This is a genomic window from Kitasatospora sp. NA04385 (genome assembly GCF_013364235.1).
GTDB lineage: Bacteria > Actinomycetota > Actinomycetes > Streptomycetales > Streptomycetaceae > Kitasatospora.
In genome coordinates this window covers 1-229,922 of sequence record NZ_CP054919.1, presented here as the reverse complement: position 1 = coordinate 229,922, position 229,922 = coordinate 1, and the positions used below count along the sequence as shown (strand labels likewise).

Here is a 229,922-nt window from a genome sequence, read left to right as displayed (position 1 = left end):
GCAGCGCGTCGTCGTGCCCGCCATCGTGCCAGAGGTCCCATATCCGCTGGTAGACCTCGGTGAAGGAGCAGCCCGGCTGCACCCCGGCGATGTCGCGCCGCAGGCCGTCGGCCAGTTGCAGGCCGGCGTAGCCGACGAAGGCGCTCAGCGCGGGGGTGCCGCCGGCCAGGTCCTCGGCGAGGCGGCCGGGCAGCGCGGTCTCGATCTTGACCGCGACCAGGTTGGGGTGCTCCTCGGCCAGCTCGCGCAGCCCGTCGGCGGTGAACGAGGAACCGGTCTGGGCGGGCGCGTACTGGAGGATCACCGGGACGGGGGCGACGGCGGTCAGCACCGCGGTGACGTGCCGGCGGACCTCGGCGGCCGACGGCCCGAGGAAGTGCGGCGGCAGCAGGTTGATCGCGTCCGCACCGGCCTCGACGGCCTCGGTGGCGCGCCGGACGGCGAGCCGGGTGGCGTGGTCGGGGATCGAGACCACGGCCGCCACGTCGGGCCGGGCGCCGGTCAGGTCGAGCAGGCGGCGGGTGAGCAGTGCCCGCTCGGCGTCGGAGAGCTTGTGGAACTCGCTGGCGAAGCCGGGGAACATGACGGCGCTGACGCCGGTGTCCAGGACGTGGCGCACCACCCGGTCGAAGCCGTCGGGGTCGAGGTCGCCGTCGTCGGTGAACGGCACTTCGAGCACCGGCATCACGCCGCGCAGCAGGTGCGCGGCCCCGGGCCGGTCGGGGCCGGTCGGGTCGGTCGGGTCGGTCGCGCTCATCAGAAGGGGGCCTTTCCGGGCTGGTCGCCGCTGCGGCCGACCAGGAAGTCCAGGTCGACGCCCTGGTCGGCCTGCAGGACGCGCTCGACGTACAGCCGGGTCCAGCCGCGCTCGCCCTGGGCGGGAGGGGGCGGGGGCGTCCAGGCGGTGCGGCGGGCGAGCAGTTCGCCCGGGTCGACGTCCAGGTGCAGGGTGCGGGCGGCGACGTCGAGTTCGACGGTGTCGCCGGTGCGGACCAGGGCGAGCGGGCCGCCGACGGCGGCCTCGGGCGCCACGTGCAGGACGACGGTGCCGTAGGCGGTGCCGCTCATCCGGGCGTCGGAGATCCGCACCATGTCGGTGACGCCCTGGGCGAGCAGCTTGGCGGGCAGCGGCAGGTTGCCGAGCTCGGGCATGCCCGGGTAGCCGCGCGGGCCGAGGTTGCGCACCACCAGGACGGTGTCGGCGTCGACCGCCAGCTCCGGGTCGTCGGCGGCGCGCAGGTACTCCTCGATGCTGTCGAAGACCAGGGCCGGGCCGCGGTGGTGGAGCAGTTCGGGGGAGGCGGCGGACTGCTTGAGGACGGCGCCGCCGGGGGCCAGGTTGCCGCGCAGCACGGCGGTGCCGTTGTCGGCGCTCTGGACGGGGTTGTCCAGCGGGCGGATCACCTCGCGGTCCCAGACCTGGTGCCCGGCGAGGTTCTCGCCCAGGGTGCGGCCGGTGACGGTGGGCGCGCTCAGGTCCAGCAGGTCGCCGAGCTCGGCCATCAGGGCGGGCAGGCCGCCGGCGTAGGCGAAGTCCTCCATCAGGAAGCGGCCGCTGGGCATCAGGTCGGCGAGCAGCGGGACGCGGCGGCCGATCTCGTCGATGTCTTCGAGGGCCAGCGGGACGCCGACCCGGCCGGCGATGGCGAGCAGGTGCAGGACGGCGTTGGTGGAGCCGCCGATGGCCGCGTTGACGACCACGGCGTTGGTGAACGCCTCCCGGGTGAGCAGGTCGGAGGGGCGCAGCCCCTCGCGGGCCAGCTCGACGGCGCGGGCGCCGGACTGCTCGGCGAGCTGGGCGCGGCGGGCGTCGGCGGCCGGCAGGGCGGCGGCGGCGGGCAGCGACAGGCCGAGCGCCTCGGTGACGCAGCCCATGGTGGAGGCCGTGCCCATCGTCATGCAGTGGCCGGCCGAGCGGGCCAGGCAGCCCTCGAACTCGTCGAAGTCGTCCTGGGTGATGCGCTTGGCCCGCAGGTCCTCGCTCATCTTCCAGATGTCGGTGCCCGAGCCGACCGTCTTGCCGCGGAAACGGCCGGTGAGCATGGGGCCGCCGGACAGCGCGATGGCGGGCAGGTCGACGCTGGCCGCGCCCATCAGCTGGGCGGGGAGGGTCTTGTCGCAGCCGCCGAGCAGGACGACGGCGTCCAGCGGGTTGGCCCGGATCGTCTCCTCGACGTCCATGCTCATCAGGTTGCGGAACATCATCGACGTGGGCCGCATCAGCGGCTCGCCGATCGACATGGTCGGGAACTCCAGGGCCAGCCCGCCGGCGGCGGTGATCCCGCGGCGGACCGACTCCGCGAGGGTGCGCAGGTGGGCGTTGCACGGGGTCAGTTCCGACCAGCTGTTGCAGATGCCCACCACGGGCTTGCCGCGCAGCTGGTCGCGGGTGAGGCCGAGCTGGCGCATGTGGTGCCGGGCGATGAAGCCCGCCTTGCCGGGGTCGTCCCACCAGGTGGAACTGCGCAGGGGGCTCATGACTGACCGCCCTGGCGGGGTGCTGCGGCGTGCTGTCGGCGCATCGGTGCGCGCCTCCTCGTAGAAGTGCTCGGGTTCCGGACCTCGGAAGGGGGCCGGCGGACGGCGGGTTCCGCACCCGGGGCGGGTGCGGCGGTGGGCCGCCGGGGACGTGGCTTGATCGTGGTACCTGGCAGCTAAGCTGTCAATGCTTCTCTTCATAACTTCTTAGCAGCTAGGCTCGGGGCCCGCTCCGGCACGTTCGAACGAAAGGGGATGTGGCCCCATGACCATCGCGAGGGAGACTCTGAGCGACCTCGTCGTCCGGGAGATCATCGGGGAGATCGCCCAGCGGCGCCTGCGGGAGGGTGACGAGATCCCCTCCGAGGGCGAACTCTCCGAACGCCACGAGGTGAACCGGCTGGTCGTCCGGGAGGCCATCCGGATCCTGGTGGCCCGCGGCGTGCTGGCCTCCAGCCAGGGCCGGCGGGCCCGGGTCGCCGTCCCCAGCCCGGAGGTGCTGGGGCAGATCCTGGAGTTCCGGCTCAACCAGAACTCGATGGACGTGCGCGACCTGCTGGACACCCGCCGGGTGATAGAGGGCGAACTCGCCCGCCGCGCCGCGACCCGGATCGCCGCCGGCCAGGGCTCCGTCGTCGGGGCCGCGCGGGCCCTGGAGGCGATGCGCGCGTCGGCCGAGGACAGCGAGGCGTTCGTCGCCGCCGACCTGGCCTTCCACCGGGCGGTGGCCGAACTGGCCTCCTCCGAGGTCTTCTCGTTCATCCTGGCGGCCATGAACAACGCCCTGCTGGAGGCCCGGCGGGCCAGTTACCGGGGCCGGCAGCGGCGCGGCAGCGGCCAGGACGACACGGTCGAGGCGCACCGGATCATCCTGGACGCCATCGCCTCGGGCGACGCCGAACGGGCCGCGGCGACGATGGTCGGCCACCTGGAGGAGACCAGCCGCGACCTCGGCCTGCTGTGAGCGCACCGCCGCGACGGCGGAGACCTTGGCAACTAGGCTGCTAAGCAGCTATAAGTAAAGGGTCGGGTCCGCCGGTGCACCCCAGCGCTCCGGCGGACCGGACATCCACGCCAGGCCCCCGTGCCCCCGCACCGCGACCGGCCCGCACCGGCCCGTGCCCGTGACCGCCCGCCCGGCCACCCTCCGGCCCCGGCCGCCGCCCCCGCTCCGGCCGCTGCCGCGCCACCACCCAAGGGACCCGCCATGTTCACCGACCTGCCGTACCGGACGATCGCCATCGTGCGCGGGAAGGACCGCGACGCCGCCCTGCGCACGGTGCTCACCCTCGCCGAGGAGGGCATCACCGCCGCCGAGGTGTCGTTCACCACCCCCGACGCCCCGTGGGTGATCGACCGGGCCCGCCGCGAGCTCGGCCCCGACGCCCTGCTCGGCGCGGGCACCGTGCTGACCGCCACCGCCGCCGCCCGCGCCGCCGACGCCGGGGCGAACTTCCTGGTCACCCCCGGCCTGGGCACCGACCTGCGCCGCTCCGCGCCCTTCGCGCTGCCCGTCCTCGCCGGGGCCCTCACCCCGGGCGAGGTGATGGACGCCGTCGAGCACGGGGCCACCGCCGTCAAGCTCTTCCCCGCCTCCTTCGGCGGCCCCGACTACCTCGCCGCCCTGCGCGCCCCCTTCCCGGACGTCCCGTTCGTCCCGGTGGGCGGCGTCGACGCGAGCGCCGCCCGGGCCTACCTGGCCGCCGGCGCGGTCGCCGTCGGCGTCGGCTCCCCGCTGATCGGGGACGCCGCCGACACCGGCGACCTCGGCCCGCTGCGCGCCCGGATCGCCGCCTGGCGCACCGCGCTCGCCGAGGAGGTCGCCGCGTGAGCGCCGCCACCGCGCCCGAGGTCGTCACCGTCGGGGAGGCCATGGCCGCCCTGCGGGCCACCGGGCCGATCAAGCTGGGCCCCGCGATGGAGCTGTCCGTGGCCGGCGCGGAGTCCAACGTCGCCATCGGCCTGGCCCGGCTCGGCCACCGGGCCGCCTGGGTCGGCGCGGTGGGCGACGACGCGTTCGGCGCCCTGGTGCTGCGCACCCTGCGGGCCGAGGGCGTCGACACCACCCACGCCCGCACCGACCGGACCGGGCGGCCCACCGGCCTGCTGATCCGCGAGAACGGCATCGGCGACCTGGCCCGGGTCGGCTACTACCGCACCGGTTCCGCCGGGTCCGCGCTCCGGGACTACGACGTGCTGCCCGCGCTGGACCCCGCCGTGCGGATCCTGCACCTGACCGGTATCACCCCGGCGCTGAGCGAGTCCGCCGCCGAGGCGGTCCTGGCCGCCGCCGAACGGGCCCGCGCGCTCGGCATCCTGGTCTGCCTGGACGTCAACTACCGGGCCCGGCTGTGGAGTCCGGTCCGGGCCCGGGAGGTGCTGCGGCCGCTGGCCCGGTCCGCCGACGTCCTGGTCGCCTCCGCCGACGAACTGCACCTGGTCTGCGACGAGCCCGGCCTCGACGAGGACGGCGCCGTCGCCGCGCTGCTCGCCCAGGGCCGCCGCGAGGTGGTCCTCACCCGGGGCGGCGACGGCGCCAGCGTCACCACCGCCGACGGCACCGTCACCGCCGCGGCCCGCCGGGTGCCCGTCACCGACGTGATCGGCGCCGGCGACGCCTTCGTGGCCGGCTACCTCTCCGCCACCCTGGACGGGCTCGACCCGGCGGCCCGCCTGCACCGGGCCACCGCCACCGGCGCCTTCGCGGTCGCCACCCGCGGCGACTGGGAGGGCCTGCCCGTCCGCGACGACCTCGACCTCCTGGACCGGCCCGCCGGCACCACCCTGCGCTGATCCCCGGAGACCACCCATGGCACCGCAGCCGACTCACCCCGCCGTCCACGCCCCCGGCGACTACGAACTCGCCGAGGGGGCCCGCTGGGTCGACGGCCGACCGGTCTTCGTCGACATCCCGACCGGCCGGCTGTTCGAACTCCCGCCCGACTCCCCGCACACCCCCCGGGAACTGCTGCGCCTGGACGTCCCGCTCGGGGCGGTCGCGCCGCTCGCCGACCGCCCCGGCCACTGGATCGCCGCCGCCGGGACGGGCATCGCCCTGCTCACCCCGCACGGGCTGGTGCGCTGGCTGGCCCGGCCGGAGGACGGCTCCCCGTTCCCGGTCCGGATGAACGACGGCGTCTGCGACCCGGCCGGACGCTTCTGGGCCGGCAGCATGTCCGAAGGCGGCGCCGTCCCCGGCGCGGGCTCGCTCTACCGCACCGACCCGGACGGCTCGGTGCACCGGGTGCTGGGCGGCCTGACCGTCGCCAACGGCCCGGCCTTCAACGCCGACGCCACCGTGCTCTACCTCGCCGACAGCGCCCTCGGCACCGTCCACCGCCTCACCCTCGACCCGGACGGGGAGCCCACCGGGAACGAGGAGTTCACCCGCCTGGCCACCGGCTCGCCCGACGGCATGACCGTCGACACCGAGGGCTGCCTGTGGGTGGCGGTCTGGGACGGCGCCGCCGTCCACCGCTACCACCCCGACGGCGCGCTGCTCGACACCCTGCGCCTGCCCACCCCCCGGCCCACCTCGGTCTGCCTGCGGCCCGAGGGCGGCCTGCTGCTGGTCACCACCGCCCGCCACGGCCTGAGCGGCGACGCCGGCCCCGCCGGGTCGATCCTCGCCGTCCCCGTGGACGCCGCGGCGCCCCCCGCAGCCGCCTTCCGCCTGCACTGACCACCCCCGCACCCCGGGGGAGCCCCACCCTCCGACCGCCGCCGCAGGACCTGCCGCGGCGGTCGGAGGCATGTCCGCATCCGCTCCGAGCAGGGAGTTCGGGCGACGGGAGGCTGCCGGAAATCGGCGCTGCACGGGTATTGCCGCCAGGGACCCGCGTCCCCTATATCTGCTTAGAAGCTTAGCTGCTAGGAAAGGCACTCCGGTGACGCCACCCCGCCCCACCGCCCCCACCTCCGCCGACTCCACCGCCGACGGCCACTTCTCGCGCCGCGCCGCGCTGAAGGGCCTCGCCGCCGCCGGCCTGCTCACCGCCGTTGGGACCGGCGGGCTGTTCCTCGCCGCCCCCGCCGGCGCGGCCACCGCCACCCCCGAGATCCCGCCGCTGCCCGACACCGTCTCCGGTGTCGCCACCCCCCGGGTCCCCCTCACCTCGGGCTGGCGCTACACCACCGCCCCGCCGGCCTCGTTCTGGACCACCGGCACCGACACCTCGTCCTGGGCGCAGGTCAACGTGCCGGGCGAGCCCGCCCTGCAGAGCCAGACCGTCCCCACCGATACCGAGTGCGCCTACTCCGTCAAGGTCACCGTCCCCGCCGACTACGCCGGCCGGCGCGTCATGCTGCGCTTCGACGGCGTCTACAACTACGCCCGGCTGTGGGTCAACGGCACCCTGGTGCGCACCCACGACGGCGGCTTCACCACCTGGTACGCCGACATCACCTCGCTGGTCACCCCCGGCCAGCAGGCCACCGTCACCCTCGGCGTCACCGACAAGCCCACCAGCATCGCCGGGCAGTCCAACTACGCGCACCACATCATCGGCGGCATCCTGCGCGACGTGACGCTGGTGGCGCTGCCGGCCGCCTACCTCACCCGGCTGCACGCCGACACCACCTTCGACTCCTCCTACACCAACGCCACCCTCACCGTCACCGCCGCCGCCGCGCTGCTGCCGGCCGGCGCCAGCGGCACCGTCTCGCTGACCCTGACCGACCCCGACGGCCAGCAGGTCGCGCTCTCCCCGGCCGGCCTCACCGTCAGCGCCACCGCGCCGCAGGCCTCGGTGGCGATCCCGGTCACCGCCCCGCGCAAGTGGGACGCCGAGCACCCCAACCTGTACACGCTCAAGGCCACCTTCCAGGCCCAGGGGCAGACCCAGACCGTCACCCGGCAGATCGGCTTCCGGCAGGTCAAGGTCCAGGGCAACCAGCTGCTGGTCAACGGCAAGCCGGTGCACCTGCTGGGCGTCTGCCACCACAGCATCACCGAGACCCTGGGCCGCTCCACCACCCCCGCCCAGGAGGAGCAGGCCGCCCGCCTCTACAAGGAGGCGAACTGCAACTTCATCCGCACCTCGCACTACCCGCCGACCCCCGCGCTGCTGGACTGGGCCGACAAGCTGGGCCTGTACGTCGAGGTCGAGGCGCCGGTCTGCTTCCAGCAGAGCACCGTCGACAACTCCGCCTACACCGACCAGTACATGGCGCAGTACGCCGAGATGCTGGAGCGCGACCGCAGCCACGCCTGCGTGGTGGAGTGGTCGGTCGGCAACGAGAGCGGGATGGGCACCAACTTCGCCCAGGAGAACACCTACTCGCACCAGACCGACCCGTCCCGGCCCACCGTCTTCGAGGACATGGGCCAGTCGAACGGCGGCACCCAGACCGACGTCTACAGCGGCCACTACCCGACCCTGACCAACTCCAACGGCAACGCCAACCAGCCCATCCAGTACGGCGAGTTCGCCCACGTGCCGTGCTACAACGTCGGCACCCTGCGGGCCGACCCCGGCGCCCGGGACTTCTGGGGCCACAGCATCGCCAAGCACGCCCAGAAGTTCCGCACCACCAGCGGCGTGGTCGGCGGCGCGATCTGGGCCGCCATCGACGAGGTCTTCCACCTCGACTCCGGGCCGGTCGGCTACGGCGAGTGGGGCGTCATCGACCTGTGGCGCCGCCGCAAGCCGGAGTTCTGGCTGACCAAGAAGGCGTTCTCGCCGGTCCGGATCACCGACGGCGTGCTGACCGGGCTCACCCCCGGCGGCGCGATCCCGGTGCCGGTCACCAACTGGTACGACCACACCGACCTCTCCGAACTGACCATCACCTGGCAGATCGGCAGCCGCTCCGGCACCCTCACCGGCGTCAGCGTCGCCGCCCGGCAGAGCGGCACGCTCACCGTCCCGGCCGGCGCCTGGTCCGCGGGCGACACGCTGCGGCTGACCTTCGCGCGCTCCGGCGCCGTGGTCGACGACTACAGCCTGTGGCTCAACTCCCGCACCACGCCCGCTTTCACCGCGCCCGGCGGCACCACCCCCACCGTCCAGGACGCCGACGGCCGGATCACCGTCACCGGCGTCGACACCCCCTTCAGCGTGGTCTTCGACAAGGCCACCGCGCGCCTGGTCCAGGCCACCGCCGGCGCCGCCACCGTCCTCACCGGCGGCCCCGACCTGATCATCTCCCGCACCACCCCCGGCCAGTGGACCGGCAGCTCGGCGAGCGTCACCACCACCGGCGGCCAGGCGGTGGTCACCCTCACCGGCCAGTTCGGCCCGGTCAACACCACCATCAAGGTCTCCATCGACGGCCGGGGCCTGCTCACCACCACCTACACCATCGCCAACCCGCCCGCCGGCTCGCCCAGCGACGTCGGCATCCGCTACACCCTCCCCGACGGCACCGACACCCTGACCTGGCAGCGCGACGCCCAGTGGACGGTCTACCCCGCCGACCACATCGGCCGGGCCACCGGCACCGCCACCAAGAACCGCGCCTCCGGCACCGACGGCTACCGCACCGAACCGACCTGGCCGTGGTCCCAGGACACCCACAGCTACTTCCTGTTCGGCAAGGACAGCCCCGCCCACTGGACCAACGACTTCCGCAGCACCAAGGCCAACGTCCGGCTCGCCAAGGCCACCGCCGGAGCCTCCGGCCCCGGCGCGCAGGTCGAGTCCGACGGCAGCGACTCGGTCCGCCTGGAACCCGCCGCGCCCGTCGTCATCGACGACTCCTCGTCCCAGATCGTCTACACCGGCGCCTGGACGCACGCCGACCCGTCGAGCGGCTACAGCAACGGCGACCTCTTCTCCACCGAGTCGTTCAGCAACGCCACCGGCGCCAACGCCCAGCTCACCTTCACCGGCACCGGCGTCGGCCTCTACTCGGCCCGCGCCAACAACCTCGGCATCGTCAAGATCTCCATCGACGGCACCCAGGTCGCCACCGTCGACCTCTACGGCCCCGGCAAGACCCCGGGCGTACTGGTCTTCCGCAGCGCCGCCCTCCCGTACGGCGAGCACACCGTCAAGGTCGAGTGCACCGGCACCAAGAACAGCGCCTCCAGCGGCACCTACGCCCTGATCGACGGCTTCAAGGTGGTCAGCTCGATCATCGACGACGCCTCCGGACAGGTCACCTACACCGGCGCCTGGACCCACGGCGACTCCTCCCAGGGCTGGACCTCCGGGGACCTGGCCCGCACCGAGTCGTTCAGCCGGACCGGCGGCGACACCGCCACCGCCGCCTTCCGCGGCACCGGCATCCGGGTGATCGCCCCCAGGAGCTCCAACCAGGGCATCGCCGAGATCTCCGTGGACGGCGGCGCCCCCACCCAGGTCGACCTGTACGGCCCCGGCAAGCAGTTCGCCCAGACCGTCTTCGAGAAGACCGGCCTCGCCGACGGCCCGCACACGGTCAAGATCAAGGTGACCGGCACCAAGAACGCCTCGTCCGCCGACACCTACGTGGTCCTCGACGCCTTCGAGGTCGTCACCCCCGACCCCTACGCCGCCCTGCCCGGCGTCAACCTCGTCATCAGCTCCAAGCTCAACTACCCCGACCTCGCCTGGGGCAACTACACCGACCCGGCGATCAGCCTGCCCGCCAACTACAGCGCCACCGCGAAGCTCCGGCTGCTCGGCTGACGCACCCTCCGGCCCCCGCGCGTTCGGCGGGGGCCGGGTCCGGGGGCGGCCCCGGTGCCGGAGGTGTGAGCGGCGCTTCCCGGTCGTCTATCCTTCGGGGACCAGCTGTTCGGGAGTTCGGGAGGGAGGGCGACGATGCCGGTCACGGACGAGGCGATCGAGAAGATCAAGTCGATGATCACCAGTGGGGAGCTCGCCCCCGGTGCGCGTCTTCCCAAGGAGGCCGACCTGGCGGAGCGGCTGGGGCTGTCCCGCAACTCGCTGCGGGAAGCGGTGAAGGCCCTGTCGCTGATCCGGGTCCTCGACGTGCGCCAGGGGGACGGCACCTACGTCACCAGTCTGGAGCCGGGCCTGCTGATGGAGGCGCTCGGCTTCGTCGTGGACTTCCACCAGGACGACACGGTGCTGGAGTTCCTCGAGGTCCGGCGCATCCTGGAACCCGCGGCCGCCGCCATGGCCGCGAGCACGATGTCGGAGGAGGACCTGGCGGGCCTGCGCGGGCTGCTCGACGAGCTCGGCGAGGACCTCACGCTGGAGGAGGTCGTGGCCAACGACCTCGAGTTCCACCGGCGGATCGCCGTGGGCTCGGGCAACTCGGTCCTCTGCTCGCTGATCGAGGGCCTCGCCGGGCCGACCGCCCGCGCCCGGATCTGGCGCGGGCTGACCGAGGAGGGCGCCGTGCGGCGCACCCTCGAACAGCACCGGGCCATCTACGACGCGATCGCGGCCCGTCGGCCCGACCTCGCCGAGTCGTGGGCCCGCGTGCACGTCGCGGGCGTGGAGCAGTGGCTCCGCGGGACGCTCGGGCCGGCCGCACCCCGTCCCTGAGGGTTCCCGAGAGTTCCTGAGGTTTCCCGAGGTTCCTTGCGGCGGAGCCGCCGCCCTGTCCTCCGGGCGGCGCCCGATTCCCCGTAGCACCCGTTTCCGGTAGCACCGTTTCCGCCGCCCGCGCGCCACGAAGGCCGGGCCGGCCGGTGAGCCGACCGCGTCCGCGCGACCCTCGGCGAATCATCGGATCACTTCGCCGGTCCGGTGCGGGCCGTGGTGGCCGGAAGGGTGGCGACGCCGTCGTCAACCGGATCGTTGCAATCCGCGCGCACCTGACTCTTGCCATGACATCGGATGTATCAGCACACTGTGGGGGCGTAAACCCGGAGTTTCCGGCTCATTACCTGATCATTGATCAGATGATTGTGCGCAAAACCGAGAGGAACCACCGTGGCAAAGATGCCTCCCATGTCTCCTGACGGCGACCGGCCCCGACTGTCGCGCCGTGACCTCCTCCGCTTCGGTGGCGGACTCGGTGCGGCCGTCGCCCTCGCCGGCATCCCCGTCTTCACCGCCACGGCCCGGGCCGACGCGGCCAGACCGGCCGGGCTGTCGCTGGTGCCCGCCGCCGACGCCACCACGTTCTGGTACGCCTCGGCCGGGAACGAGTCCAAGATCATCGAGGAGGGGCTGCCGATCGGCAACGGCCGGATCGGCGCCCTGGTCACCGGCGACCCGGCCAACGACGCCCTCTACATCACCGACGCCTCGCTGTGGACCGGCACCCTCAACGCCTCCCTCACCTCCTCCGGCCAGTTCCCGTACGACACCACCAACTTCGGCACCATGAGCCTGCTCGCCAAGGCGTACGTCAAGGTGCCCGCGCACACCGCGGCGGCGGTGGGCGACTACCGCCGCCGGCTCGACCTGAGCAACGGCTACGTCTCGGCCAGCTACACCCTGGGCGGGGTCACCTACCAGCGCGAGGCGTACGCCAGCCACCCCGACGACGTCGTGATCGTGCGCCTGACCCAGAGCGGCGGCGGCACCTACACCGGCAGCGTCGCGCTGAACGGCACCCACGGCGAGAGCACCACCGCCGACTCGGCCGCCAAGACGGCCTCGTTCTCCGGCGCCCTGGGCAACGGCCTGAAGTACGGCGCCGTGGCGGCGGTCAGGAGCACCGGCGGCACGGTGTCGGTGAGCGGCGCCGAGGTCACCTTCACCGGCTGCTCCGAGGTGGTGATCGTGCTCTCCGCCGGCACCAACTACGTCCCGGACCCGGCCAAGGCGTTCAAGGACGCGGCCGTCGACCCCAAGGCCGTGGCCACCGCCAAGGCCACCTCGGCCACGGCCGTGACGGGCACCGCGCTGCTGGCCACCCACGTCGACGACTACCGCAAGCTCTACGAGCGGATGACGGTCAGCCTGGGCACCTCCACCGCCGCCCAGAAGGCCATGGCGACGCCCGCCCGGCTCGCCGCCCGTGCCGTCTCCGGCGCCGCGCCCGACCCCGAACTGGAAGCGAGCTACCTGCAGTTCGGCCGCTACCTGACGATCACCGGGTCGCGCACCGGGCTGCCGACCAACCTGCAGGGCCTGTGGTTCGACAAGAACAACCCGTCCTGGATGGGCGACTACCACACGGACATCAACGTCCAGATGAACTACTGGCTGCCCGACCGGGCCGGCCTGTCCGAGTGCTTCGTGCCGCTGGCCGACTACTGCCTGTCGCAGCTGTCCTCGTGGACCACCCAGACCCAGCAGCTGTTCAACGACCCGCGCAACGGGTTCCGCAACACCAGCGGCAAGGTCGCGGGCTGGACGACCGCGATCTCCACCAACATCTACGGCGGCATGGGCTGGTGGTGGCACCCCGCCGGCAACGCCTGGCTGTGCAACTCGCTGTTCGAGCACTACGAGCACACCCGGGACGCCGCCTACCTCGCCAGGATCCACCCGATGCTCAAGGGCGCCTGCCAGTTCTGGGAGGCGCGGCTGATCACCACCACCGTCACCGAGAACGGCGTGAGCCGGCAGGTCCTGATCGACGACAGCGACTGGTCGCCCGAGCAGGGCCCCAGCAACGCCAAGGGCATCACCTACGCCCAGGAGCTAGTCTGGCAGCTGTTCCAGAACTACCGCGACTCGTGCGCCGCGCTCGGCCTCGACGCGGCCTACGCCACCACCGTCGCGGACCTGCAGAGCCGGCTCTACCTCCCGCAGGTCAGCCCCAGCACGGGCTGGCTGGAGGAGTGGATGACCGACGCCAACCTCGGCGAGACCACCCACCGCCACCTGTCCCCGCTGGTCGGCTTCTCGCCCGGCGACCGGATCACCCACGACCGCGGGCCGGTGCCCACCCTCATCGGCGTGCGCAACCTGCTCACCGCGCGCGGCATGCAGAGCTTCGGCTGGGCCACCGCCTGGCGGGCGATGTGCTGGGCCCGGCTCAAGCACGCCGACAACGCCTACCAGCTGATCCTGACCGTCCTGAAGCCGTCGGTGAACTACAGCAACGGCGCCTCGATCAACCTGCTGGACATGTACTCCTTCGGCACGTCCTCCACCCTCCAGATCGACGCCAACTACGGCACCCCGACGGCGATGCTCGACATGCTGGCCTACTCCCGGCCGGGCCTGGTCGAGCTGCTGCCCGCCACGCCGTCGGCCTGGGGCACCGGCAGCGTGCGCGGCCTGGGCCTGCGCGGCGGGTTCACCCTGGACATGGACTGGAGCGGCGGCCAGGTCACCTCGGCGACGCTGCACAGCACCGGCGGCACCTCGACGAGGGTCAAGTTCGGCACCTGGAGCCAGGCGGTCACCATGGCCAAGGGCGGCTCGGCCACCCTCACCCCGCCCGCCAAGGCCACCACCTTCCTGCTCGTCAACCGGCGCAGCGGCAAGGTGATCGACGTCCCGGGCAGCTCGACGACGGCGGGGACGGGCCTCATCCAGTACACCCGCAGCGGCAGCGCCAACCAGCGCTGGAAGCTGACCGACCTGGGCTGCCGCGTCTACACGCTGGCCAACGTCAACTCCTCGCTGCTCGCCAGCGTCAACGGAGGAACGAGCGCGGACGACGCCACGATCATCCAGTGGACGAACGGCGGCAGCACGAACCAGCAGTGGATGCTCACCGACACCGGCGACGGCTACGTCAAGATCGTCAACGTGCGCAGCGGCAAGGTGCTGGGCGTCCGCGGCAACTCCACCGCCAACTCGGCCGTCATCGTCCAGCAGACCGACACCGACGACCTCAGCCAGCAGTGGAGCATGGTGGCCGTCTGACCACCCCGACCGGGCGGGGCGGTCGTTCATCCGCCGAAGGCGGCCGCGGGGGACCGCCACTGCGGATCGGGAGGGGGGAACGGACAAGGGCCCCCCGGCGGTCGGGCGAGGCGTCTGGCGCCTCGCCCCTTCCGCCGGGGAGCCCCGGTGGTCACCCGAGCCGGATGCGATCGCCGTCAGCCGGTCGCCGCAAGGCCGTGGTCGCGCCAGCGCTTCGTCGTCGCCGGCCCGTCGGCCTGGCTGACGCGGCCGCCGCGCCGCCGTTCCAGGGCGACCGGGTGCGCCGCGTGCAGCAGCGCGGCGCAGATGGCCGCGTCCGGGCCGGCGGCCCATTCGACGAAGCAGTGCCGGCCCGCCCGGCCGTCGTCGTAGCGCACGGGGAGCGTGACGATCCAGGGCGCTTCCCGCACGGGCTCGGTTCGCGGCGCATCGGGCGTATCGGCGGGAGCGCCGGCCAGGTACGAGGCGCCGCCTGGGGACGAGAGGAACATGCTCGGCTCCGAGGGGTGTGTCGAATGCGGTGCGTGTGCGACTCACCCGAGCCGCCGATGGACCACCCCTGGATAATATTCGATATACCATTTTGAGCGCAAGGGTTCGAGCCCGCGGCGCGCGGGCCGGTCCGGGCCCGAGGGTGGACTTCCGGCCGGCGCGTGCGTCCGCGGTTTCCTCGAGGCCCTGGGCGGTGACCTGCTCGTTGAAGTCGTACCGGGTGGTGGTCCCCATGGGCGGGGCGGGGTCCCGCGGGCGGTCGGCGGGTGGGGTCAGGTGAGCGGCCGGTCCGGCAGGGCCGCGCCGGTGGGCGCCTGCTGGGCGACCGGTGTGCCGTCGGCGGTGGAGGAGGCGGGGTCGTCCAGGGCCTTCCCGCCCGCGGTGAGGGTGTGGATGCCGCTCGACGGGCCTCCGTAGACCTCGAATTCGTGGAGTGAGTAGCCGTAGGCGGTGCCGCGCTGGGTGCCGTACATCCGGATGTAGCGGCCGGTGCCGGTCAGGCCGGTGAGGTCCTGGACGCCGCCCGTCCCGGTGGTGGTGGTGTAGACGGTGCGCCAGGTGGCGGCGTCGTCGGAGAGCTGGATCTGGAAGGACTTCCCGTACGCGGCCTCCCAGCGCAGGACCACCCGGTTGACGGTTCGGGTGGAGCCGAGGTCGACCTGGAGCCACTGCGGGTCGCGGTAGGCGCTGGACCAGCGGGTGGCGCCGTCGCCGTCGGTGGCGGAGGCCGCGGGGAAGTCGGCGGTCTCGGTGCTGGAGGCGGTGGTGGGGCGGTTGCGGGCCAGGTTGCCCGGTTGGGAGAGGCCGGGCCAGGCCGGGTTGTGGCCGACGGCGGTGACGATCGGGGTGAAGGCGGCGTAGTCGGCGGCGGGCTTGGGGGAGCCCCAGGTCTGCTGGGCGAGTCCGCGCAGCGGGTAGGTGATGCCGGCGGCGATCTGCTCCTCGGTCTCCGCGGCCGGGTTGTCGCACCAGACGTGGAGCAGCGAACCGGGGTTGCGGGTGGGGTCGTCGAGGGTGGTGCCGCCCTGGAACAGGTCCGGTGTCCAGGTCTCGTACATCCACCTGGTGTCGGGTTTGGCGCCGCCGAGCACGTAGTAGGTGGGCGTCCAGGACTCGTTGGCGACGGTGTGTCCGGCCGCGGCCAACTGCTGGGGCGTGAGGCCGTAGTCGTACCAGTACTCGACCAGGATGTCGGCGTTCGGGGTGACGGTGCCGTCGCCGGACTTGATGCCGTCGTTCCACATCCGGGTGGTCTTGCCGCCCGCCCGGACGAGGGCGTCGGACCAGTTGACGAAGCCGTAGTAGGCGTCCTTGGCGGTGGCGTTCGCGCCGTAGCTGGCGCGGGCGTAGGCCAGCAGTTGCGGGTACTGGCCGTAGTCGGTGACGTACTCGTCGGCGCCGATGTGCCAGTAGGGGCCGGGGAAGAGCGGCAGGTACTCGTTGATCAGGTCCTTGACCAGGGTGTACGTGCCGGGCAGCGAGAGGTCGATGAATTCGGCGCTGGCCGCGCCGGAGCTGTTCCTCAGCTTCAGTTCCGGGTGGGCGGCGAGGACCGTGTTCATGTGCCCGGGGGTGTCGATCTCGGGGACGATGGTGACGTGGTACTTCTGTCCGAGGGCCACCAGGTCGGCGATGTCCTGCTTGGAGTAGTGGTCGGCGGAGACGATCTCCGGGTGGGTGGAGCTCTCCAGGCGGAAGCCGAAGGTGTCCGACAGGTGGAAGTGGAAGTAGTTGAGCTTGAGGTAGGCCAGCTCCTTGATGTGCTGCTTCACCCAGTCGACGGTGAAGAACTTCCGGCCCTGGTCGATCATCAGGCCGCGCTCGGACTTGGTGGGCCAGTCCACCGCGGTTCCGGCCGGTACGGTGGCCGACCGGTGGAGGAGTTGGAGGACCGTGCGGGTGCCGTAGAAGGCGCCGGTGTCGGTGGCCGCGCTGATCGCGATGCCGGTTCCGACGGTCATCCGGTAGCCCTCGGCGGGCAGTGCGCCGTCGCCGAGGGTGAGCGCGATGTCCCCGGCGGCGGCCGGGCCGGTGACCACGCTGACCGGGCGGCCCTCCAGGGCGCCGAGGTCGTCGGCGAAGGTCGCCGCCTCGTCCGCGAGTCGGCTGCGGTAGGCCGGATCGACGACGATCCGGGTGGCCGCGGTGACGGTGAACGCGCCGCTTGCGGCGGTCCACTGGCGCAGCGCGGGAACGGTCTGCGGGACGCCGGTCGCGGCGTTGGCGGGTGGTGCGGCGGTGAGTGCGGGCAGCACCAGGGCGGCCGCGGTGCAGAGGGTGGCGAGCAGGACGGACCGGATGCGCATCGACGCCTCCATCGGTGTGGACCTGTCGGCTTTGTCGGTGAACTGCCCACCAGTGCAGCCTAGTTGGCGATTCGCGTCAATAGATGCTCACAGAGTGCGATTTCCGCGCACGAATGAGCATGCGGCCCAGCTCGGCTCCCGTTTCATCGCCGGGTATTTGCATAATTAATCACAAGCGCTACGGTGGTGGCGTGACCGAGAAGACCTGCCGAAGATTCCAGGGCCGGGTCGCCCTGATCACCGGTGCCGCCAGCGGCATCGGTGCCGCCACCGCGCGACGACTGGCCGCCGAAGGGGCGGCCGTCGTGGCCGTCGACATCGCCGACGCCGCCGGGGAAGCCGTGGCCGAAGCGATCAGGAGGGAGGGCGGCCGGGCCGAGTACCGGCACGGCGACGTCACCTCCGCCGCGATGTGGGACGCGCTGGCCGCGCACGTCGCCGACCGCTACGGACGGCTGGACGTGCTGCACAGCAACGCCTACGCCGTCGTCGTCAAGCCCGCCCACGAGCTCACCGAGGCCGAATGGGACACCCAGCTGGGCGTGACGCTCAAGGCGTCCTGGCTGGCGGTCCGGGCCTTCGCCGGGGCGCTGCGGGACACCGGGGGCTCGATCGTGCTCACCTCGTCCGTCCACGCGCTGGTCGGCCTGCCGGGCCACCCCGCGTACGCCGCCGCCAAGGGCGCGCTGTGCGCGATGGGCCGTCAACTCGCCGTCGAGTACGGCCCGCAGGTGCGGGTCAACACCGTCCTGCCCGGGCCGATCATGACCGCCGCCTGGGACCGGGTGGACGAGGCGGGACGGGCCGACAGCGTCGCCGAGACCGTGGCCAAGCGCTTCGGCCGGCCCGAGGAGGTCGCGGCGGCCGTGGCCTTCCTCGCCTCCTCGGACGCCTCCTACGTCACCGGCGCGAACCTGGTGGTGGACGGCGGCTGGTCCGTGGTCAAGGCTTCCTCGTGACCGCGCGGTACCGCCCTGCACGGGCGCGCACGACCACCCCGCGCACCGCGACCGGAGGAGAGCGATGAACCGGCCGGCCCGAGGACTGCACGGACAGGCCGTCGAGATCATCGGCGAACGGATCCTGCGCGGCGTCCACGCCCCGGGCGACTCGATCTCCCCCGACCAGATCGAGCGGGAACTCGGGGTCAGCAAGACCGTCGTGCGCGAGGCGCTGCGGGTGCTGGCGTCCAAGGGGCTGATCGACTCCCGCCAGAAGCGGGGCACCTTCGTGCGGCCCCGCTCCGACTGGAACCTGCTGGACGGCGACCTGCTGCGCTGGCAGGGCCTGGGCACCCCCGACGCCGCCTTCCTCGACAACCTCGGCGAAGTCCGCGCCATCGTCGAGCCGGCCGGCGCCCGGCTGGCCGCCGAGCGCCGCGACGAGGCCGACCTCGCCGCGCTGGAGGACGCGCTGCGGCAGATGGCCGCCGCGGGCGACGACGCCCAGGCCGCGGTCGAGGCCGACCTCGCCTTCCACCGCGCGCTGCTGGCCGCCGCCCACAACGAACTCCTCACCCGGATGGAGGTCGTGATCGAGGCCGGCCTGCGGGTGCGCGACCACCTCGTGCACGGCTCCGACCACGGCTCCGACGCCGTCCCCGCCCACCGGGCCGTCCTCGACGCGGTGCGCGCCCGCGAGCCGGAGGCGGCCGCCCGCGCCGTCCACGCCCTGCTCGCCCAGGCCGCCGCCGACCTCCACCACCTGACGGACGAAGCCGCTCGGAGAGAGCCCGAATGAAGATCACATCACTGGAGACGTTCCTCGTCGCCCCGCGCTGGCTGTTCCTGCGCATCGCCACCGACGAGGGGATCACCGGCTGGGGCGAGCCCGTCGTCGAGGGCCGCGCCGAGACGGTGCGGGCCGCGGTCGGCGAACTCGCCGACTACCTGGTCGGCGCGGACCCGCTGCGCATCGAGCACCACTGGCAGACCCTCACCAAGGGCGGCTTCTACCGGGGCGGCCCGGTGCTCTCCAGCGCGGTCGCCGGCATCGACCAGGCCCTGTGGGACATCGCCGGCAAGGCGCACGGCGTCCCCGTCCACCAGCTGCTCGGCGGCCACGTCCGCGACCGGGTCCGGGTGTACGCCTGGATCGGCGGCGACAGCCCCGCCGACGTCGCCGAACTCGCCCGGGCCCAGGTCGAGGCGGGCTTCACCGCCGTCAAGATGAACGGCTCGGCGCAGCTGCGCCCCATCGACACCCCGGCCCGGACCCAGGCCGTCGTCGACCGGGTCGCCGCCGTTCGCGAGGCGATCGGCGACGAGCGCGACGTGGCCGTCGACTTCCACGGCCGGATGTCCACCGCCATGTCCCGGCGGCTGCTGCCCCTGCTGGAGCCCCTGCACCCGCTGTTCGTCGAGGAGCCCGTCCTCCCCGAGCACTCCCGCGACCTGCGCAGCCTCGTCGACTCGACCTCCGTCCCGCTGGCCGTCGGCGAACGGCTCTACTCCCGCGCGGACTTCCGCGACGTGCTCGCCGCCGGCATCGCCGTCGCCCAGCCCGACCCCTCGCACGCCGGCGGCATCTCGGAAGTCCGGCGCATCGCCGCCCTGGCCGAGACCCACGGCGTCACGATGGCCCCGCACTGCCCGCTCGGCCCGATCGCCCTCGCCGCCAACCTCCAACTCGCCTTCGCCACACCGAACTTCCTCATCCAGGAACAGAGCCTCGGCATCCACTACAACCAGGGCAACGACCTCCTGGACTACCTGCTCGACCCCGAGCCGTTCCGCTTCACCGACGGCCACGCCGCCCGGCCCACCGGCCCGGGCCTCGGCATCGACATCGACGAGGACGCCGTCCGCCGCGCCGCCGAGACCGGCCACCGCTGGCGCAACCCCGTCTGGCACCACAGCGACGGGTCGTTCGCGGAATGGTGACGAACCAGCCGGTCACGGCCCGCACCGACCTGCCGCACGGCGGCCGCTGGACCTCCCTGCGGGCCGGCGGCCGCGAATGGCTCTGGCACCGCCCCGACCCGGCCCGCGCCACCGCCCGCCCCGGCGACGCCTTCGTCGACGCCGGAGGGCTGGAGGAGTGCGTCCCGACCGTGCGCGGCACCCCCGACCACGGCGACGCCTGGTCCCGCCCCTGGCGGCGCGACGGCGGCACCGACCTGGTGGAGTGCCCCGACTTCAGGCTGCGCCGCCGCGTCGAGAGCGGACCGGCCGGGCTGCGCGCCGGGTACGAGCTGCGCGCCGAGCCGGGCTACCGCTTCGTGTGGGCCGCCCACGCGCTGCTCGACCTCAGCCCCGACGCCCGCCTCGGCGCGCCCGAAGGCACCGCGACCCGGCTCTTCCCCGAAGCGGCCCGGCTGCTGGAACAGCCCTGGCCCGTCGGCGCCCGGCACGTCACCGGCCGCTGGCCCGCACCTCGCGGCCTGCGCCTGGACCGGCTCGGCCCCGACGACGGCACCGCCGTCGGCGCCGTCCTCACCGGCTGCCCGAGCGTGACCGTCACCGACGGCCCCGACACGCTCACGATGTCGCTGCGCGCCGACCCCGGCGTCCCGCTCTCGGTGGCGCTGTGGCGCAACCTGCGCGGCTCCCCGGCCCCGGCCCCCTACCGGAGCATCGGCGTCGAGCCCATGCTCGGCTCCGTCTTCGACCTCGCCGAGGCCGGACCGGACGAGGCCGCGGTGGTGCCGCCCGGCGGGACGCTGCGCTGGGAGCTGCGGATCACCGCGACGAGCGCCGGGACGGGCGCCGGAACGGGTGTCTGAACGGGCCGCCGGAACGTCGACCGGCCCGGACCGGCCTCCCTCCGGAGGCGGGGCCGGACCGGTCGGGTGACCGCTAGGGCAGTTGCCAGCGCTGGTTGGCACCGCCGTTGCAGGTGTAGACGACCAACTGGGTGCCGTTGGTGGTGCTGTAGGCCGGATCGTCCAGGCAGATGCCGGGCGAGGCCGCCGGGAGCGCGCTCTTCAGCGTGCCGTCGGGCTGCGGCTGCCACTTCTGGTTGGCACCGCCGTTGCACTCCCACAGGACGACCTTGGTGAGGTTGGCGGTGGCGGCGCCGGACACGTCCAGGCACAGGCCGTCGTGGCTCAGCGCGCCGTTGGCCCAGACCCACTGCTGGTCGGCCCGGTCGGCGCAGTCGCGGAGCTGGGCAGGGTTGCCGTTGTCGTCGGCGTTCGTGGCGCTCACCGCACCGGCGCCGACGCACTTGCCGGCCAGCGCGGAGGCGATCCGGCCGGAGTGCGCGGCGGCGCCGGGGCCGGGCGTGACGGCGAAGTTGTCGAACTGGTCGGTCTGGTAGCCGCCCACGCCGAGCCCGGCCTGGCCGCTGGGGTAGGTGGAGTCGCTCGCGCTGCCGAGGACGGTGCCGTCCACCCGGGCGGTGAGGGTGGAGCCCTGCACGGTCAGCGCGATGGTGTGCCAGTGGCCGGTGCCGAGCGCCGCCGTGGTGCCGGAGGCCAGGGTGGTGGTGTGCCAGCCCAGGTCGGTCTTGACGATCGACCAGGCCCCGGTGTCGCCGACCCGCAGGTGGTAGCCGTCCAGGCCGTTGTTGTTCTTGCCCTGCCGCATGACCCGGCCGAGGACCTCGACGGTGCCCGGCTGCTCCAGCAGGACGTCGGTGGCGACGGTGTAGTCGCTCCACGCGGCGTCGCCCAGGAAGGTGTAGGGCGCGTTGTAGGGCTCGTCGGTCCAGCGGACCGGCGTCGCGGGTGCCACCTGGCGCAGGCAGGAACCGGCTCGCCCGCCGCCGCACGCGCTGCGCTGGAAGGCGCCGTTCATGTCGGTGAAGTACTTCGGCGAGGTGGTCGTGGCGGCGGTCTCGAAGCTGTCGCCGTAGGGCAGGGACAGCTGCCCGCGGGGCGGGGAGGCCGCGGTGCCCTTGGCGCCGGCCGGCAGGGTGGTGGTGAAGGTGTAGACGCGGCCGGGCTGGAGGGTCGCGCTGTAGTGCCCGCCGGACGGGGTGATGTCGGGCTGCCGCACGAACCAGTCGGCGGGGTCGGTCGAGTTGACGTCGGTGGCCCACACGTGGACGGTGCCGCCGGAGAGCCCGCCGGTGGTGGCGATGTCCACGCTCTGCGGTGCCCCGGCGTCTACCGTCTCGACGACCGTGGTGTAGTCGGAGCCGTTCGTCGACTTCAGCGTGGTGTAGCTGCCGTTGGCGCGGTTGCCGCCGAGGTAGCCGCTGGCGGCGTCGAGGTACTGCCAGCCGGGCTTGGTGAACTGGGTGGTCTGGGCGGTGACCCAGGTCGTCCGGCCGATGTCGTACTGGCCGGACCAGGGCTGGTCGGCCACCGCCATGCCGGTGAAGGAGAAGTTCAGGTTGGGGTACGCCGAGCCGATGAGCGGCCAGTTGATGTACGAGGTCATCCGGCCGTCGATGTAGTCGCGGTTGATCGCCCGGGCGACGGCCGGGGCGCTGGTGTCGTAGTGCTCCGACCCGTTCTCGGAGGCCCAGAGCGGTTTGCCGAGCGACTGCGCGGTCGCGTTCGAGGGGCAGGAGGTGAAGGAGCCGCCGTAGCCGCACGCGTAGTGCACGCCGACGATGTCGACCGCCGACTTGAGGCCGGGGTTGGCCGCCATGTCGTTGGCGACGGACCAGTTGTTGTCGCCGCCGACGATCTTGACTGAGGCGTAGCCCTTGTCGTTCAGCGTCGTCCTGAGCTTCTGGTACCAGGAGATCGCGGTGCTGTCGCCGCCGTAGTAGCGCTCGTTCCAGCCGCCGAGGTAGTCGATCGCCAGGTGGTGCTGCTTCGCGCAGTCCAGCCACTTCGTGAGGTAGGTGATCGCGTTGTCGGTGTAGAAGTAGTTGCTGCTGGGGTTGACCCAGCCGGGCGCGCCCCAGGACAGGCCGGCCAGCTTGACGTCGGGGTTGCGGGCCTTGGCCTGTTCCATCAGCCACCACTCGTAGCCCTGGCCGCAGTCCACGGTGTCGGCCGTGTGCATGTGGCTGGCCTCGGCGCCGTCGGTGGAGTTGGTGTCGCCGCCGATCTCGACCTTGAGGATCTGGAGGTCGGCGCCGTAGCCGGGCTTGAACAGGTAGTCGAGGAGCTGGCCGCGCTGCGGTTCGGGGTAGTCGGCCAGCAGGCGGGAGTTGCCGCCGCCGCCGCTGATGGCGCCGATGCCGTCGAAGACCCGGCCGCCGCCGTTGCCGTCCGCGGTGATCGTCGTGCTGGTGGCGGCCTCCGCCGACTGCGGCGCGACGGCGTTCAGGGTCGCGGCGGCGAGGACCGCGGCGGTCAGGGCGGCGAGCCGTCCGACGTGCCGGTTGCTGGTGAGTAAGGCGTTGCGCATGGGGGTTCCCTTCCGGGGTGGACGGTCAGGGGAGGTGCAACGGGCCGGGGGTGGGGGGAGGTCAGGAGGCGGGGCGGTCAGGAGGCGGGGCGCAGGTTCCAGACCTGGTTGGTGCCGGAGTTGGCGCGGTACTGGATGACCGCGGCCCCCTGCCCGGTGGCCCCGCCCGAGACGTCGGCGACCAGGCCGCTGGCCAGGTTGACCAGCTGGTACGAGGTGTTCCCGGGCGAGGAGTACGCGCCGGCGGCGTTGAACGCCCACTGCTGGTGGGCCGCGCCGGTACAGGTCGACTGGTCGAGCTGGACGGCCTCCGTCGGGACGGACCCGGCGGGCACCTCCAGGCACTTGCCGCTGCGCAGGTTGGTGAGCGTGTAGACGTTCCCGCCGACCCGGGTCAGCGCCCACTTCTGGTTGGCGCCGTTGTTGCCCGGCCACTGGATGACCTTGCCGCCGTCGGCGGTGGAGTTGTCGCTGACGTCCATCAGCAGCCCGCTGTTGGCGCTGCTCAGGGTGGACGTCCCGGTCGGCGGGTTGGTGGAGCCGGTCCAGGTGCCGGTCGCCGGGTCCAGGCTCCAGGCGTTCTGCCAGCCGACGGCGACGGTGGTCCCGCTGATGGTCATCGGCAGCCAGATCGACGGGGAGGCGCCCAGGTCGGCGAGGTTCCAGCGGTCGGCCGCGTAGACGTAGGTGGTGCCCGCGCTGCCCTGGACCGGGACGATGTTGGCCGTCTGGCTGTCGTAGGTGCGGGTGCCGACCGGGGTGAAGGTGCGGAACGGCTCCCAGGGGCCGGTCAGCGACGGCGCACTGGAGTAGACGTTGTCGTTGGTGCCCCAGCCGGTCAGGTGCGATCCGAGGAGGTAGTACCGGCCCCCCGCCTTGACCAGCGCCGGGGACTCGAAGTCCTCGCCCTGGCCGTTCTGGCCCGGGAAGAGGTGCACGGTGCTGTCGACGCCGAGGTAGTCGGCGGAGAGCCGGTCGATCCGCAGGCCGTTCGCCCGGTCCTCGGTGAGCAGGTAGCCGGTGCCGTCGGTGTCCTGGAACAGCCCGATGTCCAGGCTCATCTGGCCCAGCGGGCGGAAGCTGCCCCGGTAGGTGTAGGGCCCGCACGGGGTGCTGCTGGTCGCCACGCCGACCTTGCGCTCGCCGTAGCCGCGGTCGTCGATGTGCAGGTACATCACGTACGTCTTGGTGGCGGCGTTGTAGAGGACCTTCGGGCGCTCCACGATGCGGTTGGGGCCGAGGTCCCCGCTGCTCTGCCGGCCGAGCGCCGGGCCCTGCGGGGTCCAGTGGGCGAGGTCGGTGGAGCTGTAGCAGGCGATGCCCTGGAAGGAGGTGTCGGCGGAGGACTCGCCGGTCTTGTCCTCACCGAAGCCGTACCAGGTGGAACCGGCCTTGACGATGCCCAGGCCGTGCAGTTGCAGGGGCGCGTCGGCGGTGTCCGTCCACGCCTGGCCGGGGGTGAACTGGACGGGTGCGGCCTGGACGGGTGCGGCCCGGGCCTCGCCCGCCGGCAGGAGCCAGGCCGGGACCGACAGCAGGGCGGCGGCGAAGAGGCCGGCGACGCGCGGCCTGCGCGGTGCGTGCGCCGCGCGTGCTGCGCGTGCTGCGCGTGCTGCGCGCGGGAGGGGTGTCGAGAGCACAGCGGATCTCCCCAAAACTGAACAATCCTCAACAGGTTGGGTGCATTCTTGAACATGCACCTGCCGCCTGTCCAGATGCGCGTAAAGTCGGCTTCAGGCAGCCGAGTTGTGCGCTCTTGGTGTCACGCTGCAAGCCTTGAAGATCGCCGAAGCCCTACACTTGCGCGAGATTAAAACGTTTGAATGTGCTCGTTTGTGATCGATCGCGTTCAGATGGCGGTCGCTTCGAGGGCGGGGCGGGCTTCACCCGCCCTCGACGGCGTCATCAGGAGGTGACGTGGTTGGCCCAGAGCGACGGGTCGTCGACGTTGTCCTTGGTGACCAGGGGCGAGGGGAGCTGGTCCTCCAGGCCGTTGGGCAGTTGGACGATGGTGGAGTCGTGGTCGGTGGCGCCGGGCTGGAAGGTCTTGCCCTCGGCCGCGGCCTCGGCGTAGTACAGGGCGTACTTGGCGTACAGGTCGGCCGGCTGGTTGACGGTCGCGTCGATGTCGCCCTTGCGGATCGCGGCAAGCTCCTGCGGGATGCCGTCGTTGGACACGATCGTGATGTGACCGGGCTGCCCGGCGGGCTTGAGCAGGCCCTTCTCGCGGAGCAGGTCGAGGGTGGGCTGGAGGAAGACGCCGCCGGCCTGCATGTAGATGCCGTTCAGCGCGGGCCCGGCGGCCAGGGTGGAGCGGAGCTTGGCGGCGGCGACGTCGCCCTTCCAATCGGTCGGCAGGACGACGACCTCGATCCCGGGGAACTCGCGCTTCATGCAGGCGGCGAAGGCGGTGGAGCGCTCGTAGCCGTTGATGGAGTCCAGGGAGCCCTGGAGTTCGGCGACCCGGCCCTTGCCGCGCAACTGCTTGCCGAGGAACTCGCACGCCTGGGTGCCGTACGAGCGGTTGTCGGTGCGGACCACCATGTACACCTCGCCGTGTTCCGGCTCGGTGTCGACGCTGACGGCTTGGACGTTCGCGGCCAAGAGCTCATTGAGCGTCGCCTCGGTGGTCATGGTGTTCTGCGGCGCCATGACGATGGACTTGGGGTGCTTGCTCTCCATCGCCCGGATGTTGGCGGTGAACGTCGCCTCGTCGCCGTTGGACTGGGTCGGTGGCAGGACGTTCAGGTGCTGGTCGGTGATCTCCTGCTGGACGTACTTCGCGTACGCGCGCCAGAAGTCCGAGTCGGCCCGGGGGATGTCGATGCCGATCTGCGGGCGGTGGCTGTCCGGATCGGCGGCGTCGCCGCCGCAGGCGGTGAGGCAGCCGACGAGGAGCACGGTGATGCCGCCCGCGCGGGTGGTGAGGATGGTTCGTCTTTTCATCGGTCGGACCGTCCGTCCTGGGTGGGAGCCCTTTGCGTCAGTGGGGGAGCGGCGGGGCCGGCGGCCAGCCAGTCCTCGACCGCGGCGACGTGCACCGCGCTGGCGCTCGCGGCCAGGGCGGCGTCGCGGCCGGCCAGCGCCCGCCAGATGGCCTCGTGTTCGAGGTGGGCCTGCTCGCGGGCGGCGGCGCCCCCGGCCGGAGGGCGCGGGAGGGTGCCGCGCACGATGCGCAGCCGCTGGGTGTGCGTGGAGAGGATGCCGAGCAGGGTGGACAGGACCGGGTTGCCCACCGCGTCGGCGATGGTGCGGTGGAACTCGATGTCCAGCTCGATGAACTCCTCGATGCCGTCGGCGGCGGCGCTCCGGTCGAGGACGTCCCGCAGGGCCCGCAGGTCCTGGTCGGTGAGCCGGCCGGCGGCGAGAGCGGTGGCCGGCGGTTCCAGCAGGCGCCGGACCTGGAGGAGCTGCCGGGCGTTGCGCCCGTGGGAGACGTCGGCCGCGAAGGCCATGGTTTCGAGCAGGAGGTGCGGTTCGAGCCCCGAGACGTAGGTGCCGTCGCCCTGTCTGGGGACCAGGATGCGCATCGCGGTGAGGGCCCGGACCGCCTCGCGCAGGGAGTTGCGCGACAGCCCGAGCTGGTCGGCGAGGTCGGCCTCGTTGGGGAGGCGGGCGCCGGGCGGCAGGCTGCCGGAGACGATCATCTCCTTGATCCGCTCGATCGCCTGGTCGGTCACCGCCATGGCGGACTCGCCTCCTGGGTTCTGGTCGGCGTGCGGTGGGTGGGGGAAGGCGGGGGGTGGGGGAAGGCGGGGGAGGGGAGCCGGAAGCGGTGCGACCGGCTCCCGGCTCAAGGGGTCGCACCGCTTCCGGCGGTCTTCGGGCGTCCGGCCCCTCCTACTCCTGCTTCTCGCCGGAGGCGAAGCGGGAGATGATCAGCGCGACGATGATGATCGCGCCGTTGAGGAACTGGTTCCACAGCGGGGGGACGCCGGCCAGGGTCATGACGTTGACGACCAGCTGGAGGGTGAGCACGCCGGTGAGGGCGCCGAAGAGGGTGCCCCGGCCGCCGTTGAGGCTGACACCGCCGATGACGGTGGCGGCGAAGACCTGGAAGATCCAGCCGTTGCCCTGGTCGGCGGAGATCGACCCGTAGTGCCCGGTGTAGAGGACGCCGGCGAAGGCGGCCAGCAGGCTGCCGAGGATCAGGACGATCCAGGTGATCCGGTCGACGCGGATGCCGGCGGCGCGGGCGGCCTCGGCGTTGCCGCCGATCGCGTACAGCGAGCGGCCGTGGCGCAGCCAGGCGAGCGCGCAGCCGCCGGCCAGGAACAGCAGCGCGCAGATCCAGATGGCGGCGGGCGCGCCCAGCCAGCTGCTGCGGCCCAGGTAGGTGAAGGAGCCGGGCAGGTTGACGATCGACTGGCCCTGGGAGATGGCGACCTGGAGGCCGCGCAGCAGGGTGAGCGCGCCGAGGGTGACGATGAAGCCGTTGAGGCGCAGCTTCAGGATGAGGAAGCCGTTGACCGCGCCGATGAGGGCGCCGACCGCCAGGCAGAGCGGGATGGCCGTCCAGGACGGGAACAGCCCGAGGCCGTTGAAGCGCCCTCCGTGTTCGGGCAGCACCAGCCAGACGGCGATGACCGGGGCCACGCCGATGGTGGACTCCAGCGAGAGGTCCATCCGGCCGGCGATCAGGATCAGCGCCTCGGCCAGCACCAGCAGGCTCAGCTCGGTGGCCTGCTGGCCGACGCCGAGGAGGTTGTCGGAGGTGAGGAAGGCCGGTGAGACGGCGAAGCCGATGACGCCGAGGACCAGCAGGACCGGTACCAGTGACAGGTCGCGGTAGCGGACGAGGTCGAAGCGGCGTCCGGCGGACCCGGTGGCGGCGGTGGCCGGGTGCGCGCGGAGGTCAGTGGTCGGGGTCATGGCGTTCCTTCGGGTCGGTCGGTCCGGCCATGCCCTCCATGGCCGAGACCAGTTGTTCGTCGCTCCAGCCGTGGGTGAACTCGGCGACGACCCGGCCGTGGAACATGGCCAGGACGCGGTCGCAGACCCGCAGGTCGTCGAGTTCGTCGGACACGATCAGGGCGCTCTTGCCCGCGTCGGCGACCTCGCGGACGGTGCCGAGCAGGGCTTCCTTGGACTTGACGTCGACGCCGTTGGTGGGGCGGATGGCGATCAGGACGTGCGGCTCGGTGGCGAGCGCGCGGGCGATGACGACCTTCTGCTGGTTGCCGCCCGACAGGGCGGAGACCGGGGCGGAGGCGCCGGGGGTCTTGATGTCGAGGTCGGCGATCATCCGCTGGGCGAAGGCGCGGGTGCGCGAGGGCAGCACCGTCCCGAACGGCCCGAGCTGGTCGGTGACGGTCAGGGTGGCGTTCTCGGCGACGCTGCGCTGCGGGATCAGGCCCTGGATGTGCCGGTCCTCGGGGACGAAGCCGATGCCGGCCGCGAGGGCGGCGGGCACGCGCCCGGTGCGCACCGGCCGGCCCGCGACGTTGATGGTGCCGCTCTGCGGGCGGCGCAGGCCGGCGATGGTCTCGCCGAGCTGGACGTTGCCGCTCGCGGCGGCGCCGGCCAGGCCGACGACCTCGCCGGCGCGCGCGGTCAGCGAGAAGTCCTGATAGGCGCCGGCCAGGCTCAGCCCGGCGACGTCCAGCAGCGGGGCGCCGTCGGAGCGCGCCCGTCCGGTCACCGACCAGGCGGGTTCGGTGCCCCGGCCGCTCTCGCCGGTCATCGCCTCCACCAGGGCCCGCTGGCCGAGTTCGGCGACCGGCGCGGTGACGATGTGCCGGGCGTCGCGGTAGACCGTGACGGTGGTGCAGAGGTCGTAGACCTCCTGCAGGTGGTGGGAGATGAACAGGAACGCGACGCCCTGCTCCTGCAGCGAGCGCAGCTTGTCGAAGAGCCGCTCGATGCCCCGGGCGTCGAGCTTGGCGGTGGGCTCGTCCAGGATGATGAACCGGGCGCCGAAGGACAGGGCCCGGGCGATCTCGACGAACTGGCGCTGCTCGACGGTCAGGTCCTCGGCGCGGGCGGCCGGGTCGACGTCCACGCCGTACTCGGCGAGCAGTTCGGTCGCGCGGACGCGCAGCCGCTTCCAGCTGATCGGGCGCAGCGCGCCGCCGCTCTGCCGGTCGAGGAAGAGGTTCTCGGCGACGGTCAGCGCGGGGATGATGGTGGAGCGCTGGTAGACGCAGGCGACGCGGGAGCGCCAGGCGGCGGTGTCGCCGGGGGCGGGCGCGGGTTCGCCGTCGAACCGCAGGGTGCCGGTGTCCGGGGCCTGGAGTCCGGTGAGGATGGAGACGAGGGTGGACTTGCCCGCGCCGTTGCGGCCGACCAGGGCGTGCGACTCGCCGGGCGCGACCGAGATGCGGGCGTCGCTGAGGGCGACGGTGGCGCCGAAGCGCTTGCTGATTCCGTCGGCTTCGACGACGGGGCCCCGGACGGGGCTGGGGTCCGCCATGGCGGGGGGTGTCCTTTCCGCGGGTGGGTCCCGGGGGCGGCGGCCCGGTCAGGGGGTACGGGCCGCCGCCCCCGGGGGTCTCGGTGGTTACTGGCCGACGTTGTTGCCCCACAGGCTCTTGTCGTCGACGTTCTCCTTGGTCACCAGCGGGGCGGGGAGCTGGTCCTCCAGGCCGTTGGGCAGCTGGATGATGGTGGAGTCGTGGTCGGTGGCGCCGGGCTGGAAGGTCTTGCCCTCGGCCGCGGCCTCGGCGTAGTACAGGGCGTACTTGGCGTACAGGTCGGCGGGCTGGGAGATGGTCGCGTCGATGTCGCCCTTGCGGATCGCGTCGAACTCCTGCGGGATGCCGTCGTTGGAGATGATCGCGATGTGGCCCGGCTGGCCGACGGGCTTGAGCAGGCCCTTCTGCTGGAGCAGGGCGAGGGTGGGCTGCAGGAACACGCCGCCGGCCTGCATGTAGACGCCGCCCAGGTCGGGGTTGGCGGCCAGGGTGGACTGGAGCTTGGCGGAGGCGACGTCGCCCTTCCAGTCGGTGGCCAGCTCGATGACCTGGATGTCGGGGAACTTCTCCTTCATGCAGGCGGCGAAGGCCTCGGAGCGGTCGCGCCCGTTGATGGAGCTGAGCGCGCCCTGGAGTTCGGCGACCTTGCCCTTGCCGCCGAGCTGCTTGCCGAGGAACTCGCAGGCCTTGGTGCCGTACGCCTTGTTGTCGGCGCGCACGACCATGTAGACGTCGCCCTTGTCGGGGCGGGTGTCCACGCTGACCACCGGGATCTTCTTGGCGGAGAGCTGGTCGAGGGTGGAGGCGATCGCGCCGGTGTCCTGCGGGGCCATCACGACGGCCTTGGCGCCGGTGTTCTGGAAGACCTGGACGTTGGCGACCAGCTTGGTGACGTCGTTCTGCGAGTTGCTCACCGGCAGGGTGTGCAGGCCCTGGGCGGAGGCGTCCTGCTTGACGTACTGGGCGTAGGAGTTCCAGAAGTCGGAGTCCGCGCGGGGCAGGTCGATGCCGAGGGCCGGCTTGCCGCCGGCGGCGGCGGAGTCGGACGCGCTGCCGCGGTTGCACGCCGTGGCGGTCCCCGCCAGGAGGACGACGGCGACGGCCGCGATCGCGATTCTGGAGGAGCGAGGCTTCATGGTGCTGATCTCCTTGACTGGGGTGCCCGGGCCCCTGCTGCGCGAGGGGGAGTCGATGCGGCGGGAGGACCGTGGGCCGTCCCGGCGTGGTGAGGCGGAGGCGCCGGCTTCCCGGCCGGTCCTCCTCCGCGAGGGGGCCGGTTCCCGGGGACAACGAGCCGGCGCCGGATCGCACGCCTCCCGCAGTCATCGGATGGCCTGCGGTTAACGAGGACGATACGAGGCCGGTACCTGACTGACAAGAGGAAACCTCGGATGAATCTCAACCGTGACAACCGGGTGTCCAAGCCGTGCCCGGTCGGCGCGGGATCCGGGCGGCGAGCTGTGCATATGCCCTGCGGGGACGGCAGTCGGCCTCACGCTTCCGATAAACATCGGAGGACTTCTTGCGGTGGCGCGACCGTTCCTCGTATGGTCAAGCGACACGGATTGATCCGATGTATGTGCCGACGAGGTGTCATGGCCTCCGGAACAGCGTGAGGAGACGGAGCATGAAGCTACTGCGAGTCGGGCCGGTGGGAGAAGAGGTTCCGGCCGTCCTCGACCAGGACGGGCGGGCGTTCGCGCTCTCGGGCCTGACGGGTGACATCGACGGGGCGTTCCTGGCCTCGGACGGGATCGGGCGGGTCCGGGCGGCACTGGCCGCCGGGGAGCTTCCCGCTCTCGACCTGACCGGCCTGCGGGTCGGTGCTCCGGTGGCCCGGCCGGGGAAGGTGGTCTGTGTCGGGTTGAACTACCGTGACCACGCGGAGGAGACCGGGGCGGCCGTGCCGGCGCGTCCGGTGGTGTTCATGAAGGACCCGTCGACGGTGGTCGGTCCCCGGGACCGGGTGCTGATCCCGCGTGGTTCGGTCAAGACGGACTGGGAGGTGGAGCTGGCCGTCGTCATCGGTCGTGAGGCCCGTTACCTGGACTCGCCGGCCGACGCGCCGTCGGTGGTCGCGGGGTACGCGGTCAGCCACGACGTCTCGGAGCGGGAGTTCCAGCTGGAGTACTCCGCGCAGTGGGACCTCGGGAAGTCCTGCGAGACCTTCAACCCGCTGGGCCCCTGGCTGGTCACCGCGGACGAGGTCGCCGATCCGCAGGACCTCGGTCTGCGGCTGTCGGTCAACGGGCTGGTCCGCCAGGACGGCAACACCAAGAACATGATCTTCGAGGTGAACCACCTGGTCTGGTACCTGAGCCAGTACATGGTGCTGCGGCCCGGCGACGTCATCAACACCGGCACCCCCGCGGGCGTGGCCCTGGGCCTGCCCGACACCCCCTACCTGCGCGAGGGAGACACCGTCGAGCTGTCCATCGACGGCCTCGGAACCCAGCGCCAGACCTTCTCCGCCGCGTGAAAGGCCCCGAGTTGTCAACGAACACCGCGCGGATCACCGCCGTCGACACCTACGACATCCGCTTCCCCACCTCGCGGGAGCTGGACGGGTCCGACGCGATGAACCCCGACCCCGATTACTCCGCGGCCTACGTCGTCCTGCGCACGTCGGCCGGGGGCCACGAGGGCCACGGCTTCACCTTCACCATCGGCCGCGGCAACGACGTCCAGGTCGCCGCCATCGACGCCCTGCGCGGGCACGTCGTCGGACGCTCCGTCGCCGAACTGTGCGCCGACCCCGGCTCGCTGTACCGCGACCTGATCGGCGACAGCCAGCTGCGCTGGCTCGGCCCCGAGAAGGGCGTGATGCACATGGCGATCGGCGCCGTCGTCAACGCGGTCTGGGACTTGGCCGCCAAGCGCGCCGACAAGCCGCTGTGGCGACTGCTGGCCGACGCGGACCCCGCCTGGCTGGTCTCCCAGGTCGACTTCCGCTACCTCACCGACGCGCTGACCCCCGACGAGGCGCTGGAACTGCTGCGCAAGGGCAAGCAGGGCGCGGCCGACCGGGCGGCGGACCTGCTGCACCGCGGCTACCCCGCCTACACCACCTCGCCCGGCTGGCTCGGCTACAGCGACGAGAAGCTGGCCCGCCTCGCCCGGGAGGCGGTGGCCGACGGCTTCACCCAGATCAAGCTGAAGGTCGGCGCCGACCTGGCCGACGACATCCGCCGCTGCCGCACCGCCCGCGAGGCGGTCGGCCCGGACATCCGGATGGCGATCGACGCCAACCAGCGCTGGGACGTCGACGAGGCGATCGAGTGGACCAACGCGCTCGCCGAGTTCGACCCGTACTGGATCGAGGAGCCCACCAGCCCCGACGACGTGCTCGGGCACGCCGCCATCCGGCGCGGCGTCCACCCGGTCAAGGTCGCCACCGGCGAGCACGTGCAGAACCGGATCGTGTTCAAGCAGCTGCTCCAGGCAGGGTCCCTCGACGTCCTCCAGCTCGACTCGGCCCGGGTGGCCGGCGTCAACGAGAACCTCGCCATCCTGCTGCTCGCCGCCAAGTTCGACGTCCCGGTCTGCCCGCACGCCGGCGGCGTGGGCCTGTGCGAGCTGGTCCAGCACCTGTCGATGTTCGACTACGTCGCGCTGTCCGGCACCACCGAGGACCGGGTGATCGAGTTCGTCGACCACCTCCACCAGCACTTCCTCGACCCGGTGGCGATCGACGGCGGCTACTACCGGGCACCCACGGAGCCCGGCTTCTCCGCCACCATGCACCAGGCCACCATCGACACCTACACCTACCCCGACGGCGCCTTCTGGGCGGCCGACCTGACGGACCGGGAGGACCGCGCGTGACCACCGACCTCGACGGGCTCACCGCCCTGGTGACCGGCGGTGCCTCCGGTATCGGCCTGGCCGCCGCGCAGTTGCTGAGTGAGCGCGGTGCGGATGTCGCCGTGCTCGACCTCGACCCGTCCGCCTTGTCCGTGCCGCTGCGGGGTTTCACCGCGGACGTGTCGGACGACGCGTCCGTGCGGGCGGCGGTCGCGGCGGCGGCCGAGGCGCTGGGCGGGATCGACATCCTGGTCAACAACGCGGGCATCGGCGCGGCCGGGACGGTGGCGGACAACGACGACGCGCAGTGGCACCGGGTGCTGGACGTGAACGTGCTGGGCATCGTCCGCACCACTCGGGCCGCGCTGCCGCACCTGCGCCGTTCCGCTTTCGCGTCGGTGGTCAACACCTGTTCGATCGCTGCGACGGCCGGGTTGCCGCAGCGGGCGCTGTACTCGGCGAGCAAGGGGGCGGTGCTGTCGCTCACGTTGGCGATGGCCGCCGACCACGTCCGTGAGGGCATCCGGGTCAACTGCGTCAACCCCGGTACGGTGGACACCCCGTGGGTCGGCCGGCTGCTCGACGCCGCCGACGACCCGGCGGCCGAGCGCGCCGCGCTCAACGGCCGCCAGCCCACCGGGCGCCTGGTCGCCGCCGCCGAGGTCGCCGCCGCCATCGTCTACCTCGCCTCCCCCGCCGCCGCGTCCACCACCGGCACCGCCCTCGCCGTCGACGGCGGCATGCAGGGCCTGCGCCTGCGACCGGAGCCGCGCCCGTGAACCCGCACCGCAACCGGCTCGGTCGCACGGAGGTGCGGGTCACCGAACTCGCCTTCGGCGCCGCCGGCATCGGCAACCTGTTCACCCCGGTCACCGACTCCCGGGCCGAACAGGCCGTCACCGCGGCCTGGGAGTCCGGCGTACGGTACTTCGACACCGCCCCGCACTACGGCCTCGGCCTGTCCGAGCGCCGGCTCGGCGCCGCGCTCCGCGCCTTCCCCCGGGACGAGTACACCCTCTCCACGAAGGTCGGCCGCCTGCTGGAGCCCGCCCCCTTCACCGGCGGCGACGACCTGGCCAACGGCTTCGCGGTACCCGCCACCCACCGCCGGGTCTGGGACTTCAGCGCGGCCGGCGTGCGCTCCTCCATCGAGGCGAGCCTCGACCGGCTCGGCCTCGACCGGATCGACATCGCCTACCTGCACGACCCCGACGACCACGCCGAACAGGCCCTCACCGAGGGCTACCCCGCACTGGAACGCCTGCGCGCCGAAGGCGTCCTGGGGGCGATCGGGGTGGGCATGAACCAGGCCGACCTGCTCGCCCGGTTCATCCGCGAGACCGACGTGGACGTCGTCCTGCTGGCCGGCCGCTACACCCTGCTCGACCAGCGGGGGCTGACCGGGCTGCTGCCGCTGGCCGAGCAGCGGGGCGTCGGCGTCGTCATCGGCGGAGTCTTCAACTCCGGGCTGCTCGCGGACCCCCGCCCCGGCGCGACCTTCGACTACGCCGAGGCGCCCGCCGAGCTGCTCGCCCGCGCCACCGAGCTCAAGGCCGTCTGCGAGAAGCACGGCGTACCGCTGCGCGCCGCCGCCCTGCGCTTCCCGTTCGGGCACCCGGCCGTGGCGAGCGTCCTGGTGGGCACCCGCAGCGCCGACGAGGTCCGGGACGCCGCGGCCATGCTCCACCGCACCGTCCCGGCGGCGCTGTGGACGGAGCTCAAGGACCGGGGCTTGCTGCCGGCCGACGTGCCCGTCCCGCCGGAGTAGACCCGCTGCCGACCTGCTGTAAACCCGCTGCGGCCAACCCGCCTCCGAAGTAGGCGAGTTGGCCGCAGCGGGGAACCCGGCAGTGCCTCAGCGCCGGTGCCGGCTCTGCGGGCGGCGGTTGCGGACGACCAGGAAGACCCCGGCGCCGACGCCGACCAGCACGATCCCGACGACGCCGACCGAGAGGTCGGCGCCGGTCTTGGCGAGGCCGGACGCGGCGGCCCCGGTCGCCGCGGCGGTCGGCTGCCCGGCCGCCGCCGTGTCGTCGGAGGTCGCGGGGTCGGCGATGAAGGTGTCGGCCGGGTCGCTGGCGTCCTCGCCGGGGCCGATGCCCGACGGGGACGCGACGGCGGAGGCGGTGGGCGTGCCGGGAGCGGCCGCCGACGCCGCCGGAGTCCGGGACGGGTGTCCGGCGCCGCCCGCGGTGGAGATCCGCAGCGTCGCCTGCCCGCCGTCGATGCCGACGACCTCGACGCGCAGCCCGCCACCGGCGGTCTGGAACGCCTCGCCGGGCGACCAGTACTCGTTGCGCACGCCGTCGCGGCCGGCGGCCGTGGGCACCAGCGTGGTCGAGGTGCCCTTGCCGATGTAGCGCAGGATGCGCACGCCGTAGCCGCGCCGGAACTTCGTCCCCTCCTCGTCGACGACGCGACCGCCCGGGTCCTCCAGGCCCTTGTCCCGGTCGACCGGTCGGCTCAGCTCGACGTAGAAGGTGCGGCCGGTGCCCGGGTCGGTGGCCTGCACCGCGACGAGCCCCGACTCGTTGTCGCGCGCGCTGATCGTCACCTGCTGGTCGGCGCCGGCTCCCTGGACCACCCGGTAGCGGTCCGCGCCGAACCAGCCCAGCCGAATGCGGTTCGGGCTGGAGAGCGGTTTGAGCATCCACGCGCGCGACCTGCCCTGGACGTCCCAGGCGTCGCCGTACTCGGAGTTCTTGCAGTTCCCGTTCTCGCCCCAGGCGGTGCCCAGCGAGCCGTCGACGGTGCCGGTGGGGCAGACGAGCAGGCCGGCGTGGCCGAAGCCGAGGTTGTGCCCGAGCTCGTGGGAGTAGGTGGCGCCGCTGCCGAGGCCGGGTACGTAGACCGCTCCGCCGCTGTCGGGGCCGCCGGTCACCGAGCCGGTGGCGTTGCCGCCGCCGGTGCAGTTGCCGACCGCCACGATCAGGTGCTTGCGCGGGCCGCCGGTGAAGCCGACCGCCTTCGCCACCCGCTCGCGGGCGGGCCCGCGATCGCCGTCGCAGGTGCCGAGGCCGGGCACCCAGCGGGTGGTCTCGATCGAGAACTCGATGTTCCCGTCGGACTCGTCGCTCCACAGCTCCGCCGCGGCCGCCACGCCCTTCTTGACCTCGGCGAGGTACGCGGCGCCGCCGTCGCCGGGCTGGGGCAGCGACGGATCGGTGGTGACCGCAATGGTGATCGGATGTTTCTTGTCGGCCGCCACCGCCCCGGGGGCGGCTATCGGGGCGATCGCGAGGCCGGCCGACGACGCGACGACGAGCGCTGACAGCGCCGTGCGACGGGCCCGGGTGCCGGCGAGCGACAGGGGGGAAGGACGGGACACGGAAGCTCCTGGTCGAACGGGGGGACGTCGCAACTTACCAGAAGCCCCCATAGCTGACGAAGCGTGACAAATCAGGGGGAAACGGCGGAGCCCGCCGGGCGGGCCGCAGCGGCACACGGTTGCCGCACCTGCCGGGCGACGCGTCGGACCCGGCCGCCGGTCGGTGGCCGACGGGCGCGCTCTCGCCGAGCGCGACCGCACAATGGTCGGATCTCTGGGCAGCCGCGCGCCCCTCGGCGATCGGCGATCGCGTCGACCGATCGGCCCGCGTTCCGGTTGTACCAGATCGCACAATTATGCACAAGGATGTGCCGTGGCGGCAGCCCGTCACGCCGACCGGTGGACGTCCGAGGCGGCGTCCGGCCATCCGGCCCGCTCGGCCGGAAAGGCGGTCAACTAACCTCATAGCAAGGCCCGTTGGTCTACGAAGAGATCGACGGGGACCGGCTCGCACCTCCCCGTCGCCTTGAACGCCCGTCGTCCGGCTGGTGAAACTTCGGCCAATTCGAAGCCGAGGGCTTGTTCTTTCATGTTCAACTCATGTGCAATGGCACAAAACCTGGCAGGGGTGCAGACGGCACCCCCTCGTCGCGGGCCTGCCGCCCCCCTCCGGCGCCTCGCCCTGCCCGAACGAACCCCCACCGTCGGTGACGTCACCCGGTCGCGCAGCGCGATTCGCCACGACAAGGAGCCAACCATGCTGAACAGGAAGTCGGTGATCGCGTCCGGCCTGGCGGGCGCGCTCGCCCTGGCCGCTGCCGTGCTGGTGGTGGACGCCCGCCCCGTCGGCGCCGCCACCGGGCTGCCCAGCCCGGACCACGTGGTCGTGGTGGTGTTCGAGAACCACGCGCACAACCAGGTCATCGGCAGCTCCAGTGCCCCGTACATCAACCAACTCGCCCGCACCGGGGCGCACTTCACCAACGCCTTCGGCATCCAGCACCCCAGCCAGCCGAACTACCTGCACCTGTTCTCCGGCTCCAACCAGGGCGTCGAGGACGACTCCTGTCCGCACACCTTCGGCACCGACAACCTGGGCGCCCAGCTGATCGCCGCGGGGCGGACCTTCGCCGGCTACTCCGAGGACCTGCCCGCCACCGGCTCCACCGCCTGCGGCTCGGGCAAGTACGCGCGCAAGCACGCGCCGTGGGTCGACTTCACCAACGTGCCCGCCTCGGCCAACAAGCCGCTCACCGACTTCCCCACCGACTTCACCCGGCTGCCCACCGTCTCCTTCGTCATCCCGAACCTGTGCGGCGACATGCACGACTGCTCGGTGGACACCGGCGACACCTGGCTCAAGACCCACCTGGACGCCTACGTCCAGTGGGCCAAGACCCACAACAGCGTCCTCATCACCACCTTCGACGAGGACAACTTCACCAGCGTCAACCAGATCACCACCCTCATCAACGGCCAGCCCGTCAAGCCCGGCGACTACGGCGAGCAGATCAACCACTACAGCGTCCTGCGCACCATCGAGGACATGTACGGCCTGCCGCACGCCGGGGCCGCCGCCACCGCCGCCCCGATCACCGACATCTGGGGCACCGGCCCCGACAGCCCGGTCGTCTCCGGCGGGACGTACCAGGTGAAGCTCTCCTCCGGCCAGGCGATGGACGACCCCGGCTCCTCCACCGCCAGGGGCACCCAGCTGATCGTCTGGCCCGCCACCACCGGCGCCAACCAGAAGTGGACCTTCACCGCCAACGGCGACGGCACCTACCAGCTCAAGAACCAGGCCTCCGGGCTGTGCGCCGACGACTCGGACGCCTCCACCGCCCCGGGTTCGAAGATCATCCAGTGGACCTGCAACGGCAACGCCAACCAGCACTGGTCCGTCGTGCCCAGCGGCTCCGGCTACGCCCTGGTCAACCAGCGCAGCGGCCTGGCCGTCACCGCCGGCGCCGCCGGCAGCGGCTCCCCGCTCACCCAGCAGGCCGGCACCGGCGGCTCCCTCCAGTCCTGGACCTTCACCCAGGCCGGCTGAACCGACCATGTACCTCACCGGCGTGCGGGCCGACGCCTCCCTCAAGGGGGGCCCGGCCCGCCGCGTCCTCACCGGCAACGTCCTCGCCCTCGGGCTGGTCAGCCTGGTCACCGACGTCTCCGCCGAGATGGTGTCCTCCGTGCTGCCCGCCTACCTCGTCCTGGGCCTGCACCTGTCCGTCGCCCAGTACGGCGCCGTGGACGGCCTGTACACCGGCGCCACCGCCCTCACCCGGCTCGTCGGCGGCTACGCCGCGGACCGCTTCCGGCAGCGCAAGGCCGTCGCCGCGGTCGGCTACGGACTCTCCGCCCTCGCCAAGTTCGGCCTGCTGTGCACCGGCAGCGCACCCGCCGCCATCGGTGCCGTGCTGGCCGCCGACCGCACCGGCAAGGGCCTGCGCACCGCGCCCCGGGACGCCCTCATCACCCTCTCCGTCCCCGAGGAGCGGCTCGGCCGCGCCTTCGGCGCGCACCGCGCCCTGGACAGCCTCGGCGCGTTCGCCGGACCGATCGTGGCACTCGGCGTGCTCGCCCTGGCCGGGGGAGCGGGCCGCTCCTACGACGCGGTCTTCGTCGCCAGCGCGTGCTTCGCCCTGCTGGGCATCGTCCTGCTCGCGCTGTTCGTCCGCGACCGGCGGGACCCCCTGCCGCCGGAGGCCGTCTCGCCGCGCGCCGCCCTCCGCCTGCTGGGCCGGGGCCGGTTCCGGGCGGTGTGCGCGGCCGCCGCGCTGCTCGGAACCGCCACCATCGGCGACGGGTTCGTCTACCTGGTCCTCCAGCGCCGCGACGACCTGCCGGTCACCGCGTTCCCGCTGCTGGCCGTCGGTACGGCGCTCGCCTACCTGCTGCTGGCGCCGCCCCTCGGGCGGCTCGCCGACCGCGTCGGGCGCCGCCCGGTCGCGCTCGGCGGCTACGCCGCCCTGCTGGCGGTCTACCTGCTGCTCGCCACCGGGCACGGCTCCCCGTGGTGCGTCCTGCTCCTCTACGGCGCGTTCTACGCCGCCACCGACGGCGTGCTGATGGCGATCGCGGGCCCGCTGCTGCCTCCCGAACTGCGCACCAGCGGGCTGGCCCTGGTCCAGACCGGCCAGGCCATGGCCTACCTGCTCTCCTCCGCGCTGTTCGGCCTCGCCTGGCAGTCCTGGGGCACGGCCCCGGCCTGCCTCGCCGCCGCCGGGGCCGCGGCCGTGGCCCTGGCGGCCTCCATCCCCCTGCTCGAACGCTCGAAGGACGTGCGCAAGTGAAGTGGCGCATCATCGCGGCCCTCGCCGCCACCGCGGTGCTCGCGGCCGTCGCCGTCGGCTACATCCTGCTGCGGCCCCCGCCCGCCCCCGGCGGTGGCGGCGCCACCCTGGACGGCCCGGGACTGCTCGTCCGCGACACCGCCACCGGGCACCTCGCCGTCCAGCGCCCGGACGGCAGCCGCCAGGGCTCCGCGCTGCCCTGCGCCCGGGTCTACGCGGCCGCCGGGACCGGCGTCTGCCTGCGGGAGAGCCCGGAGTCCTACCAACTGACGGTGCTGGACCACGACCTGAAGCAGCTGCGCAGCATCCCGCTCAACGGCGTCCCCAACCGGGCCAGGGTCTCGCCGACCGGGCGGATGGTCTCCTGGACCGTCTTCGTCGCCGGCGACTCCTACAACGGCGGCCACTTCTCCACCCGCTCCGGCATCCTGGACACCGGCACCGGCACCATCGTCGGCACCCTGGAGGACTTCACCGTCGACGGCCGGCCGGCCGCGGCCGACGCCAACTTCTGGGGCGTCACGTTCGCCCGGGACGACAACACCTTCTACGCCACGATGTCGACCGGCGGCCACCGGTCGCTGGTCCGCGGCGACTTCGCCGCCCGCGACCTGCACCCGCTCAAGGACGACGTCGAGTGCCCCTCGCTCTCCCCGGACGGCACCCGCATCGCCTACAAGAAGATGCTCCCGGACGGCAGCGGCTGGCGCCTCACCGTCCTGCGGCTCTCCGACCTCGCGGAGACCCCGCTCGCCGAGTCGCGCAGCGTCGACGACCAGGCGGCGTGGCTGGACGACGCCACCGTCGCGTACGGGCTGCCGCACGGCGGGGGCAAGGGCGCCGACGTCTGGGCCGTTCCCGCCGACGGCGGCGGCGCCCCCCGGCTGCTGGCGCACGACGCGGAGTCCCCCGGCGCGCTCGGCTGAGCCCCCTGACGCGGCGCGTCCGGGGCGGCAGCCCGCCCGCCCCGACCACTCGATAACGGGACGGCTTCGAACCGGGCCCGCCGCGTCACAGGTCTTGACGTGCACGTGAACAGAGCGTTGCCTATGTGCATACCTGATTGATTGCGTGTCTTTCTGGTTCGTTGTGTTGCTTTTTGGTCGAACGACGGGCATCGCTCGGAGCGCCGCAGGACGCGCTCGCGAACACCCGGAACCTCGCACCGGCACCATCCACCCTCGCGCGCGCCGCCGGTACCCCGCCTGCGGCCGCGCCACACCCTCAAGGAACGACATGTCCGTACTCCCCGCCTCCCCGCCCGGACGCAGGGCCCGGCGCTCGTCGGCGCTCGCGGTCTCGGTCGGCCTCTGCGCGGCCCTCGTCCCCCTCGCGGTGGTGGGCGGCGCCGCGCCGGCCGCCGCCCAGGACAACGGCGCCGCGCTGACGCCGCCGATGGGGTGGAGCAGCTGGAGCAGCGTCCGCTACAACCCGACCGAGGCCGGCATCGAGGCCCAGGCCAAGGCCATGCACGACAACGGCCTGATCCCCCACGGCTTCACGTACGTCAACGTCGACGACTACTACTACCTCAAGACCACCACCGACGTGGACGCCTACGGCCGGTGGAAGATCGACCCCGCGAAGTTCCCGAACGGCATGAAGCCGGTCGGCGACTACGTGCACGGCCTGGGCGAGAAGTTCGGCATGTACCTCACCGCGGGCATCCCGGTCGCGGCGTACAACCAGAACACCCCGATCGAGGGCACCGCGTTCCACGCCCGGGACATCGTCTCCGACACCACGAAGTTCGAGAACAACTTCGGCCCCGGCCGCAACGGCATGTACTACATCGACTACGCCAAGAACCCCGCCGCCGCGCAGGCGTACCTCGACTCCTGGGCCGACCTGCTGGCCTCCTGGGGCGTGGACTACATCAAGCTGGACGGCGTCGGCACCTGGAACGCCCCCGACGTCCAGCACTGGTCGCAGGCCCTGAACCAGACCGGCCGGACCATCCACCTCGGCCTGTCGCTGGCCCTGGACGTCAAGTCCGCCGCCACCTGGCGGCAGTACTCCAACAGCTGGCGCACCGACGGCGACCTGGAGTGCTACTGCGGCACCAACGGCAGCCCCTACCCGCTGACCAAGTGGGACAACGTCGCCAAGCGCTTCGCGGGCTCCCCGAAGTGGGCCGCCTCCAACGGCCCCGGCGGCTGGAACGACCTGGACTCGCTGGAGATCGGCAACGGCCCCGCCAACGCCGGGCTCACCCGGGACGAGATGCAGACCCACATGACCCTGTGGGCGGTCACCAACTCCTCGCTCCTGCTCGGCACCGACCTGACCGCCATGGACCCGACCGACCTGGCGATGCTGAAGAACGACGAGGTCATCGGCGTCAACCAGGCCGGCCGCACCGCCCGCCCGGTCGACCAGCTCACCCAGCAGCAGACCTGGGTCACCCCGAACCCGGACGGCAGCTACACCGTCGCCCTGTTCAACCTCGGCTCCTCCGCGGCCGACGTCACCGCCCGCTTCGCCGACCTCGGCTTCTCCGGCTCGGCGACCGTGCGCGACCTGTGGACGCACACCGAACTCGGCTCCTTCTCCGGCTCGTTCGGCGCGGGCCTGAACGCGCACGCCAGCCGCCTGCTCAAGGTCACCCCGGCCGCCTCCGCCACGTACACCTCGGTGCGCTACCACCTGGTCAACGCCGCCACCGGCCAGTACCTGGACGTCTCCGGCGGCTCGACCGCCGACGGCGCGGGCCTGGTGCCGGCGGGCGCCAACGGCGCCACCGACCAGCAGTGGCAGCTGGCCCCCACCGGCGACGGCTACTTCAGGATCGACAACGTCAAGAGCGGCCGGCTCGTCAACATCCCGGGCCCGACCACCGTTCCCGGCACCCAGCTGATCCAGTACCACGACGACCACCACGGCAACTCGCAGTGGAAGCTGACCCCGACCGGCACCGGCGCCTACACCGTGACCTCCCGCTACGACGGCCAGAACATCGCCGTCTCGGGCGGGTCGGTCGTCCAGCAGACCGCCGCCGCGGGCAGCACCGCCCAGCAGTGGACGCTCGTCCCGGTGCCCGTCGCGGGCGTCGCGTACAAGCTGGTCAACGCCAACAGCGGCGGCCGGCTGGACGTCGGCGGCGCCTCCACCGCCAACAGCGCCGGCCTCGTCCAGTGGCAGGACAACCAGGCCGCCGACCAGCAGTGGACGTTCACCGCGCAGGGCGGCGGCTCCTACAGCGTCACCAACGTCAACAGCGGCAAGTCGCTGAACGTCCCGGGCTCGACCACCGCGGCCGGCACCCAGCTCGTCCAGTGGCCCTACGACGGCAACGCCAACTCCCGCTGGACGCTGGTCGACGCCGGGCCCAACCTGGTCCGGCTCAAGAGCGTCTCCGACGGCCAGCTCGTGGACGTCGACAACGGCTCGCTCGTCAACGGCGGCAAGGTCCTCCAGTGGCCCGCCGGCAGCGGTGACAACCAGAAGTGGAGCCTGGTCTCCCCCTGATCCGCGCCCTGATGCGCGAAACGGAGCGCCCCCGGCCGGGTTGACGGCCGGGGGCGCTCCCGGGTGTGCTCCACCCGGCGGTGCGTCAGGTGCTCGGGCCCAGGACGCGGATCTCGGCGGCGGAGGACCACGGGCCTCGGCCGCCGGCCTCGCTGAGGGCCCGCAGCCGGACGTAGCGGGCGGTGCGGGCGGTGAAGTCGACGCGCTTGGGCAGGGCGTCGTCCGCCCAGGTGCCGCTGGCGGCCGGGGTGTTCCAGGTGGTGCCGTCGGTGCTGGTGGAGATCTCGTACTGGCCGATGCGGCCGTTGGGGCTGCCGTCCTGGCGGGGGAGGTAGAACAGGCCGCTGACGGACCTGGCGGAGCCGAGGTCGAAGCGGATCTCGTGCGGCAGCGGGGCGGCGCCCCCGCTCCACTTGGTGTGCCACTTGGTGGAGAGCACGTCGTCCAGGACGTTGGCGGCGGCGCCGTTCTCGGCCGAGGTCTCCTGGCTGTCGACGGAGGAGACGGTGGCGGGCAGGGCGCCGACGACGGCCGGGTCGCTGATCGACTCCTGGCCGTTCTCGGCGTGGCCGGCGAAGCGGCGCAGGAAGGCGTCGGCGGTGTCGGCGGTGGCGGTGAGGTCGTACCAGCGGCCGGCGGCGGTGAGGTCGAGCGTCTTGGTGGCGGTGGCGCCGGCGGCGAGCGGGAAGGTCCACGGCCCGTCGGTGCGGTGGGCGTTGGGTGTGACGGTGACGGTGCAGGCGGCGGTGCCGCTGTTCTTCATGGTGAGGGTGAGGGTGCCGCCGGGGCCGTCGACGGCGGCGGTGACCTCGGGGTTGGCGTTGCCGCCGGTGGTGGCGGTGACGCGGTTGCCGCGGAAGCGGCGCAGGAAGCCGTTGGCGCCGATCAGGGAGAGGTCGTAGGCGCCGGTGGGGGTGCCGGAGACGAAGTAGTCGGTGAGCGTCTTGCCGGCCTCGACGGTGTGCCGCCAGGGGCCGTCGGTGCGGTAGGCGTTGGCGTACAGGTAGACGCACTGGCCGGCGGCGCCGGTGTTGGCCATGTCGATGTAGAAGGTGCCCGGGGTGACGCGCCCCTTGGCCTCGAAGGCGTACGGGATCGGGCGGGCCTTGCGGTGGCCGGCCTCCTGGAGCTGCACCGACTGCACGGCGGGCACGGTGGGCGCGGGCAGGGTGGAGCACTGGGTGGCGGCGTTGGCGACGTAGCCGCTGGTGTCGGGCAGGGCGGGCCAGGCGGTGGTGGTGGAGGTGAAGTCGAAGGCGGAGGTGAGGTCGCCGGTGACGGCCTTGCGCCAGGGGCTGATGTTGGGTTCGGCGACGCCGAAGACCTTTTCGCAGAAGCGCAGGATCGAGGTGTGGTCGAAGACCTCGGAGCAGACGTAACCGCCGCGCGTCCACGGGGAGATGATCGTCATCGGGACGCGGAAGCCGAGGCCGACCGGCTTGCCGCCGGAGATCTCGCCGGTGGTGGCGACGGTGGACAGGCCGTCGGTGCTGGAGGCGGGCGGGGCGGGCGGCGGGACGTGGTCGAAGAAGCCGCCGTTCTCGTCGTAGTTGAGCAGGAAGACGGTGTTCGCCCACACCTCCGGGTGGGCGACCAGCTTCGCCAGCAGCCGGGCGGTGAGGTCCTCGCCCGCCGCGGGGCGGTAGTTGGCGTGCTCGGACAGGGAGGCGGGGGCGACGATCCAGCTGACCTGGGGGAGCGTGCCGGCGGCGAGGTCGTCGCCGAACGCCTTGACGAGGTCGGGGACGGTGGCCATGCCGCGGTCGTACAGCGGCTGGCCGGCCTTGGCGTTCTTGAACGGCGCGAACCAGGCCAGGCCGTTGTCGTCGAAGTTGTCGCTCTGCTGGTAGACGCGCCAGCTGACGTTGGCGGCCTGGAGGCGTTCGGCGTAGGTGGTCCAGGTGAAGCCGCCCGACGGCACGCCGTTGTCCATCGTGTTGCTCTGGCCGACCGAGCCGCCGTTGGTGCCGGTGAACAGGTGCAGCCGGTTGGGGTTGGTCTGGGTCAGGGTGGAGGAGAAGTACTGGTCGCAGACGGTGAAGTTGTCGGCCAGCTGGTAGTAGAAGTCCAGGTCGCCCCGGGCGAAGTGGCCCATCCCCAGGCCGGGGGTGCGGGCGGTGTTCCAGCCGTCGTACCGGCCGCCGTTGTACATGCCCAGGTCGGTGGGCCAGTTCATGGCGGGCGCGGAGGCGCAGACGGCGCTGGTGGCGGCGGTGTTCATCCGGAACGGCAGGATGTACCCGTCCGGGTGGGTGGTGGACGGCTGGTACCAGACCGGCTTGCCGCCGGGCAGGTTGACCGCGTTGCGGTCGCCGAAGCCGCGCACGCCGCGCAGCGCGCCGAAGTAGTGGTCGAAGGCGCGGTTCTCCTGCATGAAGACGACCACGTGCTTGACGTCGGCGATCGTGCCGGTGCCGGCCGGGACGGGGGTGGCCAGCAGATCCCGCAGGACCTTGGGGAGCGCGCCGGTGGCGGCGACACCGGCCACGCCGGCGGCGCCGCCGAGGAAGGCGCGGCGACTGACATCGGGCCTCGGTTCGTCCACCATGAGCGGGTTCCTTTCAGCAGGGGGGGGAGTGCGGCGCCGGGTGCCCGGACGCGTCGCGCTGCGGCCGACGGTGCGGCGATCCACTGTCGGATTCTGTGCAAGCTGAACGGCAAGGAGGGCCGTCGGCGCGGATTCCGGTGCGGATATGGCGCAGATATGAACGAAAGTCAACGAAACAAACCACATGACAGCGGCGTGTCGGGCCGGTGTCAAGGGGTTGGACAGAGACAGGGGTTGGACAGAGACCGCGCCCGGAAGCGGCGGGCGACGGCCGGTGCGCGAACGGAGGCCCCGGGACCGGCAGGAGGCCCCTTCGGCGGGCCGCCGCCGGGGTACCCTGCTGTTCCGGACGGATGCGACCGCATCCGCGCGTGCGGAGAAGAGGCATGACCGTGGCGGACCAAGGACTGCTGGCTCCTCAGCGCCGGGCGCTGATCATGGAGTCGGTGGCCCGCCACGGCGCCGTCCGGGTGGTCGAACTGGCAGCCCAGATGGGGGTGTCGGGCATGACCGTGCGTCGTGACCTGGACGCGCTGGCCCGCGAGGGAGCCCTGGCGAAGGTGCACGGCGGCGCGGTGGCGCTGGGCGAGACCAGGGCGGACGAGCCCGGCTTCGAGGTGAAGTCCTCGCTGGAGTCGGGGGCCAAGGCCGCCATCGCGGACGCGGCGGCGGCGCTGGTGCGGCCCGGCAGCGTGATCGCGCTGTCCGGCGGGACGACGACGCACGCGGTCGCCGAGCGGCTGCTGGAAGTGCCCCAACTGACGATCGTCACCAACTCGTTGGCCGTCGCCGGGGTGCTGTCGGCCGCCGCCGCGCAGCGCGCCGGCTCCCCGGTGCTCCTGCTGACGGGCGGGACGCCCACCCGGTCCGCGGCCCTGGTCGGTGCGATCGCCGACCAGGTGCTCGCCTCGCTCCACGTGGACCTGTCGATCCTGGGCGCCCACGGCGTGTCCGAACGGGCCGGTCTGACCTCGCCCAATCTCGCCGAGGCGCAGACCAACCGCGCACTGATCGCCTGCGCCCACCGGGTGGCGGTCGTGGCCGACCACACCAAGTGGGGCACGGTCGGGCTGAGCGGATTCGCGCGCCTGGACGAGGTCGACTGCTTCGTCACCGACGACGGCCTGCCCGCGCAGGCGCGCGCGGTCCTCGCCGAGGCGGTCGGCGAACTCGTCGTCGCACCGGTCTCCCGGGGCTGACCCGGCTTCACCCCGCCCTCCGTCGAGGCGGGTTCGCTGCCCACGGACCGATCGGCGCCGTCGGGCTCCCCGCCGGACGGACACACCCGGCACCGAACCCCGAAAGCCCGAAGGCCGGGGCCCGACACCCGAAGTGTCCGGCCCCGGCCCTTTTCAGGTCAGGCGTACGTCCGCCAGCGCTGGCTGGCGCTGCCGTTGCAGGTGTTGATGATCAGCTTGGTTCCGTCGGCGGTGGCGCCGCCGGTGGTGTCCAGGCACTTGCCGAGGGCCTTGAGCTGGCCGGTGGCGGGCGTGTACGTCCACTGCTGGGCGCCGGCGCCACTGGCGCAGCTGTACAGCTGGACGGCGGTGCCGTCGGCGCTGGAGCCTCCCCGCACGTCCATGCACTTGCCGACGGCCTGGATGGTGCCGCCCCGGGGGTAGGACCAGCTCTGGGCCGCGCTGCCGTTGCAGCCGTACACCTGGAGCGCGGTGCCGTCGGCGCTGTTGCCGCCGGTGATGTCGATGCACTTGCCGCTGGTGGCCCCGAGGGTCGGCCCGGCCGGCGGCACGGCCGGCGCCAGGGTGGCGGCGGACAGGGTGATGTTGCCGTTGCTGCCGGAGTAGGAGGCCGTCTCGACGTACTGCACGGTCAGGGTCTGTCCGGCGGACAGCGCGGCGAAGGTCAGGTCCGCCACGCCGTAGGCGTTGCCGGAGGGGGAGTCGAAGTACCCGGTGTACGGGGCCGTGCTCCCGTCACTGAGGGAGGCCGTCAGCTTGCCCTTCGCCGACCACGCGCCGAGGTAGAGCCGCAGCCGCTGGGGGACGGTCGAGGCCGGCACGGTGAGTTGGAAGCCGTTGCCGACGGACCTGACGTAGACCCCGGTGGCGGTGGCGTTCGCCGACGCGGTGGGGGTGGCCCCGGTCCAGCTGTAGGTCACCTGGCTGTCGGTGAGCTGGACGAGCGGGTTGGTGCCGACCACGCTCAGGTTGCTGATCGACTGGCTGACGCCGCCCTTGTGGTCGAAGCCGCCGGTGCCGTTGAGGCCCCAGTGGGCGAAGTCGGTGGTTCCTTCGGCGGCCAGGTCGACGTTCCCGGCGGGCTGGGTGCTGACGGAGGCGGTGAGCGCGCCGCCGGCGGGGCTGCCGGCGGGGGCCAGGGTGTAGCTGCCGCCGCCGGTGGTGGTGAAGGTGTAGCGGTCGCCGGCCGAGGTGGTGGCCACGGTGGCGCCGCCGGCGTCCTTGACGGTGAGGCCGGAGCCGGGCCAGGGGTTCAGCACGGTCACCGGGCCGCCGGCGTTGTCGGCGGCGAGCGAGACGTTGGAGACGGTGGTGCCGTTGTAGTCGGCGCTGACCAGGAATCCGCCCTTGGCGCGCAGGTTGCTGAAGTGCGCGGGCCGGTTGGCGGGGTAGTCGGGGAACAGTCGGATGGTGCCGTTGACGGACTGCAGCAGCATCGCGTTGATCGCGTCGGTGGCTCCGACGGCCTCCAGGCCGCCGCCGCCCTGGGCGACGCTCAGGTTCGGCTGCATGTCGGCCGCGATCACGCTCTTCATCTGCGCGAAGAGGGCGTCGGCGGGGTAGCCCATCTGGGCGGCGATGCCGAAGCTCTTGGCGAAGTTGTTGCCCTGGGTCCAGGAGTTCATCGCGGTGAGCGTGTTGATCGCGGTCTGGCGCGCGGCGGCCGGGGAGTCCAGGTCGAGCTGGTCGAACGGGTGGATCCACTCGAGGTTGCACACCGTGCGGCCGAGCAGCGCGGAGAAGGCCCGGTCGTAGTCGCTGGAGTACACGTTCTGCCCGTTGTACGTCGTGGTGGCGTAGGCGGGCAGGTGGTCCAGGATGTCCTGCCACGCCGGGCGCAGCGCACCGTCGACGCCCAGGGACTGGCTGTAGGAGATCGCCGACTTGAGGATCAGGTTGACGGCCGCGAGGTCGACCGAGTCGTCGCGGGCCCAGTCGCCCTCGTAGGCGGCGCCCATCAGGTGGTACTTGCCGTCGGACTGCTTGGCGCCGAGGTAGTCCTGCCAGAACTGGGCGGTCTGCTTGACGAAGGGGTAGAGCGTCTGGCCGAGGTAGGCGCTGTCGGGGCTGTACTCCTGCTTGTAGATCATCGGTACGGCCGCGTAGCTGGCGTCGGAGGGCTGGTTCCACCAGGTCTTGCTGGAGGCTGAGCCGGCCGGGCCGATCCCCACGGGGTAGAGGTAGCCGTGGGTGGTGTGGGCGAGGGCCGCCTTGAACTGGCTGCTGTAGGCCGACCCGCTGACGGGGATGGACTGGGAGCCGGCCAGCAGCGCCGCGCCGGTGTTCTGGAAGTCCGTGATCGACTTCACGTAGGGGTCGACCAGGTCGACGCGGTTGCTGGAGAACGTCCCGTAGTAGGGGGCCTGGACGTTGTAGTTGAGGTGGTAGTCGCCGTCCCACGCGGGGGTGTCGTTGGTGGTCCAGGCTCCCCACAGGCCCGGGGCGTTGCTGCCGCTGCGGGCGGAGCTGCCGAGCAGGTACTGGGCGCCGTAGTAGTACTTCTCCATCGTGGTGTCGTAGACCCGCACGTTGGACTTGAGCCAGTAGTCCTTCCACCAGGCCTGGTGTCCGGCGAGGAGGGTCGCGACGGACGAGTCGGTGAGGCCGGCGACCGCGCTCTGGGCGTCGGCGGCCGAGGTGGTCGAGTTCATGCCGCCGTTGACGGAGGAGACCAGCGTGACCGTCTGGCCGGGGCTGACGCTGAACGCCGCCGTGGAGGTGCCGGTGGAGGTGGTGCTGGTCGTCGCCGTCGCGTTGAGGACCCGGGTGGCGACCGCGGCCCTGGCCACCCACTGGCTGCCCGCGTCGCTCTGGGTCGAGCGGGTGGCCCACAGGGTGGAGCCGCTCACCCCGGAGGCGGCCGGGTAGGCGCTGTTGCTGCCGTCCGTCCAGGTGTCCACGTTCAGCGCCACGGGGCCGGAACCGCTGGTGGTGAGCTTGGTGACCAGGATGTCGCCGGTGTCGGAGGTGAAGGTGACCGCGTGGACCGGCGCGCCGTTGATGACGAGGTCCGACGTCACCTGGGCGTTCAGCAGGTCCTGGGTCTGGCTGTAGGCGGTACCGGACGTGGCGCCGCCGGCCGGCGCCCGCAGGGTCAGGCCGCCGAGGGCGACGGGGTGCACCCCCTTGCCGGTGGAGTTGTTCCAGAAGTCGTTCTTGGCCAGGTAGAACTTCAGGCTGTGGCTGTCGCCGCCGACCTCGGCGCCGAGGTCGCCGTTGCCCAGCAGCGGGCCGCCGGGGAAATACGAGGTGACCTGGTTGGTGGGGGGAGCGCTCCAGGTCGCCGCCAGGGTGGGCAGCAGGCTCTGCAGGGCGGCCCAGTCCGAGCTGCTGGACGAGGCCGTCGCGGCGTCCGCCCGGCCGGTGGCCGGCAGGACGAGGGCGGAGACGACGGTCAGCGCGGCGGCCGTGAGGGTCGTGAACCGGGCTCTCCCGGGTCTGGTGCGTGGTGCCATGGCAGTGAGGGTCCTTCCGGTGGTGGGGGAGCCGCACGGTCGAGCGGGTGGTGCACCCGCAGCCCCGGTGCGGGCGGGGCGGCGGGAGTCCTGGGGAGCGGGTCAGAGCTCGACCACGCCGCCGGCGCGGCGCGCGCGTTCGGCGGCGAAGACCACCCGGTGGCTGGCCAGGCTGGCGTCGATGCCGGAGACGATGAGCTCGGGGCGGCCGCCCTGCAGGGCGTCGAGGAAGGCGTTCAGCAGCGCCCGGTCGCCGCCCGCGTGGCCCTCGGCGGCCGACGACCCGTCGACGGAGGTGTCGTGGACGGTGCGGGTCTCGGTGCGGAAGTCGTAGACCTCGATGTGGCGTCCGTCGCCGGTGAGTTGGCCCCGGGTGCCGAAGATCTTGGTGTGCCGGTTCTCCAGCGGGGTGAAGGCGGTCAGGGTGAAGGACGCGGTCACGCCGCCGTCGAACTCCAGGTTGACGACCTGGTGGTCGGGGACGTCGTTGTCGCTGTGGTAGACGCAGCGCCCGTACGGCCCGTCGGTGAGCGCGTCGGTCACGGCCTGCTCGGTCAGCTCGCCCGCGGTGACGACCCGGGTGAAGTACTGCTTGGTGCCGCCGTTGCGCAGGCCGTCGCGGTAGAGCGTGGTGGCCGAGTAGGCGCAGGTGTCCTGGAGCGGGCAGGACACGCACCGCTCGGTGGCCCCCGCCGGGGCCGCTTCCGGCCGGAAGTGGCTCAGCGACCCGAAGGAGCTGACCTTGGCCACCCGCCGGCCCACGATGTCGGCGAGCCAGTCGATGTCGTGGCAGGACTTGGCCAGCAGCAGCGAGGACGACTCGTCCTCGCGGCGCCAGTTGCCGCGCACGAAGGAGTGGGCGAAGTGGTAGCTGCCGATCGGCTCCAGGTGCTGGAGGGAGACGACGTCGCCGATCACGCCTTCGAGCAGCAGCTGCTTCAGCTTGACGGTGTAGGGGGTGTAGCGCATGACGTGGCACACCGCCAGGGCGGTGCCGTTGCGCCGCGCCGCCTCGGCGATGGCCTCGCAGTCCGCTTCGCTGGTGGCCATCGGCTTCTCCAGCAGGATCTGGTAGCCCAGGTCGGCCAGCGCGACGGCCGCCGAGACGTGCTCGGCGTCCTGGAGCGCTATCAGCGCGACGTCGGCCAGCCGCGGGCGGGTCAGCAGGTCGCGCCAGTGGGTGAAGCGGAGTTCGGGGTCGATGGCGTGCTTGGCCGCGAAGACGTCGCGGACCCGCTCGCGGGGCTCGGCGACGACCGTCACGCGTGCGACGTCGGGCCGTTCGGCCGCCAGGTCCGCGTAGGCGGCGCCCCGGGCGCCGGCGCCGAGGACCGCCAGGGTCAGCGGGCGGCCCAGCGGGCGGCTGAGGTCGCCGGTGATGAACGTGTCGGGCGTGGCCCGGATGGTGGGGTTCAAGTGGGGCTCCGTAGAGAGGTCGAGGCGTGGCGGGGGCTGGACGACGGCCGGTCAGCCCTTGGTCGCGCCGCCGGTGAGGCCCTTGACGAAGTGCTTCTGGAAGGCGAGGTAGAAGACCAGGACCGGCAGGGTCGCGAGGAACATCAGCGCGAACACCTGGCCGAAGTCGCTCTGGTGCTCGCCGATCGCCCGGTAGATGCCGACCGTGACCGTGGTGCCCTCGGCCGGTCCCAGCAGGATCAGCGGGTTGAGGAAGTCGTTCCAGACCCACACCCCGAGGAAGATCAGCACGCTGGCCGAGGCGGGCCGCAGCAGCGGGAAGACGACCTGCCAGAAGGTCCGCAGCCGGCCGGCCCCGTCCAGGGCCGCGGCCTCCTCCAGTTCGAGCGGGATGGTCTTCACGAAGCCCATGAAGACGAAGACGCCGAACGGCACGTAGTAGCCGACGTTGACCAGGACCAGGCCCACGACCGTCGTCATCAGGCCGAGCGAGCGCAGGACCTCGGTGACCGGTTCGAGGATCACCGCCGGCGGGATCATCAGACCGCAGAGCAGGATCGCCAGCGCGGCCTTGGCCCAGCGGCCCCGCGACCGCGCGAGGTAGTGGCCGAGCATCGCCGAGATCACGGTCACCGCCACGATGGAGATCGCGGTGACCTCGACGCTGTTGACCAGGCCGTACCAGAACAGGTGGTCCGGGCGGGAGGTCACCTGCCGGACGGAGTCCAGGGTCGGCGGGACCGGCAGGCCCACCGGGTGCGCGGTGATGTCCTGGCCGCGCTTGAACACGTTGATCAGCACCACGTACAGCGGCAGGAAGAACACGGCCGTCACGAAGGTCGCGACGAGGGGCCGCACCCACGAGGTGGTGCCCGTTCTGTTCGGGGCGCTCACAGGGAGACCTCCCGTCGTTGCAGGACGCGCAGGGCGAGGACGGAGACCACGGCGATGACCACGAGCATCAGGGTCGCCATGGCCGCGCCGTAGCCGACGTGGTTGCCGGTGAAGGTGGTCTGGACGACCTGGAAGGCGATGGTCGAGGTGGTCCCGTCGCCGGGACCGCCGTTGGTGAGCACCTGGATCTGGTCGAACGCCTTGAACCCGGTGATCAGCAGCATCACGGTGTTGATGGTCACCGCCGGCGCCAGCATGGGCCAGGTGACGTGCCGGAAGCGGGCGAGCCGACCGGCGCCGTCGATCTCGGCGGCCTCCAGGAGTTCGGTCGGGACGCCGGCCAGGCCGGCCAGGTAGACCACCACGCAGAAGCCCAGCACCTGCCAGGTGATGATGAACGCGACCGAGTACAGGGCGATGTCGGGATCGGACAGCCAGCCCGGCGGGTCCGTCACCCCGAGGCCGCGCAGCAGGGTGTCCAGCAGGCCGTCGTCGGCCAGGATCGCCTGCCAGATGACGGACACCACCACCGAGGACAGCACGACCGGGGTGAAGAACACCGAGCGCAGGAGGTTGTAGAGCCAGCCCGGCCGGTCGAGGAGCAGCGCGATGGCCAGCCCGAGCGCGTTGGCCGCGACGGTCACGATGACCGTGACGATCACGGTGTTCCCCAGGGCGTTGGTGAAGTCGCTGTCCTGGAAGAGGCGGGTGTAGTTCCGCAGGCCGATCCACGAGGTCGGCGGGTTGGCGGGGTTGCGGTTGGTGAAGCTGGTCGACACCGTCATGGCGATGGGGACCAGCACGAAGGCGAGGTAGACGAGCAGGCCGGGTGCGCCGAACGTCAGGAAGTGCAGGGCCTTCGCCGAGCGGCGCCGGCCGGTCGCCCGGCCGGTCGCCCGGCCGGTCGCCCGGCCCGTGCCCGGCCTGCGGCCACCGGAGCCGGTGCCCGTCCGGCGGGCCGTTTCCGCGGTCATGTGGGGAATCTCCTGGTCTGCTGCTCCCCGGGCGCCCTGGCGCCCGGGGGCGCGCTCGGCGCCGCCCCTGCCCGCCGGCAGGTCGGTGGGGGTGGCGGGGCGTGTCACTGGGTCGCCTTGGTCCAGGCGTCGTCGAGGAACGCGCCGAACTGGTCGGCGTTCTTCCGGCCGTTGATCAGGTCGGCGACTCCGGCCGCGGCCTTGTCGGCCACGCCGGCCGGCATCGAGCCGTCGCCGGTCTCGATGGAGAAGGAGTCGACGATCGCGTTCTTCGCGACCGCCTGCTGGTAGACGTCGACGGTCGCGTTGTAGACGGGGCCCATGTCGGCGGGCGGGGTGTAGCCCTTGATGGCGATGATCGAGCCGTCGGTCTTCACCGAGTTGTCCAGCGAGGTCTTGTCGAGCATGAAGGCCAGCGCCCACTTCTTGGCCAGGTCGACGTTGGCGGCCTTCGAGGAGACCGACATGCCGCCGCCGGTGTAGGCGGGCAGCACCAGCGAGCCGTCGTCGCTGGGCCAGGGGAAGACGCCGATGTCGAAGTTGGGCTTCTTGGCGTCGGCGGAGGCCGCGAACCAGGAGCCCATCGGGTACATCGCTCCCTTGTTGTCGCGGAACGCCTGCTCGCTGTCGGCGTAGGAGCGGGACAGGCCCGAGGTGTCGATGTAGCCGTTCTTGGCCAGGTCGGCGACCTTGTTGACGGCCTTGGTGAACGCCGGGTCGGTGAACTCGGTCTTGCCGGCGGCCTTCTGCGCGAGCCAGTCCGGGGTCGCCTTGTAGGTGTCGGTGGCCACCGTGCCGATCAGCGGGTACATGTCGGCCCAGGTGTCCTTGCCGCCGCCGCCGACCACGAACGGGTTGATGCCCTTGGCCTTGAGCTTGGCGCTGTCGTCCACCAGCTCCGCGTAGGTCTGCGGCGGGTTGGTGATGCCGGCCTCCGCGAAGTCGGCCTTGTTGTAGTAGACGAGCGGGATCGGCTGGGTGTTGTAGGGCAGCTGGTAGATCTTGCCGCCGATCGGGTTGGAGTGCGGCGAGACGAAGTCGGCGAGCTCGGTGTCGGTCCAGGAGGCGAGTTGGCCGGCCTGGGCGAAGCCGTTCGGGGACACCGCGATCATGATGTCCGGCAGCTGACCGGAGGCGGCGAGCTGCTTGGCGTAGCCGGCGCGGTCGGCCGACGGGGCGACCAGCTTCTTGATGGTGACCCCGGGCACCTGGGCCGAGGCGCGGGCGATCGCGTCGTCCCAGTACTTGGCCGTGAGGTTCGGAGTCTCGAAGGTCAGGAAGGTCAGGGTGACCGAGCCGCCGGCCCGGTTGGCGCCGTCGGAGGAGCCGGCGGTGCACCCGGACAGGGTGAGGGCGGCGACCAGGGCGGTGGCGGAGAGCAGCGTTCTTGTACGCACGGGGGTTCCTTCCCGGGCCCGCGAGGGGGCTTGGGTTCAGGTGGCAGGGGGTCGTGCAACCGGTGCGGCCGGCTGAGGGCGGGCGCTCCGTGTGGGGGTGGGGCGTTCGGCCCCGGGTACGGTCGGTGATCACATAATGTTTTTTGAGTCATTGACTAAAAAAACATGCTAGAGTCTGTTCCGCACTCAACGCGGATGTCAAGGGGGCAGGACATGGGACGATCGGCAGGCGGCGACCGGATGCTGCTGCAGCGGATCAACACGGTGGCTGTGCTCCGCGCCCTGCACACGTCCCGGCAGATGACCCTCAAGGAACTCGGCGAGGCGGCCGGCGTCTCCCGCAACACCGCGGAGGACGCCGCCCTCACCCTGGTCGGGGCCGGCCTCGCCGAGGAGTTCGTCCCCCAGGCGGAGGAGCGGCCGGTCGGCCGACCCGCCAAGTGGTACCGCTTCCGCTCCGAGTACGGCCACGTCGTCGGCGTCGACCTGGCGGTCCACGAGGTCAACGTGCTCGTGACCGACCTGGCCGGGACGGAGCGCGCCCGCCACCACGGCCCGCTGGACTCCCGGGCGTCCGCCGACGAGCGGGTCCGGGCGGCCCGGGAGGCGATCGGCTCGGCCCTCGACGCGGCCGGGATCGGGGGCGGTCAGGTCCTGGCCGTCGGCGCCGCGACCAGCGGCATCGTGGGGCGGGACGGACGGGTGTCCCACAGCAGCCGGCTCTCCCAGACCACCGGGTACCCGCTCGCCGAGAACCTGGCCGTGCTGCCCGGCGTCCCGGTCCTGGTCGGCAACGACGCCAGGCTCGCCACGCTCGCCGAACGGTGGCACGGCACCGGCCGTGAGATCGACAACTTCGTCAACATCGTCGCCGGACGCTACATCACGTCCGGCATCGTCCTGAACGGTTCGGTGCTCCAGGGTGCGCACGGCGCGGCCGGCGAGATCGGCGTGCTGGCGGAGTCCCGCTGGCAGGCGGCGCTGGACGCCATGGACGGCTGGCCCGAGGACCGCAGGAGCACCCTGCGGGCCGCCGCCGCCGGAGACCCCGGCGCCCGGGCCCGCATCGACGAACTCGCCGCGCACCTGTCCGTCGGCATCGCCGCCCTGGTGCTCAGCGTCGACCCCGAGTGCGTCATCCTCTCCGGCGGCCTCAGCCGCGCCGGGCAGACCCTGCTGGACCCGCTGCAGAGCTACCTCGACGCCAAGACCCTCGTCCCCGTCCCCATCCTGCTCTCCACCCTCGACCACGACGCCGTCGCCCTCGGAGCCGTCCGGCTCGCCCTCGACCACGTGGAGCGGGAACTGTTCGACACCGACTCCGCCCGGCTCCTGGCGGCACTCGCCTCCTGACGCCCCGGAGCGCCCCGGCCGCCGCGCGGCCGGGCGGTCAGGCGGACGGCGGCACGATGCCCGGGTCGTCGAGGACCCGCTGCGCCCCGGCCTCGGCGGCGCCCAGCAGGGCGGCCTCGGTGCCGAGCGCCGACATGGACACCGAGGTTCCGCCCAGGCCGGGGACGACGACCCGCCGGTCGACCTCGGCCTCGATGACCGGCAGCATGTACGGGGACAGCAGGGTGGGGTAGCCGCCGATGACGACCCGTTCGGGGTTGAGGAAGTTGATGACGACCGAGCTGCCCAGCCCGATCCAGCGGGCGGTGTCGCGGATTCCGCGCAGGGCCCGCGGGTCGCCCGCCTGGGCGCGCCCGGCGACGGCCAGCGCGGACTCGCGCGGGGAGCGGACCGCGTCGAGCAGGTCCGGGGCGGCGGCCCGCAGCAGGGCGTGGATGCCCACCAGCGCCTCCAGGCAGCCGCGCCGTCCGCACAGGCACCGCTGGGTGGCGCCGGCCAGCGGGATGTGGCCGATGGCGCCCAGGAACCCGCCGACGCCGCGCGGCAGCAGGCCGTTCATGAACAGGCCGGCGCCGATCCCGGTGGTGATCTCCAACCGCACCGTGCTGTCGGACGCGGGGCCGGGGTCCAGGCGGGACTCGGCCAGGGTCGCCATCCGGGCGACGTTGTCGACGAACACCGGGACGGAGCCGTCCTCCAGGTGTTCGGACAGCAGGCCCGTCGTGTCGACGTCCTGCCACCCGAGGCTCGGGGAGCTGACCACCCGTCCGCCGTGGTCGATGATCGCGGCCAGCGCCACGCCGACGGCGTACACGGTGCGGCCCCGGGCGCGGGTCGACCGGCACGCCTCGTTGACGAGTCGGCACAGGTGCTTGAAGACCTCCTCGGGCGGGTCGTCGGGGCCGATCGGGTGCTCCCGGGCGGACAGTTCGGTCCGCCCCAGGTCCGAGACGCGGACCTGCACCCGGCCGGTGGTGATCTGGGCGGCGACCAGGGCGACCGCCGAACCGTCGAGGTGCAGCATGGTCGTGGGACGGCCCGGGCCGGACGCCGGGACGGACGTCCCCGCCCGCACCAGCCCGCGCTCGGCCAGGTCCGCGACCAGGCGCGCGATGACGGGCTTGGTGAGCCCGGTGACGGCGGCCAGCCGGCCGCGCGAGGTCGGCCCGTGGTCGTAGAGCTGCCGCAGCACGGCCGACATGTTCTGCCGCCGCATCAGGTCGAGGTTGACGGAGGACGACCGGCCGCCGAGGGTCTCGGCCGCCGGTCGTCCGGTCGCTGGATTGGTGGGCATCGGGCTCGTCTGCTGTCCTCGTGGCGTCAAAGGTCTTCGGTCGTCAGGGTGAAGCTCGCCGTGCAGTGCCGCCGCAGCGCCTCGTCGTCGACGTCGACGCCCAGACCGCTGCCCCCGGGCAGCCGGTAGGACCCCCCGTCGCAGGCGAGGGGTTCTCGCAGCAGCGTCTGCGCCAGGGCGAACTGCGTGGGCTGGTACTCCATGACGACCAGGTTAGGCGCGGCGGCGGCCAGGGCGAGGCCCGCGGCGATGTACACCCCGAGCCCGACCCCGAGGTGCAACGCTATCGGGGTGTGGAACGCCTCCGCGAGGGAGGCCGCGGCGGCGCACTCGGTGAGGCCCATCCGGCCGACGTCGGGCTGCAGCAGATCCGCGGACCGCCGCACCAGGCGGTCCCGGAAGTCGTACCTGGTGCGCAGCTCCTCGCCCACGGCGACCGGCGCGACCAGGGCGGCGGCCACCTCGGCCTGCCCGTCGGCGTCCTCGGGCGCCACCGGGGCCTCCAGGAACCCCAGCCCCATCGGCTCCAGCCGGCGCCCGAGCCCGATGGCCTCCGACGGGGTGTAGCGCCAGTGCGCGTCGACGTGGATCTCCGCGTCTCCCCCCAGCCCCGTGCGCAGCGACTCGAAGACCCGGACGTCGTGGTCGATCCCCTCGCCCAGCGCGAGCTTGAACCGGTCGAAGCCCCGGTCGCGCCACGACCGGGCCCGGTCCACCCGCTCGGCGTCGTCCCGGGCGGGCAGGCCCGAGACGTAGCAGGGCACGTCCGCGCGGTGCCGGCCGCCGAGCAGCGCGTGGACCGGGACGCCGAGCAGCTTGGCCTTCACGTCCCACAGGGCGATGTCGCAGGCCGCGAGGGCGTCCAGCTGGTAGCCGTTGAGGTGGCCCCGCTCCCGCATCCCGTCGTAGCCGGAGCGCCAGGCCGCGCCGGTGTCCATGACGTCCGCGCCCAGCAGGAACGGCCCGATCAGCCGTTCCACCAGGGCGGCGCACACCTCGGGCACCAGCGGCGCCTGCGCCTCGCCCCAGCCGACCGTCCCGTCCTCGGCGGTGACGCGGACCAGGAACGTCTCGGTGTTCAGCGAGTACAGCGAGCGGTAGGAGCGGTGCCGGACGTAGTCGCCCCGGCGCAGGGCGGAGGCGTCCGCGTCGTGGCCGCCGAGGTAGGCGGCGTCCTTGACCTTCAGTACGTAGCCGCTGACCTGGGTGATCTTCATCGTGCGCTCCGGACGGGGTGGGGGAGGGACAGCTCGTCGGCGAACTCGGCGAGGAAGCGCTCGACCGAGGCGGCGGCCACGGGGGAGAGCGCCCGGTGCGGGCGGCGGCAGACGGGGGTCGCGATCAGCCCCCGGCGCCACGCGATGACCTTCTCGACGGCCACCATGGGCTCCTGGGTGGTGGCCCAGCCGACCAGGTGCGGCAGCAGGCCGGCGAACCGGCGGGCGGCGGCCCGCTCGTCCCCGCCGGACCAGGCCCGCCACACCGCCAGGTACAGCTCGACGAAGCTCGAACCCGGCTGCACCCCGCACGCCCCGGCCCGCAGTGCTTCGAGCAGGAACAGGCCGCCGCTGCCGGCCAGGCACGCCACCGCGGGCTCCGCGGCCCGCAGGTCGGCGATGAACTGGCCCGGGGGGCGGGCCTCGACCTTGACGGCGACCAGGTTCGGGTGCTCCGCCGCCAACTCGCCGATCACCGCCGGGGTCAGCCGCGTCGCCGCGTCCTCCGGCGCGTACTGGAGGAGCACCGGCGCCGGTGCCACGGCGGCCAGCAGGGTGTGCAGGTGCTCGCGGACGTGGTCGGCGGAGGGCGCCGGGAAGTGCGGCGGCAGCACGTTGAGCGCCCCGGCCCCCAGGTCCAGGTAGGCGCGGGCCTGCCGGACGGCCACCGAGGTGGCGTGCGCGGTCACCGACGCGATCACCGTGACGCCGGGGTGCGCCCGGGCGGCGGTGACCAGGTCGCGGCTCAGCAGCAGCCGTTCGGCGTCGTCGAGTTTGTAGTACTCGGAGGCGAAGCCGGGGAACATCACGGCCGGGACGCCGAGCCCCATGACGTGGTCGGCCAGGGCGGCGAACGAGCGCCGGTCCACCTCCTCGTCCTCGGTGAACGGCGTCGGCAGCACCGGGACCACCCCGGTCAGGGCGGCTGCGGTCGGGTCGGTCATCGTGGTCCTTCCTGCGGCGCGCTCGCGCCGGGGGTGCTCCGGGGGCCGTCCGCCGGAGGGGTCAGCCCGTCCGGTACCTGCCAGCGCAGGGCCGGACGGACGAGGCTGGCACCGAACACCAGGGAGGCGCCGCCGTCGACGACGAGTTCGGTGCCGTTGACGAAGCCGGCGTCGTCCCCGGCCAGGAACGCCACGGCCGCCGCGACGTCGTCGGGCCGGCCCAGCCGGACGGAGGGGGTGGCCGCCGCCATGGCCTCGTCGTCGGCGGGCGTCTCCCCGGTGCGCGGGGAGCGGATGTACCCGGGGCTCACCACGTTGCAGCGCACCCCGAGCGGCCCGTAGTCGACCGCCAACTGCCTTGTCAGCGCGACGAGTCCGGACTTGGCGGCGGTGTAGGCGGGCAGCCGCGGGCCGAACACCCGCTGGTGGATCGAGGCGACCGAGGTGAGGGAGGCCCGTCCCGCGGCCACCAGGTGCGGCAGCGCGGCGCGGGCGCACAGCGCCGCCGACCTGAGACAGGTGTCGACGGTGAGGTCCCACTCGTCCATCGAGATCGCCGTCAGCGACCCGCGCCGGGTCAGCCCGACGGTGTTCACCAGGGTGTCGAAGCCGCCCCGGGCCGCCGCCTCCGCCATCAGGGCGGCCACGGCGGCCTCGTCGGTGACGTCCGTGCTCCGCGGGGTCACCCGGGGGTCGGCTCCGAACAGGCGCGAGAGCCGGTCCGGATCGGCGTCGGCGCACACCACGTGCGCCCCGGCCGACAGCAGCCGCCGCACGACCGCCGAGCCGATGCCGCCGGCGGCCCCGGTGACCACCGCCGTTCGGCGGCTCCGGGCCGGGGCCGCCGTGCTCTCCCGGGGCACGTGGCTACCCCTTCACCGGGTCGGCGAGGAACTGCCCGTCCCGGACGCCGTCCGCCTCGGCGGACGCGGGCGCGCCGGCGGTGAGGAAGGGCGCGGCGACGACGAGCACGGTCGCGAGCAGGTAGGCCGAGGCGAACACGAACATGGCGTGCAACTGCATCCGTTCGAGCAGGTACGGCACGAAGGCGACGTTCGCGGCGATCGCCAGCCGGCAGCCGAACTGGACCACGCCGACGCCCGCGCCGCGCAGGCGGGTGGGGAAGAGCTCGGTCTGCCACACCCAGGCCAGGGCCACCGGCCCGGCCCAGTTGGCGGCCGTGAACAGCAGGTAGCAGGTCACCAGCACGGCGTGGTTCGATCCGGCGGTGGCCATGCCCAGGCCGAACGCCAGCGTCAGCAGCGAGCTGACGATGCCGTAGGCGCGGCGGCTGTAGCGGTCCACCAGGGACAGGCCGACCAGCAGGCCGGCGACGCCGGTGACGAAGCCCAGCAGCGAGAACTGGAGCGAGCGCGACGCGCCGAACCCGGTGCTGGTCAGCACCAGCGGCCCGGCGACGGTGGTGATGGCGCCGCCGAACCCGCTGCACGCCATGAACAGCGCGATGGCACCCGTCCGCGCGCCCTGGCGGCCGGTGAACAGCTCGCGGTAGCGGCGGGCGCGCTTCGGCGCGGCCCCGGCCGGGTCGAGCCCGAGCCGGGCGTAGACCTCCAGGGCCTCCTGCTCGCGGCCCTTGGCGCGCAGCCAGGCCGGCGACTCCGGCAGCGACTGGCGGGCCAGCAGGATCGCCAGCGCCGGTACGGCGCTCAGGCCGAACAGCCACCGCCAGGTGTCCGGCCCGGCGCTGTCCTTGATGGCCAGGGCGATGGCGACCGAGACGATGGCCCCGCCGAGCCAGTTGAGGTTGGGCAGGATGCCGGTGAAGCGGCCCCGGGTCTTCGGCGGGCTGATCTCGGCGAGGAAGGACGTGCTGGTGGGCACGTCCATGCCGACCCCGATGCCGATCAGGACGCGGGCCAGGAACAGGATCGTGACGTTCGGTGCGAACGCCGCCAGCAGGGCGGCGCCCACGAAGAGCAGCAGGTTGACGACGAAGATGAGCCGGCGTCCGAACCGGTCGGAGAGGTCGCCGAAGACGGCGGCCCCGAACGCGGCGCCGATGAACGCCGCCGCGGAGAGCCAGCTCACCTGGAAGGTCGACAGGTGGAGGGCCGGCTTCAGCGAGAGCAGCGCCGCGCCCATCACCAACAGGTCATAGCCGTCCACGAATTCGCCGAAGGCGACCATGGCCGCCGCCCGGCGGCGGATCCGGGGCGCGGCGGTATCCGCCCGCGGTGCGGGGACGGGTCTGGCCGGGTTGTCGTTCATCGTGGGCTCCCAGGTGCGGTGGAACGGATCGTGCGCTGCGGCGAAATTAGAACAGCGAAGACTTAAATGTCTCTCCCCGGGTGACCCGCTTCACGAACTGTTCATAAACCGCCGCCGCCCGCCGCACCGCCCGCCGCGCGCCGACCGGGCGGACCGCCGCTTCCCGCCTCCGCCGCAGGTGAGCGGGCTGAACGCGCGGGCGGCGGCCGTCGGCCGCCGCCGAGCGCGATGCCCTCCGCCCGGCGTCCTACCGGGTGTCCCGTCGTTGACAGCGGGATCGGGCCGGGCCCTAATTGGGTTCGCCGCGCCGAGAAACACCCGGCGATCCGGCTCACCGCCCCTCGTCGGAGCCGGCCCTGCGCGCCGCGCGCACCGGAACGGGCCGCTCCCGTCGCCGCTCCCGCCGCCGGTCCGGCCCCGGCTTCGGCCCCGGAGCCCACCACCCCGATGACGCATCCTCAGGAGGCACCGTGACCACCTCGACGTCCGAACCGCGCCGCGGCGGGAGGAGACGCGCGGGCGCACCGCTCCTGCTCGCGCTCGCCCTGGCCTCGGCCTCCGCGCTCGTCCCGACCGGCGCCGCGCCGAGCGCCGCCGCGACCACCCCGCCGCTGCCCGCCTCCGACCCCGCGAACGCCGGGGGCTGGGTCTACTCCGACCACTACTCCGACGAGTTCGACCAGGCCGCCCTGGACACCGCCGCCTGGGAGAAGCTCCCGCTGACCTGGCGTCAGGCCTGGCGCTGGGACGACGGCGACGCGGCGGTCTCCGACGGCAGCCTGAACCTGACCTCCGAGTACGCCCCCGACGACTCGTTCAACCAGACCGTCCAGGGCTGGACCAGCGCGCCGTCCGGCGACAGCTACTCCGACCAGGCCGACTACGTCACCACCCAGGTCCACCGCACCGGCGGTTCGGCGCTGGTCCAGCACAACTACTACAGCTTCCACATCGTCGACCGGCAGACCTTCGCCAACCTGCCCGCGGGCACCTACAACCTCGCCGTCCAGGTGAAGTCCACGGGCACGCACACGGTCAGCCGCCTCGTCGTGACCTGCGGCGGCACCACGACCACCACCCCCGTCCCGGACACCACGACGGCCTGGACCCAGCTGAAGGTCCCCGGCGTCGCCGTCGCGGCGGGCGCCGACTGCACGGTCGGCGTCGAGAGCGCCTCCGACACCGGCGCCGAACTGGACGTCGACGACACCTGGTTCGGCGTCACGGGCACGACGGCCAACCTGCTGGCCAACCCGGGCTTCGAGACCCGGACCAGCACCCCCTACCGCTCCGGCGGCGTCAAGAGCCGCGACACCGTCAAGTACGGCTACCTGGAGGTGGGGATGAAGGCGGGCAGCGCGGACCCGGGGACCTGCCCGGCGTTCTGGCTGTACAACGTCGACCAGGTGTGGGGCAACGAGATCGACATCGAGGAGGTCGGCGAGGCCGGCCCGGCGGTCGACCAGGTCGACCTGAGCACCCACCAGTGGAAGTACCCCGGCTTCACCGGGCAGTCGAACACCGCCGGGAGCGTCACCGCCTCGTCCAGCGTCCGCTCCTCCTTCCACACCTACGGCCTGGAGTGGGGCCCGGGCTACCTGAAGTGGTACGTCGACGGGGCCCTGGCCCGGACGTACAGCAACGCCCAGTTCGACCAGAGCGGGCTGCAGGTCTTCCTCTCCCAGGGGATGCGCCCGCCGTACTCGGACTCCTCGCCGCCCCTCACCACCGGCCTGCCCAGCACCAGCCGGTTCTCCTACCTCCGGGTCTGGAAGAGGGCCCGGCTGCCGATCCCGGCCACCGACACGGTCATCGGCGTGAACGGGACGCAGACTCCCGGCGACGGCATCGGCGAGGACCTGTTCCGCTACAGCGGGAACTGGACGTCCTACATCGGCCCCGGCGGGGTCGTCACCCAGCGCTCCTACCACGCGGGCGACTCGTTCCGGATGACCTTCTACGGCACCGGGGCCGCGCTCAAGGGCATCCTCGGCCCGGCCCAGGGCAGGGCCCTGGTCTCGGTCGACGGCGGCGCCCCCACCACCATCGACGACTACGCGGCCACCCCGGTGATCGGCGAGCTGTACACCGTCAGCGGCCTGGCCGCCGGCCGCCACACCCTCACCGTCACCGTCACCGGGCAGAACGACCCGGCCGCGCAGGGCCCCTGGATATCCGCCTCCGGCATCGACGTCCTCAACGGCTGACACCCGGGGCCCCGCCGACGGCGGACCCGTCCCGGCGGCGGACGGCGTGCGGCGGCGGCCGGAACGGGTCTCCGGAGGGGGAGGGGCCGCGCGGGCGTGGTCGGCGGCGTAGCCGGTGGTGGCGCTGGCGGCGAGGGTGGACGGCAGGGCGGTGCCGGCCCACCGGCGGTGCACCGCGCCCTTGCCGGCGTGCGCGCGGGCCGCCACCGCGTCGATCGACAGGCATCCGTGGCCGATCTCGGCCGGCAGTTCCGGTGCGGCCCGGCGCAGCTCGCCGTCCCGGGGCGGGGACGCTCCGGCCACCGGGGCCGCAGGCGGTGGGGCGGGGTCGATCGGGTCGGCCAAGTCGGTTGTGGATTCCTGTTATGGCGGGGCGCCCCGCGGATCTCCTATGACGCGGGTGTGCGGGAGCGGACTGCTCCCGCCCCCGACCGGTCCGGCCGCCGTCCGGCGCCGGGATCCGCAGCCCCGCCGATCGTGCAAGGAGATCCACCCCGATGGTTCAGCGCCCTCAGCCGACCCGTCCCGCGACCGCCGTGTCCGCCCCGCTGCTCGCCGCCCTCACCGCGGGCGCCCTCCTGGCCGGCCCCGTCCTGCTCGCCGCGCCGGCCGCGGCCGCGCCGGAGCCGTCGAGCGTCGACCACCACGCCGTGGTGCTGGTCAACTTCCGCAACAAGGCCCTCACCGACGCCGCCAAGACCCGGGCCGACGCCGTGCGGAACTTCTTCGGCACCGGCAGCACCTCGCTCGCCTCCTACTACGCCAGGAACTCCGGCGGCCGGATGAGCGTGGTCCCCGCGAAGGGCGACGGGGTCTTCGGCCCGTTCACCATCGACATGGACGACTCCGCCGCCTGCGACAGCGGGAAGATGAACGAACTCGCCCGCAAGGCCATCCCCGGCGTGCCGTTCGACCACATCTCGGTGGTCTTCCACTCCGACTTCTGCTCCGCCTGGTGGGGGCTGGGCTCGGTCTCCGGCCCCAACAGTTGGTTCCACGAGGGGGCCGTCGACGACGGCGCCGCCATCATCCACGAGATCGGCCACAACCTCGGCTTCCAGCACCAGGAGCGCCAGGTCTGCCCGGCCGGCACCTTCACCACCGCCTGCACCGCCGACGAGTACAGCCACCGCACCCCGATGGGCGGCGGCGGCGAGAAGAAGGGCCTCAGCGCCCCCGAACTCCTCTCGCTCCAGTGGCTCACCGCCCAGCAGACCACCACCCCCACGGCCAGCACCAGCGTCCACCTCACCCCGCTGCACGCCCCCGGGACCGGCGGCACCCGCGCGATCGACCTCCCGCTCGGCACCGGCGGCGACCGCGTCGTCGTCGAGTACCGCACCCCCGACCCCGGCACCCCGGACGCGGACGTGCCCCAGGGCGTCGCCGTCTACCGCGTCACCAAGGGCAACTACAAGGACGCCGTCATGATCAGCAACACCGCCCAGCGGGAGAAGGCCGCCAACAACTCCCTCGACGCCGACGGCCCGGCCCTCACCGACGACGCCGCCCACCTGTCCGTCAGCGTCGTGGGCACCAGTGGCACCGGGGCCGACATCCGGATCCGGCTCGGCGCCGACGCCGCCCCGAAGACCACCGCCCCGGTCGCCGCCAAGCCCGCCACGACGGCCGCCAAGCCCACCGGCACCGCCGAGTCCGCGCGCTCCGGCGCCGCACCGGGGCCGCTCTCGGCCGAGTACCCCGACCACCAGGCCGCCGATCCCTCCAGCAACGCCCCCGCCCCCACCGCCCCCACCGCGGCCACCACCGACGGCCGGGGCCTCGCCCAGACCGGCGGCGGCGGTTCCGCGCTGCCGCTGACCCTGGGTGCCGTCGCCGCCCTGCTGGTCGGTGCCGCCCTCTTCCTCGTCAACCGCCGGGGCACCGGCCGCCGGGCCCGCCGCTGAGGGCCGCCCCGGGCTCCGGCCGGTCCGGTCCCGGCATTCCACCGGACCGGCCGGAACCCGGGATGCGCGGCTGCGGGCTGCGAGCTGCGGACCCGGTCAGTCCGGGCGGCGGGCGCGGTGACGGATGGTCAGCAGGGCTGCTCCTGCGGCGAGGAGGAGTCCGGCCGTGACCAGGACGGGGGTGAGCGGAAAACCGGTGGCGGCCAGGCGCCCGGTGGTGGGGGCGGTGGCGGCGGCCGGTCCGGGGGTGGTCGCCGGGGCCGGGGCCCGGGTGCCGGTGGCGGAGGACGAGGGGCGGGGCGAGGTCGCGCTCGCGCTGGGAGTCGCGCTCGGGCTCGCCGTTGCGCTTGCGCTTGCGCTCGGGTTCGCGCTCGGGCTCGCCGTTGCGCTCGGACTCGGGCTCGCGCTCGGGCTCGCGCTCGCGGAGGGAGACGGCGACGGCGAGGACGACGGCGACGCCGAGGGGGAGGGGCTCGGCGGGTCGCCGGGCAGGGTGATGGTGGAGGTGTCGATGTCGCCGACGGCGAAGGTGTAGACGGAGCTGTCGCTGACGCGGCCGGTGCCGTTCAGGTCGGCGCTCCAGGTGAAGGTGAGGCGGTAGACGCCGGGCTCGGTGAAGGCCCAATTGGCGTGCTGGTGGGTGTTGCTGGGGACGGGGTAGGCGGCGGGGAGCCCGGCCCGGCTGTCGAGGACCGGCTCGGCCTCGCCGAACGGGGACCACTCCCAGAGCACGACGTCCCCGGGCCCGTCCACCGCGTCCAGCGCGAGCGTCAGGTCGCCGGTCACGTCGTCGGGGGTGAAGGACTGGGTGCTCCAGCCCGCCCAGATGACGGCGGGGTCCTGGGTCTGCGGGATGCAGTAGACGGTGTGGCCGGGGGAGCCCAGGAACTCGAACCCCGTGGTGTCGTCGGTGAGATGGAGCGCGCCGGCCTCGGTGAGGTGCAGGATCACGGACTCGGGGGTGCGCCAGACCGGGGCGAGGGCGTCCCGGTCGTCGAGCAGCAGGCTCTGGAACGCGCCGTCGGCGATCCGGGGGGACACGGCGTCCACGTGGCCGGAGTCGATGACGGTCCGTTCGGTGCGGACGGGTGCCTCGACGGTGGCGGACACGCGCTGGACGCTTCGAGGTCGCGGGGTCGAGGCGTCGGCCGCCGGAGTGGCCGCGGTGCCGGCGAGGAGGACGGAAGCGGCCAGGGTGGCGACGGAAGTCAGTTGGATCGCAAGGGACTTGGGGCCTTTCACGGGGCCCTTCCTTTCGGTGCGGCGCCGGATGGGCGGAGCCGGTCGGGGCGGGAGGAGGCAGACCTTATCCGATATGAACATCGTTTCCAACTTGCGCTTCAGGTCGCGACCCGTCCCTTGCATATGAAAATGAAAATGGTTACCGTTTGCGCCGTCGAGCCCAACGAGGGCTCCGTGCAAGGAGGTTCCGTGCGTCATCACGCCCGCCTGCTCGTCGCCGCAGGCGCCCTGATCGCAACGTTCGCAGCGGCCGACCCGGCCTCCGCCACCTGCCCGGCCGTGCTCGACCACGGCCACGTGGACGTGGTCGGCCTCGGCTACGAGAACGGCCACCTGGAGATCGGCGTCCACGACGAGAGCGGCGCCGAAGAGGTCGAGTACACCCCCGAGGACGTCCTGCTGAAGGCCCTGCCCGCCGCCCGGACCACCGTGCCGGCCGGTTCCGCGTACGGCTTCCTCGGCACCGCCGGGACGCCGGTGTGGATCCTGCCCGAGGTGCAGAACCCGGACCTGCTCTGGGCCGGGTTCGGCGCGGAGGAGCTGAACGCGGGCGACTTCAGCGACGACGCCGTCCACGTGCGGTTCCTGTCCGTCCAGGGCCCCGGCAAGGTCGCCGTCTACACCGACGACGTGTTCGGCGCGCCCGAGACCGTGCTCGTCGACAGCGGCGACGGCCTGCCCGACACCGTGACCCTGCACGCCGGCGACCACACCCACGCCAACTGGGCCTTCTCCAAGCCCGGCACCTACACGCTGAAGGTCAAGGCGGACGCCAAGCTCGCCGCCACCGGAAAGACCGTCAGCTCGCGCACCGTCACCTACACCTTCCAGATCAAGAACTGAGGACGGCCGCCATGCGCGCACCCACCAAGGCACTCGGCTCCCTGCTGCTCGCCGCCGCGCTGGTCACGGGGGTCGCCACCTCCGCCAGCGCCACCACCGTCACGCTCTCCAGCGGCCACGTCGACGTGCTCGACATCGACTACAGCGGCGGGGCGCTCACCCTGGACCTGCTCGACTCGACCACCGCCACCGCGGTCGACCGCGCCCCGGCGGACGTCGTGCTGAACGTCCCGCTCGCGGCCAAGCACACCAACGTGCCCACCACGCCCGCCTGGTCGTTCCTCGGCACCGGCGGCACCGCCTGGATCCTCCCGCAGAGCCAGACGGCGGGCCTGCTCTGGGCCGGCTGGAACGCCACCGACGTCCCCGCCGGCGTCTTCCAGGGCAACCAGGTGCAGTTCCAACTCACCGCCGTCAGCGGCCCCGCCGGGTTCAGCGTCTACACCGCGGCGGGCAGCACGCCCACCAAGCTCGTCGACAGCGAGGACGGCCTGCCCGACACCGTCACGGTCGCCGCCGGGGCGCACACCCACGCCAACTGGGGCTTCGACGCGGCCGGGACGTACGTGGTGACCTTCAAGGTCAGCGGCGTCCTCGCCTCGAACGGACAGACCGTCACCTCCGCCGCGCAGCAGTACACCTTCCACGTCCTGAACGCCTGACCCCGCGGGCGGCCGGGGCCGGACCAGGCCCGGCCCCGGCCGCCCATAGCCCATAGCCCATAGCGCATAGCCCACAGCCCATAGCGCATAGCCCACAGCGCGCAGCCCGACGACCCAGGAGTCGCGACCAGCATGAAGAGTTCACGGGCCGCCCGGGCGGCGGCGGCCGGATCGGCCCTCGCCGTCCTCTGGGCCGCCGGCGGTGCGAACGCCGCAGTCCCGGAGGCGCCGGCCGGTGCCGCCACCTCGGCCGGTGCCGCCGACCTCGTTCTCGCCCTGACCGGGGCCGGCCTCGACCTCGCAGTCGGCGCCCCCGCACCCGCCACCGGCACCCCGGACGCCGATGCCCGCCTGCTCACCCTGGGCCCGGCCGACCAGGCCGCCGTCCCGGACGGCGGCCCGCCTTCCTCGGCCGGCCCGGCACGCCGCTGTGGCAACTCGGTGCGCGCGGCGGGCCGGACGCCCCGCACTGGGACACCGCGGCCGTCGCCGCCGCGGACCTCGCGCCGGCGGGCCTGTCACTCTCCCTCAGCCGGGTGCGGGGCGCCGGTGCGGTGATCCTCTACTCCACCGGCCCGGAACGCCCGGGCGGACCCACCGGCTCCGACACCCCGGTGAAGAGCGGAGGTTCGGACGCCACCGGGCCGTCCCTGCTCTTCGACAGCGCCGACGCGCTGCCCGACACCGCAGCCCTGGCCCCCGCCGCCCGGGGCGGCCTGGTCTGGGCGTTCACCAGCCCCGGCGCGTACGACTTCGACCTCACCGCCGAGGCGGCCCTGCCCGGCGGGGGAGCGGCGGCCCGCACGGTCCACGTGCACGCCACCGTCGCCGAGCCGCCCGCCGCACCGACACCCGCCACCCCCGAGCCACCCACCCCCGAGCCACCTGCTTCCGAACCGTCCACCCCCGAACCGTCCACCCCGGGGCCCTCGGCCGCCGCGCGCGCGGTCCCGTTCTCGGTCGCCCGGGCCGCCACGGCCGCCTCGCTGCCCGGGGCGGAGATCGCCACCGCCCCCGTCACCATCGGCGACGGCCACGTGGACGCGCTGGCCGGGCAGTGGGTGGACGGGAAGCTGCGGCTGCTGTTCAAGGACAGCCGCAGCCCGGACGCCGTGGTCTGGCGCGACCCCGCCGCCGTGACGGTGCACGTCGCCGACGCGGCCCGGCAGCAGGTCCCGGCCGGTGCGGCGTACTCCTTCCTCGGCGCGCCCGGCAGCACCTTCTGGCTGATCCCGCAGGTGCAGAAGTCCGGTGTGGTGTGGGCGGGTTGGAACACCGAGGCGCTCACCTCCAGCCCGCTGTCCGGGCCGCTGGAGCTGGCGCTGACCGAGGTGAGCGGCCCCGGGCAGGTCGCGATCTGGCAGACGGCCGGTCTCGGCGGGGCCACCGTCCTGTACGACAGCCGCGACGGCCTCCCCGACCGCCGTCCGGTCGACCTCGGCGTCCACGCGCACGCCAACTGGGGGTTCAGCGCGCCCGGCACCTACCGGCTCACCTTCGCCCTCGACGGGCACCTCGCCACCGGACAGGCCGTCACGGACACCCGGACCTTCACCTTCACCGTCGGGGACGGTCAGAGCGAGGCCCCCACCGCGTCCACCGGCGCGAGCCCGACCGGCACCGGCAGCGGAAGCACGACCGGCAGCGGCACCGCCACCGGCAGCGCGGCCACCGGCACCCGCCCCGGCAGCGCGGCGACCGGCACCGGCGTCCCCGGCGCGCTGGCGCAGACCGGTTCCTCCGCCACCGTCCCGCTCACCGTCTCGGGCGCGCTGCTGCTGCTCGGCGGCGGCCTGATCACCGCCGTCGGCCGCCGACGCGCCAAGCCGGACGCCGGCCCCGACGACCACCGCCCCTCGACCGCCCGGAGCGACCACCGATGAAACGGCCCACCGCCCTGCTCGCGGCCGGCGCCCTGCTGCTCGGCGCCCTGACCGCCTGCGGGCCGAAGGACGCCCCCGGCACGCCCGGCGGCAGCGGGCTCCGCGTGGTGACCACCACGGAGATCCTGGCGGACCTGGTGCGCCAGGTCGGCGGCGACCGGGTCCGGGTGGACTCGATCGTCCCGCCCGGCGGCGACCCGCACTCCTACGAGCCCACCCCCAGGGACGCGGCGAAGGTCGCCGAAGCCGACGTGACCTTCACCAACCACCTGCTCCTGGAGGAGCACGCCCTGATCAAGACCATCGACGCCAACGCCCCCGAGGACGCGCCCAACGTCTCGCTCGCCGAGGCGGCCGAGGCGTACGGCGCGCACGTCATCCCGCTGGTGGAGAACATCGCGCTGGACGTCCCGTGGCTCGGCCTGCGGGTGCTCGGCGAAGGCGCGGCACGCGGGGCGACCCGCTCCTCCGACGTGCTGCTCTCCGCCACCGAGGTCCAGGGCCCCGGCCACCTGGTCGCCTACCTCACCCAGTCGCTCGGCCAGCCGCAGGTGTACTTCGACTCCGGCGACGGCCTGGACGAGAAGGACACCACCTCGCTGCCGCCCGCCGCCCACACCCACCTGAACTGGGCGTTCACCGCGCCCGGCGTCTACCGCCTCACGCTGCGCGCCCGGTTGAAGAACCCGCAGGGCCCGCCGAGCGAACTCGGCACCGGCACCTTCACCTTCGCCGTCGGCGTCGACCCGCACGGCGTCGCCCGCCCGCAGGACACCGTCATCGACGAGGGCCACACCGACCTGACGGTCAACCTCGACACCGGCGCGCTCTCCGCCTACACCGACCTGCGGGCCGGGGACGGACGGCAGGAGGAGCTGCCGCCCGACCAGGTGGTCATCGACGTCCCGAACAAGGCCCTCGACCAGGTGCCCGACAACCCGGCCTTCGCCTTCCTCGGGCCGCCCGGCACGCCCGTCCACCAACTGCCGCAGGCCGTCCTCGGCAAGCACGTCCACGGGGAGATCGACCCGCACCTGTGGCAGGACGCCGAGAACGCCAAGGCGTACGTCCAACTGATCCGGGACACCCTGGCCCGGCGCGACCCCGGCGGGGCGGCGCTCTACCAGGACAACGCCCGCCGGTACGGGGAGGAGCTGGACGCCCTGGACGCCTACCTGTCCGCCCAGGTGGCCCGGATACCCGCCGACCGCCGGCAGCTGATCACCACCCACGACGCCTTCGGCTACCTCGCCGAGGCGTACGGACTGAAGGTCGCCGGGTTCGTCGTCCCCAACCCGGCGCAGGAGCCCGGCGCGGACGACGTGCGGCGGCTGACCACCACCATCCGCAACCTGAAGGTCCCGGCGGTCTTCATGGAGCCCAACCTCGCCCAGCGCGCGGCCGTCCTCACCCAGGTCGCCGAGGACCAGGGCGTGCGGGTCTGCACCCTGTACGGCGACGCCTTCGACGCGCACGTGCGCCACTACACCGACATGATGCGCCACAACGCCGACGAACTGCTCTCCTGCCTGGGCGGGGGTGCCCCGTGACCGCCGCCCGCCGCGCCGTGCGCGCCCTCGCCGCCGCCCTGGTGGCCGCGTTCCTCACCGCGGGCCCGTCCGTGCCCCCCGCCGCAGCGGCCGACGGCGACGCGCCGACCGTCATCGCCGACGGCCACGTCGACCTCGGGCCGCGCTTCGACCAGGGGCGCTGGACCATCGGGATCCGGGACGACAGCGGCCCGGCCCCCGTGTGGCGCGACCCCGACCACGTGGTGCTCCAGGCCGTGGACGCCGCCGCCGTCACGGTGCCGGCGGACCCGGCGTTCGCCTTCCTCGGCACCCCGGGCGCGAAGGTCTGGCTGCTGCCCCAGGTGCAGCAGCCCGGCGTCCTGTGGCCGGGCTGGAACAGCCAGGACCCGAGCGTCCTGCACGCCGTCGACCGCGAGGTCACCTGGCGGTTGGAGTCGGTCCGCGGCCCCGGACGGTTCACGCTCTTCCTGAACGGGAGCTTCGGCACGCCCGAGCAGGTCTTCGACAGCGCTCGGCCGCTGCCGCAGGAGACCGGCATCGAGACCAACAGCCACGTCCACGGGAACTGGGCGTTCACCGCCCCGGGCAGCTACCTGCTCGGCATCCGGATGACCGCCAGGACCCTGGACGGGCAGACCCACGACGCCGCCGCCGTCCTCCACTTCTCGGTGGGCCCGCAGGACCCGCGCTCGGCCCTCCCGGCCGCGCCGGACACCCCGGCGGCCCCGGTGGCACCGGTGGCGGCCCGGACGGCCCGACCGGCGTGGTCGGGCCGGGCGGTGGCCGCCCTCGCCGCAGCCACGGCGGTGCTGGCAGTGGCGGTGGTGGCAGTGGCGCTGGTGCGCCGCCGCGCGAAGGGAAGCGGAAGTGACTGAACGTCAGATCGCCTTGGAAATCAGCGGGTTGGGCGTCATGCTCGGCGGCCGGGAGGTCCTGCACGACGTGGACCTGACCGTCCGGGCCGGGGAGCTGGTCGGCCTGATCGGGCCCAACGGCGCGGGCAAGACGACCGTGCTGCGCGCCGTCCTCGCCCTGATCCCCGCCCGGGCCGGGACCGTCACCCTGGGCGGCGCGCCCGCCGAGCGGCGGCGCGGCAGCGTCGGCTACGTGCCGCAACGCCACGAGTTCGCCTGGGACTTCCCGCTCTCGGTGGAGAAGGCCGTGATGAGCGGCCGGGTTCACCGGATCGGCTGGCTGCGCCGCCCGGGCGCCGCGGACCGCGCCGCCGTGGACGAGGCGCTGGAACGGGTGGACCTGACCGGCCTGCGGCACCGCCCGATCGGGGAGCTCTCCGGCGGCCAGCGCCAGCGCGTCCTGGTCGCCCGCGCGCTGGCCCTGCGGCCCGGACTGCTGCTGCTGGACGAGCCGTTCACCGGGCTCGACGTGCCGACCCAGGACCTGCTGACCGCGCTCTTCGCCCGGCTCCGTGAGGAAGGAACCGCCCTGCTGATGACCACGCACGACCTCCCGGCGGCGGCCGACGCCTGCACCCGGCTCTGCCTGCTGAACCGGACCGTCGTCGCCGACGCCGCCCCCGGCGGCCTGCGCGACCCGGAGGTCTGGCTCCGGACGTTCGGCGTGACCCGCACCGACCAACTGCTGCACTCCCTGGGGGTGCAGCGGTGAACACCGTCCTCGCCTTCCTCACCGACCCGTGGCAGCACGTCTTCATGCGGCGGGCGCTGCTGGTCGCGGCGATGTCCGGCGTCGTCGCCGGGGTGATCGGCAGCCACGTCGTGCTGCGCGGCATGGCCTTCATCGGCGACGCCGTCTCGCACGCCGTCTTCCCCGGCGTCGCCATCGCCTTCGTCCTGCACACCAGCCTGGTGCTCGGCGGCACGGTCGCGGGCCTGGCCACCGCGCTGGCGGTCGCCGTCTTCTCGCAGAACCGGCGGCTCAAGGAGGACAGCGTGATCGGCGTGTTCTTCGCCGCCGCGTTCGGCCTGGGCATCGTCGTCCTCAGCACCGCACCCGGCTACAGCGGCTCGCTGGAGTCCTTCCTGTTCGGGCAGATCCTCGGCATCAGCGACGGGGACGTGCTGACCGTGGCGGTGGCGGGGACGGCGCTGGTCGCGGTGGCGCTGCTGCTGCACAAGGAGCTGGTCGCGGTCAGCCTGGACCGGGAGAGCGCCCGCGCGCTGGGCCTGCCGGTCCTGCTGCTGGACGCGGTGCTCTACGCGCTGGTCACCGTGACGGTGGTGATCTCGCTCCAGGCCGTGGGCAACGTCCTGGTGCTGGCCCTGCTGATCACCCCGGCGTCGTGCGCGCGGCTGCTGACGGACCGGATCGGCGCGATGATGCTCCTCGCCCCGGCGATCGGCGCGCTCTCCTCGCTCACCGGCCTGTACCTGTCGTACGCCTGGAACCTCGCCGCGGGCGGGCTGATCGTCCTGGTGGTGACGGCGGTGTTCCTGCTCTGCTGGGCCTTCGCCCCGCGGCACGGCCTGCTGGCCGGCCTGCGCCGCCGCCGCACGGCCACCGCCGCCGTCCGCGCCCCGGGTTGACCGGGCCCCGGGTTGACCGGGGGCGGCGGGGCCGACCGGCCCCGCCGCCCCCGGCCGACCGCTTACGAGGTGGGCGGGGTGGCGAAGGGGGCGCTCCAGGTCTGGTTGGGCTGGTGGCTGCCGCAGGTGTAGGTGGCGACGGTGGCGCTGGTGTTGGTGCCGAGGCCGGTGCCGGCGATGTCGATGCAGACGCCGCTGGCCTGGCGCAGCTGGCCGGACCGGTTGTAGGTCCACGTCTGCTTGGGGTCGGAGCCGTTGCAGGCGGCCAGGGTGAGGCCGGAGGAGGCGCCGGAGACGCACAGCCCGCTGTTCTGGTAGGAGGCGATCAGGCCGTCGGCCCGCCGGGTCCACTGCTGGTTCGAGGTGCCGTGGCAGGCGTAGAGGGCGACCTTGGTGCCGGTGGTGGCGCCGTTGTAGGCGTCCAGGCAGAGCGGGCTGGCCTGGAAGGCGCTCTGCACGCTGGTGATCTGGCCGGTCGGGACGGCGGCGCCGCAGCTTCCCGGGGAGATGCGGTAGGCGGCGTTGTCGTGGCTGCCGATGGTGGTGGTGAGGGAGCCGGTGGCGCTGGAGTCGGTGTGCGTCCACAGGTCGCGGACGGGGTGGGCGCAGGAGGAGCCGGGGAAGCCGATCCGGCCGAGGTCGAGGGTGTAGCTGGTGGCGGTGGCGTTCTTGTTGAGGACGACCACGGCCCGGCCGCCGTCGGCCAGCGGCTTGACGACGACGTCGATCCCGGCGGTGGTGGAGGCGTTGTCGCGGGAGGCGAGGTAGCCGCCGGCGCCCAGCGCGTCCTGGTCGACGGCGATCAGGTCGGCGTTCTTCAGGATGCCCAGCTGCGGCGCGTAGGTGGTCGGGTCGGCGGCCATCTTGCGGACGTCGGTGCTGATCATCAGGGGGGAGCCCATCGCGGACCAGAGCGCGAACTGGCTGCGCTGCTCGGCGAGGGTGAGCTGGTTGTTGTCGCCGATCAGCAGCATGTCGGCGTCGTTGGCGTTGCCCGGGCCGTTGTAGCGGGCCAGGCCGACGGTGTCGATGAAGTTCTGCAGCACGCCGCCCTCGTACCGGGCGGAGGCGTCCGGGGCGTCCCACGCGGAGGTGGTCGCGCTGTGCCAGACGCTGATGTCGGGGCTGACCCGCCACATCTGGCCGAGCCCCCGGACCCAGTCCATCGTCTCGTACTTGGCGGCGGAGGTCGGCCCGTAGCCGGCCGGCGCCGACTCGTTGAAGAGGATCTTGCGGTCCTTGTTCGCGGTGGCGGTGCCGAGGGCCTGGGCGAACGCGGTGAACTCGGTCTGCCGGTTGGTGGAGTTCGTCCCGCAGTTGTCGAGCTTGATGGAGTCGACGCCCCAGTAGGCCAGGGAGTTGGCGTCGGCCTGCTCGTGGCCCATGATGCCGCCGGGCACGCCCTGACAGGTGTTCACCCCGGAGGTGGTGTAGAGGCCGGCCTGCATGCCCTGGCCGTGCACGTAGGACGCGTAGTCGGTCAGCTCCCAGTCGAAGCCGGGCTGGCTGCTGCCGCCCCAGGTCGCGGCGCCGTGCAGGTAGCCGGCGGAGGTCCGCTGCATCCAGCAGTCGTCGACGGTGAGGTTGGTGTAGCCGGCGGCGACCAGGCCGGTGTCCTTCATCGCCTTGGCCTGGTCCTGCATGAACTGCTGGAAGGAGTAGCCGGTGCGGGTGCCGTCCAGCCGGGCCTGGGCGGCGCAGGTGAAGCGCGCCCAGTTGTTGAAGCCCATCAGCGGTTTGACGCCGACGGGGGTGCTGGTGTTGGCGGCGACCGGGTCGGCCTGGGCGGCGGGCGCGCCGCCGGCGGCGAGTGCGGCGGCGACGAGGGCTGCCGTCGTCGCGGCCGAAGCCGCTCTCCTGCTCCACTTCACGGGGGATCTCCTGCCGGGTGCGGGACGGGCCGTTCCGGTGCGCCGGGCGGGCCCGAGGGGGCGTGCGGCATGACGGCGGTCTCCTGGCGGTCGGGCCGCCGACGACGACGGAGCACGGGGGGACGCCGGGGGACCGGAGACGGCCGCCATCCACTTGGTGAGCAAAGGTGATTGATTAGCGGTTCAATCGCGCACCTTTGCGCAAACTGTGCTGGCGGTGGAGGCCCGTGTCAAGGGAGCCCGCAATCGCGGCCGAGGGCTTGACGGCCCTCGGCCGCCGCGCCGGACACCGCCGGACGCCGCCGAGCGGCCCGAGCGGGTACGGACGGCCCCCGTCACATCTCGCGCAGGCCCCAGGGCGCGCCGTAGGCGTTGAGGAGGTCGAGGAAGGGGCGGGGCGCCAGGGCCTCGGGGCCCTGGACGCCGGTGGCCTTCCAGACGCCGGTGGCGAGCAGTTCGAGGGCGATCACCGGGTTGATGGCGGTCTGCCAGACGACGGCCTGGGAGCCGTACTCGGCCATCGTCACCTCGTTGTCGGCGACGTGGTAGAGGTACACCTCGCGCGGGGCGCCGTCCTTGGTGCCCTTGACCCAGGTGCCGGCGCAGGTCTTGCCGCGCATCCGGTCGCCGAGGGCGGCCGGGTCGGGCAGGCAGGCGGCGACCACGTCGCGCGGGGAGACCAGCGCGTCGCCGACCCTGACGGGTTCGGTGCGGTCGAGGCCGAGCTTGTGCAGGGTGCGCAGGACGTCGATGAACTCCTGGCCGAGGCCGTACTTGAAGGTGACCCGCCGGGCGTCGACCCAGCGCGGCATCAGGAGCACCTCCTCGTGCTCGACGTTGACGCACTCCACCGGGCCGATGCCCTCGGGGAAGTCGAAGACCTCGGGCTCGCTGAACGGCGGGGTGGTGAACCAGCCCCGCTCCTTCTCGTAGACGACGGGCGGGTTGAGGCACTCCTCGATGGTCGTCCAGATGGAGAACGAGGGGGCGAAGTCGTAGCCGTCGACGGTCAGGTCGGCGCCGTCGCGGACGCCCAGCTCCTCGATCTCGTCGAACAGCTCGTCGGCGGCGTAGCGGGCGAACACGTCGGAGAGCCCGGGCTCCACGCCGATCCCGACCAGGGCGAGCCGCTCCGCCCGCTCCCAGTCGGCGGCCAGCGCGAACTGCTCGTCGCCGAGCTTGACGCCGGTCAGCTCGTGCGGCCGCTCGGGGTGCGGGCGGGAGAGCGACATCGCCATGTCGAGGTAGTGCACGCGGGCCGAGAGGGCGGCGCGGAACAGCGGCATGACGAAGCGCGGGTCGGTGGCGTTGAGCAGGACGTCGCAGCCGTGCCGGGCGAGGAGTTCCTCGACCGCCGGCTGGTCGGAGGCGTCGACGCGGGCCGAGGTGAAGCGGGCGTCGTGCGCGGCGGCGGCCACGGCGCCGGCGCGCTCCCCGTCGTAGTCGGCGACGACGAAGTGCTCGAAGAAGTCGCGGCGGGCGGCGATGCGGGTGATGGCGCCGCCGACGCCGCCGGCTCCCACCAGGAGGATGCGCATGCGGGGGTCTCGCTTTCGGTGTCGGTCCTCGGCGCGGAGGACGCGGGGGAGGGGGCGCCGCCCGGCCCGGTGAGGGTCCGCGGGCCGAGCGGCGCGGGGGGAAGGGCGCGGGGGAAGGGGTGCGGGGGGGTCAGGACCGGCGGTGCACCGGACCGCCGTCGGCCGCCGGGCGGACCCGCGAGCGGGCCCGGGAGGCCGCCCACGGGCCGTCCGGTCCGTACCGCCGGACGAGGTGCGAGGGGCCGTCCGGGCCCAGCACCACGAGGTCGGCGCGGCCGGGGGCGAAGGAGCACGCGGTGGCGGCCAGGCCCACCGGGTGCCCGGCCGGGCACCCGGTGACCGGGAGGTCGGTGACGGGGCCGCCCGCGCCGCCGGGGCGCAGGGCGCGCAGGCGCCCGTCCCTTCCGGCGGTGATCAGGTGCAGGGCTCCGTCCCGGTCCGCGAACGCGGTGTGCGCGACGCCGGGCACCGGCGGCGTCCACGGGGGCCCGGCGGCGGGCGGCACGTGGTGGACGGCACCGCCGGCCTGGACCAGCAGGTGCACGGCGCCGGGCCGGCCGGGGTCGGGGACGAGCGTGGCCGCCTCCGCCTCGCCGTCGGTCGGCACGGTGCGCAGCGTCCGCCAGTCGAGCACGGGGTAGCGGGCCGGGTCGGCGGTGAGGTGGGCGACGCCCCCGCCGGGCAGCGGGACGGCCGCGTGCAGGGTGCCGAGGGGGTCCTCGGCGAGCGCGACGGCTCCGGCGGCCCGGACGGGCAGGACGCCCTCGTGGGTGAAGCCCGGCCCGGGGCTCCAGCGGTAGCGGTGCACCTGCGGGCCGGAGCGGGCGAGCACCTCCAGGTGGTCCGGGCCGTGGACGCTCTGCGCGATCCGGGCGTCGTCGAAGCGGTGGCCGGCGGCGAAGCGCAGTCCGCCGCTCCAGGCGCCGGGTGGCGGCCCGGTCTCGGGCGGGGGCCCGTCGGCGGGGTCGTTGTTGTGCCAGAAGACCCAGAGTCCGTCCTCGGCGTCGGGGGCGACGAGTTCGAAGTTGCCGCGCAGGCCGTAGCGGCTCTGGGTGAGCGAGGGGAGGCCGCGCAGCGGTGGGAACGGGACGTCCGTCGTGCCCGGCACCGGTGGGGAGGGATGAGGCAGGGGCATGGTCCGGCCTTCCGGTGAGGGAGGAGGGGAGCCGTGGTGCGGTCGAGACGCTAGCCGACGCAAAAACGCGCGTCAATGAGCAGAAGTGAGCAAGAATTTCGATGCACCGATTGACATTGCTCGTTTCTGCGCGAAATCCTGGGCCCGGATCGGAGCGTCACGCACAGACCACCGACAGCACCGCGCACCGCGCACCACGCACCACGAGGAGAAACCAATGAGGTTCGTCCGAGCCCGACTCGACGGCCGCACGGCGGCCTTCCTGCTCACCGGGGCCGACGGCGCGGGCCCCGCCGCCGAGGCGGTCGAACTCGCCGCCCCGGCCGGGCCCGACCCGCTGCTCGCCCTGCTCGCCGGGCCCGGCCCGGCCGGGCTGCGCTCCGCCGCCGAACGGGCGCTGCGCGACGGCGCCCGGGTGGCCGCCGCCGACCTGGAGGTGCTCGCCCCGCTGCACCGCCCCGGCAAGATCATCGCCATCGGCCTCAACTACCACGACCACACCGCCGAGACCGGCCTGGAGCCGCCGAAGGTTCCGCTGACCTTCGCCAAGCACTCCACCTCGGTCACCGGCCCGGGCGCCCCGATCACGGTGCCCGCCGGGCTCACCGAGCAGGTCGACTGGGAGGCCGAACTGGCCGTCGTGATCGGCACCGCCTGCGGCCCGGCCCGCCGCGGCACCGCCGCCGACGTCTTCGCCTACACCGTCGCCAACGACGTCTCCGCCCGCGACCTGCAGTTCTCCGACCAGCAGTGGACCCGGGGCAAGTCCCTCGACACCTTCTGCCCGCTCGGCCCCGAACTCGTCACCACCGACGAGATCGACGACCCGTACGCGCTGCGGATCTGGACCGAGGTCAACGGCGAGACCATGCAGGACGCCTCCACCGGTGACATGATCTTCAAGATCGACGAGCTGCTCGACTTCGTCACGGCCGGCACCACCCTGGAGCCCGGCGACGTCATCCTCACCGGCACCCCGCCCGGCGTCGGCGGCTTCCGCACCCCGCCCGTCTACCTCCGCGACGGCGACACCGTGACCGTCGGCGTCGAGGGCATCGGCACCCTCGCCAACCCCGTCGTCCGCACCCAGCCCTGAGCCCGCACCCCACCCCCGGGAGCCCTCCCATGCCCACCTCCTCCGAGCGGCGGACCCTCGTCCTGATCGGCGCCGGCAGCGCCGTCTTCACCCGCGGCCTGCTCGCCGACCTGATCGGCGCCGACGACCTCGGCGACTGGGACATCCGCCTCGTCGACGTGGACGAGACCGCCCTCTCCGTCGCCCACCGCCTCGCCGGGAAGATGGCCGAGGCCCGCGGCGCCCGGCAGCGGGTCCGCGTCAGCGCCACCACCGACCGGCGGGCCGCGCTGCCCGGCGCCGACTTCGTCGTCACCTGCGTCGGCGTCGGCGGCCGCACCGGCTGGCTGCTGGACGACGAGATCTGCCGCCGCCACGGCGTCCACCAGCCCGTCGGCGACTCGATCATGCCCGGCGGCATCTCCCGCCTGCTGCGCACCACCCCCGTGATGGTGGACGTCGCCCGGGACGTCGCCGAACTCGCCCCCGACGCGCTGTTCTTCAACTACAGCAACCCGATGACCGCCAACATCATGGCGATGACCACGTACGCGGGCGCCTCCGTCGTCGGCCTCTGCCACGGCATGCACCACATCCAGCGCGAGCTGGCCGAGTTCATCGGCAAGCCGCTGGAGGAGACGTCCACCCTGTACGCGGGCATCAACCACCTCACCTTCATCTACGACTTCCGCTGGCGCGGCGCCGACGCCTGGCCGCTGGTCCGCGAACGCCTCGACGCCGAACTCGCCCTCCCCGCCGACCCGGCGGACATCGGCTCGATCTTCAACGAGGGCGTGAAGGCCTGGCACAACCCCTTCTCCTGGGAGCTCTTCCGCCGCTACGGCGCGTTCCCGGCCGCCGCGGACCGGCACGTCACCGAGTTCTTCCCCGAGCGCTTCCCCGGCGGCCGCTACTACGGCAAGACGCTCGGCGTGGACGCCTTCTCGGTGCCCGAGATCCTCGCCTGGGGCGAGGACCGCTACCAGGGCATGCGTGCCCAGGCCGACGGCGAGGTGCCGCTCGACGAGAGCGTCTTCCACCGCTCCAGCGGCGAACAGGAGCAGCTGATCGGCATCATCCGCTCCGTGCTCGGCGACCGCCGCGACATGTTCTCCGTCAACGTGCCCAACAACGGCGCCGTCCCCGGACTGCCGGACGACGCCGCGGTGGAGGTCCCGGCGGTGGCCACCGCCCGCGGCCTGCGCCCGATCGCGGTGCCCGACCTCTCCGCGCCGCTGACCGCGATCCTGGCCCGCCGGCTCTCCTCGGTGTACCTCGCGGTGGAGGCCGCCATGACCGGCGACCGCGACCTGGTCGTCGAGGCGATGATCGCCGACGGCGCCGTCACCGACCCGGACGCCGCCGCCCGCCTCACCGACGACCTGCTCGCCGGCCAGGCCCGCCACCTGCCGGGGTTCGCGTGAGCGCCGACGGGGCCCGGCGGCCCCTGCGCAGCGCCGGCTGGTTCTCCGACCCCGGCAAGACCGGCATCATGCACCGCTCCTGGCTGCGCGCCGAGGGCCTGCCCGACGACTCCTTCGACGGCCGCCCGGTCATCGGCATCGCCAACAGCTGGTCCGAGCTGACCCCGTGCAACCTGCACCAGCGCGAGCTGGCCGAGCACGTCAAGCGCGGCATCTGGCAGGCCGGCGGCGTGCCGTTCGAGTTCCCCACCACCTCGGCGGGCGAACCGCTGGTGCGCCCCAGCGCGATGCTGCTGCGCAACCTGATGGCGATGGACCTGGAGGAGACCCTCCGCGGCAACCCGCTGGACGGCGTCGTGCTGCTGGCCGGCTGCGACAAGACCACGCCCGCCTACCTGATGGGCGCCGCCAGCGCCGACCTGCCCGCCCTGATGGTCACCGGCGGGCCGATGCTGAACGGCAAGTACCGCGGCCGCGACATCGGCTCCGGCACCTCCGTGTGGCGCTTCACCGAGGAGCACCGGGCCGGCCGGATGACCGACGGCCAGCTCGCCGACGCCGAGTCCTGCATGGCCCGCAGCAGCGGCCACTGCATGACGATGGGCACCGCCTCCACCATGGCCTGCCTGGCCGAGGTGCTCGGCATGCAGCTGCCCGGCTCGGCCGAGCTGCCCGCCGCGGACTCCCGCCGCAGGACGCTCGCCCACCGGGCCGGCCGGCGGATCGTCGAGATGGTCCACGAGGGGCTCGCCCCGTCCCGGGTCCTGACCCGGGCCTCGTTCGAGAACGCGGTGCGGGCCAACGCCGCGCTCGGCGGTTCCACCAACGCCGTGCTGCACCTGCTGGCCCTGGCCGGCCGGGTCGGCGTCCCGCTGGAGCTGGACGACTTCGACGCGCTGGTGCGCGACGTCCCCACCCTCGCCGACCTGATGCCCTCCGGCCGCTTCCTGATGGAGGAGTTCGCGTACGCGGGCGGCCTCGGCGCGCTGGTGAACACGCTCGGCCCGCTGCTGGACGGCTCCGCCGCCACCGTCACCGGCCGCACCCTGGCCGAGAACTACGCGGACGCCGAGTGCTTCGACCGCGAGGTCATCCGCCCGCTCGACAACCCGGTCAAACCGGCCGGATCCGGCATCGCCGTGCTGTACGGCAACCTCGCCCCGGACGGCGCCGTCCTCAAGCAGTCCGCCGCCTCCCCGGCCCTGCTGCGCCACCGCGGCCGGGCCCTGGTCTGGGACAGCCTGCAGGACTACCTCGCCGACGCCGACGACCCCGGCCTCGACGTCCGGCCCGAGGACGTCCTGGTGGTCCGCAACGCCGGACCGCGCGGCTACCCCGGCATGCCCGAGGTCGGCAACCTGCCGCTGCCCGCCCGCATCCTCAAGGCGGGCGTGACCGACATGGTCCGGATCAGCGACGCCCGGATGAGCGGCACCTCCTACGGGACGGTGGTCCTGCACACCGCCCCGGAGGCGGCCGTCGGCGGACCGCTCGCGCTGCTGCGCACCGGCGACACCGTCGTGCTCGACGTACCGGCCCGCACCCTGGACATGGAGGTCGACCCGGAGGAGCTGGAGCGCCGCCGCGCCCAGTGGCGGCCCGCCGAGGTGCCCGACACCGACCGGGGCTACCTGCGGCTGTACGTGGAGAACGTCGAACAGGCGCCGCGCGGCGCCGACTTCGGCTTCCTGCGCGGCAAGTCGCCCGCGGGCGTGCCCAAGCAGGCGTTCTGAACCCGCGCCCCGCCCGGGGCGCGCCCAGGGCCCCGGCCGGACGGCGGCACCACGCCCCCGGCCGGGGCCCGACGGCGGGCCAGGCGACCCTCCGGCCCGCCCTGCCGCATGTCCGCCCTCCCGGGCCGCTTCACACCCTACGGAGGGACCATGACCCGCGACGACCGCCCGGACACGTCCTGGTGGTGGGCGCGACCGGCGTGCTGCGCCCCGCCGCGACGGCGCTGGTCCGGCGCGGGCACCGGGTGTCGGCGCTGGCCCGCCGGCCCGGCCCGCTGGCGGACTTGGCCCGGGAGTGCGGCGACGCCCTCCGGCCGCTGGCCGCCGACGTCGCCGACCCCGGGCTGCCGGAGGCGCTGGACGCGGCGCGCCGCGCCGCCGGGCCGTTCACCGGCGCGCGCCTGTACCGCCCCGACGCCCCCGCCGGGGCCGTCGCCCGGCTGCTGCGCGCGGTGGGCGCGGGCGGCCCGGCCGTGCTGCTGCTGACCAGCGCGTGGGCCGCCCCGGACGCGGGGCAACCGCCGTTCCCGGCGGCCCGGCGGCTGCTGCTCGGCTGGGCGGCCGGCCCCGGCGGCCCGCGCTGGCACACGCCCGAGGAGATCTCCGCCGGCGCGCTCGCCCGCTTCGACGGCCCTCCGGGGGACGCCGTGCTCGGCGCGGTCCGGCCGTGGCCGGAGCGGCCCGCGTGACCGGGCGGGCGGGGGCCGCCCTCGGGCGGCGCACGGTGTCACCGGCTGTGAGGCCGGGCGGGGTACCGGTCATAATGAGTGCCCGCCCGGACGGGGACGGACGTTCCGGCGCGGCCGGCAGGCGGGACAGGAGCGCGGGGAGATGACGACGATGCTTGGCGCCGAGCGGCGGAAGCAACTGGTGCAGCTGGTGCACGGCGAGGGGGTCGCCCAGGTCGGCGAGCTGGCGCGCCGGCTGAAGGTCAGCCCGTCGACCATCCGCCGGGACTTGACCGACCTGCAGTCCGAGGGGCTGCTCGCCCGCACGCACGGCGGCGCGGTGGCTCCGGAGGGCACCGAGGAGCCGGTGCGGCAGCTGCGCAGCAAGGCGTTCTCGATGGAGAAGCAGCGCCTGGGCCGGGCGGCGGCGGCCCACGTCGCGCCCGGATCGACGATCATGGTGACGGGCGGCACCACGACGCAGGCCATGACGGCGTTCCTGGTGGACGTCCCGGAGCTGACCGTCGTCACCAACTCGCTGACCATCGCGGTCGCCCTCTCCGAGCACGAGCAGGTCGACGTGGTGGTGCTCGGCGGCTACCTGCGGCACAGCGAGATGTCCCTGCTCGGGCACCTGACCCGGGAGGCGCTGGACGAGCTGAGCGTCGACATGGCGTTCGTCGGCACCTACGGCGTCGACCGGCGCGGCCTGACCGGCGCGCACGTCGAGGAGGCCGACACCGACCGGTTCCTGCTGCGCTCGGCGGCCAAGGTCGCGGTGCTCGCGGACAGCAGCAAGTTCGGGGTGCGCGGGCCGGTGCGGATCGCCGGGCCGGAGCGGATGACGTACCTGTTCACGGACGTCGACGCGCCGGCCGACGAGGTCGCCGCGCTGCGCGAGGCGGGCGTCACGGTCGTCCAGGTCTGACGCGGTCCGCGCCCGGCGCCGGTTCCGGTGGCCGGGCGCGGACGACGGGAGGACGCACACCCGAGGGTGTGCGTCCTCCCGTCGTCTCCGCCCCCGGGGTCACTGCGGGGCGGCGATCTCCTGCTCGGCGGCCGGGCGCCACTCGGCCCAGACCCGGTCGGGCGGCACCCCCCAGCCCTCGGCGAGGGCGCGGGCCGCGCCAGCGCGGCCGGCGGCCGCCGCCGGGCGGGCCTGCCGTGCAGGACCGCGAGCAGCCAGGCGGGCAGCGGGCCNGCGCCGCTGACGGTGGCGGTGACGGGGGTCAGGACGGCGATGACGGCGTCGGGCGGCAGCCCGAGCCCGTCGGCGACGGCCCGGCACAGCGCGCCCAGCCGTTCGGGGTCGCGGCCGTCGGCGGCCGCCGGTGCGGTGACGTGGACGATCGGCACGGCGGGCCCCCGCTCAGACCAGCTGCACGGAGCGCGACAGGTGCGGCGGGGTGTCCGGGTCGCGCTCGGCCGCGGCGGCGAGCCGCAGGGCGAGGCGGTGCACGGCGACGAGTTCGGCCATCGCGTCGGACTCCGGCTCGACCAGGGTCGCGCCGGTGCCGCGCACCGCGTCCGCGACGACCGGCGGCACCGGGCTGAGCGACCACACCAGGGTGTGCGGCCCGGCCACCGAGATCGGGCCGTGCTGGTACTCCCAGAGCGCGTACGCCTCGGTCCAGACGCCGGCCGACTCGCGGCACTTCAGCGCGGCCTCCTGGGCGACGCCCACCGTCCAGTTGGTGCCGAGGAAGACGAACTGGGTGTGCCCCGGCTCGGGCAGCGGGCGGGCCAGGGCGGCTCGGGCCTGGTCGGCGACGCCCCCGGGGGTGAGGCCGAGCGAGTGCCGCAGCACGGTCAGGACGGTGCTGGCGAAACGCGTCTGGACGACCGACACCTCGTCCGCGTAGTCGAGCAGGACGACCGCGCCGCAGGCGTCCGCGATCGGCGACCCGGGGGTGCCCACGACGCCGACGACCGGGTTGCGCCCGGCGACGCGCTCGATCACCCGCAGCACGTCGGTGGTGGTGCCGGAGCGGGAGATCACCAGCACGGTCTCGTCCTCGCCGATCCGGTCGAGTTCGGAGGCGATCACGGCCCGGGTGCGGCCGAGGCCGGCGCTCTCCCGCAGCCGGGCGTAGGCGTCGCCGACGTAGTACGAGGTGCCGCAGCCCACCACGAGCACCGGCGTGCCGGGCGCGGGGAGCGCGGCGTACGCGTCGGGCCCGGCGGTCAGGGCCCGCTGCCAGACGTCGGGCTGGGTGGCGACCTCGCGGGCGGTGATCGTGTCGGGGATGTCGAGGGGCACGGTCATGGTGTTTCTCCAGGTCGGGAGGGGGGGAGCAGGGGCGCGGCGCGGGCGGCCGACGGGGGTCGGCCGGTGCGGCGGGGTCGGTCAGTGCAGCGGGGCGCGGGGCAGGGCGGCGGCGAGCGCCGCCGCCTCGGCGGGCCCGGCGTGGCGGCCGGTGCCGCCGAAGCCGAGCACGGAGACCGAACCGCAGGCGGCGGCCCGGGCCAGCGCCTCGTGCGGGTCGGCGCCGTCGAGCAGGCCGGCGATGAAGCCCGCGTTGAAGTTGTCGCCCGCGCCGGTGGTGTCCACCGGGGCGAGGGGGGTGGTGGTGACGCGCCCGGCGATCGCGGTGCCGCCCGAGGCGGCGGACCGGTCCAGCACGGCGGCGCCGGTGGCGCCGAGCTTGGCGGCGATGCCGGGGCCGAGGCCGCTGACGGCGCGCAGCAGTTCCGCGGCCGGCGCGGCCGGTGCGGTGCCGGGGACGAGGGCGGCGGCGATGTGCCGCAGCTCCTGCTCGTTGGGGAGCAGCCAGCGGACGGCGCGCAGGGTGTCGGCGAGGCCGCGGGCCCAGGTGCCGGCCGGGTCCCAGCCGGGGTCGAGGGAGGTGGTGGCGCCCCGGGCGGCGAGGGAGTCGAACAGCGCGGGCAGGCCGGGGCGCAGGGCGTCCTGCAGGTAGTAGGAGCTGACGTGCACGTGGCGGGCGCCGTCGAGCAGCGCCCCGGGCACGTCGGCGGCGGCCAGGTCCGGGATGGTGCCGGGGAAGGTGAGCAGCGCCCGGTCGCCCCCGGTGCGGTTGAGCACGACGGTCATGCCGGTGACGCGGCCGGGCAGGCGGCGGCAGGCGGAGACGTCGACGCCGCGGGCGGCGAGTTCGTCGAGGACGAACGTGCCGAGCGGGTCGTCGCCGACGACGCCGGCGAAGGCCACCCGCAGGCCGAGCGCGGCGGCGGCGGACGCCGTGATCGCCCCGGAGCTGCCGAGGGTGAGCGCGGCCCGGTCGACCAGCTGTTCCGCCTGGCCGAAGGCGGGCAGGGTGTCGCCGCAGTCCGCGACGACGTCGGCGTTGAGTTCGCCGAGGACCAGCAGGTCGCAGGAGGGGCCGGGCAGGGGTCGGCCGGGCATGGGGTGCACCGCCTCGTTTCGGGGGCTCGTACGGTGGGTGGGGGCGCCGCGGGTCGTGGACGCACGGTGTTCGGTCGCTCACCGGTGAGCAGTCACGGATGAGCAGATCGGCCTGGATGACGACGCTAGGGAGCCGAATGCCCGCGAGTCAAGCTCAAATGAGCAAAAGTAAGCATCTTCTGCGCGCTATTGACTGATTGCGGTCGAGCGAACTAGAAATCTCGCAGCCGCCTCCTTCGGCGGCCGTCCCCCACCTTCACGGCCCAAGGAAACGCGATGTCCCTCACCAGGCGTGCTCTGCTGGCCGGTGCCGCAACGGGCGCCATCGGGCTCGGCTACGCGCGGCGCTCCGGATTCACCGGCACCACCGACAGCGGCGACGGGCGTACCACGCTCACCTTCGCCACCTGGGGCAGCGACGCCGAGCTCGCCGCGTTCCGCTCCCTGATCGCCGAGTTCGAGCGCACCCGCCCCGGCGTCCGGGTGCGCCTCCAGGTCGAGCCGTACGCGCAGATGTTCATCGACATGGACGCCCAGCTCCAGGGCGGCCGGGCACCCGACCTCTTCCGGTGCGACTACATGACGCTCGGCATGTACAGCGGCAGCGGCCAGCTCCTCGACCTGTCGCCGTACTTCACCGAGGCCGAGCGGGCGGCCTTCCTGCCCGCCTTCTGGGCCGCGGTCTGCCAGGACGGCCGGCCGTACGCCGTCCCGCACCACACCGACACCACCGCCGTGCTCTACCGCAAGGACATGTTCGAGGCCGCCGGGATCACCTCGGTGCCCGCGCGCCTGGAGGACGCCTGGAGCTGGGAGGAGTTCGACGAGGTCGCCCAGCGGCTCAAGGAGAAGCTCCCGCCGGGCGTCTACCCGTTCTCCTACGACTGGCAGCAGGGCGGCGCCTACCGCTGGCTGACCTGGCTCTTCGCGGCCGGCGGCCGCCTGCTCGACGACACCCTGGACGCGCCCGCCGTCCCCTCCCCGCAGGCCCGCAAGGCGATGGACTTCACCCAGGGCTTCTTCCGGCGCGGCCTGGTCCCGCCGAACAGCGGGGTGAAGAGCTACGGCTACCCGGACTCCCTGTTCACCTCGGGCACCGTCGCGATGGCCTTCGCCGGCGACTTCATGCTGCCGACCATCGCCCCCGCCCTGAAGGACGAGCTGTGGGGCGCCACCTTCCAGCCCCGCGACGTCGCGGCCGCCACCGACCTCGGCGGCAACACCGTCGTCGTCACCCGGCACACCGAGCGGGCCGAGCTGGCCGTCGACTTCGCCAAGTTCCTGGCCACCCCGGCCGCCATGCGGGCCTTCTGCGAACAGACCGTCGTGCTGCCCACCCTCGGCGACCTGCTGCACGCCGACTTCTCCTACGCGGTGCGGCCCGACCTGATGGACGTCTTCTTCGAGCAGGCGACCGTGCTGACGCCCGCCATGACCGCCCAGACCGGCGTCGCCGCGTTCGGCCGGATCAACGCCGTCCTCCAGGACGAGCTGGAGGCCGCCTTCGTCGGCGGCCAGTCCTCCGAGGCGACCGTCGAACGGATCGCCGCGGGCACCCGCAAGGCCCTCGCGGGCTGACCTCCCCCCAGATCGGAGCGACCATGGCCACCACCGTGACCGGAGAAAGACGCCGCACCCCCGCCGCCGTACCGGGCCGGCCGCCGATGGCGGAGCGCCTGCGCGGCCGGAGACTGCGCGAGTCCGCGTCCGCCTGGCTCTTCCTCGGCCCGAACCTGCTCCTCGTGGGCGTCTTCCTGATCGTCCCGTTGGTGCTGGCCTTCGTGCTCAGCCTGCGGGAGAGCAGCGGCTTCGACGCCGGCAGCTGGGTGGGCGCGGCCAACTACCGCACGCTCTTCGCCGACCCGGTGTTCTGGCGGTCCTTCCTCAACACCTTCGTCTTCTGCGTCTGCACCGTGCCGGTGGAGATGGCGATCGGCCTCGGCGCGGCGGTGCTGTTCAACTCCGTCCTGCCCGGCCGGATCCTGTGGCGCACCCTCGTCTACCTGCCGATGGTCATCTCCGGGGTCGCCACCGCGCTGATCGGCACCCTGATGTTCGACGAGAACATCGGCTTCGCCAACAAGCTGCTCACCCAGTTCGGCCTGCCCGCCATGGCCTGGCAGACGAACGGCACCTGGGCGATGCTCTCCATCGTGCTGGTGACGCTGTGGACGCGCGTCGGCTTCAACATGGTCATCTACCTGGCGGGCCTCCAGGGCATCTCGCCCGAGCTGTACGAGGCCGCCCGGCTGGAGGGGGCCTCCGGGTGGCAGCAGTTCCGGCTGGTCACCGTCCCGATGCTCGGCCCGTCGACGTTCTTCCTGCTGATCATGAACGTGGTCTTCTCGTTCCAGGTCTTCGACACCGTCTACGTGCTGACCCGCGGCGGCCCGGGCCACGCCACCGACGTCCTGGTGACGTACGCCTACCACAACGGCTTCGAGGTGCGGCAGCAGGGCTACGCCGCCGCGATCGGCATCGTGCTGTTCGTCGTGGTGATGGTCTTCACCGCCCTCCAGTGGAAGTTCAGCCGCAACCGGGACACCGTCGGCTGACCCCCGCCCCGCCCGCCGCCCGCCCGCCCGTCCGCCCCCGGAAGGACACCCTCCCCCATGGCTCCCCCCGCGAGGTCCCCCCGTGCCCCCGGCCGCCGCCCCGTCCCGGTGGTCCGCACGCTGCTCGCCGCCGCCGTCGGCCTGGTGATGCTGCTGCCGCTGTACTGGATGGTCCTCACCGCGTTCTCGCCGCTGACCGACCTCTACTCCACCGGCCCGCACTGGTGGCCCAGCGCCCCGACCCTGCACAACTTCCGGACGGTGCTCGCCCTGCCGACCGGCACCTGGCTGATGAACTCCGTCGTGGTCACGCTGTGCGTGGTGGCGCTGACCGTCACCGTCAACCTGCTGGCCGGCTACGCCTTCGCCAAGACCCGCTTCCGCGGCCGCAGCACGCTGTTCCTGGTGCTGGTCGGCACGATGACCGTGCCGCTCCAAGTGCTGATGGTGCCGCAGTTCAAGATGGTCGGCGGGCTCGGCCTGTTCGGCACCTTCTGGGCCGTCATCCTGCCCGCCTCCTCCGCGACCTTCGGCATCTTCCTCTCCCGGCAGTTCATGCTCGCCATCCCCGACGAGGTGATCGAGGCCGCCCGCTGCGACGGCGCCGGCCAGTTCCGCACCTTCGTCTCGGTGGTCCTGCCGCTCAGCAAGCCGCTGATCGCGGTGCTGTCGCTGCTGACCTTCCTCAACCAGTGGAACGACTTCGCCTGGCCGCTGACCGTCCTCAAGGACCACGACCTCTACACCCTGTCGGTCGGCCTGCTCTTCCTCCAGGGCCAGTACACCTCCGACTACGGCGCGATCATGGCGCTCGCGCTGATCAGCGTGCTGCCGATGGTCGTGATCTTCCTCTGCTTCCAGCGCTACTTCGTCCAGGGCTTCGCCCGATCGGGAATCAAGTGATGAGCCAGCACACCGCACACGCCGCCGACGGCCCCGTCCACTACCTCTCCACCCTGTCCTTCCCCGAGCCCTGGCTCGACGCGGTCCGCGCCGTCTCCCCGCGCCTGGTGGTCGAGCAGATCACCGCCGACCGCCCCGAGGACGTCCCCGCCGAGGTCTGGGCCCGCACCGACGTCCTGCACACCGGATCGGTCTTCCCCGAACCCGGGCAGGCCCCCCGGCTGAGCTGGATCCAGCTCGACACCTCCGGCGCCGACCACCTGCGCGGCACCCCGGTCTGGGACAGCCCGGCCCCGATCACCTCCATCGGCGGCATCTCGCCCGTCCCGATGGCCGAGTACGTGATGATGATGGTCCTCGGCTTCGCCCACCGGCTGCCCCGGCTGATCGCCGTCCAGCGGGAGGGCCGCTGGCCGAGCCTCGCCGAGCGGTGGGACACCCTGATGCCCCGCCGGCTCGCCGGCGCCACCGTCGGCGTCGTCGGCTACGGCCGGATCGGCCGGGAGATCGGCCGGCTCGCCGCCGCGCACCGGATGACCGTGCTCGGCCTCAAGCGCGGCACCGCCGCCCGCACCGGCGAGTTCTTCGGCGCCGCGCACGGCGAGGACCCGGCCGAGCTGTACACCCCGGACCGGCTCCACGAGTTCCTCGCCCGCTGCGACTACCTGGTGCTGACCTGCCCGCTCACCGACGAGACCCGCGGCATGATGGACCGGGCCGCCTTCGACGCGCTCAAGCCCGGCGCCGTCCTGATCAACGTCTCCCGCGGCGGCATCGCCGACGAGGACGCGATGACCGCCGCGCTGCGCTCCGGCCGCCTCGCCGGCGCCGCCCTCGACGTCTTCGACACCGAGCCGCTGCCCGCCGGACACCCGCTGTGGACCGAGCCCGGCGTGATCGTCAGCCCGCACGTGGCCGGCTTCGCGCCCGACTACGAGCAGCAGGTGCTCGACCTCGTCACCGGCAACCTGGCCCGCCACCTCGACGGCCGCCCCCTGCTGAACCTGGTGGACCGTGTCCGCGGCTACTGACCACCTGCTGAGCCCGCAGCGCCGCCGGGTCGTCCTCGGCTACCTGCGCAGCCAGGGCGCCGTCCAGGTCGCCGAACTCGCCCAGGCGCTCGGCATCAGCCCCTCCACCGTCCGGCGCGACCTCCGGGAGATGGAGGACGAGGGCCTGCTGGCCCGCGTGCACGGCGGGGCCACCCTGGCCGCCGCCGACCTGGAGGCCGACCAGCCGGCCCGCGCCGCCGAGCACCGGGACCAGAAGCGCCGGATCGGCGCGGCCGCCGCCGCCCTCGTCCAGGACGGCACCACCGTCCTGATCAGCGGCGGCACCACCACCGAGACGATGGTGGGCCACCTCGCCGAGCGCGAGAACCTCACCGTGATCACCAACTCGCTGGCCATCGCCCACGCGCTCTCCCGCCACCCCCCGATCGCCGTGGTGGTGCTCGGCGGGTTCCTGCGGCACCGGGAGAAGTCGCTGCTCGGGCACCTCACCGAGCAGGCCCTCGCCGAGTTCCGGATCGACCAGGTCTTCACCGGCGCGTTCGGCGTCGACCTGGAGGTCGGCGTGACCGGGGCCGACGTCCGCGAGGCCCGCACCGACCGGACGCTGATCGAAGCCGGCGGACGGCACGTCCTGCTCGCCGACGCCGGCAAGCTCGGCCGCCGGGGCCCGGTCCGGCTCGCCCCGGCCGCCCGGATCTCCGCCCTGGTCACCGACGCCGAGGAGGCGCACCCCGTCCGCCGGGGCCTGTCCGCCGCCGGGGTCCCGGTGATCGCGTGCTGACCGCGCCGTCCGCCCCCGTCCTGGCCGTCACCCTCAACCCGGCCCTCGACCTCACGTACCGGGTGGCGGAGCTGCGGCCCGGCCTGGAGTACCGCCCCGGCGCGGTCGGCGCCCGCGCCGGGGGCAAGGGCGTCAACGTCGCCCGGGTGCTGCACGCCCTCGGCCTGCCGGTGCTCGCCCTCGCACCGGTCGGCGGCGCCCACGCCCCCGACTGGCGGGCCGACCTCGCCGCCGCCGGCGTGCCCGCCGAGACCGTCCCGATCGCCGGGCAGACCCGCCGCACCGTCGCCGTGGTCGAGGACGACGGCCGCACCACCGGCCTGTGGGAGCCCGGGCCGCGGCTGACCCGGGACGAGTGGGAGCGCGTCGCCGACCGGGTCCGCCGGCTCGCCGCGGGCTCCTCGGTGGTGGTGCTCTCCGGCAGCCTGCCCGGCGGCCTGCCGCCCACCGCCTACGCCGACCTGGTGCGGCACTGCCACGAGGCCGGCGCCCCGGTGCTCCTGGACACCTCCGGCCCGGCCCTGCGCGCCGCCCTCGCCGCCGGACCGGACCTGGTCAAGCCGAACACCGCCGAACTCGCCGAGTACCGGAGCGCCGAGCCCGGCGGCCGCGGCCACCGGGACGACCCGGCGGCGGACCCCGACCGCGACGCCGCGCTGCTGCTCGACCCCGACCGCGCCGCCGTCCGCGACGCCGCGCTGCTGCTCGACGCCGGCGCGGCCGCCGTCGCCGCCTCGCGCGGCGCGGACGGCCTGACCGCCGTCGCCGGGGCCGCGCCTGGCACGCCGCGCCCCCGGCCGTGCTGCGCGGCAACCCGACCGGCGCCGGCGACGCCGCCGTCGCCGCCCTCGCCGTCACCCTCGCCACCGGAGCGGCCTGGCCCGAACGCCTGCGCCACGCCGTGGCGCTGTCGGCCGCCGCCGTCGCCGCGCCGCTGGCCGGCGACGTCGACCCAGCCCGCTACGCGGACCTGCTGACCCGCACCACCGTGCGCGACGGCGGCCCGCTCCCTCCCCGCCCCCGCACCCGCACCCGCACCCCAGGAGCAGCGCGCGCATGACCCTCGTTCCCACCGCCGACCTCGTCTCCCGCGCGGCTGCCTCCGGCACCGGCGTAGCCGCCTTCAACGTCCTCACCCTCGAACACGCCCGGGCGGTGGCCGAGGCCGCCGAGCAGACCGGGCTGCCCGCGATCCTCGCGGTCAGCGAGAATGCCGTCCGCTACCATCGGGCGCTCGCCCCGCTGTCCGCGGCCTGCGCCGCGACCGCCCGGGGCAGCGGCGCCGACCTCGCCCTGCACCTCGACCACGTCGAGGACTTCGCCCTGGTCGAGCAGGCCGCCGCGCACGGCTACGGCTCGGTGATGTTCGACGCCTCCCGGCTGCCGCACGACGAGAACGTCGCCGCCACCGCCCGCGCCGCCCGCCTGCTGCACGCCCGGGGCCTGTGGCTGGAGGCCGAACTCGGCGAGATCGGCGGCAAGGACGGCGTGCACGCCCCGACCGTCCGCACCGACCCGGCGGACGCCGCCGCCTACGCCTCGGCCACCGGGGTGGACGCGCTGGCCGTCGCCGTCGGCAGCTCGCACGCGATGACCGAGCAGTCGGCCCGGCTCGACCACGGCCTGATCGCCGCCATCCGCGCCGCCGTGCCCGTACCGCTGGTGCTGCACGGCTCGTCCGGCGTCGCCGACCCCGAGCTGCGCCGGGCGGTCGCCGCCGGAATGACCAAGATCAACATTGGGACGCAGCTGAACGTCGCCTTCACCGGCGCCGTCCGCGCGCCCCGCGGCGGCACCTTGCCGGTCGACCCGCGCCGCTGGCTCGGGCCCGCCCGCGACGCCGTCGCCGAGACCGCCGCCCGCCTGCTGACCGTGATCGCCGCGCCCGCCGCCGTCCCCGCTGCCGTCCCCGCCGCCGTCCCCGCCGCCGTCCCTGTCGCCGGGAGCGCCGCCCGGCCGTCCCGCGCCTGACCCCGTCCGCACCACTCCCGGAGGCCACCATGACCCCCCGACCTTCCCCCGTCCCCGACGCCCGCGCCGTCCTCGACGCCTGCAACGAGCGTGTCCTGGAGCGCGAGGGCATCCCGATGTTCCTCGCCTTCCGGTTCGACGGGGACGGCCCCGCCGCCGACGAACGCGCCCGCGCCGAGGGCGCCGCCCTCGCGCCGCTGATCGCGCACTACCGCGAGGCGCTGTCGCCCGGCTGCGCCGACGACGACCAGGCCGCCCTCATCGACGTCCTCCAGGTCATGGCCATCGCCCACTTCGAACCCCAGGACACCCCGTGAACACCGCCAGCGACATCAGCTTCGCCGAGGAGGAGCGGGCCTTCGCCGAAGGCCGCTTCCTGCGCGTCGTCAACTACCACAACACCCCCGCCGCGGACGGCGAGCAACTGGAGGCGGAACTCGCCGCCTACGCCCGGCGGTACTCCGCCGTCAGCCTGGACGACCTCGACCGCTTCCGCACCACCGGCCGCTGGCACAAGGACCGGCCCGGCCTGATCCCGGTCTTCTACGAGGGCTACCGCAACAACGCCGAGGTGGCCGCCCCGCTGGCCGAGAAGGCCGGCCTGACCGCGTGGTTCTTCATCGCGACGGGCTTCCTGGACGTGCCGGTGGCCGAGCAGTACGACTTCGCCGAGGCGCACGAGATCGACCTCGTCCCGGAGGACGTCCGGGGCGAGCGCCTCGCGATGACCTGGGACCAGGTCGCCGAGCTGAGCGAACGGCACGTCGTGACGCCGCACACCGCCAGCCACGAGGAGACCGCCAACATCCGCACCCCCGAGGACTTCGAGCGGGAGATCTTCGCCCCCAAGCGGAAGATGGACGCCGTCACCGGCCAGTCCGCGGGCTGCTTCGCCTTCCTGCGCGGCACCTCCCGGCAGCACAGCCCGGACCACGACGCGGCGCTGCGCGACGCGGGCTACCGCTACCTGTTCAGCAACACCATGGTCCAGCACCTGGGCTGAGCCGGGCCGCCCGCGGCGGGGCGGCGGCGGACGGCACCGCGGCCCCGCCCCCGGCCGGGCGCGCGGCGGCCCTCGTTCCCCCGCCGCGGGCCGACGCCGCCCGGACGGAGGAGGACCGCCGGGTCGTCGAGGAGAACATCGACGCCCTGACCGGGGCCGGACTGTTCCGGCCGACCGCGCAGGGCGTCCGCCCGACCGAGCACCGGGGCGAGGCGCTGTACCGCTCGGCGTTCGTCCCGGCCCTCGCGCTGGTCCTGGCCGGGCCCCGACTCGGCCTGGCTCGGTCGGCCCCGTCCGCTGCGGGAGTCCCTCTTCGGCTCCGCGCGCGCCGCCGGCGACCTCGTCCTGGGCGGCGTCCTGCTCCGCCACCCCGGCATCCGGTGGGTCTTCACCCACGGCGGCGGCGCGCTGCCGCTGCTCGCCGACCGGATGGAGCCGTTCCGCACCGCCCCGGCCGGAACCACCCCGGACCCGGGCACCCCCACCGTCCAGGAACAGCTGCGCACCCGCTGGTTCGACACCGCCGGCACCCCCTTCCCGCACCAGGTCCCGGCCCTGCTCGCCGCGTTCGGCCCGGACCCGGTCCTGTACGGCAGCGACTCCTGCTGGACGCCCGCCCCGGCCGCGGCGGCGCAGATCCGCAGCATCGACACCGCGCCCCCGCCCACGGCCGCCGACACCTGGCGCGCCCTCACCACCCGCAACGCGCACCGACCGCTGGGCCGGCTGACGGCCCGCCCGGCCCGTCCCCGGCCGTCGCCGCTCCCGCGCCCCGGGTTTCCGGAGGCGCGTTTCCCCGCGTGATCGGTCGTCACCGCCGGGGTGTGATCAGCCGACGTGTCCGGTCGGATGAAAGGGTTTTCCCTCGCGCTGACCCGAACTCCGGTGCGGTGGGCGGAGTTCGCCGCGGAAAGCCGGGGCCGTCCGGGGGCGGCCCCGGTCAGGTGGTGGCGGTGGTGCGGCGCAGTTCGAAGACGTCCTGGTTCAGCGGGCGTTCGTCGGCCGGGGCGGGGGGCGCTCCGGCGGGCTCGGCGGGCTGGGGCTCGGGCGCGCTGCGGAAGTCGAAGAGGTGGCGGTCGACGTGGTCGAGGGCGAGCCGGACCGCTCCGAGGGCGACCGTCTCGGGGCCGAGTCGGGAGGCGCGCACCTCGGGCGCGTCGAGGCAGAGCCGGCCCAGGTGGTGGCGCATGGGCCCGGCCAGGATCTCGCCCGCGACGGAGATGCCGCCGCTGATGACCACGAGGTCCGGGTTGACGGTCAGCACCATCGCCGCGGTCCCCTGGGCGTAGGTGCGGGCGAAGCGGTCGACCCGCGCGACGGCGGCCGGGTCGCCCTCGGCGGCGGCCGCGAAGACCTGCGCGGTGTCGGCCTCGCCGCGCAGGTCGGCGAGGTCGCTGCCGTCCCAGCCCAGGATGGCCAGTCCGGCGATCTCGCCGGCCGCACCGGTCCGACCGCGGTGCAGCCGGCCGCCCAGGACGAGGGCGGCGCCGGTGCGGTGGCCGGTGAGCAGCTGGATGAAGTCGTCGGTGCCCTGGGCGGCGCCGCGCCAGTGCTCGGCGAGGGCGGCGAGGTTGGCGTCGTTCTCGGCGAAGGCGGGGCAGCCGAACCAGCCGGACGCCTCCTCGGCGAGGTGCAGTCCGTTCCACTCCGGCAGGGGAGTGGACAGCCGCACCCGCCCGCTGCCGTCGACGATGCCCGGCACGCCGACGCACAGGGCGCGGAGCCGGGTGGCGGGGTGGTCGGCGAGCAGGTCGGCCGCGGCGCCCCGGACGGCGGCCAACCGCCCCTCCCCGGCCGGTGCGGCGTCCAGGGCGGCCCGCCGGGTCTCGATCAGCCGGCCGTCGAGGTCGGCCAGGACCAGCAGCACGGAGTGGGCGCCGACGTCGACGCCGAGCACGTGCCCGGCATCGGCCCGGAAGCGGTGGCGCCGGGCGGGCCGCCCGATGCTCTTCCCGGGGGCGACCTCCTCGACCCAGCCCAGCCGGGCCAGGTCGTCGAGGACCTGGTCGACGGTCTGCCGGGAGAGCGAGGACGCCTTGCTGATCTGGCTGGTGGTCATCGGCTCCCGGCCGCGCAGGGCGTGCAGGACGGCCTCCAGATTGAGCCGCCGCAGCACGGCGGGATCGCCGCCGACGAGTGCTTGACCTCTCACTGCCTCTCCCTTCCACCGGCCGCCCCAGCGCGGCCCGGGCCATCATAGGACACCCCCGAGCACATATGCAGGATAGTTACGAAAGAACCCTGCTGAACTGTTGACGTCGCACTTCACGGCTTCCTACGATCCTGCCAACCCCTTAAGCAAGAACCCTTCAATAAGGGTCGCACCCCCACCGAGGAGCCGGCCATGCCGTCGTCCACCCCCACCCCCGGCCGCAGAGGCCCCCGCCGCCCGGCCCCGGCCGCCTGTGCCGCCCTGCTCGTGGCGGGCCTGGTCAGCGCCTGCGGCACCCCCGGCAGCACCGCGGCGAACTCCTCGGCCGACACCACGGCCGTCTCCACCGCGATCCCCACCGACAAGGTCACCCTGTCGGTGCTCAGCTCGGACACCTCCGAGACCACCAAGGCGCTGAGCGCGGCGTTCGAGAAGAAGCACCCGAACGTCACGGTGGACTTCCGCTTCACCGGCGTCGACAGCTACGACACCAGCCTGGACCTCACCCTCGGCTCGGACAGCGCGCCCGACCTGGCGCTGCTCAACAAGCTCGGCAACACCGCCAAGGCCGGCCTGATCCGCAACCTCGACCCGTACGTCGACGCCTACGGCTGGGACAAGACCGTCTCGGCCAGCGAGCTGGGCCAGTGGCGCGCCGACGGCCAGGGCAAGACGCTGGGCGTGGGCAAGCTCTGGGCCGCGCCGGCCGGCTTCTCCCTGGTCGGGGTGTACTACAACAAGGACATCGCGGCGAAGCTGGGCATCGAACCGCCCAAGACCCTCGGCGAGTTCGAGCAGGACCTGGCCAAGGCGAAGACCGCGGGCGTGCTGCCGATCCAGATGCCCAACATGCAGGGCCAGTCGTCCTACCTCTTCCAGGCCCTGACCAACACCTTCCAGGGGCCGGGCAAGAGCACCGAGTGGGCGTTCGGCAACCCCGGCAGCACCATCGAGAACGTCTCCGCCACCCGCGCCGCCCAGCAGGTGGCCGACTGGGCCGAGCAGGGCTACCTGCCCAGCGGCGCCAACGGCACCGACGGGGCCGCGGCGATGAGCGCCTTCACCAAGGGCGAGGGCCTGTTCATGTTCGACGGCAACTGGGACGCGACCGCCGTCGACAAGGCACTGCCCGGCAAGGCCGGCTTCTTCACCCTGCCCGGCGAGAGCGCCGACGCGCCGTCGACCGGCGTCGGTACCTCCCTCGCCTACGCCATCCCCAGCAAGGCCAAGCACCCGGACCTGGCCGCCGCGTTCCTCGACTTCATGACCACCCCCGAGGCCGCGGCCATCGAGTTCGGCAGCGGCTACATGCCCGTCGCCCAGGCCGAGACCGTCAAGACCCCCGACAACAGCATCCTCAAGGACTACGCGGCCGCCTGGGCCGCGGTCGCCAAGAGCGACGGCCTGGTGCCGTACTTCAACAACAGCACCCCGACCATGAACGACACGCTGACCTCCCAGGGCCAGCAGCTCGTCGCCGGCAAGACCTCGCCCGCCGACTACCTCAAGGCGCTGCAGGACGACTGGGAGAAGGGCCACAAGTGACCGCCGCGCACCAGCCGGCACCCCGGACCGCCGCCCCGGCCCCAGCCCGCACGCAGCGGGTCGGGGCGGTACCCGCCGCCCGCACCGGCCGGCGGCGGGGTCCCCGCCGCCAGCCGGTCGCCTACCTCTACCTGCTGCCCGCCCTGCTGCTGTACACGGCGTTCGTCATCGCGCCGTGGCTGCACACCCTGGAGCTGTCCTTCTACCGCTGGGACGGCGTCACCGCCGGGGTCTGGACCGGGCTGGACAACTACCGGCAGGTGCTCACCGACCCGAAGCTGACCGCCTCGCTGTGGCACGCGCTGGGCTTCATCGGCTTCTACACCGTGCTGCCGATCGCCGCCGGCCTGGTGCTGGCGGCCGTCATCGGCCGGGCCCGGCAGGGGCGAAACTTCGCCGTCTCCCGCACCGTGCTGTTCCTGCCGCAGATCGTCCCGCTGGTCGCCGTCGGCGTCATCTGGCGCTGGATGTACGCCCAGGACGGCACCGTCAACCAACTGCTGGACGCGATCGGCCTGCACTCCTGGGCCAGGGCCTGGCTCGGCGACTTCACCTGGGCCTACGTCGCGGTCGGCCTGGTCGGCAGCTGGGTGATGCTGGGCCTGTGCCTGGTGCTCTTCCAGGCCGGCATCCAGAAGATCGACACCAGCCTCTACGAGGCCGCCCGGATCGACGGCGCCGGGCCCGTCCGGGAGTTCCTCTCGGTCACCCTGCCCGGCCTGCGGGCGGAGATCGGCGTCGCGGTCACCGTCACCGTCATCTCGGCCCTGGCCAGCTTCGACGTCGTCTACGTGACCACCGGCGGCGGCCCCGGTGACACCACCACCGTGCCCGGCCTGCTCATCTACCGACTCGCCTTCACCGGCGGCGAGGTGGGCACCGCCTGCGCCCTGGCCGTCGTCCTCAGCCTGCTGATCTCGCTGGTGGTCCTGGCCATCGGCCGCCTCACCCGGGAGCGCGCATGAGCCGCACCGACCGCCTGACCGGCCGCGCACTGCTGGCGGTCTTCTGCGCCGGCGTCCTGATCCCGTTCGCCGCGCTCCTGCTGGCCGCGCTCAACCCGCCCGGCACCCCGCTGTCCGGCCTGTCCCTGCCCGAGCACCCCACCCTGGCCGCCTTCGGCCGGGCCTGGTCCACCGCCGGGTTCGGCCGCCTGCTGGCCAACAGCGCCATGGTCGGCCTCGGCGTCGTCCCGCTCGCCCTGTTCTGCGCGACGCTGGCCGGCTACGCCTTCGCCACCATGCGCTTCCGGGGCCGGGAGGTCATCTTCGGCCTGCTGCTGCTGGGCCTGACCCTGCCCTACGAGGCCGCGGTCGTCCCGCTCTACTACGACCTGCGCTCGCTGGGCCTGACCGACACCCCGGTCTCGCTGATCCTCGCCCTGGTCGGCCTCTACATGCCGTTCGGCGCGTTCTGGATGCGCCAGCAGTTCACCGCCCTGCCCAAGGAACTGCTGGAGGCGGCCGCCCTGGACGGCGCCTCCAGCTGGAAGGTGCTGTGGAAGGTCCTCGTCCCCTGCGTGCGCCCGGCCCTGACCACCCTGGGGCTGCTGTACTTCCTGTGGGCCTGGAACCAATTCCTGCTGACGTTGATCCTCATCCAGACCCCGGAGAACCGCACCGCCCCCGCCGGCCTGGCCTTCTTCGTCGGCGCCCACACCACCGACGTGCCGATGCTGGCCGCCGCCACCCTGATCGTGATCGGCCCCGTGGTGCTCGTCTACCTGCTCTTCCAGCGCAACTTCGTCGCCGGCATGGTCTCCGGAGCCGTCAAGGGCTGACCCCGGCCCGCGTCACTCCGCACCACCCCCGGCCCGCGCCGCGCCGCGCCATCCCCTCCGGCCCGCGCCGCGCCGCACCGTTCCGCGCCGCCCCGGGGCGCAGCACGCCCTCCCGCGCCCCCTGACCCAAGGACCCGTCGCCATGACCCCTCCCATTCGCCTGCTGCTGGTCGGAGCGGGCAACCGAGGCAGCACCTACGCCGGTTACGCCGCCCGCACCGGCCGCGCCGTGGTGGTCGCGGTCTGCGAACCCGACCCGGAACGCGCCGCCCAGGCCCGCGCCGCCCACCCGGACGCGGAGATCCTGCCCGACTGGCGGCCGCTGACGGAGCGGCCGAAGCTCGCCGACGCCGTGGTGATCACCACCCAGGACGCGGCCCACGTCGACCCGGCCGTCGCGTTCGCCGGGCTCGGCTACCACATCCTGCTGGAGAAGCCGATGGCGACCAGCGAGGACGACGTCCTGCGCATCATCGACGCCGTCGAGCGGGCCGACGTCATGCTCGCCGTCTGCCACGTCCTGCGCTACACCCCCTACACCCAGGCCCTCAAGCGGATCGTCGACTCCGGCCGCCTCGGCGAGGTCGTCAGCGTCGAGCACCTGGAACCCGTCGGCTGGTGGCACCAGGCGCACTCCTACGTGCGCGGCAACTGGCGCCGCGAGGCCGACGCCACCCCGATGCTGCTCGCCAAGTCCTCCCACGACCTGGACTGGCTCTCCTACATCGTCGGCCGGCCGGTGCGGCGGGTGTCCTCCTTCGGCGGCCTGAAGCACTTCCGCGCCGAGCAGCGCCCCGAGGGCGCCGCCGACCGCTGCCCGGACTGCCCGATCGAGGCGTCCTGCCCCTACTCCGCCAAGCGCCTGTACGTCGGCTGCCTGGGCGACCCGGACCGCGAGCGCTGGCCGCTGTCGGTCGTCACCCCCGCCCGCACCGAGGAGGGCGTGGTCGAGGCGCTGCGCACCAGCCCCTACGGCCGGTGCGTGTACGCCTGCGACAACGACGTGGTGGACCACCAGGTGGTCAACCTGGAGTACGAGGGCGGCGCCACCGCCTCCTTCACGATGACCGCGTTCACCGAGTACGCCCAGCGCAAGACCCGGATCTTCGGCACCCACGGGCAGTTGGAGGGCGACGGCGTGCAGGTCACCCTCACCGACTTCCGCACCGGCGCCAAGGAACTGCTGACCGTGGGCCTGGAGGGCGCCGACGCGGGCACCGGGCACGGCGGCGGCGACGAGCGGCTGGTCGACGCGTTCCTGGACGCCCTCGCCACCGGCGACCGGGCCCGGATCCTGTCCGACCCGCGCACCAGCCTGGAGAGCCACCTGGTCGCCTGGGCCGCCGAACGCGCCCGGCACCGGCACACCGTCGAGCCGATCGGCAGCCGCTTCCCGGTCGGCGCCCCGGCCGCGCCGGCCCGCTGAGCCGAGCCCGCCGAGCCGGCCCACCGAACTCCGCCCCCACCCGCCGCCGGCGTCCACACCGCCGGTGGCGGCAGCGGACCGCGGCACCCCCGCCGCACCCCGGACGGCACCGACCGCCGCCGGACGGGACCTGCCCCCACCCGAAAGGACTCGACGATGAGGACTACCGCAAGACGCCTGCTCACCGGCCTGGTGGCCACGGCCACCGCGGCCGCCGGCCTCGGCGCCGCCGTCCCGGCCACCGCCGCCCCGGCCGCCGCGCCGGTCGTGTTCTCGCCCGCCACCATCGCCCCCACCCCGTACCTGGGCTGGAGCAGCTGGAGCCTGCAGGCCACCACCTACCCGGGCGTCAACCCGCACAGCTGGTCCAGCTGGCTCAACGAGGACCACATCCTCCAGCAGGCCAACGCCCTGGTCTCCACCGGCATGGCGGCCGCCGGCTACAAGTTCGTCAACATCGACGCGGCCTGGTACGCCGACATCGACCGCAACCCGCACTTCGACGCCTACGGTCGGCTGGAGCAGGACACCACCCGCTTCCCCGACCCGATGGCCACGGTGGTGAACAAGGTCCACGCCCTCGGCCTCAAGCTGGGCGTCTACGACTACGCCGGCATGGCGAAGGAGGCGTACGACCTCAACGCCCCCGTCTACGGCACCACCCACGGCTGCACCACCCGCAACGCCGTCCTCAAGGACTCCTCCGGCGCCCCCGTCGTGCTGCCCAGCGGCTGGAACAACGCCTACGCCCTCGACATGTCCGCCGGCAACCCCTGCGGCTACGAGTACATCTACTCGGTCGCCCAGAAGCTCACCGGCTACGGCATCGACTACCTCAAGCTCGACGGCGTCACCCCCTCGGGCACCTCGGGCACGGTCGCCGACCTGACCAGGAGCAGCTACTACGAGGTCGCCGGCTGGCGCAAGGCGTTCGACGCCCTCGGCTGGCAGGGCCACCTGGAACTGTCCTGGGCGATGCGCAAGGACGAGGCCCCCTACTGGCAGCAGAACGCCACCGGCGTCCGCACCCAGGGCGACGTCGAGTGCTACTGCAGCACGCTCGTCGACTGGAACCACGTGGTCTCCCGCTTCACCAGCGCCCCGGGCTGGGCGCCCTACACCAAGCCCGGCTTCTTCCCCGACCTGGACTCGCTCGACGTCGGCAACGGCGCGATGGACGGCCTGACCGACGACCAGCGCCGGACCGCCACCACCCTGTGGTCCATCGTCAACTCCCCGATGTACACCGGCGACGACCTCACCAAGCTCGACTCCCTCGGCCTGTCGCTGCTCACCAACCCGGAGGTCATCGCCCAGAACCAGCAGGGCCTGCCCGCCAAGCCGGTCAGCCAGGCCACCAACCAGCAGACCTGGTACGTCAGGAACAAGGACGGCAGCTACACCGTCGCGCTGTTCAACCTCGGCTCCAGCTCCGCCACCGTGACCGCCGACTGGGCCGACCTCGGCCTGCGGACCGCCCAGTCGGCCGGCGTCCACGACATGTGGACCCACACCGACCTCGGCGCCGGCACCGGAAGCTTCAGCGCCACCCTGCCCGCCTACGGCTCCCGGCTGCTCAAGCTCACCCCCGACGGCCCGGTCGCGCCCAGCGGCCCGATCACCGGCCTGGCCGGCAAGTGCGCCGACGTCAAGGGAGCCGTCTCCACCGACGGCACCGACCTCGACCTGTGGGGCTGCAACGGCGGCGCCAACCAGACCTGGACCGTCCCCGGTGACGGCACCGTCCGCGCCTACGGCAAGTGCATGGACGTCCGGGGCGGCGCCACCGCGGCCGGTACCAGCGTCCAGCTCTACACCTGCAACGGCACCCCCGCCCAGTCCTGGACCTACCAGGGCGACCGCACCCTGAAGAACACCAAGTCCGGCCTCTGCCTGGACGTCGCGGGCGCGACCAGCACCAGCGGCACCCGACTGGACATCTGGCCGTGCACCGCGGCCGCCAACCAGCTCTGGAACCTGCCCACCTCGTAGGGCGGGCCGTTCCCGTGCTCCGGTTCGGGCCGGAGCACGGGAACGGGCTCACCTGCCGATGCGCCGCCACTGCTGGCCGGTGCCGCCGTTGGCGGTCTGCTGCTCGATCGTCGCGCCGTTGGCCGTCGAGTCGCCGGTGACGCCCAGCACCTTGCCGCTGCGCAGGCAGGTGACCACGACGTAGCCGTCGCCGGTGTCGGTGAGCTTCCACTGCATGTTCGTGTCGTGCAGCGACTGCCACTGGATCAGCTTCGCGCCGTCGGCCGACCCGCCGCCGCTGATGCCCAGCGCCAGGGCGGGGGCGGTGTGCGTGGTGCAGATCTCGTACACGCCGCCGCCGACCGGGGTGAACAGGAACTGCTGGTTCGCCGCGGAGCTCGGCGTGTACTGGATGACCGGGGCGCCCGCGGCGGTCGAGCCGCCCTGCACGTCGAGCGCCCGGCCGGACTTGCGGTTGACCAGCTGGAAGACGGTGTGCTGCGCGGGCGGCGCGACCGTCACCGACCCGGAGGCGGGGACGGTCACCTGCTGGCTCCAGTCGCCGTAGGCGAGCGTGGTCGTCCGGCCGGCCGCGCCCCGCACGGTGGCGCCGGTGACCTGGCCGGACTGCCAGCGCAGGTCGAGGCTGAGCCCGCCGCGCAGGCCCAGCCCGGTGACCGAGCCGCTCGCCGCCCACGCCTTGGGCAGCGCGGGCAGCAGCTCGACCCGCCCGGGCCGGGACTGCACCAGCATCTCGACCATCGCGGCCGGGGTGCCGAAGTTGCCGTCGATCTGGAAGATGTAGCCGCTCCCGTAGCGGTACATGTCGAACAGGTTGATCGCCGTGCCGGCGGCGGCGGTGCCGGTCGGCTTCAGCACCGAGGTCACCAGGTCGTACGCCTTGTCGGCGTGCTTCAGCCGGGCCCAGCACAGGGCCCGCCAGGCGCTGGCCCAGCCGTAGCTGGCCAGGCCCCGGGCCTCCAGCAGCTTGGTGGCGCCCCGGACCAGCGTGTCGGGGGAGTCCTGGAGGTTGATCCGGTCGCCGGGGAAGAGGCCCACCAGCGGGGACAGGTGGCGGTGGGCGGTCTCGCCCAGATTGCCGTCGCTCATCCACTCCTCCAGCCAGCCGCTGGTGGCGCTGACCTGGGGCAGGTAGAGCTTGGCGCGCAGCCCGGCGACGGTGGCGGCGTAGGCGGCGTCCCGGCCGAGCTTGGCGGCGGCGGTGCCGTAGTGGCCGAACAGCTCCCAGACCAGTTCCTGGGCGTACGTGATGCCGAGGGCGTCCTCGGGGCCGTGCTCGGGCGACCAGTCGTGGTCGTCGACCAGCACCTCGCGGCCCGCCACGGTCGTCGTGACCAGCCGGGACTCCCAGAACTCGCAGGCGCCCTTGAGCAGCGGGTAGATCCGCGCCAGGTGGGCGTCGTCCAGGGTGTACTCGTAGTGCTCGTAGAGCGAGTTGCAGATCCAGGCGTTGCCCGCGGGGTGCCACCACCAGCCGTCGCCGCCCCAGATGTTGGCGCTGATGCCCAGCGTCCAGCCGGCGACCCGGCCGGAGGTGTTGCGGAAGCGGTTGCGGGAGTCCTGGAACAGGTTCGCGGTCGTCGCCTGCCAGCCGGGCAGCTGGGCGAGGCAGTAGTCGGTGAACGCGTCGAAGCACTCGGGCAGGCCGACCCGGTCGGGCAGCCAGTAGTTCATCTGCAGGTTGATGTCGGTGTGGTAGTCGCTGAACCACGGGGGCTGGTTGCTGTCGACCCACAGGCCCTGGAGGTTGGTCGGGAGGCTGCCCCGGGAGCCGGTGATCGTCAGGTAGCGGCCGAACTGCAGGTAGGCGGCTTCGAGTTCGGGGTCGGGGGCAGAGCCGGCGGCGGCCCGTGCGGCGAGCCGGGCCGGGGTGTCCAGCGCTCGCTGGGCGGCGCTGGAGGCGCCGAGGTCGACCGTCATCCGCCCGGCCAGGGACCGGAAGTCGGCCACGTGCGTGGCGAGCAGCGCCGAGCCGGCGACGGCGGCGGCCTGCGCGGCCTTGGCGCGCGCGACGGTGAGCGGCACCAGCGCGGTGTCCTTGTACTGGACGGAGGCGTCCGCCTTGTAGTTCGTGCCGCCGGAGAGCACCAGCACGACCTCGGTGCACCCGCTGAACGTCACCTTCGTGCCGGTCGCGGAGACGGTGCCGCCGGTGCCGGCCGCCCTGACCAGGGCGGCGTACGCCAGGGCGTTGGGCAGCGCCGCCGCGAACGAGGCCTCGGCGGTGCCCGGGTTCGAGGTCACGCTCTCGCCGCGCGTCCCGGCCAGCGTCAGCGAGCCGGTGTAGCTGCCGCCGCCGCTCTGGGTCAGGCGCACCACGATCACGTCGTCGGGGTGGCTGGAGAACACCTCGCGCCGGTAGGTCGTCCCGCCGAGCTGGTAGGTGGCGGTCACCAGGCCGTTGCTCAGGTCGAGGGTGCGGCGGTAGCCGCTGATCGCGGACGCGGTGTGGGCGGGCAGGTCGAGGTACGCCTTCGCCAGCATCCCGAAGCTGCCGAAGCTGGATTCCGCGTAGGGGAACTGCCCGTCCGACTGGAGGGCGGCGTTGGCGTGGCCGGTCCACAGCGTCGCGTCGGAGAGGATCAGCACGTCGTGGGACGGGTCGCCGGTGACCAGGGCGCCGAGTCGGCCGTTGCCGATCGGCAGGCCCTCCTCGATGATCCTGCCCTCCGTGCCGGGGCCCGGGTACCGGAGGGTGACCGCGTCGGCCTCCGGGACGAGCGACAGGGTGCCGGGCCGGGTCACGGCGGCGGCGGCCGGGGCGAACTCCGGCAGTGAGGCGAGGGCGAACAGGGCGCCCGCGGCGGCGGACGCGCGCAGCAGTCCGCGGCGCGACAGCCCGTTCGCGTCGGCGGGGGGCGGGGTGGGGGAAGGACGGGACATGGGGGTGCGGCTCCTTCGACTGGACCGTCGGACTCGGCGGCAGGACAGCAGTGCACCGGCATCCACGCGGCCCGTCAAGGGATCGGACAGCATTTCCTATAGGGAAAAGGTGGGTTGTTGTCGGAGATGCGGGGTAATCTCCCGTCCGGAGGCGCAGAGCTGGGCATTTTTCCTATGGGATTTCAAGGGGTGGCGCGGTCGGGCCGCAGCACCGGGGGCGCTGGCCCGCGCCTCGCTAAACTTCCGGTGGCCGAACGAGCAGTGACCTGAGGAGACCCGGATGCCGGCGCATGACCCGCTCGTCCACGACGACCGGGCCGGGGCGGGCAGCCCGGATCCGGCACCGGTCCGCCAGCCGTTGGCGGACAGCGTCTACGAGGACGTCAAGGCCCTGATCATGGACCACGAGATCGCCCCGGGCGCCCGGGTCGGTATCGAGGCGCTCTCCCGACGGCTCGACGTCTCGCCGACCCCGGTCCGGGAGGCGCTGGCCCGGCTGGAGTCCGACGGCCTGGTGGTCAAGCGCTCGCTCTCCGGGTACCGGGCGACCGAACTGCTCACCCGGCAGGGCGTGGAGGAGCTGTTCGAGATGCGGCTCCTCCTGGAGCCGCGCGCCGCGGCCCTGGCGGCGGTGAACGCCGACGAGCCCCAGCTCGACGCCATCGAGGCCATCCAGGAGGAGATGGAGGCCCACCCCGGCCCCGCCGGGCCGTACGCGGCCTACCGCGGTTTCGCCGCGCTGGACCAGCGGTTCCACGACGCGGTCGCGGTCGCCGCCGCCCGGCCGCTGCTCCTGGACGCGGTCGAGCGGCTCCACGCCCACCTGCACGTCTTCCGGCTCAGCAGCCTCCCCTTCGAGGACGACCCGACCCTGGCCGAGCACGAACGGGTGGTGCGCGCGATCCTGCGCCGCAACGGCGAGCGGGCCGCCGAGGCGATGAAGGACCACCTCGCCCGCAGCCTGGAGCGCCAGCTCAGCCGGTTCGAGGCGCGCTGACCGGCCCGCCCGCAGCTGCGGGCGGGCCGGGCGCCTACCGTCCGGCGGCGGGCGTCGGGCGGGCCGGGCGCCTACCGTCCAGCGGCGGGCGTCGGACGGTAGACCCGCCGGGCGGTCCCGGCCCACACCTCCTCCCGCTCGGCGGGGGAGAGCGCGGCGAGGAGTTCCCCGGTGGCCGACACCACCTCGCCGTAGCCCGCCGCCAGCGTGCTCACCGGCCAGTCGGAGCCGAACATCAGCCGCCGGGGCCCGAAGGCGTCGAGCGCGGTGTCGGCGTACGGCCTCAGGTCGCGCACGCTCCACGACCCCCAGTCGGCCTCGGTCACCAGGCCGGAGAGCTTGCCCACCGTGTTCGGCAGCGCGGCCAGTTCGCGGATGTGCCCGGCCCACGGCTCGGTGGCGCCCGACGCGATCGGGGGCTTGCCCAGGTGGTCGAGGACGAAGGTCAGGCCGGGGACCGCGGCCGCCGCCCGGACCGCCGCCGGCAGTTGGTGCGGCAGGACCAGCAGGTCGTAGACGAGCCCGGCCGCCTCGACCGCGCGCAGCCCCCGCAGCACCTCCGGCCGGGTCAGCCAGTCCGGGTCCGCCTCCCCCTGGACCTGGTGCCGGATGCCGCGCAGCAGTCCGCCGCCCGGCAGCGCGCGCAGCCGGGCCAGCTCGTCGGCGACGCCGGGCGAGGTCAGGTCGGTCCAGCCGACGACCGCGCCGATCAGGGAGCTGTCCGCGGCCAGGGCGAGGAACTCGGGCGTCTCCTCGGCCACGGTGACGGTCTGCACCAGCACGGTGGCCGCCACCCCGGCACCGCGCGCCTCCGCCTCCAGCTCGGGCCGCAGGAACGACCGCCGCAGCGGCGCGAGGGCGGGCCCCTCGATCCACCCCTGGTCGCGGACGGCGAGGTCCCACAGGTGGTGGTGGGCGTCGATCACGGTCATGTCGTGCACGGTCATGTCGTCCTCCTCGCGGGCACCGGCGCACCGGCCGGGAACGGCTCCTGTGCGCACAGGCTCTCCCACCCGGCGCCGAAGCGGCCGACGCCGGCCTTCCGGGCCGCGTCCGGGCACAGCGGTTTCACGTGGTCCTCCTGGTGGGGTGGTCTCGGGGATGTCGGGGGTCTCTGGGGTCTCGGGGGCGCTGCGGACCGGCGGCCTACTCCATGAGGAACACCTGCTCCATCAACGCCCACCACTCGCCGGCCCCGGCCCCGGCCAGTGGCCGCTGGCAGGGGGCGGTGAGCCGCCACCAGTCCCGGGTGGCCGGGTCCTCGGCCACCAGCGCCAGGTCGGCGGCCAGGTCGTCGCCGTGGTACTCGAAGTAGCTGAACAGCCGGTCCCCGAACAGGTGGATCGAGTAGTTGGCGATGTGGGAGCGCCGCAGCCGGTCGATGACCGGCGCGGGGACGGCCCGGTGCAGTTCCCGGTACTCCGCCTCCTTCTCGGGCCGCAGGCCGATGACCTGCGCGACGCGCTTCACGAGGCCGCTCCCTTCGCAGCGCCGGCCGGAGCCGGGCGGTCGTGGATGACGCGGATGATCCGGCCGCTCATCCGGTCGTAGTCGTGGTCGTTGGCCACCTCGCCGCGCACCCGGTGGCCCGCCATGACGACGACCCGGTCGGCCAGGGTGACCATCTCGGCGAGGTCGCTGCTGATCAGCAGGATCGGCAGCCCGCCGCGGGCCAGCTCCCAGATCAGCTCGTGGAACGCGTGCTTGGTGCGCACGTCCACGCCGACGGTCGGCTCGTCCACGATCAGCAGCCGGGTGTCGGCCGCCAGCCACTTCGCCAGGCTCACCTTCTGCTGGTTGCCGCCGGACAGCTCGCCGGCGTTCTGCTCCAGGCCGGAGATCCGGATGCCGAGCCGGTCCACCAGGTCCTGCGCGACCTCCCGCTCCTTGCGGGAGGAGACGTAACCGAGGGCCTTCGCCAGCTTCTTCCACACCGTCACGGTGATGTTGCGGTGGATGGGCTGCTCCAGGAAGACGCCCTCCTCCTTGCGGTTCTCGGTCAGGTAGCCGATGCCGTACCGGTGCAGCGCCTGGCGCGGGGAGCCGATCCTCGCGACCTCGCCGTACACCCGGATCTCCCCGCCGGTGACGCGGTCGAGGCCGAGGACGGCCTTGACCAGCTCGCTGCGGCCGGCCCCGACCAAGCCGTAGAGCCCGACGATCTCGCCCGGGCGGACGTCCAGCGAGACGTCCCGGTGGCCCGCGGCCGTCGAGAGCCCGGCGAGCGAGAGTGCCGGGGCGGCGGAGGCGTCCACGGTGCGCGGGGTCATGTCCGCCACCGTGTGGGCGCGGCCGACCATGAGGGCGACCACCTCGTCCTGGGTGTGCTCGGCGAGCGGCGCCGACTCCAGCACCGAGCGGCCGTCGCGCAGGACGGTGACGGTGTCGCAGATCGCGAAGACCTCCTCCAGCTTGTGGCTGACGAAGACCACGCACGTCCCGCGGGCGGTGAGCCGCCGCACCACCTCGAAGAGGTGCTCGGCCTCCTGCGGCGAGAGCGAGGCGGTCGGCTCGTCGAGCAGCAGCACCCGGCTCTCGGTGTGCAGCGCCTTGGCGATCTCCACCAGCTGCTGCTGGGCCACCGACAGCTCCCGCACCGGGAGGTGCGGGTCGAGGTCCAGCCCCAGTTCGGACAGGCAGCGCAGGGCCGGGGCGGTCATCGCCTCGCGGTCGATCAGGCCCCGGCGCGAGGGCGGGTCCTGCAGGGTGATGTTCTCCGCGACCGAGAAGCCGGGGATCAGGTTGCGCTCCTGGTGGACGACGCCGATGCCGGCGCGGGCGGCCTCCAGGGGCGAGCGCGGGCGCAGCTCCCGCCCGTCCCGCAGGAGCCGGCCGCCGTCGGGCGGGTGCACGCCGGTGATCACCTTGATCAGGGTGGACTTCCCCGCGCCGTTCTCGCCCAGCAGGGCGTGCACGGAGCCGGCGGTCAGCCGCAGCCGGACGCCGTCGAGGGCGCGCACGCCCGGAAAGACCTTGACGACGTCCTCGCACTCCAGCAGGACGTCCTGCGACCCGGACCCGCTCATCGTGCGCCTCCCGTCTGCGGCAGGGTGCCGCCGGCGGACGCGGGCGGTGCGGGCGGTGCGGGCGGTGCGGACGGTGCGGGCGGAGCGGGCGGAGCGCCCGAGGGCTCCTTCCCCCGCTGGGCGACGCGGGCCTGGTGGACCCGGCCGCCGACCACGGTGCCGAGCACGACCAGCCCGATCAGGAAGTTCACCCAGCTCGGGTCGAGCGAGTACTGCGCCCGGGCGGTGTCGATCAGGCGCATCACGAACGCCGCCAGCACCGTCCCGAGGACCGCCACCGAGCCGCCGGTCAGCGCGACGCCGCCGATGATGGGGGCCGCGAAGCTGGGCAGCAGCCAGTCGCCGCCGACGCTGCGGTTGACGCCGGGCAGCGAGGCGGTGGCGGTCAGCGCGGCGATGCCGACGAGCAGCCCGGACAGGGTGTGCGCGAGCACGATCTGCCGGTCGGTGGAGATCCCCGACAGCCGGGCCGCGAGCGGGTTGCCGCCGGCGGCCAGCAGCCGCCGTCCCGGGACGGTGCGGTACATGAACGCGGCGAGCAGCGCGGCCGCGGCGAGCGCCGTCACGAAGACCAGCGGGACGTTCAGCGGGGCGGCCCGGCCGAGGTCGCGCAGGCCGGGCGAGTAGCCGTCGACCGTGCGCGTCCCGGAGAGCCGGTACTGCGCCCCGAGCAGGATGGTCATGACGCCGAGCGTGACGATGAACCCGTTGATCCGGGTGGCGACCACGAACACGCCCGTCCCCAGCCCGATCAGGGTGGCGGTCAGCACGCCGATCAGCACGGCGAGGCCGGCGGGCACGCCGCTGTCGGCCATCAGCACGCCCATCAGGCAGGCGGTGAAGCCGCCCAGCGCGCCCACGGCCAGGTTGAGCTGCCCGACGCACAGGGCCACCATCTGGGCCAGCCCGATCAGGACGGGGGTGGCGAGGTACTGCAGGAACGTCCGGACGGAGGGCCCTTCGAAGAAGGTGCCCGAGGACGTGACGCCGAGGGCGGCGTAGCCGACGAGCACCACGCCCAGCAGCGTCGTCGTGGTGGAACGGGAGAAGCGGCGCAGCGCGGGCAGGGCGGCCGCCCCGCGCCCCTGGAACACGGTCATGTGGAGCGCACCACCTTGCGATAGGACACCACGGTGCGCACCCGGTCCGCGGACAGGGCCAGCAGCAGGACGCAGCCGAGGTAGATGTTGAGGCTCTCCAGGCCGACGCCGAGCAGGTCGAGACCCTTGCGGATCACGCTCACCAGCGAGGTGCCGAGCAGGGCGCCGAGGACGGAGACGACGCCGCCGGTGAGCAGCGTCCCGCCCAGGACCGCGCCGAGGAACGAGGGGAGCATGAAGTCGTCGCCGATGGACGCCCGGAAGGTGCCGGTGCCGACGGCGGCCGTGAACCCGGCGAGCGCGGCGAGCAGCCCGGACAGCGCGTGGGCCAGCACGATCCGGCGGCCGGTGGGGATGCCGGACAGTTCGGCGGCGGCCGGGTTGGCGCCGGTGAGCAGCAGTTCGCGGCCCATCCGGGTGCGGGCGTACAGGAAGCCGAGGCCGAGCAGGGCGAGCAGGGTGAACTGGGCGATCTGCGGGACGGCCGCGGAGCCGCAGACCCGGTCCAGGCAGACGTCGGCCAGCGAGGCGGAGCGCAGTTCCGCCAGCCCGGCGGGGCGGGTGGTGAACGCGGCGTTCTCGGTGAGGGCCGAGTAGAGCAGCGAGACCAGGCCCAGCAGGACGAAGTCCACGGCCAGCGTCACGACGAAGGAGTTCACCCCCGTGCGGGCGATGATCCAGCCGGTGGCGGCCCCGACGGCGCAGCCGGCCGCCAGGCACAGCAGCAGCCCGAGCACCAGCGGCAGGCCGAGCCGGTCGTAGCCGAACCCGGCGAAGAACGCGCCGAAGGCGGCCATCCGCCCGACGGCGAGGTTCATGTGCCCGATGGAGAGCACCGTCAGCTGGGCCAGCGCCACCACGGTGAGCGTGCAGACGTCCCGCAGCAGCGGGAAGAGCACCAGCTTCTCGTTGAAGAACGCGGGCCGCAGCGTGCCGAACAGCGCGGCGAGCGCCACGACCAGGACGAGCAGGCCGAGCCGCTGGTTGACCCAGAACGGCAGCCGGTGCGCGGGCCGGGCCTCCTCGGCGGGCTGCTCCGCCCCGGTGCCGGGCGCGGTGGCGGCCGTCTTCACGCCACCCTCCGCAGGTCGAGGGCGTCCAGGTCCCAGTCGATCCCGATGCCGGGCTCGTCCGGGGCGACGGCCAGCCCGTCCCGGACGGTCAGCTCGGTGCGGGTGACCGCGCGCAGCTGCGGGATGTACTCCACGTACGCGCCGTTGGGGACGGCGGCGACCAGGCTGACGTGCAGCTCCATCAGGAAGTGCGGGCACACCTCGACGTTGAAGGCCTCCGCCAGGTGGGCCACCTTCAGCCACGGGGTGATGCCGCCGACCCGGGCCACGTCGACCTGCACGATCGAGGCGGCGCCCCGCTCCAGGTAGTTGCGGAACTGCATCGGCGCGTACATCGACTCGCCGACCGCGATCGGCACCGCCGTCGAGCGGGCGAGCCGCGCGTGCCCGCTGACGTCGTCGGCGGGCATCGGCTCCTCCAGCCAGTACGGGTCGTACGGTTCGAGGGCGGCGGCGAGCCGGACGGCGGAGGAGAGCGACTGCGACTGGTTCGCGTCGGTCATGAGGTGCAGGCCGGGCCCCACCGCCTCGCGCACGGCGCGCAGGCGCTCGGCGTCCTCGGCGGCGCGCGGCTTGCCGACCTTGATCTTGACGCCGGAGAACTGCGCGGCCTGCGCGGCCAGGGCCGACTTCACCAGTTCGTCGGTGCCGAGGTGCAGCCAGCCGCCCTCGGTGTCGTAGACCGGGATCTCCCGGCGGTGGCCGCCGGCCAGCCGCCACAGCGGCTCGCCGGCCCGCTTGCAGCGCAGGTCCCACAGCGCGGTGTCGATCGCGGCGAGGGCGAGCGAGGTGATGGCGCCGGTGGTGGTGGCGCGGGTCAGGCCGAACAGCCCCTGCCAGAGCCCCTCGACGTTGCGGGCGTCCTTCCCGGCCAGCAGCGGCAGCAGGTGGTCGCGCAGCAGCGCCAGGACGGAGCTGCCGCCGGTGCCGATCGTGTAGGCGTAGCCGGTGCCCGCGAGGCCGTCGGTGGTGGTCAGGGTGACGAGGATCGTCTCCTGCTTGACGAACGACTGCACCGCGTCGGTGCGGTCGGTCTCCACCGCGATGTCGGCCAGCAGGGCCGTCGCGCTCGTGATGATGGTCATGCGTGTGTGCCGACTTTCTGTCGTCGTGCCGGGAGGGTCAGCCGCAGGAGAGGTACTCGTCGGCGAACTGCTTCTTCAGCTCCGCGGTCTTGGCCTTGCGCGCCTCGTCGTAGGTGTCGACGTTCTCCTTGGTGACGACGAAGGAGCCCGAGTCGACGACCTTGCCGGGCTCGGCCATCGCGCACTGCTTGCTCTGCAGCAGCGCGAGCGCCCAGGCGCCGATCTTCGCCTGGCCCACCGGGTTCTGCACGACGGTGGCGCTCACCGAGCCGTCCTTGATCGCGGAGAGGATCTTGGCGTCGTCGTCGATCGCCACCACCTTGACCTTCGCGCCGGACTCGTGGACGGCCTCGGCGGCGGCGACCGCCGGGTTGTACGCGGTCGAGACGATGCCCTGGATCTGGTCGCCCTTGGCGGCCAGCAGGTCGGCCACCGCCTTCTGCGCGGTCTGGAGGTCCTTGTCGATGTCGGTGGTGGTCTGCAGCAGGGTCACCTTGCCGCCGGTCTCCTGCACGGCCTTCTGCACGCCCTTGATCCGCAGCTGCGTGTTGGCGTCGACGTTGTTGCCGGTCAGGTGGACGAGCGTGCCCTGGCCGCCCATCGCCTCGATGGTGGCCTGGGCGGCCTTGTAGGCGGCGACCTCGACGTCGGTGGAGAGGCAGAAGTCGGCCTCGTTCTTGCCGCCGGCGGGGCAGGAGGCGAGCGACGCCACGGCGAAGCCCTGCGACTTGAGGTCGGCGAAGGTGGTGTTGATGTCGGTGGGCGAGACGCCGAAGACGCCGAAGGCGTTGTAGCCGCGGGCGGCGAGCGTCGAGAGCAGGTTGTTCTGCTTCTGCTGGTCCCACTCGGAGGTCTCGTCGTAGGTGACGTCGCCCAGTCCGAGGGACTTCTCGGCGTCGGCCCCGGCCTGCTTCCACGGCTGGAAGTAGGGGTGGGCGCCGCCGGGCACCAGGGCGATCTTGGTCTTGGAGCCGTCGGCGAGTTCGGCGGAGCCCTTGCCGCCGTGGGTGGCCGCGCCGCCGGTCGGGGCGGAGGTGTCGGCGGACTTCACGGTGCAGGCCGTCGAGGCGAGGGCCAGCAGGGTGAGGGCGGCGGCGGCGGACACCGCGGATCTACGGAAGGTCATGGCGATTGCCCCACTCAAATCAGATAGGATTCTGCTGCCGTGATGCTGTGGGAGTGGAGGGTGCCCCGTCAAGACCCGTGCACCAAGTGCTTGAGAAAAACGGGCATCGTTCCACCTCGATCCACTGGCCCGGTCGGCTTCGGGTCGGCCGGCGCCCTCGTGGCGGGTAGCGCGCCGGGGCTGAATCGTGTTGAATCAGATAGGATTCTTGACCTGAAGGGGGGTGTCATGACGGCGGACATCGTGGGGCCGACGGCCAGACGCGGGATGGTGGGGGACAGCGTCTACGAGGCCGTGAAGGCCATGGTGATGGACCACGTGATCGAGCCCGGTGCGCGGGTCGGCATCGAGTCGCTGTCCCGGTTGCTCGGGGTGTCCGCCACCCCGGTGCGCGAGGCGCTGGCCCGCCTGGAGTCGGACGGCCTGGTCGTCAAGCGCTCCCTGGCGGGCTACCGCGCCACCGAGCTGCTGGACCGGCGGGGCGTGCGGGAACTCTTCGAGATGCGCCTGCTGCTGGAGCCCCGAGCCGCCGCCCTGGCCGCCGAACTGGTCGACGACGACGCCCTGGACCGGATCGAGGCCCTGGTGGAGGAGATGCAGGGCATGCCGGACCAGGGGCGCGGTTACGCCGTCTACGGCCGCTTCATGGTGCTGGACCAGCGGTTCCACGACGCCCTCGCCGCCGCCTCGGGGCGCACCATGCTCGCCGCCGCGGTGGAGCGGCTGCACACCCACCTGCACCTCTTCCGCCTCAGCCCGGTCACCGGCGGCGGCCCCGCCACGGCCGTGGAGCACGGCCGGATCCTGCGCGCGGTGCTCCGGCGCGACCCCGTCCGGGCCGAGGCGGCCATGCGCGAGCACCTCGAACTCAGCCTGGAGCGGCACCTCGGCCGCTACGGCGCCGGCGCCTGAACCGCAACGGCCGCCCCGGACGCCCCAGCGGGGCGCCCGGGGCGGCCGGGTGCCGTCAGGACTGCGGCTCCTGGTCGGTCAGGTAGGCGTCGAGCCACCTGCGGGCGGCGGTGACGTGGACGTACGCCGCGCACTCGGCGCCGTGGGCGTCCCCGGCCTCGATCGCGTTCAGAATGTTCTGGTGGTGCTGGATCGTCAGGTCGACCGCGTTGTCGCTGACGATGCCGCCCCACACGCGCAGCCGCACGGTCTTGCTGGACAGCCCTTCGAGCAGGCTGATCAGGGTCTGGTTGCCGGTGGCGCGGACGATCTCGGCGTGGAACTCCAGGTCGCTGTGGACCAGGTCCTCGATCGAGCGCTGGGAGCTGTGGTGCTCGAAGGCGGCGCGGATGCGGGCCAGGCTCTCCGGGGTCGTTCGGGTCACCGCGAGCCGGGTGGCCACCGGTTCGAGGAGTTCGCGCACCTCGATCACCTCGCGCAGCGTGTCGTCGCGCATGACCTCCACGGCGAAGGAGATGCCCTCGAGCAGCTGCGCCGGTTCGAGCGAGCTGACGTAGGTGCCCGACCCGTGCCGGACGTCCAGGACGCGCATCTGCTCCAGGACTCGGACGGCCTCGCGCAGCGAGTTGCGGGAGACGCCGAGCCGCTCGGCGAACTCGGACTCCTGGGGGAGCCGGTCCCCGGGCAGCAGGCTCCCCTCGATGATCAACTTCCGGACTTCGGCGACCACGCCGTCGATGACAGCCACTTACTCTCCCCTCCTGCGCACCCGCTGTGTCGTTGTGCGCGCGGACCGCGTTCGCACGATGAAGATTGTAGCAAGTTCTCCGATGACTTCATCGACAGACGTTGACACTGGCGACACGAAGGTGTCACATAAGCGCTTAGCGTGCACAAGAGATCGGAGAACTCCCTCTCGGGTGGCACCCGGTTCACCCCGTCTCCGAGGAAGAGAACCTTATTATGAGAGCCAGATTCGCGGCCGCACCCCTCCTCGCCGCCACCAGTCTCGTACTCGCCGCGTGCGGCGGCCCGGGCGGCACCAAGGCCGCGGTGGAACAGCAGGCTTCCGCCCCGATCACCATCTGGGTCGACGACACCCGCACCAAGCCCGCCCAGGACTACGCCTCGGCCCACCCCGAGCTGCACGCCACCGTCAAGTCGGTGGACAACACCCACGGCAACATCTCGGCGCAGATCGCCCTCGCCGTCAAGGCGGGCAAGGACGTGCCCGACGCGGTGTTCCTCAGCTACCCGGACGAGCTCGCCACCATGGTGGTCAACCCGGTGAACTACGCGCTGCCGCTCGACGACGCGGTCGGCGCCGACGTCCTGAACAAGTTCGCGAAGGGCTCCACGGCGGCCTGCACCTTCGACGGCAAGACCTACTGCCTGCCCAACGACCTGGCGCAGACCGTCCTCTACTACAACACGACCCTGTTCACCCAGTTCGGCTACACCGTGCCGAAGACCTTCGACGACTGGCTGGCGCTCGGCAACCGGGTCGCGCAGGAGCACCCCGGCTACTCGCTGGGCTCGGTGAACAGCCGGTACGGGCTCAACGGCTACTACGGCTCCAGCGGTTGCGAGTTCAACGCCTCCAGCAGCCCGACCTCGGTCACCATCGACGTGAAGTCGACGGCCTGCACCCGGGTGAACGACGTGGTCGGGCCGCTGCTCGCCAACAAGACGCTCTCCACCCTCGACCCGTTCGACGCCGCCTACACGCCGGTCGTCAAGGAGGGCAAGCTGCTCGCCACGATCTCCCCGGCGTGGATGGGCGAGTACGGCATCAAGCCGAACTCGCCGGACAAGGGCCAGTGGGCGGTCGCGCCGATGCCGACCTGGCCGGGCGCCGCGACCAACGCCTCGGGCACCGCGGGCGGCGGCATCTGGGTGGTGTCGGCCCTCTCCAAGAACCGGGCCGCCGCGGCCGAGTTCGCCGCCGGCATGGCCACCGACCCGGTCGTCCAGACCGCCTCGCCCAGCTACCCCGCCGCCACCGAGGCCGCCGACGCCTGGCTGGCCAAGGTCGCCAAGGACGACTGGTACGCCGAGGACCCCTCGGCCGTCTACCGGGACGCGGCGGGCAAGATCTCGCCGACGCTCGGCTTCGTCCGCTTCCAGGTCCAGGCCGAGGACGCGTTCAACGCGACCGTCGTCAAGAGCCGGGGCCAGGACATCGGGGCCGCGCTGACGGCCTTCGGCGAGCAGCTGACCAAGGCGGCGCAGTCCGCGAGCTACACGGTCAAGGGCGAGTAGCGGATGCCACGGCGCACCACCGCGGTGCGGGGCCGGCTCCGGCGCCGCACCGCGGGCCTCTCCTTCGTCCTGCCCTACCTGGTCTTCCTGGTCCTGTTCGGGCTCGTGCCCACGGTCTACGGCATCGCCACCTCGTTCTCGGTGACCCCCGTCATCGGCCCCTCGTACACCAGCGCGACGGAGAACTACTCGGCGGTCCTCAGCGACTACCGCACCGCCCGGGCCGCCGGGAACGTGGCCCAGTACCTGCTGATCTGGCTCCCGACGATGCTGGTCGTCGTCTTCGCCCTCGCCCTGGCGATGGACGCGCGGCGCACCCGCTTCGCCGCGCTGACCCGGTTCGTGTCGTACGTCCCCGGAGCCGTCACCGGAGCCGCCGCCGCCCTGCTGTGGCTGTTCATGTTCTCGCCCGGGGTCAGCCCGGTGGGCGCGCTGCTGCGCCCGTTCGCCGACGACTCCGGCACGGTCGTCCGGGACGGCACCCTCCCGCTGATCCTGGCCGTGATGGGCATCGCGGCCGGGGCCGGCGGCTGGATCGTCCTGCTCTACGGCGCGCTGACCGACATCTCCAAGGAGGTGCTGGAGGCCGCCGAGCTCGACGGCGCCCGCGCCTGGCACGTCGTGTGGCACATCAAGCTGCCGATGCTGCGCAGCTACATCGGCTTCATCTTCATCGTCTCGCTGGCCAACGGCTTCCAGGTCTTCGTCGAACCGCAGGTCCTCGGCGCGGGCGCCCGGGGCCAGATCGACAGCGCCTGGTCGCTCAACCAGCTCGTCTTCTCCTACGCCACCGGCGAGTCCAACTACGGCCGGGCGTCGGCGCTCTCGGTGCTGCTGTTGATCGTCACGGTGACGGCGGCGGTCGTCGTGGTCAAGAAGACCCGCTTCTACTCGAAGGGGGAGGCGTGAACACCGCACCGTCCTCCGGCCGTCGCCACCGGGGCCTCTCGGCGGGCTCCTTCGGCCGCAACGCGCTGCTGGCGACGACCGTCCTGTTCTTCGGCATCCCGATCCTGTGGCTGCTGCTGGCCCCCACCAAGACCCGGGACCAGCTCAACGGCGACCAGCCGCTGTCCTTCGGCAGCCTCTCCAACGTCGCGCACGCCGGATGGCACGTCTTCGACTACAACGGCGGGATCTTCGCCACCTGGCTGGCCAACTCGGCGGTGATCAGCGTGAGCACCGTCGTGCTGACGGTGCTCACCTGCGTGCCCGCCGGCTACGGCCTGGCGAAGTTCTCCTTCGTCGGCCGCACCACCACGCTGTTCCTGACCCTGGTCACCATGATCGTGCCGCAGGCCGCGCTGATCCTGCCGCTCTACCTGGAGATGTCCGCGGTCAACCTGACGAACACGCTGTGGGCGGTGATCCTGCCGCTGTCCTTCTACCCGTTCGGCGTCTACATCGTGTACCTGCACGCGGCCGCCTCGATGCCGGACTCGCTGATCGAGGCGGCCCGGCTGGACGGGGCGTCGGAGTGGGCGATCTTCTTCCGGATCTACGCGCCGATCGCCCGGCCGGCCATCGCGATGGTCTCGTTCTTCTCGTTCGTGACGGCCTGGAACACCTTCTTCCTGCCGTACATCATGAACACCGATCCGGAACTCGCCAACGTGCAGACCGGCCTGCAACTGCTCGTCCGCAACACCAACGCCCTGGGCGGCGCCAACTTCACCGGCATCCCCGTGCGCGAGCCCGAGGTCGCGCTGGCGGCCCTGCTGTCCATCTCCCCGATCCTGCTCATCTTCCTCTTCGCCCAGCGCTTCCTGGTCGCCGGCCAGAAGGCCGGAGCGGAGAAGGCGTGAGCCCCCAGAAAGGCCCGAGCCCCGTGATCACTGACGTCCGCACCCTCTGCGGCACCCGGCTGCACAGCCGGGAGGACCAGTGGGTGACCGACCGCTACCGCAGCGTCAAGGCCGACGTGGCCGTCGTCGTCGTGGAGACCGACGACGGCGTGACCGGCGTCGGCGAAGCCTGCTCCTACGGCAACCCCCGGCAGATCGCCGACTGGGTCCGCTGGTACCGCGACAGCCTGGTCGGCGCCGAACTCGACGACTTCTCCGTCGTGCCCCGCCCCACCGGGACGGCCCTGGAGCACGCCGTCGGCTCCGCCCACGACTTCGCCGTGGCCGGCATCGACTGCGCCCTGTGGGACGCCCGGGGCCGCGCCGCCGGCAAGCCCGTCGCCCGACTGCTCAACCCCGACGCCGCGACGGACCCGGTCGACGTCTACGCCTCCGGCGGCGTCCGCTACGACTGGCACGACGACCCGCGGACCCTGATCGCCGACGTGCTCGGCTACGTCGACGCGGGCTACCGCACCGTCAAGTTCCGGCTCGGCACCGCCTGGCACTGGGACCGGATCACCCCGGCCCGCTTCCTCGCCCTCTACGACGAAGTCCGCGACGCCGTGGACGGCCGCGCCGCGCTGGCGGTCGACGCCAACAGCCGACTCTCCCGCGCCGAGGCCCGGGTCCTCGCCGAGGGCCTGTCCGAGCGCGGCGCGCTCTGGCTGGAGGAGCCGATCGCCAAGGACGACCTGGCCGGGTACGCCGAACTGAACCAGGCCGTCCCGCTGCGGATCAGCGGCGGCGAATCGTTCACCACCATCGAGCAGTTCCGCCCGTGGATCGAGAACGGCTGCTTCGACATCGTCCAGCCCGACGCCGGGGTGTGCGGCATCACCGAGGTCATGCGGGTCGGACGGATCGCCGCCGCCGCGGGCCTGTCGCTGATCCCGCACTCCTGGCACAACGGCCTGATGCTGATGGCCAACGCCCACGCGGTGGCGGCGCTGCCCAACGCCCCGATGGTCGAGGAGTGCATGGTCCAGGGCCCGCTGCGCTGGGGCGTCGTCCAGGGCGGCTCGCCGGTCAAGGACGGCCGGGTCTCCGTGCTGGGGTCGCCCGGCCTCGGCGCGGACGTCATCGACGGCCTGGAGGAGCAGTACCCCTACGTCGAGGGCCACTACAGCGTCGAGGTGTACCGGTGAGCGGCGCCGCTCCCGACGGAGCGGTCCACCCGGTCGCCATCGGCCCGGACGGCATCCCCGAGTACCGGATCGAGGGCGCCTGGACGCTCCCGGTCCGCGGCCCGGCCGTCCCGCCGCTGGACCCCGGCCTGGTCGAGGCGTTCGCCACCGTGACCGCCGCCACCGCCTCGGCCAAGCTGCACCAGATGGGGATCACCAAGACCTTCCTCCAGGGCCCCCGCACCAACAAGCCCGGCCGCCGGATCGTCGGCCGGGCGGTCACCCTCCAGCTCATGCCGATGCGCGAGGACATCTACACCGACGCCGGCGTCACCCAGGAGTACGTCGAGCGGGCCACCGCGCTCTGGGCGGTGCTCGACTTCATCGAGCCCGGCGACGTCCTGGTCGTCCAGGCGCACGGCTCGCTGCGCAGCGGCGTGGTCGGCGAGATGCTCGGCACCCACCTGCTCAACCGCGGCGGCCTGGGGCTGGTGGCGGACGGCGGCATCCGGGACTCCGCCAAGCTCGACCTGCTCGACCTGCCGATCTGGTCGCTCGGCCCCACGCCGCACTACGCCTCGCAGGGCGACCTGCTGCCCTGGGGCTACCACGTGCCGGTCGCGGTGGGCGGCGCCCTCGTCCTGCCCGGCGACCTGATCGTCGCCGACGACGACGGCGCGGTCGTGGTGCCGGTGGCCAAGGCCGCCGAGGTGGCTCGCTCCAGCGCGGTGCACGAGGCGTGGGAGGACTTCTCGCGGCAGAAGCTCGCCCTGGGCGGCGCACTGCGCCGCTACTACCCCCTCGACGAGGTGGGCCGCGCCGAGTACGAGGCGTGGGAGGCCGCCGGGCGGCCTCCGCTCACCTCCTGACCGGCCCTCACGCCTACACGCCTACACGCCTACGCCGGAGCGGCGGGCCCCGTGCCCGCCGCTCCGGCGTACTGGCGCGTGCGGTCCATCGTCCAGACCGCCGGGAGGAGGGCGTCCGCCTCCTCGTCCTGCTCCAGCAGCGCCGCGATCGTGGCGTCCCACTCCGGGTCGATCGGGCCCAGCGCGACGATCCGCTCCACCATGGCGTCGTAGCCCCGCTCGGTCTCGATGCAGTGGAACAGGCTGCGCCCGTCGCGCCAGATCCGCCAGCTGACCACCCCGCACGCGCGCAGGGCCTCGAACACCGGCTCGGGGATCCGCGCGTGCACGGTCTCGTACCGGGCCTCCAGGCCGGGCCGGAGCCTGGTCCGCCGTCCGGTGACGTGGGTGCCGCCGCTCGGGCGGGTGGTGCCGGGAGTGCTGTCGTCCATCGTGCTCGGTTCCTCTCCGTCTGTGCTGTCCGTGCCGTGCGGGTCGGGACGCGCCGGTCCCCCGCGCGGGCGGCTGCCCGCGCGGGGGACCGGCGGTCGCCTACTTGACCGGTCGGACGGTGAATTCCATGTTCCCGACCTTGCTGCAGGTGTACTGGATGAGGTCGGCCCCGTCCGCGGTGCTGACGCCGTACACGTTGAGGCACTTGGCCGAGTTGGCGTTCACGATCTGCTGGTAGCCCTGCTCGGTGTCGCGCAGGTTCCACAGGAAGTGCGGCTGCGTGGAGCAGGTCCACTGGTAGACCGGGGCGAGGTCGTCGGTGCGCTGGCCGGCCACCGCGAGGCAGAGCCCGGTGGCGAGGTTCTTGATCTGCACCGTGCCGCCCGCCTGGGGCAGCAGCGCCCACTGCTGGGCGGCGCTCGCGGTGTCGGTCTGCTGGGTGGTCTGCGCCGCGCTCCCGTTCGCACCGACGTCCTTGCCGCTGTGCCGGGCGACCAGGGTGACCTTGCCGGCCGAGGCGCTGCCGCACTCGGGGGCGATGGTGCACCCGGTCAGCCAGGTCGCCTGGCCGGACTCGTAGGCGCCCTGGTCGGGGGCGCTGCCCGTGTAGCCGTCGGTCACGCCGGCGACCGGCGTGCCCGCGTCGATCGCGGGCGATCCGGCGGCCGGGGCGAAGTCGTTGGCCGCGAAGTTCCGGTAGCCGGGGTTCGGGGTGTTGGCACCGGGGTTCTGGCTGTACGTCGTGGCCAGGTCGTTTGACTCGTTCGGCGTGCCGCCGGCGATGTAGGCGTACGACTGGTTGGCCGGCTTCTTCCCGTCCAGGATGTTGTTGCGGGCGGTGGTGTTGGCGACCTGCGCCGCCGTGGCGTAGTAGTTGAAGATCGTCGACTGGTTGGGCGTCACCACGGTGTTGTTGGTGTACGTGCCCGTCAGGTACGGCAGCGGGTGCCCGGCGGACCAGCCGCCCTGCGCGATGCCGTAGCCGCCGACCGAGTTGGCGCCCAGGCCCCAGAACACGTTGTGGTCGACGTTGACGTTGATGGTGCCGTTGTCGAAGTGCAGCCCGTTGCCGACCTGGGCCGGGTTGTGGATCGTGTTGTGGTCGATCCGGCCGCCGAGCGAGGTGTCGCAGCAGACGTAGATCGCCCCCAGGTCCTGGCCGATCTTCGCGTAGTCCGACATGTCGTTGTAGGCGATCCGCAGCTCGTAGCCCGGGTTCGGGTAGGCGTTGGTGTTCAGGTTGATCATGTCGCGGCCGGTGGAGCGCAGCGTGTTGGACACGATCGCGGAGGCGCGGATGCCGTCCTCCACGGTGACGGCCGCCGCGTACGAGCCGTTGTAGGCGATGTCGGTGATCAGGTTGTTCCGCACGGTGTGGCCGGTGCCCTTGAGCGAGACGCCCGCCCCGCCGGAGTACTGGATCCGGCTGTCGACCAGGGTGTTGCCGGTGCCGTGCAGCCGGATGCCGCTGTCCGCGCGGTGGTTGCCGGCGTAGATGCCCGCGTACGGCAGGTCGGTGTGGTACTGCGTGGTCTGCCACTCGGACAGGTACTTGGCGCTGATCCCGGCCAGGGTGATGTTCGAACTGGCGTCGTCGGTGCGGACGGTGGTGCCGAACAGCCCGATCCCGGTGACGGTGATCGAGCTCCGCCCGGCCAGGTCGAAGCCGTAGTTGCGCTTCTTGGCGGTGACGTCCTGCGGCGCCTGGCCGTTGGCGGCCCACATGAACAGCTGGTGGCTGCCCGCGTCGTAGAACCACTGGCCGGGCGCGCGCAGGAAGGACTTCTTGCCGACCAGCCGGAAGTCGGGCGAGGCGCCGCCGATCATGACGTGCGAGTCGCTGTTGGGGAAGGACAGCTGGAGGGTCTTGTTGGTGCCGTCCAGGGTGCCGGAGGTGACGGTGCTGGTGGTGGTGACCCAGGAGCCGGCCAGCTGGACGGTGGCGCCGGTCAGGTCGCCCAGGGCGGGGAAGCCCGAGTAGGTGAGGCTGCCGGTGCCGGTGGAGGTGCAGGGGGCGGTCGAGCAGGTGCCGCCGCTGGTGCGGGTGCCGCTCCAGCCCGAGGTGATGTACGAGGTGCCCCAGACACCCGCCGCCGCGGCCGGGTAGGCGGCCTCCGGCACCACCGTGCCGCCGGTGAAGACCTGGTTGGCCCACAGGTCGGTGTCGGCGGGGTCGACGCTGCCGCTGTACGGGGCGGCCGGGGTGCCCGCGAGGGTGACGGACGCCTTGTAGACGCTGCCGGAGTCGAGGCTCCAGCCGGTCACCGGGTCGGTGCCGTCGACGGTCACCTGGGCGCCGGGCGCCGCCTCGAACCTGATCGGGGCCGTCGCGGTGCCCGAGGTGGGCGGGGTGACCGTCTCCCGGTAGACGCCGGATTGGATCCGGCAGGTGTCGCCGGGCTGCGCGAGGTCCGCGCAGTGCTGGATGGTGCGCAGCGGCGTCTGCTCGCCCCCGGCCGCCGAGTCGCTGCCGGTCGGTGCGACGAAGTACACCGCGCCGACCGCCTGGGCGGGCTGCGCGGCGAGCCCCACCACCGTCGTCGAAAGCGCCATCGTGGCGGCTGCCACGACGGCGGTGGTCATACGTCTGAGCATGCTCACTCCCGTGTTGCCGAGTCGTGTCGGCAACGTAACGAGCAAGTTCTCCCATGTCTATGGTTGCGACAGCATCAATAATTCGCACATGTGCGGCAAATGCCGCACAAACTGGCCAAAGTTCTGTGATGAATCTACCGGGCTATCGTGCGGCGGGCGGCTCGGAGGGGGCCACCGCGCCGCCGCCGTGCCGGGGGGCCAGGCCCTCGGCCGCCAGGGCGTCCCAGAGCCCGGCGGGGATCGGCGCTCCGAGCCGGGCCACGTTCTCGCGGACCTGCCCGGCGCTGTCGGCGCCGACCACCACGGCCGCCACCCGCGGGTCGAGCAGCGGGTAGCGCAGGGCGGCCGCGGGCAGCTCCACGCCGTGTGCCGCGCAGACCGCCTCGATCCGGCGGGCCCGGGCGAGCACCTCCTCGGGCACCCGCCGGTAGTCGAACGTGGCGTCCGCGCTGGGGGAGCGCGCCAGCAGCCCGCTGTTGAACACGGCGGCGGCGACCACCGCCGTGCCGTGCCGCTCGCAGGCGGGGAGCAGCTCCGGCAGCGCGCTCTGGTCGAGCAGGGTGTACCGGTTCGCCACCATGACCACGTCGGCGAGGCCGGTTTCGACCGCGGCGGTCAGCGCGGCCGGGTCCATCGACCCGACGCCCACCGAGGAGACCAGGCCCTCCGCGCGCAGCTCGGCCAGCGCCGCCATGCCGTCGACGGCGGCCCGGGGGTCGCCCGAGTGCTCCGGGTCGTGCAGGTAGAGGACGTCCACCCGGTCCAGCCCCAGCCGGTCGAGCGAGTCCGCCAGGCCGGCCCGGATGCCCTCCGGGCCGAAGTCCCAGTGCCGGCGCAGCCGGGCCGGCACCACGAACCCCTCCGGGTCGCTCGACGCGCCGTCCCAGTCCGGGTCCGGCCGCAGGAGCCGCCCGACCTTGGTCGACAGGACGAACTCGTCGCGCGGCTTGGTCGCCAGGAAGCGGCCCAGCCGCCGTTCGGAGAGGCCGAGCCCGTAGTGCGGGGCGGTGTCGAAGTACCGCACGCCCGCCTCCCAGGCGGCTTCGAGCACCTGCTCGACCTCCTCGTCGGAGCGCGCCCGGAACATGTTGCCCAGCGGGGCGCAGCCGAGGCCGAGCGGCGGTCCGGGGTGGTCGGCGGCGGGGGTGAGGCGGTGGACTGCCATGGGCCCTCCCTGGGCTGGGGCGCGTGGTGAAGCGAGATGTAGGATCTCTTCGCGGGTCGACCGGGGCGGTGCCGTAGTCGACGTGGCGGCGGGTCTCCGCAATCTACCTCACCAAAGCTGGCGGAGTCGTCGCCGTTCCGGCGTTTTCGAGGTGATCGGCGTGCGGGGTGGAAGGTGCCGACTGGGCGGAAAGAGATCCCATGACTTCTTGCGCTCGCCTGGAAGCGGAGCTAGATTCGCCCCGTTCGTTCGGCATCGAGGGAAGAAGTCTGACGTGAAGCTGCTGCGCATCGGACCGGCGGGAGAGGAACGCCCGGCGGTACTGGCCGAGGACGGCCGGCTGCTGGACCTGTCCGGTGTGGTCCCGGACTTCGACCGGGACTTCTTCGCCACCGGCGGACTCGACCGGGTGCGCGCCGCCGTCGCCGCCGGCGGCCTGCCGGAGGCCGACGCCGCCGCCCGGGTCGGTGCTCCGGTGGCCCGGCCGGGGAAGGTGGTCTGTGTCGGGTTGAACTACCGTGACCACGCGGAGGAGACCGGGGCGGCCGTGCCGGCGCGTCCGGTGGTGTTCATGAAGGACCCGTCGACGGTGGTCGGCCCCCGGGACCGGGTGCTGATCCCGCGCGGTTCGGTCAAGACGGACTGGGAGGTGGAGCTGGCCGTCGTCATCGGTCGTGAGGCCCGCTACCTGGACTCGCCGGCCGACGCGCCGTCGGTGGTCGCGGGGTACGCGGTCAGTCACGACGTCTCGGAGCGGGAGTTCCAGTTGGAGTACTCCGCGCAGTGGGATCTCGGGAAGTCCTGCGAGACCTTCAATCCGCTGGGTCCCTGGCTGGTCACCGCGGACGAGGTCGGCGATCCGCAGGACCTCGGTCTGCGGCTGTCGGTCAACGGGCTGGTCCGCCAGGACGGCAACACCAAGAACATGATCTTCGAGGTGAACCACCTGGTCTGGTACCTGAGCCAGTACATGGTGCTGCGGCCCGGCGACGTCATCAACACCGGCACCCCCGCCGGCGTGGCCCTGGGCCTGCCCGACACCCCCTACCTGCGGCCCGGCGACGTGGTCGAGCTGGGCATCGACGGGCTGGGGGAGCAGCGGCAGACCTTCGTCCCCGCCGACCACGAAGGCCCGGGCGCCCCGGAAGGCGCGGCGGCATGAGCGGGTTGGCGGGCCTGCGCGCGGTGGTGACCGGCGGTGCCTCCGGTATCGGCCTGGCCGCCGCGCAGTTGCTGAGTGAGCGCGGTGCGGATGTCGCCGTGCTCGATCTCGACCCGTCCGCGCTGTCCGTGCCGTTGCGGGGTTTCACCGCGGACGTGTCGGACGACGCGTCCGTGCGGGCGGCGGTCGCGGCGGCGGCCGAGGCGCTGGGCGGGATCGACATCCTGGTCAACAACGCGGGCATCGGCGCGGCCGGGACGGTGGCGGACAACGACGACGCGCAGTGGCACCGGGTGCTGGACGTGAACGTGCTGGGCATCGTCCGCACCACTCGGGCCGCGCTGCCGCACCTGCGCCGTTCCGCTTTCGCGTCGGTGGTCAACACCTGTTCGATCGCCGCGACGGCCGGGTTGCCGCAGCGGGCGCTGTACTCGGCGAGCAAGGGGGCGGTGCTGTCGCTCACGTTGGCGATGGCCGCCGACCACGTCCGTGAGGGCATCCGGGTCAACTGCGTCAACCCCGGTACGGTGGACACCCCGTGGGTCGGCCGGCTGCTCGATGCCGCCGACGACCCGGCGGCCGAGCGCGCCGCGCTCAACGGCCGCCAGCCCACCGGTCGTCTGGTCGCCGCCGCCGAGGTCGCCGCCGCCATCGCCTACCTCGCCTCCCCCGCCGCCGCGTCCACCACCGGCACCGCCCTCGCCGTCGACGGCGGCATGCAGGGACTGCGCCTGCGACCGGCCGTTTAGGCCGCGTCCGGCCGGAAACACACGTCCCCCCTGGCCGAGCGGGCCAGGGGGGACGTCGCGGTCGAGGGTCAGACGTTCTCGATCCAGAACTCGATGGTGTTCGGCTCCATGGTGATGCTCAGGCCCGGCCCCTGGCGGGTCGCCTGGAGCACGTTGTTCTCGGCCAGCGGCTGGGTGTGCGGGCTCCACCGGTAGCGGTGGCCGGTGAAGGTGCGGGTGCTGCCGGTGTCGATGGTGAAGGTGTAGGGGGCGGCGGTCGCGGTCTTGGCGTTCGGCACCCGGTAGGTGAGGGCGAAGACGAGCTTGCCCTGCGGGGTCTTCCAGGCCATGATCCGCTTGTCCACGTACGGCTTGCCGGTGGCCGGGTCGACCGGCTCGTCGACGTGGTGGCGGACCGAGTTCCACGGCAGGTACTGCACGAAGCCGCTGATCGCGTTCCAGACCGGCGGGTTGTAGTCCCAGTGGCCGGTCTGGATGTTCGGGTACTTGCCGAAGTCGCCGTCGTCCTGGGGGCGCCAGATCCCGAGGCCGTAGCCGACGGAGGTGTCGGTGTAGGTCGGCTTGAGGGCGTGCAGCCAGAACCAGGTGGGGGAGTTGGCGAACACCATCCAGTTCATGATCGACTGGGCGGTGTCGACCGTGTGCTCGTAGTTGCCGGTGGTCGAGCCCTCCCACTCGAACTCGTCGTTGAAGACCGGCTTGCCCAGCGCGTTGTCGAGGTAGTAGGACGGCGCGGTGATCAGCTTGTCGGCGGACTGGCTGGTGTAGTGGTGGGTCCAGGCGTCCACGTACTGCACCGCGGCGGCGTCGCCGCGCACCGCGGTGCCGAAGGCGCCGGACTGGCCGTCGCGCGAGTCGACGTGGATGGTGACGCCGGGGAACGCGGCCCGCACCTTGGGCGCCACCGCGGCGAAGGTCTGCCGGTAGGAGTCCCCGGTGTAGCCGCAACTGCCGTACAGGCGGTTCCAGTTGCCGGGCTCGTTCTGCAGGCCCCAGAAGCGCACCGGCAGCCCGCTGTCCTCCAGGTACTTCAGGTCGCGCACCACGGAGTCGCCGAAGTCGTTCAGGAAGCGGGACTTGTCGCCGTTGTACTCCGGGTGGGTGGTGGTGAACTTGGGGTCGAAGCAGGCGAGGGTGCCGTTCATCAGGCTCTGGGTGGACTTCCAGTACGGCGCCGGGGTGAAGTAGGTGGCCGCCAGGCCGTCCAGCTTGGCCTGGGTGTGCATCTCCAGGAGTTCGGCCATCTGCGTCGACCAGCGGCCGACGATCTGCTTCCGGTCGGCGGAGACGCCGCGCAGCCAGAGCCCCTGGCCCAGTCGGCAGTACCGGAACCCGTGGTCGCTGCGGCCGGCCATCAGGATCTTCTGGTAGAAGCGGGTCCGCTCGGCGGCGGTCAGGTCGTGCGGGGCGCCCGAGATCACCGGGTCGTTCGGGTCCATCGTGTTGTTGGTCGCGCCGATGTGGTCCGACTGGATCTCGAAGCCGAGGCCCAGGATGGTCTGCCGGGCGCCGCCGGCGTCGTTCCGGATCCGGTAGGGGTACGGGCCGGTGGAGGTGGTGGAGGTGCTGGCGCCGGCCCGGGGCGCGGCGGTGATGCCGAGGGCGGTGCCGGCGCCGGCGGCGGCCAGCAGGCCCAGCATCCTGCGCCGGGTGGTCGGGGAGTGGTGCTGCGGTTGCTCGGTGGCCATGGGTCCGCTCCTGGGAAGGGGGGGGGGGGCGGGGACGTGTCTCCCTGCGCGCCGCGGCCCGACCGGGGCCGGGGACGGCTACGGGCGGCGCCCCGTCCGAGGACGGCCGCCCGGCAGGGGGTGGGATGCGAGGTGCGGTGTTGGGTCATTCGTGACGCGGCCCGGAGGGCTGGAGGGCGCGGCCGGATCGGCCCGGCCGCGCCCCGGCCGGCCTCCGAGTGCGGCGGAGCCGGCGGGCGGCCCGCGCCGAACGAGTCCGGCGCGGGCCGCACAGGTGCCGGCCTCGCTGGCCGTCGACCCTCACCCAGGTTCGGGCGCGGCACCTGATGGATATACGATATCCGTTTATCCGGAAACGGGAAACCCTCGTCAACCGCGCCCGATCGCGGGAGAACGGGGGAGGGGGCGTGGAACGGCGGCCCGATCGCCTACGGTGTGGGCATGGGTACCTGGGCGAAGTCGCTGCCGGCGGTCAAGAGCAAGGCCGACCTGGCCTACGAGAGCCTGCACCGGGCGATCGCCGACGGCGATCTGAAGCCGGGCGAGCGGGTCAACATGGACGAGCTGTCCCGGGCGCTCGGGGTCAGCAAGATCCCGATCCGGGAGGCGGTCAAGCGGCTGGAGTCCGACGGGCTCCTGATCACCAGGCCGCACGCCGGCCCCGTGGTTGCGGGGGTGGACGCCGCCGAGATGCGCGGGGTGTTCCTGGCCCGGGAGGCGATCGAGGCACTGGTCGCCGAACTCGCGGCGGCCCGGATCACCGAGGACCGGCTCGCCGAACTGGAGGACGTCCAGGCCCGGATGGGCGCGGCCCTCGAAGCCGGGGCCACCGAGCGGATGGCGGAGCTGAACTCCCGCTTCCACGGCGTCCTCGCCGAGGCGGCCGGCTACCGGGTGCTGGCCGAGCTGACCGACCAACTGCTGCTGACGGTGCGCCGCTACCGGGCGGCCGCGCCGCTGGACACCGGCAGCTGGGAGGCGGTGGTCGCCGAGCACGAGGCGCTGCTGACCGCGCTGCGCTCGCGCGACCCCCGGGCCGCCGCCGACGCCGCCCGGGCGCACATCCGCTCCCAGGCCGACCAGGAGCCGGTGGTGATCCGGGAGGGCTGATCCGGGCCCCGGCCCGGGTGCCGCCGGTTCCGCGCGGCGTGTCCGGATCGTTGCGGTGGGTTTGTTGAGCCTTGGACAGTGGGTGGGATATCGCATACGATTGACCGATGGGTGAGAACAGCTGGGCGAAGTCGCTGCCGGTGGTCAAGAGCAAGGCCGACCTGGCTTACGAGACCCTGCACGGGGCGATCGCCCGGGGCGACCTCAAGCCGGGCGACCGCGTCAACATGGACGAGCTGTCCCGGGTGCTGGGCGTCAGCAAGATCCCGGTCCGGGAGGCGGTCAAGCGCCTGGAGTCCGACGGGCTGCTGGTGGCCCGGCCGCACGCCGGGGTCACGGTGGCCGCCGTGGACGTGGCCGAGATGCGCGGGGTGTTCCTGGCCCGGGAGGCGATCGAGGCGCTGGTGGCCGGCCTGGCCGCGGAGCGGGTGACCGACGGCGCCCTCGCGGCGCTGGAGGGCGCCCAGGCGGACATGCGCGCGGCCCTGGCGGGCGGCGAGCTGGCCGCGATGGCCGAGCTGAACTCCCGCTTCCACGGCCTGCTGGCCGAGGCGGCCGGCTACCGGGTGCTGGCCGAGCTGACCGACCAACTGCTGCTGACGGTGCGCCGCTTCCGGATCACCGCGCCGATGGGCGAGCGGGAGTGGGCCTCGGTCGTCGAGGAGCACGAGGCGCTGTTGGCGGCCCTGCGCTCGCGCGACGTGCGGGCCGCGGAGGACGCCGCCCGGCTGCACATGCGCGCCCAGGCCGACCACGAGGTCGCCGTCGGCGCCTGAGGACGGGTGCTTGGCGCCGGGTGCCTGAGGACGGATGCCTGAGGACGGGTGCTTGGCGCCGGATGCCTGATGCCGGGTGCTTGAGGCCCGGACGTCGAAGGGCCCGCCGCTCCGACTCCCCCGAACGGGGAGCGGGCCGGCGGGCCCTTCGACGTGGCCGACGGCCCGTCAGGCGTCCAGGGGTGGCAGGCCCAGGCGTTCGCGGTGGGCGTCGCGGAGCAGGCTGGCGGGGCTGACCAGGCGGGCACCGGCGTCCAGGACGAGTTCGGAGCCGGTGAGCAGCGCGGCGGCGGGGCTGAGGGCGAGGGCGACGGCGTCGGCCACCTGTGCGGCGTCGGCGACGGTGCGCAGCGGGTTGCTCTCGCGCAGCCGGGCCAGGTCCTGGTCGGCGCGGGCCCCGAGGCGGGCCTCGGTGGCGGGGGTGCGGACCCAGCCGGGGGCGAGGGTGAGGAAGGTCAGCCCGCGGTGGCCGTAGTCGACGGCCAGTTGCCGGGTGAGGGCGGCGATGGCGCCCTTGGCGGCGGCGTAGGCGGGCAGGCCGGGTGCGGCGGTGCGGTGCAGGACGGAGCCGATGGTCACCACGGTGCCGGTGCCCGCGGCCAGCATGGCGGGCAGCACCTCGCGCACGCACAGGAACACCGAGGTGAGGTTGGCGTCCAGCACGTGGTGCCACTGCTCGTCGGTGGTCTCGTGCAGCGGCGCGCCCTCGGTCAGGCCGGCGCAGGTGACCAGGGCGTCGAGGTGGCCCAGCCGGCCGAGGGCGGCGGCGACCGCGGCGCGCACCTGGGCGGGGTCGGTGGCGTCCGCGTGGTGCATCCCGACCCCGTCGGGGCCGGCGCCGGCCAGGTCGAGTCCGGCCACCTGCCAGCCGTCGGCGAGCAGGCGGGCGGCGACGGCGCGGCCGATGCCGCCGGCCGCGCCGGTGATGAGGGCCGTTCTGGTCATGAGGGGGGCCTTTCGGGCGGCGGAACGAGGGCGGACGGGCGGGATCGGAGAAGGAACGTATACTATATCTGAAATCCCGTCCGAGTTCTGGAGGCAGGCATGCAACCGGATGACCTCATCGAGAGCCTGCGCGCGCGCCGGCTCCTGGCCATCGTCCGGGGGACCGACCCGGACGCGGCGCTCGACACGGTCCTGGCGCTGTTCCGCGGCGGCGTCACCCTGGTGGAGGTGTCGCTGACCACCGTCGGGGCGCTGACCGTGATCGAGCGCGCCCGCGCCGCCCTGGGTGAGGGCGCGGCGCTCGGCGCGGGCACCGTCCTCACCCCCGCCGACGCCCGGGACGCGGCGGCGGCCGGCGCGTCCTTCGCCGTCACCCCCGGCGTGACCGCCGCGCTCGACCAGGCCCGGGAGTCGGGCCTGCCGGTGCTCGCCGGAGTGGCGACGCCCACCGAGGTGGCGCTCGCGCTGGCCGAGGGCGCCACCGCCCTCAAGCTCTTCCCCGCCTCCCTCGGCGGCCCCGGCTACCTGAAGGCGCTGCGCGACCCGTTCCCCGCCGCGCACTTCGTCCCCGTCGGCGGTGTCGACGCCCGGGCCGCCGCCGCGTTCCTGGCCGCCGGGGCGCTGGCCGTCGGCGTCGGCGGCCCGCTGATCGGCGCCGCCGCGCACCCCGGCGGCGACGCCGGACTGCCCGGCCGGATCGAGGAGTTCCTGCGCGTGGTGGAGGAGGAGCAGCCGTGCTCGACGTCGTGACGCTCGGGGAGGCGATGGGCGCGCTGCGCGCCGACCGCCCGCTGCACCTGGGCGGTTCCCTCGACCTGACGGTGGCCGGCGCCGAGGCCAACGTCGCCATCGGGCTGGCCCGGCTCGGCCACCGGGTGCGCTGGGCCGGCGTCGTCGGCGCCGACGAGTTCGGCCGCCTGGTGCTGCGCACGCTGCGCGCCGAGGGCGTCGACCTCGCCCACGCCCCGGTGGACGACCACGCGCCCACCGGCCTGGTCGTCTTCGAGCCGCGCACCACCGACCTGACCCGGGTCGTCTACTACCGCACGAACTCGGCGGGCAGCCTGCTGTCCGAGCGGCACGCCGCCGCCGCGCTCGCCGAGGGCGCGCACGTGGTCCACCTGACCGGCGTCACCGCCGCCCTGGGCCCCGGCCCGCTGGGCGCCGTGCGGTACGCCGCCGAGCAGGCGAACCGCACCGGCGCGGTGCTCTGCCTGGACGTCAACCACCGCGCCCGGCTGTGGTCGGCCCGGGACGCCGCCGAGGCGCTGCGCCCGCTGGCGGCCCGCGCCACCGTGCTGGTCGCCTCGGACGACGAACTGCACCTGGCCGCCCCGGCGGCGGCGGACACCGAGGCCGCGCGGGTGGAGGCGCTGCTGGAGGCGGGCGTCCGGGAGGTGGTGGTCAAGCGCGGCGCCGAGGGTGCCGAGGTCTTCACCGAGGACGGTGCCACGTCCAGGGAGGCGGTGCGGGTGACGGTGCGCGACACGGTCGGCGCCGGCGACGCGTTCACGGCCGGCTACCTGTCGGGCCGACTGGACGGCCTGCCGGTGGCCGACCGCCTGGAACGGGCGGTCTCGCTGGGCGCGTTCGCGGTCGCCGGGGCCGGCGACTGGGAGGGACTGCCCCTGCGGACCGAGCTCGGACTGCTGTCCGCCCCGCCCGGCACCGCCCTGCGCTGAGCGCCGCCCGGCGCTGAGCACCACCCGTACCGAACGGAGGAGTCGCCGATGCGCGAGGACCACTGGCGGCCGATCGGTCCGGCCCGCCACCAGCTGGCCGAGGGCGCGCGCTGGCACGGCGGGCGGCTGTACTACACCGACCTGCTGCGCGGGACGCTGCACGCCTGGGACCCGGCCCGGCCGGGCCGGGTGCGGACGCTGGCCGACCTGGGGGTGCCGCTGGGCGCGGCGGCCCCGGTGGCGGGCCGTGCGGGGGAGTGGATCGCCGCGGCCGGGGACGGGATCGTCCGGCTGGGCCCCACCGGCCCGGTGCGCTGGCTCGCCCGCCCGGAGGCCGGCGCCGACCGGCCGCGGCGGATGAACGACGCGGGCTGCGACCCGGCGGGCCGGTTCTGGGCCACCAGCATGGCCGCCGACGCCGCCGAGGGCGCGGGCAGCCTGTACCGGGTGGACGCCGACGGAAGCGTGCACCGGGTGCTGGAGGGGCTGACGGTGCCCAACGGGCCGGTCTTCGCCCCGGACGGCACGGTGCTCTACCTCGCCGACAGCGCCCGGGGCGAGATCACCGCCCACGCCCTCGATCCGGCCACCGGGGAGCTGGGCGCCGCCCGGCCGCTGGTACGCCTGCCGGAGCGCCAGGGCCGCCCCGACGGCATGGCCGTGGACGCCCTGGGCCGCCTGTGGGTCGCGGCCTGGGGGTCGGGGACGGTGCGCTGCCACGCCCCCGACGGCCGGCTGCTGGGCGCTTCGGCCGTCGGTACGCCGCACGTCAGCAGCGTCGCCTTCGGCGGCGGGCGGATGTTCGCCACCACCGCCCGGCACCGCCTGCCGGAGCCGGACGCCCTGGCGGGCGCGGTACTGGCCCGGCGCTCGGAGGTGGCCGCGCCCCCCGCCGCCGCCTACCGGGACGGCGCCGGGACACGAAACGGAAACATCGACGAATCACCTCTGGACCGCATTTCGTATATCGCATACGTTGGCTTGCATCAGCCGCCCCCAGTCGGTGGGAGAACCCCGTGACCACCACAGCACACCCCGGAAGCACCCACGTGAACAGCACCTCCAGCGCCACCACCCGGCGCACCATGGCCGCCGCGACCGTCGGCACCGTCATGGAGTGGTACGACTTCAACCTCTACGGCCTCGCCTCGGCGCTGGTCTTCGGCCCACTCTTCTTCGGCTCCAGCTCGACCGGCGCCACCCTGGCCTCCTTCGCCACCTTCGGCGTCGGCTTCGCCGCCCGCCCCATCGGCGGCATCCTCTTCGGCCACCTCGGTGACCGGATCGGCCGCAAGTACGTCCTGCTGATCACCATGCTCGGCATGGGCATCGCCACCACCCTGGTCGGCGTCCTGCCCACCCACGCCACCGTCGGCGTGTGGGCCCCGATCCTGCTGGTCCTGCTGCGGATCTGCCAGGGCATCGCGGTCGGCGGCGAGTTCGCCGGCGCGACGCTGCTCACCGTCGAGAACTCCCCCAACGGCAAGCGCGGCCTGTTCGGCTCCATCCCCGCGATGGGCACCGGCGCCGGCTCCGTCCTGGCCACCGCCGTCTTCGCCCTGGTCGCCCTGCTGCCCGACCACGCCTTCCTCACCTGGGGCTGGCGCATTCCGTTCCTGCTCAGCTTCGTCCTGGTGCTGTTCGGCATGTGGCTGCGCCGGGGCATCAAGGAGACCCCGGTCTTCACCGAGCTGGCCGACCAGGCCGAGACCGTCCGCTTCCCGTTCCTGACCGTCGTCAAGGAGCAGCCCGGCGCCGTCCTGCGGGTGCTCGGGATCACCGCCTCCGGCTTCGTCTGGGCCTACCTGATCCAGGCGTTCGGCCTCTCCTACGCCACCAAGAACCTGGGCATCCCCAAGTCGACCATGCTGTGGGCCGCAGCCCTGGCCGGCGCCCTGGAGATCGTCACCATCCCGTTCTGGGGCTGGCTCTCCGACCGGATCGGCCGCCGCACCATGGTCGCCATCGGCCTGGGCTGCACCATCGCCTACGCCTACCCGTTCTTCTGGCTGCTGGGCACCGGCAACACCGCGCTGGTCTTCCTGGCACTGGTGCTGGCCGTCCCGATCTGCAAGGACATGGTCTTCGGCCCGCAGGCCGCCCTGGTCGCCGAGCAGTTCGACGCCCGGGTCCGGTTCAGCGGGGTCAGCGTCGGCCGCGAGTTCGGCGGAGCGATCTTCGGCGGCACCACCCCCTTCATCGGCGCGGCGCTCGTCGCCGGCACCAATTCCATCGCCCCCGTCGCCCTCTACGTCGTGGCCGGCTGCCTGATCACCGCGGTCGCCGTCTTCAGCGGCCGCGAGACCTCGCGCGGCGACATCCTCGAACACGCCTGACCCGTCCCGCCCTCCCGACGGAGGGCGGCCCGCATCACCTCCCGCAGGAGAGAGACCCGTGAGCACCCAGCCGCTGCGCATCACCAAGGTCGAGGCCCTGGCCCTGTCCGCCAGCTTCGACGACCTCTACGACTCGCCCGAAGACGTGCCGGACTGGCTGCGCTACCCCGCCTCCAGTCACCTGGTCCTGCCCCGCCGGGGCCAGTACGCCACCCTGGTCAAGGTCCACACCGAGGACGGTAGCGTCGGCATCGGCGAGGCCTACGGCCTGCCCTCCCCGCAGGTCACCGCCACCGTGGTGGCCACCGTGCTGGCCCCGCTGCTGATCGGCCAGGACGCGCTGGCCACCGGAGCGATCTGGGAGCGCCTCTACCAGGGCCAGGCGGCCGGCGGCCACAACCGCGGCTTCTACCTCGAAGCCCTGGCCGGCGTCGACCTCGCCCTGTGGGACCTGCGCGGCAAGCTCGCCGGACAGCCCGTCCACCGGCTGCTCGGCGGCCCGATCCGGGAGACGGTGCCCTGCTACGCCAGCCCCGTCGCCCTGCACGCCGACCCCGAGGACTCCGCCCGCCAGGCGCTCGGTTTCGTCGATGCCGGCTTCAAGGCCCTCAAGGTCAAGATCGGGCGCGGCGAGCGCACCGACCGGGCCCACCTGAGCGCGGTGCGCGCCGCCGTCGGCGAGGACGTCGAGATCCTCACCGACGTCAACTGCGCCTACGACCTCGACCAGGCCACCCGGGTCGGCGCCGTCCTGGCCGACCTCGGCATCTCCTGGTACGAGGAGCCGCTCCAGGTCGACGACCTCGCCAACCTCGGCGAACTGCGCCGCCGCACCGGCCTGACCGTGGTCAACGGGGAGACCCACTTCACCCGCTTCGACCTGCGCGAGTCCCTGCTGAACCGGGCCATCGACGTCTTCATGCCGAACGTGGCCCGGTGCGGCGGCATCACCGAGGCGATGCGGCTGTCCGCGCTCGCCTCCGCCTTCCACGTCGACATCGCCCCGCACGGCGTCGGCTCCGGCGTCAGCCTGTGCGCCGCCCTCCAGCTGTGCGCGGCCACCCCGAACCTGCGCACCTACGAGTACAACCGGCTGCCCAACCCGATCCGCGAGGCCATCCTGCTCAACCCGCCGAAGTTCGCCGACGGCGTGCTGACCGTGCCCACCGGCCCGGGCCTGGGCTTCGACCTCGACGAGGACGCCGTCGACCGCTACACCGTCGCCCGCTTCTGACCCCGGTCGCGGACGCGGACACCCGCAGTACCCCGTCGCCTTCCCCCCACCCACCCTCCGGAGGTAGACCATGGCCCTGCCCGAGCCGAGCGGGATCAGCCGCCGCTCCATGCTGCGCGGCGCCGCGACCGTCGGCGCCGGCGCGGCGCTCTCGCCCCTGCTCCACCTGTCCCCGGCCGCGGCGGCCACCACCGCCGCCACCTCGGGCAGCTACACGATCCGCTTCGACCAGGCCGCCAAGCAGACCATCCTCGGCCTGGGCTTCGAGATCCAGTCCGACTCGATCGGCTCGGGCAACAACGGCCTGCCGGACACCGTCAGCGGCGTCCCGCACGACCTCACCGCCTCCGAACTCACCCGGTTCTACCAGCAGATGCTGATGGGCGGCCGCTCCGACCGCGGCTTCCGCTACTGCCGGCTGGCGATGGGCCTGTACTACCGGGGCCTGGACTCCACCCGCAAGCACATCCAGGACCGCTTCGCCGGCCAGGGCGCCGGACTCGCCGACATGATGAGCCGCGCCCACATCGAGGGCACCTCGGTCGAGTACTGGTCGCCCGCCCCGGGCTGGAAGTCCAACGACTCCTACATCGGCGGCCACCTGGCCTCCTTCGACCCGCAGTTCCTGTCCGACTTCGGCGACGCCCTGGTCGGCGACCTCGACCACCTCACCGCCCAGGGCATCCCGGTGTCGATGTGGGGCCTGCAGAACGAGCCCCGGTTCTCCACCGGCTACTCCTCCTGCGTCTACACCGCCGACCAGTACCTGGCGACCTTCAAGGCCGTCGCGCCGAAGATCAAGTCCAAGTACCCGAACGTCATGGTCACCGCCGACAGCCTCGACGGCTGGGGCGGCGCCATCGGCCAGGCGATCACCCAGGACGCCACCGCGCTGTCCTACGTCGACGCCTGGACCTACCACCGGATCGGCTACGACTCCGACTACCAGATCGACCACGACTTCCGGGTCGGAGCGTCCGGCAAGACGGTCTTCAACAACGAGTTCGAGTACCTCGACAACAAGACCTCGGACGTGCGGACGGTCAACACCGCCCAGTCGATCATGAACTGGATGGTCTTCCAGAACGCCCCCACCTGGTTCTGGCTGCACGCCCTCAAGCCCACCACCAACGCCGAGGCGCCCGGCTACTCGCTCGGCTTCTGGCGGCCGCCGAACGACACCGACTTCAGCCGCTTCCCGAACATCCCGGTCGGCCACTGGGACTTCAACCCGCAGAACTGGAACGCGGTGGCCGGCTTCGTCAAGTACCTGCCGTGGGACTCCGTCCGCTACGGCGTCGACGAGTCCGCCGTCCTGCGGGACCAGCGGATCATGGCCTGGAAGACCCCGGCGGGCAAGCCCGTCTTCGCGATCACCAACCGCTCCACCACCGACTCCTTCACCTACACCGTCGACACCCAGACCGCCGCCGCCTTCGAGGGCCACCGCTACGGCCCCTCGACCAACAACCAGTCCCTGGGATTCAAGACCGGCCCGACCCTGACCGTCACCGTCCCGCCGCTGTCCATCGAGTTCTGGGTCCGCACCCCCTGACCCGCCCCCCGCCGCCCCGGGCCCCGGCCCGGGGCGGCCCCGCAAGCCGCGGCGGTGCCCACCGCCCCCGCCCTGACGGGCGGTGGGCGCCGCCGCACCCACCGAGCACCACCCCGGAGGACACCGTGTCCTGCTTCTCCACCGCCCCTGCCGCCGGAACCGCCTCCGCCGCTCCGTCCCCGGGCGCGCCGACCCCGTCGGCGCGCCCGCCGCAGGTCTGGGGGCCGCCGTGGATCGTCACCCTGCGCACCGCCCTGGGCGACGGACGCACCGGCCTGCGCGTCTCGGCGCACTGGACGCCCACCGCCGCGGAGGCCGTCGCCGCCGCCGGCCGGCAGGCCGCGCTGGCGGGCGCGCCCGGTACGGGGGAGCGGCCCGAGGTCCGCCGGTGGGAGCCGGGCGGCCTGCTCCGTTCCCCCGCCGCCACCCGCTGAACGGGACCTGCCGCCCCGCCGCCGGGCCCGCTGCCGGGCCCGCTGTCCGTCCGGACAGGCCGTCGGCGCGGCGGGATCCCAGAATGTAGGGGTGAGCGAGCACGGGAGACCGCGGTGGGCCCGGTTGCCGCGCAGTCTGGCGACGCGGGTGTTCCTGCTGCAACTGGTGGTGATCGTGGTGCTGGCCGGCGCCGCGCTGGCCGCGCTGGTGGTGCAGGCCCGCCAGCGCACCACGCAGGAGGCGTACGACCGCTCGATGTCGGTCGCCGAGTCCTTCGCCAACGCGCCCGGGACGCGCGCCGCGATGGAGTCCGCCGACCCCAGCGCCGTCCTCCAGCCCGCCGCCGAACAGACCCGGATGAAGGCGGGCGTGGCGTACGTGGTGGCGTTCGACCCCAACGGCATCCGCTGGTCCCACCCCGACCCGAGCCTGATCGGCGGCCACGTCTCCGGCGCGTTCGCCCCCGCCTTCAGCGGCGAGCCGTTCCAGGAGACCTTCGACAGCACCCTGTTCGGCCGGGCCGTGGACACCACGGTCGCCGTCTTCGACCCCGCCGGGAAGCCGGTGGGCCTGGTCTCGGTCGGCATCCAGGTCAAGAGCGTCCAGGAGCACCTCCAGGCGCAGCTGCCCGTGCTGTTCGTCGCCACGGGCGCCGCCCTGGTGCTCGCCGCCGGCGGGTCGGCCCTGGTCAGCCGGCGGCTGCGGCGGCAGACCCACGGACTGGGGCCGGCCGAGATGACCCGGATGTACGAACACCACGACGCCGTGCTGCACGCCGTCCGCGAGGGCGTCGTCATCACCGGCGACGGCCGCCTGCAACTCGCCAACGACGAGGCCCGCCGCCTGCTCGACCTGCCCGCCGCGGACCCCGCCCCGCGGCTCGACGCCCTCGGCCTGCCGCCCGACCTCGCCGCACTGCTCGGCTCCGGCCGCACCGCCACCGACGAGGTGCACCCCGTCGGCGAACGGCTGCTGGCCGTCAACCAGCGCCCCGTCCGCCGGGCCGACCGCACCGACGGCGCGGTCGCCACCCTGCGCGACACCACCGAGCTGCGCACGCTGGCCGGCCGCGCCGAGACCGCGCACCGCCGCCTGGACCTGCTGTACGCCGCCGGGCTGCGGATCGGCACCACCCTCGACGTCACCCGCACCGCCGAGGAACTCGCCCGCGCCGCCGTCCCCGAGTTCGCCGACTACACCACCGTCGAACTCCTCGAACCCGTACTGGAGGGGGCCGAACCCGAACCGGGAAGCCTGCGGGTGCGCCGCACCGCCCGCACCGGCGTCCGCGACGAGTTCCCGCTGTACCCGCTCGGCCACCCCGTCAGCACCGCCCCCGTCTCCACCATCCCCGCCGACCTGGCCGCCGGCCGGGCCCTGCTGATCGACCTCGCCGCCCGCGACGACTGGTGCGCCGACCCCGACCACGCCCGCGAGCTGCTCGACTTCGGCCTGCACAGCCTCGTCTCGGTGCCGCTCCAGACCGGCGACCTCGTCCTCGGCGTGGCCAACTTCTGGCGCGCCGAGCAGCAGCCGTTCACCGCCGAGGACCTCGCCTTCGCCGAGGAACTCGCGCTGCGCGCCGCCGTCTGCCTGGACAACGCCCGCCGCTACACCCGCGAGCACGCCACCGCCACCGCGCTCCAGCGCAGCCTGCTGCCCGGCGAGCTGCCCGCCCACAGCGCCGTCGAGACCGCCTGGCGCTACCGGCCCGCCGAGGCCGGCGTCGGCGGCGACTGGTTCGACGTCATCCCGCTCTCCGGCGCCCGGGTCGCGCTGGCCGTCGGCGACGTGGTCGGCCACGGCGTGGCCGCCGCGGCGACGATGGGCCGGCTGCGCACCGCCGTGCACAACTTCTCCGCCCTCGATCTCGAACCGGACGAACTCCTCGCCCAGCTCGACGAGTTCGTCACCCGCATGGACCCGACCGCGGACGGCGGCGCGGCCACCGGCGCGACCTGCCTGTACGCCGTCTACGACCCGGTCACCGGACACTGCGCGATGGCCTCCGCGGGCCACCCGCCGCCCGCGCTGCTGCACCCCGACGGCACCGTGCACGTCCCCGAACTGCCGGTCTCCCCGCCGCTGGGCACCGGCACGGCCCTGCCCGCCGAGACACTCGACCTGCGCCTCGACGAGGGCACCCTGCTGGTGCTGTTCACCGACGGCCTGCTCCAGCAGCGCCGCCGCGACACCGACGAGGCGTTCGACCTGCTCGCCCGCGCCCTGGCCGGCTCCGACGGCACCCCCGAGGGCGCCTGCACCGCGGCCCTGGACGCCCTGCTGCCCGAACGCCCCGACGACGACGTGGCGCTGCTCGCCGCCCGCACCCGCTGCCTGGACCCCGACAAGATCGCCGAGTGGCACCTCGAACGGGACCCCGCCTCGGTCTCCCGGGTCCGCACCGAGGCCGCCGCCACCCTGGAGCGCTGGGGCCTGGAGCACAAGGTCTTCGCCACCGAGCTGATCATCAGCGAACTCGTCACCAACACCATCCGCTACGGCACCGAGCCCGTCCGGCTGCGCCTGCTCTGCGACGACCGGCACCTGATCTGCGAGGTCGCCGACGGCAGCAGCACCTCCCCGCACCTGCGCCGCGCCGCCGACACCGACGAGGGCGGCCGCGGCCTCTACCTGGTGGCCCGGTTCTGCGAGCGCTGGGGCACCCGCTACCTGGCCCGCGGCAAGATCATCTGGGTCGAGCAGGCGCTCGCGGCGCAGGAGCCACCCGCCGAACCCGACGCCGACGCCCTGCTCGACCAGTGGGGTGACCTGTAGGAACGGCGGGCGGCCCCCGCGAGCGCGGACGTGGCCGCGGCGACGCACGTGCCGCCGCGCCGCAGCCCTGGGCGCCCTGCCAGGTGGACACCCCCCGGCCCTCCGGCGGAGGCGGACGGGCCCCGGACGCGGGGGAGCGCCCCGTGGGCCTCACGTCCTCCTCGACGGACGGCGCCCTGCGGGGCGCCCTGCGGGATCGTCGGCCGCCGAGGTCCGCCGGACCTCGGAGCATCAGCGGGCCGAATCACCCGGTCGGCCTGCCGGGCGGCGGGCCGGGGCCGGGGCCGGTGCGGGGCGGCGACGGCGGTGGGCCGGGGCGGCTGGTACGGGGCGGCGACGGCCGCGAGCCGCTCGGTGCGGGCAGGCCCGGCGAGCAGCGCGAGGGCCTGTCCGGAGGCCGCCGTCTCCCCGCCCGCAGCGGCTCGTACGCCCACGCCGACCCGCCGCCGTCCCCCGCACCCGCGTCCGGGACAGCGCCACCGGCCCCGTCCCGCGGGCCTCCCGGGCCCGCCCGGCGGCTGACCGCAGCCGCGGCGTGCCCGCAGCCGCGCCGCGGCGCATCCTGGCAGGAGGTACGCGCCCGAGCGTACGCGCCCGAGCCCGGAAGGGGAGACGCCCCGTGGACTCTCCAGCAGCCCCCGCCCCCGCCCCCGGCCCGGATCCGGCCGGGAGCCCCGCCCCCGTGACCGCCGCGGTCCTGCTCGACCCGTCGGGCGCCGTCACCTGGTGGTCGCGGACCGCCGCCGACCTGTTCGGCGCCCGCACCGCCGACCTGCGCGGCCGACCGGCCGCCGAGCTGCTCGGCCACCCGCTGCCCACCGGCACCGCCCCCGTCGAGGGCGCCCGGCTGCGCCTCGCCGACGGCAGCCGGTGCACCGCCGACCTGCACCTACTGCCCGCCGGCCCGCCCGGCGGCGGCGCGCTGCTCACGATCACCCCGCAGCCCGCCGACCCGGCCGAACCCCGGGACGCCCTGCTCGCCCGGGCCGTGCTCCAGCAGGACCGCATCGCCACCGCCTACCTCGACCGGGGCCTGCGCCCCGTTCGGCTCAGCGCCGCCTTCGACGCCCTGCTGGTGACCGGCCTGGGCACCGGCCCGGACGGACAGGACTGGCTGGAGCGGCTGCGCACCCCCGAGGGCGTGCCCGCCCGGGCCGCCTGCGCCCGGGCCGCCCTCGACGGCACCGCCGTCATCGGGGTGGAGCACCGCCTGGACGAACAGCGGGTCTTCTCCCTCACCTGCTTCCCCGTCGACGGCCCCGACGGGCGCCCCCGCGGCGTGGCCGTCGTCCTGGTCGAGCTGCCCGCCACCGCCGGCCGCGCCCGCCTCGGCCTGGCCGAGGCCTACCGCCGCGCCGCCGAGATCGGCGGCTCCCTCGACGTGGTCGGCGGGGCCCGCGAACTCGTCGACGTGCTGGTCCCGGCCCTCGGCGACCTGGCCGCCGTCGACTTCCCCGACACCGTCCTCCAGGGCCGCGACCCGCAGCTCGGCTACCCCGGCGTCCAGGCGTCCGCGCCGCGCCGGGTCGCCGCGAAGGCCGTCGAGGGGCGCTGGCCAGCCCCGCTCGTCCAGGTCGGCGAACCCGTCCCCAGCGTTTCCGACCGGCCGGAGATCGCCGCCGTCGCGGTCGGCGGCGCCCTCATCTTCGACCCGGACACCGCCCGCTACGCGCTGGGCGGCGACCCCCGGCTGATCGCCGCCCTCGTCCCCGAGGGCATGCGCTCCGCGATCGGCTGCCCGCTCTACTACCGGGGCCGCCTGTTCGGCTACGTCATGGTCTGGCGCACCACCACCCCCGAACCCTTCGACGACGCCGACGTGAAACTCGTCCAGGACCTGTGCGACCGCACCGCCCTCGCCCTCGACAACGCCTTCCGCTACACCCGCGAGCACGCCACCGCCGTCGTCCTGCAGAACAGCCTGCTCCCGCCGCCCACCACCGACACCACCACCGCCTGCGAGAGCACCGGCGCCTACCGGCCCGCCGACGGCACCCTCGGCGTCGGCGGCGACTGGTACGACGCCTTCCCGCTCTCCTCGCTGCGCACCGCCCTGGTCATCGGCGACGTCACCGGGCACGGCCTCCAGGCCACCGCCACCATGGCCCGCCTGCGCACCGCCGTGCACACCCTCGCCGAACTCGACCTCCCGCCCGACGACCTGCTGATCCGCCTCAACGACCTCGTCCAGCGGATGGCCGCCGAGTCCGACGAGCCCGACACCGTCGGCGCGACCTGCCTGTTCGCCGTCTACGACCCCGTCGACCGGGAACTGCACACCGCCAGCGCCGGGCACCCCCCGCCGCTGCTGCTGACCCCCGACGGCACCGCCCGCTACCTGCCCCTGGACCCCGGGCCGCCGCTCGGCGCCGGCGACAGCGCCTACGAGGTCCACCGCACCGTGCTGGAACCGGGCAGCCTGCTCGCCCTGTACACCGACGGTCTCACCGGCCACGACCCGGACGCCGCCATGCCCGGCCTGCTGACCCGGCTGCCCGCCCTCGCCCCCGCCGCCCGCCCCCTGCGGGCGATCGCCGACGACCTGCTCGCCGCCCGCCCCGCCGCGGACCACCCCGACGACGACACCGCCCTGCTGCTCGCCCGCACCCGCGCCGTGCTGCCGCAGGACGTCCTCACCCGGCGCTACACCGACCTCGCCGACGTCCAGCGGGCCCGCGCCGACACCGGGGCCCAGCTCGCCGCCTGGGGCCTGGACCACCTCGCCTTCGCCGCCGAACTCGTCGTCAGCGAACTGGTCACCAACGCCATCCGCTACACCCGGGGCCCCGCCGTGCTGCGGCTGATCCGCGACCGGGCGCTGGTCTGCGAGGTCTCCGACCCCTCCAACACCCAGCCGCGCCTGCGCCGCGCCCTGGACAGCGACGAGGGCGGGCGCGGCCTGTTCCTGATCGCGCAGCTGGCGGAGCGCTGGGGCTGCCGGTACGCGGAGCGCGGCAAGACGATCTGGACCGAACTCGCCCTGGAACCGCGCTTCTGAGCCCCGCGACCGGCCCTCACAGCCCCAGGTCGTGGCCGGTCTCGGTGAGGTGGCGGGCCATCGCCCCGGCCGCGGCGTCCGGGTCGCCGGCGATGACGGCGTCGAGGATCTCCCGGTGCGCGTCGACGGTCTCCTGGTGGCTGCTGCCGCGCTGCTCCCGGCCCTGGAAGCTGGTGCGGCGGGCGTCCAGCAGGACGCCGTTCATGGCCGACAGGATGAAGGAGAGGACGTTGGAGTCGGCGAGGTCGGCCACGGCCTGGTGGAAGGCCAGGTCGGCGGCGATGAAGCCCTCGCGGTCGCCGGTGCGCTCACGCATGGCGGCCAGCGCGAGCTCGGCCCCGTCCACCGAGCCGCGCCCGGCGGCGACCCGGGACGCCGCGCGGCGGGCGAGTTCGCCCTCGATCACCCGGCGGGTGTCTATCAAGTCGCGCAGGTCCATCGAGTTCTGGCTGAGGCGGAACTCGAGGATCTGCTCCAGCACCGTGGGGGAGGGCACCGCGACCCGGGCCCGCTTCCCCTGGCTGGAGGTCAGCACGCCCCGGGCCACCAGGGTCCGGACGGCCTCGCGGACCACCAGGCGGTTCACCCCGTGCCGCTCGGCGAGCTCGCCCTCGGCCGGGACCTCGTCGCCGGCCCGCAGGTCCCGCTCCTTGATCTCCGCGATGATCTCGCGCACGATCTGGTCGCTCAGCGTCCCGCGTCCGACCGTCATGCGACCCGCCCCCCGACGGCTCCGGAGGATCCGGCCGGCACGGCGGCCGACCGCCCGCCGGCCCGCGGGGCCTGCGCCACCGGGAACACCCCACCGAGCATGCGCGAGCTCCCCTTCCTGGTCCTGGGCGAGCACGACGATAGCACTCGCCCCCGGCCTGGCAGCATAGCTTCCAGGCCGGGGGCGTTCGGCGGGGCCCTGCGCGTCCGTCGGCGTCAGTGCGCCGCGCGGGCCGCCCAGCGCAGGCCGCCCAGCAGGTGGCGGCGGAAGAGCGGGTCCGCGTACGCCTCCTCCGCGTGTCCCAGGGCGGTGAAGAACGAGCGGCCCGCTCCGGACTCCCGGCACCACACCAGGGGGTGGTCGCCGCCCATCGCGCCGCCCCGGTAGCCCGACTCGTCCACGCTCGCCAGCACCCGCACCCCCGGCCGGGGGTTGTCCCGGAAGTCGTACCACTCGTCGCACCACTCCCAGCGCGCCGGCAGGTGGGCCGTCGCCGGGTGGTCCCGGTCCTCCACCAGCACGGTGGCCGGCTGGACGTCCGGGTGCCCGGCGAAGCGCGCACCGAGCAGCCCGCCGTAGTACGGCCAGCCGTACTCGGTGCAGGCGGCCGAGTGCACGCCCACGAAGCCGCCGCCGCCCTCCACCCAGCGCCGCAGCGCCGCCCGCCCGTCCGGGGCGAGCACCTCGCCGCTGGTGGACAGGAACACCACCGCGCCACGCCCGGCCAGCGAGGCGTCGGTGAACGCGGCCGGGTCCTCGGTGGCCTCGACGGCGAAGCCGTGCTCCCGGCCCAGCTCGCGCAGCGCCTCGGTCGCGGCGGGGATGGAGGCGTGGCGGTAACCCGTCGTGCGGGTGTAGACCAGGACGTCGGTCGGTCGGTCGGTGGGGGGCACGGCGGATGCTCCGGGGGTCTGGGCGGTGTGCTCGACGGTGTTCTCGACGGGGTGCTCGGTGGTGTTCTCGACGGTGTGCTCGGTGGTGCGTTCAGGCCGAGACGGACAGTGCCGCACGGCTCACCGGGTGGGCGAACTCCCGTCCGGCACAGTAGCGTTCGACCTCCTCCAGGGCGCTCCCGGTGATCCGCAGCAGCTCGCCGCCGAGCGACCCGGCGATGTGCGGGGTCAGCAGCACGTTGGGCAGCGCGTACAGCGGCGAGTCGGCCGGGAGCACTTCGGGCTCGGTGACGTCGAGGACGGCGTGCAGGCGGCCCGAGCGGAGTTCGGCGGTCAGCGCCGCGGTGTCGACCAGCGAGCCCCGCCCGGTGTTGACGAGCGTCGCGCCGTCCCGCATCAGGGCCAGGCGCCGGGTGTCCAGCAGGTGGTGGGTCTCGGGCAGCGCGGGGGCGTGCAGCGAGACGACGTCGCAGAGCGCGAGCAGCTCGTCCAGGTCGACCGGCCGGGCCCCGAGGGTGCGGGCCTCGGCCGGGTCGAGGTGGGGGTCGGCCACCAGGACGTCGAAGTCGAAGGCGCGCAGCAGCTCCAGCATCCGGCGCCCGACCATGGAGGCGCCGACGATGCCGATGGTGCGCCGGTAGTTGCCGAAGCCGGGGAAGTGCGCCGACCAGTCCAGGGCGGTCCGGTGCTCGCGGTAGAGGCCGCCGATCTCCAGGACGCGCTTGTTGGCGAACAGCACGGCGGCGAGGGTGTACTCGGCGACCGGGACGGCGTTGGCCGCGGCGGCCGTGGAGACGCGCAGGCCGCGGTCCCAACAGGCCTCCGTCACATGGTGCTTGACGCTCCCGGCGGCGTGCACGACCGCCTTCAGCGCGGGCATCCGGGCCAGCGCGGCGGCGTCCAGCGGGGGGCAGCCCCAGGAGGTGACCAGCAGCTCGACGGAGGCGAGGTCCGCGATCCGGTCGAAGCCCCCGGCGTCCTCGACGACGAGCTGCGGGTCGATGTCGACGTGGCGGGCGAGCCGCTCGACGGCGGCCGGCGGGAAGAGCGCGTCGCGGTGTCGGCGCCCCATGGCGAACAGGGCGCGCGGGCGGTGCGCGGCGGGCGGGCGGTGCGGGGTCGCGGGCACGGGGATCCTCACGTCGATGGCCTACTTGACGGCGCCGGCCGTCATGCCGGACTTCCAGAACCGCTGGAGCATCAGGAACAGCACCACCAGCGGCGCCACGGACACCAGCGATCCGACGACGGCCAGCAGGTAGTCCTGCGGGTGCCCCTGGGAGAGCGCGGACGAGTACCAGACGTACAGGCCGAGGTTGACCGGGAACAGGTCCTTGTCGGACAGCATCACCAGGGGCAGGAAGAAGGAGTTCCAGATCTGGGTGAACTGGAACAGGAAGATGGTCACGAAGGCCGGGGCGAGCATCGGGAAGGCGATCCGGCAGAACGCCCGGAACTCGCCGGCCCCGTCCATCCGGGCGGCCTCCAGCACCTCGTCGGGGACGTAGGCGGCGCTGAACACCCGGGCCAGGTAGACGCCGAACGGGAAGACCAGGCCGGGCAGGAAGACGCCCCAGAAGGTGTTCACCAGGCCGACCCGGGCGGCGAGCAGGTACAGCGGGATCGCCAGCGCGGTGCCCGGCACCATCACGCCGAGCAGGGCGAAGGCGAAGAGCTTCTCCTTGCCGGGGAAGGCCAGCTTGTCGAAGGCGTACCCGGCGGCCACCGCGAACACCGTGGCCAGCAGGGCGCCGACGCCCGCGTACAGCACCGTGTTGACGATCCAGCGCAGGTAGATGCCGTGGTCGGTGCCGAACAGGTGGCCGAGGTTGTCGAAGAGCGCGAACTGCTTGCCGGGGGCGAAGCCGTTCGTGCTGAACAGGTCCTGCCGGCTCTTGGTGGAGGACAGCAGCAGCCAGAGCATCGGCAGCAGGGTGTAGAGGGCGGCCAGGCCCAGCATCGCGGTCACACCGGCCTTGGACAGCAGGGCCGAGGGGCGCGGCCGGGCCGGGGCGCTCCGGCCGGTCCGGGCCGCGGCGGGGGCGGGGGCCGGGGCCGGGAGGGTCAGGGGCTTGGTCACGACTGGCTCCGGTGGCGCGACAGACGGGTGACGAGGAACGACAGGACGGCGGCGAACAGCGCGATGAGCAGCGAGGCGGCCGCCGCCAGGCCGAAGTCGTTGCGGGTGAAGGCGGCGGTCTGGACGTACATGTTGGGCGTCCAACTGCTGCCGATCGCGCTGGAGGCGCTGTAGATGACCTTCGGCTCGGTGAACAGCTGGATCGATCCGATCACCGTGAACAGCACGGCCAGCGCGACCGAGGGGCGGATCATCGGCAGCTTGATCGACAGGGCGGTGCGGATGCCGCCCGCGCCGTCGATCCGGGCCGCGTCCAGCACCTCGCCGGGCACCGCCTTGAGCGCGGCGTAGAAGATCACCGTGTTGTAGCCGGTCCACTCCCAGACCGCGATGTTGGCGGTGGAGAAGACCGCGTTGTCCGCCGACAGGAAGTCGATGTTCCCGAGCAGGTCGATCACCGGGCTGAGGCCGGGGGTGTACAGGTAGACCCAGATCAGCGCCGCGATCAGCCCGGGCACCGCGTGCGGCAGGAACAGGGCCAGCTGGAAGAAGGCGCGGGCCCGGGCCAGCCCCGAGTCCAGCAGCAGCGCCAGGGCGAGCGCGCCGCCGATCATCACCGGGATGTAGACCGCGACGTAGACGGCGATGGTCAGGAACCCGTGGCGGAACGCCGGGTCGGACAGCGCGGCGGTGAAGTTGTCCAGGCCGGCGAAGACCTGGCGGGCGCCGCCGAAGCCGAGGCCGGAGGTGCGGGTGGTGAACAGGCTCATCCAGCCCGCGTAGAGCAGCGGGGCGAGGGTGACGGCGCTGAACAGGACGAGAAACGGTGCCAGCAGCAGCGCGGCGGTGCGGCGCTGGGCACGGGCTGACGGGCTTGCCATACCGGGCTTCCTCGGGGGGTGCGGGGGAGGGCCCGCCGGGTGGCCCCGCCGGGTGGCGGCGGGGCGGGTGCGGGCCCACCAAGGGGTGCGCGGGCTCGGGGACGGGCCCTAGGGAGCGAGCTGCATGCCCCGGTGCTGGACGTCCTTGACGGTGGCCTGCTGCGCGCCGTCCAGGACGTCGGCCAGGCTCGCGCCGCCGGCGACCTTGGGCAGCTGGTCGACGATCGCGGTGTTCGTGGTGCCCATGACCGGGCCCCAGGTCCAGCCGGGCAGGACCGCGTCGTAGGAGGCGCCGCCGACGGCGTACACGTCCTGGCCGCCGAAGTAGGTGGTGGGGTAGGCGGCCTTGGCGACCGGCACCAGCTTCGGGTCGGCGGGGAACATGCTGCTGGTGCCGGAGGAGACCCAGGCCTTCATGCCCTCGGGGTCGGTGGTGATCCACTTGATGAACTCGGCGGCCGCCGCGCTGTTCTTGGCGCCCTTGGGGATCACGAAGGACGAGCCGCCGTACATCGCGGAGGCCGGCTTGCCGTCCCAGGTCGGGACGGGGGCCACCGACCACTTGCCGGCCTGGTCGGCGACGGTCGCCTGGAGGGAGCCCGCGCACCAGCTGGCGCAGACGTAGGCGACGGTCTTGCCCTGCTGGACGCTGGTCCAGAACGGGTCGAGCGTGCTCAGCGAGCTGACGAGGTCCTGCTTGGCGAGGTCGCCCCAGTAGTCGGCGACCTTGCGGGAGGCCGGGTCGGTGAGCGAGACCTTCCAGGAGTCGCCCTGGATGCCGAACCAGTGCGCCCCGGCCTGCCAGGCGAGGGCGGTCAGCAGGCCCGGGTTGTCGGTGAACAGGACCCCGCCGCGGGCGTTCGGGTCGGCCTGCTTCACCTGCTGGGCCATCGTCCGGTACTCGTCCCAGGTCTTGGGGACGGCGATCCGGTGGGCGGTGAAGAAGTCGTTGCGGTAGTACATCATCAGCGGGGCGGCGTCCCGGGGGACGCCCCAGGTCTTGCCGCCCAGTTCGACCAACTGCCGCACCGGCTCCGGGAACTCGCTCTTGACCGTGGCGGTGAGGGAGCCGTCCAGGGGCTCCAGGGCGCCCTGGGCGGCGAACTCCGGCAGCTGCGGGTACTCGACCACTGCGGCGTCCGGGACGGTGCCGGCCTTCACCGCGTTGGTGAGCTTGGAGTAGTACTCCTGGCCGGAGGGCACCGACTCGAAGGTCACCTTGATGTTCGGGTGGGTCTGGTTGAAGGCCTCGGCGACCTTGTCGGAGCCCTTGACGAAGGACCAGAAGGTGACCGCGCCGGTCGCCGGGCCGGCTGCGGTCGTCCCGCCCTTCCCGCTCTCCGCGCTTCCGCAGCCCGTGACGAGGGCGCCGAGGATGGCCACGGAACAGGACAGCACTGTCAGGCGTCTACGAAACATGGGTGCCACCGATCGTTTGCTGGGGTGTCACCGTCATCATTCGATACGCACGACAGAACGTCAATACAAATGCTTTCGTTCGTAAGAAACGAAAGCATTACGACATCGAGCTGCCGGGCTCAGGACGGCCGGGCGGCCCCGCCGGCCCCGCAGGAGGCCCGTACCCGCAGCTCCGGGCGGAGCAGCACCTCGGCCAGCGGCGCGGCCGGGTCGGCCAGCCGGCGCAGCACCAGTTCCAGGGCCCACGAGCCCACCGCCTGCTTGGGGGGAGCCACCGCGGTGAGCGGGATCTCGCTCAGCTCGGCCACCTCGTCGTCGTAGGTGATCATGGCCAGATCCTCGGGCACGCGCAGGTTCCGGGCGCGCAGCAGGCCGAGCAGGGTGATCGCGTCGATGTCGTTGTGCACCAGCGCGGCCCGGAACTCGCCCGCCGCCACGGCCCCGACCACCTCCTCGAAGCGCGCGTCGGTCGCCGCCGCGTCGCCGGTGGTCGGGATCCGGTACTCCGGCCCCGGAACCAGCCCCATGGACTTCACGGCCTCGGCGCAACCGGCGCTCAGCAGGGCGGTGTTGGGGCTCTCGGCCCGGGCGACCAGGGCCACCCGGTCGTGCCCGAGACCGGCCAGGTGGCGTACCGCCAGCGCCGCGCCGTAGGCGTGGTCGGAGGCCACCTGCTCCAGCCGGCCCGCCCCCGGCCCCGCCCGGCGCTCCACCAGGACGGCCGGCACCTCGATGCCGCCCAGCCACCGCTCGGTCTCCTCCGTCGGGCGCAGGCCCGGGTGCAGCATCAGCAGCAGGCCGTCGACGCCGCCGGCCAGCAGCCGGCGCACCTGCTCCCGGTGGTCGGCCAGCGACTCCCCGGAGACGGCCAGCACCACCCGCACGCCGCGGGCCCGGGCCGCGTCCTGGACGCCCCGGATCACCTCCGCGTAGTAGTAGCCGCCCGGCGGCACCACCAGCCCGAGCGTGCGGTGCTCCGCCCCGCCCGGCGCGGCGGCGACCTGGCCCTGGGTCTGGGTCTGGGCCTGGCCCTGGACTTGGGCCTGGCTCGGGACGGGGGCCGGTTCGGACCCGGCCAGGGCCCGCGCGCCGCCGTGCACCCGGGTCAGCAGCCCCCGGTCGGCCAGCTCCCGCACGTCTTGGCGCAGGGTGACGGCGGAGACCCCCATCTCCGTGGCCAGTTCCTTCACGGTGATCGCGCCCCGGTGCTCCACCGCGCGCAGGATCGCCTGCCGCCGTTCGTCAGCCAACACCTCTGGTCCTCCCTCAGTAGCGAGTGAATGGCTCCCCCTTCACTCGACAAGCAAAAGATATCAATCAAAGGTCTACACCTGGGGCGGACAGCGGAATCGGCCCCCGCCGGAACCGGGCGGGGGCCGATGGAGGCCGGAGGGGCCGTTGCGGCTACCGGTGGTCGTCCACCTCGATCAGGTTGTGGTCGCGCAGCGTGTACAGCTTGCCGCCGTGGGCGTTCAGGTGCGGTCCGCTGTACCAGGCGCCGTTGACCCCGGCGACCACCGTGCTCACCGCGAACGTCTTCGGGTCGAAGCGGAACAGCGTGGTGGTCGAGACGCCGTAGACCGCGCCCCGGTTCACCACCAGGGCGGCGAAGCCCTGGCAGACCGCGCTCACGTCGGCGGTGAACAGCTGCTTGCGGGTGCGCAGGTCGATGACGAACGACCTGCCGTTCCGGGTCAGCACGTACAGGTGGCGGCCCTGCGCCGCCATCGCCGCCACGCCGCCGGACGAGCCGGTCTGCTGCGTCTCGATCCGCCACTGCTCCTTGCCGGTGCGCGGGTCGACGGCGACCACGGTGCCGCGCGGCCCGGTCTTGGCGGCGTTGTCACCGCCCAGGTAGGCGACGCCCTGGTGGACGGCCACCGCCCGGACGTGCTGGACGCCGTCGATCGGGTTGACGAAGCAGGCCGACTTCCCGGTCCGCGGGTCGTACGTCCACAGGGCGCCGCCGCCCGCGGTGTCGTTCTGCACGGCGACCAGCAGCAGCCGGTGGTCCCGGTCCCAGCAGGTGTCCAGCGGCCGGTTCAGCTCGGAGGCGAACGCCGCGACCTGGTGCGGCTGCCCGTCGCCGCGCGGGTCGTAGGACCAGATGCCCTGCGCGTCGTACTGGCCGGTGTAGAGCACGCCGTCGATCACCTCGGCGTCCTTGGCCTCGCCGGGCGCCCGCAGGTTGAGCACCTTGCCGTTGCGCAGGCCGTGCCGGGCGATGGTGCCGTTGCCGCCCAGGTAGAGGTAGCCGCCGCCGGCCGCCACGCCCATGGCCGCCTGGGCGTCGGCGGGCGCGCCCGCCTCGCCGAGGTCGGTGGTCACCGATGTGCCGGCGGCCGGGTCGATCTCGACCAGGAGGCCGTAGCCGGAGACCACCGCCAGCTTCCCGCCGGTCTGGTCCAGGCCCCAGATCTCGCCGAGGTCCGGCCCGTCGAAGGCCAGCGGGGTGATCGTCCGGTCGGCCTTCGAGTAGACCTGCACGCCCGTCTCGGAGGCGAAGTAGAACCGCTCCGCGTCGGCCGCGAAGGTCTTGACGGTCTTGCCCCGGGTGGGCACCAGCGTGTAGTCGGACAGGTCCGCCAGGTTCATCACGGCGAACTTCGCCGGGTCCGTCCCGCCCGAGGTGCCGACCAGCAGGCGGTCGCCGAAGACGGCGAGTTCGCGCAGGCTCGGGTCCTGCTCCATCTCCTTGGGCACCACCGAGGAGAAGGTGCGCGCGGCCCGGTCGTAGGCGTACAGCGAGGCCTTGCTCGCGCCGCCCCCGCCGGCCAGGATGCTGCCGGCCCCGAAGAAGACGGTGGTGTCGGTGGCGGCCACCGCCCGGGCCAGCGTCGCGTTCGGGTCGGGCGCGCCCAGGTTGGTCACCTTGCCGGTGGCCGGGTCGTACTCCCACAGCACCGGCGCGGCGTTCGGCATGCCGCCGACCGCGTAGACCGTGCCGTCGGGGGCGACCGCCAGGTCGCGGATGTCGCGGTCCTCGGTCCGGCCGATCGGGACGGCGGGCCGGTCGGGGGTGGTCAGGTCCCAGCGGAACAGGTTGGGCTTGCCCTGGTCGGCCTTGAGGATGACGCCGATGTACAGGTACCGGCCGGTGGGGTCGGCGGCGAGTGCCTGGATGGACGGCTCGGGCCCGGCGTCGAGGTCGGTGCGGGAGACCACCTTCCGGGTCGGCAGGTGGAAGCCGATCACCCGGGAGGGGTTCAGGTTGCGCGAGCCGATGTAGACGGTGTCGCCCACCAGGACCCCGCTCATCAGCGAGAACTGGACGAGGCCCGGCCCCAGGTCGGTCACCGTCGGGGCGCCCGGCGCCGGGGTGCCCGCCGGGGTGCCCGCCGCCGGGGTCGCGGCGGCGGCCCGGGCGGCGGGCAGCGATCCGGCGGCGAGTGCCGCGCCGAACGCTCCGCCGGCCTGCAGGAGGCGGCGTCTGCTCAGGAAGAGGCTGTCGGTCACTGGTGCTCCTCGTGGGGGTGGTGCTGCTACTTGGGGTCGGTGTCGGGAAGCGGAAGGATGCGGATGTCGTCGTGCCGGACGGTGCGGGTGGGGACGTCACCGGCCGCCAACGACTCCGAGGGCCGGTACAGGCCCCACTTGAGGTAACCGTGGTCGGCCGGGGCGCTCGGCTTCCAGGTGGCGACCCCGTCCAGTGCGACGACCTGCCGGTAGTCGCACTGCCCGGGGAGCCGCACCGAGACCCGGAAGCAGCCGGTGTCGTCCGCGGCCCAGCGCACGTCCACCCGGAAGTCCATCCACCGGTCGACGTAGGGCTGGAAGTCGGCCACGACCGTCTCCTGGAAGTCCAGCTGCGGCGAGCGGAACGCCACCGCGTTGCGCTTGGCCATCAGGTAGAAGGCCGGCGGCTGGCCGCCGCCGTACTTGCCCTGGAAGAAGATGTCGCCGGTCGTGCTGTCGCCCGGCCGGTACGGCTGCCAGTCCCGCAGCTGCGCGCTGAACTCGTAGCGCTCGCTGTCGCCCGGGCGGAACGTCCCGTTCGGCAGCAGGTCCGTGGCGCTCTCGCTGCGGGGGGCGCCGTCGGAGACGTAGCCCGGGTCGTCGAGGGTCACCCGGTGCTCCACCGCGTACGAGCTCCGGCGGCCCGGGCGTACGACGGCGGAGGCGTCCGGCGCGCTCGCGTGGGTGGTGGTCAGGCCAGGGACGCCCGAGTCGAGCGTCCCGCTCTCGTAGTCCACGTCCAGCAGCGCCGGGCCCGGACGGGTCCCGAGCCCCGCGCAGCCGGACGCCGGGGCGGAACCGGCCGGGAGCTGGGCCCGGGCCTGGGCCTGGGCCCGGGCGGCCAGGGCGGGTACCAGCAGCGTGGCCACGAGCAGGGGGATCGATGCCTTGCGAAGTCCGACCATGTCGCTCCTTCGGAGCCTGTGGAACCAAACGACATCACTTGAGCCGTGTTTGGCGACTTTTGATGTCGAGTATGCTGACATGTTTCATGTGATATCGAAAGGCTGTTGGCGGAAGTTTGCCGAACCGTGGGGTTGGTGCCCCCGGCCTCCCCTCTCCCGACGGCCTGCCGAGTCGTCCACGCAGCGCTGCCGGGCCGCTGCCGGGGCCGTTGTCGGGCCGCTGCCGCACCGCTGCCGGGCCGCTGCCGGGTCCGGAAACGCCGACGGTCCGACGCTCCGCAGTGGGAGGGCCGGACCGGTGCGGGCGCGGGCGGGAGGTCAGGAACGCCCCGAGGCGCCGTGGCGCGCGGCCAGGGCGGCCCCGGCCCGGTGCAGCCAGCGCGCCGGGTCACGGCGGGCGGCGGCTGACGAGCCGGCCAGGGCGGAGAGCGTCAGCACCCCCGGGGCGTCCGCCGTACCCGCCACCACCGTCGACGGGACATCGGCCGCCGACGCCAGCCGCACCACCTCGCCGACCGCCTTCCCCCGCAGGCTGGTCGCGTCGAACCGCCCTTCCCCGGTGATCACCAGATCGGCCGCCCCCACCGCCTCCGGCAGGCTCAGCAGCCGCGCCACCGCCGCGGCCCCGGGCTCGACCACCGCCCCCCAGCCGGCCGCCAGGCCGTATCCGGTGCCGCCGGCCGCGCCCGCGCCCGGTGCGGACGGCTCGCCGCCCAGCAACTCGGCCAGTCGAGCCAACCGCCGTTCCAGCAGGGTGACTTCGTACGCGTCGGCGCCCTTCTGCGGGCCGTACGCGGCCGCGGCGCCGTGCTCGCCGAGCAGCGGATCGGCCACATCGGTCAGCAGCACCACCCCGCCGGGCGGCGCTGCCCGCAGGGCCGAGCGGTCGAGCACCCGCGCCTCGGCCAACGCCCGGTCGAGACCGGCCGGACCGTCGTCGAGCGCCCGGCCCGCACCGTCGCGCAGGCGCGCGCCGAGCGCGGCCAGCAGGCCGTAGCCGCCGTCGGTCGACGCGGAGCCGCCGAGGCCCACCAGCAGTCGCCGGGCCCCGGCGTCCAGGGCCGCCGCGATGCTCTCGCCGGTGCCCCGGGTGGTGGCGGTCAGCGGGCACAACTCCTCGCCCAACAGGGGAAGTCCGCTCGCGACCGCGAGCTCCACCACCGCGGTTCCGTCCGGCAGCAGGGCGAACCGCCCCGGCACCGGCCGCCCGTCCGGCCCGCTCACGCCCGGCACGTCGAACAGCCGGGCGCCCTCGCTCGCCGAGACGACGGCGGCGAGCGTGCCCTCGCCGCCGTCCGCCATCGGCAGGCACCGCACCTCGTCCGCCGCGCGCACCGAACGCCAGCCGGCGGCCAGCGCGTCGGCCGCCTCCGCGGCGTCGATCGTGCCCTTGAACGAGTCCGGTGCCACCACTACCCGCATCAGCCTGTCTCCATCCTGCTCGCTCCCACGGTTCCAGCGTCCGCCCGTCCGATGCCCCGCCCCGTCCGATGCCCCGTCCTGCCCGATGCCCCGCCCCGTCCGGGGCGGGGAAGGAACGCGGGGCGGCCTGAGGCGGCCACGCCCGCCGCAGGCCACCGGCCGCGCCGGTCCGCCGCGGCCGCCCGGTCAGACTCCGGCGACGTGCGCCCGGTGGCGCTGCTTCACCGTCTCCAGGGTCTGTGCGCCGGGGGTGTTCCACACCGGCTCGTTGAACAGCTCGACCTCGATCCAGCCGGTGTAACCGGCCCCGGCCACCCGGTCGGTCAGCCACCCGAAGTCGATGTGGCCGTCGCCGACGTGCCCGCGGCCCAGCAGCGCGTCCGCCGGGAGCGGCAGCGTCCAGTCGCACACCTGGTAGGCGGCGATCCGGCCGCCCGCCCCGGCCCGTGCCAGCTGGCGCTCCAACTCCGGGTCCCACCACACGTGGTAGCTGTCCACCACCACGCCGACCTGCTCGGCCGGGTGCGGCTCGGCCAGGTCGAGGGCCTGACCGAGGGTGGAGACCACGGCGCGGTCCGCGCAGAACATCGGGTGCAGCGGCTCGATCGCCAACCGGACGCCGAAGTCGCCCGCGTGCGGCGTCAGTTCGCCGATCATGTCGGCGACCTGGCGGCGCGCGCCGACCAAGTCCCGACTGCCGGGCGGCAGACCGCCGACCACCAGCACCAGGGTGTCGGTGCCGAGCTCGGCCGCCTCCTCGATCGCCGCCAGGTTGTCCGCGAATGCCGAGCGCCGCGCCGCCTCGTCCCCGGCCGTCAGGAACCCGCCCCGGCACAGGCTGCTCACCGCCAGACCCGCGTCCCGGCACAGCTTCGCCGCCCGCGCCGGGCCGGTCTCGGCGACCTTGTCCCGCCACAGGCCGATCGCCGGTATCCCGGCCGCCGCACAGCCGCGCACCGCCTCCTCCAGCGTCCACCCCTTGGTGGTGATCTGGTTCAGCGACAGCCGCTCGCAGCCCTCGGCCGCCCGCACGCCCCGCTCCGTCTGCACGCCCCGCTCCGCGCTCACGCCCGCACCCCCGCCACTGCCAGGAACTCCCGCATCCGGGCCGCGGCCCGCTCCGGATCGCCCCACACCCCTGCCGCGTCGGCGAGCCGGAACAGCTCCACCAGATGGCTCACCGAACGGCCGCTCTGCGCGCCCGCGACCATGGTGAAGTGCTCCTGGTGGCCGGCCAGCCAGGCCAGGAAGACCACGCCGGTCTTGTAGTGGAAGGTCGGTGCGGCGAACAGGTGCCGCGCCAGCGGGACGGTCGGCGCGAGCAGCGCGTCGTAGCGCGCCAGGTCGCCCGCGTCCAACGCGCGCAGGGCCGCCGCGGCGATCGGCGCGATCGGGTCGAAGACACCCAACAGGGCGTGGCTGTAGCCGAGTTCGTCGCCCCGGATCAGCTCCGGGTAGTGGAAGTCGTCGCCCGTGTACAGCTTCACCCCGGCCGGGAGCGCCCGCCGCAGCGCGACCTCGCGCCCGGCGTCCAGCAGCGACACCTTGATGCCGTCGATCCGCCCGGGGTTGTCCCGGATCAGCTCCAGCACCGTCTTCGCGGCCGCGTCGAGGTCGTTCGAGCCCCAGTAGTCGGACAGCGCCGGGTCGAACATCTCGCCCAGCCAGTGCAGGACCACCGGCTGCCGCGCCTGTCCGACCAGCCGTCCGTACACCCGGAGGTAGTCCTCCGGCCCGCGCGCCGACGCGGCCAGCGCCCGGCTGGCCATCAGGATCGGCTGCGCGCCGGCCTCCTCCACCACCGCCAGCTGCTCCTCGTAGGCGGCGGCCACGTCGTCCGACGAGGCCGGACCGGCGGGGAGCTGGTCGGTTCCGGCCCCGCAGGCCAGCCGCCCGCCGACCGCCCGGGCCTCGGCGCCCGAGCGGCGGATCAGTTCCGCGGTGGCGGCCCAGTCCAGGCCCATGCCGCGCTGGGCGGTGTCCATCGCGTCGGCGACGCCCAGGCCCAGCGACCACAGGTGGTGGCGGAAGGCGAGGGTGGCCTCCCAGTCCACGGCCGCGGGCGCGCCGGGGGCGTTGCCGCCCAGCGGATCGGCCACCACGTGGGCGGCGGCGAAGACGGTCCGAGAGACCGGTGCGCCCGCGGGCAGGTCGAACGCGACGGGCTCGCGCAGGCGGTACGTGCCGGTGCCGGGCAACTGCAGCTCGGTCACCGGACCTCCCCGGCGGGGGCGTCCAGCTCCAGGGCCGGGACGTCGAGGCGGCGGCCCTCGCGGGCGGAGCGCAGGCCGAGTTCGGCGAGCTGCACGCCCTTGGCGCCCTCCAGCAGGTCCCACTGGTACGGCGAACCCGTCACCACGTGCCGGAGGAACAGCTCCCACTGCGCCTTGAAGCCGTTGTCGAACTCGGCGTTGTCCGGCACCTGCTGCCACTGCGCGCGGAAGGGCTCGGTGACCGGCAGGTCCGGGTTCCACACCGGCTTGGGCGTGGCGGCGCGGTGCTGGAAGCGGCAGTTGCGCAGCCCGGCGACCGCGCTGCCCTCGGTGCCGTCCACCTGGAACTCCACCAGTTCGTCCCGGTCGACGCGCACCGCCCAGGAGGAGTTGACCTGGGCGACGATCCCGCCCTCCAGCTCGAACACCCCGTAGGCGGCGTCGTCCGCCGTCGCCGCGTACGCCCGGCCCTGCTCGTCGACCCGCTGCGGGATGTGGGTGGCGGTGTGCGCGTAGACGGAACGGACCGGGGCGATGACGCCGTCCAGCACGTACCGCCAGTGCGGGAACATGTCGAGGATCATGCCGCCGCCGTCCTCGGCGCGGTAGTTCCACGACGGGCGCTGCGCCTCCTGCCAGTCGCCCTCGAAGACCCAGTAGCCGAACTCGCCGCGCACCGACAGGATGCGGCCGAAGAAGCCGCTGTCGACCAGCCGCTTCAGCTTGAGCAGGCCGGGCAGGAACAGCTTGTCCTGCACCGCGCCGTTGCACACCCCGGCCGCGCGGGCCAGCCGGGCCAGCTCCAGGGCCGCGTCCAGGGACTCGGCGGTCGGCTTCTCGGTGTAGACGTGCTTCCCGGCGGCGATGGCCTTGCGGATCGCCTGCTCGCGGACCTGGGTCAGCTGGGCGTCGAAGTAGATCTCCGCGAGCGGGTGGGCGAGCGCCTCGTCGAGCGAGGTGGTCCAGTGCTCCAGGCCGTGCTGGTCGGCGAGTTGCTTGAGCTTGTGCGCGCTGCGGCCGACCAGGATCGGCTCGGGCCACAGCACCTCGCCGTCGCCGAGCGGCAGGCCGCCCTGCGCGCGGATGGCCAGGATCGAGCGCACCAGGTGCTGGCGGTAGCCCATCCGGCCGGTGACACCGTTCATGACGATGCCGATGACTCTGCGGGACATGCGTGGTTCCTCGTCTCGGTGGTGGGGAGGCGGTGGCGGGGCGGTGACGGTCCGCCCCGCCGACCGGGGGAGTCGCGGACGACTCGCGGGAGAGCGCTCTCTCTGCTTCCTCCGGCGGTGTGCCGTGTGGTTGGCGGAGTGGCTTTCCACGGTGATGGAAAGCGCTTTCCCGCCAAGCGCCGAGGGTCTGGAAAGCGCTTTCCATGGCTGAGGTTAGGGGGCGGTCCGGCTCCGGTCAAGGCGTGCCGGGCAGGCGGTAGCCTGATCCTCCGGCGGCCGGGGCCGGTGCCCGGCCAGGAAGCGAGGACCATCAGTGGCAGTCACCCTCGGGGACGTGGCGCGGCACGCCGGCGTCTCGCTCGCTACCGCTTCGCGGGCCCTGAACGGCTCGGCCCGCTCGGTGACCGAGGAGCTGTCGACGCGGGTCCGGGCGAGCGCCCGGGCGCTCGGCTACCTCCCCAACGCGCCCGCCCAGGCGCTGGCCCGCTCCACGGGCACGACGGTCGGCGTGCTGCTGCACGACGTCGCCGACCCGTACTTCGGCGGCATCGCCCGGGGCGTCGGGGACGCCGCCGCCCGGGCCGGGCTGCTGACCCTGGTGACCAGCACCGACGGCGACCCCCGGCGGGAGCTGGAGGCGATCCGGATGCTGCACGCCCACCGGGCGCGCGCGATCGTGCTCGCCGGGTCGGCGTACGGCGACGTCGACGTGGTCCAGCGGCTGGACGAGGCGCTGGCGGCCTACCAGGCGCAGGGCGGAAGAGTGGTGGCGATCAGCGACCACGGCCCGCTGTACGACACCGTGCACGTCCACAACCGGGAGGGCGCCGCCTCGCTGGCCCACTCCCTGGTGCAACTGGGCCACCGCCGCTTCGCGGTGATCACCGGCCCGCAGCGGATGCGGGTGGCCGGCGACCGGCTGGACGGCGTCCTGGAGGCGCTGCACGAAACGGGGCTGGAGCTCCCCGAGGGGATGCTCCAGCGTGCGGAGTTCACCCGCGAGGGCGGGCGGGCGGCGATGGCGCGCATCCTGGAGGCGGCCGGTGGGAACGGTGCCCCCCGCCCCACCGCGGTGCTCGCCCTCTCCGACATCTGCGCCGCCGGGGCCCTCGCCGAACTCCGCGCCCGGGGCGTCTCCGTCCCCGGCGAGGTCTCCGTCGCGGGCTTCGACGACATTCCGCTGGCCACCGACCTCGCCCCGGCGCTGAGCACCGTCCGGCTGCCGCTGACCGCGATGGGCGAGTCCGCCGTGCGCCTCGCCCTGCGCGAGAGCGGCCCGGAGGCCCAGCAGGCCGAGGCGTTCGCCGAGGTGGTGCTCCGTGACAGCACGGCGGCCCCGGCGACGGGGTGACGGCCCGGCACCGACGGGGTGAGGGCCCGGCGTCGGCGGGTCGCAGCGGTCGGCAGTCGCGGCGGGAGTTGCGCGTCCAGCGGTGATGCCCTCCCGCTCGTGTGTGCGTGCTGGCTGATCGAGGGGGCGGAGGGTGTGCGGGTGAGCAGCTCCAGGCTGCGCCGTCAGGAGAGGTCGCTCGGCTGTCGGCCCGGTGGGAGCTTCGGGAGGCCGATCAGGGCGTCGATGCCGCGGTGTTCCGGGAGCAGGGCTTTCTCAGCTTGCGGCCGTCGATCAGGTCGAGGTGCCGGCCGTTGCGGTGCGCGATCCTTTGGTTGGACTTGTCGTACCAGGAGGTGGTGACGAGGACACCGCAGGCGGCCTGATTGTCCTGGAGGGTGCCGAACAGGGCCCGGGCGACGTCGGGGCTGACGACGTTCTTCGTCTGTTTGGCCTGGACGGCGATCACAGTGACGCCCGCCGGGTCGCGCCGGACGGTGACGGTGTCGAGGCCGTTGCCGTCGCCATCGCCGTCGTCGCGGGAGTTCCGGGTGTGCCAGGTCTCGTGGCCCATGGCAGTGAACAGTTCGCGCACCAGGCGCTCGAACGCGAACAGGTCCATCTGCGGCAGGTCCGGGCGGCTGCCGAGCGGGCCGACGGCGGCGCCCTCCGCCGCGATCTTGAACCGGGCCGGGTCGAAGTCGACGACTGGCGGCACGGGCCCCAGATCGTACGGATGCCGGGAGACCACCGCGCCGAGGTTGCGCAGGCAGCGCCGCCTCCAACTCGTCGAGCACAGCAGCGATTTCATGGCCGCGCGGCTCGGCCTGCTGCTGGTCGTGCTGGGTACTGCGGCTTCGGTCGGTGGCTGTGCATCCGCCTTGTCGGGTGCAAGCCGGGTTGGTGGGGCGCTGCGGTAGGGTCTGAGCGGCGCTGATGCATTAACGGAGAGTTCCTGCGGAAAGCTTCATCACAAGGTGGCGGGGACAAGTTCTGACCTGCGGCTTTACCCGCTGGCCGTCATCAACCCTGAAGGGTTGGGAACCCGCGGGCCGGCCGCTGCGGGAGGACCGTTACCAGCTCTCTCGGCTTTGCCCCGCCGCGGTGGTGACCGTCCTTCGGTAGCTGGTGGGGGCTCGGAGGTAGATGGCCGTTGGCCTTGGTGGCGCTGTGGATGGGACGGGATCCCCACGGAGCGGGCCCTCGAGATCGTGTGCGTTTTCGGGAGAGGCGGAGCCAGGGTGTCTTCGCTGCAGGACATACAGGTACCGGAGCGCTCGGTCGAGTTGAGCGCTCCGGCCTGATCGACTGGACGCATGCTCCTGTGGATGCTCCCACGCCTGCGCGAAAAAGCGGCCGGACGGATAGGCCGGTCGCCGATGGATCGACCCTCGCCTACGTTCTTCCCGGGCATTCGGGGACGTCCCAATCGGCCGGTCATCTCGGAGTGCGAGGAACGGTCTTGCTCGCATGGCCGGTGGGTTGTGGGCTCGATCGCCCGTACGCCGGCCCAGCCGGCCTTCCTTCGCCTCTGCCACCTGGGCTGACAGGGCTTCGCCGGAAGCTGACGGGTGATCAGGAAAGTCAGCAAAAGGTCAGCATCCATCCGCCCAGACCCTGCAAAACATGCCCGAAGGTGGGAACCGGCAGGCCGGCCGCGACTGCCGTCGAGGCCCTTGCCGATGACGTTCGCCGGTGCTGGATCCCTTGCCGGAGGCGGTCGTGGAGCGCCAGTCTCGCTCCAGCGGATGTGACCACCCCGGCCATGCTTTTCCGCAGGTCAGTCGCGGTTTCCGCGCGCCCTGAGGGTGACGTTCGGCAGCTCCGGCGCGGGCAGGCGGTCGCCCGGGTAGCCGTGGACTTCGCCGAACCGGTCGCTCTGCTGCTCCCACTCCAGCCGGGCCTGGACGATCTCCTCGCCGGTGCGGCCGATGAAGTTCCACCACATGACGATGTCCTCGCCGAAGGGCGGCCCGCCGAGCAGGACCAGGCGGGCCGGGGTGGTGGCGGGGTTGGTGAGGGTGAGGGTGGTGCGGCCGGGCGGGAGGTGGCCGAGGTCGGCGGGGTGCAGGGGGGTGCCGGCGAAGAGGATGTCGCCCTGGTCGACGAGGAGGCCGTGTTCGAAGGCGGGGTCGACGTCCAGGGTGGTGGTGGCGCCGGCGGGGAGGGTGAGTTCGGCGCCGAGGAGGGGGGTGAAGGTGGGGACGGGCGAGGTGTCGCCGGCCAGGGTGCCGAGGAAGACCCGGGCCTCGCCGCCGCCGGGGAGCGGGACGGGCGCGGGGACGTGGTGGTGGAAGTCGCGGGCGGTGTGCCGGTGGGCGGCGGGGAGGGCGACCCAGAGCTGGACGCCGTGCAGGACGGTGGTGGCGGCGGTGGAGGTCTCGGAGTGCGCGATGCCCTGACCGGCCGTCATGAGGTTGAGCTCGCCGGGCCGGACGAAGGCGTGCACGCCGAGGCTGTCGCGGTGCTCGATCTCGCCGCTGAACAGCCAACTGACGGTCTGCAGGCCGATGTGCGGGTGCGGGGCGACGTCCATGCCGCCGGTGGCGGCGACGTCGTCGGGGCCGTAGTGGTCGACGAAGCACCAGGCGCCGATCAGGGTGCGCTCGCGCTGGGGGAGGGTGCGCCGGACGGTCATCGCGCGCGGGCCGCCGAGCGGGACGTCGCGCGGGGGCAGGACTTCGGCCGTGCCGTTCTCACCGGTGCGCACAGGGGTGTCCATCGGGTGCTCCCTCCCGTGTCGCCGAGGTCCGGCGAACACGACCAACAAATCGTTTCATCTTCAACTATCATGGATCCGAGCGTCCGACAAACAGCATCGCGCAGCGGAGGAGAGTCCAGGTGTCCGAGGTGATCGAGGTGGCGGCCCCGGCGGGCCGGGTCTACGTCGACAAGCAGACCCCGCAAGCGTTCCGCGCCATGCTGGGCACCGCCGAGGCCGTCCGGCAGGCCGCCGCCGACGCCGGACTCGACCGCCGCCTGGTCGAGCTGGTCAACCTGCGCGTCTCGCAACTCAACGGCTGCGCCTACTGCCTGGACGTGCACACCAAGGCCGCGCTCAAGGAGGGCGAGAGCGCGCAGCGGCTCGGCGTGCTGGCCGCGTGGCGGGACGCCGCCGTGTTCGACGCCCGCGAGCGCGCCGCCCTCGCGCTGGCCGAGGCGACCACCCACCCCGCCGACGCGGCCGCGCAGGAGGCGGGGTACGCGCAGGCCCGGCAGGTCTTCGACGATCGGCAGATCTCGGCGGTCATCTGGGTGGCGATCGCCATCAACGCGTTCAACCGGGTGTCGATCCTGAGCAAGCACCCCGTCCGCCCGGCCCGCTGACGCCCCGGGCGGCCGACCCGCCGCACGGGTGGAATCGCGGTGTCCGGAGGGGCGGACGCGGCTCGGCGGGGGCGTCCGGGTGGTGACCTGTGCGGAACAGGTCCACCCTCCTTCCGGAAGAGATGCCCGTCATGCGCCGTCCCCGCGCCCGGCGACTCGCCGTCGCCCTGCTCGCCCTGAGCGCCCTCGTCCCCGCCGTCCCGGCCGCCGCCTCCGGCGCCCCGTTCGCCCGCCCGGCCGTGCAGCCCGCGCACCGCCCCGTGCACCAACCGGCGGACGAGGACTGCCCGCTCGACCCGGCCCTCGCCGCCCGGCTGGACGCCGCGATCGCCGACGTGCGCCAGCAGACCGGCACACCCGGGGTGATCGTCGGACTCTGGATGCCCGGGCGCGGCACGTACGTCCACGCGGACGGCGTCGCCGACAAGGCCACCGGGCAGCCGATGACGCCCGACCTCCGGATGCGGATCGGCAGCGAGACCAAGACCTTCACCGTCACCGCCGTGCTCGAACTCGTCGACCGCGGCCTGGTCGGCCTCGACGACCCGATCGCCAAGTACCTCGACGGCGTCCCCGACGGCTGGCACATCACGATCCGCCAACTCGCCGAGATGCGCAGCGGACTGTACTCCTACACCTTCGACGACGACTTCGTGCACGCCCTGCTCAGTGACCCGAACCGGCCCTTCACCCCGCAGGAACTGCTCGCGTACGCCTTCAAGCACGCCAACGTCTTCCCGCCCGGCACCGACTACCAGTACTCGAACACCAACACCGTGCTGCTCGGCCTGCTGGTCGAGAAGCTCGGCCGGCTGCCGCTGCGCGACTTCATCCACCGCAACGTCACCGAGCCCGCCCACCTGAACCACACCCTCTTCCCGCGCGCCGCCGAACTGCCCCGCCCCTACGCGCACGGCTACACCGACCAGACGCTGGACGGTTCCGTCACCGACGCCACCCACTGGAACCCGTCCTGGGGCTGGGCCGCCGGTGCGATGATCTCCGACCTGCACGACCTGCACCGCTGGGCGAAGACGCTGGCCACCGGCACCCTGCTCAGCCCCGCCACCCAGGCCGAGCGCGAGAAGTTCCTGCCCGTCCCGGGCTTCGGCGACGGCGCCGGGTACGGACTCGGCCTGTTCCGGGTCGGCGGCTGGGTCGGCCACAACGGCTCGCTGCCCGGGTACGAGAGCGTCACCGTCTACCTGCCCGAGCAGGACGCCACCCTGGTGATCCTGCTGAACACCGACATCATCCACGAGGGCAACGAGCCCTCCACCCTGTTCGCCGAGGCGATCACCTCGATCGCCACCCCCGGCCACGTGTACGAGCTGCCCGCCGAGAAATAACCCCAGGTCGGGAACCCGCCCCCGCCCGCCGTTCGTCCCTCCCCTCGTCCTGACAAGACCACGGGGGAGGGGCCCGGACATGCGGGAGATCGGACCGTACCGGGTGCTGAGAGCACCCGGCGGCGGGTGTGACGGCGGAGCGGGTGGCGGGGCCGACGGGATCGTCGGCGGGGTCGCCGGTGGTGCGGGGCGGCTGCACCTGTGCCGTGCCGCCGACGGCTTGCTGGTGGTGGTCGAGGAACTGCACCCCGCACAGGCCCCGGACGCCGCTGCCCGGCGCCGCTTCGCCCGGCAGGCCCGGGACGCCCGGCGCCTCGACGGTTCCTGGACCGTCCCGGTGCTGGACGCCGACCCCGACGCCGAACGGCCCTGGCTCGCCACCGCGTACACCCCCGCCCCGGACCTGGCCGAACTGCTGCGCACCACCGGCCCGCTGCCCGTTGCCACCGTCCGCCGCCTGGGCGCCGGCCTCGCCCGGGCGCTGGCCGCCGGACACGCCGTCGGCCTGGTCCACGCCGGCCTCGAACCCGCCCGGGTGCTGGTCACCGCGTCCGGCCCCAGACTGACCGGCTTCGGCCTCCCGCCCGTCCCCGGCCCGGACGGCGCCACCGGCGCACTCGGGTACGCCTCGCCCGAGCAACTCGAACGACCCGCCGAAACCGGCCCGCCCAGCGACGTGTTCGCCCTCGGCGCGCTGCTCGCCACCGCGGCCCAGGGCCGCCACCCCTGGACGGGGCACTCCTGGGCCGCGCCTTCCTGGGCCGCACCTTCCTGGGCCGCGCCCTCCTGGGCGGGACACCCACAGGTGGGTTCTTCCCGGCCGGGAGACGACCGGCCGGGGCACGGCCCGGGAACCGAGGACGCCCGGGCCGTCCGGCGGCGCACCACGGACGGGCGGCCCGACCTCGCGGACGTCCCCGGCGAGGTGCTGCCCGCCCTGGCCCGCTGCCTCGACCCCGACCCGGCCCTGCGCCCGACCCCTCACCAACTTCTCGTCCTGCTCGACGCCGAAACCGTCGACGCCGTCGAGGCCGCCGAAGCCGAAGCCGTGGACGGTCCGGGACCCGGTGGTTCCGGCCCCGACGGCCGGGCCGAGTCGTGGCTGCCGCCCGCCGGGCTCGCCCTCGTTGCCCGGTACGCAGCCGACCTGCCGTCAGCCCGGGAGGCCGGGCCCGTCCACCTGCACCCGCTGATCGACCGGCGCCCGCCCGGGTAGCGGGCGGGCGCCGGGGACGGACGTGGACGTGGCCGTGGCCGTGACTACGGTTGCGGTCACGGGCGGTTCTCGGGCAGGTCGGCCGGGCGGATCCGGTACACCTGGAGATTGAGGTCGTAGTACTTGGTGGTCTCGCCGACCCAGCGCATCCCCAGCCGCTTCGCCACCGCGTGCGCCCGGTCGTTCTTGGGCCGGGCCACCGCGAAGACCTCCTCGATGTCCTGGGTGAACACCCAGCGCAGCAGCGCCAGGCCCGCCTCCGTCGCATAGCCCTGGCCCCAGGCCCCCGGGGAGAGCTGCCAGGTGATCTCGAGGTCCTCGTCATAGGGCGGCAGCGGCCGGATACCCAGACCGCCGATCACCTTCCCGTCCTCGGCCCGCTCCACCGCCCACCGCCCGCGCGGCGGCAGCAGTCCGGCCTGCTCCCGTTCCCAGCGCTGCAGCACCGAACGCATCGCCTCGGCATCGGTGACCTGGTCCATCACGGGCGTCAGCCAGCGGGCGACGTCCGTGGAGCCGTACACGGCCAGTGCGTCCTCGGCGTCGTCCGGTGTCCAGTCCCGGACGACGAGCCGATCAGTGGTCAGGCTGATCGCCATGGGCGGGTCCTCCCTCAGTCGATTGGCGGACGTCTCCCTCCACCGGAGTGTGCGCCCCCTACCCGCCCGAGGCGAGCCGGAAGCCTGATCCGCACCACCTGTCACCGGACGGTCACCCGCCCGTCGCCCGACGGGCCGCACCGCTCAGTGGCGGCCGCCGAGCGGGATGTGCAGGCCGTCCGGATCCCGGCCCTGAAGGGCCAGCGCGGCCTCGGCCTCCTCGGGCAACGGGCCCATGCCGAGCAGGGCCAGGGCCAGGGCGGCGGCGCCGTGGTGCCAGTCGCCGGCCCGCCGCATCAGAGTGTGACCGCTGCCCAGCACCCGGTAACCGGCCACCCGCGCACCGTGGTCGCGGGCCTGCAGCGCGAACAGGTCGGTGTCCCCGGGCGTGGTGACCTTGTCCCGGTCGCCGTGCAGCATCACCACCGAGCGGCCGCGCAGGTGCGCGGTCGGCTCGTCCCGGGGGCACCACGGTGCCAACGCCACCACGCCCAGCACGCAGGGGTGGGCCGCAGCCCGCAGCGCCGCCCGGCCGCCCATCGAGTGCCCGATCAGTACGGTCGGCACCGGCCCCAACTGTTCGGCCAGATCGGACAGCGCCGCCTCCGCGTCACGGGCCGCGTCCGCCCGGACACCGTTCCACCCCCGGCACCGGTAGCGCACCGTGCCCACCGCCAGCGACCGGCCGTCCACCTCCGCCGCCTCGCGCTCCACCTCCTTCGCGAACGGCCGCATCCGCAGGCCCGGCAGGTTCAGCAGCGGAGGCGGCTCCGTCCCGATCTCCCTGCCCCCGTGCAGCACCAGCACCGCCGCGTCCGGCGAGGGCGGCAGCACCCGCCAGGCCAACGGCCGGTGCGTCCCCGCCACCTCACCGCTCGAGTGCACCGCCACCGGACCGCCCATCGCACTGTCCTCTGCCGTAGTCGTTCACATGCCCCAGCCGTTCACGGCGGCCCGTCCGCCGCACCCACCGGCCGAAACGCCACTGTACGCGGGCACCCCCGTCCGACGGGGGGAGATCCGACGGCGGGAGAGCGGCAGCCGGGCGGTGGGCAGGCGGGTGGCGGGCGGGCGGGCGGGCGGGCGGCGGGCGGGCGGCGCACCGCGACGACCGGTGCGCGTCAGGGGTGCTGACTGCTCGTAAGGTGGGAACGCGCCCACGGTGTGCGGCCGGACCGGTCCGTCCACGCACCGGACCCGCGCACCGCGGACCCGCCCCATTAGACCCACCCGCCCCACCAGTCCCGTCCGGGGCCGGTCGGGGCCGGGGTCGGGACCGCGGCCCGACCGCCAGAGCCGAGGGAGAGCCATGGCCGACGTCCACCCGCCCCGTACCGACGGCACCCCGACCGCCGAGCTCGGTGTGATCGGGGGGTCGGGTCTGTACGCCCTGCTCGACGAGGTGGTGGAGGTGCGGGTGGAGACTCCGTACGGGCCGCCGTCGGATGCGGTGTTCGTGGGGGAGGTGGCGGGGAGGCGGGTGGCTTTCCTGCCGCGTCATGGGCGGGGGCACCGGTTGCCGCCGCACCGGATCAACTACCGGGCGAATCTGTGGGCTCTGCACGCGCTGGGTGTGCGGCAGGTGCTGGGGCCGTGTGCGGTGGGCGGGCTGCGTCCCGAGTACGGGCCGGGGACGCTGCTGGTGCCCGACCAGTTCGTGGACCGGACTTCGGGGCGGGTGCAGACGTACTACGACGGGCGGATCCTGCCGGACGGGTCGGTGCCCGAGGTGGTGCACGTCTCGATGGCCGACCCGTACTGCCCCCGGGGGCGTGGTGCGGTGCTGGCCGCCGCCCGGGGCCTGGCGTGGGAGGCGGTGGACGGTGGGACGCTGGTGGTGATCGAGGGTCCGCGCTTCTCCACCCGGGCGGAGTCGCGCTGGTTCACCGCCAGCGGCTGGTCCGCGGTCGGGATGACCGGCCACCCCGAGGCCGTCCTGGCCCGTGAACTGGGCCTGTGTTACACCTCCCTGGCCCTGGTCACCGACCTCGACGCGGGCGTGGAGAGCGGCGAGGGCGTCACCCACGCCGAGGTGCTGGACGTCTTCGCCCGCAACGTCGACCGCCTGCGCACCGTCCTGTTCAGGGCCCTGGAATCACTGCCCGCCACCCGCGACTGCACCTGCTCCCACGCCCTGGACGGGCTCGTCACCGGTCTCGCCGGGGTGCCCTCCTGACGGCGGCCCGGCGGACGAGGGCGGTGAGCGCCGCCGCGGCGGCGCTCACCGCCAGGAACAGCAGCCAGTTGCGCAGGTAGGGCAGCGGCAGCAGGGTCGCGTTGCCGTGGTCGTCCCCGGCCCGCAGCACCGCCGGGACGGCCACCGCGCCCACCGCCGCCGCGACCACCAGCCAGCCGCGCAGCACCGGCCGCCCCGTCGCGGCCGCGCCGAGCGCGCACACCAGCGGCAGCCACAGGCCGTCGTGCAGCACCACCAGCCCCGCCGCCCACAGCAGGACGCCGAACGGGCCGGTGACGTACGGGTCGGTCAGCAGGCCCACCAGGCCGCAGCCGAGCAGGGCGAGACCGCCGAACAGCAGCGCGCCGCGCAGGATCCGCACCTCAGACCACCTCGATCCGGGCGACCCACTTGGTCTGCAGCACCCCGGGCCGGTTCGGCGCGACGATGCGCGCGGGGAAGCCGTGGTCCGGCGTCAGCGGGCGGCCGTCGAGCGCGAGGGCGAGCAGGGTGAGCGGATCGTCGGCGTACGCGGCGGGCATCTCGGTGACCCGGTACGGGCCCTCGGCCTCCAGCGAGGTGATCCGCACCGCCGACCCGGCCGGGATCCCGGCGCGGCGCAGCAGGTCGGCCACCCGGACACCCGTCCAGCGGGCGTCCGCGCTCCAGCCCTCGACGCAGGCGATCGGCAGGTCGGCGGTGGTCTGCGGCAGGGCGCGCAGCTCGGCGAGGCCGATCCGGTAGCCGGCCGGGCCGTCGACGGCCAGCCGCCAGTCGGCGGGGACGGCGGTCGTCCCGGCCTGCGCGGCCGTCCGGTTCACCGGCAGGGCCTCGCCCCCGGCGCCGGGGCGGCGCGGGGCGAACAGGTCGAGGGCGCGCAGCCACGGCACGGACTGGCCCGCGGTGGTCAGGGTGACCGCCCCGACGGCGGCGGCCGTCGCCGCGAGCACCGCCCGCCGCCCGGGCAGCGGGGCGGAGCGGGCCCGGCGCCAGTGCGCGGCGATCTCCGGCGCCTTGACGGCGAGGTGGACCAGCAGCGCGCCCACGGCCGTCCACGCCGTCCAGTAGTGGGTCTGCCGGAACGGGAACGGCCACGGGTACCACTGCAGGGTGTTCAGCAGCCCGGTGAACAGCTCCAGCAGCACCGCCGCGACCAGCAGCGCGATCGACAGCCGCTCCAGCAGGTGCAGGACGCTGCGCACGGGCGGCCACTCGAACAGCCGCGGGTAGACCGTCCACAGCTTCGCGCCCGCCAGCGGGATCGCGGCCAGCCCGGCGGCCACGTGCAGGCCCTGGGTGACCCGGTAGCCGTCCACCGGGCGGGACGGCAAGCGCGCTGCCAGCCACGGCGGCGGGTCCTGGAGCAGGTGGCTGATCAGACCGGTGGCGAAGCACAGCAGCAGCGCCGCGCCCAGCCACCGACCGAGCACCACCGCGGTGCGCGGCCCGCGCGCGGGGGAGCGGAACGCGCCGGGACGGAACGGGCCGCGCCGCAGCACGGCGGGCGGGGCGGGCAGCGGCGGGTCGAGGCGCCGCCGGGCGGGGGAGGGATCGGGGTCCACCCGCCCATCGAAGCGCGCCCGCCCGCCGCGGCGGCGCTGCGACGTGCTTACGACGTACTTACGGAATCCGGACGGGGGACGGTGCCGGGCACCGCGCTGACGACGCGTTGGCGGAACCCGGACGGGCTTCGGTGCCGGGCGACGCGCTGACGACGCGTTTGCGACGTGCTGACGGAACCCGGACGGGCTTCGGTGCCGGGCGACGCGCTGACGACGCGTTTGCGACGTGCTGACGGAACCCGGACGGGCTTCGGTGCCGGGCGACGCGCTGACGACGCGTTTGCGACGTGCTGACGGAACCCGGACGGGCTTCGGTGCCGGGCGCCGGTGCCGGGCGAAGTGCTTACGGAACCCGGACGGCGCACCGAGCCGCCGCCGCGCGGGCACCCGGCGGTGCGAGGGTGGGGCGGTGATCGCCCGCCCCGCCCTGCTCTGCGTCCTCGCCGTCACCGCCCTGGCCGGCTGCCTCGCGCTGACCCTCACCACCGGCGGCACCCTCGGCAACCGCCCGCCGCTGTACGGCTGGTACGCCGCCGACGCCGTCCTGTTCGCGCTGTCCCTGCTCGCGCTGCGCCGGGTGCCGCAGCGGCAGGTGGCCCGGCTGGTGCTGGCCGGCGGCGTGCTGGTCGCCGCGGTCGGACTGCTCGCCCCGCCGCGGACCAGCGACGACGCCTACCGCTACGGCTGGGACGGGAAGGTGCAGGCGGCGGGCGTCTCCCCGTACGCCCGCACCCCCGAGGACCCGGCGCTGGCGCGGCTGCGCGATGCGGGCCGCTTCCCGGACGGCGGCGGCTGCACGGGGTGGGACGAGCGGCGCACCGCCGACGGGGCGTGCACCCGGATCAACCGGCCCGCCGTGCACACCGTCTACCCGCCGCTGGCGGAGGCCTGGTTCCTGGCCCAGCGCCCGTTCGGCGACGGCGTGCGGGTCGCGCAGGCCGCCGGGGCGGTGCTCGCGGTGGCCACCACCGGCGTGCTGCTGGCCGTGACGGGCGGGCGGCGGCGGGCCGCGCTGTGGGCCTGGTGCCCGGGCGTCGCGGTGTGGGCGGTCAACGACGCGCACGTCGACACCCTGGGCGCACTGCTGGCGGTGACCGGCCTGGGCTGGACGGCCCGCGGCCGGACCCTGGCGGGCGGCGCCGCCCTGGGCGCGGCGACGGCGGTGAAACTGCTGCCCGCGCTGGTCCTGCCGGGCGCGCTGTCGGGTGCACTCTCCCGCCGCCCGACCCGCGCCGACCTGGTGCTGCCCGCCACCGCCGCCGGGGTGTTCGTCCTCTCCTACCTGCCGTACGTGGCGGCGTCCGGCGCGGGGGTCCTGGGCTACCTGCCCGGCTACCTCCGCGAGGAGGGCTACCAGCAGGGCCACCTGGAGCGGTTCGGCCTGCTGCGCCTGGTGCTGCCCGACCGGCTCGCGCCGTGGGCCGGGGCGGCGCTGCTCGCCGCGCTGGTGTGGCGGGTGCTGCGGCACGGCGACCCGGCGCGGCCCTGGCGGGGCGCGCTGCTGGTGACGGGCGGGGCGCTGCTGCTGGCCGCCCCCGCCTACCCCTGGTACGGGCTGCTGGTGGTGGCGCTGGCCGCCCTCGACGGCCGCTGGGAGTGGCTGGCGGTGCCCGCCGCCGGGCAGCTGCTGTACCTGGCGGGCGGCAGCCGGGTGCAGCAACTCGCCTACGGAACCGCCCTGTTGGTAGTCCTGCTGACGGCCCTGCTGCGGGCCGCCCGGCCGGTCCGGTCGCCCCGCGCACAGATGACGGAAGTCTGACGGTTCGCCCCCGGCCCTGGGCAGCGGCGGCCGGGGCTGGTCGAATCGTCCCGTGGACGACGACAACGACAACGACGACGAACGGCGCGGCGCCCCGGTGGGCCGCCGGGTGGTGCTCGGACTGCTCGGCCTCGGCGCGGCCGGGGTGGCTGCCGGGCCCTGGCTGCAACGCGCCCAGGACGCGCTGGTGCGCAACGACCCGACCGGGCTGAGCCAGGCGCTGCCCGGCGGAGGCGGGTTCCGGTACTACTCGGTGACCGCTTCGGTGCCCGAACGCGGTGAGGACGACTACACCCTCACCGTCGACGGCCTGGTGGAGCGGCCCACCACCCTGCGCCTCGCCGACCTGCGGGCACTCACCCAGCACCGCCTGGTGCACGACGTGCAGTGCGTCACCGGCTGGCGGGTGCCCGCCACCCCGTTCGAGGGCGTCCCGCTGTCCGCGCTGCTGGACGCGGCCGGGGTGCGGCCGGAGGGCCGCGCGGTGAGCTTCGGCTGCTTCGACGGCGCCTACACCGAGAGCCTGACGCTGGAACAGGCCCGCCGCGACGACGTCCTGGTGGCGCTGCGGATGCAGGACCGGCCCATCGGCCACGCCCACGGCGGCCCGGTGCGCCTGTACGTCGCCCCGATGTACTTCTACAAGTCCGCCAAGTGGCTGTCCTCCATCACCGTCACCGACACCGTCCGCCCCGGCTACTGGGAACGGCTCGGCTACGACGTGGACGCCTGGGTCGGCCGGTCGAACGGACGCGACGATGCCCCGACCTCCTGACCGCCGCCCGCGCTTCGCCCCCGCCCAGCGGTGGGCCCACCGCGCCACCGCCGCGCTGATGCTCACCTGCCTGGCCACCGCCGCCTGCCTCTACCTGCCGCCGCTCGCCCAACTCGTCGGCCGCCGCAGGCTGGTGGCCGCGGTGCACGAGTGGAGCGGCCTGCTGCTGCCCCTCCCGCTGCTGCTCGCCCTGGCCACCCGGGCGATGCGCCGCGACGCCGCCCGCCTCGGCCGCTTCACCGCCGCCGACCGCACCTGGCTGCGCACCGTGCGCCGCCGCCGGATCGGCCCCCGCCCGGCCGGGAAGTTCAACGCCGGGCAGAAGCTGTACGCGCAGTGGACGCTCGGCACGATGCTGGTGATGCTCGGGACCGGCCTGCTGATGTGGTTCACCGGCCTCGCGCCCGCGGTGTGGCGCACCGGCGCGACCTTCGTCCACGACTGGTTCGCGTTCGCGGTCGCCGCCGTGGTGGCCGGCCACCTGTGGATGGCGTACCTGGACCCGGAGGCCCGGCGCGGCATGCGCACCGGCGCCGTCGACCGGGAGTGGGCCGAGCGCGAGCACCCGCAGTGGGCGGAACCGGACTGACGTCCCGTCCGGAGCGGGTCAGCGCCAGGAGCGGGCCGGGGTCAGGAACGGGTCGGCGCCAAGGACGGGTCGGCGTCCGGAACGGGTCGCCGACGACGACGGGCCGGTGTCAGGGACGGGTCAGCGCCAGGAACGAGCGGCCGTGCGAAGTCCAGCGCTCGGCCCGCTCCAGACCGGCGGTCCGGGCGTGCCGCAGCGTCGCGGCGGGCCCGCAGCGCGCCCAGCGGAACGACGGGCCGCAGCCGTCCGGGCCCTCCACCCGGACGTCCGCCACCTCGTCGACCTCCTGCACCGCGGTCTCCACCAGCAGCAGACCGCCCGGGGCGAGCAGCGCGCCCGCCCGGGCCAGCAGGGCGGCCGGGTCGCCGCCGATGCCGAGGTTGCCGTCGGCCAGCAGCACACCGCCCCAGCGCCCCTCGGCGGGCAGCCGGTCGAACACCGAGCGGCGCAGGGCGAGACCGCCCAGGCCCGCCGTGTGTTCCACCGACGCCGCGCAGACGTCCACCCCGAGCGCGGGCACGCCCGCCGCCAGCAGCGCCGCCACCAGCCGACCGGGGCCGCAGCCCAGGTCCAGCACCGGCGCGGGCAGGCCCAGGCAGCGCAGCACCAGCCCGTGGTCCGCCCCGTCGGCGGGCGCGCACCAGCGCTCCACCTCCAGCGCCAACCGCGAGCCGTCCGCCCGACGCAGCCACAGCGGGCCCTGCCCGGCCCGCACGGCCCGCCCGAACGGGTCGTCCACCCACGGTTCGGCGCTGCCGGTGCGCGGGGTGCTGCCGGTGCCGGTGGGTTGGGCGGTGTCGGTGGACGGGGCGGCGGAGGAGCGGGCGCGTTCGTCCGCCGTGCGGGGCAGGCCCACCCGCGCGGCGCCGCTCACCGGGCCGGTCCGGCCGCGGCCGCGAACTCCGCAGCCGGGCGGCGAACCGGGTGCCGGGCGCCAGCGCGGCGACCCGGGCGGCGTCCTCCGGCCCGTCCACGTCCAGCAGCGTCGGCAGCTCGCGGACCGCCAGGCCGTCCGCCGCCAGCCGGTCCAGCACGTGGCGGCCGGTGTCGGCGGTCGACATCGGCACGCCGTGCAGCAGCCGCTCGGCGCGGCGGGCGTCCGGGCGGGCCAGGCCGAGGGCCCAGAAACCGCCGTCCTCGGCGGGGCCGAACCAGGCGTCGGCGCCCGGGCGTTCGGCGGCCGACAGCGGCGCCGCGAGGACGGCCGGGTCGAGCTGCGGGGTGTCCATGCCGACCAGCAGGGCCGGGGCGCTCGGGGCGATCCGGGCGGCGTGGGCGAAGGCGGCGGCGATCCGGCGGTCCAGGCCGCCCCCGCACTGCGGCACCACCTCCCAGCCCGGCGGCAGCCACCGGCCGGGCTCGCCGTCCAGCACCAGCACGCGCCGACCGGCCGGGACGAGGGCGAGCGCGGCCAGGGTGTCGGCGAGGGCGGCCTCGGCCAGGTCGGCGGCCTGCTCCGGGCTGAACGCCGGGGTCAGCCGGGTCTTCGAGCGGCCGGGCGCCGGTGCCTTGGAGACCAGCAGCAGGGTCGGCGGCGGGGCCGCGAGCACCGCGCGCATGTCGCGCACCGCCTGCCGGGTGCCGCGCACCGTCCCGGTCACCTTCGAACGGCCCGCCCGCGGGCGGTAGTCGACCGGTACCTCGGCGATCCGCATCCCGGCGGCCGACGCCGACAGCACCGTCTCCAGCGGGTAGCCCGAGCGCCGGTCGCCCAGCCCCAGCGCCAGCAGCCGCTCCCGGCGCGCCGCCCGCATCGGCCCCAGGTCGTGCAGCTCGGCGCCCGTCAGCGCGCGCAGCCGCCGGGCCAGCACCAGGTTCGCCAGCCGGGCGTGCGGCGGCCACGCCCCGAACGAGGTCGGCCGCCGCCGTCCCAGCACCAGGTCGGCCGTCCCCGCCGCCACCGGACCGACCACCCGGGGCAACTGCGCCGGGTCCAGCGACCCGTCGCAGTCCAGGAAGCACACCAGCTCGGCGTCGGCCGCCAGCAGCCCGGCGTGGCAGGCCGCGCCGAACCCGCGGCGCGGCTCCGGCACCACCGTCGCGCCCAGGTCGGCCGCGATCCGCGCCGAACCGTCCCGCGAACCGTTGTCGACCACGATCGCCCGCCAGCGGGCCGGAATCCGGCCCAGCACCCAGGGCAGCGCCCGGGCCTCGTCCAGGCAGGGCAGCACCACGTCCACCGATTCCGTGGACGGGAGGAGAGCGGACGGGAGAAGAGGAGGAGTCACGACCGCCACGCTAACCACGCCCGCCCCCGCCGCGGCCGAGCCGCGCCCTTACGGAAGTCGTACGGCGCACCCGTGCACCCGCGGCCGGGCTGCGGGTCCGGCGCATCCGGCCTGTCCGGCAGGTCCGGCAGGTCCGGCGGATCTTACGGAACCCGAACGCGGGCCCGGGCCGCAGCCGCCGACGCCCCCGCGCTCGTATCCTCGGGCGGGTGAACCACAGCCCCGCCCCCGCCGAGCCGCCGGAGCCCGCCCGCATCCTGGTCGTCGACGACGACCCGACCGTCGCCGAGGTGGTGGCCGGCTACCTCACCCGGGCCGGTCACCTGGTCGACCGGGCCGAGGACGGGCAGCGCGGACTCGACCTGGCCGAACGCCACCGCCCCGACCTGCTCGTCCTCGACCTGATGTTGCCCGGCCTCGACGGCCTGGAGGTGCTGCGCCGCTTGCGCGCCCGCCCGGACCGGTCCGACCTGCCGGTGGTGCTGCTCACCGCCAAGGGCGACGAGGCCGACCGCGTACTGGGTCTCGAACTCGGCGCGGACGACTACGTCACCAAGCCGTTCAGCCCGCGCGAGCTCGTCCTGCGCGTCCAGTCGATCCTGCGCCGCGCCCGCACCGCCGCGTCCGCTGCGTCCGCCGCCCCGGCGCAGCCGCTGCGCTCCGGCCACCTGGCGATCGACCCGCGGGCCCGCCGCGCGCACCGGTCCGACCGTGAACTCCCGCTCACCAGCCGGGAGTTCGACCTGCTCGCGTTCCTGCTCCGCCACCCCGGGACGGTGTTCTCCCGGCAGGAGCTGATGCAGCGCGTCTGGGGCTGGGACTTCGGCGACCTGTCGACCGTCACCGTCCACGTCCGCCGCCTGCGCGAGAAGATCGAGGACGACCCCGGCGCGCCCGCGCTGATCAGCACGGTCTGGGGCGTCGGCTACCGCTACGACCCGGCAGTCCAGGCGGGTCCGGTCGTCCCGGTCGTCCCGGCGGAGGGCGGTGCGGCGTGAAGGACCTGCTGCTGATCGCCCTGTTCGCCGCGCTCGGCGCCGCCGCCGCCGGACTGCTCGGCCTGGCCGCGCTGCGGCTGCTGCGCCGCCGCTCGCTGGCGCTCACCCTGTTCGCCGTCGCCGTGGTCAGCGTCCTCGCCGTCACCTCCGGCACGTTCGCGGTCGCCCAGGCGATGTTCCTCTCCCACCACGACCTCGGCGTGGTCGTCACCGTGCTGGCGATGGCCTCGGTGGTCGCGCTGCTCACCGCCGCGCTGCTCGGCCGCCAGGTCACCGCGGGCGGCCGGGCCCTGGCGGTGGCCGCCCGCACCGTCGGCGGTGACACCGGATTCACCCCGCCGGACCGGCCGCTCGGGCGGGAACTGGCCGCCGTCAGCGCCGAACTCGCCGCCACCAGCGCCCGGCTCTCCGAATCCCGTTCCAGGGAACAGGCGTTGGACGCCTCCCGGCGCGAACTCATCGCCTGGATCTCGCACGACCTGCGCACCCCGCTGGCCGGCCTGCGCGCGATGGCCGAGGCCCTGGAGGACGGCGTCGCCGAGCAGCCCGAACGCTACCTCGCCCGGATCCGCACCGAGGTCGAGCGCCTCACCGGCATGGTCGACGACCTGTTCGAACTCTCCCGGATCCAGGCCGGTGCGCTCTCCCTCACCGTCTCCCGGGTCTCCCTGCACGACCTGGTCGACGACGCGCTGGCCGGGGCCCACCCGCTGGCCCGGCAGCGCGGCGTACGCCTCGAAGGACGGCCGGGCGACGCCGCCCCCGTCGAGGCCGACCCCCGGGAGATCACCCGGGTGATCGGCAACCTGCTGGTCAACGCCATCCGCGCCACCCCGCCCGACGGCGTGGTCGCCGTCTCCACCCGCCGGGAGGCCGACGCCGTCGTGCTCGCCGTCACCGACGGCTGCGGCGGCATCCCGGAGCCCGACCTGCCCCGGGTCTTCGAGACCGGCTGGCGCGGCACCCCCGCCCGCACCCCCCTCCCGTCCGCCCCCGGCGCCCCCGACACCGCCGACAGCGGCGCCGGACTCGGACTCGCCATCGTCCGCGGCATCGTCGAGGCCCACGACGGCCGGGCCCGGGTCCGCAACGTCGACGGCGGCTGCTGCTTCGAGATCACCCTCCCGACCGCCCGCCGAGCCTGACACCGCGAGCCCCCCGCCCCGCGTCCGGGGCGGGGCCTTGGCGGGAAGAACCAGGCGGGGGAGGGCGGCTGGTCCCGGTGTCGCGGTCGGCCCGGATACCCGCTCGGCGCGGTCCGCCGGGGACGTCCCCGGCCGACCGGCCTGCGGCTTCGCCGGGCCCGCCCGTCGACGGGGCCGATCCCGTTCCGCCATCTGCCCCGGTCCTGCCACCGGCCCCGGTCCGTCCGGCTCAGGCTTCATGCCCGGGCCCTCGGCTCCTTGGTCTCCCCGTCGCCGTCAGGCGCGTTGCGGGGCCGCCGCGAACTCGGTCATTCCGTTCTCGAACGCCACCCGGGGCCGCCAGTCGAGCTCCGCCCGCAGCCGCGCGGAGTCCGCCGTCACGTGCCGGACGTCGCCGAGGCGGTACTCGCCCGTCACCACCGGCGCCGGGCCGCCGCACGCCGCCGCCAGCGCCCGGGCCAGGTCGCCCACGGTGCGGACCTCGCCGCTGCCCACGTTGTACGCCCGCGCGCTGCCCGAGGGGCGGGCGGCCAGTGCCGCCAGCGCCGCCGCGTTGGCCGCCGCCACGTCGGCGACGTGCACGAAGTCGCGGCGCTGGCCGCCGTCCTCGAACACCCGCGGGGCCTCGCCGCGCGCCAGCGCCGAGCGGAACAGCGAGGCCACCCCCGCGTACGGGGTGTCGCGCGGCATGCCCGGCCCGTACACGTTGTGGTAACGCAGCGTCAGGACCCGGCCGCCGCAGGCCCGGGCCCAGGCGGAGGCCAGGTGTTCCTGGGCCAGCTTCGTCGCCGCGTACACGTTGCGCGGGTCGGCGGGGGCGTCCTCCGCGACCAGGCCGGGCAGCAGCGGCTCGCCGCACACCGGGCACGGCGGCTCGAACCGGCCCGCGTCCAGGTCCGCCGCCCGGCGCGGCCCGGGCGCCACTGGCCCGTGCGCGCCGCAGCGGTACGCGCCCTCGCCGTACACCACCATCGACCCGGCCAGCACCAGGTCCCGCACCCCGCGCCGGGCCATCGCGGAGAGCAGCACGGCGGTGCCCAGGTCGTTGCACCCGGCGTACGCGGGAGCGTCGTCCAGGTCGACGCCCAGCCCGACCATCGCCGCCTGGTGGCAGACCGCCGACACCCCGTCCAGCGCGGCCTCCACCGCCGCCGCGTCCCGCACGTCCCCGTGCCGGAACTCCGCGCCCTCGGGCACCGCCGACGGCAGCCCCGAGGGGTGCACCGCCGGGAGCAGCGCGTCCAGCACCCGCACCTCGTGGCCGCCCGCGAGCAGCGCACCGACCACCGCGGAGCCGATGAAACCGGCCCCGCCCGTCACCAGGATCTTCATCCCCACGACGCTACCCACCCGCAGGTCCGGAACCCGGCGACCGGCCGGTGGTGTCACCGATCGGTAAGGAACCGGCGAACGGCGGCAGCGGTCCGCCGGGGCCGCGACCCGGGGCGGCGACTCGACCGGAGCTCCGGTGCACCCGGACCGGACCCGGCCGGGGCGGGCCGGGGCGACTACCGGTCGAGGCTCCGCAGTTCCTCGGCGTAGAGCTCGGCGGGGTCGAGGCCCATGCCGGTGAAGTGGCCCGCGAGTTCGAGGGAGAGGACGCCGTGGAGCCGGGTCCAGAAGTGCAGGGCGCGGCGGAGGGCGGCGGGCGGGGCGGGGTGGTCGCCGGCCCAGTGGCGGTGTTCGGCGAGGTGGGCCTCCAGCCGGGCGCCGGGACGGTCGGCGTCGTCGCCCCGGGGCGGCGGGGACCGGAAGGCGTCCAGGAGGGTGCCCATGATCTCGGCGGCGATCGCCGTGGTGTCGTCCGGCGCGCGGTAGCCGGGGACGGGGGTGCCGTAGACGAGGAAGTAGCGCTGCGGGTCGGCCAGCGCCCAGGCGCGCAGGGCGAGGCCCAGGCCGGTGGGGTCGGCACCGGAGGCGGCGGCGGTGCGGACGGCGTCGGCGAGGCTGCGGTAGGCGTCGCGGACCAGTTCGGTGATCAGTTCGTCACGGCCGGCGAAGTAGCGGTAGAGGGCGGGGCCGCTGACGCCGATCTGCTTGGCGATGGCGTTGAGGGACAGGCCCGCGGCGCCGGAGGCGGCGATCTGCTCCCAGGCGTGCTGCTTGATCTCGGCGCGCAGCTGGGCGCGGTAGCGCTCGCGCGGGGTCTCCTTGCCAGCGGTGGCCATGTGCTCGTCCCCTTGGTTCCGGCCGACTGTTGGTTAGAGGGTATTACGGGTGCGCTTGACTGTCACTCGCCCTCAAAGTTATAACCTATAACTAAAGCGCTACCCGCTAACGGGGTGGGTGGGGATCGAGGAGGCCGTGATGGGTGCCGGAGAACTGGTCGAGGTCGTACTGCCGGGCAAGGTGGAGCCCGAGGGCCTGCACGTGCGGCGCGGAACCGTCCCCACCGCGGGCGCGGGCCGGGCCGTGGTCCGGATGGAGGCGACGGGCGTCTCCTTCGCCGAGCAGCAGATGCGCCGGGGCCGCTACTACGACCAGCCGCCCTTCCCCTTCGTCCCCGGCTACGACGTGGTCGGCACGGTCGCGGCGGTCGGTGCGGGCGTCGCCCCCGAGCTGGTCGGCACGCGGGTCGCGGTCCTGCTGAAGGTCGGCGGCTGGGCCAGCCACGTGGTCGTCGACGCCGCCGACCTGGTTCCGGTCCCGGACGGGGTCGGCGCGGCCGAGGCGGAAACGGTGGTGGTCAACGGCGTCACCGCCTGGCAGATGCTGCACCGCAAGGCCCGCGTGCGCGCCGGGCAGACCGTCCTGGTGCACGGCGCCAACGGCGGTGTCGGCTCGGTCCTGGTCCAACTCGCCCGCGCCGCCGGCGTGAACGTGATCGGCACCGCCTCCGCACGCCACCACGCGGCCCTGCGCGCACGGGGGGTGGCCCCGATCGACTACCGCACCGAGGACGTCCCCGCCCGGGTCCGCGAACTGGCCCCCCGGGGCGTGGACGCCGTCTTCGACCACGTCGGCGGCCGCGGCCTGGTCGACTCCTGGCGGCTGCTCGCCCCCGGCGGCACGCTCGTCTCCTACGGCAGCGCCTCCACCCGCGACGACGACGGCTCCAAGCAGTGGCCCGTCCTCAAGCTCCTCGGCCGGGTGTGGCTGTGGAACACCCTGCCCACCGGCCGCCACGCCCACTTCTACAACGTCTGGGCCGGCCGGGCGCTCCACCGCACCCGCTTCCGGGCCCGGCTGCGCACCGACCTCACCGAGGTGTTCGAGGCCCTGCGCAGCGGCGAGATCACCGCGACCATCGCCGCCGAACTCCCCCTCGCCCGAGCCGCCGAGGCCATGCGGCTGGCCGAGTCCGGCACCGTCGCCGGAAAAGTCGTCCTGACCGCCTGACCGCCCGTTGGATGGCGAACCACCGCGCCCCGGACGAGCATGCCCTCCGCGGGCAGCAGGGGCACGCATCGGTGCCCCGGTCCGTGCGGCCGCGGTCGGGTTGTCAGCCTGCTCGTACCCGGCGTTCGGGCCGGCCGGTCTCGGGGTCGAGGGCTATCACGAACACCTCGCCGCCTCCGGTGGTGAGCTTGATCCGGTCGGGTCCGTCCCACTGGGCCGAGGCCAGTGCGTTGTCGGGGGCGTCGCCGTTGAAGTAGCCGACCGGCCACCGCCGGGCGATCAGGCCGGAGCCGGCGTCCACCGAGACCCACCAGAGCGGGTCGATCACCGCGGTGCCCTCGTGGATCACCAGGCTGCGGTCGGAGCGGCCGGGAGCCGGCCGGTCCATGGTCTGGTGGGGCGTGCCGGCGAAGCCGAACAGGGCGAAGGGCGCGGCCAGCAGGGTGCAGCTGAGGATCGGGAACAGCAGCAGTGTCCTGGTCGTGCGGGAACGGAACCCGAGCAGGACGGCGAGGACGATCAGCAGCAGCACGGTGGCGCCGTACAGCAGCGGGTGGTGGAAGGCCTCGATGAGCACCACCAGTCCGCCGTTCCGAGCGGCCTGGGCCGCGGCGTAGGCCAGTGCCATGAGCAGCATCGCCAGCGTGAGCAGTCCGAGCGCGATCGTCCGCCGCCTGCGCTGCCACCAGCGCGGCCGGTCCGGGGGCAGGGGCGCAGGCACCTGCGGAGGCGGCGCGGGCCGTGCGGACTGCGCAGGCTGCGCGGGCTGTGGAGGGCGCGGTGGCGCCAGGTGCGGGGGAGGGGGCGGCGGACCAGCCGTCGCGTGTGCCGCACTGCCCTCGGACGCCGGTTCCCCGGGGGCCGGGTCCTTCGTCGTTCGACCGCCCTCGTCCATCGCCCTGCCCCCGGTCATGGCACCCCCGCCCAGTTGATCAACCCGAGGGGACAGGCTACGGCTCGGACAGGCCGGTTCAACAGTGAGTTGTCGATTTGTCCGACCACCAACGGCCCTGCACCGCAGGAGCGTTGCCGCACAGCCCGCATCCCGCCGGGTGGAACGGCTCGGCGGCGGGGGAGGAGGCCGGCAGGGTCCAGGCCCGGCGTGCCTGGCCCTGGTCGTGCTGCCGCCCCTGCTGCTTGCGGGGCCGACCGATCGGCCCGTGGACCCGCACCTTCTCCAGCGCGGGGACGAACCGCGGGCTCTCTGCGGCCCGGCACCTGCACTCACCGGCGCTCGCCCCGCCCCGGCAGCCGTGCGGCCGTACGGCCGTGACCGCGAACCGTCCCCGCGCCGTCGTGGACCCGCCCGCGCGGTTCCGCCCGCGCGGTTCCGCCCGGCTGCGTGGCAGCCGCATCTGATGGGCCATCAGGCGCATACTCCTGGCATCCGCTGGCGAAAATACCGACCACGGCACGCAGCTGCGATGCCGCCGTGCGCCACCCGGCCGGTACGGGACCCGCCGTGGCGGCCGGGAAGGAGCACCATGACCACCACCACCGCGGCGCCCGCCGTACGGTTCCACGGCAGCGTCGAGGAACCGCTGCGGCTGACCGTCGCCCAGCTGCGCACCCTGCCGGCCCAGCGGGTCGAGGTGAGCTTCGACTGCCTGACCGAGGGCGAGCAGCGCCACGGCTTCGAGGGGCCGAAGCTGTGGGACGTCGTGCACCGGGCCCGGCCGCGGATCGACCTGCGCGGCCGCAAGCAGCGCCTGCGCTTCCTGCTGACGGTCACCGGTGCGGACGGCCACTGCGCGGTGCTGTCCTGGGCCGAGATCGACCCCGACTTCGGTGGCCAGCAGATCCTGCTGGCCACCAGCGCCGACGGCACACCCCTGGACGGCGCGGGCCCGCAGCTGGTGGTGCCCGCCGACCGCTGCGGCGCCCGCTACATCGGCGGCGTCACCGAGGTCTGGATCGGACCGGCCCCGCACTGAGCCCGGCGCGAATGGCGCGACGGGCGCGGCGCGAGGCGTGCGGCGCTACGGGCGCGGCGCGGCGCGACGCCCGCGGCCGCCCCGGCGTGGCCGATATCACGGGCCGACCCTGGCAGATGCCACGCTAGAGTGGCGAATCCGCTAGCAGGTGCCATGCTCTCACGGGGGGTCACGTGTCCGACCAGTTGCTGTTCTCGTACGGGACGCTGCGGCTCCCGCAGGTCCAACGGGCCCGGTTCGGGCGCGAGCTGGAAGGCGCCCCCGACGCGCTGACCGGCTTCCGGCTGGACACCGTGACGATCACCGACCCGGACGTGATCGCCGACAGCGGCAGCGACCGCCACCCGGTGGCCGTCCGCTCCGACGACCCCGGCGACGCGATCGAGGGCACCGTCTTCACGCTCAGCCCCGCGGAGCTGGAGGCCGCCGACCACTACGAGGTCGCGGACTACCTGCGCGTCAAGGCCGACCTGCGCTCCGGCGCCCGGGCCTGGGTCTACATCGACACCGCCACCGCGGAGGACTTCCGGGCCCGGCGGCTGCTCGACGCCCAGGGCAAGGCCGCCCGCCTCTTCGACGAGGTGGCCCGGCGCGGCCTCGTCGCCCCCGGCCGGAGCGAACAGGCCGTCAGCGACGGCATCCGCGACCTGGCCAACGAGATGTTCGGGACGACCAAGCACTGGCACAAGCGCATCGTCCGCTCCGGCCCGCACACCCTGTTCCCCTACCGCGAGAACCCGCCGGACCGCGTGCTGGCGGCCGACGACATCGCCTTCGCCGACTTCGGCCCGATCTTCGAGGAGTTCGAGGCCGACCTCGGCCGCACCTACGTCCTGGGCCGCGACCCCGACAAGCTCCGCCTCGCCGCCGACCTGCCCGCCGTGTTCGACGCCGGGCGCCGCTACTTCGCCGCCCACCCCGACATCACCGGCGCCCAGCTGCACGCCGAGGTCGACCGCCTCGCCCGGGCCGCGGGCTGGACGCTCGGCGGCAGCGGCCACGCCGGGCACCTGGTCGGCGAGTTCCCGCACGAGAAGATCGACGCCGCCGAGATCGAGTCCTACATCGCCCCCGGCAACACCACCCCCATGTGCCGCACCGACCGGGCCGGGCGGGTCTGCCACTGGATCCTGGAAGTCCACCTCGTCGACACCGCCCGGGGCTTCGGCGGCTTCCACGAACAGCTCCTCGACCTGGGCTGAGCCCGCGGGCGCCGTTGGGGCCGCGGGTCCTCCCGCTGAGGAGTCGCGGTGAACGCCGGTGCGCATCAAGCGTCACGTCCGGCTGGTGCGAGCTTGTCCATTCTTTGCATTGTGCAATAAAGTGGGTCGCGGGCGGTCGGGCGCGCCTCCCCGGAACCGTGTCCGACTCCCCCGGAGGTCGAAGATCCCGCGCCGCGCTCCCCGGGACGGGGGGCCGCCCGGAGAAGCCGAGACTGCAAGGAGCGGCGGCGTGGAGCGCACCCCCACGGGCCCCGGGGAGCCGGACGGGGCCGAGAGCGCCGACCGGATCGCCGCCCGACTGCTCGCGGAGGTCGCCGCCGCCAAGGCCCGCCTGACCGACGCGGCCCGGGTCATCAAGGAGATCGACCGCTCCCTGGCCGCCGGCCCGCAGCGGCCCGCGCCCGGGCGCCCGCAGGCTCCGGAGCCGCCTTCGGAGCCGGAATCCTGATGGAACAGCCGACCGATGTCCGCCGCCACCGCTCGGGGCCGCCCCCGCGCTGACGTGCGCGGGAACCGCCGATGGGCCTTGTGCCGTCACTTTGCCCAGTGCAAAGGCAGCGGTGGCGGTGCACCCTGCCGCCGGAAAGGGGCATCATGCAGCCCCGCGGAACCGGAGTGGACCTGCGGCTGCCCGTCCTGCCGTTCGCCGCCATGGCGGCCGTCGCCGCGGTCGGGCTCTCGGCCGGCCCGGAGGTCGGCCACCTCGCCCTGTTCTCGATCGGCCCGGCCTTCGCCTGCGTCAGCGGCACCGTCCGCCGCGCCCTGCTGGTCGGCGCGCCGGCCTTCGTCCTGTGCACGGCCGCCGCCTGCTACGACGGCCTGTTCGGCAGCAGACGGGCCACCGTCGCGCTCGCCTCGGTCGCCGGAGTCACCGCGGCCGCCGCCCTGGCCGCCGCGCTGCGCCGACGGGCCGAGCGCGAACTCGCCGACGTCCGCTCGGTCGCCGAGGCGGCCCAGCGCGTCCTGCTGCGGCCCGTGCCGACGCTCGCCGGGCCGGTGCGCCTGGCCGTCTCCTACACCAGCGCCGCCGCCGCGGCCCGCATCGGCGGCGACCTCTACGAGGTCGTCCCCACCCTCGCGGGCACCACCCGGGTCGTGGTCGGCGACGTGCGGGGCAAGGGCCTGGACGCGGTGGAGACCGCCGCCGTCGTGCTCGGCGCCTTCCGCGAGGCTACGCCCGACGAACCCGACCTGGAAGCCGTCGGCGCCCGGATCGAACGCGCCCTCGACCGGCGGCTGGACGGCGAGGAGTTCGTCAGCGCGATCCTCGCCGAGATCACCGCCGACGGCACCGTGACCCTGCTCAACTACGGCCACCCGCCGCCGCTGGTCGTGCGCGCCGACAGCCGGGCACGGTGGGCCGAACCCGCCCGGTGCGCCCCGCCGCTCGGCCTCGCCGGCCTCGGCCCGGCCGGGCCCGAGGCCCACGACCTGCGCCTCGGCTCGGGCGACCAACTGCTGCTCTACACCGACGGCGTCACCGAGACCCGCGACCACACCGGCGAGTTCTACCCCCTGCCGGAACGGGCCGGCCTGCTGTCGGTCGACGACCCGGACGGCGCGCTGGAGGCGCTGCGCCGCGACGTCGCCGCCCACGCGGCGGGCCCGCTCAAGGACGACGCGGCGATGATGCTGCTGCGCCGCCGCTCGGACGAGCCGGCCTGAGGAGAGCCGGCCCGGCCGCGCCGACGGGGACGTCGCTGCCAGGGGAACGCCCGGTCCCCGAGGCGGCGGCCGGTGGAGCGCCTGTGCGAGGTGGACGGCCCGGCGCCGAGAAGACCTTTGCGTGATGCAAAGAAAACGCCGAACGCTCCGGACCCGGTGCGCGGAGAGCCGACTCGCGAGCCGACACCGGGCGCACTCCGCGCTCCGCGCGCCGGGGCGCAGGAGGTAGAAAGGACCCATGACGGACGATCACTCGCCATCGGAACCCGACCTCCCGCACCAGGGAGGTCCGGAGGAGGACCTGGTCACCGCGGTCCTGACCGCCTCCCGGGTCCTGGTCGCGATCTCGGCGCGCTCGCTCGGCGAGGTCGCCGAGTCGCTGACCCTCCCGCAGTTCCGGATGCTCGTCCTGCTGCACTCCAGGGGCGCGATGAGCCTCTCCCGCCTGGCCGAGCACCTCGCCGTCAACCCGTCCACCGCGCTGCGCATGCTGGAACGCCTCACCGCCGCCGGCATGGTCGTGCGCGACACCCGCCCCGAGGACCGCCGCGAGGTGCGCGCCGCCCTCACCGACCTGGGCGTCCGCACCGTCGTCGAGGCCACCGAGCGCCGCCGCGAGGAGATCCGCCGCATCGTCCAGGCCATGCCCGCCCGCCAGCGCACCGGCCTGGTCCGGGCCCTGCGCGCCTTCGCCGACGCCGGAGCCGAACCCACCGCCCCCGACCGGCACCCCGAACCACTCGGCTGGTAACCGCCCCGGAACCCCCGGCGCCGACTGCCGCCGAGGAGAACGCCCCTGCCGACGACTTCTCCCCGGCCTGTGGTGGCGGGTGAGCGGTGGTGTCGAACGGGAGCCGCAAGGCTGTGAGCACGTCCATCATGACAGGTCGGCGCCGTTTTCCGTAGGACGGAACGCACAGGACGTGAGGCTTGTCCGTCCCGTTCCCCGACTCTCAGAATCTCCTTCGTACATCGTCCGGAGACAGGGAGAACGGTGACGATCGATCACGATGCGGTGCTTCGGGCCCGCGTGCTGCTGCTGGGGTCAGGCAGGTTGGGGCGGGCCGAGTCGGTCGGTGCGTACCGCGTGCTGGCCGAGGTGAGCCCGGAGGCGTACGTGCCGAAGTTGGTCGAGGCCCTCCTCGCGTTGCGTCACGAGAGCCGGGACCCGAAGGCGCACGTCGCGCTGACCGCCGAGGCCTGCCGGGCCGCGCGCACGATGGAGCCCGGTGCGGCGGACCGGGCGGAGCTGTTGTGCCGTGCCCTGGACGCCTACCGGGCTTCCCTGTTCGCCCTCGGGCGCAGGGAGGAAGGGCGCGCGATCTGTGTGGAGCTGGCCGAGGCCGGACGCAGTGGGCCCCTGGGGAGCGTGCTGGCCGAGGAGGGTCGCTTCGGGGAGGCCGCGGAACTCGACGAAGAAGCCGCCCGGAACGGAATCCCGGAGCACTCCTTCTGGACCGTGGTGCGGTGGGCGGCCAACCTGGAGGGCGCCGGTCGGCACGACGCCGCATCGACGGTCTTCCGCGGGCTCATCGAGGAGACCCGGCACGAGGCGGCCGAACGGCGGACCGCTCTGGCGATACTCACCTGGGAGTTGGTCCACTTCTCCCGGATGCGGGAAACGGCCGGGGACGGGGCGGGTGCGGCGGCCGCCCGCCGGGAGGCCCTGAGCGTCCTGGAGGAGCTCGCGACCACGGGCGAGCCGGAGAACTGGAGCTGCATCCTGGGGTGGTGGCGGACGCTCTTCGTCCTGTCGGGCCGGGCCGCCGAACCCGCCGCGAGCCCCCGGTCCCCGATGCCGCCGTTCGGCACGGACCTCGGATGGTCGTCCGACGTGCGGGACGGTTTCCTCGGGATGCTGCCCGGCCTCGAAGCGGAGGCGGCGAGGCTGGGGGCGGCCGACCGGCTGCCCGAACTGGTCGACGTCCAACGCCGGATCAGCATCCGCGCGGCCGTCCGCGAGGGCGACCGCCCCCACCTGTTCGAGGAGCGCTTCGCACCGTACTTCGACGAGGGGGTGACGTTCGCCCGCCGCCTGCCCGCCGACCCCGCACGCCTCGCCCGCGCCCTCACCGACCGGTCGATGTTCTTCGTCGCGGCGCGATCCTTCGAGCCCGCGCGTGCCGACTTCGCCGAAGCGGTCGCCCTCCTCCACCGATCCTGAGCCCCCGGCCCGACCTCCGCCCGGCCCACCGCCGAGTTGACGGTGGGGGTCTTGACCGGCGTGATGCTCTCCGCGGCGGAGGTGCGCCGGGGTGGCGGACAATGGCTCTCATGATGCGCCGAACTCCTGCTGCCAAGGTCGCCAGCGAAGGGGTCACCCATGTCCAACTCGCGGTCCAGGACGGGCTCCAGTGGCTGTTTCGAGAACAGCCGACCGAGGACTACGGGATCGACGCCCACGTCGAGGTCGTCGACGGGGAGGAGGTCCGGGGGCGGCTGCTCGCGCTGCAGATCAAGAGCGGCGAGAGCTTCTTCGGCGAGGCCACGCGGGGAGGCTGGTGGTTCCGCCCCGATGCCGAGCACGTCCAGTACTGGCTCAACCACTCCTTGCCGGTCGTCGTGGTCCTCTACGAGCCGCGGGACAGGGTCTGCTACTGGCAGACCGTCAGCCGGGAAACGCTGCAGCGGACCCGCGGGGACGGATGGCGGCTGCTGATTCCCCGGGGCCAGGTCCTCGACGAGACCGCCGCCCCGGCACTGCGTGAAGCCGCCGACGGCGATCCCTACGTGCTGCGGATCCGCGATCTGCAACTGGCGCGTCCGTGGATGGAGCGGATCACCGCCGGCCAGCGACTGGTCATCGACATCGAGGAATGGGTCAACAAGACCTCCGGGCGGGGCGAGATCGTGCTCGGCGTCGACAACGAGGACGGTGCGCCGCCGACCCCGCTCGCCCACTGGCCCGTCGCGCTGGGACGGTCCGGCTACGCCGACGTCGTGCCCGGTCTGTTCGCCTGGGCCCACGTGGACCTCCACGCAGACACCTACGACGACGCCGACTGGAGCGAGTACGGAGACGGGGGAGAGGACGCGCTTCCCGGGCTGCGCCCCTACGCCGACGACGGTGAAGTCGCGCTGTGGCGCCTGGAGTTGACCCTGAACGAGCTCGGCAGGAGCTTCCTGGTGGTCGACCGGTTCGGCGCGACGGGCAGGCGCCAGCTGGTCAGCTGAGCCCTCTCGCGACGGCCTGGCTGCGCGGTCGGCGCTCGGCGTCGTAGCGGGCGAGCGCGGTCTCGACGGTGGGCCCGGCGGCGAGGGCGGCGGCCAGAGTGACCGCGTCCTCCAGGGCCTGGCAGGCGCCCTGGCCCAGGTCGGGGGTCATCGGGTGGGCCGCGTCGCCGAGCAGCGCGATCCGGCCGGCGATGTAGGAGGGGAGCGGGGTGCGGAGCTCGTCCACGGCGTGGTGCAGGACGGCTCCGGGCCGCCCGTCGTGCCCGAGGCCACCGTGGAGTGCCGTCCGGCCGTCCGCCCCGATCGGACGCTGCGCCAGATCGCCCAACCCTTCGCCGGGACCGGTTTGACCAGCGCCGCTGTCATCGACCTTGCCACCCACCGGCGTCACATCCTGGCGGCCCGCCTGCGCGCGCCTGCGCGGCGACACCAACGCGGAGGTGCCCCGACCCGCTACGGCGGGTCGGGGCACCTCGGCTGCACGGGACGGGACTACCCGTCAGCTCTCACGGGGCCGGTCCCACGGCCTGTTCGGCCCGTGGTCGCTCTTCGGCGGGCACGGCTTGGGCGGGCAGGGCTTGGGCGGGCAGGGCTTCGGCGGGCACAGGCGGGTGTCCTTCACCGTGACCTCCGCGCACGGGCAGTCCTCGGTGAGGACGACCGTGCTCACCGGGTCGGCCGGCAGGGCGTAGCCCTCCGGTGCCGACACCTCCTGCCAGTAGTAGGTGCCCAGCGGCAGGTCGGTCGCCCGGCAAACGCCGTTGTCGCCGGTGGTGCAGGGCTCACCGACCTTGGTGTCGGCGTTGGCGCCGAGCGTCTGGAGGCCCGGGTGGCCGTTGGTCTCCCGCCACAGCTGGAAGACCGCGCCGGCCAGCGGCTCGCCGGTCTCGGCGTCGACCTTGACGACCTTCGTCTCGCCCGGCCCCTTCTCCGGCACCCTGGCGTCCTTGACCACGACCGGCACGTTCTGCCCGGAGGCGGCGATGACGACCGTGGCCACGTTCTGCGCGGGCAGGTCGTAGCCGGGCGGGGCGGCGGTCTCCTGCCAGTAGTAGGTGCCCAGCGGCAGGTTGTTCGCCGAGCACCGCCCGTTGGCGGGGGTGGTGCAGGGCGTGCCGACCGTGGTGTCCGGGTTGATCCCGGTGGTCTGCAGGCCCGCAACGCCGTTGGTCTCCCGCCACAGCTGGAACACCGCACCGGCCAGCGGCCGACCGGTTCCCGCATCCAGCTTGGTCACGCCGGTGGATCCGGTCGCGGTCGGCGTCCGGCTGTCCTGGACGGTCACCGGGACGTTCTGCCCGCCGGTGTTCAGCACGACGGTGCTGACCGGCTGCGCGGGCAGGTCGTAGCCGGGCGGGGCGGCGGTCTCCTGCCAGTAGTAGGTGCCCAGCGGCAGGTTGTTCGCCGAACACTGCCCGTTGGCGGGGGTGGTGCAGGGCGTGCCGACCGTGGTGTCCGGGTTGGCCCCGGTGGTCTGCAGGCCCGCAACGCCGTTGGTCTCCCGCCACAGCTGGAACACCGCACCGGCGAGCGGGGCGTTGGTGGTTGCGTCCACCTTGGTGACGGTGCTGGAGGCGAGCGGGATGGGCGACTTGGTGTCCTGGACGGTCACCGGGACGTTCTGTCCGTCCGTGGTGAGATCGACCTGGGTGACCGCGGGCGTGGGCAGGTCGTAGCCGGGCGGGGCGGCGGTCTCCTGCCAGTAGTAGGTGCCCAGCGGCAGACTGGTCGCCGAACACTGTCCGTTGGCGGGGGTGGTGCAGGGCGTGCCGACCGCGGTGTCCGGGTTCGCTCCCTCGGTCTGCAGGCCCGCAACGCCGTTGCTCTCCCGCCACAGCTGGAAGACCCCGCCCGCCAGCGGCTGCGCAGTGTCGGAGTCGACCTTGGTCACGCTGGTGGATCCGGTCGCGGCCGGCGTCCGGCTGTCCTGGACGGTCACCGGGACGTTCTGTCCGTCGGTGTTCAGCACGACGGTGCTGACCGGCTGCGTGGGCAGGTCGTAGCCGGGCGGGGCGGCGGTCTCCTGCCAGTAGTAGGTGCCCAGCGGCAGACTGGTCGCCGAGCACTGCCCGTTGGCGGGGGTGGTGCAGGGCGTACCGACCGCGGTGTCCGGGTTCGCTCCCTCGGTCTGCAGGCCCGTAACGCCGTTGCTCTCCCGCCACAGCTGGAACACCGCGCCCGCCAGCGGCTGCGCGGTGTCGGAGTCGACCTTGGTGACGGAGGTCGACCCGGTGGGGGTGGGCGTGCCGCATTCGGGGAGGTCGCCGTTGAACGGGTAGGCGTGGATCTCCGTGCCGGTGCCGCCCGAGCCGCCGGAGGTGTGGTTCAGGGTTCCGGTGCTGAAGAAACGCCCGTTCAGGCCGGGCATGTTGACGGTGGTCGTGCTGGCCGGGTTGCCCACCAGGATGCTGCCCTGGAACTGGCCGGTGCCGGTGAAGGTGACGGAGCCGGCGGTCGGGACGTTCCACAGCAGGCGCTCGCGCAGCTGGTTGAACGGGTCGGCGTCGTCCAGGCTGCCGCTGAAGGTGCTGACGGTGCGGGCCGCACCGGTCAGGTTGACCAGCACGGTCGCGTTGGCGGGGATGTTCTGGAACACGATGCCCTGTTGGGCGCCGCCGCTCGTGGTGAGGTCGAAGTCCACGTTGAAGACCTGGAGCGCTGACGTACCGTCACCGGTGAACAGCGTCTGGAAGCTCTGGTTCACCGCGGTCCCCGTGGCGGGTCGCGGCGTTCCGGTCCCGGCGTAGCACTCGCTGGCCGTCTGCAGCTGGCCGCGCAGCGGGGTGTACGCGGCGACGGCCTGCGGGTCCTGGACGACGGTGCCCTCGACGGTGCCGCTGACCGTACCGGCGTGCCGGACGACGCCGCCTTCCGCGACCAGCCGCTGGTCCTGGGCGATGGTGACGTTGCCGCCGGTGGCGAGGAAGTCCGAGCCGTCCGGCGGCGGGACGCGCGAACCGACGCCCGCGATACCGACGTTGTAGACGGCGCTGACGCCCGCTGCCTTGTTCTGCGAGAAGTTGCCGAGTGTCACCACCCGGCCCTCGGCCTCCGCCGCCGAACCGGTGACGTTGAAGTCGCCGCCGACGAACACGTTGATGTTGGCGTCGCGCCCGGCGAAGGGCCCGTTGTTCACCGGTGGGAACGTCGCCGGGCAGTCCGCCCCCAGGCACGGCCCGAGACCGCCGGGAAGCCCGGCCGCCCAGGCCCCCGGGCCGATACCGGCCAGTCCGAACGGTACGAGTGTCGCGGCGAGGCCGACGCTCAGTACCCGGCCCAACCATCGCCTTCTCTGCGCGGGCGACACACGCTGATCTCCTGCCACCTGGGTCCTCTCGGCAAGCGGGAACGATGAGACGCCCGAGTCTCGTCACCACCGGTCGCCCGCGAACCCGCGACGCGCTGACATCCCCTCGGACGGCCCCGCCCCACCCCTCCGATGGCCGAACGGGCGACCGCCGGAGCTGTCCTGCGCAGCCCGCAGCGCAGCCGGTCCACCGTCCGTCGGGCGGACGACCGCCCACGGACGGACGGTGAACCGCGCCGCAGACCAGGTGGATCTCGCCGACCGGTTCGCCGGGCTGCCCGGGTCAGCGGACCGCCGAGAGGCCGAGGCGGTCGGTGACCTCGCGCCACAGATCGGCCGGGCAGAGCCCCAGCGGCCGGCGGAACCCGTCGTAGGGCACGCGCAGCGGCGTGTGGTTCTGGAGCCAACTGCTCTCGTGTCCCGAACGGTTCCACCCCGTGTTGGCGATCGGCCAGTAGTGCTCGGGGAAGTCGCTCTTGTCCTGGCTGGTGATCTTCAGGACGGTCGCACCCGTCGCTCCCGCGCCGACGACCAGACAGGGCCGGTCCTTGCCGCCGCCCCCCTCTTCGAAGGGGACGTACGCGTACCAGACCTGACCGGGCCGAGGGCGCTGTCCCGTCCGGGGCCGTGGCGGGAGCGGCGGGAGCGGCGGGCGCCGCGAGCCCGGCCCCGTCCTGCTGCGGCGGGAGCCGCGCGGGCCTCCGGCGGAAGGCGGTCCGCCGCCCTCGCGACGGCGTGCCCTGCGCCACCACGAGGGGACGAACCACAGGGCCACCGCGCCGGCGAGCGCGCCGACCGCGACGAGGGCGCTCCAGCTGCCGTGACCGAGGAGCAGCCGGAAGCCCAGCGCCCAGAACGCGCCGTAGCAGAGGTACACGGCCAGGCGGACCAGCCCGTCCGACAGGTGCGCGGAGGGATCCTCCCGTCCCGGGCGGACGCTCCTCCCGCCGGAATCCCCGCCCGAACCCCCGCCGGGGGCGGCGGGGGCCTTGCCGCGCCGCTTCTTCCGCTCTTCTTCCAACGCCGTTTCCTCCTGCTTCCCGGACCCGTCCCGCGGTGTCCGCGAGGCAGCTCATGCCCGGTCCGGCCGTCCGGACTCCTGCCGGCAGCCGCCCGGCCCGGGAGCGGGTGGCGACACGGAGCCGCTCGGAAGGCGCGTCCGGTGCGGCATGTTCGCCGGGGACCGGGGCAGGCGGCCTGTCGTACGGAGAACCAGGCACGCCGAGAACGAGGAGGCAGCGATGGTCGAGGGACTGTGGGGCTACGAGGGTGCCGAGGGCTACGCTGCGGGTTCGGACCTGACGGGGTATCGGGTCGAGGCGACGGACGGGCACATCGGGAAGGTCGACAAGCACACCGTGGACGTCGGCGCGGGCTACATCGTGGTCGACACCGGCCCGTGGATCTTCGGCCGCGAGGTGCTGCTCCCGGCGGGCACCGTCACCCGGGTCGACGACGCGGAGAAGACCGTGTGGGTCAACCGGACCCAGGACGAGGTGAAGAACTCGCCGGAGTACGACAAGGACAAGCACGGCGACGACCCGGCCTACCGCCACCAGGTCGGCGGCTACTACGGCGACACCGCCGTCTGACCCGCCCCACCACACCCTCCGGGGCCCCGCGTCTCCCGACGCGGGGCCCCGCGCGTTGCGCACCCCACCGAAGCGGGCGCCCGCCGCACCGCCCCGGCAGGTGCCACTGCTGTTGCCCGTACCGCCTGCGGGCGCCATCGCGGTGCGGGCAGGCGGGTCCGGCCGTTCCCGTCACAGGCCCACGATCAGCTGGATGCAGACGATCTTCACCAGGATCGCCAGGGCGAACAGCGTCGAGTAGCCGGTGTTCACCCGGGCGTCCGAGGAACGGGTGTTGGCGTACGCGGTGATCGCCGGGTTCCCCACGTATCCGGCCAGCAGGCCCATCGTCCGGGGGCGGCTCTGACCCAGCAGGCGCGCGGCCAGGACCATCAGCGCGTAGCTCAGCAGCGCGCTGATCAGCAGGACCACCAGCAGTTTCAGGCCGAACAGCGAGAACGCGTTCTGCCGGAAGGCGTAGCCCGAGGTCAGGCCGACGCACGCGAGGAAGAGCAGCAGGCCGATCTGGCGCAGGGTCAGGTTCGCCCGGGTGGGGAGCGTCCACACCAGGGGGCCGGTGCGGCGCAGCCAGCCCAGGAGCATCGCCATCAGCAGCGGGCCGGCCGCGGTGCCGAGGGAGAGGGTGGCCGAGCCGAGGGTCAGGCTGGGGATGCCGATGAGGAAGCCCAGGGCGAGGCCGATGCCGAGGCTGATGGCGCTGACCTCGCTGACCTTGGCCTCGGTGTCCCCCAGGTAGCGGCTGACCTCGTCGGAGCGTTCGCGCGGCATCACCACCCTGACCCGGTCGTCGAGTTGGAGGCGCAGGCCGTCCTGGGCCAGCAGCTCCCGGTCACCGCGCCGGACCCGTGAGACCAGCGCGCCGAAGCGGTCGGCCAGGGCGAGGTCGGCCACCGTGCGTCCGGCCAGGTCCGGGTTGGTGAGCAGCACCCGGCGGTAGTCGATCCGGTCGCGGCGGTCCAGCAGGTGCTCGTCGGCCAGGTCGCCGAGGACGGCGACGGCGGCCCGCACCTGTTCGGGGCCGCCCACCACGACCACCCGGTCACCGGGAGCCAGCCGGCCCACGCCGTGCGCCACCTCCGGCTCCCCGCCGGCTCGTTGGACGACGCTGGCCAGTACCCGGCCCTGTGCCGCGCCGGGTACGTGGGCCCAGTCGGTGGTGGTGCGGACGGCCACCGTCACGGTCTCCAGGCGGTGCGGCAGGTCCTCGCCCGGATCGCGCCGTCCCGGCCAGGAGCGGACGGCGGCGAGCCCGGCGACGAACAGGATGGTGATCACCACCGCCAGCGGATAGCCGATGGCGTACCCGACGGCCGGCTGCGCGGGGTCGGCGGAGGCCGCCTGCGCCGCTGCCAGCCCCGGGGTGGTGGTGCCGATTCCGGCGAAGCCGCCCGCCAGGTACGGTCCGCTGATCCCGAAGACCCGGTTCCCCAGCAGGCCGACCACCATGGCGGTGACCACCAGGGCGACCACCGCCCCGGCCATGACGGCGAGTTCGGGTTTCAGCTCGCGGAAGAACGCGGGGCCGGACTCCAGACCCACGGTGTAGACGTACAGGGCGAGGCCGAGGACGGACACCCCGGCGGGCACGGCGGGACCGATGTCCGGGTCCAGCGCTCCGACCAGCAGGCCGACGAACAGCACACCGGCAGCGCCCAGCCGGATCGGACCGAGCCGGGCCAGGCCGAGCAGGGAACCTGCCGCGATCACCGAGAAGACCGTCACCCAGGGGTGATCGGCGAAGAACTGCCACATGGCGTCCACTCAGCCATGCCGGTGCGTCCCGCTCCAAGCTCCTTGCGGCATTCGGCGCAGTTCCATCCACCCTGACGGGACATCAAGGCGGCCGGAGCGGAGCGAACCGGGTCGGACGGACGTCGACCGACGACGCGTGCCCGCCCCACGTTCCCCGGGACTTCGAGGCCGTCGGCGCCGGTTCCTGGTTCTCGCTCGGACAGTGCGGCGTCACTCGTTCAAGTCCAGTGGCGTGCCGTCGTGGTCTGCCCCTCCGTCGTGGCGGCAACCTGAGGTGCATGCGTACTTCTCCTCTCGTCCGGCCGGCGGCGGCCCGCTGCTGACGGCCGTGCTGCCCGCCTCGTGCACGCCTGCCGCTCCTGGTCCGGGGGGTGGGAACGGGCTGCCGTCCGTCGGGCGGTGCCGCGGGTGCCACCGCCGCCGGCGATGTGCGAGGACGAGGCCGGGCCCGGCGGCGGAAACGTGTGCGGGGTTCCACCCGACGGCCGGGTGGAACCCCCACATCAGGACCGCCGGGGCGGTCAGTCCTTGAAGGCGTCCTTGACGTGTTCGCCGGCCTGCTTGAGGTCGCCCTTGGCCTGGTCGGCCTTGCCCTCGGTCTCCAGGCGCTCATTGCCGACGGCCTTGCCGGTGGCCTCCTTCGCCTTGCCCTTGGCCTTGTCCGCCATGTTCTCGATCTTGTCGCCCGTGCTCATCGCGTCCTCCTCGTCGCTGATCGCCCACCGCGCTACCCGCACCACGGTGTCGGACCCAGCGCATGCCCGGCCGAACGGTTCTAATTCGTGTGAATATTCGGCCAGCTCAGGGGCACACGGCGGTCCGACACCGACTGCGTGGAGGTCACCATGGTTCCCCTTCTTCTCGTCCTGCTGCTGGCGCTCATCCTGTTCGGCGCCGGTTTCGCGCTCAAGGCCCTGTGGTGGGTCGCGGTCATCGTGCTGGTGATCTGGGCGGTGGGCTTCGTCGCCCGCGGCACCAACGCCGGTGGCAGCCGCGGCCGTTGGTACCGCTGGTAGCCCTCCGGCCGTCGGACGATCATGCACTCGGCGGGGCCCGCGCATCGGCGCGGGCCCCGCTTTCGTACATCCCCCTCCACCCCGCCGCGGCCGACCGCCGAACCACGGCACCGCGTCGACCGGCCGAACGGGACCCGCAGGTGTGGGACGGCGATGCACGGGTTAGGCGTTCTCACGGCGGGGCGGGCCCGTCTCCGCGTCCTGAACCAGCGCGACCTCCAGGGCCTCGCCCCGTCCCTTCCCCCTCATCACCGGGTCCTTCCAGCCGGTGGGGAGAGCGGCCGCCCCGGCCTCGGTCCACCCGCTGCGGCGTGCCCGAATCGCGCGGACCCGCACAGGACGCCGGATTGGCCGGACGAAGGATCAAACACCGCGCCTTGAGCGCACCGTGGCCGCCAGGCCGTCAGGGCCCCGGTCAGCGTCTCCGTCTCCGGCGGCCGGGTACCGCCCGCCACCATCAGCGGTGGGACAGGCCGAGCGGAGAGGGCTCATGGCCCCTCCAACACCGTTCGGGCCGCCCGGCAGCCCGCGTCGGTCTCGTACGGCCGGTGACACCACCTGCTGCGGCCGCCACTTGGTCGGCGGCGGCCGCAGCGGGGCTCACTGCGTGTAGAAGCGCTGGTAGGTGAGGTTGTTGCAGGGGTAGGCGCGCAGGCCGTACGCGGAGCTGTCGTCCATGCAGCGGCCGGTGTTGACGTTGATGAACGTGCGGCTGCTGTCCGACCAGTACTGCATGCGCCAGTTCTGGTAGTTCAGGCCGTTGCAGCTGGCGGACCGGAGGCCGTAGGCAAGGCTGTCGTCGAGGCAGCGGCCGGTGCTCTGGTCCTGCAGGACCCACATCTTGCTGGTCGAGTCGTTGCCCTGGTCGTAGAAGTTGAGCCGCTGGAAGTTCAGGCCGTTGCAGCCGAACGCGCGCAGCCCGTAGTCGAAGCTGTCGTCCACGCAGCGGTTGGTGGCCATGTTCCGCAGCGTGTAGGCGTACACGGTGGAGCTCAGCGCCTTCGGCACCGACGCGGACGAGCGCACCTGCCTGGTGTCCGCCGCGTGGGCCGCTGCCGGAGCGGCCCACGCGCCGAGGAGCGCGGCGGCCGCCACTGCCGCGGCGAGCACCCGGGCCGACCGCTCCGGACGCGTACCGCTCTTCTGCCCGTTGATCATTCGTTCCCCCCTGGATTCCGTGGCCGCGCGGACGCGGCCCCTGATCGGGCCGACCCCGGTGCGGCCGGCCCGATCAGGATCCGCCGACGCCGCCTACGTGCCCAGCGCGCGGTCCGCTGAGCGGACCGGTGGCAGCTGTTCCGGAACGGAACCGGCCGTCGTGGACGAGCGGGTCGGCGGAGTCCGGGCGCGGAGTGACGAGTTCCGGCCGTTCGGATGCGGTAGCGGAAGTGCGCGGAAGTAGACGATCGCCCTCCTGGCCTGGCCCGCTCCCCGTTCCTGCCCTAGCCTCCCGGCATGGGCCAGGGACTCGGGGAACCGGACGTCACGTCACTTCACGAACCTCCCCCGGCCGGTGTACCTCCCGTACCTCCGGCCGCCGCGCCCGACGTCCGGGGGGTGCTCGCCGGGGCCTTCCAACTGCTCGACGCCCTGCGCACTTCGCAAGGGGCCGGCCCGAGCGAGCTGGCCCGGCGGGCGGGACTGCCCAAAGCCACCGTCTGCCGACTGCTCCGCCAGCTGTGCGACCTCGGCGCCGTCGAACAGCGCGCGGGCCGCTACTGCGTCGGCGAACACCTCCACTGGCTGGGGCAGGCATGGCGGCCGGACAACGCCCTCATGGCCGCGACCCTGCACCTGGTGCCCAGGCTGGCGCAGGTGACCGGCGCGACCATCACCGTCGGGGTCCTGACCGGCGCCCAGGTGACCTTCGTACGCAGCGTGCAGGGACAGATCGCCGCTCGGGCCCCCCTGAACGCGGGCTCCTCCTGGCCGAGTTGCACCGCGGCCGCCCGGGCACTGCTGGCCTGGGCCCCGACTCCGGTGCCGGGCTCCGGGCCCCTCCTCGACCCGCTCCAGGCCCGAGGCATCCGCGAGGGCCGAGTGGCGTTCGACCACGAGGAGGTCGTATCCGGCGTCTCCTGCGTCGCCGTTCCGATCATGCACCCCCACCGGGAGCAGCCCGTCGCGGTACTGGCCGCCGTAACGGAGCCGGGCGAATCACTCACCCGCCTGGCCGACCTCCTGCACCGGGCCGGCAGCGGCGTCACCGCTGCGCTCCCGTCCTTGGCGGCACGGCAGCCTTGAACCCGGCCCGTCCGCCCCGGGGACGGTCTCCTGCGGCGACCCCTGTGCCGGGTCGCCCCGACGCGAAGCGGCTCTGGCCGGGTTCGGGGGGGCGTCTTTCGGGGGGCTTGTTGCGGTCGGGTGCGGCTTCGGGGGCCGGGGGCGGGGTGGTCGGTCCGGTCCGGCGGGGTTGGAGAATTTTCGACCTGATTGCCCTGAAAGGGGAGTCACCGTGCCCGAAGTGAGTAGGAGAAGGGTGTCGAGGGGCCCGGCCGAGGGTTCCGGATGTCGTAGACGGAGGATGATCGTGGCTGTGGACCGCAGTAGTGCCAAGTCCGGGATGTTCGCCGTGCGCGGCTCGGGTGCCGCCGATCCGCGGGAGCGCTCCGTCGTCCCTCGGGGTGATGCGGCGCAGCGGTCCGAGCCGGCGGGGGAGGGCTGGCGTGACCGTGCGGCGTGTCTGCGGGAGGACCCGGAGCTGTTCTTCCCGGTGGGTGTCGCGGGGTCGGCTCTGCGTCAGATCGAGTGTGCCAAGGACGTGTGCCGGCGGTGTCCGGTGCGGGAGCAGTGCCTGCGGTGGGCGCTGGACAACGGGCAGGACAGCGGTGTGTGGGGCGGGACGAGCGAGGACGAGCGGCGTGCGATGAAGCGCCGCGCCGCCCGGCAGGGTCTGCGAGCCGGGTCCTGAACCTGTCCACCTCTTCGGGAGCGGCGCGAACTCGCCGCTCCCGGAGGGGTTTTGTGCCGTGAGCAGGGGCCTCCATGACCTCTCGTCGGGCAGGGCCGGCAGAGGGCTCGCCCGGAGTACGGGGAACGGTTCGGGCAGGGGGCTGCGGTGTCTCTTTCTCCTGCCCGGCCGACACCGTGCTCGGGTGCTCGTCGTGTCGGCCCTCGTGCCGGAAGGTCGCCCCTGCGGGCGCGGGGGCGGCCTTCCCGGTGTCGAAGTACACGTTGGGGCCCGGCCGCTGAGGGGCCGTGGGCCGATCTCCTTTTTCCCGCCGCACCAATCTGCGCCCCTCCAAGACGCCGCCGTGCATCGTGGCTCGGGGGTCGGCGGCCGCGTCGGGGCGGGGTCGCTGCCGCGTCGGCGTTCTTCGGTCGTCGGTGTGAGCGGCGGCCTCAGTGGGTGGGGCGGTCCGGGGGGTGGAAGCAGGCGGTGACGGTCTTGCCGTGTCCGTCGGCGCGGGCGTTCCAGTCGTCGGCGAGGGCGTCGACCAGGGCCATGCCGCGGCCGGAGGTGGCGTCGGGGCCGGCGTCGCGTGGGCGGGGCAGGCGCGGGGAGTCGTCGTGGACGCTGACGTACAGGCAGGACCCGTCCCAGGTCAGGACGAGGTTCGCGTCGCTGTGCGCGTGGCGGTGGGCGTTGGTGAGGAGTTCGGAGACGGTGACGAGGACGTCGTTCGCGGTCTCGGGGGCGTGCTCGGTCCAGCCGAGTTCGCCGAGGTGGCGGCGGGTCCAGGTGCGGCCGGCTGCGATGCTGCTGGAGAGGGGCAGCGTTCGGGCCCAGCCCACCGCTCTTACGGCTGCTTCGGGTTCTTCCATGGCCTGTGTCCCTTCGACGGGGAGGTGCCGCGACCGATCCTGTCTGCCTGCGCAGTCGTGTGCGGCTCTGTGCGGGTGCGGGTGCGCGTGCGGGGCCCGCCCGGTGTTCGGGCGGGCCCCGCGGACGGACTGCGAAGGTGGTGGTCAGTCCTTGAAGGCGTCCTTGACGTGCTCGCCGGCCTGCTTGAGGTCGCCCTTGGCCTTATCGGCCTTGCCCTCGGCCTCCAGGCGCTCGTTGCCGACGATCTTGCCGGCGGTCTCCTTGGCGGTGCCCTTGATCTTGTCGCCCAGGTTCTCGATCTTGTCGCCCGTGCTCATCGCGTCCTCCTCGTTGCCGTATCCCTGCCCCGGTGCCCCCACCGTGGTGTCGGACCCGGCGCATGCCCGGCCGGACGGTTCTGATTCGTGTGAATATTCGGCCGGTTCAGGGGCACACGGCGGTCCGACACCGACTGCGTGGAGGTCACCATGGTTCCCCTTCTTCTCGTCCTGCTGCTGGCCCTGCTGCTGTTCGGCGCCGGGTTCGCGGTAAAGATCCTCTGGTGGGTCGCGGTCATCGTGCTGGTGGTGTGGCTGGTGGGTTTCGTCGCCCGCGGCACCAACGCCGGTGGCAGCCGCGGCCGCTGGTACCGCTGGTAGCCCCCCCGGTCGTCGGACGACCGTGCACTCGGCGGGGCCCGCGCATCGGCGCGGGCCCCGCTTTCGTGCGCCCGTTCACCCCGCCGCGGCCGACCGCCGAACCGCGGCCTCGCGTCGACCGGCCGAACGGGACCCGCAGGTGTGGGACGGCGATGCACGGGTCAGGCGTCCTCACGGCGGGGCGGGCCCGTCTCCGCGTCCTGAACCAGCGCGACCTCCAGGGCCTCGCCCCGCCACCCGGTCCGTGCGCGCCGCACCCCCTCCAGCCCGGTGCCGGCACCGCGTCAACGGCTCGGTCTCCCGGCCCTTCCTCGCATGCCGGAGCCCGGCCCCGGGGCCTACCTGCCGTATCGCAGGAGGGATCAGCTCCAGGAGGGCGCCGTCGGCGGGCTCGCCCGGATTGTCGGTACGGCGCAGACGGGCATTGACGGCCAGCACCCCCAGCGCGGGACGGCAAGTGGCCTGCCTGCCCGGCCTGGACACCCGGTGATGGGTGGCGTGTGGGGTGCGGTGGTGGTGTGCCGCCTGTTTTCAGTGGCTGGGTGGTGGTCGCTACTGGTCAGCGCCGCCTGTCGTTGAACGGTGGTGTCGTGTTCGTACTGAAGAGCCGTGTCGTAGGCCGGCGAAGTTCCGGTGCCGTCTGTGACAGGGACCGCGATCCGGGCGGCGCGTGTTGTACCGGGCGGTTACTGGGCGGCGAGGTTCTGCTTGAGGTGGAGCTCGATGGAACGGCACAGGCTCAGCGCGTCCTGCGGGTCGTCGGCCCGGTGGCCGAACCGGCGGATGAGTACCACCGAGTCGAGCGTGGTGCCTGCGCGGGCCAGCACGAACAGCAGGGCGAGCAGGGCGGCGCGGGCGTTGCCGTCGTCGAACGGGTGGAAGAAGCAGACATCCAGGTAGGTCCGGGCCGCGCTGGCGGCCGGCGAGAGCCGGCTGTCGGCGGCCTGCGCCAGACAGGCGTCGAGGCGGGTGCGGGTGTCGGGGCCGATCCCGTAGCGCTCCTCGCCGCCCTTGGCGAAAGCGGGGCGGGTGCGCAGCGGCGGCGGCCCGGGTGTGCCCAGGACATGCTGCTGCCAACCGCGGAGCAGCTCGAAGTCGAGTACGGCGCCGCGCGTCGCATCGGCCCGCACCAGCTCCAGCGCGGTGAGCAGGCCGGCGGCGCGGGCGGGGTCCACTGCGGCGTCGAAGGAGCGGAAGTCTTCCACCGCGCCGTCGCGGGCAGCGGTCGCCGGTCCACTGTCCGTGCTGTCCTCGCGGTCCGGCCACGGCACGCTCTCGCGTACCGCGAGCCAGCGCTCCAGGTGGTCCGGGAGCTCGATCGGGTCCGGTGACCAGTGGGTGTCCTGCGGGCGAAGTGGGCCGACGAGCCGCTCGGAGACGCCCTCCGCCAAGACGGCGTCCGGCGCGGTCCAGCTCTTGAACCGGCCGCCGACCGCCTGTTGCACCAGCCGCTCTGCCAACTCGGGGGCGACACCCCAGTAGCTGAGGAACCAGCCCAGGACCTGCTGGCAGTGTCCGTACCAGCCGCTCTCAGCGCCTGTCCAGTCGGCCACCTGCAGGATCAGGTTCCGGGCGGCGCGCTCCCACAGGATCCGGTCCGCCACCAGGGTCTCCGGGGCCAGGGGATAGGCCTCGAACCACTCCGCGAGGCGCTCCAGCCAGTCACGCCACTCGCACAGCGCCGCCACGACGCGGTCGAGGGTCTGTTCCGGGGTGGTGATCGAGTGCAACCCGCAGCACCAGTTCCCGACCGGACCGCCGTCGACGTCCCCCTCGCCGAGGGACCAGCGCCACCCCGCCGCCCATCGACCGTAGTGCTCTATCAGTGCGTGCGTCATGGCATCGGACCAGGGCTTGGCCACCTCCCAGGCCCAGTTGACCTTGGTCAGATCGAGCTTGGGGTCCAGCCGTGAGGGCACCCGCCGCGCGGGGCCGAGGGAGTGGACCACCTGCGCCGCCGAAGCAGGGTCGAAAGGGTGGCCGACGGGGTCGACCTCGTCCCAGGTCAGACCGGTGGGGTAGAGCGCACTGAACACCCGGTCAGGGTGTCACAAGGGCCAGGGGTGTGAGCAACGCTATTTCCGCCAGGTCGCGGCCAGGCGCACCACCATCAGGACCCCGGCTCCGCTGGGTCGCCGGGCCCTCCGGGGACACCCGGGAGAGCCACCCGTTCGTTCGTGCCGGTCCTCATGGGTGTTGGCTATGTGCATCAGCTGTTCGGGGGGCCTTGCGTTGCTGTTCGGCGCCTGGGATGCAGGTTGGTGGCCGGTTTCGTGGTGGCGGAGGATGTTGCGTGGGGTGTCGGGGTCGCGTGTTTTGCTTAGGCAAGGTGCCCGGCGTGCTCGTGTGCGGAGGTTCTGGGCCGCAGTGCCGTGCCGGGTCGTCTGCGGGTGGTGGTGTTCCTCGGGCCTGCTCGCGTGTTTTCCCGCCCCTTTGTGGGGTGTTGGCGCGTAGGCGGGTGTGGTGTGCAGGGGCCGTCGTGTCCGGTGGAGTTGTTGGTGGCGTTATGGGGGAGGTGTGGGGGTGTGTGAGGTGAGCAGGGTTCGCAGGGGTGTGGTGTCGGGTGTGTCGGCGGTGGCGGCGTCGAGGGCGTCGTCCATGCCCTTCTCCCATGCTTCGGGCAGGGCGAGCCCGGGCTGTCCCGCCCATGCGATGTCCGCGGTGGCCTGTCCGAGGGCGACCAGGCGCAGGTGGACCAGGCCTGCGAGCGCGTCGAAGATCCTGGGCCGCAGGAAGTTGCGGGCCGACTGCCCGGTCAGCCGTGCCGCTTGGGGTGGTTTGGGCATCCGGTCGGCGATTTCCGGCCACAGCAGACCGCGGTCGAAGGCGTCGAGTATCTCCTCCAGCCCGGGCAGTTCTCCGTCCGGCTCCGAGGAGCGCAGTGTCCTGGCCACGGCGAGGCGCAGGGGGCGGGACCAGTCGTCGGCGTCGGCGACGGCCCGGGCCAGGACCAGGTCGTCCCAGCTCATCCGCCGCATCGTCGAAGCCTCCGGTGGCAGGGTGCGCGCCTCCAGTGCCGCGAACAGTCGGTCCGGCTCGCGCAGCAAGCTCAGCGCCTCCGGTCCGTCCGGTCCGTCCGGTCGGTTCTGCTGGTTGTCGTCGCCGGGTGGTAGTGCCTCGATCAGGGCGATCCGTTCCGGGGTCGGCGGGTGGGAGTCGTAGGGGTGCGGGCGTGATGGGCGGCTTTCGGCGGCGAGCCGGGCGAGTTGCTGCGTGCTCCGGGCGGCGAGCAGGTGGCGGAAGCCGCCGCCGACCTCGCCCACCGGCGGTAGCGCGGCCAGCGGCTCACCCAGGGTGGCGTATGTCGCCAGGTAGCGGCGGTGTGCGGCTTCGAGTACTTGGGTGGCGCGCAGTGCGGCGGCCGTCGCCTCGCGGCCGGCGTGTCGGGCGGCCACCTGGTCGGCCACGAGTTCCTGCCGGCGGGCGGTGGAGTGCGAAGCTTGTAGGAACATCCGGGCGTACGCCGTATACAGGCGGCCCACCGGGTGGTGGAGCCAGGTGTCACCGGTCTCGAACGCCCGGACGGTGTGTACGAGCGCTGCCCGGCCGCGCATCGTGAGGCCGCCGAGCCGGGTGTCCCCGTGGGCGAAGTGGCCGAACTCGTGCGCGAGGACGGCGCGCAGTTGCGGGACGGTCAGCCCGGTTAGCAGCGGCAGGCCCAGGGACATCCGGCGGCGTCCGGGCAGCAGTCCCAGCAGGCGGCCGTGTTCGGCGACGCCCGCGTTGACCTCCGCGACCAGGAACAGCTCGTCCGGTGCGCGTTCCCCCGCCGCCCGGGCGGCGGCGCGGACCTCCTCCCACAGCCGGGGCTGTTCCTGCGGCGTGATGGCCACGGCTGCGGGTGCCGGGCCGAGTCGGCCGGCGCGCAGCGAGGTGACCATGCCCCGGACGATCGTCACCGCCAGGAGGGCGGTGACGGCCAGCACGGTTCCTTCGAACCAGGCCGCCTGTTCGGTGAGCAGCCGCGTCACCAGCAGCCAGTCGAGTACGGCCATCGCCGCCAGCAGGCCCACGCCCATCAGGTGGAAGCCTGCCAGCAACACCACCGCCCGCAGGGCGCGCAATCGGAACGTCATCGAACAACCCCCGCGCAGCTCGGCCGGCCCGCGCGGGTCGGCGATGATCGCGCGGAGCCTACCGCGCAGCTCAGGGGCCCTCCCCAGCCGCCCCCTGCCCCACTTCGCGGTGGGCCACTGTGATCCGCGTCGATTCCCGGCCCGGACGCAGGACGGCGTCGAGACGGAGCCGGGGATCGGGGGCCTCGGCGCTCACGGAAACTCCCCACTCAGTTGAACACCGGAGCGGGCGGGGGACGTGAGTAGTCCTGGCCGTTTTCCGGGGTGGCTTGGTTCGCTTTTGGGGGCAGCGTTTGTCTGTGCGTTCGGGTAGTGGTTGGTGATCATCGGGTGAGCGGGTGTTCACGGGTTTTGGCGGCAGGGTTGCTGTGGCCGGCCGTAGCGGAAGCTGATTCTTGATCGCTTCGGGACGTCATGGCGTGGCATCCTGTGCGGGCTGTGTTGAACTGCTCGATGGGGGAACTTATGAGCTATGAGCTGGAGTGGGTTGAGCTGCCCGAAGCCGTGGCGGAAGCGCGGTGTCGGTGGGAGTCCTGCATTGCCAATGGTCTGCCGTGTGATCACATCCCGGACTGTTCGGAGTCGTACTTCTCGCTCGCGGGGCCGTTCCAGTTCCATCTGAACATCGCCGGGATGGCGGTTTGCCGGGACGGGCTGCGTCGCTCTGGCATGTCCTATCAGGCAGGGCATCAGCCCTTTCCTGTGTGGCCGTTCAAGGACATGGAGGACTGGCGGTCGGCCGGCCAGGCTCGGAGAGATGCGTTCAATGCGGCCGAGCGTGCCGCTTCGGCCCAGACCGTCCCGGGAAAGGTCGGGATTCCGGAGTTCAAGCTGCTGAGCAACGGTCCGTGGCTGGTCGGCGGCGAAGAAATCATGCAGGCGCTGAACCGGTATGAGGAGGCGTCAGCCGATGTGCGTGCAGAGCTGGAGACCGATGGTTTGTGGTGTGACTGGCTCGGCTGGCTCCGCGAGACGGCGGGCCGTGGTGGCTTCACGGTCGGCTGAGGATGCCGGTGGTGCGGCCCGTTCCCGGCGAGGTGGCGGGCCGCAGGCAGGTCAGCCGGCAGTGGTTTGTTCGGCTCGGGCTCGCGTGGTGGCGAGGCGGTAGGGGCCGGTGCCGGTCTCGATGATGGTGCCGTTGAAGGTGAGCCGGTCGACGATGGCCGCGCAGAGCCGCGGGTCGGTGAACGTCTTCGTCCAGCCTCCGAACGACTCGTTGGAGGCGATCGCGACGCTGTTCTTCTCCTCGCGTTCGGTGCGGGCCTGGAAGAGGAGTTCGGCGCCGTGGCGGTCGAGTTCCATGTATCCGAGTTCGTCGATGCAGAGCAGGTCGACACGGCCGTAGCGGGCGATGGTCTTGTTCAGCTGCTTCTCGTCCGCGGCCTCCACCAGCTCGTTCACCAGCTTCGTCGCGAGCGTGTAGCGGACCCGGTAGCCCTGCATGGCGGCCTCGGTGTCCAGGGCGATGAGCATGTGGGACTTGCCGGTGCCGGAGTCGCCGATCAGGCAGAGCGGCCGGCTCTTCTTGATCCACTCGCAGTTGGCGAGGGTGTTGATCACGGCGGGGCCGATGCTGGGGTTGGCGTCGAAGCCGAAGGTCCGCAGCGACTTGTCGCGGGGGAACCCGGCGGCCTTGATCCGCGGCTCCGAGCGGCGCTGATCCGCGGTTGTCGCACTCGGCCATCAGCAGCTCGGCGAGGAAGCCGCGGTAGGCCATCTGGTCCTTGACCGCCCGGTCGGCGAACTCGTTGCGGATCGACGGCAGCCGCAGCAGCCGGCACGCGGTGTCGATGGCCGTGGTCGCGGCCTGCTCGGTCAAGTTCCGCTGGCGGGGCAGCATGGCGGTGATGGCGATTCTCCCTCTCGCAGGCCACCGCCGCCGGCGCGGCGGTGCCGGAGCAACTGGTCGTCGTGGGTCACTGAGGGCAGCGGCCTGGTGTCCTGCGGAAGGTGGTTGAGCTTCCACTCGTGCAGGAACGTCACCGTCCCGGCCCCCGGCCCGGCAACCGGCCTCGGGGCCGGGACCTCGACGACGGGCTCGTCCTCGACCTGGGCGGCCTTGCGGGCCTCCAGGGCGACCGTGTCTGCGGTCAGCGCCCCCGCCCGCAGCGCGGTGGCCAGGCCCGCGACGATGTGCTCGTGCGGGAGGTGGCGGCCCAGCAGCAGCACGTCGATCGGCGCCCGGGTGCCCTCCGTGTGGCCGTGGGCCCGGACTGCTGCGGCCCACCAGGCGTCGTGGACCGGGGTGAACTTCCCGGCGGAGCGGGCCTGGTCGAGCGCGGTCGCGCCGGGGAAGGCACCCGGCTTGCGGACCAGGGCCTCCAGGTAGTGGTCCAGGTCCAGTCGGCAGGCGCCTTTGGCGATCAGCCGTTCGTGCCGGGCGACCTCGACGTTCCTGTCGTAGACCACCAGGTGGGAGGCGTGCAGCAGCACCCGGACCCGCTTGCCGATCAGCCGGACCGGCACCGAGTAGCGGTTGGTGCGGACCGGGATCTGCCCGTAGCGGTCGACCCGCGGGGTGAACACCCGCCCGGTCTCGAACGGGTCCTCGGGCAGCGGCAGCAGCCGCGCTCGCTCGTCCTTGGAGTACTCGTTGACCGTCCTCGCCCTGGCCCCGATCCGGCGCCGCCCGTCGTGCCGGTCCCACTGCTCGACCAGCTCGTTCAGCTCCGCCAGCGACCCGACCTCCGGCACCGGCACGAAGTGGTTGCGCCGGAAGTAGCCGATCTGCCCTTCGACGCCGCCCTTCTCGTGGGCGCCCTCGATGCCGGGCCGGCGGTAGAAGCTCTCGATCCCGAAGTGCGGCTTGAAGGCGATCCACCGGTCGGCCACGATCCGGGCCCGGCTTCAGTCCCGGCACCCGGGCGACGGCGGCCTTCAGGTTGTCGTAGCGGGCCTTGCTCCGCGGAACCTCGCCCAGCACCCGCAGCGCGTGGACGCGGCCCTCGAAGAACGCCTCCTGCCCAGCCGAGGCGAACACACGGTGCACCGCCTTGCCCGAGTAGGACAGCCGGAAGGAGAACAGATAGCAGGTCACCAGCTCGCCGGCCAGCTTCACCGTCACGTCGCCGAAGTCGACCTCGGCCTCCATCCCGAGCTGGTGCGTCTGCGGGACGAACGCCTCGATCGGGGCCTTGCCCGACTCCACCAGGATCTGCGGCTTGCGGTCCGCGACGTAGCGGCGGACCTGCTGGTAGGAGACCTCGGCGCCGTGCTCGGCGACCAGGCGGTGGAAGACCCGGGTGGTCGTGTGCCGCTGCTTGCGCGGCGCGTCCAGATCAGCCCGCAGGATCCCGTCGACCACGACCTTGTACGGGTCCATCGTGCTCGACCTGGGCGGGAGCTTCTTCCGCGGCTCCGGCCGGACCGAGTCCACGGCCTTCCTGACCGTCCGCCACGACACGTTGTACTTGCGCGCGATCTCGCGCAGCTTCATGCCGCCGCGGTGGTCGCGCCGGATCGCGGCGTACAGCTCGACCTTCGACATCTTCGGCATGACCAGGGTCTTTCACCAGGAGCACTCCCGATGCGGGCCTGGCAAGTACCCCGGTGACGTCGAAACTCGTGAACATCACCCGTCCGTGGTTCGGGGTGCCTCCCAAACTCGGGTTCTGGCTCAACTTTCGTGACGCGGTGACCGTCAGTGAGTACCGGTGGAGGAAGGTTCCAACCTTCCTCCACCGGCCTGGTCGCCGCTACCATCTGCCAGAAGCCCGCTGGGCCAAATGGAGAAGAATCGTGCCGTCCGCAGTTCGAAGCACAGAAGGAAAGCGCCGCTCTGAGCGCGTAGCGATGATGTTTGTCGCGATCTGGGTCCCCCTATCGGGGACCGTGCTGGGGGTCTCCAGCTTGATCGAGTGGAGGGGAATTTCCGGCACGTACGTGATGTCCGCGGTCCTGCTAGTAGGCATTGCCTCGACAATCCCTGGCTTCCTCCTCGCCTTCCGCGGCCGCTGGACCGCACTGGTACTCCTGGCGTTCGGGGAGGTGCTGATGACGTCCGCCGTCGCCGTAGTTTCCGACGAGTCGTCAGAGTCGATGGAAAAAGGGCCCGCTACGGTTGACGTGTTTGCTTCGATGGCGCTCGCGTCCTTGCTCCTCGTCGTGCTGCCAATCGTCTTCTGCGCTGTGATCGGGTCGCTGGCTAGGCTGGCCCGTAGGCCTGCTGCGCGGTAGCTCGTTCGCTACGGTGGCCCCCTCAGGACGGCCCGGCTGGCCGGGAGCCCGAGGTGGGCCGTCGGTGTTCGCGTCGGCAGATCTTGGAGATAGCCGTGTAAACCCCAGGCAGGTAGCCGGTGAACCACACTGGTTCGCGCCGTTCCAGCATTATTCACCGTGTTCAGAGCACGGAAGTTGAGCCAGAACCACAACTCGTGATTAAAGCCACCGGGACCCTCATCAGGGCTGGCAGGCGGTGGATAAGGGGAAGGGCGGCCGGGTCCGGGCGGCCGCCCGGGTGTCGGGTCCGGCCGCCGCGTCCGCCCCTGCCCGCGTCCGACGGAAGGCCACCTCGCTGCCCGCTCCCTGCCCCTGCCCCCCTCCCCGTCCGGCCCGTCCACCGCCCCCGTCCACCGCGTCTGTTCCTGTGCCGGTCCCTGCCGCTGCCGCCGTCTCTGTGCTGGTTGGGGGGCTGTCCTGCGGGTGCATGGCTACGCTGCAGGACTGTCCGGTCACAGATGGTGTTCAATGGCCCGGCCGTTGTACGTCGAGCAGGGAGGACAGCGGGATGGGTCGTAAGAAACCGGGTAAGCCGCGTCGGGAGAGGGCTGTGGGCGGGTATACGTTGCAGCAGCTCCAGCCACCCGGCTACGACCAGTGGATCGTTCCCGTGCCGGGCCGGGCCAAGGCGATCCCTGTCGAGGGGATGAGCGCGGGCGCCGTGGACACCGCCCGCCGTATCGAGCGCCTGCTGCCCTTCTACGGCTCGCAGGTACCGGTGCAGGCACTGTGGCTCGATGTGGCCGTCGACAGCGGCGTCCTGCAGGTACGCCACACCGACGACACCATCACCCGGCTGCCGGTCGCCGAACTCGCCGGCGTGCTCAGCGGTTCGGACGGCGATCCGGCCGCCCCCGCGGAACTGCGGGCCTCGATGCACGAACTCCACGCCGCCGGGGCGGTGCTGGTGGGGCCCGACGAGTACGACGGCTGCGTGGTGCGCCCGGTCCTCGGCAAGCCGCAGCGCCCCGGGGATCCGTGGCTGTTCGGCGGGGACACGGCCGCGGGGCCGGTACCGAAGACGCGCGCCGCGGACGACTCCGGCTCCACCGTGTAGCAGCACCCAGCCCGCCGGCACCAGGCAGGCCGCGAAGGGCCGGGACGGGCGTGGGTGGTTCGCCGGCGGTAGGCCAGGCTGTGGTCATGAGTTCCGGCCGCTGCCCGTTGGGGCGGGTCTTCTCCGGGCCCGCCGTCGGCCGGGCGCTCCCGGCCGGCGGGTGCCCGGTCCCGTTGCCCGTTGATCGCTCGCCGTTTTTGGAGCCGGCCACCGGCGTCCCCGCCCGGCCGTCGGTCGGGAGAGCGCCATGCCTCCCGCCGCCGCTCCGCTGCCCGCCTGCGTCCGGCGCCGCGCCGCTCCACGCCGTCCCACCTCGGCCCGCCGGGCCCGCTTTCCAGGCCCCGCGGGGCCCTGCGCTCGTCCATCCCGAACTCCTTCTCCACGACCGGTACGGGCTGCGGACAGGCCGGCCGATTGCCGCTCTCCCTATCCGTGGCGGGAACCGTAGGGGCGTGAGACGGCCGATCAAGAGGCACCAGGCAGCAGATTTTCCGATCGGCCCACGGGGCTGCACAGCGGAAGCGGCGGGGCCTGCACCGGCCGGTGGAGGCCCCGCCGCTTGCTGCTGGCCGCTATCAGTCGAGCACCGGTTCGCCGTAGCTGTCGCCGTAGTCCTCGCGCCCGTACCGCGGCCGCTCCCGGTAGACCGCCGGCGGGCGCTCGCGGTGCGCCTCCAGGCCGGGTGGCGGCGCCGTGATGGCCACCGCGGGGACGTGGACCGGGCCGTCGCTGTCGAGGCAGGCGTGTGCGGCCAGCACCTGCGGCACCCGCTCCGCGCTCCACCCCAGCCCCCTTTGCCAGCGCCCGCAGACGCCCCCCGCCTCGCCCGCCTCGTCCGGCACCACCACCTCCACCCGCAACCCGGTCCGCCGGCGGCACGGGCGGCACCGGCTCCCGCGCTGCGCGCTGCTGCCGGGCCCGCCGCGCGTCCTGTTGTCGCTGCTCCTGCTCGGCCGGCCACGTCCGAGCCTGCTCGTCGCGGGCGGCGTCGTACACCGCCCTCGCACCGCCAGAGCGCACCGGGGCGTCGATCCGCTGCCACTTCGCGAACTCCCACGCCGCAGCCGGCCCCGCGTGCTCGTCCCGGCCAAACTGCCGCTCCCGGTCCCGCGCGGCCGCCGGGCCCGCCCCGATCTGCTCCGTCCTCGGCCCCCGCGCCTGGCGCGGCACCCGCCGCCGCCGCGCCGGCGCCGGCCGATGCGCCTGATCGCGCACCACCTCGCCTCCTCTCCGGCCCACACCACCTCACCTCCTCTCCTCTCCGGTCCGCGCCGCCGGCTCCTCCTCGCCCACGTGGCCCGAGACCACCCGGCAGCCGTCCTCGAAGTCCGCCCGGTCCTCGGTGCCGCACTTCCCGCAGTACCACCGCGCGTTCCACGCCACCGTCACCGCGCCGCCCCCGCCCCTGCCCCCGCCTCTTCGGTCTCCCGCCGCACCGGGGCCGGCCCGGCCGCCCGCTCCATCCCGCCCGCCCGTTCCATCCCGGCCCGGCCCGGCCCGGCCCGGCCCGGCCCGGCCCGGCCCGGCAGCCGCAGTCGCTCGAAGGTGGGCTTCGTCCGGCGGGAGCGCTGGTTGGACGGCCGCGCCCCGGGCCCGGCAGCGCCGTCTCCCGGTCGCTCTCCGCGGCCTCCGGCGGCTTCTTGCGCTGCCGGAGCACCCGTACGTGCTCCTCCCGGGTGGCGAAGCGCCGCAAGGCCCCGGGTGCGAGGTTGTACGTATCTGTCGTCGGGTGCTGCAGTTTTCCGTCGTGGAGCGCGGGACCGGTTCTGCCGGTGGGCGCGGATCTCGTTCGATGGCGCGCCGGTTCTGTACGGCTTTCGGTGTCATCGAGAGGATTTTTCCCGGCCGGCTTCGTGCAGCTTCACAAGGGGCCTCACGTCTGTCCACGATCAAAACACCCTAATCCGCTTCGTACCGACCCGAACCTTCTCCGGCCGCAGAGGGATCTTCTCGCCGATAAAACCTCATCGTGTGAGGAGTGTCACGTTTGGAAAGCGGTTGGTCCAGTTGGGCCGAATTTGCCGATGGACAAATGGCGCAATGCGGCCATTTCTGGAACTTCAAAAACTTGACCCCTGCTTGGGCCGATGAAATCATCACAGGCGTCGCCAATTCAATCCGGCGAAAATGCGCCCCCGGTGGGTGCAGGTTGAATTCCATTCCGCCGCATGGTTTCCCTGGTCGGCCCCACGCGGCTTCGCGGGGGTCGCCGATATGAGGAGTTCTCATTTTCAAGCGCGCATTTCGGGTGATTTCTTCGGCTGCGCTCGCGGTCGGAGCGATCGCCGTCACCACCTCCCCGGCGCAGGCCGCGTCCGGCACCGGTACGCCCAACCTGGGCTGCTGGAACACCGTGGTCCTGGATCACGGCGGCGGCTACGTGTACGCCTACGGAACCTTCACTTGTGATTCCGCACGCACCTGGAAGCTCATTCCAAATGTCGTGCTGTCGGGCAACAACGGCCAATATGGATTTGTGGACAATAGTGCCGTGTGCTCGGGATCGCCGTTCAACGGGATTTCTTACTGCCGGACGCCTACCGTCCGGCTCAAGGAGATTCCCGGGGTGACGTACCGCGCGTCGAACAGCGGAAGCGTCGAAGACCAAGAGTTCTGGCCGGTGGAGACCGTCGCCCATGCACAGATGACCGGCGAGGAGGCCCCGTGGAAGGCGGGCGACTTCCCGGTCTCCGGCAACTGGGACCAGGGAATGGCGGATAACGTCGGCATCTGGCGCCCGTCGACCGGGGAGTTCCACCTGCGCAACGACAACGGCAGCCTGAACAAGATCAGTTGGGGCCAGTACGGAGACATCCCCGTCTCGGGCAACTGGGACGGCGGCAACGGCACCCCGAACAGCAACGTCGGTATCTGGCGGCCCTCCACCGGCCAGTTCCATCTCCGCATGGACAACGGCAGCAACACGGTCATCGACTGGGGCCAGGACGGCGACATCCCCGTCTCGGGCAACTGGGACGGCGGCAACGGCACCCCGAACAGCAACGTCGGTATCTGGCGGCCCTCCACCGGCCAGTTCCATCTCCGCATGGACAACGGCAGCGACACGGTCATCGACTGGGGCCAGCTCGGCGACATCCCCGTCTCCGGCAACTGGGACGGCGGCCCCGCCGACAACATCGGCGTCTACCGCCCCTCGGAAGGCGTTTTCCACCTGCGCATGGACAACGGCGGCCTGGTGAAGGTCTCTTGGGGCGGATCCACCGACATCCCCGTCTCGGGCAACTGGGACGGCGGCAACGGCACCGCAAACGGAAACGTCGGCGTCTGGCACCCCGCAACGGCCGAGTTCCGGATCCGCACCGACGAAGGCAACCTCATCCGCATAGCCTGGGGCAACCCGCGCTGACCCATCACACTCGGCCTCGGCCCGCGCACCGTACTGGTTGCGCGGGCTTTGTCCTGCAGACGGCCTCGAAAAAGCCGCAAACGAGCAACCGGCGACCGCGGGCGTCAGCACCGGGGCCGGCCGAGCCGACATGTGACTGGGCCGGCACCGGCCGGCAGCGCCAGGCTGTCGTCGTGCTGGCGGCCGTTCTCGCGGGAGGAGCCGACGCCGCGGGCTTCATCGGCGCGGGCGTCGCCGATCTGCCGATGGACGGCCTTGGCGGGGCGCTGGACCTGCTGCAGGTCGCCGGGCGGCTGGCGGTGCGCGTCGTCCAGCTTCCGCCCGGCCTGGGCGTCCGGCAGTGTGCCGACTTTCTCGCGGCCGATCGCGAGAGCTACGCCGGGATCCAGGACCTCGCTGAAGATGTCCTGTGCCGGTACCTGGACGCGGCCCCGTCGGGCGCGGTGCCCACTGTCCGGCAGTGCGCGCGGGAGGCCGTCGCCGCCCGCCCCCTGTGCCGGGTGGCTCTGGCCCTCGGCGTCGGCGGTGAGGACTGGCCTCGGGTCAGGGGCGGGCCGCCCGGTAGCTGACGAGGGTGTCCAGGGCGGTGTTCGCCGTCGCGCGCCGTTCGACGGCCGTCATCGGCTCGCATTCGCGGTACGTGCCGTCGGTGCTCGCGCCCAGGCCGGCGCGGGCCAGGCGGCGGAACTCCGAGCTGGCGCCACCGGCCGCGCCCGGGTCGGTCAGCTCCGGCGGCATGTCGCCCACCAGCTCGATGATCGCCCCGCACGCCGGCTCCACCTACCGAGTGATCGATGCCGCCTGCGAACGCCGCTCGGTGATCGTGACCTCGAACCTTCATCCGTCAGGATTCGACTCGATCATGCCCAAGACGCTCGCCACCGCAGCCGTCGACCGGCTCCTGCGCCACGCCCACATCATCCTGACCGAGGGCTCCAGCCTCCGCCTCACCCGGGCCACCACCGGCAAGGGCGTCATCGCGCTCGCATAGGGAGCGCAGAGGCCAACGGCAGGGTCAGTGTCCCGAAGGCGGCTACTTCTGCAGGGAGGCAGTCCGTCGACGAGCTCACCCAGCACCCAGCCTGCGAGTGTCCACAGCAGGGTGAAGAGCGCGATACAGGCGGTCGCCGCGATGGTGAACTGCCCTGCCACACTTTTGTGAACCGTTTCATGCGCTGTCCTCACTGTCCGTCCTGCATCGGCCACAGTGACGCCTTCCGTGCGGGGACGGTTCCTCGCAGGCCCGGCGCCGCGTGCTTCGTCAGCGGAAGGTGTCTTCGATGCCCTCGGTGCGGCCGCCTCCTGCACACCGATGCCAACGGCTGTTGCCAGGCCCGGCCGGGTGACAACTCGTCATACCGCGCAGGGAGATCGGATGTCCGCAGGGAGAGACCTCAAATGTCCGAGAAGAGGGATTCGGGCGGCTCTGGCGCGGATTTTCTGAAAGCCGCCGGGGTGGTGATCTTCACGAGGCGAGGAGGACGCGCTCGCGGAGGAGGTCGAGCTTGGCTCGGCCGAACATCTGGCGCTTGAGCATCGTGATGCGGTTGACGTGCCCCTCGACCGGGCCGGAGTTCCAGCGGAGTGTGAGGCCGGCCGTGACGGCGTCCCAGCCTTTGCGCAGGCCGGTGGCGAACCCGCGCAGTTCTGGCAGCCCGCCGGCCTGGGCGTCAGCGGTCCACTGTTCGAGTTCCTCCAGGCCCCGGCGGTGGACGAGGATCGAGGCGAACCGCGCGACGAGTTCGCAGGAGTCGTCCGACTCCCGGCAGTGGTACAGGAGTTCCTTCAGCAGGACGTGGCCGGGCTCGGGGCGGTTGTCGGGGTGGGTTAAGAATCAGTCTGGTCACCTCGCGGCCCTTGGGGACCGGCGGGTCGGTGGTCGGCTTGGCGTTCTCGCGCAGCCGGTGCACGAAGCGGCGGACTGTGCGCTCGCTGACGGTCAGGCCGGGTTCGGCGAGTTCGCGGTGGAGCCGTAGTGCGCTGTGGCAGCCCTCGTTGAACCGGGTTGTCAGGTAGGCGGCGTGGCCGTTCAGGCTGGTCTGCCGACCGCCGGCGGGCGTTCGCCGCGCCTGGAGTGCCTGTGGGGCCGATGGCTGCGATGGGTGGTGGCGGGCCGGCCGGGCGGTCTGCCGGAGGGCTGGGAACGGCGCCTGGGCGGGTGGGGGTGCCGGGCTGATGGGGTGTCACCACTGTTCGGCTTCCTGGTGGGCGTCCCACAGGCCCAGGCCGGTGTAGGCGGGGCCGGGGAGTAGAGGTCGGGGCCGTCGTCGTCCGTGTCGTCGTCGGGTCTTCGGCGTCCTGCCCTGGCCGCTTTGGCTTGGTGTACGGTCCTGGCCCCGGCGGCCCTGTCGGGTGGTGTCGCCGTTGCCGGTGCCCATGTCGTCGGGCCACAAGTCGTCGGCGTCGAAACCGTCCTCGGTGTCGTCCGGGTCGAGGAGGCAGTCCGCGTCGTCGGCGGGGGTGTCGGTGTCCGGGCTGCCCACGGAGACGGTGGTCGTGCCGGCTTCGGTACGCGCTTCGGCGGCCGGACGGGTTCCCACGGCAGGTGGTCGCGCCCAGGTCTGGGGCAAGTCTGTCCGCTGTGCGTTTGCCGCGGCGCTGTCGGCGGTGGCGTCGGCAGGGCGGTCGGGCGGCCGACCGCGTGGAGTGCTGGTGCGGGACCTGTTTTGCGCTCGCTGGCACCGGCACCGGTGCCGGCCGCTACAAAACCCCGCCCGCTGCGCGACCTACCCGGTACCCGTCCGGCCCGCCCGTTCCTGAACGCCGCAACCCGCTACCACCAGCACCGCAGACGGCCAGGCCCCGCCTGCTCACCGACACCGAACCCGCACTGACCGCCCTGCTCCAGACCGCCGAACACTGCCGCCTGCGTCCGCCCCAAGACCCCACTGGACGCGGCCGAGGTCGTTTCCCCGCCCCCGCTTCCCCGACGCCCTGCCCGACGGCCCCACTGGAACGCCTACCTCCCCGGACGTACTTCCCGCGGAACTCCTCGAAGCCGCTCTCCGGTAACGCCACCCAACCGCCCCCGAGCCCAGACATCCCGCGCGCCCGGTACGGCCGAGGAGCCCGACCACCACCTGGAGAACACCGGCGCGTGCGCGGCCGCCTCGTCCGAGCCCGCTACAGCCACAGCGCGGGGAGCCCCGCAGGAACAGGCTGCGCCCTTTGCATGCCGTCACCGCGCAGCGCCTGGTCGCCGCCGAGCAACAGCCCTGAGCGGTACCAGGTTGAACGCGAACGCAGCCGGCAGCGCCCACGGCTTTCCGGCCTCGACTTCGCCGGCCACATCAAGGAGCCCGGCCACATCGGCCGGGCCCTGCGAAAGCAGCGACTCGGCCGACAGTCCGGGGATGCCCGGCAGGAACGTATGCGGAGGAACCTTCCACCACTTGCCTGTCGCGGGCTCAGATATTCCTCAAAACCGCCGCATGGGCACTGCATGGTGTTGTCTTTAGGTGCCTGCGAGCCACCTCTTCCCCGGAGCGACCGTGCCCGCATCTTCATCCCCACAGGGTGTCATGGACCTATCAATGTCGATCAAGGTCAACGAGAACCGCCGCTCCGGCGCCGCTGACGACCTCGTATGCCGACTCTTACCGGCCATCCGCCGACAAGCAGCACGCTACGCCCGACCACCGGACGTCGACGACATCGTCCAGAGCGTCTGCGAGAAACTCCTGCACCGCCGCCCGCAACTGCTCAAGCACCCAAACCCGCGGGCCTACGCCCTGCGCGCCGTGATCACCACCGCCCACGACAACCGCAGAACACACGAGATCTGCCTGCCCGACCTCACCGACCAGGCGGGCAGCACCGCCTGCGCGACGGCGCTACGAGAAGCGCAGTGGGAGACTTTGCGCCTGCTGTCCCAGCTCAGCACCGGCCAAGCCCGAGCTCTGATCCTGGTCGACCTCGACGGGCGGACCATCGACGAGGCCGCCACGCTGCTGGGCGTTCACCAAGGCACCATCTCCCGACTCCGAGCCCGCGGCCTTCGCCGGTCGCGAGACTTCCTCACCCAGGCCCAGCCGGCCTGACAGAAAAAGCCCGTCGCCTGTCATACAGGCACGGCACGCGCGGGTCTACAAAGCAGTAAGGCAGCGAGGACGGCGTCCGAAAGCCAAGGGCCCTGGCCGCAGACCATCACCGGCCTCACTGCCTCGTCCCTTCCAACCAGGAGCAATCATGCGCCGCACAGCCGCACTCCTCGCGACGGCCGCCACCCTGGCCGGCACGATCCTCTGCGCGCCCGCCGCGTTCGCCGTGGGCCCCACCAGACGCCGGACCCGACCCAGGAAGGCCGGGTCTGCCCCTACCAGGACTGGTACGACGGCATCGTCAACCAGGGCAAGAGCATCGTCCCGGTCGGCGCGAGCCAGGCGAACTACAACGGAACGTCGCACGACGCGACGTCCACCTTCTCCGCCCAGGTCAGCGGGACCGTGTCCTACACCGTGAGCGCCTCCATGAGCGTCAGCATCGGCACCATCATCGCCGACGCCAGCGCGACTGTCGGCGTCAGCCTCTCCACATCGCTGACCGCTTCGCTGGGTAACTCCACCACTGTGACCGCCTCGCCCGGCCAGACCGCCCACGCCACCTACGGAGTGTGGCGCCTGCAGACCTACGGCACCTACCACGTCATCCGCGAGGACTGCAGCAGCAGCGTTGGAGGCGTGACCGCCTACAGCCCTGGTACGTGGGCTGGAACACCTGGGTCAGCTGACCCGAAACACCCCGGCCGTCCGCCCCACCGGGCGGGCGGCCCACCGACGACAGGGACGGAAAACCGTGACCGCCAAGCCCGCTCGCCTGCGCACCGCACTCTTCGGAGCCACCGTTCTCGTGGCCATCACCACCGGATGTACCTCCAGCACAGGCGACCGAGCCGAGCCCACGACCCAGCCCTCCCGTACCCCTCCGCACCCTCACCCATCACCCCATCGACCACGGCCCCGCCCACCATCCCCGAACTGCCCCGGCGGAACCCGGCGTCACCACCCTCGCCTCCGTGCCCCTGCGTACCGCAGGCACCAGCGTCGCCAACCTCTCGGTCAAAGCCGGAGAACTCACCGTCACCATCCTGTGCACCGGTGGAACCCTGACCCTCCACATGGAGCCGGTGTCCACCACCACCATTCCCTGCGCTGTCGGCAGCGTCACCCTCCAGGAACAGCTTCCATCTCGGCTCACCGAAGGACATCAACGTCAGCGTCGACGCCCCGGAAACCGTGCAATGGAACATGCGCATCGAACAATGACAACCTCCTTCCGACCCATCGAGAAGTAGGACCTCACCCTCCTCCACAGCCCCGACCAGAGCCCCGGCCGCCTCGCCGAGAGCTGACACGACGCTGACCGCCCCTGCCACCCCGGCCTACCAGGCCACGCCCAGCGCCTCCAACTGACCGAGCTGCTCCGCGCTGAGCTTGCCCCGGCGAGCCTTCTGGTTGTTCAACCAGGCGCCCAGCGCGACATCCCCTCCTTATGCGGGCGCGGCACGCGGGCGTGCCCCTCCCGCTCGACAAAGGCCGCCAAGGCCGCCAGCCCGGCGGCGAACCGGTCGGTGCGCGACACCTTCGGCTTCGCCGCGGCCGCCGCGCGGGCGGCGGCCAGCTCCTGGTCCTCCTCGATGCCGATCGCCAGCACCAGGTCCTGCTGCTCCTGGTCGAGCTCGGCGAAGCCCGCCCGCTGCGCCCACACCCACCGGCCCAGCGGCTCGCCCTCGAACTCCGTCTCCACCGGCAGCAGCGCCCAGTCGACTCGGCCGTCCGACTCCAGCCACCACTGCCGGGCGGTCGCGTACGAGCGCTGCCAGGTGACCGGCCAGCGCGGGCACCACCAGGGTCGATCTCCTCGAGCGCGGCCTTGCGCTCGGGGCCAGCGCGCCGGGTTCGCCCTCGGGGACCTCGGCCGCGGCCCGAAGGCCGGCCAGCCAGCCGCCGATCGCGTACCCGCCGATCGACGCCCGCGCCGGTGCGGCCAGCGAGCCGCCGTGCTCCTTCGCCCACAGCCGCGCCCAGTCGAGCCCGGTGTCGAAGCGCGCGTCGGAGACAGACCAGATCATGTCCAGGTCGTCCAGCATCTTGACCCGGTGTCGCGCCAGCTCGCCGTTCGCGAATTCAACCCGGCGCTGCGTGAGCCATTCACCGAGCCGGAAGACTCCGTTCTCGCCGACCCGCGCGGAATACGGCACGTCGAGATTCCCGTGTCCCGCGTGCCACCGCCGTGCATGTCCCAGCCCCTCCCGCCAGAGCTGGTTCTCACCCGTCAGCACCCGCGCCTGGATGAACAACGCCAGCACGTCCTCGTCCACCTTGCTCTGGAACCGCACCGGCAGCGAGAACCCGCCCGCCGCCGACCCGCCACCCTCACCCTCACCCGGTGCCATCTGCGCCTCAGCGCTGCGCCCGGTGGTCCGCTTGCCGGACTTCTGGGGCACGGCCAGGGCCTCGACCATGTGAAGTTGCATGTATTTGTCGTTGGATACGGCGGTTTTCTGTCGTGGGGTGTGGGGTGTTTGTGCTGATGGGCGGTGGTGGTGGCTGGTGGTGCGTCATTTTGGTGCGGTTTTGGCGTCATCGGGATGATGTTTCTGCTGGTCGGGTTCGTGCGGTTTCCTCTGCGTTGACGGTGTGTCCGGCTTGTACCAGATGGTCCTGCTGGGTGTCATCGGAATGCGGTTTCGGGCGTCATCGTGGTGCGGTCGCTGTCTTCCTGGAGGGGTAGGGGACGGGCTCGGCCGTTGCCGGGGCTGTCGGACGGGCCGGGAGGCGTGGGTGGCGGACGGCGGTGGCGGGGCGATGAGGCTGGGGCTGGCGGTGCGGCGGGGTGGTGCGGGAGCAGGTGGTGTTCCGGCTTCTGGCTCTTGAGGAGCGCGGTGTTCTGACGCCCGGTCATGTTCGACTTGCGGCTTCCTCGGCGGGCCGGTCGGTGCGGACGGTGCAGCGCTGGCTGCGGAGGCGCGTCAGGAGGGCCGGACGGCGCGCAGGCCCGGCCGCGGTTCACGGTCACCGACGAGGTCCATGCGCGGTTGGCGTTGTGGTGCGGGAACGCGGCGGCGGTCCACCGGGAGCTTGTCGCGCAGGCCCGTGGGTCGGCGGACGGCTCTGTCGGCGGGGAGCGGACGGGGAGCTGGATGGGGACGCCGGGGAGTGGGCGTGCCGTCGTTGGCGACACTCCAGCGGGCGGTGCGCCGGGATCTGAACGCGGGTCAGCGTGCCGCGCTGAAGGGCGGGGAGGGCCCGGCGTGCGCACGATGTGCATCTGGCCCGTCCGGTGAAGTGGCGCAACGCCTGCTGGGAGGGCGACCACAAGCACCTGCCCGTCGAGGTCGAGCTGGACGGGCGTGCGGTGCGCCCGTGGGTGACGTGGTTCATCGACTGCGCGAAAAACGCGATCACGGGTGCGGCCGTCACTCCGCACCAGCCGTCCAGGGACGCGGTGCTGGCGGCGTTGCGGATCGCCTTGTCGAGGGACGAGCCGATCGGCCCGTACGGGCCGATCGGAGGGCTGCCGGAGCTGGTTCGTGTCGACCGCGGTAAGGAGTTCCTGTGCGCCACGGTGACCAGGGCGCTGGGCGCGCTCGCGGTCCCGGTGCAGGATCTCCCGCCCGCCGGCCGGAGTTGAAGGGCACGGTGGAGAACCTCAACCACTGCGTCACCGCGATGTTCCTGGTCGCGCAGCCCGGCTACCTCCACGCCCCCACCGCCACGACCGCGCCGCGCCCGCGGCGCGGCGACCTGGACGGCCTGTTGCCGTTCGCGGAGTTCACCGCACGGCTCCTGGACTGGGTGCGGTGGTGGAACACCGAGCACCGCCCCAAGCCGCTCGGCGGCCGCACACCACTCCAGGCGTGGCAAGACGACCCCACCCCGATCGAGGACGTCCCGCCCGCCCTGCTGCGCTCCTTCACCCTCGAGGACGCGGGAGGCGACAAGCTCCTGTCCACGAAGGGCGTCTACTGGCGCGGGCGCTACTACGTCGGCCCGTGGATGCACGGCATGGACGGCACCCGGGTACGGGTACGGTTCGTCCCCATCACGACCACGAGATCGAGGTGTTCGACGCCGCCACCGGCGCCCACCTCGGGCCAGCCCACCTCGCTGACGCCGCCACCGCGGCCCAACGGGCTGCGCTGCCCGGCCAAGGACGCCCAGCGGCGCACGATGGTACGGGCGCTGGCCTCCGCGGACCGCCAGCGCCGCCGACTGGGCCGCTACGGCGCCATCACCGGGCCGGGCCGGCCCGAGCTGCTGGCGGCGCTGACCGCAGCCGAAGTCGAGGAGCTCGCCGTGGCCACCGGGCTCGGGAGCAATCTGGCGAAGCGGGCGCTGCCGGACCTCATCCCCCGCGCGAGGCACCCGCCTCGTGGGCCCGCCCGTTCGCCGATCCCACCCGTCCGCCCCCGACGGCGACGCCGTCCCGCCGGCACCGGGACACCGCCACCCCGGACCGCAGCGCCGCCGCGGACGGGCCCGACGAAGCAGAACGAAAGGAGGACGCCAGTGACGACCGCGGACCGACTGGGCCGGCTGCCCGCCGAACGGGACCACTACATGCGCCTGAGCGGCGCCCAAGTGGTCGGCACCCGGGCCCTGTTGGCGGTGCGGGAGAACATTCGCGCCGCGATCGAAGCCAGGGCGATGATCTGCATCTACGGCAGGGCCGGGCACGGCAAGTCGTTCGCGGTCAACGCCTCGCTGCGTGACCTCGCCCCGCAGATCACCCACCGCATCCAGTTCCGGGCCCGCCCTCGACTCGGGACCTACGCCACGAACTGTTCTACGCGCTGGGGCTCCCGGGCCGTCCGCCCTCCCACGCGATCGAGTTCGACCGCATGCTGCGCGGGCCCTCGAGGAGACTCGGGTGCTGGTGTGCGACGAGGCCCAGTGGCTGTCGAAGCTGTGCTTCGAGTACCTGCGCTACCTGTGGGACGACACCGGCACTGACCTGACGATCGTCTTCACCGGCGGCAACGGCTGCTTCGAGATGCTGCAGAGCGAGCCGATGCTCGAGTCCAGGGTCTACTGCTGGCAGGAGATCGACCCGCTGACGCTGGAGGAGGTCCTGGACACCATCCCGGCCTTCCACTCGATCTGGACCGATGCCGAACCCGAGCTGATCGCCCTGTGCGACCGCGAGGCCGCCCACGGAAACTTCCGGGCCTGGGCAAAGATCACCCACCACCTGGCCGCAGGCATGAAGGAGTCCGCCGCGCCAAGGTGGACGAGGACCTCGTGCGCTGGGCCTACAGCAAACTCGGCCGACGACAGGCAGGCGCACCGTGCTGACCTGCCCCGACCCGCCGCCGGTCACCGTCGTCCTCGACCCCCACGACGACCTGCCCATACCCGCGCCGCTCAGGCCGCCCACAACCCACCACAGGCCGGGCCACCGTCCACCCCACCATCGGCACCGACTCCACGATCTGCCTCGCCTACGACATCCTCGCCGCCCTCGGCAAACCCGTCCCCGTCACCGGCTACCCCAGCCTCGACCCCGACCCGCCCTGGGCGATGGCCGCCGCCTGGACCCTCGCCACCCCATCACCCACCTCACCGTGCTGCGAGCCCACCTGCTCGGCCGCCGCCGCATCCACGACCTTCTCACCCTGCGCGAGCGCACTGGCGTCCACCTTGTCCTGGTCTGCCACCGCCGACGCCCACACCCCACCCTCGAACAGGCCCTGCGCCACGTGGAGCACCGCCTCGCCGACGCGGCCGCCTGCCTTCCGGCGCCGACGACACCGACTCCCGCGCAGCCGCCCGCCCCGCCCCGTCCCCATGCACGACCGCTGGCTCAACCTGCCCGCCCTGACCACCTACTGCTCCGGCGACGGTGCCCAGCGCCGCTGCCGCTGCGCTCCGCCGCTCGCCCACGACCGCGGCTTCCACCCGCCGCAGATGCCCCCCGCCACCGCCACCGAAGTCGCCCGCCGCCTCCACACTGCGACCGCCCACCCCCATCTCGCGGCCCAGCTCGCCACCGCGGTCTTCACCGCCGCATCCGACGCCCAGCTCCAAACCGCCCGCCCCAGCGACCTCACCGCCGAAGCGGCCACCATCGCCCTCCACGATGCGGACGGCCTGCGCTTCGGCTCGGCTGCCTCACCCACCCGTGCCGCCCTGGGCCCGCCCTTGCTCCTCGCCGCCGCCTACCAGCACGCCATCGCCGAAGCCGGCGACACCCGCTGTTCACCGCCCTTCACCGGCAATGACCTGCCCCACCTGTTCGACCTCGCCGACTCCTGCAAACTGCGCCCACCTCAGCCACCCAAGCCCCGCGCCCGCCCGGGCCGCCCCCCCCCCAAACCGCAGAACCAGCGCACGATCTGGCCCTTCAGCAATGCCCACTACCGCTACCCCTGGGCCGCAGGCCGAGATCATGCAAGGCTGCCCGCCCCCACGCCCGGCGCAGGTAACCGGCCTCCGCCGCCCCCCGCCTGCCCTGGGCCGCGTGGCAGGCATCCAGCTGGCTTCTCATTGCAGCTGACCTTTCCCTGATTTCCTGTTGTTCGCCCGGATGGGGCAGGCCCTCTTGGAGCCGCGTCCGGGAAGGGTACTAGGGTTGGATGACAGTCAGGCTGACATCGGGGGAGCAGTATGGAAGATGATCAGAGAGCGTACGACCGGGAAGTCGGCCGCCGGGTGAAGGCCGCCGGCTGCAGGCGAATCTGACTCAGGAGCTCTTGGCGCGGGAGATCGGGGTGACGCGGGCCTCGGTCACCAACATCGAGAAGGGGGTTCAGGCGCCGCCGCCGTACAGGCTGGTGCGCATAGCGACAGCGCTGTCGGTGGAGCCAGCCGAACTCCTCCCACCGCTGCGGGTGCTCGCCCCACGCATGACCTGCCTCAGAGCTGGCTGACATGGTCGCGTCCGTCGAGCGGGCCGCCGAGGAGCTGAGGAGTCGAGATGGCGAAGGCTGACATCGAAGCGGGCAGGCTCCTGGAGCGCTTCGACATCACGGAGCCGAAGGTCGACCCGATGAACCTCGCGGAGGAGCTCGGAGTCCTCGTGGTCCAGCAGAAGCTGGACGGCGACGTCTCCGGGATGCTGCTGCGCCGCGGCGAGGAGAAGGTGATCGGCGTCAATGAGGATCATGCGGAGGTCCGGCAGCGGTTCACGGTCGCGCATGAGCTGGGGCACCTCATCCTGCACCGGGGCGGCCGCTGATTCTGGACACCGGGACGCGGGTGAACTTCCGCGACTCCGTCTCCAGCATGGCCACCGATCGCGAGGAGGTGGAAGCCAACCGATTCGCGGCGGCGCTGCTCGCGCCGGAGACGATGGTTCGCAGGGCGGTGCGCGGCATCAACGTCACCTCCGCAGACGGCCTGGTGGGGGACTTGGCGAAGCGCTTCGGGATGAGTACGACCGCGATGAATTACCGCCTGCTGAACCTCGGGATCCTCTCCGACCCCATGTAGAGGTAGAGCATGCAGGGGCCGCACCTCGGTGCGGCCCTTTCTTGATCCATAAATGACAGTTAGATTTTCATTCGAAAAAAGCTTGCTTCTGCTGACTCTCGCGCGCACTCTGGAAGTGGCACAGGAGGCTCCGGATGTCTCCAGATGCTGGTGATGCGGCGCGTGACTCGCGCCGCCCGTTTTGCCCGATCCCCGACTCCCGACAAGGAGCAGCGCATGACCGCATCCGAGGCTCAGCCCACCGGATCACCATCGCCATCGACGGCCGCGAGTACGCGACCGCGACCCGCCATGCCACCCCGGCCCAGCTGCGCCGGATCGCCGACCCGGACATCCGGAGGACAAGAAGATCTGGCTCGACGTGCCCGACGACCGGACCGCCAGGTCGAGAGAGCGAGCACCTCGAGCTGCGGGACGGGATGCGCTTCTTCTCCGACCCGCGAACGATCGCGATCTTCATCGACCGCTCCCGCTACGAGGTCACCCACAAGCGGATGACCGGCCTGGAACTTCGGGCCCTGCCGCAGCCCCCCGTCGCCGATGACCGCGACCTGTGGCTCGACGTCGTCGACCAGCACGACCGGAAGATCGCCGACGACGAGGTGGTGTCGCTGCACGACGGGATGCGGTTCTTCACCGCGCCCGGCCGCATCAACCCGGGCGCTGGGGAGGACCGCGAGCGATGACCTGCTACCCGCCGACGACCTCGCCTTCCTCGACCGCCAAGGCATCGCCTACGAGGTGTTCGAGGAAAGGGATGCTGTGCGTCGAACTCGCGGACTTCCCGCTGCCAGCCGGCCTCAACGTCCCGAAGGCGGACATCCTCTTCCGCCTCGCACCGTTGTACCGACGTGCCGCCGGACAGTGGTGGATCTCCCCGGCGCTGACCACGGCCAGCGGAGCGACCATCCCAGCCACCGAAGTCACAGGAGACCCACCACGGCCGCACATGGCAACGCTGGTCACGGCACCTCAACCCGTCCACTGGCGCACCAGCATCGACGGACTGGAGAGCTACCCGCTTGCTGCGCACCGAGCTGGTCGCCGCCGGAGCCGCGGCCATGAACACACGACCCTCACCGTCACCACCGCCGTCGCCGACCAGCTCCTCGCGATGGCCGCCCGACCCCTGGAGAGCGGCG

General features: G+C 73.4%; 192 protein-coding genes and 10 pseudogenes (1 of these 202 running past the window's edge). 113 read left to right on the top strand and 89 right to left on the bottom strand.

The window, feature by feature from the left end; translation table 11 throughout:
• Together HUT16_RS00970 and HUT16_RS00965 are read right to left on the bottom strand one after the other, a co-directional pair.
• Positions 1-757, bottom strand: partial view of a dihydrodipicolinate synthase family protein gene (locus HUT16_RS00970; RefSeq protein ID WP_176184503.1) — the 5' portion only. Its footprint begins 224 nt before the window's first position; the window shows 757 of its 981 coding nt (coding positions 1-757); the start codon lies at positions 755-757; its stop codon lies off the left edge, out of view.
• Entirely contained in the window at positions 757-2,478 is a 1,722-nt protein-coding gene (locus HUT16_RS00965) for an IlvD/Edd family dehydratase (RefSeq protein WP_176184501.1), read from the bottom strand. The genes HUT16_RS00970 and HUT16_RS00965 overlap by 1 nt, the downstream gene beginning before the upstream one ends.
• Positions 2,479-2,743: 265 nt before the next feature.
• On the opposite strand from HUT16_RS00965, the gene HUT16_RS00960 reads away from it, so the two are divergent.
• The 7 genes from HUT16_RS00960 to HUT16_RS39075 all read left to right on the top strand — a co-directional run bounded on the left by HUT16_RS00960 (position 2,744) and on the right by HUT16_RS39075 (position 14,150).
• Positions 2,744-3,442, top strand: coding sequence for a FadR/GntR family transcriptional regulator (locus HUT16_RS00960; RefSeq protein ID WP_176184499.1), 699 nt, complete (start codon positions 2,744-2,746; stop codon positions 3,440-3,442).
• 243 nt (positions 3,443-3,685) lie between these two features.
• Positions 3,686-4,309, top strand: a complete 624-nt coding sequence (locus HUT16_RS00955) for a bifunctional 4-hydroxy-2-oxoglutarate aldolase/2-dehydro-3-deoxy-phosphogluconate aldolase (protein WP_176184497.1) — start codon at positions 3,686-3,688, stop codon at positions 4,307-4,309.
• Positions 4,310-4,350: 41 nt separating this feature from the next.
• On the top strand, positions 4,351-5,271 hold the full coding sequence (locus HUT16_RS00950) for a sugar kinase (RefSeq protein WP_254898209.1): 921 nt from the start codon (positions 4,351-4,353) through the stop codon (positions 5,269-5,271).
• 16 nt (positions 5,272-5,287) lie between these two features.
• Entirely contained in the window at positions 5,288-6,160 is an 873-nt protein-coding gene (locus HUT16_RS00945) for an SMP-30/gluconolactonase/LRE family protein (protein ID WP_176184493.1), read from the top strand.
• A 205-nt stretch (positions 6,161-6,365) separates the two neighbouring features.
• A complete protein-coding gene (locus tag HUT16_RS00940) occupies positions 6,366-10,091 on the top strand; it encodes a glycoside hydrolase family 2 TIM barrel-domain containing protein (RefSeq protein WP_176184491.1) in 3,726 nt (1,241 codons plus the stop codon).
• A 135-nt stretch (positions 10,092-10,226) separates the two neighbouring features.
• The gene (locus HUT16_RS00935) at positions 10,227-10,919 is read left to right on the top strand and encodes a FadR/GntR family transcriptional regulator (protein ID WP_176184489.1); all 693 of its coding nucleotides are present in this window, start codon (positions 10,227-10,229) and stop codon (positions 10,917-10,919) included.
• 408 nt (positions 10,920-11,327) lie between these two features.
• Positions 11,328-14,150 carry a glycoside hydrolase N-terminal domain-containing protein gene (locus tag HUT16_RS39075; RefSeq protein ID WP_176184487.1) on the top strand — a complete coding sequence of 941 codons (2,823 nt, stop codon included), beginning with the start codon at positions 11,328-11,330 and terminating at the stop codon, positions 14,148-14,150.
• Between the two features lie 176 nt (positions 14,151-14,326).
• Here the strand turns inward: HUT16_RS39075 and HUT16_RS00925 are convergent, their stop codons facing one another.
• The gene (locus tag HUT16_RS00925; RefSeq protein WP_176184485.1) at positions 14,327-14,641 is read right to left on the bottom strand and encodes a hypothetical protein; all 315 of its coding nucleotides are present in this window, start codon (positions 14,639-14,641) and stop codon (positions 14,327-14,329) included.
• Between the two features lie 273 nt (positions 14,642-14,914).
• On the bottom strand, positions 14,915-16,948 hold the full coding sequence (locus HUT16_RS00920; RefSeq protein ID WP_176184483.1) for a family 20 glycosylhydrolase: 2,034 nt from the start codon (positions 16,946-16,948) through the stop codon (positions 14,915-14,917).
• 191 nt (positions 16,949-17,139) lie between these two features.
• Here HUT16_RS00920 and HUT16_RS00915 point away from each other — a divergent pair, with 191 nt between their 5' ends.
• The 4 genes from HUT16_RS00915 (at position 17,140) to HUT16_RS00900 (ending at position 20,672) form a co-directional block, all read left to right on the top strand.
• A complete protein-coding gene (locus HUT16_RS00915) occupies positions 17,140-17,907 on the top strand; it encodes an SDR family NAD(P)-dependent oxidoreductase (protein ID WP_254897571.1) in 768 nt (255 codons plus the stop codon).
• A 64-nt stretch (positions 17,908-17,971) separates the two neighbouring features.
• Positions 17,972-18,688, top strand: a complete 717-nt coding sequence (locus HUT16_RS00910; RefSeq protein WP_176184481.1) for a FadR/GntR family transcriptional regulator — start codon at positions 17,972-17,974, stop codon at positions 18,686-18,688.
• Complete coding sequence (gene dgoD / locus HUT16_RS00905) at positions 18,685-19,830, top strand: galactonate dehydratase (protein ID WP_176184479.1); 1,146 nt, start codon at positions 18,685-18,687, stop codon at positions 19,828-19,830. Before HUT16_RS00910 ends, dgoD begins: the two co-directional genes overlap by 4 nt.
• Positions 19,824-20,672 (top strand): hypothetical protein, encoded by an 849-nt coding sequence (locus tag HUT16_RS00900; protein ID WP_176184477.1) that lies wholly within the window; start codon positions 19,824-19,826, stop codon positions 20,670-20,672. The genes dgoD and HUT16_RS00900 overlap by 7 nt, the downstream gene beginning before the upstream one ends.
• A 73-nt stretch (positions 20,673-20,745) precedes the next feature.
• Here the strand turns inward: HUT16_RS00900 and HUT16_RS00895 are convergent, their stop codons facing one another.
• The 7 genes from HUT16_RS00895 to HUT16_RS00865 form a co-directional block, all read right to left on the bottom strand.
• Positions 20,746-23,199, bottom strand: a complete 2,454-nt coding sequence (locus HUT16_RS00895; RefSeq protein WP_176184475.1) for a ricin-type beta-trefoil lectin domain protein — start codon at positions 23,197-23,199, stop codon at positions 20,746-20,748.
• A gap of 77 nt (positions 23,200-23,276) precedes the next feature.
• Complete coding sequence (locus HUT16_RS00890) at positions 23,277-24,839, bottom strand: RICIN domain-containing protein (protein ID WP_254897570.1); 1,563 nt, start codon at positions 24,837-24,839, stop codon at positions 23,277-23,279.
• A 265-nt stretch (positions 24,840-25,104) separates the two neighbouring features.
• Positions 25,105-26,145, bottom strand: coding sequence for a sugar ABC transporter substrate-binding protein (locus tag HUT16_RS00885; protein WP_176184473.1), 1,041 nt, complete (start codon positions 26,143-26,145; stop codon positions 25,105-25,107).
• Positions 26,142-26,885 (bottom strand): FadR/GntR family transcriptional regulator, encoded by a 744-nt coding sequence (locus tag HUT16_RS00880; protein ID WP_176184471.1) that lies wholly within the window; start codon positions 26,883-26,885, stop codon positions 26,142-26,144. The genes HUT16_RS00885 and HUT16_RS00880 overlap by 4 nt, the downstream gene beginning before the upstream one ends.
• A 154-nt stretch (positions 26,886-27,039) precedes the next feature.
• On the bottom strand, positions 27,040-28,071 hold the full coding sequence (locus tag HUT16_RS00875; RefSeq protein WP_176184469.1) for an ABC transporter permease: 1,032 nt from the start codon (positions 28,069-28,071) through the stop codon (positions 27,040-27,042).
• On the bottom strand, positions 28,055-29,611 hold the full coding sequence (locus tag HUT16_RS00870) for a sugar ABC transporter ATP-binding protein (RefSeq protein ID WP_176184467.1): 1,557 nt from the start codon (positions 29,609-29,611) through the stop codon (positions 28,055-28,057). Before HUT16_RS00870 ends, HUT16_RS00875 begins: the two co-directional genes overlap by 17 nt.
• Positions 29,612-29,698: 87 nt before the next feature.
• Positions 29,699-30,748 (bottom strand): sugar ABC transporter substrate-binding protein, encoded by a 1,050-nt coding sequence (locus HUT16_RS00865; RefSeq protein WP_176184465.1) that lies wholly within the window; start codon positions 30,746-30,748, stop codon positions 29,699-29,701.
• A 491-nt stretch (positions 30,749-31,239) separates the two neighbouring features.
• Between HUT16_RS00865 and HUT16_RS00860 the strand changes: the two genes are divergently transcribed.
• The 4 genes from HUT16_RS00860 to HUT16_RS00845 are packed head-to-tail and all read left to right on the top strand — an operon-like array spanning position 31,240 to position 35,184.
• Positions 31,240-32,091: a fumarylacetoacetate hydrolase family protein gene (locus HUT16_RS00860; protein ID WP_176184463.1), complete on the top strand. Its 852-nt coding sequence runs from the start codon at positions 31,240-31,242 to the stop codon at positions 32,089-32,091.
• An 11-nt stretch (positions 32,092-32,102) separates the two neighbouring features.
• Positions 32,103-33,437, top strand: a complete 1,335-nt coding sequence (locus HUT16_RS00855) for an L-fuconate dehydratase (RefSeq protein WP_176184461.1) — start codon at positions 32,103-32,105, stop codon at positions 33,435-33,437.
• Positions 33,434-34,195: an SDR family NAD(P)-dependent oxidoreductase gene (locus HUT16_RS00850; RefSeq protein ID WP_176184459.1), complete on the top strand. Its 762-nt coding sequence runs from the start codon at positions 33,434-33,436 to the stop codon at positions 34,193-34,195. Before HUT16_RS00855 ends, HUT16_RS00850 begins: the two co-directional genes overlap by 4 nt.
• Positions 34,192-35,184: an aldo/keto reductase gene (locus tag HUT16_RS00845; protein ID WP_176184457.1), complete on the top strand. Its 993-nt coding sequence runs from the start codon at positions 34,192-34,194 to the stop codon at positions 35,182-35,184. Before HUT16_RS00850 ends, HUT16_RS00845 begins: the two co-directional genes overlap by 4 nt.
• Before the next feature lie 87 nt (positions 35,185-35,271).
• Here the strand turns inward: HUT16_RS00845 and HUT16_RS00840 are convergent, their stop codons facing one another.
• Positions 35,272-36,744: a hypothetical protein gene (locus tag HUT16_RS00840; protein WP_176184455.1), complete on the bottom strand. Its 1,473-nt coding sequence runs from the start codon at positions 36,742-36,744 to the stop codon at positions 35,272-35,274.
• Positions 36,745-37,441: 697 nt separating this feature from the next.
• Between HUT16_RS00840 and HUT16_RS00835 the strand changes: the two are divergent.
• The 5 genes and pseudogenes from HUT16_RS00835 to HUT16_RS00820 all read left to right on the top strand — a co-directional run.
• A pseudogene (locus tag HUT16_RS00835) lies at positions 37,442-38,296 on the top strand (alkaline phosphatase family protein); the annotation flags it as partial.
• Entirely contained in the window at positions 38,276-38,734 is a 459-nt protein-coding gene (locus tag HUT16_RS37650; RefSeq protein ID WP_303392132.1) for an RICIN domain-containing protein, read from the top strand. The pseudogene HUT16_RS00835 and the gene HUT16_RS37650, both read left to right, overlap by 21 nt.
• 7 nt (positions 38,735-38,741) lie before the next feature.
• On the top strand, positions 38,742-39,977 hold the full coding sequence (locus HUT16_RS00830) for an MFS transporter (protein WP_176184451.1): 1,236 nt from the start codon (positions 38,742-38,744) through the stop codon (positions 39,975-39,977).
• Positions 39,974-40,903 (top strand): hypothetical protein, encoded by a 930-nt coding sequence (locus HUT16_RS00825; protein ID WP_176184449.1) that lies wholly within the window; start codon positions 39,974-39,976, stop codon positions 40,901-40,903. The genes HUT16_RS00830 and HUT16_RS00825 overlap by 4 nt, the downstream gene beginning before the upstream one ends.
• A 310-nt stretch (positions 40,904-41,213) precedes the next feature.
• Positions 41,214-43,445 (top strand): alpha-galactosidase, encoded by a 2,232-nt coding sequence (locus HUT16_RS00820; protein ID WP_176184447.1) that lies wholly within the window; start codon positions 41,214-41,216, stop codon positions 43,443-43,445.
• 85 nt (positions 43,446-43,530) lie between these two features.
• Here HUT16_RS00820 and HUT16_RS00815 read toward each other — a convergent pair whose 3' ends face one another.
• Positions 43,531-45,993, bottom strand: a complete 2,463-nt coding sequence (locus HUT16_RS00815; protein WP_176184445.1) for a phosphocholine-specific phospholipase C — start codon at positions 45,991-45,993, stop codon at positions 43,531-43,533.
• Between the two features lie 386 nt (positions 45,994-46,379).
• On the opposite strand from HUT16_RS00815, the gene HUT16_RS00810 reads away from it, so the two are divergent.
• Positions 46,380-47,192: a DeoR/GlpR family DNA-binding transcription regulator gene (locus HUT16_RS00810; RefSeq protein WP_176184443.1), complete on the top strand. Its 813-nt coding sequence runs from the start codon at positions 46,380-46,382 to the stop codon at positions 47,190-47,192.
• A 158-nt stretch (positions 47,193-47,350) separates the two neighbouring features.
• Here the strand turns inward: HUT16_RS00810 and HUT16_RS00805 are convergent, their stop codons facing one another.
• The 5 genes from HUT16_RS00805 to HUT16_RS00785 all read right to left on the bottom strand — a co-directional run bounded on the left by HUT16_RS00805 (position 47,351) and on the right by HUT16_RS00785 (position 55,328).
• Positions 47,351-50,647 carry a ricin-type beta-trefoil lectin domain protein gene (locus HUT16_RS00805; RefSeq protein ID WP_176184441.1) on the bottom strand — a complete coding sequence of 1,099 codons (3,297 nt, stop codon included), beginning with the start codon at positions 50,645-50,647 and terminating at the stop codon, positions 47,351-47,353.
• Positions 50,648-50,749: 102 nt separating this feature from the next.
• Complete coding sequence (locus HUT16_RS00800) at positions 50,750-52,063, bottom strand: Gfo/Idh/MocA family protein (protein WP_217712008.1); 1,314 nt, start codon at positions 52,061-52,063, stop codon at positions 50,750-50,752.
• A gap of 51 nt (positions 52,064-52,114) precedes the next feature.
• Positions 52,115-52,921 carry a carbohydrate ABC transporter permease gene (locus tag HUT16_RS00795; RefSeq protein ID WP_254897569.1) on the bottom strand — a complete coding sequence of 269 codons (807 nt, stop codon included), beginning with the start codon at positions 52,919-52,921 and terminating at the stop codon, positions 52,115-52,117.
• A gap of 32 nt (positions 52,922-52,953) precedes the next feature.
• Positions 52,954-53,931 carry a carbohydrate ABC transporter permease gene (locus HUT16_RS00790; RefSeq protein WP_176184437.1) on the bottom strand — a complete coding sequence of 326 codons (978 nt, stop codon included), beginning with the start codon at positions 53,929-53,931 and terminating at the stop codon, positions 52,954-52,956.
• A gap of 104 nt (positions 53,932-54,035) precedes the next feature.
• Entirely contained in the window at positions 54,036-55,328 is a 1,293-nt protein-coding gene (locus HUT16_RS00785) for an ABC transporter substrate-binding protein (protein ID WP_176184435.1), read from the bottom strand.
• A gap of 213 nt (positions 55,329-55,541) precedes the next feature.
• Between HUT16_RS00785 and HUT16_RS00780 the strand changes: the two genes are divergently transcribed.
• A complete protein-coding gene (locus HUT16_RS00780; protein ID WP_176184433.1) occupies positions 55,542-56,681 on the top strand; it encodes an ROK family transcriptional regulator in 1,140 nt (379 codons plus the stop codon).
• Between the two features lie 37 nt (positions 56,682-56,718).
• On the opposite strand, the gene HUT16_RS00775 is transcribed toward HUT16_RS00780, so the two are convergent.
• Genes HUT16_RS00775 through HUT16_RS00755 form a run of 5 tightly spaced genes read right to left on the bottom strand, consistent with a single transcriptional unit; the run spans position 56,719 to position 62,365 of the window.
• Positions 56,719-57,975 carry an ROK family transcriptional regulator gene (locus tag HUT16_RS00775; RefSeq protein ID WP_176184431.1) on the bottom strand — a complete coding sequence of 419 codons (1,257 nt, stop codon included), beginning with the start codon at positions 57,973-57,975 and terminating at the stop codon, positions 56,719-56,721.
• Positions 57,976-58,001: 26 nt separating this feature from the next.
• A complete protein-coding gene (locus HUT16_RS00770) occupies positions 58,002-59,192 on the bottom strand; it encodes a mandelate racemase/muconate lactonizing enzyme family protein (RefSeq protein ID WP_176184429.1) in 1,191 nt (396 codons plus the stop codon).
• Positions 59,189-60,136 (bottom strand): dihydrodipicolinate synthase family protein, encoded by a 948-nt coding sequence (locus HUT16_RS00765; protein ID WP_176184427.1) that lies wholly within the window; start codon positions 60,134-60,136, stop codon positions 59,189-59,191. Before HUT16_RS00765 ends, HUT16_RS00770 begins: the two co-directional genes overlap by 4 nt.
• Positions 60,133-60,999: an SDR family NAD(P)-dependent oxidoreductase gene (locus tag HUT16_RS00760; RefSeq protein ID WP_176184425.1), complete on the bottom strand. Its 867-nt coding sequence runs from the start codon at positions 60,997-60,999 to the stop codon at positions 60,133-60,135. Before HUT16_RS00760 ends, HUT16_RS00765 begins: the two co-directional genes overlap by 4 nt.
• 4 nt (positions 61,000-61,003) lie before the next feature.
• Positions 61,004-62,365: an MFS transporter gene (locus tag HUT16_RS00755; protein ID WP_217712007.1), complete on the bottom strand. Its 1,362-nt coding sequence runs from the start codon at positions 62,363-62,365 to the stop codon at positions 61,004-61,006.
• A gap of 470 nt (positions 62,366-62,835) precedes the next feature.
• On the opposite strand from HUT16_RS00755, the gene HUT16_RS00750 reads away from it, so the two are divergent.
• Entirely contained in the window at positions 62,836-64,572 is a 1,737-nt protein-coding gene (locus tag HUT16_RS00750) for a family 16 glycosylhydrolase (protein ID WP_176184423.1), read from the top strand.
• Between the two features lie 497 nt (positions 64,573-65,069).
• A complete protein-coding gene (locus HUT16_RS00745; protein WP_176184421.1) occupies positions 65,070-66,479 on the top strand; it encodes a hypothetical protein in 1,410 nt (469 codons plus the stop codon).
• A gap of 96 nt (positions 66,480-66,575) precedes the next feature.
• On the opposite strand, the gene HUT16_RS39070 is transcribed toward HUT16_RS00745, so the two are convergent.
• Positions 66,576-67,589 (bottom strand): choice-of-anchor M domain-containing protein, encoded by a 1,014-nt coding sequence (locus tag HUT16_RS39070; RefSeq protein WP_176184419.1) that lies wholly within the window; start codon positions 67,587-67,589, stop codon positions 66,576-66,578.
• A gap of 321 nt (positions 67,590-67,910) precedes the next feature.
• Here HUT16_RS39070 and HUT16_RS00735 point away from each other — a divergent pair, with 321 nt between their 5' ends.
• From HUT16_RS00735 to HUT16_RS00705, 7 genes are read left to right on the top strand one after another with little or no spacing between them, the layout of a single operon-like run.
• Positions 67,911-68,564: a choice-of-anchor M domain-containing protein gene (locus HUT16_RS00735; RefSeq protein ID WP_176184417.1), complete on the top strand. Its 654-nt coding sequence runs from the start codon at positions 67,911-67,913 to the stop codon at positions 68,562-68,564.
• An 11-nt stretch (positions 68,565-68,575) separates the two neighbouring features.
• Positions 68,576-69,226 (top strand): choice-of-anchor M domain-containing protein, encoded by a 651-nt coding sequence (locus HUT16_RS00730; protein WP_176184415.1) that lies wholly within the window; start codon positions 68,576-68,578, stop codon positions 69,224-69,226.
• A gap of 59 nt (positions 69,227-69,285) precedes the next feature.
• The gene (locus HUT16_RS00725) at positions 69,286-71,109 is read left to right on the top strand and encodes a TIGR03773 family transporter-associated surface protein (RefSeq protein ID WP_368662730.1); all 1,824 of its coding nucleotides are present in this window, start codon (positions 69,286-69,288) and stop codon (positions 71,107-71,109) included.
• Complete coding sequence (locus HUT16_RS00720; protein ID WP_176184413.1) at positions 71,106-72,659, top strand: anchored repeat ABC transporter, substrate-binding protein; 1,554 nt, start codon at positions 71,106-71,108, stop codon at positions 72,657-72,659. The genes HUT16_RS00725 and HUT16_RS00720 overlap by 4 nt, the downstream gene beginning before the upstream one ends.
• On the top strand, positions 72,656-73,516 hold the full coding sequence (locus HUT16_RS00715; protein WP_254897568.1) for a TIGR03773 family transporter-associated surface protein: 861 nt from the start codon (positions 72,656-72,658) through the stop codon (positions 73,514-73,516). Before HUT16_RS00720 ends, HUT16_RS00715 begins: the two co-directional genes overlap by 4 nt.
• Positions 73,517-73,553: 37 nt before the next feature.
• A complete protein-coding gene (locus HUT16_RS00710) occupies positions 73,554-74,267 on the top strand; it encodes an anchored repeat-type ABC transporter ATP-binding subunit (RefSeq protein ID WP_176192408.1) in 714 nt (237 codons plus the stop codon).
• A complete protein-coding gene (locus tag HUT16_RS00705; protein ID WP_176184411.1) occupies positions 74,264-75,145 on the top strand; it encodes an anchored repeat-type ABC transporter permease subunit in 882 nt (293 codons plus the stop codon). Before HUT16_RS00710 ends, HUT16_RS00705 begins: the two co-directional genes overlap by 4 nt.
• A 62-nt stretch (positions 75,146-75,207) precedes the next feature.
• Here HUT16_RS00705 and HUT16_RS39065 read toward each other — a convergent pair whose 3' ends face one another.
• From HUT16_RS39065 to HUT16_RS00690, 3 genes are all read right to left on the bottom strand, one after another.
• Positions 75,208-77,016: a ricin-type beta-trefoil lectin domain protein gene (locus HUT16_RS39065; RefSeq protein WP_176184409.1), complete on the bottom strand. Its 1,809-nt coding sequence runs from the start codon at positions 77,014-77,016 to the stop codon at positions 75,208-75,210.
• A gap of 335 nt (positions 77,017-77,351) precedes the next feature.
• On the bottom strand, positions 77,352-78,554 hold the full coding sequence (locus HUT16_RS00695) for a saccharopine dehydrogenase family protein (RefSeq protein ID WP_176184407.1): 1,203 nt from the start codon (positions 78,552-78,554) through the stop codon (positions 77,352-77,354).
• A gap of 130 nt (positions 78,555-78,684) precedes the next feature.
• Positions 78,685-79,689 (bottom strand): hypothetical protein, encoded by a 1,005-nt coding sequence (locus HUT16_RS00690; protein WP_176184405.1) that lies wholly within the window; start codon positions 79,687-79,689, stop codon positions 78,685-78,687.
• 217 nt (positions 79,690-79,906) lie between these two features.
• Between HUT16_RS00690 and HUT16_RS00685 the strand changes: the two genes are divergently transcribed.
• The 5 genes from HUT16_RS00685 to HUT16_RS00665 all read left to right on the top strand — a co-directional run bounded on the left by HUT16_RS00685 (position 79,907) and on the right by HUT16_RS00665 (position 85,517).
• The gene (locus HUT16_RS00685; RefSeq protein ID WP_176184403.1) at positions 79,907-80,785 is read left to right on the top strand and encodes a fumarylacetoacetate hydrolase family protein; all 879 of its coding nucleotides are present in this window, start codon (positions 79,907-79,909) and stop codon (positions 80,783-80,785) included.
• Between the two features lie 29 nt (positions 80,786-80,814).
• The gene (locus HUT16_RS00680) at positions 80,815-82,188 is read left to right on the top strand and encodes a hypothetical protein (protein ID WP_176184401.1); all 1,374 of its coding nucleotides are present in this window, start codon (positions 80,815-80,817) and stop codon (positions 82,186-82,188) included.
• A 68-nt stretch (positions 82,189-82,256) separates the two neighbouring features.
• Entirely contained in the window at positions 82,257-83,921 is a 1,665-nt protein-coding gene (locus HUT16_RS00675) for an IlvD/Edd family dehydratase (protein ID WP_254898203.1), read from the top strand.
• A gap of 182 nt (positions 83,922-84,103) precedes the next feature.
• Entirely contained in the window at positions 84,104-84,610 is a 507-nt protein-coding gene (locus HUT16_RS00670; RefSeq protein ID WP_176184397.1) for a hypothetical protein, read from the top strand.
• Between the two features lie 142 nt (positions 84,611-84,752).
• Complete coding sequence (locus HUT16_RS00665; RefSeq protein WP_176184395.1) at positions 84,753-85,517, top strand: DeoR/GlpR family DNA-binding transcription regulator; 765 nt, start codon at positions 84,753-84,755, stop codon at positions 85,515-85,517.
• Between the two features lie 441 nt (positions 85,518-85,958).
• Here the strand turns inward: HUT16_RS00665 and HUT16_RS00660 are convergent, their stop codons facing one another.
• Together HUT16_RS00660 and HUT16_RS00655 are read right to left on the bottom strand one after the other, a co-directional pair.
• Positions 85,959-86,855: an SIS domain-containing protein gene (locus HUT16_RS00660; protein WP_176184393.1), complete on the bottom strand. Its 897-nt coding sequence runs from the start codon at positions 86,853-86,855 to the stop codon at positions 85,959-85,961.
• Positions 86,856-86,936: 81 nt separating this feature from the next.
• Entirely contained in the window at positions 86,937-87,953 is a 1,017-nt protein-coding gene (locus HUT16_RS00655) for a carbohydrate kinase family protein (RefSeq protein ID WP_176184391.1), read from the bottom strand.
• 276 nt (positions 87,954-88,229) lie between these two features.
• On the opposite strand from HUT16_RS00655, the gene HUT16_RS00650 reads away from it, so the two are divergent.
• The 10 genes and pseudogenes from HUT16_RS00650 to HUT16_RS00605 all read left to right on the top strand — a co-directional run bounded on the left by HUT16_RS00650 (position 88,230) and on the right by HUT16_RS00605 (position 96,983).
• Positions 88,230-89,531, top strand: a complete 1,302-nt coding sequence (locus HUT16_RS00650; protein ID WP_176184389.1) for a sugar ABC transporter substrate-binding protein — start codon at positions 88,230-88,232, stop codon at positions 89,529-89,531.
• A gap of 23 nt (positions 89,532-89,554) precedes the next feature.
• Complete coding sequence (locus tag HUT16_RS00645; protein WP_176184387.1) at positions 89,555-90,508, top strand: carbohydrate ABC transporter permease; 954 nt, start codon at positions 89,555-89,557, stop codon at positions 90,506-90,508.
• 57 nt (positions 90,509-90,565) lie between these two features.
• Entirely contained in the window at positions 90,566-91,411 is an 846-nt protein-coding gene (locus HUT16_RS00640; RefSeq protein WP_176184385.1) for a carbohydrate ABC transporter permease, read from the top strand.
• Positions 91,411-92,442, top strand: coding sequence for a D-2-hydroxyacid dehydrogenase (locus tag HUT16_RS00635; protein WP_176184383.1), 1,032 nt, complete (start codon positions 91,411-91,413; stop codon positions 92,440-92,442). Before HUT16_RS00640 ends, HUT16_RS00635 begins: the two co-directional genes overlap by 1 nt.
• Entirely contained in the window at positions 92,426-93,205 is a 780-nt protein-coding gene (locus HUT16_RS00630) for a DeoR/GlpR family DNA-binding transcription regulator (protein WP_176184381.1), read from the top strand. The genes HUT16_RS00635 and HUT16_RS00630 overlap by 17 nt, the downstream gene beginning before the upstream one ends.
• Positions 93,202-94,265: pseudogene (locus tag HUT16_RS00625) on the top strand (1-phosphofructokinase family hexose kinase). Before HUT16_RS00630 ends, HUT16_RS00625 begins: the two are co-directional and overlap by 4 nt.
• The gene (locus tag HUT16_RS00620; protein WP_176184379.1) at positions 94,262-95,176 is read left to right on the top strand and encodes a class II fructose-bisphosphate aldolase; all 915 of its coding nucleotides are present in this window, start codon (positions 94,262-94,264) and stop codon (positions 95,174-95,176) included. The pseudogene HUT16_RS00625 and the gene HUT16_RS00620 overlap by 4 nt, the downstream one beginning before the upstream one ends.
• Before the next feature lie 29 nt (positions 95,177-95,205).
• Positions 95,206-95,493, top strand: coding sequence for a hypothetical protein (locus HUT16_RS00615; RefSeq protein WP_176184377.1), 288 nt, complete (start codon positions 95,206-95,208; stop codon positions 95,491-95,493).
• On the top strand, positions 95,490-96,179 hold the full coding sequence (locus HUT16_RS00610) for a polysaccharide deacetylase family protein (protein WP_176184375.1): 690 nt from the start codon (positions 95,490-95,492) through the stop codon (positions 96,177-96,179). The genes HUT16_RS00615 and HUT16_RS00610 overlap by 4 nt, the downstream gene beginning before the upstream one ends.
• A gap of 297 nt (positions 96,180-96,476) precedes the next feature.
• On the top strand, positions 96,477-96,983 hold the full coding sequence (locus HUT16_RS00605) for an amidohydrolase family protein (RefSeq protein WP_176192407.1): 507 nt from the start codon (positions 96,477-96,479) through the stop codon (positions 96,981-96,983).
• 136 nt (positions 96,984-97,119) lie between these two features.
• Here the strand turns inward: HUT16_RS00605 and HUT16_RS00600 are convergent, their stop codons facing one another.
• Complete coding sequence (locus HUT16_RS00600) at positions 97,120-98,331, bottom strand: ROK family transcriptional regulator (RefSeq protein WP_176184373.1); 1,212 nt, start codon at positions 98,329-98,331, stop codon at positions 97,120-97,122.
• 192 nt (positions 98,332-98,523) lie between these two features.
• On the opposite strand from HUT16_RS00600, the gene HUT16_RS00595 reads away from it, so the two are divergent.
• From HUT16_RS00595 to HUT16_RS00575, 5 genes are all read left to right on the top strand, one after another.
• The gene (locus HUT16_RS00595; protein ID WP_176184371.1) at positions 98,524-99,876 is read left to right on the top strand and encodes an ABC transporter substrate-binding protein; all 1,353 of its coding nucleotides are present in this window, start codon (positions 98,524-98,526) and stop codon (positions 99,874-99,876) included.
• The gene (locus HUT16_RS00590; RefSeq protein WP_176184369.1) at positions 99,873-100,841 is read left to right on the top strand and encodes a carbohydrate ABC transporter permease; all 969 of its coding nucleotides are present in this window, start codon (positions 99,873-99,875) and stop codon (positions 100,839-100,841) included. Before HUT16_RS00595 ends, HUT16_RS00590 begins: the two co-directional genes overlap by 4 nt.
• Positions 100,838-101,656, top strand: coding sequence for a carbohydrate ABC transporter permease (locus HUT16_RS00585; RefSeq protein ID WP_254897566.1), 819 nt, complete (start codon positions 100,838-100,840; stop codon positions 101,654-101,656). The genes HUT16_RS00590 and HUT16_RS00585 overlap by 4 nt, the downstream gene beginning before the upstream one ends.
• Positions 101,657-101,798: 142 nt before the next feature.
• The gene (locus HUT16_RS00580; protein WP_176184367.1) at positions 101,799-103,082 is read left to right on the top strand and encodes a Gfo/Idh/MocA family protein; all 1,284 of its coding nucleotides are present in this window, start codon (positions 101,799-101,801) and stop codon (positions 103,080-103,082) included.
• A 156-nt stretch (positions 103,083-103,238) separates the two neighbouring features.
• Positions 103,239-105,074, top strand: a complete 1,836-nt coding sequence (locus tag HUT16_RS00575) for a glycoside hydrolase family 27 protein (protein ID WP_176184365.1) — start codon at positions 103,239-103,241, stop codon at positions 105,072-105,074.
• A gap of 48 nt (positions 105,075-105,122) precedes the next feature.
• On the opposite strand, the gene HUT16_RS00570 is transcribed toward HUT16_RS00575, so the two are convergent.
• On the bottom strand, positions 105,123-107,957 hold the full coding sequence (locus HUT16_RS00570) for a glycoside hydrolase N-terminal domain-containing protein (protein WP_176184363.1): 2,835 nt from the start codon (positions 107,955-107,957) through the stop codon (positions 105,123-105,125).
• A 280-nt stretch (positions 107,958-108,237) separates the two neighbouring features.
• Here HUT16_RS00570 and HUT16_RS00565 point away from each other — a divergent pair, with 280 nt between their 5' ends.
• Positions 108,238-108,954: a GntR family transcriptional regulator gene (locus HUT16_RS00565; protein WP_176184361.1), complete on the top strand. Its 717-nt coding sequence runs from the start codon at positions 108,238-108,240 to the stop codon at positions 108,952-108,954.
• Between the two features lie 71 nt (positions 108,955-109,025).
• Here the strand turns inward: HUT16_RS00565 and HUT16_RS00560 are convergent, their stop codons facing one another.
• From HUT16_RS00560 to HUT16_RS00530, 7 genes are all read right to left on the bottom strand, one after another.
• The gene (locus HUT16_RS00560; protein ID WP_176192405.1) at positions 109,026-109,886 is read right to left on the bottom strand and encodes an amidohydrolase; all 861 of its coding nucleotides are present in this window, start codon (positions 109,884-109,886) and stop codon (positions 109,026-109,028) included.
• 214 nt (positions 109,887-110,100) lie between these two features.
• Complete coding sequence (locus HUT16_RS00555) at positions 110,101-110,424, bottom strand: L-rhamnose mutarotase (RefSeq protein ID WP_176184359.1); 324 nt, start codon at positions 110,422-110,424, stop codon at positions 110,101-110,103.
• Positions 110,421-111,980 carry a sugar ABC transporter ATP-binding protein gene (locus tag HUT16_RS00550; RefSeq protein WP_176184357.1) on the bottom strand — a complete coding sequence of 520 codons (1,560 nt, stop codon included), beginning with the start codon at positions 111,978-111,980 and terminating at the stop codon, positions 110,421-110,423. The genes HUT16_RS00555 and HUT16_RS00550 overlap by 4 nt, the downstream gene beginning before the upstream one ends.
• Positions 111,977-113,080 carry an ABC transporter permease gene (locus tag HUT16_RS00545; RefSeq protein WP_176184355.1) on the bottom strand — a complete coding sequence of 368 codons (1,104 nt, stop codon included), beginning with the start codon at positions 113,078-113,080 and terminating at the stop codon, positions 111,977-111,979. Before HUT16_RS00545 ends, HUT16_RS00550 begins: the two co-directional genes overlap by 4 nt.
• Positions 113,077-114,081 carry an ABC transporter permease gene (locus HUT16_RS00540; RefSeq protein WP_254898199.1) on the bottom strand — a complete coding sequence of 335 codons (1,005 nt, stop codon included), beginning with the start codon at positions 114,079-114,081 and terminating at the stop codon, positions 113,077-113,079. Before HUT16_RS00540 ends, HUT16_RS00545 begins: the two co-directional genes overlap by 4 nt.
• A 68-nt stretch (positions 114,082-114,149) precedes the next feature.
• On the bottom strand, positions 114,150-115,238 hold the full coding sequence (locus HUT16_RS00535) for a mandelate racemase/muconate lactonizing enzyme family protein (RefSeq protein ID WP_176184351.1): 1,089 nt from the start codon (positions 115,236-115,238) through the stop codon (positions 114,150-114,152).
• Between the two features lie 37 nt (positions 115,239-115,275).
• The gene (locus tag HUT16_RS00530; RefSeq protein ID WP_176184349.1) at positions 115,276-116,364 is read right to left on the bottom strand and encodes a substrate-binding domain-containing protein; all 1,089 of its coding nucleotides are present in this window, start codon (positions 116,362-116,364) and stop codon (positions 115,276-115,278) included.
• Positions 116,365-116,592: 228 nt separating this feature from the next.
• On the opposite strand from HUT16_RS00530, the gene HUT16_RS00525 reads away from it, so the two are divergent.
• Positions 116,593-117,276: a GntR family transcriptional regulator gene (locus HUT16_RS00525; protein WP_254897565.1), complete on the top strand. Its 684-nt coding sequence runs from the start codon at positions 116,593-116,595 to the stop codon at positions 117,274-117,276.
• 55 nt (positions 117,277-117,331) lie between these two features.
• Here HUT16_RS00525 and HUT16_RS00520 read toward each other — a convergent pair whose 3' ends face one another.
• The gene (locus tag HUT16_RS00520; RefSeq protein WP_176184347.1) at positions 117,332-118,024 is read right to left on the bottom strand and encodes a FadR/GntR family transcriptional regulator; all 693 of its coding nucleotides are present in this window, start codon (positions 118,022-118,024) and stop codon (positions 117,332-117,334) included.
• 215 nt (positions 118,025-118,239) lie between these two features.
• Between HUT16_RS00520 and HUT16_RS00515 the strand changes: the two genes are divergently transcribed.
• The 5 genes from HUT16_RS00515 to HUT16_RS00495 are packed head-to-tail and all read left to right on the top strand — an operon-like array spanning position 118,240 to position 123,378.
• Positions 118,240-119,538, top strand: coding sequence for an ABC transporter substrate-binding protein (locus tag HUT16_RS00515; protein ID WP_176184345.1), 1,299 nt, complete (start codon positions 118,240-118,242; stop codon positions 119,536-119,538).
• Positions 119,539-119,541: 3 nt separating this feature from the next.
• The gene (locus HUT16_RS00510; protein WP_176184343.1) at positions 119,542-120,447 is read left to right on the top strand and encodes a carbohydrate ABC transporter permease; all 906 of its coding nucleotides are present in this window, start codon (positions 119,542-119,544) and stop codon (positions 120,445-120,447) included.
• Positions 120,444-121,343 carry a carbohydrate ABC transporter permease gene (locus HUT16_RS00505; protein ID WP_254897564.1) on the top strand — a complete coding sequence of 300 codons (900 nt, stop codon included), beginning with the start codon at positions 120,444-120,446 and terminating at the stop codon, positions 121,341-121,343. Before HUT16_RS00510 ends, HUT16_RS00505 begins: the two co-directional genes overlap by 4 nt.
• A 23-nt stretch (positions 121,344-121,366) precedes the next feature.
• A complete protein-coding gene (locus tag HUT16_RS00500) occupies positions 121,367-122,530 on the top strand; it encodes a mandelate racemase/muconate lactonizing enzyme family protein (RefSeq protein ID WP_176184341.1) in 1,164 nt (387 codons plus the stop codon).
• Positions 122,527-123,378 carry a ribonuclease activity regulator RraA gene (locus HUT16_RS00495; protein ID WP_254897563.1) on the top strand — a complete coding sequence of 284 codons (852 nt, stop codon included), beginning with the start codon at positions 122,527-122,529 and terminating at the stop codon, positions 123,376-123,378. The genes HUT16_RS00500 and HUT16_RS00495 overlap by 4 nt, the downstream gene beginning before the upstream one ends.
• 29 nt (positions 123,379-123,407) lie before the next feature.
• Here HUT16_RS00495 and HUT16_RS00490 read toward each other — a convergent pair whose 3' ends face one another.
• From HUT16_RS00490 to HUT16_RS00480, 3 genes are all read right to left on the bottom strand, one after another.
• Complete coding sequence (locus HUT16_RS00490) at positions 123,408-123,809, bottom strand: L-rhamnose mutarotase (RefSeq protein ID WP_176184339.1); 402 nt, start codon at positions 123,807-123,809, stop codon at positions 123,408-123,410.
• Positions 123,810-123,909: 100 nt separating this feature from the next.
• Positions 123,910-126,393: an RICIN domain-containing protein gene (locus HUT16_RS00485; protein WP_176184337.1), complete on the bottom strand. Its 2,484-nt coding sequence runs from the start codon at positions 126,391-126,393 to the stop codon at positions 123,910-123,912.
• A gap of 154 nt (positions 126,394-126,547) precedes the next feature.
• The gene (locus HUT16_RS00480) at positions 126,548-127,570 is read right to left on the bottom strand and encodes an aldo/keto reductase (protein WP_176184335.1); all 1,023 of its coding nucleotides are present in this window, start codon (positions 127,568-127,570) and stop codon (positions 126,548-126,550) included.
• Positions 127,571-127,844: 274 nt separating this feature from the next.
• Between HUT16_RS00480 and HUT16_RS00475 the strand changes: the two genes are divergently transcribed.
• Positions 127,845-128,732, top strand: coding sequence for a fumarylacetoacetate hydrolase family protein (locus tag HUT16_RS00475; protein ID WP_176184333.1), 888 nt, complete (start codon positions 127,845-127,847; stop codon positions 128,730-128,732).
• Positions 128,729-129,481 (top strand): SDR family NAD(P)-dependent oxidoreductase, encoded by a 753-nt coding sequence (locus tag HUT16_RS00470; protein WP_176184331.1) that lies wholly within the window; start codon positions 128,729-128,731, stop codon positions 129,479-129,481. The genes HUT16_RS00475 and HUT16_RS00470 overlap by 4 nt, the downstream gene beginning before the upstream one ends.
• 68 nt (positions 129,482-129,549) lie before the next feature.
• Here HUT16_RS00470 and HUT16_RS00465 read toward each other — a convergent pair whose 3' ends face one another.
• Positions 129,550-131,169 carry a hypothetical protein gene (locus HUT16_RS00465; RefSeq protein ID WP_176184329.1) on the bottom strand — a complete coding sequence of 540 codons (1,620 nt, stop codon included), beginning with the start codon at positions 131,167-131,169 and terminating at the stop codon, positions 129,550-129,552.
• A 441-nt stretch (positions 131,170-131,610) separates the two neighbouring features.
• Here HUT16_RS00465 and HUT16_RS00460 point away from each other — a divergent pair, with 441 nt between their 5' ends.
• Together HUT16_RS00460 and HUT16_RS00455 are read left to right on the top strand one after the other, a co-directional pair.
• A complete protein-coding gene (locus HUT16_RS00460; protein WP_176184327.1) occupies positions 131,611-132,279 on the top strand; it encodes a GntR family transcriptional regulator in 669 nt (222 codons plus the stop codon).
• A gap of 107 nt (positions 132,280-132,386) precedes the next feature.
• A complete protein-coding gene (locus HUT16_RS00455) occupies positions 132,387-133,055 on the top strand; it encodes a GntR family transcriptional regulator (RefSeq protein ID WP_176184325.1) in 669 nt (222 codons plus the stop codon).
• 168 nt (positions 133,056-133,223) lie between these two features.
• On the opposite strand, the gene HUT16_RS00450 is transcribed toward HUT16_RS00455, so the two are convergent.
• Positions 133,224-134,000, bottom strand: coding sequence for an SDR family NAD(P)-dependent oxidoreductase (locus HUT16_RS00450; protein WP_176184323.1), 777 nt, complete (start codon positions 133,998-134,000; stop codon positions 133,224-133,226).
• Positions 134,001-134,099: 99 nt separating this feature from the next.
• Between HUT16_RS00450 and HUT16_RS00445 the strand changes: the two genes are divergently transcribed.
• The 9 genes from HUT16_RS00445 to HUT16_RS00405 all read left to right on the top strand — a co-directional run bounded on the left by HUT16_RS00445 (position 134,100) and on the right by HUT16_RS00405 (position 147,018).
• Entirely contained in the window at positions 134,100-134,750 is a 651-nt protein-coding gene (locus tag HUT16_RS00445) for a bifunctional 4-hydroxy-2-oxoglutarate aldolase/2-dehydro-3-deoxy-phosphogluconate aldolase (protein WP_176184321.1), read from the top strand.
• 14 nt (positions 134,751-134,764) lie between these two features.
• On the top strand, positions 134,765-135,682 hold the full coding sequence (locus HUT16_RS00440) for a sugar kinase (protein ID WP_254898198.1): 918 nt from the start codon (positions 134,765-134,767) through the stop codon (positions 135,680-135,682).
• A 48-nt stretch (positions 135,683-135,730) separates the two neighbouring features.
• Positions 135,731-136,702 (top strand): SMP-30/gluconolactonase/LRE family protein, encoded by a 972-nt coding sequence (locus tag HUT16_RS00435; protein WP_176184319.1) that lies wholly within the window; start codon positions 135,731-135,733, stop codon positions 136,700-136,702.
• The gene (locus HUT16_RS00430; protein ID WP_176184317.1) at positions 136,699-138,018 is read left to right on the top strand and encodes an MFS transporter; all 1,320 of its coding nucleotides are present in this window, start codon (positions 136,699-136,701) and stop codon (positions 138,016-138,018) included. The genes HUT16_RS00435 and HUT16_RS00430 overlap by 4 nt, the downstream gene beginning before the upstream one ends.
• 58 nt (positions 138,019-138,076) lie before the next feature.
• Complete coding sequence (locus HUT16_RS00425) at positions 138,077-139,252, top strand: mandelate racemase/muconate lactonizing enzyme family protein (protein WP_176184315.1); 1,176 nt, start codon at positions 138,077-138,079, stop codon at positions 139,250-139,252.
• Between the two features lie 70 nt (positions 139,253-139,322).
• Complete coding sequence (locus tag HUT16_RS00420) at positions 139,323-140,807, top strand: hypothetical protein (RefSeq protein WP_176184313.1); 1,485 nt, start codon at positions 139,323-139,325, stop codon at positions 140,805-140,807.
• Between the two features lie 125 nt (positions 140,808-140,932).
• Positions 140,933-141,241 (top strand): hypothetical protein, encoded by a 309-nt coding sequence (locus HUT16_RS00415; RefSeq protein ID WP_176184311.1) that lies wholly within the window; start codon positions 140,933-140,935, stop codon positions 141,239-141,241.
• A 91-nt stretch (positions 141,242-141,332) separates the two neighbouring features.
• Positions 141,333-144,020: a SpoIIE family protein phosphatase gene (locus tag HUT16_RS00410; RefSeq protein ID WP_254897562.1), complete on the top strand. Its 2,688-nt coding sequence runs from the start codon at positions 141,333-141,335 to the stop codon at positions 144,018-144,020.
• Positions 144,021-144,639: 619 nt separating this feature from the next.
• Positions 144,640-147,018, top strand: a complete 2,379-nt coding sequence (locus HUT16_RS00405; protein WP_176184309.1) for a SpoIIE family protein phosphatase — start codon at positions 144,640-144,642, stop codon at positions 147,016-147,018.
• A 16-nt stretch (positions 147,019-147,034) separates the two neighbouring features.
• Here the strand turns inward: HUT16_RS00405 and HUT16_RS00400 are convergent, their stop codons facing one another.
• From HUT16_RS00400 to HUT16_RS00340, 13 genes are all read right to left on the bottom strand, one after another.
• Positions 147,035-147,730 carry a FadR/GntR family transcriptional regulator gene (locus tag HUT16_RS00400; protein ID WP_176184307.1) on the bottom strand — a complete coding sequence of 232 codons (696 nt, stop codon included), beginning with the start codon at positions 147,728-147,730 and terminating at the stop codon, positions 147,035-147,037.
• 215 nt (positions 147,731-147,945) lie between these two features.
• Positions 147,946-148,623, bottom strand: coding sequence for a ThuA domain-containing protein (locus HUT16_RS00395; RefSeq protein WP_176192399.1), 678 nt, complete (start codon positions 148,621-148,623; stop codon positions 147,946-147,948).
• Between the two features lie 91 nt (positions 148,624-148,714).
• Positions 148,715-149,695, bottom strand: coding sequence for a hydroxyacid dehydrogenase (locus tag HUT16_RS00390; protein WP_176192398.1), 981 nt, complete (start codon positions 149,693-149,695; stop codon positions 148,715-148,717).
• A gap of 78 nt (positions 149,696-149,773) precedes the next feature.
• The gene (locus HUT16_RS00385) at positions 149,774-150,703 is read right to left on the bottom strand and encodes a carbohydrate ABC transporter permease (RefSeq protein WP_176184305.1); all 930 of its coding nucleotides are present in this window, start codon (positions 150,701-150,703) and stop codon (positions 149,774-149,776) included.
• Positions 150,700-151,584 carry a carbohydrate ABC transporter permease gene (locus HUT16_RS00380; protein ID WP_176184303.1) on the bottom strand — a complete coding sequence of 295 codons (885 nt, stop codon included), beginning with the start codon at positions 151,582-151,584 and terminating at the stop codon, positions 150,700-150,702. Before HUT16_RS00380 ends, HUT16_RS00385 begins: the two co-directional genes overlap by 4 nt.
• A 108-nt stretch (positions 151,585-151,692) precedes the next feature.
• Positions 151,693-152,967 carry an ABC transporter substrate-binding protein gene (locus HUT16_RS00375; protein WP_254897561.1) on the bottom strand — a complete coding sequence of 425 codons (1,275 nt, stop codon included), beginning with the start codon at positions 152,965-152,967 and terminating at the stop codon, positions 151,693-151,695.
• 155 nt (positions 152,968-153,122) lie between these two features.
• On the bottom strand, positions 153,123-154,256 hold the full coding sequence (locus tag HUT16_RS00370; RefSeq protein ID WP_176184299.1) for a substrate-binding domain-containing protein: 1,134 nt from the start codon (positions 154,254-154,256) through the stop codon (positions 153,123-153,125).
• 151 nt (positions 154,257-154,407) lie between these two features.
• The gene (locus tag HUT16_RS00365) at positions 154,408-156,459 is read right to left on the bottom strand and encodes a PQQ-binding-like beta-propeller repeat protein (protein WP_176184297.1); all 2,052 of its coding nucleotides are present in this window, start codon (positions 156,457-156,459) and stop codon (positions 154,408-154,410) included.
• A gap of 26 nt (positions 156,460-156,485) precedes the next feature.
• Entirely contained in the window at positions 156,486-157,364 is an 879-nt protein-coding gene (locus HUT16_RS00360) for a heparin lyase I family protein (RefSeq protein ID WP_176184295.1), read from the bottom strand.
• A gap of 318 nt (positions 157,365-157,682) precedes the next feature.
• Positions 157,683-158,786 carry a glycerate kinase gene (locus HUT16_RS00355; RefSeq protein ID WP_176184293.1) on the bottom strand — a complete coding sequence of 368 codons (1,104 nt, stop codon included), beginning with the start codon at positions 158,784-158,786 and terminating at the stop codon, positions 157,683-157,685.
• Positions 158,787-158,972: 186 nt separating this feature from the next.
• Positions 158,973-159,854, bottom strand: coding sequence for a sugar phosphate isomerase/epimerase (locus HUT16_RS00350; RefSeq protein WP_254897560.1), 882 nt, complete (start codon positions 159,852-159,854; stop codon positions 158,973-158,975).
• Entirely contained in the window at positions 159,851-160,960 is a 1,110-nt protein-coding gene (locus tag HUT16_RS00345) for a dihydrodipicolinate synthase family protein (protein WP_254898197.1), read from the bottom strand. The genes HUT16_RS00350 and HUT16_RS00345 overlap by 4 nt, the downstream gene beginning before the upstream one ends.
• 35 nt (positions 160,961-160,995) lie before the next feature.
• Positions 160,996-162,171 carry a Gfo/Idh/MocA family protein gene (locus tag HUT16_RS00340; protein ID WP_176184289.1) on the bottom strand — a complete coding sequence of 392 codons (1,176 nt, stop codon included), beginning with the start codon at positions 162,169-162,171 and terminating at the stop codon, positions 160,996-160,998.
• 313 nt (positions 162,172-162,484) lie between these two features.
• Here HUT16_RS00340 and HUT16_RS00335 point away from each other — a divergent pair, with 313 nt between their 5' ends.
• Complete coding sequence (locus tag HUT16_RS00335; protein WP_176184287.1) at positions 162,485-163,522, top strand: LacI family DNA-binding transcriptional regulator; 1,038 nt, start codon at positions 162,485-162,487, stop codon at positions 163,520-163,522.
• Positions 163,523-163,736: 214 nt separating this feature from the next.
• On the opposite strand, the gene HUT16_RS00330 is transcribed toward HUT16_RS00335, so the two are convergent.
• Positions 163,737-164,312, bottom strand: coding sequence for a restriction endonuclease (locus HUT16_RS00330; protein ID WP_176184285.1), 576 nt, complete (start codon positions 164,310-164,312; stop codon positions 163,737-163,739).
• A gap of 969 nt (positions 164,313-165,281) precedes the next feature.
• Positions 165,282-166,223 carry a pirin family protein gene (locus tag HUT16_RS00325; protein WP_176184283.1) on the bottom strand — a complete coding sequence of 314 codons (942 nt, stop codon included), beginning with the start codon at positions 166,221-166,223 and terminating at the stop codon, positions 165,282-165,284.
• 119 nt (positions 166,224-166,342) lie between these two features.
• Between HUT16_RS00325 and HUT16_RS00320 the strand changes: the two genes are divergently transcribed.
• From HUT16_RS00320 to HUT16_RS00310, 3 genes are all read left to right on the top strand, one after another.
• Entirely contained in the window at positions 166,343-166,828 is a 486-nt protein-coding gene (locus HUT16_RS00320; protein WP_176184281.1) for a carboxymuconolactone decarboxylase family protein, read from the top strand.
• Between the two features lie 131 nt (positions 166,829-166,959).
• Positions 166,960-168,177: a serine hydrolase gene (locus HUT16_RS00315; RefSeq protein WP_176184279.1), complete on the top strand. Its 1,218-nt coding sequence runs from the start codon at positions 166,960-166,962 to the stop codon at positions 168,175-168,177.
• A 79-nt stretch (positions 168,178-168,256) separates the two neighbouring features.
• Positions 168,257-169,393 carry a hypothetical protein gene (locus tag HUT16_RS00310; RefSeq protein ID WP_176184277.1) on the top strand — a complete coding sequence of 379 codons (1,137 nt, stop codon included), beginning with the start codon at positions 168,257-168,259 and terminating at the stop codon, positions 169,391-169,393.
• A gap of 56 nt (positions 169,394-169,449) precedes the next feature.
• Here HUT16_RS00310 and HUT16_RS00305 read toward each other — a convergent pair whose 3' ends face one another.
• Positions 169,450-169,992 carry a GNAT family N-acetyltransferase gene (locus tag HUT16_RS00305; protein WP_176184275.1) on the bottom strand — a complete coding sequence of 181 codons (543 nt, stop codon included), beginning with the start codon at positions 169,990-169,992 and terminating at the stop codon, positions 169,450-169,452.
• A gap of 144 nt (positions 169,993-170,136) precedes the next feature.
• Complete coding sequence (locus HUT16_RS00300; protein WP_176184273.1) at positions 170,137-170,895, bottom strand: alpha/beta fold hydrolase; 759 nt, start codon at positions 170,893-170,895, stop codon at positions 170,137-170,139.
• A gap of 406 nt (positions 170,896-171,301) precedes the next feature.
• Here HUT16_RS00300 and HUT16_RS00295 point away from each other — a divergent pair, with 406 nt between their 5' ends.
• A complete protein-coding gene (locus HUT16_RS00295; RefSeq protein WP_176184271.1) occupies positions 171,302-172,168 on the top strand; it encodes an S-methyl-5'-thioadenosine phosphorylase in 867 nt (288 codons plus the stop codon).
• On the opposite strand, the gene HUT16_RS00290 is transcribed toward HUT16_RS00295, so the two are convergent.
• On the bottom strand, positions 172,140-172,550 hold the full coding sequence (locus tag HUT16_RS00290) for a hypothetical protein (protein WP_176184269.1): 411 nt from the start codon (positions 172,548-172,550) through the stop codon (positions 172,140-172,142). The two genes, HUT16_RS00295 and HUT16_RS00290, sit on opposite strands and share 29 nt — an antisense overlap.
• 1 nt (position 172,551) lies before the next feature.
• Positions 172,552-173,667 (bottom strand): molybdopterin-dependent oxidoreductase, encoded by a 1,116-nt coding sequence (locus HUT16_RS00285; RefSeq protein ID WP_254898195.1) that lies wholly within the window; start codon positions 173,665-173,667, stop codon positions 172,552-172,554.
• Between the two features lie 472 nt (positions 173,668-174,139).
• Between HUT16_RS00285 and HUT16_RS00280 the strand changes: the two genes are divergently transcribed.
• Genes HUT16_RS00280 through HUT16_RS00270 form a run of 3 tightly spaced genes read left to right on the top strand, consistent with a single transcriptional unit; the run spans position 174,140 to position 176,853 of the window.
• A complete protein-coding gene (locus tag HUT16_RS00280) occupies positions 174,140-175,489 on the top strand; it encodes a glycosyltransferase 87 family protein (protein WP_217712006.1) in 1,350 nt (449 codons plus the stop codon).
• A 52-nt stretch (positions 175,490-175,541) separates the two neighbouring features.
• Positions 175,542-176,264 (top strand): molybdopterin-dependent oxidoreductase, encoded by a 723-nt coding sequence (locus tag HUT16_RS00275; protein ID WP_176184267.1) that lies wholly within the window; start codon positions 175,542-175,544, stop codon positions 176,262-176,264.
• Positions 176,248-176,853, top strand: coding sequence for a cytochrome b/b6 domain-containing protein (locus HUT16_RS00270; RefSeq protein ID WP_176184265.1), 606 nt, complete (start codon positions 176,248-176,250; stop codon positions 176,851-176,853). Before HUT16_RS00275 ends, HUT16_RS00270 begins: the two co-directional genes overlap by 17 nt.
• 109 nt (positions 176,854-176,962) lie before the next feature.
• Here the strand turns inward: HUT16_RS00270 and HUT16_RS37305 are convergent, their stop codons facing one another.
• From HUT16_RS37305 to HUT16_RS37295, 3 genes and pseudogenes are all read right to left on the bottom strand, one after another.
• A complete protein-coding gene (locus tag HUT16_RS37305) occupies positions 176,963-177,727 on the bottom strand; it encodes a class I SAM-dependent methyltransferase (protein ID WP_254897559.1) in 765 nt (254 codons plus the stop codon).
• Positions 177,728-177,965: 238 nt separating this feature from the next.
• Positions 177,966-178,412 (bottom strand): annotated as a pseudogene (locus tag HUT16_RS37300) (DUF2064 domain-containing protein); the annotation flags it as partial.
• A pseudogene (locus HUT16_RS37295) lies at positions 178,386-179,033 on the bottom strand (glycosyltransferase family 2 protein); the annotation flags it as partial. The pseudogenes HUT16_RS37300 and HUT16_RS37295, both read right to left, overlap by 27 nt.
• A 257-nt stretch (positions 179,034-179,290) precedes the next feature.
• Between HUT16_RS37295 and HUT16_RS00260 the strand changes: the two are divergent.
• Positions 179,291-180,079, top strand: coding sequence for a response regulator transcription factor (locus tag HUT16_RS00260; RefSeq protein ID WP_254897558.1), 789 nt, complete (start codon positions 179,291-179,293; stop codon positions 180,077-180,079).
• Complete coding sequence (locus tag HUT16_RS00255; protein WP_176184263.1) at positions 180,076-181,224, top strand: sensor histidine kinase KdpD; 1,149 nt, start codon at positions 180,076-180,078, stop codon at positions 181,222-181,224. Before HUT16_RS00260 ends, HUT16_RS00255 begins: the two co-directional genes overlap by 4 nt.
• A gap of 276 nt (positions 181,225-181,500) precedes the next feature.
• Here HUT16_RS00255 and HUT16_RS00250 read toward each other — a convergent pair whose 3' ends face one another.
• Positions 181,501-182,556, bottom strand: a complete 1,056-nt coding sequence (locus HUT16_RS00250) for an NAD(P)-dependent oxidoreductase (RefSeq protein ID WP_176184261.1) — start codon at positions 182,554-182,556, stop codon at positions 181,501-181,503.
• Between the two features lie 176 nt (positions 182,557-182,732).
• Entirely contained in the window at positions 182,733-183,392 is a 660-nt protein-coding gene (locus HUT16_RS00245; protein WP_176184259.1) for a TetR/AcrR family transcriptional regulator, read from the bottom strand.
• 139 nt (positions 183,393-183,531) lie between these two features.
• On the opposite strand from HUT16_RS00245, the gene HUT16_RS00240 reads away from it, so the two are divergent.
• Complete coding sequence (locus HUT16_RS00240; RefSeq protein WP_176184257.1) at positions 183,532-184,563, top strand: medium chain dehydrogenase/reductase family protein; 1,032 nt, start codon at positions 183,532-183,534, stop codon at positions 184,561-184,563.
• Positions 184,564-184,666: 103 nt separating this feature from the next.
• Here HUT16_RS00240 and HUT16_RS00235 read toward each other — a convergent pair whose 3' ends face one another.
• Positions 184,667-185,284 carry a hypothetical protein gene (locus HUT16_RS00235; protein WP_176184255.1) on the bottom strand — a complete coding sequence of 206 codons (618 nt, stop codon included), beginning with the start codon at positions 185,282-185,284 and terminating at the stop codon, positions 184,667-184,669.
• A gap of 763 nt (positions 185,285-186,047) precedes the next feature.
• Here HUT16_RS00235 and HUT16_RS00230 point away from each other — a divergent pair.
• The 8 genes and pseudogenes from HUT16_RS00230 to HUT16_RS00200 all read left to right on the top strand — a co-directional run bounded on the left by HUT16_RS00230 (position 186,048) and on the right by HUT16_RS00200 (position 192,559).
• The gene (locus HUT16_RS00230) at positions 186,048-186,497 is read left to right on the top strand and encodes a molybdopterin-dependent oxidoreductase (protein WP_176184253.1); all 450 of its coding nucleotides are present in this window, start codon (positions 186,048-186,050) and stop codon (positions 186,495-186,497) included.
• A 173-nt stretch (positions 186,498-186,670) separates the two neighbouring features.
• A pseudogene (locus HUT16_RS37290) lies at positions 186,671-186,991 on the top strand (gamma-glutamylcyclotransferase family protein); the annotation flags it as partial.
• 6 nt (positions 186,992-186,997) lie between these two features.
• On the top strand, positions 186,998-187,699 hold the full coding sequence (locus tag HUT16_RS00225) for a M24 family metallopeptidase (RefSeq protein WP_217712145.1): 702 nt from the start codon (positions 186,998-187,000) through the stop codon (positions 187,697-187,699).
• Between the two features lie 250 nt (positions 187,700-187,949).
• Positions 187,950-188,168, top strand: a complete 219-nt coding sequence (locus HUT16_RS00220) for a hypothetical protein (RefSeq protein WP_176184249.1) — start codon at positions 187,950-187,952, stop codon at positions 188,166-188,168.
• Positions 188,169-188,314: 146 nt separating this feature from the next.
• Positions 188,315-189,385: a PP2C family protein-serine/threonine phosphatase gene (locus HUT16_RS00215; RefSeq protein WP_176184247.1), complete on the top strand. Its 1,071-nt coding sequence runs from the start codon at positions 188,315-188,317 to the stop codon at positions 189,383-189,385.
• Between the two features lie 238 nt (positions 189,386-189,623).
• On the top strand, positions 189,624-190,136 hold the full coding sequence (locus HUT16_RS00210; RefSeq protein ID WP_176184245.1) for a MarR family winged helix-turn-helix transcriptional regulator: 513 nt from the start codon (positions 189,624-189,626) through the stop codon (positions 190,134-190,136).
• A gap of 243 nt (positions 190,137-190,379) precedes the next feature.
• On the top strand, positions 190,380-191,549 hold the full coding sequence (locus HUT16_RS00205; RefSeq protein ID WP_176184243.1) for a hypothetical protein: 1,170 nt from the start codon (positions 190,380-190,382) through the stop codon (positions 191,547-191,549).
• Between the two features lie 110 nt (positions 191,550-191,659).
• Positions 191,660-192,559 carry a DUF4365 domain-containing protein gene (locus tag HUT16_RS00200; protein WP_254897557.1) on the top strand — a complete coding sequence of 300 codons (900 nt, stop codon included), beginning with the start codon at positions 191,660-191,662 and terminating at the stop codon, positions 192,557-192,559.
• Between the two features lie 4 nt (positions 192,560-192,563).
• On the opposite strand, the pseudogene HUT16_RS00195 reads toward HUT16_RS00200, so the two are convergent.
• The 3 genes and pseudogenes from HUT16_RS00195 to HUT16_RS00185 all read right to left on the bottom strand — a co-directional run.
• Positions 192,564-192,809: pseudogene (locus HUT16_RS00195) on the bottom strand (FAD-dependent monooxygenase); the annotation flags it as partial.
• 249 nt (positions 192,810-193,058) lie between these two features.
• Positions 193,059-195,695: a SpaA isopeptide-forming pilin-related protein gene (locus HUT16_RS37625; protein WP_254897556.1), complete on the bottom strand. Its 2,637-nt coding sequence runs from the start codon at positions 195,693-195,695 to the stop codon at positions 193,059-193,061.
• Positions 195,696-196,149: 454 nt separating this feature from the next.
• Positions 196,150-196,887, bottom strand: coding sequence for a type II toxin-antitoxin system PemK/MazF family toxin (locus HUT16_RS00185; protein WP_176184239.1), 738 nt, complete (start codon positions 196,885-196,887; stop codon positions 196,150-196,152).
• Between the two features lie 220 nt (positions 196,888-197,107).
• Between HUT16_RS00185 and HUT16_RS00180 the strand changes: the two genes are divergently transcribed.
• A complete protein-coding gene (locus tag HUT16_RS00180) occupies positions 197,108-197,458 on the top strand; it encodes a PRC-barrel domain-containing protein (RefSeq protein ID WP_176184237.1) in 351 nt (116 codons plus the stop codon).
• 171 nt (positions 197,459-197,629) lie between these two features.
• Here the strand turns inward: HUT16_RS00180 and HUT16_RS00175 are convergent, their stop codons facing one another.
• Together HUT16_RS00175 and HUT16_RS00170 are read right to left on the bottom strand one after the other, a co-directional pair.
• Positions 197,630-199,210 (bottom strand): aspartate:alanine exchanger family transporter, encoded by a 1,581-nt coding sequence (locus tag HUT16_RS00175; protein ID WP_176192391.1) that lies wholly within the window; start codon positions 199,208-199,210, stop codon positions 197,630-197,632.
• A gap of 521 nt (positions 199,211-199,731) precedes the next feature.
• Complete coding sequence (locus tag HUT16_RS00170; protein ID WP_176184235.1) at positions 199,732-199,905, bottom strand: CsbD family protein; 174 nt, start codon at positions 199,903-199,905, stop codon at positions 199,732-199,734.
• 150 nt (positions 199,906-200,055) lie between these two features.
• On the opposite strand from HUT16_RS00170, the gene HUT16_RS00165 reads away from it, so the two are divergent.
• On the top strand, positions 200,056-200,226 hold the full coding sequence (locus HUT16_RS00165) for a hydrophobic protein (RefSeq protein WP_176184233.1): 171 nt from the start codon (positions 200,056-200,058) through the stop codon (positions 200,224-200,226).
• A gap of 600 nt (positions 200,227-200,826) precedes the next feature.
• Here the strand turns inward: HUT16_RS00165 and HUT16_RS00160 are convergent.
• The gene (locus HUT16_RS00160) at positions 200,827-201,384 is read right to left on the bottom strand and encodes an actinohivin (RefSeq protein WP_176184231.1); all 558 of its coding nucleotides are present in this window, start codon (positions 201,382-201,384) and stop codon (positions 200,827-200,829) included.
• 399 nt (positions 201,385-201,783) lie between these two features.
• Here HUT16_RS00160 and HUT16_RS00155 point away from each other — a divergent pair, with 399 nt between their 5' ends.
• Positions 201,784-202,470, top strand: coding sequence for an IclR family transcriptional regulator (locus tag HUT16_RS00155; protein WP_176184229.1), 687 nt, complete (start codon positions 201,784-201,786; stop codon positions 202,468-202,470).
• 418 nt (positions 202,471-202,888) lie between these two features.
• A pseudogene (locus HUT16_RS00150) lies at positions 202,889-203,137 on the top strand (WhiB family transcriptional regulator); the annotation flags it as partial.
• Between the two features lie 431 nt (positions 203,138-203,568).
• On the opposite strand, the gene HUT16_RS00145 reads toward HUT16_RS00150, so the two are convergent.
• Together HUT16_RS00145 and HUT16_RS00140 are read right to left on the bottom strand one after the other, a co-directional pair.
• Positions 203,569-203,991, bottom strand: coding sequence for an ATP-binding protein (locus HUT16_RS00145; protein WP_176184227.1), 423 nt, complete (start codon positions 203,989-203,991; stop codon positions 203,569-203,571).
• Between the two features lie 144 nt (positions 203,992-204,135).
• Entirely contained in the window at positions 204,136-204,309 is a 174-nt protein-coding gene (locus HUT16_RS00140) for a CsbD family protein (RefSeq protein ID WP_176184225.1), read from the bottom strand.
• 150 nt (positions 204,310-204,459) lie between these two features.
• Here HUT16_RS00140 and HUT16_RS00135 point away from each other — a divergent pair, with 150 nt between their 5' ends.
• Positions 204,460-204,630, top strand: a complete 171-nt coding sequence (locus HUT16_RS00135; protein WP_176184223.1) for a hydrophobic protein — start codon at positions 204,460-204,462, stop codon at positions 204,628-204,630.
• A gap of 686 nt (positions 204,631-205,316) precedes the next feature.
• Here HUT16_RS00135 and HUT16_RS00130 read toward each other — a convergent pair.
• Both HUT16_RS00130 and HUT16_RS00125 read right to left on the bottom strand, forming a co-directional pair.
• Entirely contained in the window at positions 205,317-206,666 is a 1,350-nt protein-coding gene (locus HUT16_RS00130) for a Fic family protein (RefSeq protein WP_176184221.1), read from the bottom strand.
• Between the two features lie 468 nt (positions 206,667-207,134).
• Positions 207,135-208,706: a M48 family metallopeptidase gene (locus tag HUT16_RS00125; protein WP_176184219.1), complete on the bottom strand. Its 1,572-nt coding sequence runs from the start codon at positions 208,704-208,706 to the stop codon at positions 207,135-207,137.
• Between the two features lie 465 nt (positions 208,707-209,171).
• Between HUT16_RS00125 and HUT16_RS37270 the strand changes: the two genes are divergently transcribed.
• The gene (locus HUT16_RS37270) at positions 209,172-209,711 is read left to right on the top strand and encodes a hypothetical protein (RefSeq protein WP_217712005.1); all 540 of its coding nucleotides are present in this window, start codon (positions 209,172-209,174) and stop codon (positions 209,709-209,711) included.
• 51 nt (positions 209,712-209,762) lie between these two features.
• Here the strand turns inward: HUT16_RS37270 and istB are convergent.
• Both istB and HUT16_RS37620 read right to left on the bottom strand, forming a co-directional pair.
• Positions 209,763-210,546 (bottom strand): annotated as a pseudogene (gene istB / locus HUT16_RS00115) (IS21-like element helper ATPase IstB).
• Complete coding sequence (locus HUT16_RS37620; RefSeq protein WP_254897555.1) at positions 210,522-211,538, bottom strand: hypothetical protein; 1,017 nt, start codon at positions 211,536-211,538, stop codon at positions 210,522-210,524. The pseudogene istB and the gene HUT16_RS37620 overlap by 25 nt, the downstream one beginning before the upstream one ends.
• A 100-nt stretch (positions 211,539-211,638) precedes the next feature.
• On the opposite strand from HUT16_RS37620, the gene HUT16_RS37615 reads away from it, so the two are divergent.
• From HUT16_RS37615 to HUT16_RS00100, 3 genes are all read left to right on the top strand, one after another.
• A complete protein-coding gene (locus HUT16_RS37615) occupies positions 211,639-212,259 on the top strand; it encodes a hypothetical protein (RefSeq protein ID WP_254897554.1) in 621 nt (206 codons plus the stop codon).
• Between the two features lie 11 nt (positions 212,260-212,270).
• The gene (locus HUT16_RS00105) at positions 212,271-212,882 is read left to right on the top strand and encodes a hypothetical protein (RefSeq protein ID WP_176184217.1); all 612 of its coding nucleotides are present in this window, start codon (positions 212,271-212,273) and stop codon (positions 212,880-212,882) included.
• A 592-nt stretch (positions 212,883-213,474) separates the two neighbouring features.
• The gene (locus HUT16_RS00100; RefSeq protein ID WP_176184215.1) at positions 213,475-213,981 is read left to right on the top strand and encodes a hypothetical protein; all 507 of its coding nucleotides are present in this window, start codon (positions 213,475-213,477) and stop codon (positions 213,979-213,981) included.
• A gap of 575 nt (positions 213,982-214,556) precedes the next feature.
• Here HUT16_RS00100 and HUT16_RS00095 read toward each other — a convergent pair.
• Positions 214,557-214,823: a hypothetical protein gene (locus HUT16_RS00095; protein ID WP_254897553.1), complete on the bottom strand. Its 267-nt coding sequence runs from the start codon at positions 214,821-214,823 to the stop codon at positions 214,557-214,559.
• 1,406 nt (positions 214,824-216,229) lie between these two features.
• Here HUT16_RS00095 and HUT16_RS00090 point away from each other — a divergent pair.
• Positions 216,230-217,348, top strand: coding sequence for a hypothetical protein (locus HUT16_RS00090; RefSeq protein ID WP_176184213.1), 1,119 nt, complete (start codon positions 216,230-216,232; stop codon positions 217,346-217,348).
• Between the two features lie 173 nt (positions 217,349-217,521).
• The gene (locus tag HUT16_RS00085) at positions 217,522-217,917 is read left to right on the top strand and encodes a hypothetical protein (RefSeq protein WP_176184211.1); all 396 of its coding nucleotides are present in this window, start codon (positions 217,522-217,524) and stop codon (positions 217,915-217,917) included.
• Here the strand turns inward: HUT16_RS00085 and HUT16_RS00080 are convergent.
• Complete coding sequence (locus HUT16_RS00080) at positions 217,892-218,095, bottom strand: hypothetical protein (RefSeq protein ID WP_176184209.1); 204 nt, start codon at positions 218,093-218,095, stop codon at positions 217,892-217,894. The two genes, HUT16_RS00085 and HUT16_RS00080, sit on opposite strands and share 26 nt — an antisense overlap.
• Before the next feature lie 34 nt (positions 218,096-218,129).
• On the opposite strand from HUT16_RS00080, the pseudogene HUT16_RS00075 reads away from it, so the two are divergent.
• A pseudogene (locus tag HUT16_RS00075) lies at positions 218,130-218,339 on the top strand (ATP-binding protein); the annotation flags it as partial.
• 474 nt (positions 218,340-218,813) lie between these two features.
• On the opposite strand, the gene HUT16_RS00070 reads toward HUT16_RS00075, so the two are convergent.
• Together HUT16_RS00070 and HUT16_RS00065 are read right to left on the bottom strand one after the other, a co-directional pair.
• Complete coding sequence (locus HUT16_RS00070; RefSeq protein ID WP_368662729.1) at positions 218,814-219,068, bottom strand: transposase; 255 nt, start codon at positions 219,066-219,068, stop codon at positions 218,814-218,816.
• A gap of 463 nt (positions 219,069-219,531) precedes the next feature.
• Complete coding sequence (locus HUT16_RS00065; RefSeq protein WP_176184207.1) at positions 219,532-219,831, bottom strand: hypothetical protein; 300 nt, start codon at positions 219,829-219,831, stop codon at positions 219,532-219,534.
• A 1,038-nt stretch (positions 219,832-220,869) separates the two neighbouring features.
• Here HUT16_RS00065 and HUT16_RS00060 point away from each other — a divergent pair.
• A complete protein-coding gene (locus HUT16_RS00060) occupies positions 220,870-221,388 on the top strand; it encodes an RNA polymerase sigma factor (protein ID WP_176184205.1) in 519 nt (172 codons plus the stop codon).
• 410 nt (positions 221,389-221,798) lie between these two features.
• On the opposite strand, the gene HUT16_RS00055 is transcribed toward HUT16_RS00060, so the two are convergent.
• A complete protein-coding gene (locus HUT16_RS00055; protein ID WP_176184203.1) occupies positions 221,799-221,951 on the bottom strand; it encodes a hypothetical protein in 153 nt (50 codons plus the stop codon).
• 411 nt (positions 221,952-222,362) lie between these two features.
• On the opposite strand from HUT16_RS00055, the gene HUT16_RS00050 reads away from it, so the two are divergent.
• Complete coding sequence (locus HUT16_RS00050; RefSeq protein WP_176184201.1) at positions 222,363-222,641, top strand: hypothetical protein; 279 nt, start codon at positions 222,363-222,365, stop codon at positions 222,639-222,641.
• Between the two features lie 87 nt (positions 222,642-222,728).
• Here HUT16_RS00050 and HUT16_RS39565 read toward each other — a convergent pair whose 3' ends face one another.
• The 3 genes and pseudogenes from HUT16_RS39565 to HUT16_RS39560 all read right to left on the bottom strand — a co-directional run.
• The gene (locus tag HUT16_RS39565; protein ID WP_368662728.1) at positions 222,729-222,809 is read right to left on the bottom strand and encodes a hypothetical protein; all 81 of its coding nucleotides are present in this window, start codon (positions 222,807-222,809) and stop codon (positions 222,729-222,731) included.
• Positions 222,806-223,093, bottom strand: a complete 288-nt coding sequence (locus HUT16_RS37610; RefSeq protein WP_254897552.1) for a hypothetical protein — start codon at positions 223,091-223,093, stop codon at positions 222,806-222,808. Before HUT16_RS37610 ends, HUT16_RS39565 begins: the two co-directional genes overlap by 4 nt.
• A gap of 382 nt (positions 223,094-223,475) precedes the next feature.
• Positions 223,476-223,742, bottom strand: a pseudogene (locus tag HUT16_RS39560) (helicase associated domain-containing protein); the annotation flags it as partial.
• 887 nt (positions 223,743-224,629) lie between these two features.
• On the opposite strand from HUT16_RS39560, the gene HUT16_RS00040 reads away from it, so the two are divergent.
• The 9 genes from HUT16_RS00040 to HUT16_RS37585 all read left to right on the top strand — a co-directional run.
• Positions 224,630-224,980, top strand: coding sequence for a hypothetical protein (locus HUT16_RS00040; protein ID WP_176184197.1), 351 nt, complete (start codon positions 224,630-224,632; stop codon positions 224,978-224,980).
• Between the two features lie 8 nt (positions 224,981-224,988).
• The gene (locus HUT16_RS37600; protein WP_254897550.1) at positions 224,989-226,302 is read left to right on the top strand and encodes a hypothetical protein; all 1,314 of its coding nucleotides are present in this window, start codon (positions 224,989-224,991) and stop codon (positions 226,300-226,302) included.
• On the top strand, positions 226,220-227,170 hold the full coding sequence (locus tag HUT16_RS39555) for an ATP-binding protein (protein WP_368662658.1): 951 nt from the start codon (positions 226,220-226,222) through the stop codon (positions 227,168-227,170). Before HUT16_RS37600 ends, HUT16_RS39555 begins: the two co-directional genes overlap by 83 nt.
• Entirely contained in the window at positions 227,137-227,856 is a 720-nt protein-coding gene (locus HUT16_RS00025; protein WP_176184193.1) for a hypothetical protein, read from the top strand. The genes HUT16_RS39555 and HUT16_RS00025 overlap by 34 nt, the downstream gene beginning before the upstream one ends.
• A gap of 158 nt (positions 227,857-228,014) precedes the next feature.
• On the top strand, positions 228,015-228,218 hold the full coding sequence (locus HUT16_RS39550; protein ID WP_176192386.1) for a helix-turn-helix domain-containing protein: 204 nt from the start codon (positions 228,015-228,017) through the stop codon (positions 228,216-228,218).
• Between the two features lie 47 nt (positions 228,219-228,265).
• Positions 228,266-228,526 (top strand): ImmA/IrrE family metallo-endopeptidase, encoded by a 261-nt coding sequence (locus tag HUT16_RS37595; RefSeq protein ID WP_254897549.1) that lies wholly within the window; start codon positions 228,266-228,268, stop codon positions 228,524-228,526.
• A gap of 20 nt (positions 228,527-228,546) precedes the next feature.
• Positions 228,547-228,780, top strand: a complete 234-nt coding sequence (locus tag HUT16_RS37590; protein ID WP_254897548.1) for an ImmA/IrrE family metallo-endopeptidase — start codon at positions 228,547-228,549, stop codon at positions 228,778-228,780.
• Positions 228,781-228,914: 134 nt separating this feature from the next.
• A complete protein-coding gene (locus HUT16_RS00010; RefSeq protein ID WP_176184191.1) occupies positions 228,915-229,466 on the top strand; it encodes a multiubiquitin domain-containing protein in 552 nt (183 codons plus the stop codon).
• A gap of 71 nt (positions 229,467-229,537) precedes the next feature.
• On the top strand, positions 229,538-229,922 hold a 385-nt coding region (locus HUT16_RS37585; protein ID WP_254897547.1), incomplete at its 3' end, for a hypothetical protein.

What these genes read in the sequence shown, in the direction of transcription:
- HUT16_RS00340 (WP_176184289.1), bottom strand. Translation starts at nt 162,171, where the DNA reads ATGTCCCGCAGAGTCATCGGCATCGTCATGAACGGTGTCACCGGCCGG.
- HUT16_RS00245 (WP_176184259.1), bottom strand. Translation starts at nt 183,392, where the DNA reads ATGGCCACCGCTGGCAAGGAGACCCCGCGCGAGCGCTACCGCGCCCAG.
- HUT16_RS00660 (WP_176184393.1), bottom strand. Translation starts at nt 86,855, where the DNA reads ATGACCGTGCCCCTCGACATCCCCGACACGATCACCGCCCGCGAGGTC.
- HUT16_RS00870 (WP_176184467.1), bottom strand. Translation starts at nt 29,611, where the DNA reads ATGGCGGACCCCAGCCCCGTCCGGGGCCCCGTCGTCGAAGCCGACGGA.
- HUT16_RS00435 (WP_176184319.1), top strand. Translation starts at nt 135,731, where the DNA reads ATGCGCGAGGACCACTGGCGGCCGATCGGTCCGGCCCGCCACCAGCTG.
- HUT16_RS00450 (WP_176184323.1), bottom strand. Translation starts at nt 134,000, where the DNA reads ATGACCAGAACGGCCCTCATCACCGGCGCGGCCGGCGGCATCGGCCGC.
- HUT16_RS00135 (WP_176184223.1), top strand. Translation starts at nt 204,460, where the DNA reads ATGGTTCCCCTTCTTCTCGTCCTGCTGCTGGCCCTGCTGCTGTTCGGC.
- HUT16_RS00655 (WP_176184391.1), bottom strand. Translation starts at nt 87,953, where the DNA reads ATGCCCGGCCGACCCCTGCCCGGCCCCTCCTGCGACCTGCTGGTCCTC.
- HUT16_RS00550 (WP_176184357.1), bottom strand. Translation starts at nt 111,980, where the DNA reads ATGAGCGGGTCCGGGTCGCAGGACGTCCTGCTGGAGTGCGAGGACGTC.
- HUT16_RS00465 (WP_176184329.1), bottom strand. Translation starts at nt 131,169, where the DNA reads ATGGCCACCGAGCAACCGCAGCACCACTCCCCGACCACCCGGCGCAGG.
- HUT16_RS00720 (WP_176184413.1), top strand. Translation starts at nt 71,106, where the DNA reads ATGAAACGGCCCACCGCCCTGCTCGCGGCCGGCGCCCTGCTGCTCGGC.
- HUT16_RS00330 (WP_176184285.1), bottom strand. Translation starts at nt 164,312, where the DNA reads ATGAAATCGCTGCTGTGCTCGACGAGTTGGAGGCGGCGCTGCCTGCGC.
- HUT16_RS00490 (WP_176184339.1), bottom strand. Translation starts at nt 123,809, where the DNA reads ATGGACGACAGCACTCCCGGCACCACCCGCCCGAGCGGCGGCACCCAC.
- HUT16_RS00530 (WP_176184349.1), bottom strand. Translation starts at nt 116,364, where the DNA reads ATGACCTTCCGTAGATCCGCGGTGTCCGCCGCCGCCGCCCTCACCCTG.
- HUT16_RS00805 (WP_176184441.1), bottom strand. Translation starts at nt 50,647, where the DNA reads ATGGCACCACGCACCAGACCCGGGAGAGCCCGGTTCACGACCCTCACG.
- HUT16_RS00010 (WP_176184191.1), top strand. Translation starts at nt 228,915, where the DNA reads ATGTCTCCAGATGCTGGTGATGCGGCGCGTGACTCGCGCCGCCCGTTT.
- HUT16_RS00925 (WP_176184485.1), bottom strand. Translation starts at nt 14,641, where the DNA reads ATGTTCCTCTCGTCCCCAGGCGGCGCCTCGTACCTGGCCGGCGCTCCC.
- HUT16_RS00270 (WP_176184265.1), top strand. Translation starts at nt 176,248, where the DNA reads ATGCCCCGACCTCCTGACCGCCGCCCGCGCTTCGCCCCCGCCCAGCGG.
- HUT16_RS00570 (WP_176184363.1), bottom strand. Translation starts at nt 107,957, where the DNA reads ATGTCCCGTCCTTCCCCCACCCCGCCCCCCGCCGACGCGAACGGGCTG.
- HUT16_RS00675 (WP_254898203.1), top strand. Translation starts at nt 82,257, where the DNA reads ATGCACCGCTCCTGGCTGCGCGCCGAGGGCCTGCCCGACGACTCCTTC.
- HUT16_RS00875 (WP_176184469.1), bottom strand. Translation starts at nt 28,071, where the DNA reads ATGACCCCGACCACTGACCTCCGCGCGCACCCGGCCACCGCCGCCACC.
- HUT16_RS00525 (WP_254897565.1), top strand. Translation starts at nt 116,593, where the DNA reads ATGACGGCGGACATCGTGGGGCCGACGGCCAGACGCGGGATGGTGGGG.
- HUT16_RS00780 (WP_176184433.1), top strand. Translation starts at nt 55,542, where the DNA reads ATGGGACGATCGGCAGGCGGCGACCGGATGCTGCTGCAGCGGATCAAC.
- HUT16_RS00900 (WP_176184477.1), top strand. Translation starts at nt 19,824, where the DNA reads ATGGTGACGAACCAGCCGGTCACGGCCCGCACCGACCTGCCGCACGGC.
- HUT16_RS37595 (WP_254897549.1), top strand. Translation starts at nt 228,266, where the DNA reads ATGGCGAAGGCTGACATCGAAGCGGGCAGGCTCCTGGAGCGCTTCGAC.
- HUT16_RS00880 (WP_176184471.1), bottom strand. Translation starts at nt 26,885, where the DNA reads ATGGCGGTGACCGACCAGGCGATCGAGCGGATCAAGGAGATGATCGTC.
- HUT16_RS00315 (WP_176184279.1), top strand. Translation starts at nt 166,960, where the DNA reads ATGCGCCGTCCCCGCGCCCGGCGACTCGCCGTCGCCCTGCTCGCCCTG.
- HUT16_RS00830 (WP_176184451.1), top strand. Translation starts at nt 38,742, where the DNA reads ATGTACCTCACCGGCGTGCGGGCCGACGCCTCCCTCAAGGGGGGCCCG.
- HUT16_RS00755 (WP_217712007.1), bottom strand. Translation starts at nt 62,365, where the DNA reads ATGAACGACAACCCGGCCAGACCCGTCCCCGCACCGCGGGCGGATACC.
- HUT16_RS00165 (WP_176184233.1), top strand. Translation starts at nt 200,056, where the DNA reads ATGGTTCCCCTTCTTCTCGTCCTGCTGCTGGCGCTCATCCTGTTCGGC.
- dgoD (WP_176184479.1), top strand. Translation starts at nt 18,685, where the DNA reads ATGAAGATCACATCACTGGAGACGTTCCTCGTCGCCCCGCGCTGGCTG.
- HUT16_RS00575 (WP_176184365.1), top strand. Translation starts at nt 103,239, where the DNA reads ATGAGGACTACCGCAAGACGCCTGCTCACCGGCCTGGTGGCCACGGCC.
- HUT16_RS00695 (WP_176184407.1), bottom strand. Translation starts at nt 78,554, where the DNA reads ATGCGCATCCTCCTGGTGGGAGCCGGCGGCGTCGGCGGCGCCATCACC.
- HUT16_RS00640 (WP_176184385.1), top strand. Translation starts at nt 90,566, where the DNA reads ATGGCTCCCCCCGCGAGGTCCCCCCGTGCCCCCGGCCGCCGCCCCGTC.
- HUT16_RS00485 (WP_176184337.1), bottom strand. Translation starts at nt 126,393, where the DNA reads ATGACCACCGCCGTCGTGGCAGCCGCCACGATGGCGCTTTCGACGACG.
- HUT16_RS00145 (WP_176184227.1), bottom strand. Translation starts at nt 203,991, where the DNA reads ATGGAAGAACCCGAAGCAGCCGTAAGAGCGGTGGGCTGGGCCCGAACG.
- HUT16_RS00770 (WP_176184429.1), bottom strand. Translation starts at nt 59,192, where the DNA reads ATGAAGATCACCCAGGTCAGCGGCTACGTACTGAAGGTCAAGGACGCC.
- HUT16_RS00620 (WP_176184379.1), top strand. Translation starts at nt 94,262, where the DNA reads ATGACCCTCGTTCCCACCGCCGACCTCGTCTCCCGCGCGGCTGCCTCC.
- HUT16_RS00360 (WP_176184295.1), bottom strand. Translation starts at nt 157,364, where the DNA reads ATGGTCGGACTTCGCAAGGCATCGATCCCCCTGCTCGTGGCCACGCTG.
- HUT16_RS00710 (WP_176192408.1), top strand. Translation starts at nt 73,554, where the DNA reads ATGCTCGGCGGCCGGGAGGTCCTGCACGACGTGGACCTGACCGTCCGG.
- HUT16_RS00230 (WP_176184253.1), top strand. Translation starts at nt 186,048, where the DNA reads ATGACCACCACCACCGCGGCGCCCGCCGTACGGTTCCACGGCAGCGTC.
- HUT16_RS00650 (WP_176184389.1), top strand. Translation starts at nt 88,230, where the DNA reads ATGTCCCTCACCAGGCGTGCTCTGCTGGCCGGTGCCGCAACGGGCGCC.
- HUT16_RS00125 (WP_176184219.1), bottom strand. Translation starts at nt 208,706, where the DNA reads ATGACGTTCCGATTGCGCGCCCTGCGGGCGGTGGTGTTGCTGGCAGGC.
- HUT16_RS00455 (WP_176184325.1), top strand. Translation starts at nt 132,387, where the DNA reads ATGGGTGAGAACAGCTGGGCGAAGTCGCTGCCGGTGGTCAAGAGCAAG.
- HUT16_RS00460 (WP_176184327.1), top strand. Translation starts at nt 131,611, where the DNA reads ATGGGTACCTGGGCGAAGTCGCTGCCGGCGGTCAAGAGCAAGGCCGAC.
- HUT16_RS00305 (WP_176184275.1), bottom strand. Translation starts at nt 169,992, where the DNA reads ATGGCGATCAGCCTGACCACTGATCGGCTCGTCGTCCGGGACTGGACA.
- HUT16_RS00545 (WP_176184355.1), bottom strand. Translation starts at nt 113,080, where the DNA reads ATGACCGTGTTCCAGGGGCGCGGGGCGGCCGCCCTGCCCGCGCTGCGC.
- HUT16_RS00615 (WP_176184377.1), top strand. Translation starts at nt 95,206, where the DNA reads ATGACCCCCCGACCTTCCCCCGTCCCCGACGCCCGCGCCGTCCTCGAC.
- HUT16_RS00565 (WP_176184361.1), top strand. Translation starts at nt 108,238, where the DNA reads ATGCCGGCGCATGACCCGCTCGTCCACGACGACCGGGCCGGGGCGGGC.
- HUT16_RS00665 (WP_176184395.1), top strand. Translation starts at nt 84,753, where the DNA reads ATGACGACGATGCTTGGCGCCGAGCGGCGGAAGCAACTGGTGCAGCTG.
- HUT16_RS00965 (WP_176184501.1), bottom strand. Translation starts at nt 2,478, where the DNA reads ATGAGCCCCCTGCGCAGTTCCACCTGGTGGGACGACCCCGGCAAGGCG.
- HUT16_RS00935 (WP_176184489.1), top strand. Translation starts at nt 10,227, where the DNA reads ATGCCGGTCACGGACGAGGCGATCGAGAAGATCAAGTCGATGATCACC.
- HUT16_RS00380 (WP_176184303.1), bottom strand. Translation starts at nt 151,584, where the DNA reads ATGGCAAGCCCGTCAGCCCGTGCCCAGCGCCGCACCGCCGCGCTGCTG.
- HUT16_RS00240 (WP_176184257.1), top strand. Translation starts at nt 183,532, where the DNA reads ATGGGTGCCGGAGAACTGGTCGAGGTCGTACTGCCGGGCAAGGTGGAG.
- HUT16_RS00745 (WP_176184421.1), top strand. Translation starts at nt 65,070, where the DNA reads ATGGTTCAGCGCCCTCAGCCGACCCGTCCCGCGACCGCCGTGTCCGCC.
- HUT16_RS00730 (WP_176184415.1), top strand. Translation starts at nt 68,576, where the DNA reads ATGCGCGCACCCACCAAGGCACTCGGCTCCCTGCTGCTCGCCGCCGCG.
- HUT16_RS00215 (WP_176184247.1), top strand. Translation starts at nt 188,315, where the DNA reads ATGCAGCCCCGCGGAACCGGAGTGGACCTGCGGCTGCCCGTCCTGCCG.
- HUT16_RS00250 (WP_176184261.1), bottom strand. Translation starts at nt 182,556, where the DNA reads ATGAAGATCCTGGTGACGGGCGGGGCCGGTTTCATCGGCTCCGCGGTG.
- HUT16_RS00445 (WP_176184321.1), top strand. Translation starts at nt 134,100, where the DNA reads ATGCAACCGGATGACCTCATCGAGAGCCTGCGCGCGCGCCGGCTCCTG.
- HUT16_RS00790 (WP_176184437.1), bottom strand. Translation starts at nt 53,931, where the DNA reads ATGACCGCGGAAACGGCCCGCCGGACGGGCACCGGCTCCGGTGGCCGC.
- HUT16_RS00390 (WP_176192398.1), bottom strand. Translation starts at nt 149,695, where the DNA reads ATGGGGCGCCGACACCGCGACGCGCTCTTCCCGCCGGCCGCCGTCGAG.
- HUT16_RS00025 (WP_176184193.1), top strand. Translation starts at nt 227,137, where the DNA reads ATGCACGACCGCTGGCTCAACCTGCCCGCCCTGACCACCTACTGCTCC.
- HUT16_RS00865 (WP_176184465.1), bottom strand. Translation starts at nt 30,748, where the DNA reads ATGAAGCCTCGCTCCTCCAGAATCGCGATCGCGGCCGTCGCCGTCGTC.
- HUT16_RS00160 (WP_176184231.1), bottom strand. Translation starts at nt 201,384, where the DNA reads ATGATCAACGGGCAGAAGAGCGGTACGCGTCCGGAGCGGTCGGCCCGG.
- HUT16_RS00955 (WP_176184497.1), top strand. Translation starts at nt 3,686, where the DNA reads ATGTTCACCGACCTGCCGTACCGGACGATCGCCATCGTGCGCGGGAAG.
- HUT16_RS00515 (WP_176184345.1), top strand. Translation starts at nt 118,240, where the DNA reads ATGAGAGCCAGATTCGCGGCCGCACCCCTCCTCGCCGCCACCAGTCTC.
- HUT16_RS00180 (WP_176184237.1), top strand. Translation starts at nt 197,108, where the DNA reads ATGGTCGAGGGACTGTGGGGCTACGAGGGTGCCGAGGGCTACGCTGCG.
- HUT16_RS00300 (WP_176184273.1), bottom strand. Translation starts at nt 170,895, where the DNA reads ATGGGCGGTCCGGTGGCGGTGCACTCGAGCGGTGAGGTGGCGGGGACG.
- HUT16_RS00060 (WP_176184205.1), top strand. Translation starts at nt 220,870, where the DNA reads ATGGACCTATCAATGTCGATCAAGGTCAACGAGAACCGCCGCTCCGGC.
- HUT16_RS37270 (WP_217712005.1), top strand. Translation starts at nt 209,172, where the DNA reads ATGAGCTATGAGCTGGAGTGGGTTGAGCTGCCCGAAGCCGTGGCGGAA.
- HUT16_RS00685 (WP_176184403.1), top strand. Translation starts at nt 79,907, where the DNA reads ATGAGGTTCGTCCGAGCCCGACTCGACGGCCGCACGGCGGCCTTCCTG.
- HUT16_RS00580 (WP_176184367.1), top strand. Translation starts at nt 101,799, where the DNA reads ATGACCCCTCCCATTCGCCTGCTGCTGGTCGGAGCGGGCAACCGAGGC.
- HUT16_RS00325 (WP_176184283.1), bottom strand. Translation starts at nt 166,223, where the DNA reads ATGGACACCCCTGTGCGCACCGGTGAGAACGGCACGGCCGAAGTCCTG.
- HUT16_RS00635 (WP_176184383.1), top strand. Translation starts at nt 91,411, where the DNA reads ATGAGCCAGCACACCGCACACGCCGCCGACGGCCCCGTCCACTACCTC.
- HUT16_RS00765 (WP_176184427.1), bottom strand. Translation starts at nt 60,136, where the DNA reads ATGACCGACCCGACCGCAGCCGCCCTGACCGGGGTGGTCCCGGTGCTG.
- HUT16_RS00440 (WP_254898198.1), top strand. Translation starts at nt 134,765, where the DNA reads ATGGGCGCGCTGCGCGCCGACCGCCCGCTGCACCTGGGCGGTTCCCTC.
- HUT16_RS00200 (WP_254897557.1), top strand. Translation starts at nt 191,660, where the DNA reads ATGATGCGCCGAACTCCTGCTGCCAAGGTCGCCAGCGAAGGGGTCACC.
- HUT16_RS00470 (WP_176184331.1), top strand. Translation starts at nt 128,729, where the DNA reads ATGAGCGGGTTGGCGGGCCTGCGCGCGGTGGTGACCGGCGGTGCCTCC.
- HUT16_RS00895 (WP_176184475.1), bottom strand. Translation starts at nt 23,199, where the DNA reads ATGCGCAACGCCTTACTCACCAGCAACCGGCACGTCGGACGGCTCGCC.
- HUT16_RS00140 (WP_176184225.1), bottom strand. Translation starts at nt 204,309, where the DNA reads ATGAGCACGGGCGACAAGATCGAGAACCTGGGCGACAAGATCAAGGGC.
- HUT16_RS00560 (WP_176192405.1), bottom strand. Translation starts at nt 109,886, where the DNA reads ATGACCGTGATCGACGCCCACCACCACCTGTGGGACCTCGCCGTCCGC.
- HUT16_RS00295 (WP_176184271.1), top strand. Translation starts at nt 171,302, where the DNA reads ATGGCCGACGTCCACCCGCCCCGTACCGACGGCACCCCGACCGCCGAG.
- HUT16_RS00680 (WP_176184401.1), top strand. Translation starts at nt 80,815, where the DNA reads ATGCCCACCTCCTCCGAGCGGCGGACCCTCGTCCTGATCGGCGCCGGC.
- HUT16_RS00420 (WP_176184313.1), top strand. Translation starts at nt 139,323, where the DNA reads ATGGCCCTGCCCGAGCCGAGCGGGATCAGCCGCCGCTCCATGCTGCGC.
- HUT16_RS00815 (WP_176184445.1), bottom strand. Translation starts at nt 45,993, where the DNA reads ATGGTGGACGAACCGAGGCCCGATGTCAGTCGCCGCGCCTTCCTCGGC.
- HUT16_RS00355 (WP_176184293.1), bottom strand. Translation starts at nt 158,786, where the DNA reads ATGCGGGTAGTGGTGGCACCGGACTCGTTCAAGGGCACGATCGACGCC.
- HUT16_RS00175 (WP_176192391.1), bottom strand. Translation starts at nt 199,210, where the DNA reads ATGTGGCAGTTCTTCGCCGATCACCCCTGGGTGACGGTCTTCTCGGTG.
- HUT16_RS00885 (WP_176184473.1), bottom strand. Translation starts at nt 26,145, where the DNA reads ATGAAAAGACGAACCATCCTCACCACCCGCGCGGGCGGCATCACCGTG.
- HUT16_RS39075 (WP_176184487.1), top strand. Translation starts at nt 11,328, where the DNA reads ATGTCTCCTGACGGCGACCGGCCCCGACTGTCGCGCCGTGACCTCCTC.
- HUT16_RS00945 (WP_176184493.1), top strand. Translation starts at nt 5,288, where the DNA reads ATGGCACCGCAGCCGACTCACCCCGCCGTCCACGCCCCCGGCGACTAC.
- HUT16_RS00400 (WP_176184307.1), bottom strand. Translation starts at nt 147,730, where the DNA reads ATGACGGTCGGACGCGGGACGCTGAGCGACCAGATCGTGCGCGAGATC.
- HUT16_RS00860 (WP_176184463.1), top strand. Translation starts at nt 31,240, where the DNA reads ATGAAGCTACTGCGAGTCGGGCCGGTGGGAGAAGAGGTTCCGGCCGTC.
- HUT16_RS00950 (WP_254898209.1), top strand. Translation starts at nt 4,351, where the DNA reads ATGGCCGCCCTGCGGGCCACCGGGCCGATCAAGCTGGGCCCCGCGATG.
- HUT16_RS00480 (WP_176184335.1), bottom strand. Translation starts at nt 127,570, where the DNA reads ATGGCAGTCCACCGCCTCACCCCCGCCGCCGACCACCCCGGACCGCCG.
- HUT16_RS00775 (WP_176184431.1), bottom strand. Translation starts at nt 57,975, where the DNA reads ATGCCCACCAATCCAGCGACCGGACGACCGGCGGCCGAGACCCTCGGC.
- HUT16_RS00645 (WP_176184387.1), top strand. Translation starts at nt 89,555, where the DNA reads ATGGCCACCACCGTGACCGGAGAAAGACGCCGCACCCCCGCCGCCGTA.
- HUT16_RS00960 (WP_176184499.1), top strand. Translation starts at nt 2,744, where the DNA reads ATGACCATCGCGAGGGAGACTCTGAGCGACCTCGTCGTCCGGGAGATC.
- HUT16_RS00690 (WP_176184405.1), bottom strand. Translation starts at nt 79,689, where the DNA reads ATGCCCCTGCCTCATCCCTCCCCACCGGTGCCGGGCACGACGGACGTC.
- HUT16_RS00535 (WP_176184351.1), bottom strand. Translation starts at nt 115,238, where the DNA reads ATGACCATCATCACGAGCGCGACGGCCCTGCTGGCCGACATCGCGGTG.
- HUT16_RS00210 (WP_176184245.1), top strand. Translation starts at nt 189,624, where the DNA reads ATGACGGACGATCACTCGCCATCGGAACCCGACCTCCCGCACCAGGGA.
- HUT16_RS00595 (WP_176184371.1), top strand. Translation starts at nt 98,524, where the DNA reads ATGCCGTCGTCCACCCCCACCCCCGGCCGCAGAGGCCCCCGCCGCCCG.
- HUT16_RS00585 (WP_254897566.1), top strand. Translation starts at nt 100,838, where the DNA reads ATGAGCCGCACCGACCGCCTGACCGGCCGCGCACTGCTGGCGGTCTTC.
- HUT16_RS00310 (WP_176184277.1), top strand. Translation starts at nt 168,257, where the DNA reads ATGCGGGAGATCGGACCGTACCGGGTGCTGAGAGCACCCGGCGGCGGG.
- HUT16_RS00170 (WP_176184235.1), bottom strand. Translation starts at nt 199,905, where the DNA reads ATGAGCACGGGCGACAAGATCGAGAACATGGCGGACAAGGCCAAGGGC.
- HUT16_RS00820 (WP_176184447.1), top strand. Translation starts at nt 41,214, where the DNA reads ATGTCCGTACTCCCCGCCTCCCCGCCCGGACGCAGGGCCCGGCGCTCG.
- HUT16_RS00920 (WP_176184483.1), bottom strand. Translation starts at nt 16,948, where the DNA reads ATGCGCATCCGGTCCGTCCTGCTCGCCACCCTCTGCACCGCGGCCGCC.
- HUT16_RS00810 (WP_176184443.1), top strand. Translation starts at nt 46,380, where the DNA reads ATGACCGTGGCGGACCAAGGACTGCTGGCTCCTCAGCGCCGGGCGCTG.
- HUT16_RS00510 (WP_176184343.1), top strand. Translation starts at nt 119,542, where the DNA reads ATGCCACGGCGCACCACCGCGGTGCGGGGCCGGCTCCGGCGCCGCACC.
- HUT16_RS00910 (WP_176184481.1), top strand. Translation starts at nt 17,972, where the DNA reads ATGAACCGGCCGGCCCGAGGACTGCACGGACAGGCCGTCGAGATCATC.